General features: G+C 74.1%; 135 protein-coding genes, 1 tRNA gene and 1 pseudogene. 69 read left to right on the top strand and 68 right to left on the bottom strand.

Going from position 1 to position 161,822, the window contains the following annotated elements; genetic code table 11:
- The 3 genes from OO48_RS03675 to OO48_RS03665 form a co-directional block, all read right to left on the bottom strand.
- Positions 1-825, bottom strand: an 825-nt coding sequence (locus tag OO48_RS03675) for a cation transporter (RefSeq protein WP_033212722.1), incomplete at its 3' end; no start/stop codon positions are given.
- A gap of 71 nt (positions 826-896) precedes the next feature.
- Positions 897-1,115 carry a heavy-metal-associated domain-containing protein gene (locus OO48_RS03670; RefSeq protein ID WP_033212721.1) on the bottom strand — a complete coding sequence of 73 codons (219 nt, stop codon included), beginning with the start codon at positions 1,113-1,115 and terminating at the stop codon, positions 897-899.
- Positions 1,116-1,321: 206 nt separating this feature from the next.
- Positions 1,322-1,582: a hypothetical protein gene (locus OO48_RS03665; protein ID WP_033212719.1), complete on the bottom strand. Its 261-nt coding sequence runs from the start codon at positions 1,580-1,582 to the stop codon at positions 1,322-1,324.
- Positions 1,583-1,786: 204 nt separating this feature from the next.
- On the opposite strand from OO48_RS03665, the gene OO48_RS03660 reads away from it, so the two are divergent.
- Entirely contained in the window at positions 1,787-3,007 is a 1,221-nt protein-coding gene (locus tag OO48_RS03660; protein ID WP_051731687.1) for a PP2C family protein-serine/threonine phosphatase, read from the top strand.
- Here the strand turns inward: OO48_RS03660 and OO48_RS03655 are convergent.
- A complete protein-coding gene (locus tag OO48_RS03655; RefSeq protein ID WP_033212717.1) occupies positions 2,989-4,677 on the bottom strand; it encodes a bifunctional 3'-5' exonuclease/DNA polymerase in 1,689 nt (562 codons plus the stop codon). The two genes, OO48_RS03660 and OO48_RS03655, sit on opposite strands and share 19 nt — an antisense overlap.
- Positions 4,678-4,907: 230 nt before the next feature.
- Between OO48_RS03655 and OO48_RS03650 the strand changes: the two genes are divergently transcribed.
- Positions 4,908-6,932, top strand: coding sequence for a M3 family metallopeptidase (locus OO48_RS03650; RefSeq protein ID WP_033212716.1), 2,025 nt, complete (start codon positions 4,908-4,910; stop codon positions 6,930-6,932).
- A gap of 62 nt (positions 6,933-6,994) precedes the next feature.
- On the opposite strand, the gene OO48_RS03645 is transcribed toward OO48_RS03650, so the two are convergent.
- Positions 6,995-8,188, bottom strand: coding sequence for a glycoside hydrolase family 5 protein (locus tag OO48_RS03645; protein WP_051731686.1), 1,194 nt, complete (start codon positions 8,186-8,188; stop codon positions 6,995-6,997).
- A 153-nt stretch (positions 8,189-8,341) separates the two neighbouring features.
- Positions 8,342-8,962 (bottom strand): TetR/AcrR family transcriptional regulator, encoded by a 621-nt coding sequence (locus OO48_RS03640; protein WP_033212714.1) that lies wholly within the window; start codon positions 8,960-8,962, stop codon positions 8,342-8,344.
- A 147-nt stretch (positions 8,963-9,109) separates the two neighbouring features.
- On the opposite strand from OO48_RS03640, the gene OO48_RS03635 reads away from it, so the two are divergent.
- On the top strand, positions 9,110-10,327 hold the full coding sequence (locus OO48_RS03635; protein WP_033212713.1) for an acyl-CoA dehydrogenase family protein: 1,218 nt from the start codon (positions 9,110-9,112) through the stop codon (positions 10,325-10,327).
- A gap of 2 nt (positions 10,328-10,329) precedes the next feature.
- On the opposite strand, the gene OO48_RS03630 is transcribed toward OO48_RS03635, so the two are convergent.
- Positions 10,330-11,157: an enoyl-CoA hydratase/isomerase family protein gene (locus tag OO48_RS03630; protein ID WP_081951884.1), complete on the bottom strand. Its 828-nt coding sequence runs from the start codon at positions 11,155-11,157 to the stop codon at positions 10,330-10,332.
- A 100-nt stretch (positions 11,158-11,257) separates the two neighbouring features.
- A complete protein-coding gene (locus OO48_RS03625; protein WP_033212712.1) occupies positions 11,258-11,812 on the bottom strand; it encodes a GNAT family N-acetyltransferase in 555 nt (184 codons plus the stop codon).
- Between the two features lie 60 nt (positions 11,813-11,872).
- Here OO48_RS03625 and OO48_RS03620 point away from each other — a divergent pair, with 60 nt between their 5' ends.
- A complete protein-coding gene (locus OO48_RS03620) occupies positions 11,873-12,487 on the top strand; it encodes a TetR/AcrR family transcriptional regulator (protein ID WP_033212710.1) in 615 nt (204 codons plus the stop codon).
- 95 nt (positions 12,488-12,582) lie between these two features.
- On the opposite strand, the gene OO48_RS03615 is transcribed toward OO48_RS03620, so the two are convergent.
- A tRNA-Arg gene (locus OO48_RS03615) sits at positions 12,583-12,655 on the bottom strand.
- A 615-nt stretch (positions 12,656-13,270) separates the two neighbouring features.
- Here OO48_RS03615 and OO48_RS03610 point away from each other — a divergent pair.
- The 5 genes from OO48_RS03610 (at position 13,271) to OO48_RS03590 (ending at position 18,718) form a co-directional block, all read left to right on the top strand.
- Positions 13,271-13,840 carry a single-stranded DNA-binding protein gene (locus OO48_RS03610; protein WP_063830601.1) on the top strand — a complete coding sequence of 190 codons (570 nt, stop codon included), beginning with the start codon at positions 13,271-13,273 and terminating at the stop codon, positions 13,838-13,840.
- Positions 13,841-14,110: 270 nt separating this feature from the next.
- Entirely contained in the window at positions 14,111-15,538 is a 1,428-nt protein-coding gene (locus OO48_RS03605) for a Cys-Gln thioester bond-forming surface protein (protein WP_033212709.1), read from the top strand.
- Between the two features lie 219 nt (positions 15,539-15,757).
- Entirely contained in the window at positions 15,758-17,422 is a 1,665-nt protein-coding gene (ettA, locus tag OO48_RS03600) for an energy-dependent translational throttle protein EttA (protein WP_033212708.1), read from the top strand.
- Positions 17,423-17,532: 110 nt separating this feature from the next.
- Positions 17,533-17,976 carry a thioesterase family protein gene (locus OO48_RS03595; RefSeq protein ID WP_033212706.1) on the top strand — a complete coding sequence of 148 codons (444 nt, stop codon included), beginning with the start codon at positions 17,533-17,535 and terminating at the stop codon, positions 17,974-17,976.
- A gap of 40 nt (positions 17,977-18,016) precedes the next feature.
- Entirely contained in the window at positions 18,017-18,718 is a 702-nt protein-coding gene (locus tag OO48_RS03590) for a DUF8185 domain-containing protein (RefSeq protein ID WP_033212705.1), read from the top strand.
- Between the two features lie 28 nt (positions 18,719-18,746).
- On the opposite strand, the gene OO48_RS03585 is transcribed toward OO48_RS03590, so the two are convergent.
- The 10 genes from OO48_RS03585 to OO48_RS03540 form a co-directional block, all read right to left on the bottom strand.
- Positions 18,747-19,157: a globin gene (locus OO48_RS03585; protein WP_033212704.1), complete on the bottom strand. Its 411-nt coding sequence runs from the start codon at positions 19,155-19,157 to the stop codon at positions 18,747-18,749.
- A gap of 86 nt (positions 19,158-19,243) precedes the next feature.
- Complete coding sequence (locus OO48_RS03580) at positions 19,244-20,383, bottom strand: ABC transporter permease (protein ID WP_081951882.1); 1,140 nt, start codon at positions 20,381-20,383, stop codon at positions 19,244-19,246.
- Entirely contained in the window at positions 20,380-21,297 is a 918-nt protein-coding gene (locus tag OO48_RS03575) for an ABC transporter ATP-binding protein (RefSeq protein ID WP_033212702.1), read from the bottom strand. Before OO48_RS03575 ends, OO48_RS03580 begins: the two co-directional genes overlap by 4 nt.
- Positions 21,298-21,467: 170 nt before the next feature.
- Complete coding sequence (locus OO48_RS03570; protein ID WP_033212696.1) at positions 21,468-22,940, bottom strand: FHA domain-containing protein; 1,473 nt, start codon at positions 22,938-22,940, stop codon at positions 21,468-21,470.
- Positions 22,941-22,983: 43 nt separating this feature from the next.
- Positions 22,984-24,312 (bottom strand): vWA domain-containing protein, encoded by a 1,329-nt coding sequence (locus OO48_RS03565; protein WP_033212695.1) that lies wholly within the window; start codon positions 24,310-24,312, stop codon positions 22,984-22,986.
- Between the two features lie 49 nt (positions 24,313-24,361).
- The gene (locus OO48_RS03560) at positions 24,362-25,606 is read right to left on the bottom strand and encodes a PP2C family protein-serine/threonine phosphatase (protein ID WP_063830600.1); all 1,245 of its coding nucleotides are present in this window, start codon (positions 25,604-25,606) and stop codon (positions 24,362-24,364) included.
- A gap of 2 nt (positions 25,607-25,608) precedes the next feature.
- Positions 25,609-28,134: a serine/threonine-protein kinase gene (locus OO48_RS03555; protein ID WP_033212693.1), complete on the bottom strand. Its 2,526-nt coding sequence runs from the start codon at positions 28,132-28,134 to the stop codon at positions 25,609-25,611.
- Complete coding sequence (locus tag OO48_RS03550; protein ID WP_033212692.1) at positions 28,127-29,467, bottom strand: hypothetical protein; 1,341 nt, start codon at positions 29,465-29,467, stop codon at positions 28,127-28,129. Before OO48_RS03550 ends, OO48_RS03555 begins: the two co-directional genes overlap by 8 nt.
- Positions 29,468-29,748: 281 nt before the next feature.
- Positions 29,749-30,699: a glutamate ABC transporter substrate-binding protein gene (locus OO48_RS03545; RefSeq protein ID WP_033212690.1), complete on the bottom strand. Its 951-nt coding sequence runs from the start codon at positions 30,697-30,699 to the stop codon at positions 29,749-29,751.
- A gap of 15 nt (positions 30,700-30,714) precedes the next feature.
- Positions 30,715-32,109 (bottom strand): hypothetical protein, encoded by a 1,395-nt coding sequence (locus OO48_RS03540; RefSeq protein ID WP_051731683.1) that lies wholly within the window; start codon positions 32,107-32,109, stop codon positions 30,715-30,717.
- A 410-nt stretch (positions 32,110-32,519) separates the two neighbouring features.
- On the opposite strand from OO48_RS03540, the gene OO48_RS03535 reads away from it, so the two are divergent.
- Positions 32,520-33,092: a nucleosidase gene (locus OO48_RS03535; RefSeq protein WP_033212688.1), complete on the top strand. Its 573-nt coding sequence runs from the start codon at positions 32,520-32,522 to the stop codon at positions 33,090-33,092.
- 67 nt (positions 33,093-33,159) lie between these two features.
- Here the strand turns inward: OO48_RS03535 and OO48_RS39160 are convergent, their stop codons facing one another.
- Positions 33,160-33,768: a hypothetical protein gene (locus tag OO48_RS39160; RefSeq protein ID WP_063830599.1), complete on the bottom strand. Its 609-nt coding sequence runs from the start codon at positions 33,766-33,768 to the stop codon at positions 33,160-33,162.
- A 126-nt stretch (positions 33,769-33,894) separates the two neighbouring features.
- Complete coding sequence (locus tag OO48_RS03525) at positions 33,895-34,398, bottom strand: MarR family transcriptional regulator (protein ID WP_106970235.1); 504 nt, start codon at positions 34,396-34,398, stop codon at positions 33,895-33,897.
- Positions 34,399-34,504: 106 nt separating this feature from the next.
- Between OO48_RS03525 and OO48_RS03520 the strand changes: the two genes are divergently transcribed.
- Complete coding sequence (locus OO48_RS03520; RefSeq protein WP_033212687.1) at positions 34,505-35,335, top strand: alpha/beta fold hydrolase; 831 nt, start codon at positions 34,505-34,507, stop codon at positions 35,333-35,335.
- Here OO48_RS03520 and OO48_RS38790 read toward each other — a convergent pair.
- From OO48_RS38790 to OO48_RS03505, 3 genes are all read right to left on the bottom strand, one after another.
- Entirely contained in the window at positions 35,307-35,699 is a 393-nt protein-coding gene (locus tag OO48_RS38790; RefSeq protein ID WP_167346418.1) for a hypothetical protein, read from the bottom strand. The two genes, OO48_RS03520 and OO48_RS38790, sit on opposite strands and share 29 nt — an antisense overlap.
- Positions 35,700-36,175: 476 nt before the next feature.
- Complete coding sequence (locus OO48_RS03510) at positions 36,176-36,370, bottom strand: DUF397 domain-containing protein (RefSeq protein ID WP_033212681.1); 195 nt, start codon at positions 36,368-36,370, stop codon at positions 36,176-36,178.
- Positions 36,367-37,197: a helix-turn-helix domain-containing protein gene (locus OO48_RS03505; RefSeq protein ID WP_033212680.1), complete on the bottom strand. Its 831-nt coding sequence runs from the start codon at positions 37,195-37,197 to the stop codon at positions 36,367-36,369. The genes OO48_RS03510 and OO48_RS03505 overlap by 4 nt, the downstream gene beginning before the upstream one ends.
- Before the next feature lie 214 nt (positions 37,198-37,411).
- On the opposite strand from OO48_RS03505, the gene OO48_RS38040 reads away from it, so the two are divergent.
- From OO48_RS38040 to OO48_RS03490, 4 genes are all read left to right on the top strand, one after another.
- Positions 37,412-37,603 (top strand): hypothetical protein, encoded by a 192-nt coding sequence (locus OO48_RS38040; protein WP_157845368.1) that lies wholly within the window; start codon positions 37,412-37,414, stop codon positions 37,601-37,603.
- A gap of 35 nt (positions 37,604-37,638) precedes the next feature.
- A complete protein-coding gene (locus tag OO48_RS38035; protein ID WP_033212679.1) occupies positions 37,639-37,977 on the top strand; it encodes a hypothetical protein in 339 nt (112 codons plus the stop codon).
- Positions 37,974-38,249, top strand: coding sequence for a hypothetical protein (locus OO48_RS34855; RefSeq protein WP_051731682.1), 276 nt, complete (start codon positions 37,974-37,976; stop codon positions 38,247-38,249). The genes OO48_RS38035 and OO48_RS34855 overlap by 4 nt, the downstream gene beginning before the upstream one ends.
- Positions 38,250-38,632: 383 nt before the next feature.
- On the top strand, positions 38,633-40,966 hold the full coding sequence (locus OO48_RS03490) for an Orn/Lys/Arg family decarboxylase (protein WP_033212676.1): 2,334 nt from the start codon (positions 38,633-38,635) through the stop codon (positions 40,964-40,966).
- A 160-nt stretch (positions 40,967-41,126) separates the two neighbouring features.
- On the opposite strand, the gene OO48_RS03485 is transcribed toward OO48_RS03490, so the two are convergent.
- From OO48_RS03485 to OO48_RS03455, 7 genes are all read right to left on the bottom strand, one after another.
- Entirely contained in the window at positions 41,127-42,146 is a 1,020-nt protein-coding gene (locus tag OO48_RS03485) for an N-acetylglucosamine kinase (protein WP_033212674.1), read from the bottom strand.
- A gap of 60 nt (positions 42,147-42,206) precedes the next feature.
- A complete protein-coding gene (locus tag OO48_RS03480; protein ID WP_033212748.1) occupies positions 42,207-43,487 on the bottom strand; it encodes a 6-phospho-beta-glucosidase in 1,281 nt (426 codons plus the stop codon).
- 8 nt (positions 43,488-43,495) lie between these two features.
- Positions 43,496-44,392 carry a carbohydrate ABC transporter permease gene (locus OO48_RS03475; RefSeq protein WP_033212672.1) on the bottom strand — a complete coding sequence of 299 codons (897 nt, stop codon included), beginning with the start codon at positions 44,390-44,392 and terminating at the stop codon, positions 43,496-43,498.
- 3 nt (positions 44,393-44,395) lie between these two features.
- Entirely contained in the window at positions 44,396-45,352 is a 957-nt protein-coding gene (locus tag OO48_RS03470; RefSeq protein WP_033212670.1) for a carbohydrate ABC transporter permease, read from the bottom strand.
- 1 nt (position 45,353) lies between these two features.
- Positions 45,354-46,712, bottom strand: coding sequence for an ABC transporter substrate-binding protein (locus OO48_RS03465; RefSeq protein ID WP_033212669.1), 1,359 nt, complete (start codon positions 46,710-46,712; stop codon positions 45,354-45,356).
- A gap of 133 nt (positions 46,713-46,845) precedes the next feature.
- Positions 46,846-48,036 (bottom strand): ROK family transcriptional regulator, encoded by a 1,191-nt coding sequence (locus OO48_RS03460; protein ID WP_033212667.1) that lies wholly within the window; start codon positions 48,034-48,036, stop codon positions 46,846-46,848.
- A gap of 173 nt (positions 48,037-48,209) precedes the next feature.
- Positions 48,210-48,935 (bottom strand): SDR family NAD(P)-dependent oxidoreductase, encoded by a 726-nt coding sequence (locus OO48_RS03455; protein WP_033212665.1) that lies wholly within the window; start codon positions 48,933-48,935, stop codon positions 48,210-48,212.
- Positions 48,936-49,025: 90 nt separating this feature from the next.
- Between OO48_RS03455 and OO48_RS03450 the strand changes: the two genes are divergently transcribed.
- Positions 49,026-49,859 (top strand): LysR family transcriptional regulator, encoded by an 834-nt coding sequence (locus OO48_RS03450; RefSeq protein ID WP_033212664.1) that lies wholly within the window; start codon positions 49,026-49,028, stop codon positions 49,857-49,859.
- Here the strand turns inward: OO48_RS03450 and OO48_RS03445 are convergent, their stop codons facing one another.
- Complete coding sequence (locus OO48_RS03445) at positions 49,860-50,927, bottom strand: mechanosensitive ion channel family protein (protein WP_033212663.1); 1,068 nt, start codon at positions 50,925-50,927, stop codon at positions 49,860-49,862.
- Positions 50,928-51,224: 297 nt separating this feature from the next.
- On the opposite strand from OO48_RS03445, the gene OO48_RS03440 reads away from it, so the two are divergent.
- Positions 51,225-51,836, top strand: coding sequence for an HNH endonuclease (locus OO48_RS03440; protein ID WP_033212661.1), 612 nt, complete (start codon positions 51,225-51,227; stop codon positions 51,834-51,836).
- A 90-nt stretch (positions 51,837-51,926) separates the two neighbouring features.
- Here OO48_RS03440 and OO48_RS03435 read toward each other — a convergent pair whose 3' ends face one another.
- On the bottom strand, positions 51,927-55,751 hold the full coding sequence (locus OO48_RS03435) for a glycoside hydrolase family 84 protein (protein WP_051731681.1): 3,825 nt from the start codon (positions 55,749-55,751) through the stop codon (positions 51,927-51,929).
- 348 nt (positions 55,752-56,099) lie between these two features.
- Here OO48_RS03435 and malQ point away from each other — a divergent pair, with 348 nt between their 5' ends.
- Complete coding sequence (gene malQ / locus OO48_RS03430) at positions 56,100-58,211, top strand: 4-alpha-glucanotransferase (RefSeq protein WP_051731690.1); 2,112 nt, start codon at positions 56,100-56,102, stop codon at positions 58,209-58,211.
- 21 nt (positions 58,212-58,232) lie between these two features.
- Entirely contained in the window at positions 58,233-58,454 is a 222-nt protein-coding gene (gene psbW / locus OO48_RS03425) for a photosystem II reaction center protein PsbW (RefSeq protein ID WP_081951881.1), read from the top strand.
- A gap of 133 nt (positions 58,455-58,587) precedes the next feature.
- Here the strand turns inward: psbW and OO48_RS03420 are convergent, their stop codons facing one another.
- From OO48_RS03420 to OO48_RS03410, 3 genes are read right to left on the bottom strand one after another with little or no spacing between them, the layout of a single operon-like run.
- Entirely contained in the window at positions 58,588-59,277 is a 690-nt protein-coding gene (locus OO48_RS03420) for an FAD:protein FMN transferase (protein ID WP_051731689.1), read from the bottom strand.
- A gap of 23 nt (positions 59,278-59,300) precedes the next feature.
- Positions 59,301-59,777 (bottom strand): FMN-binding protein, encoded by a 477-nt coding sequence (locus OO48_RS03415; protein ID WP_033212658.1) that lies wholly within the window; start codon positions 59,775-59,777, stop codon positions 59,301-59,303.
- 12 nt (positions 59,778-59,789) lie between these two features.
- Positions 59,790-61,145 (bottom strand): ferredoxin reductase family protein, encoded by a 1,356-nt coding sequence (locus OO48_RS03410; RefSeq protein ID WP_033212656.1) that lies wholly within the window; start codon positions 61,143-61,145, stop codon positions 59,790-59,792.
- Positions 61,146-61,318: 173 nt separating this feature from the next.
- Here OO48_RS03410 and OO48_RS03405 point away from each other — a divergent pair, with 173 nt between their 5' ends.
- Together OO48_RS03405 and OO48_RS03400 are read left to right on the top strand one after the other, a co-directional pair.
- Positions 61,319-62,032 carry a response regulator transcription factor gene (locus OO48_RS03405; RefSeq protein ID WP_033212654.1) on the top strand — a complete coding sequence of 238 codons (714 nt, stop codon included), beginning with the start codon at positions 61,319-61,321 and terminating at the stop codon, positions 62,030-62,032.
- Positions 62,029-63,492: a sensor histidine kinase gene (locus OO48_RS03400; RefSeq protein ID WP_033212653.1), complete on the top strand. Its 1,464-nt coding sequence runs from the start codon at positions 62,029-62,031 to the stop codon at positions 63,490-63,492. Before OO48_RS03405 ends, OO48_RS03400 begins: the two co-directional genes overlap by 4 nt.
- Positions 63,493-63,646: 154 nt before the next feature.
- Here the strand turns inward: OO48_RS03400 and pepN (OO48_RS03395) are convergent, their stop codons facing one another.
- A complete protein-coding gene (gene pepN, locus OO48_RS03395; RefSeq protein WP_033212652.1) occupies positions 63,647-66,211 on the bottom strand; it encodes an aminopeptidase N in 2,565 nt (854 codons plus the stop codon).
- Between the two features lie 177 nt (positions 66,212-66,388).
- On the opposite strand from pepN (OO48_RS03395), the gene OO48_RS03390 reads away from it, so the two are divergent.
- The 6 genes from OO48_RS03390 (at position 66,389) to OO48_RS03365 (ending at position 74,793) form a co-directional block, all read left to right on the top strand.
- Entirely contained in the window at positions 66,389-67,558 is a 1,170-nt protein-coding gene (locus OO48_RS03390) for an ROK family transcriptional regulator (RefSeq protein WP_033212651.1), read from the top strand.
- A 190-nt stretch (positions 67,559-67,748) separates the two neighbouring features.
- Positions 67,749-68,846, top strand: a complete 1,098-nt coding sequence (locus OO48_RS03385; RefSeq protein WP_033212647.1) for a sugar ABC transporter substrate-binding protein — start codon at positions 67,749-67,751, stop codon at positions 68,844-68,846.
- Positions 68,847-68,985: 139 nt separating this feature from the next.
- A complete protein-coding gene (locus OO48_RS03380) occupies positions 68,986-69,774 on the top strand; it encodes an ATP-binding cassette domain-containing protein (protein ID WP_209439423.1) in 789 nt (262 codons plus the stop codon).
- Positions 69,771-71,039 (top strand): sugar ABC transporter permease, encoded by a 1,269-nt coding sequence (locus OO48_RS03375; RefSeq protein WP_033212645.1) that lies wholly within the window; start codon positions 69,771-69,773, stop codon positions 71,037-71,039. Before OO48_RS03380 ends, OO48_RS03375 begins: the two co-directional genes overlap by 4 nt.
- A 201-nt stretch (positions 71,040-71,240) precedes the next feature.
- A complete protein-coding gene (gene dxs / locus OO48_RS03370; protein ID WP_033212644.1) occupies positions 71,241-73,142 on the top strand; it encodes a 1-deoxy-D-xylulose-5-phosphate synthase in 1,902 nt (633 codons plus the stop codon).
- Between the two features lie 133 nt (positions 73,143-73,275).
- A complete protein-coding gene (locus OO48_RS03365; RefSeq protein WP_033212643.1) occupies positions 73,276-74,793 on the top strand; it encodes an ArnT family glycosyltransferase in 1,518 nt (505 codons plus the stop codon).
- A 184-nt stretch (positions 74,794-74,977) separates the two neighbouring features.
- Here the strand turns inward: OO48_RS03365 and OO48_RS03360 are convergent, their stop codons facing one another.
- The 5 genes from OO48_RS03360 to OO48_RS03340 form a co-directional block, all read right to left on the bottom strand.
- Entirely contained in the window at positions 74,978-77,104 is a 2,127-nt protein-coding gene (locus OO48_RS03360; protein WP_033212642.1) for a 3-hydroxyacyl-CoA dehydrogenase NAD-binding domain-containing protein, read from the bottom strand.
- Between the two features lie 2 nt (positions 77,105-77,106).
- Entirely contained in the window at positions 77,107-78,324 is a 1,218-nt protein-coding gene (locus OO48_RS03355; protein ID WP_033212641.1) for a thiolase family protein, read from the bottom strand.
- A 139-nt stretch (positions 78,325-78,463) separates the two neighbouring features.
- A complete protein-coding gene (locus tag OO48_RS03350; RefSeq protein WP_081951879.1) occupies positions 78,464-79,699 on the bottom strand; it encodes an HRDC domain-containing protein in 1,236 nt (411 codons plus the stop codon).
- Between the two features lie 290 nt (positions 79,700-79,989).
- The gene (locus OO48_RS03345) at positions 79,990-80,730 is read right to left on the bottom strand and encodes a LuxR C-terminal-related transcriptional regulator (protein WP_033212639.1); all 741 of its coding nucleotides are present in this window, start codon (positions 80,728-80,730) and stop codon (positions 79,990-79,992) included.
- Positions 80,731-81,143: 413 nt separating this feature from the next.
- Complete coding sequence (locus tag OO48_RS03340) at positions 81,144-81,797, bottom strand: DUF3000 domain-containing protein (protein WP_033212637.1); 654 nt, start codon at positions 81,795-81,797, stop codon at positions 81,144-81,146.
- A 184-nt stretch (positions 81,798-81,981) separates the two neighbouring features.
- Between OO48_RS03340 and hemE the strand changes: the two genes are divergently transcribed.
- Complete coding sequence (gene hemE, locus OO48_RS03335) at positions 81,982-83,061, top strand: uroporphyrinogen decarboxylase (protein ID WP_033212632.1); 1,080 nt, start codon at positions 81,982-81,984, stop codon at positions 83,059-83,061.
- A gap of 31 nt (positions 83,062-83,092) precedes the next feature.
- Here the strand turns inward: hemE and OO48_RS03330 are convergent, their stop codons facing one another.
- Together OO48_RS03330 and OO48_RS03325 are read right to left on the bottom strand one after the other, a co-directional pair.
- Positions 83,093-83,764, bottom strand: a complete 672-nt coding sequence (locus OO48_RS03330; protein ID WP_033212630.1) for a response regulator transcription factor — start codon at positions 83,762-83,764, stop codon at positions 83,093-83,095.
- Positions 83,692-85,002, bottom strand: coding sequence for a sensor histidine kinase (locus OO48_RS03325; protein ID WP_033212628.1), 1,311 nt, complete (start codon positions 85,000-85,002; stop codon positions 83,692-83,694). Before OO48_RS03325 ends, OO48_RS03330 begins: the two co-directional genes overlap by 73 nt.
- 133 nt (positions 85,003-85,135) lie before the next feature.
- Between OO48_RS03325 and OO48_RS03320 the strand changes: the two genes are divergently transcribed.
- Both OO48_RS03320 and OO48_RS03310 read left to right on the top strand, forming a co-directional pair.
- Entirely contained in the window at positions 85,136-87,010 is a 1,875-nt protein-coding gene (locus tag OO48_RS03320) for an ABC transporter permease (protein ID WP_051731679.1), read from the top strand.
- A 378-nt stretch (positions 87,011-87,388) separates the two neighbouring features.
- Positions 87,389-87,670, top strand: a complete 282-nt coding sequence (locus tag OO48_RS03310) for a hypothetical protein (RefSeq protein ID WP_033212625.1) — start codon at positions 87,389-87,391, stop codon at positions 87,668-87,670.
- A gap of 45 nt (positions 87,671-87,715) precedes the next feature.
- Here the strand turns inward: OO48_RS03310 and OO48_RS03305 are convergent, their stop codons facing one another.
- Positions 87,716-88,720 carry a DUF4349 domain-containing protein gene (locus OO48_RS03305; protein WP_051731678.1) on the bottom strand — a complete coding sequence of 335 codons (1,005 nt, stop codon included), beginning with the start codon at positions 88,718-88,720 and terminating at the stop codon, positions 87,716-87,718.
- Between the two features lie 159 nt (positions 88,721-88,879).
- On the opposite strand from OO48_RS03305, the gene hemG reads away from it, so the two are divergent.
- Both hemG and hemQ read left to right on the top strand, forming a co-directional pair.
- Positions 88,880-90,307: a protoporphyrinogen oxidase gene (gene hemG / locus OO48_RS03300; protein WP_342449626.1), complete on the top strand. Its 1,428-nt coding sequence runs from the start codon at positions 88,880-88,882 to the stop codon at positions 90,305-90,307.
- Positions 90,304-91,014, top strand: coding sequence for a hydrogen peroxide-dependent heme synthase (gene hemQ, locus OO48_RS03295; protein WP_033212618.1), 711 nt, complete (start codon positions 90,304-90,306; stop codon positions 91,012-91,014). Before hemG ends, hemQ begins: the two co-directional genes overlap by 4 nt.
- A gap of 222 nt (positions 91,015-91,236) precedes the next feature.
- On the opposite strand, the gene OO48_RS03290 is transcribed toward hemQ, so the two are convergent.
- From OO48_RS03290 to OO48_RS34270, 3 genes and pseudogenes are all read right to left on the bottom strand, one after another.
- Positions 91,237-91,998 (bottom strand): TIGR04222 domain-containing membrane protein, encoded by a 762-nt coding sequence (locus tag OO48_RS03290; protein WP_033212617.1) that lies wholly within the window; start codon positions 91,996-91,998, stop codon positions 91,237-91,239.
- Positions 91,999-92,079: 81 nt separating this feature from the next.
- Positions 92,080-93,165: a TIGR04222 domain-containing membrane protein gene (locus OO48_RS03285; protein ID WP_033212615.1), complete on the bottom strand. Its 1,086-nt coding sequence runs from the start codon at positions 93,163-93,165 to the stop codon at positions 92,080-92,082.
- 34 nt (positions 93,166-93,199) lie between these two features.
- Positions 93,200-94,475 (bottom strand): annotated as a pseudogene (locus OO48_RS34270) (MbnB/TglH/ChrH family RiPP precursor modification enzyme).
- Positions 94,476-94,674: 199 nt separating this feature from the next.
- Between OO48_RS34270 and OO48_RS03275 the strand changes: the two are divergent.
- Entirely contained in the window at positions 94,675-95,592 is a 918-nt protein-coding gene (locus tag OO48_RS03275; protein ID WP_033212613.1) for a GNAT family N-acetyltransferase, read from the top strand.
- A 33-nt stretch (positions 95,593-95,625) separates the two neighbouring features.
- Here OO48_RS03275 and OO48_RS40560 read toward each other — a convergent pair whose 3' ends face one another.
- The gene (locus OO48_RS40560) at positions 95,626-97,773 is read right to left on the bottom strand and encodes a restriction endonuclease (protein ID WP_051731675.1); all 2,148 of its coding nucleotides are present in this window, start codon (positions 97,771-97,773) and stop codon (positions 95,626-95,628) included.
- Positions 97,774-97,948: 175 nt separating this feature from the next.
- Here OO48_RS40560 and OO48_RS03265 point away from each other — a divergent pair, with 175 nt between their 5' ends.
- Positions 97,949-98,755, top strand: a complete 807-nt coding sequence (locus OO48_RS03265) for an alpha/beta fold hydrolase (protein ID WP_033212609.1) — start codon at positions 97,949-97,951, stop codon at positions 98,753-98,755.
- A gap of 68 nt (positions 98,756-98,823) precedes the next feature.
- Here OO48_RS03265 and msrB read toward each other — a convergent pair whose 3' ends face one another.
- The 4 genes from msrB to OO48_RS03245 all read right to left on the bottom strand — a co-directional run bounded on the left by msrB (position 98,824) and on the right by OO48_RS03245 (position 102,152).
- Positions 98,824-99,228, bottom strand: coding sequence for a peptide-methionine (R)-S-oxide reductase MsrB (gene msrB, locus OO48_RS03260; protein ID WP_033212608.1), 405 nt, complete (start codon positions 99,226-99,228; stop codon positions 98,824-98,826).
- 27 nt (positions 99,229-99,255) lie between these two features.
- Complete coding sequence (gene murC / locus OO48_RS03255; protein WP_033212607.1) at positions 99,256-100,662, bottom strand: UDP-N-acetylmuramate--L-alanine ligase; 1,407 nt, start codon at positions 100,660-100,662, stop codon at positions 99,256-99,258.
- Between the two features lie 98 nt (positions 100,663-100,760).
- Positions 100,761-101,225: an indole-3-glycerol phosphate synthase gene (locus OO48_RS03250; protein ID WP_106970234.1), complete on the bottom strand. Its 465-nt coding sequence runs from the start codon at positions 101,223-101,225 to the stop codon at positions 100,761-100,763.
- A gap of 141 nt (positions 101,226-101,366) precedes the next feature.
- On the bottom strand, positions 101,367-102,152 hold the full coding sequence (locus OO48_RS03245; RefSeq protein WP_033212605.1) for a pyrimidine reductase family protein: 786 nt from the start codon (positions 102,150-102,152) through the stop codon (positions 101,367-101,369).
- Between OO48_RS03245 and zapE the strand changes: the two genes are divergently transcribed.
- From zapE to OO48_RS03225, 4 genes are all read left to right on the top strand, one after another.
- A complete protein-coding gene (gene zapE / locus OO48_RS03240; protein WP_425338502.1) occupies positions 102,151-103,278 on the top strand; it encodes a cell division protein ZapE in 1,128 nt (375 codons plus the stop codon). The genes OO48_RS03245 and zapE overlap by 2 nt on opposite strands.
- Positions 103,279-103,316: 38 nt before the next feature.
- Positions 103,317-105,407, top strand: coding sequence for an excinuclease ABC subunit UvrB (uvrB, locus tag OO48_RS03235; protein ID WP_033212603.1), 2,091 nt, complete (start codon positions 103,317-103,319; stop codon positions 105,405-105,407).
- A gap of 213 nt (positions 105,408-105,620) precedes the next feature.
- Complete coding sequence (locus OO48_RS03230) at positions 105,621-106,205, top strand: TerD family protein (RefSeq protein ID WP_033212738.1); 585 nt, start codon at positions 105,621-105,623, stop codon at positions 106,203-106,205.
- Positions 106,206-106,451: 246 nt separating this feature from the next.
- Positions 106,452-107,435 carry a TerC family protein gene (locus OO48_RS03225; protein ID WP_033212601.1) on the top strand — a complete coding sequence of 328 codons (984 nt, stop codon included), beginning with the start codon at positions 106,452-106,454 and terminating at the stop codon, positions 107,433-107,435.
- A gap of 53 nt (positions 107,436-107,488) precedes the next feature.
- On the opposite strand, the gene OO48_RS03220 is transcribed toward OO48_RS03225, so the two are convergent.
- Both OO48_RS03220 and OO48_RS03215 read right to left on the bottom strand, forming a co-directional pair.
- Positions 107,489-108,142, bottom strand: a complete 654-nt coding sequence (locus tag OO48_RS03220) for an MBL fold metallo-hydrolase (protein ID WP_033212599.1) — start codon at positions 108,140-108,142, stop codon at positions 107,489-107,491.
- Between the two features lie 47 nt (positions 108,143-108,189).
- The gene (locus tag OO48_RS03215; protein ID WP_081951878.1) at positions 108,190-108,969 is read right to left on the bottom strand and encodes a maleylpyruvate isomerase family mycothiol-dependent enzyme; all 780 of its coding nucleotides are present in this window, start codon (positions 108,967-108,969) and stop codon (positions 108,190-108,192) included.
- A 271-nt stretch (positions 108,970-109,240) separates the two neighbouring features.
- Between OO48_RS03215 and uvrA the strand changes: the two genes are divergently transcribed.
- The 11 genes from uvrA (at position 109,241) to OO48_RS03160 (ending at position 121,890) form a co-directional block, all read left to right on the top strand.
- Positions 109,241-112,117: an excinuclease ABC subunit UvrA gene (gene uvrA / locus OO48_RS03210; protein ID WP_033212596.1), complete on the top strand. Its 2,877-nt coding sequence runs from the start codon at positions 109,241-109,243 to the stop codon at positions 112,115-112,117.
- Between the two features lie 123 nt (positions 112,118-112,240).
- Positions 112,241-112,657, top strand: a complete 417-nt coding sequence (locus OO48_RS03205) for a Rieske (2Fe-2S) protein (protein WP_033212594.1) — start codon at positions 112,241-112,243, stop codon at positions 112,655-112,657.
- 90 nt (positions 112,658-112,747) lie between these two features.
- On the top strand, positions 112,748-114,751 hold the full coding sequence (uvrC, locus tag OO48_RS03200) for an excinuclease ABC subunit UvrC (RefSeq protein ID WP_033212592.1): 2,004 nt from the start codon (positions 112,748-112,750) through the stop codon (positions 114,749-114,751).
- A 2-nt stretch (positions 114,752-114,753) separates the two neighbouring features.
- Entirely contained in the window at positions 114,754-115,632 is an 879-nt protein-coding gene (gene rapZ, locus OO48_RS03195) for an RNase adapter RapZ (RefSeq protein ID WP_051731673.1), read from the top strand.
- A 61-nt stretch (positions 115,633-115,693) separates the two neighbouring features.
- Positions 115,694-116,749: a gluconeogenesis factor YvcK family protein gene (locus OO48_RS03190; protein ID WP_209439422.1), complete on the top strand. Its 1,056-nt coding sequence runs from the start codon at positions 115,694-115,696 to the stop codon at positions 116,747-116,749.
- Positions 116,740-117,720: a DNA-binding protein WhiA gene (whiA, locus tag OO48_RS03185; protein WP_014138611.1), complete on the top strand. Its 981-nt coding sequence runs from the start codon at positions 116,740-116,742 to the stop codon at positions 117,718-117,720. Before OO48_RS03190 ends, whiA begins: the two co-directional genes overlap by 10 nt.
- A 229-nt stretch (positions 117,721-117,949) precedes the next feature.
- Complete coding sequence (gap, locus tag OO48_RS03180) at positions 117,950-118,957, top strand: type I glyceraldehyde-3-phosphate dehydrogenase (RefSeq protein ID WP_030910405.1); 1,008 nt, start codon at positions 117,950-117,952, stop codon at positions 118,955-118,957.
- A 163-nt stretch (positions 118,958-119,120) separates the two neighbouring features.
- Positions 119,121-120,326: a phosphoglycerate kinase gene (locus OO48_RS03175; protein WP_033212582.1), complete on the top strand. Its 1,206-nt coding sequence runs from the start codon at positions 119,121-119,123 to the stop codon at positions 120,324-120,326.
- A gap of 7 nt (positions 120,327-120,333) precedes the next feature.
- Complete coding sequence (tpiA, locus tag OO48_RS03170; protein ID WP_033212580.1) at positions 120,334-121,119, top strand: triose-phosphate isomerase; 786 nt, start codon at positions 120,334-120,336, stop codon at positions 121,117-121,119.
- An 87-nt stretch (positions 121,120-121,206) separates the two neighbouring features.
- The gene (gene secG / locus OO48_RS03165; protein WP_033212579.1) at positions 121,207-121,440 is read left to right on the top strand and encodes a preprotein translocase subunit SecG; all 234 of its coding nucleotides are present in this window, start codon (positions 121,207-121,209) and stop codon (positions 121,438-121,440) included.
- A gap of 162 nt (positions 121,441-121,602) precedes the next feature.
- Entirely contained in the window at positions 121,603-121,890 is a 288-nt protein-coding gene (locus tag OO48_RS03160; protein WP_014138616.1) for an RNA polymerase-binding protein RbpA, read from the top strand.
- Between the two features lie 129 nt (positions 121,891-122,019).
- Here the strand turns inward: OO48_RS03160 and pgl are convergent, their stop codons facing one another.
- The 5 genes from pgl to tkt all read right to left on the bottom strand — a co-directional run bounded on the left by pgl (position 122,020) and on the right by tkt (position 128,855).
- On the bottom strand, positions 122,020-122,757 hold the full coding sequence (gene pgl / locus OO48_RS03155; RefSeq protein WP_033212576.1) for a 6-phosphogluconolactonase: 738 nt from the start codon (positions 122,755-122,757) through the stop codon (positions 122,020-122,022).
- The gene (opcA, locus tag OO48_RS03150) at positions 122,754-123,896 is read right to left on the bottom strand and encodes a glucose-6-phosphate dehydrogenase assembly protein OpcA (RefSeq protein WP_033212574.1); all 1,143 of its coding nucleotides are present in this window, start codon (positions 123,894-123,896) and stop codon (positions 122,754-122,756) included. The genes pgl and opcA overlap by 4 nt, the downstream gene beginning before the upstream one ends.
- Complete coding sequence (gene zwf / locus OO48_RS03145) at positions 123,893-125,449, bottom strand: glucose-6-phosphate dehydrogenase (RefSeq protein ID WP_051731688.1); 1,557 nt, start codon at positions 125,447-125,449, stop codon at positions 123,893-123,895. Before zwf ends, opcA begins: the two co-directional genes overlap by 4 nt.
- A 73-nt stretch (positions 125,450-125,522) precedes the next feature.
- Positions 125,523-126,662, bottom strand: a complete 1,140-nt coding sequence (tal, locus tag OO48_RS03140) for a transaldolase (RefSeq protein WP_033212572.1) — start codon at positions 126,660-126,662, stop codon at positions 125,523-125,525.
- A gap of 96 nt (positions 126,663-126,758) precedes the next feature.
- Positions 126,759-128,855: a transketolase gene (tkt, locus tag OO48_RS03135; RefSeq protein ID WP_033212570.1), complete on the bottom strand. Its 2,097-nt coding sequence runs from the start codon at positions 128,853-128,855 to the stop codon at positions 126,759-126,761.
- Positions 128,856-129,255: 400 nt separating this feature from the next.
- Between tkt and OO48_RS03130 the strand changes: the two genes are divergently transcribed.
- Complete coding sequence (locus OO48_RS03130; RefSeq protein ID WP_033212731.1) at positions 129,256-130,200, top strand: heme o synthase; 945 nt, start codon at positions 129,256-129,258, stop codon at positions 130,198-130,200.
- A gap of 28 nt (positions 130,201-130,228) precedes the next feature.
- On the opposite strand, the gene OO48_RS03125 is transcribed toward OO48_RS03130, so the two are convergent.
- The gene (locus OO48_RS03125; RefSeq protein ID WP_033212568.1) at positions 130,229-130,873 is read right to left on the bottom strand and encodes a DUF2461 domain-containing protein; all 645 of its coding nucleotides are present in this window, start codon (positions 130,871-130,873) and stop codon (positions 130,229-130,231) included.
- A 258-nt stretch (positions 130,874-131,131) separates the two neighbouring features.
- Here OO48_RS03125 and OO48_RS03120 point away from each other — a divergent pair, with 258 nt between their 5' ends.
- Positions 131,132-132,382 carry an FAD-dependent monooxygenase gene (locus OO48_RS03120; RefSeq protein WP_081951877.1) on the top strand — a complete coding sequence of 417 codons (1,251 nt, stop codon included), beginning with the start codon at positions 131,132-131,134 and terminating at the stop codon, positions 132,380-132,382.
- Between the two features lie 128 nt (positions 132,383-132,510).
- Entirely contained in the window at positions 132,511-132,843 is a 333-nt protein-coding gene (locus tag OO48_RS03115) for a hypothetical protein (RefSeq protein ID WP_033212567.1), read from the top strand.
- Positions 132,844-133,110: 267 nt separating this feature from the next.
- Here OO48_RS03115 and OO48_RS03110 read toward each other — a convergent pair whose 3' ends face one another.
- Positions 133,111-134,076, bottom strand: a complete 966-nt coding sequence (locus OO48_RS03110) for a COX15/CtaA family protein (RefSeq protein ID WP_033212566.1) — start codon at positions 134,074-134,076, stop codon at positions 133,111-133,113.
- Positions 134,077-134,327: 251 nt separating this feature from the next.
- Between OO48_RS03110 and OO48_RS03105 the strand changes: the two genes are divergently transcribed.
- Positions 134,328-135,638 carry a choice-of-anchor A family protein gene (locus OO48_RS03105; RefSeq protein ID WP_033212565.1) on the top strand — a complete coding sequence of 437 codons (1,311 nt, stop codon included), beginning with the start codon at positions 134,328-134,330 and terminating at the stop codon, positions 135,636-135,638.
- Between the two features lie 76 nt (positions 135,639-135,714).
- Here the strand turns inward: OO48_RS03105 and OO48_RS03100 are convergent, their stop codons facing one another.
- Positions 135,715-136,485, bottom strand: a complete 771-nt coding sequence (locus tag OO48_RS03100) for an ABC transporter permease (protein WP_033212564.1) — start codon at positions 136,483-136,485, stop codon at positions 135,715-135,717.
- Entirely contained in the window at positions 136,482-137,399 is a 918-nt protein-coding gene (locus OO48_RS03095) for an ABC transporter ATP-binding protein (RefSeq protein ID WP_033212563.1), read from the bottom strand. Before OO48_RS03095 ends, OO48_RS03100 begins: the two co-directional genes overlap by 4 nt.
- Before the next feature lie 124 nt (positions 137,400-137,523).
- On the opposite strand from OO48_RS03095, the gene OO48_RS03090 reads away from it, so the two are divergent.
- The 9 genes from OO48_RS03090 (at position 137,524) to OO48_RS34845 (ending at position 145,043) form a co-directional block, all read left to right on the top strand.
- Entirely contained in the window at positions 137,524-138,381 is an 858-nt protein-coding gene (locus tag OO48_RS03090) for a helix-turn-helix transcriptional regulator (RefSeq protein ID WP_033212561.1), read from the top strand.
- Positions 138,378-139,790: a Fe-S cluster assembly protein SufB gene (gene sufB / locus OO48_RS03085; RefSeq protein ID WP_033212559.1), complete on the top strand. Its 1,413-nt coding sequence runs from the start codon at positions 138,378-138,380 to the stop codon at positions 139,788-139,790. The genes OO48_RS03090 and sufB overlap by 4 nt, the downstream gene beginning before the upstream one ends.
- Before the next feature lie 59 nt (positions 139,791-139,849).
- The gene (gene sufD / locus OO48_RS03080; protein WP_033212557.1) at positions 139,850-141,094 is read left to right on the top strand and encodes a Fe-S cluster assembly protein SufD; all 1,245 of its coding nucleotides are present in this window, start codon (positions 139,850-139,852) and stop codon (positions 141,092-141,094) included.
- A complete protein-coding gene (locus OO48_RS03075; RefSeq protein WP_033212555.1) occupies positions 141,091-141,408 on the top strand; it encodes a non-heme iron oxygenase ferredoxin subunit in 318 nt (105 codons plus the stop codon). Before sufD ends, OO48_RS03075 begins: the two co-directional genes overlap by 4 nt.
- Positions 141,409-141,415: 7 nt before the next feature.
- The gene (gene sufC, locus OO48_RS03070) at positions 141,416-142,180 is read left to right on the top strand and encodes a Fe-S cluster assembly ATPase SufC (protein ID WP_033212553.1); all 765 of its coding nucleotides are present in this window, start codon (positions 141,416-141,418) and stop codon (positions 142,178-142,180) included.
- On the top strand, positions 142,177-143,439 hold the full coding sequence (locus OO48_RS03065) for a cysteine desulfurase (protein ID WP_033212552.1): 1,263 nt from the start codon (positions 142,177-142,179) through the stop codon (positions 143,437-143,439). Before sufC ends, OO48_RS03065 begins: the two co-directional genes overlap by 4 nt.
- Before the next feature lie 10 nt (positions 143,440-143,449).
- Positions 143,450-143,902 carry a Fe-S cluster assembly sulfur transfer protein SufU gene (sufU, locus tag OO48_RS03060; protein WP_033212550.1) on the top strand — a complete coding sequence of 151 codons (453 nt, stop codon included), beginning with the start codon at positions 143,450-143,452 and terminating at the stop codon, positions 143,900-143,902.
- A 133-nt stretch (positions 143,903-144,035) separates the two neighbouring features.
- Positions 144,036-144,323: a metal-sulfur cluster assembly factor gene (locus OO48_RS03055; protein ID WP_051055973.1), complete on the top strand. Its 288-nt coding sequence runs from the start codon at positions 144,036-144,038 to the stop codon at positions 144,321-144,323.
- A gap of 96 nt (positions 144,324-144,419) precedes the next feature.
- On the top strand, positions 144,420-145,043 hold the full coding sequence (locus OO48_RS34845; protein WP_051731671.1) for a hypothetical protein: 624 nt from the start codon (positions 144,420-144,422) through the stop codon (positions 145,041-145,043).
- 89 nt (positions 145,044-145,132) lie between these two features.
- On the opposite strand, the gene OO48_RS03045 is transcribed toward OO48_RS34845, so the two are convergent.
- On the bottom strand, positions 145,133-146,458 hold the full coding sequence (locus tag OO48_RS03045; protein WP_051731670.1) for an MFS transporter: 1,326 nt from the start codon (positions 146,456-146,458) through the stop codon (positions 145,133-145,135).
- A gap of 379 nt (positions 146,459-146,837) precedes the next feature.
- Here OO48_RS03045 and OO48_RS03040 point away from each other — a divergent pair, with 379 nt between their 5' ends.
- The 3 genes from OO48_RS03040 to OO48_RS03030 all read left to right on the top strand — a co-directional run bounded on the left by OO48_RS03040 (position 146,838) and on the right by OO48_RS03030 (position 151,295).
- Positions 146,838-148,439: a hypothetical protein gene (locus OO48_RS03040; RefSeq protein WP_051731669.1), complete on the top strand. Its 1,602-nt coding sequence runs from the start codon at positions 146,838-146,840 to the stop codon at positions 148,437-148,439.
- A gap of 101 nt (positions 148,440-148,540) precedes the next feature.
- A complete protein-coding gene (locus OO48_RS03035; protein WP_033212548.1) occupies positions 148,541-149,653 on the top strand; it encodes a hypothetical protein in 1,113 nt (370 codons plus the stop codon).
- A gap of 160 nt (positions 149,654-149,813) precedes the next feature.
- Positions 149,814-151,295: an alkaline phosphatase PhoX gene (locus OO48_RS03030; RefSeq protein ID WP_033212546.1), complete on the top strand. Its 1,482-nt coding sequence runs from the start codon at positions 149,814-149,816 to the stop codon at positions 151,293-151,295.
- Positions 151,296-151,376: 81 nt separating this feature from the next.
- Here OO48_RS03030 and OO48_RS03025 read toward each other — a convergent pair whose 3' ends face one another.
- Positions 151,377-152,981 (bottom strand): PucR family transcriptional regulator, encoded by a 1,605-nt coding sequence (locus tag OO48_RS03025; RefSeq protein WP_033212544.1) that lies wholly within the window; start codon positions 152,979-152,981, stop codon positions 151,377-151,379.
- Positions 152,982-153,263: 282 nt separating this feature from the next.
- On the opposite strand from OO48_RS03025, the gene pruA reads away from it, so the two are divergent.
- A complete protein-coding gene (pruA, locus tag OO48_RS03020; protein ID WP_033212542.1) occupies positions 153,264-154,892 on the top strand; it encodes an L-glutamate gamma-semialdehyde dehydrogenase in 1,629 nt (542 codons plus the stop codon).
- Between the two features lie 83 nt (positions 154,893-154,975).
- Positions 154,976-155,905, top strand: coding sequence for a proline dehydrogenase family protein (locus OO48_RS03015; RefSeq protein ID WP_033212541.1), 930 nt, complete (start codon positions 154,976-154,978; stop codon positions 155,903-155,905).
- A gap of 39 nt (positions 155,906-155,944) precedes the next feature.
- On the opposite strand, the gene OO48_RS03010 is transcribed toward OO48_RS03015, so the two are convergent.
- Positions 155,945-156,868: an NmrA family NAD(P)-binding protein gene (locus tag OO48_RS03010; protein ID WP_033212539.1), complete on the bottom strand. Its 924-nt coding sequence runs from the start codon at positions 156,866-156,868 to the stop codon at positions 155,945-155,947.
- Positions 156,869-156,972: 104 nt separating this feature from the next.
- Here OO48_RS03010 and OO48_RS03005 point away from each other — a divergent pair, with 104 nt between their 5' ends.
- Positions 156,973-157,581: a TetR/AcrR family transcriptional regulator gene (locus OO48_RS03005; protein ID WP_033212538.1), complete on the top strand. Its 609-nt coding sequence runs from the start codon at positions 156,973-156,975 to the stop codon at positions 157,579-157,581.
- Positions 157,582-157,678: 97 nt separating this feature from the next.
- On the opposite strand, the gene OO48_RS03000 is transcribed toward OO48_RS03005, so the two are convergent.
- Positions 157,679-158,914: a TerD family protein gene (locus OO48_RS03000; RefSeq protein WP_106970236.1), complete on the bottom strand. Its 1,236-nt coding sequence runs from the start codon at positions 158,912-158,914 to the stop codon at positions 157,679-157,681.
- Between the two features lie 197 nt (positions 158,915-159,111).
- On the opposite strand from OO48_RS03000, the gene pepN (OO48_RS02995) reads away from it, so the two are divergent.
- The gene (gene pepN, locus OO48_RS02995; protein ID WP_033212535.1) at positions 159,112-161,628 is read left to right on the top strand and encodes an aminopeptidase N; all 2,517 of its coding nucleotides are present in this window, start codon (positions 159,112-159,114) and stop codon (positions 161,626-161,628) included.
- Positions 161,629-161,822: the final 194 nt, after the last annotated feature.

Genomic DNA, 161,822 nt, shown 5'->3' with positions numbered 1-161,822 from the left:
CTCGCCGGGGCGCACCACGAACCGGTCGCCGACCACGAGCCGCGCGACCGGCACCCGGACCTCGCGGCCCTCGCGCAGCACGGTGACGTCCTTGGCGCCGAGGTCGAGCAGGGCGTGCAGGGCGGCGCCGGCCCGGCGCTTGGAGCGGGCCTCCAGCCAGCGGCCGAGCAGGATCAGGGTGGTGACGGCGGCCGCGGTCTCCAGGTAGAGCGCGGAGGAGGCGTCGGTGCCGCCGACGGTGAGGGTGAAGGAGTGCCGCATGCCGGGCATCCCGGCGTCGCCGAAGAACAGCGCCCACACCGACCAGCCGAACGCGGCCAGGGTGCCGAGCGAGACCAGGGTGTCCATGGTCGCGGCGCCGTGCCGGGCGTTGGTCCAGGCGGCCTTGTGGAACGGCCATCCGCCGTGGACGACGACCGGGCCGGTGAGGGCGAACGCCAGCCACTGCCAGTTGTCGAACTGCAGGGCCGGAACCATCGAGAGCAGCACGACGGGGACGCTGAGCACGGCGCTGACCAGCAGCCGCTCGCGCAGGGGGTCCGGCTCCCGGGCGGGTTCGACCGGGGGTTCGGGCGCGGCGGGCGGGGGCGGGAGCTCGGCGGTGTAGCCGGTCCTCTCGACGGTCGCGATCAGGTCGGCGACGCTGGTGCCGGGGCCGAAATCCACCCTGGCCCGCTCCGTCGCGAAGTTGACGCTCGCCTCGACGCCGTCGATCCGGTTGAGCTTCTTCTCGATCCGGGCGGCGCAGGACGCGCACGTCATGCCGCCGATGGAGAGCTCGACGCGGTCGCGGGGGGCGGCCGAGGGGTCGGTGGTGGTGCTCATCAACTGGTCCGCTTCGCTTCGCTTCACTGGGTGAGGGGGCGGGGGCGGCGCGGGCCGCCCCCGCGGGCGGTTCAGGAGGCCCGGCCGACCAGTTCGTAGCCGGCCTCGTCCACGGCGGCGGCGATCTGCTCGTCGCTGGGGACGGGCTCGGCGGTGACGGTGACGGTGCCGGCCGCGGCGTCGGCGGCGACCGAGGTGACGCCAGGGAGCGCGGAGACCTCGCCGTTGACGGCCTTCTCGCAGTGGCCGCAGCTCATCCCGCTGACGGTGTAGGTGACGGTGCTGGACATGGTGACCTCCGGGAACGCGTTCGTGCCGCTGTGCCGCGCGGTGCGATGACGACAACCACATTACCCCCTGGGGGTATTCCGCCCGGGGGTGGCGGGTTCCGTGCGCGCGGCCCGCGGCCCGCCCCCGAGGGTAGTGCGCGCCGGGGCGGGAACGGCGGCGGCCGGCGGCACCGCGCCGGGCCGCCCGCCGTCCGTCATCCGAACGGTCAGGCCGACGCCGCCTCGATCAGGCCGACCCCGAGGTGCATCCGCACCGAGGGCGAGAGCGGGTGCGTCTCCAGCGCCGAGGCGCCCGGCGCGCCGATGGTCCCGCCGACGCCGAAGCGGGCCAGGATCCGGCCCGGGCCGACGTCCGAGGCGAACCGCTCGTGGGCCCAGGCGGTGGAGGGGGACGGGGTCGGGAAGCTGCCGAGCGGCACGACGGTCGGCGCCAGGCCGCTGTCGGGGGTGGCGAAGGCGACCGCCACGGTGGCCGTCCGCAGGGCCGGGTCGGTCGGGAGGGCCTTCGGTCCGCGACCCGGGGGTGTCGTGCCGCAACCGGATATCCGGGAGCCCTCCGTCGCCGCGGGAAGTGATGAACGCACGGTATGGCGACTCGCGGGCTTTGGTACGTATTGTCAGAATTCAGCCCGAGCGGGGCAGGGCGCCCGCAGGTCCGATATGTTCGGAAGGTGCACCTTCGACGCGGGGACGGCGGGCCGGTCGACGAGGCCGACGGAGTGCCGCCCAGCCGACAGCGCAACGCCCTGCTGGCGGCCGACCTGCAGGACCTCTCCCTGCTGCGCCGGGCCGGGCCCGCGCTGAGCGCCATCGCCCTGGTCGGCGTCGCCGACTACCTCTCCGGGCACGACCGCTACCTGGCCCCGCTGATGGTCGTCGTACCGTCGGTGGCCGCGCTCACCCTGCGTCCGCGCGAACTGCTCGCGGTCTGCTTCCTCGGCCTGATGGCCCTGCTCGGCCTCAGCCACTTCGACCAGGTCATCGACTTCGGCGACAGCCGCTTCCTGTACGGGGCCATGGTCAGCTACGTCGCCGTCACCGCGTTCAGCGCCTGGGTCGCCGAGCTGCGGATGCGACGAGTCGCGGCCTTCGCGGCCGTCAGCTCGGTCGCGGAGGCCGCCCAGCGCGCGCTGCTGCGCCAGCCCGAACCTGTGGTCGGACCGCTGCGGCTGGCCGTGCGGTACGTCTCCGCCGCGGACGCCGCCCGGATCGGCGGCGACCTGTACTCCGTCCTCGACACCCCGTACGGCACCCGGGTGCTGGTCGGCGACGTGCGCGGCAAGGGGCTCGGGGCGGTGCAGACCGCCGCCGTGGTGCTCGGCGCGTTCCGGGATGCGGCGTACGACGAGGAGCAGCTGCCCGCGGTGGCCGGGCGGATCGAGGCCAGCATGCACCGGCACGTCCCCGAAGGGGAGTTCACCACCGCCGTGTTCGCCGCCTTCCGCGAACCCGGCAGCGTCGACCTGCTGCACCTGGGCCACGTCCCGCCGCTGCGGGTGCACGCCGACGGGAGCAGCGAGGTGGTGGAGTTCGCCGAACCCTGGGTGCCGCTCGGCCTCGGCCACCTGGTCGCCGGCCGGCCCCGCACCACCACCGTGCCCTTCGGCCCGCGGGACGTCCTGGTGCTGTGCACCGACGGCGTCATCGAGGCCAGGGGCGTCCGCGGCGGCGGGTTCTACCCGCTGGCCGAACGCGCCGGGCCGCTGGTGCGCGAGGGCTGGCGCTCGCTGGCCGACCTCGACGCCGCCGTCGCCCGCCTGTACGCGGACCTGCTGGCGCACACCGGCGGCGAACTCGGCGACGACGCGCTGCTGCTGCTCGTCACCCGGCCCGGGCCGGACGCGCCGGGTCGAACGGGCCGGACGGGGGAGCCCTACTTGGCGTCGCCGTAGCAGTCGACCACGGCGGTGGTGAGCGGGAAGCGGACCGGGGTGTCGCCGAAGACCAGGGCGGTGGCCTCCTCGGCGGCCCCGGCGACGGCGGCGGCCACGGTGTCGGCGAGGTCGGCGGGGGTGTGCACGACCACCTCGTCGTGCTGGAAGAAGACCAGGTGCGGCCGGTCGTCGCCGGAGCGCGGCACGGCCAGCCGGCGGCGCAGCGCGGCGAGCAGCGCCAGCGCCCAGTCCGCGCCGCTGCCCTGGATCACGAAGTTGCGGGTGAACCGGCCCCGGGCGCGGGCCGAGCGGCCGCCCGCCTCGCCGGACTCCGGGGCCTCCGTCAAGTCCAGCCAGTCCGCCGAGGGCGGCGGGCAGACCCGGCCCAGGCGGGAGGAGACCACCCCGCCGTCCTCCCCGGTGCGGGCCGCCGCCTCCACGTACCCCATCGCCGCCGGGTAGCGGCGGCGCAGCGTGTTCAGCAGCGGGCCGATGCCGCCGCCGGTCTGGCCGTACATCGCGCCCAGCAGGCCCAGCTTCGCCTTCTCCCGGTCGCCCTGGAAGGCGCTCGCGGCGAGCGCCGCGTACAGGTCGCCGCCGGCCGCCGTCCGGGCCAGGCCCGCGTCGCCCGACAGGGCGGCCAGCACCCGCGGCTCCAGCTGCGCCGCGTCCGCGACCACCAGCAGCCAGCCCGGGTCGGCCACCACCGCGCGGCGCATGGTGCGCGGGATCTGCAGCGCGCCGCCGCCCCGCGAGGCCCAGCGGCCCGTCACCACGCCGCCCACCACGTACTCCGGGCGGAACCGGCCGCCGCGCACCCAGGCCGACTGCCAGGCCCAGCCGTGCGCCACGTGCAGCCGGGACAGCTCTTTGTAGCGGACCATCAGGGCCGCCGCCGGGTGGTCCACCGACTTCAGCTCCCAGGAGCGGGTCGAGGACAGCTGGACGCCCCGGTCCGCGAACGCCTTGATCACCTGGGTGTGCGAGTCCAGGTTGAACGGGCGGGCGCCCAGCTCCCGCTGCACCTCCAGGGCCAGTTCGGCGAGCTTCGCCGGGGGCGCGCCCGGGACCGCCGGACGCGGGCCGAGCAGCTCGGTCAGCAGCGCGTCGTGCACGTCCGCCCGCCAGGGCAGCCCGTCGTGCGCCATCTCGCAGGCCAGCAGCGCGCCCGCCGACTCGGCCGCCACCAGCAGCCGGAAGCGGGAGCGGGCCGCCGGGTCGGGGATCGCCGCCAGCCGCCGCAACTGCTCCGCGTGGACGGCCACCACGGCCTCCAGCTGGTCCGTCCCCGGCGGCAGCTGCAGCCGGTCCGGGGCGAACAGGGCGTCCTCGTCGGGCAGCGCGCCCTCCGGCAGGTCGGCCGGCACCGGCAGCCCGCGCAGCCGCGACCAGGCCGCGCCCAGCGAACGCGGCGACCCGAACCGGCCCTCCCGGCCCAGCAGCAGCGCCTCGGTCAGCCGCAGGTCGTGGCAGCGCGCCAGCCGCTCGGGCAGCGCGGCCAGCAGCGGGCCGTACGCGGTGTCCGCCGTCGGCCACACCCAGCGTGGGGCGTGCGCGGCCTCCACCGCGGCCACCGCCTCGGCCAGCCGCGGCGCGGGCTCGGGCGGGCCCAGCGGCGCGCCGTCCTCGCCGAGCGGCTGCAGGCGGCCGCCGGGGCCGTGCGGGTCGGGCACCAGGGCGTAGCGCACGGGCGGCGGCTCCTCTCGGACGCGTACGGCGGACGTGCCCGGTGTGCGGCCGGGACCTGTCGACGGTAGCCGGTGGCTGTGACAGCGCACGTCGCGGCACGGGGGAGGACGGGAGGTGACGGCGCGTCGCACCCGTCGGCGGCGGGACCGCGCGGGTGCCGGTCGGGGCCGGGCGGCAGCTTGTCCTGACAGTGTTCCGCCAGGGCCCGGCGGCCCGTAGTGTCGCCGCCATGAGCGACAATCCCTTCTTCTCGCCCAGCCCCCTGGTGTACGAGCTCCCGCCCTTCGCCGAGATCCGGGAGGAGCACTACCGCCCGGCCTTCGAACGGGGCATGGCCGACCAGCTCGCCGAGGCCGCCGCGATCGCCGCGGACCCCGAGCCGCCGACCTTCGACAACACCGTGGTGGCGCTGGAGCGTTCGGGAGCGGTACTGCGCCGGGTGGCGGCGGTCTTCTTCAACCAGGACTCCTCCGACACCACCCCCGGCGTCCAGGCGCTCGACGCCGAGATCAGCCCCCTGCTGGCCGCGCACGCCGACGCGATCCACCTCGACGCCGCGCTGTTCGCCCGCCTGGACGCCCTGCACGAGGCCCGCCACGGCCTCGGCCTGGACGCCGAGTCGCTGCGCCTGCTGGAGCGCCGGCACACCGCCTTCGTCCGGGCCGGCGCCCGCCTCGACGCCGAGGGCCAGCGGCGGCTGCGCGAGATCAACGCGGAACTCGCCGCCGACTCGGCCGCGTTCCGCAAGAACACCCACGACGCCTCGCTGGCCGGCGCCGTCGCCGTGGACAGCGCCGCCGCCCTCGACGGCCTCTCCGACGCCGCGATCGCCGCCGCCGCCGAGAACGCCCGCGCGCTCGGCCAGGACGGCCGCTGGGTGCTCAGCCTGAAGAACTTCTCCAACCAGAGCGAACTCGCCGCCCTCACCGACCGCGACCTGCGGAGGCGGCTGCTCACCTCCTCGCTGCGCCGCGGCCTCGACACCAACGGCCCGCTCGCCGCCAAGATGGCCGCGCTGCGCGCCGAACGCGCCGCGCTGCTCGGCCACCCCACCCACGCCTCGTACGTGGTCGCCGACGAGACCGCCGGCACCGTCGAAGCCGTCAGCGCGATGCTCGGCCGGCTGGTCGCCCCCGCCGTCGCCAACGCCGAGCGCGAGGCCGCCGACCTGGCGGCCGCCGCGGCCGCCGACGGGATCGGCGAACTGGCCGCCCATGACTGGGCGTTCTACGCCGAGAAGGTGCGCGCCGAGCGCTACGAGGTGGACACCGCGGCGCTGCGGCCCTACTTCGAGCTGGAGCGGGTGCTGCGCGACGGCGTCTTCTTCGCCGCCAACCTCGCCTACGGGCTGTCCTTCACCGAGCGGCCCGACCTGACGGCGTACCACCCCGACGCCCGGGTCTTCGAGGTGTTCGACGCGGACGGCTCCGCGCTGGGCCTGTTCATCGGGGACTTCCACGCCCGCGAGTCCAAGCGCGGCGGCGCCTGGATGAACGAACTCGTCCCCCAGTCGCGGCTGCTGGGCACCCGCCCGGTGGTCGTCAACAACCTCAACATCGCCCGCCCGGCGCCCGGCGAGGCCGCGCTGCTCAGCTGGGACGAGGTGCGCACCCTGTTCCACGAGTTCGGGCACGCCCTGCACGGGCTGTTCTCGGACGTGGAGTACCCGTCCTTCGCCGGGACCGAGGTGCCCCGCGACTTCGTCGAATTCCCGTCCCAGGTCAACGAGATGTGGATGACCAGGCCCGAGGTGCTGGCCAACTACGCCCGCCACCACGTCACCGGGGAACCGCTGGACGCCGCCGTGGTGGAGCGGATGCTCGCCGCCGAGAACTACGGGCAGGGCTTCCGGACCGTCGAGTACCTGGCCGCGGCGCTGCTCGACTGGGCCTGGCACACGCTGCGGCCCGGCGAGGTGGTGCGGGACGCGGAGGAGTTCGAGGCGCGGGCGCTCGCCGAGGCGGGCGTCGCGGTGGCGGCGGTGCCGCCGAGGTACCGCACCGGGTACTTCAACCACGTCTTCTCGAACGGGTACAGCGCCGGGTACTACGCGTACATCTGGTCCGAGGTGCTGGACGCGCAGACGGTCGAGTGGTTCGGCTCCAACGGGCTCGGGGTGCGGGAGAGCGGGCGGTTGTTCCGCGAGCGCCTGCTGTCGCGGGGCGGCAGCCGGGACGCGCTGGAGTGCGTGCGGGACGTGCTGGGGCGGGGGCCGGAGATCGGGCCGCTGCTGGCCCGGCGGGGGCTGGAGTAGGCGGGGACGCCGCGGGACGCGCCGGGCGCGTCGGGCGGGAGGAGGGGAGAGCGGAGGGGGGGTCAGTTCCCGGTGAAGACGGGGGCGTAGCCGGGGGCCGGGCGGCCGTCGGGGGTGAGGGCGCAGTAGCCGCCGGTGCCGCGGCACCAGTACCACATGGTCCAGCCGGCGGCGAAGGTGCGCATGGCGGCGACCTGGCGGCGGACCAGTTCGGCGTTGCCGGGGGTGGCGGCGGAGGGCGGGCCCCACTCGCCGACCAGGACGGGGAGACGGTGGGCGGCGGGGTAGGCGGTGACGGCGGCGGTGTAGGCCTCGACGAAGCCGCCGGCCGGGTCCCAGTCCCGGCCCGCCTCGACGGCGGTGTCGTAGAAGTGCGGGGCGTAGCCGATCCGGTCGGGGCCCGGGCGGGGGTCGGTGAAGCCGGGCAGGCTGGTGGGGACGCCCTGGCCGACCAGGACGGTGGGCTCGACGAACAGCCAGGCGTCGCGGTCGGCCCGGCGGACGGCGGTGATCAGGCGGCGGTACATCGCGGCGAGCCGGCCCCGTTCGAGGGTGGCGGAGGCGGCGGCCAGGACGGCCGGGTCGGCGGGGTCGCCGTCGACCGGGCCGAAGGGTTCGTTGAACAGGTCGTAGCCGAGCAGGGCGCGCTTGCCGCGCAGTTCGCGGGCGACGGTGGTGTACAGGTCGGCCTGGGCGCGGCGCAGGTCGGGGTCGTCGTACAGGTGGCGGAAGGCGGCCTGGACGGAGGGCTGGAAGTAGCCGGCGAACCAGTCGTCCGGGTCGGGGGTGAAGGGCAGGCCGTCGTCGCGGGTGGCCCAGGCGGGGGCGCCGCCGTCGCCGCCGAGGAAGTACTGGCCGTAGACGTCCTGGTGGAAGTCGACGACGGCGTACAGGCGGTACTTCCCGGCCCAGTCCAGGAGGCGGCCGAGCCGGGCGAGCTGCGCCCGGTCGTAGTGGCCGCGGGCGGGTTCGAGGCGGGACCAGGAGACCGCGATCCGGATCAGGCCGAAGCCGTCGGCGGCGAGTTCGCGCAGGTCGGCCTCGGTGGTCTCGTCGTACTTGTCGAGGTTGAAGCCGCGCAGGTCCAGGACGCGGCCGCGGGGATCGGTGAAGGCGGTGCGGCCGTCGGCGAGGGTGGTCGAGGAGACCGCGCGGGCGTCGAAGGGGCCGCGGTCGGCGGGCGGGCCGGCCGAGACGGTGCCGAGGACGGCGGCGGCGGTGAGCAGCAGGGCGGCGGCGGAGCGGAGGACGCGCACGGGGGGCACCTCACGGCGGGGTGGGGGAGGGGTGCGCCGATCCTGCCGGAGCCGTTCCCGCCGCACAAGAGGTGAGACATGCTCATGTTCTCGCGTCGGCCGGGCGTCGGCCGGTCGGTGGCCCGTCGGTGGCCGGGTGAACGGGTGCCGGGGTCAGGCCTCCGGGGCGGTCAGCATCGGCGGCAGGTCGGCGGCCGCGGCGAGGCGGCCCCACAGCAGGTCGGCGAGGGCCTGCACCATCCGGGCGCGCGGGCAGGGGCGGGTCTCCAGCCACCAGTCGCCGGCCGCCAGCACCATGCCGGTGATCGAGCGCCCCCAGGTCTCGGAGAGCAGCGGCCCGTCCTGGCCGAGGTCGATCTGCTGCTGGACGGCCCGGGTGATCTCCTCGGCGATCTGCCGCAGCGCGGGCGCCAGCGCGTTGCCCGCGCCGGTGGGGTCGCCGGGCTCGGGGTGGGTGAGCAGCCGGTACACCTGCGGGCGGGACTCGATCGCGGCCAGGTAGACGTCCAGCACGTGCTCGACCCGGTCGCGGCGCTCCAGCGGCTCGTTGAGGGCCGAGCGGACGGCGGCCAGCAGTCCGGCGGTGTGGCGCTCGGTCAGCGCGCCGATCAGGCCGTTCCGGTCGCCGAAGTGCCGGTACAGGATGGGCTTGGTGATGCCGGCCTCGGCGGCGATCGCGTTCATGCTGGCGCTCGGGCCCTCGCGCTGGACGACCCGGTCGGCGGCGTTGAGCAGTTGTTCGCGGCGGGGTTCGAGACGGGGTTCGGTGGTCATGCGCTGCTCCTCGTGCGGGCGGGTAGGCGGCTCGGCGGGCGTTGACACCGGTTACCTATCGGTAGCAGACTCGCCGCCATGTTACCGGAGGTAACAGCGCAGTGGCGCGGACCCTCCGGCCCGTACGACCGTCTCCTGGAGGCCGACATGACCACCTTCTCGCTCGACCCCGGGCCCGACCAGATCGCCGTCCGCGACTGGCTGCACGGCTTCGCCGCCGACGTGATCCGACCCGCCGCCGCGGAGTGGGACGAGCGCGAGGAGACCCCCTGGCCGATCATCCAGGAGGCCGCCAAGCTGGGCATCTACTCGCTCGACTTCTACGCCCAGCAGTTCTTCGACCCGTCCGGCGTCGGCATCCCGATCGCCATGGAGGAGCTGTTCTGGGGCGACGCCGGCATCGGCCTCGCCATCACCGGCACCACCCTGGCCGCCGTCGCCGTGCTCGCCAACGGCACCGACGAGCAGATCGGCACCTGGGCCCCGCAGATGTTCGGCACCCCCGAGGACGTCAAGGTCGCCGCGTTCTGCTCCTCGGAGCCCGACGCCGGCTCCGACGTCTCCGCGCTGCGCACCCGCGCCGTCTACGACGAGGCCAAGGACGAGTGGGTGCTGAACGGCACCAAGACCTGGGCCACCAACGGCGGCATCGCGCACGTCCACGTGGTGGTCGCCACCGTCGACCCCGAACTCGGCTCCCGCGGCCAGGCGTCCTTCATCGTCCCGCCCGGCACCAAGGGGCTCAGCCAGGGCCAGAAGTTCAAGAAGCACGGCATCCGCGCCTCGCACACCGCCGAGGTCGTCCTCGACGGCGTCCGCGTCCCCGGCCACTGCCTGCTCGGCGGCAAGGAGAAGCTCGACGCCCGCCTCGCCCGGGCCCGCGAAGGCGCCAGGGGCGGCGGCAAGAACGCGGCGATGGCCACCTTCGAAGCCTCCCGGCCCGCCGTCGGCGCCCAGGCCATCGGCATCGCCCGGGCCGCGTACGAGGTCGCCCTCGACTACGCGAAGACCCGCGTGCAGTTCGGCAAGCCGATCATCGAGAACCAGGGCGTCGCCTTCCAACTCGCCGACATGAAGACCCGGATCGACGCCGCCCGGCTGCTGGTCTGGCGGGCCTCCTGGATGGCCGTCAACAACAAGCCGTTCACCAGCGCCGAGGGCTCGATGTCCAAGCTGTACGCCGGGGAGACCGCCAAGTACGTCACCGCGCAGGCCATGCAGATCCTCGGCGGCAACGGCTTCACCCGCGAGTACCCGGTCGAGCGGATGCACCGCGACAGCGCCATCTACACCGTCTTCGAGGGCACCAGCGAGATCCAGCGGCTGGTCATCGCCCGGGCCATCTCGGGAGCGCCGATCCGCTGACCTCAGAACCGGGGTTCGCGGCGCTCCAGGAACGCGGCCAGGCCCTCCCGGACGTCCGGCGCCGTCCGGGAGGCGCGCTCCCACGGCGCCAGGGCGTCCGCCGCGTCCGCCGGGGCGACCGACAGCGCGGCCTTCACCGCGCCGATCGTCTGCGGCGAGCGCCGGGCCAGCAGGGCGGCGAACTCCCGCGCCCGGGCGTCCAGGTCGGCGACCGGGACGACCTCGTCCAGCAGGCCGAACCGCTCCGCCCGGGCGGCGGGGAGCAACTCGCCGGAGAACAGCAGGTACTTGGCCCGGGCCGGGCCGACCAGCGCGGCCAGCCGCAGCGTCGGCACCGCCGGGTACACCACGCCCAGCTTCGCCGGGGTGATGCCGAGGCGGGCGTCCTCGGCGCCCAGCCGCAGGTCGCAGGCCAGCGCCAACTGGCAGCCGCCGCCCACGCAGGCGCCCCGGACCACCGCCAGCGTCGGGCGCGGGAACGCCGCCAGTGCCTCCTCGGCGGCCACGTTCAGCGCGTGGTAGGCGTCGGCCGCCGCCGGATCGGCGTAGACCCCGGCCAGCTCCGCGATGTCCGCGCCCGCCGAGAACGCGCCCGCCGCGCCCGTCAGCACCAGCACCCGGACGTCCGGGCGCTCCGCCAGTTCCGCCAGCACCCCGGGCAGCGCCCGCCACATCGCGCCGGTCACCGCGTTGCGCCGCTCAGGGCGGTCCAGCAGCAGCACCGCCACCCGGTCCGGGCCCACCCAGCAGCGCAGGCCCGGGGCGCCGACGGGCAGTTCGGCGTCCCCGGGGCCCGGGCGGTCGAGCGGACGGTCGGTGCGCACGGGCATGGCGGGCCTCTCGGGAGACGGCGGGTGCCGCCCCAGGCTTTCACGCGGGCGCGCGCCGGGCGACGTGATCCGCGTCAACCCCGGCCGCGCGGCCGGCCGGCTACCCGCCGCGGGCGGCCCGCCACTCCGGGGCCAGCATTGACCAGACCTCCAAGTCCAGCCGGACGCCCAGGTGTTCGGTGTGGGCGCGCAGCGTGCCGTCCAGCGTCATGCCCAGCCGCCGGGCCACCGCCCGGCTGCGCAGGTTGACCGTGCTGTTCCACCACTCGGCGCGGTACAGGCCGCGTTCCAGCAGCGCGTAGTCCAGCAGGTGCCGGACGGCCGCGGTGACCAGGCCGCGGCCCTGGGCGGCGGGCTCGCTCCACACGCCGATCTCACACACCCCGCCCGGGGCGTCGAAGCCGACGAACATCACGCCGCCCACCAGCGTGCCCGCCAGCCAGATCCCGTATATCCGGCCGGTGTCCTCGGCCTGCTTGTCGGCGAACTTCCGCAGCGTCGCCCGGGCGGATTCCGGATCGGTGCTGCGGGTGGCCCACGGGATCCACGGGTCGATCCCGGCCCTGGCCCGGTCCATGTGCTCCAGGAACTCCCCGGACTGCCACGGTTCCAGCGGGCGGAGCTCGGCGTCCTCGGCGAGCGCTACGGCGTACATTCGGCATCCCCTTCGGGCCACGCGGTACATAACAAACGTTTGGTATGTACCCTAGCGCGCATGACTCCACCCGCCAGGGGCGATCACGAAGCCCGTCGCCGCGACGTCTCGGAAGCGGTCTGGCGGGTCCTCGCCGAACGCGGCTTCGGCGGGCTCACCCTGCGCGCCGTGGCCGCCGAACTCGGCGCCTCCACCGGCCTGCTCACCCACTACTTCCCCAGCAAGCGGGCCCTGGTCGCGCACGCGCTGGAGGTCCTCGACCGGCAGGCCGCCGAACGCCGCCGGCCCGCCACCGAGGCGGCCGGCGCCGCCCGCGGCCTGGTCGCGCTGCGCGCCGCGCTGCTCGACGTCCTCCCGCTGGACGAGGAGGGCGACGCCGGCAACCGGATCCGGGTCGGCTCCTGGGACGCCGCCCTCGGCGACGCCGAACTCACCGCCGGGCACGCCGAGCGCTACCGCCGGGCCCGCCGCGGGATGGCCGAACTCTGCGCCGAGGCCCAGGAACTCGGCGAGCTCCCCGCCTCCCGCCCGGCCGACGACCTGGCGGCCGGCGCCCAGTCCTTCGTGCTCGGGCTGGTGGTGCAGGCGCTGTTCGCCCCCGGGGAGTTCCCGCCGGAGCGCCAACGCGCGCTGCTGGACGGCTTCCTGGCGGACCTGGCGGCGGGGCGGGAGTAGCGCGCGGGGAACGGCGCGGGCGGGGCCCGGGAGGGGCGGCGGTCCGTGGCCGGGTGCTCACCCTGCGGCGTCGGAGCCGGTCGGGCCGTGTGGGGCGCCCCCAGCAGGATTCGAACCTGCGACCTACCGCTTAGAAGGCGGGTGCTCTATCCGCTGAGCTATGGGGGCCGGGGTGCTGACGTCGGCCCGCTTGCCGGGCCTGGGCCGGGACGGGATGTTCCGGGACAGGATACGGGTGTTCAGTTCCGCCACCTGGACTTCGAAGGCCGGACCGAGGTGTGTCGGCCTCCGCGGGGCGGTCCGATAATCGCAGGTAGTGCCGGGGAGTGCAGCGGTCTACCGGCTCTCGGGGCGGGACGTTGTGCAGTCGTTACGGGGCTGCGACCTCACCCGTTATGGATTCGGCGGGCAATCGCCCGGAGCGGCCCGCGGGTGGGGGCGCGTTTAGGGGTTCCATCGGTCGGATGACATGGACGGGGCGAGCCGTCGGCCACCCGTTCGTGGTTCCGCGGGCGGCGCCGGGGTCTCCGCGGGGCGCGCGGCCGGCCGTCGGCGGGGCGGGCTCGCTCTTGTCGTGGACACGGCATTGAAATGATCGGTTTCCGACCGGGGAAAGCGGTGAATTCACCCGGGCGAGTGAGCCGGGTTTTCCACAGGCCGGAGTTTTCCACAGGCGCCGGGAAGAAACTGGTGCGCATTTCCCGGAAAGCGGAGGATCTTTCCCGGCGGGGATTCCGTCGGGAAAGAGCGCCGGTCGCCGCGGCCGGGAACGGAGGAGTCGGAATGGACGAGGCCCTGGTGACGATGGTCGGGAACGCCGCGTCGAGCGTGACGTACCGGGAGACGGCCGGCGGAGTGTCGGTGGCGAACTTCCGGTTCGCCGCGCGGGAGCGGCGCTACGACCGCGAGCGCGGCGACTGGACGGACGGCGACACGACCTGGGTGACGGTGGTGGCCTGGCGGCGGCTCGCGGTCAACGTGGTCAGTTCGGTGAACAAGGGCGATCCGCTGCTGGTGAGCGGACGGCTGCGGGTGCGCGAGTGGGAGCAGGAGGGCAGCCGACGGGTAGAGGTGGAGATCGACGCCCGCGCGGTCGGCCACGACCTGTCCCGGGGGACGTCCGCCTTCCGGCGCGGCCTGGAGGGCAAGTCGGCCCCGGCGCAGGCCGGTTCGCCCGAGGACGGCCGTCCGCGGGCGGCGGCCGGGCCGCGCGCGGTGCGGCTGGTGGAGGAGGCGGTTCCGGACTGGATCGTGGCGGCGGTCGCGGCCCGGCGCCGGGCGGAGGAGGGCGGCCCGGCCGGTGGGGTGCGGGGGGAGGGCGGTGCGGATGTGACGCAGGAGGTTCTGAACTGACCGGATCGGGGCACTTCTTGGGTCGGTGAGTGCAATCATGATTGCCGCGGCGGCGCCCCGTGGCTTTATGTCGATACATCAACTGACCTCTGCGATCAGCTCTTTGATAACGGAACAGCCACGATATCGTCCTGATTCGCTACGGCCCTGGAGCGGCGGGATCCCGCTCGTAGGATGCGTCGGGTCCACACACGTGCAGCGGCGCCACAGGGGGTGCCGCTTTGCCAGGGCGGGTTGCCGAAGGCACGTCACCGCCCGAAGGGATCCCACATGTTCCACAAGCAGGGGCGGGCCGTTTCCCGCGTCGTTGCTGTCATGCTCGCGTCCGGCCTGGCTGCCGGCACGGGCCTCCTCGCGGCCGGTGCGGCGGCCGCGGCCGACAGCACCTCGGACGTGACGGCGAAGATCGTCCAGGGATCGAAGGGGGACGAGCAGGAGCCCATCAGCTACTTCGATCCGGACAAGCACATCTGGAAGAACAGCACCGCGGGCCCCTTCTTCATCAAGATCGGCGGCGCCGATCCCGCGCTGCCGGTCTACTGCATCGACCTGCTCCAGCCCGCCAGTTGGGACGCGACCTACCACGAGACCGACTGGAACTCCAGCTCGCTCCAGGACAACCCCGGCGCCGGGCCCAAGATCCTCTGGATCCTCCAGCACTCCTTCCCCGCCGTGAACGCCGACGCGCTGAGCGCCGCCTCGGGCGTCAAGGGGCTCAGCAAGGCCGACGCCGCGGCCGGCACCCAGGTCGCGATCTGGTCCTTCTCGGACCCGAACGTCCAGGTCAAGCAGGAGGACAAGGAGGCCAAGGCGTTCACCGAGTGGCTGATCGCCCAGGCCAACCAGAACGGCAAGGGCGAGGAGCCCAAGCCGACCCTCACCCTGGACCCGACCTCGGTCGGCGGCAAGTCCGGCACCACGCTGGGCCCGATCACGGTCGCCGCCGGGGGCGGCACCGCCGCGGTCTCCGTGGCCCTGGACGACAAGGGCACCGCCGCCAAGGTGACCCTGGTCGACGACAAGGGCGCCGCGGTCAAGAACGTGAAGTCCGGCGACAAGGTCTACGCCAAGGTCCCGGCCGGAGCCTCCGCCGGCAGTGCCTCCATCACCGCCTCGGGCACCGCCACCTCGTCCGTCGGCCGCGCCTTCGTCGGCCGGATCGACGGCAAGCCCAGCCAGACGCTGATCCTGGCGGGCCACGGCACCGTCCCGGTCTCCGCCAAGGCCGCCATCAGTTGGGGCCTCGGCGCGGTGCCGACCGCCGACGCCGTGGTCGACTGCGCCAAGGGTTCCCTCGTGGTCACCCTCGGCAACAAGGGCGACAAGGACGCGGCCTTCAAGGTCGCCGGCAAGGACTACACGGTCAAGCCGGGCGGCACCCAGAGCGTGACCCTGCCGGTCAAGGAGGACGAGAAGTACGACTTCACCGTCACCGGCCCCGAAGGCTTCTCCAAGGAGTTCACCGGCCTGCTGAACTGCAAGACCGACAGCTCCACCAAGACCCCGCCGCCGTCCACCGGCAGCCCGGCCCCGACCACCCCGGCCCCGTCGGCCAGCCCGACCGGCCCTGAGCTGGCCTCCACCGGTGGCGGCATGGGCACCGGCCTGACCGCCGCCGTCGCCGGCGTGCTGGTCGTCGCCGGCGGTGCCGCGGTCTACGGCCTGCGCCGCCGCGGCCGCCACGGCCGCACCTCCTGAACGACGAGCTGAACCCCTCCGCCCGGCGCCCGCGCCCGGCGGAGGGGAACGGCCCCGCCCCCCGGCACCGGGAGGCGGGGCCGTTCGCGTACCGGGCGCCCGCGGTCGGCGGCCCGGGAGCCGGGGGCGCCCACTCGGGCGTTCGGGGCCGCCTTGGCCTTACGGCACAATGGAAGGCTGCAAGCCGATTACTCACGACGACGCCGGAGCGATCTCAACGTGGCGGAATACATCTACACCATGCGCAAGGTGCGCAAGGCACACGGCGACAAGGTCATCCTTGACGACGTGACGCTCAGCTTCCTCCCCGGGGCGAAGATCGGCGTCGTCGGCCCCAACGGCGCCGGCAAGTCGACCGTGCTGCGGATGATGGCGGGCCTCGACCAGCCCTCCAACGGCGACGCCTTCCTCTCGCCGGGCTTCACCGTCGGCATGCTCCAGCAGGAGCCCCCGCTCGACGAGTCCAAGACGGTCCTGGAGAACGTCCAGGACGGCGTCCAGGAGATCAAGGGCAAGCTCGACCGGTTCAACGAGATCGCCGAACTGATGGCGACCGACTACTCCGACGAGCTGCTCGCCGAGATGGGCACCCTCCAGGAGGACCTGGACCACGCCAACGCCTGGGACCTCGACGTCCAGCTGGAGCAGGCCATGGACGCGCTGGGCTGCCCGCCCGGCGACTGGCCGGTCACCAAGCTGTCCGGCGGTGAGCGCCGCCGCGTCGCGCTGTGCAAGCTGCTGCTGGAGCAGCCCGACCTGCTGCTGCTCGACGAGCCCACCAACCACCTGGACGCCGAGTCGGTGAACTGGCTGGAGCAGCACCTGGAGAAGTACCCCGGCACCGTCGTCGCCGTCACCCACGACCGGTACTTCCTGGACAACGTCGCCGAGTGGATCCTCGAACTCGACCGCGGCCGCGCCTACCCGTACGAGGGCAACTACTCCACCTACCTGGAGACCAAGCAGACCCGTCTCAAGGTCGAGGGCCAGAAGGACGCCAAGCGCGCCAAGCGGCTCAAGGAAGAGCTGGAGTGGGTCCGCTCCAACGCCAAGGGCCGCCAGGCCAAGTCCAAGGCCCGCCTCGCCCGCTACGAGGAGATGGCGGCCGAGGCCGACAAGATGCGGAAGCTGGACTTCGAGGAGATCCAGATCCCGCCGGGCCCGCGCCTGGGCAGCGTCGTCATCGAGGTCGACGACCTCCACAAGTCCTTCGGCGAGAAGGTCCTGATCGACGGCCTCAGCTTCACCCTGCCGCGCAACGGCATCGTCGGCGTGATCGGCCCCAACGGCGCCGGCAAGACCACCCTGTTCAAGATGCTCCAGGACCTGGAGACCCCGGACAGCGGCACGGTCAAGGTCGGCGAGACCGTCAAGATCAGCTACGTCGACCAGACCCGCTCCAACATCGACCCGAAGAAGACCCTGTGGGAGGTCGTCTCCGACGGCCTCGACTGGATCAACGTCGGCCAGGTCGAGATGCCGTCCCGGGCGTACGTGTCCGCGTTCGGCTTCAAGGGCCCGGACCAGCAGAAGCCGGCCGGGGTGCTCTCCGGCGGTGAGCGCAACCGCCTCAACCTGGCGCTGACCCTCAAGCAGGGCGGCAACCTGCTGCTCCTCGACGAGCCGACCAACGACCTCGACGTCGAGACCCTGTCCTCGCTGGAGAACGCGCTGCTGGAGTTCCCCGGCTGCGCCGTGGTCATCTCCCACGACCGCTGGTTCCTGGACCGGGTGGCCACCCACATCCTCGCCTACGAGGGCGAGAGCAAGTGGTTCTGGTTCGAGGGCAACTTCGAGTCCTACGAGAAGAACAAGATCGAGCGCCTCGGCGCCGACGCGGCCCGTCCGCACCGCGCCAGCTACAAGAAGCTGACCCGCGACTGACCCCCGGGCACACCGGTCCGGCGGCCCGCCCCCGCGGGCGGGCCGCCGGACCGCGGCCCGTAGGCTGCCTCCGGGTACCTGCGGGTACGGAGAAATTCGAGGAGAACACCGTGGCTCGCCACATCTACGCCTGCCCCCTGCGGTGGTCCGACATGGACGCCTTCGGACACGTCAACAACGTGGTCTTCCTGCGCTACCTGGAGGAGGCCCGGATCGACTTCATGTTCACCCAGGCCGCCGAGGCCGGGGCCGGGGAGTTCGCGGGCGGCTCGGTGGTGGCCCGCCACGAGATCGACTACAAGCGTCCGCTGGTGCACCGCCCCGAGCCGGTCACCATCGAGACCTGGGTGACCCGGATCGGCGGCGCCTCGCTGACCGTCTCCTACGAGATCAAGGACGTGGCCGCGGACGGCACCGAGACGGTGTACGTCACCGCCTCCACCGTGGTCGTCCCCTACGACCTCGCCGAGGCCCGGCCGCGCCGGATCAGCCCGGTCGAACGTGAGTTCCTGAGCCGGTTCACGGACGAGCAGCCGGCCGGCTGCGCCGCCTGACCGGACTCCTCGCACCGCTGAAGAAACGAGCTGAACCCCGGTGACCGTGCGGACGACCCGACTCGACCTCGCCGACCGGCGGGAGGGCGCCGACCTGTCCGCCTTCCTCGGCCGGCTGCTGCGCTTCGACCGCGCCGCGGCCGTCCGGCTGCAGGCCGTGCCGGGCACCGGCGGCGGCACGGGCGGGGTGCTCGCGGTGTTCGGGCGGCTGCCGCTCGGCCGGTCCGCCGTCCTCGTGGTGCGCACCGTGCGGCTGGCCGGGCTGGACGCGGCCGCCGACCTGACCGTCTCCGCCGGGCAACTGCTGGAGTCGGTGGACGAGGAGGGCGCCGCGCTCGTCCTGCCCGCGCCGGTCACCGGCCCGTCCTGGGCCGGGCTGCTCCCGCCGCGCTCCGGCTGGCAGCCGCTCGGGCAGCCCCCCGTCGACCGGGTGGTGGGCGAAGTGCTCGCCGCCGTCGAGGAGTTCAAGCGCCGCACCGCCGAGGTGCCGGACCACCACCGCACCCGGCAGGCGGTCGACGCGATCGCCGACGAGATCTGGTCCCGGCCGCTGGGCACCGCCGAGGGACTGCCGCTGCGGGCCGCGCACGCCGCCCACGCGATCGGCTTCCTGCGGCCCGGCGCCCCGCTGTCCGCGTACCGGGCCGGGGCCTGGCTGCGGCTGGACGCCCCCGCCGGCTCCGTCCTGCTGCGCACCGAGGCGGCGCCCGGCGCCGGCCTGGGGCTCAGCCCGCTGCGCTGAGCAGCGAAGACCGGCCGGGGGACGGGGCCTAGCCCGCGGTGTTGATCATCGACGCGGCGGCGTACGTCATGTAGTTCCACAGCTCGCGGTCGGCCTCGGCGGGCAGCGCCAGCTCGTCCAGGGCGGCGCGCATGTGCTTCAGCCAGGCGTCGTGCGCGGCCCGGTCGACCTGGAACGGGGCGTGCCGCATCCGCAGCCGCGGGTGGCCGCGGCGCTCGCTGTAGGTGCGCGGGCCGCCCCAGTACTGCATCAGGAACAGGGCGAAGCGCTCCTCGGCGGGGCCGAGGTCCTCCTCCGGGTACATCGGGCGCAGCAACTCGTCCTGGGCGACACCGCGGTAGAAGAGGTGGACCAGCCGGCGGAACACCGCCTCCCCGCCGACCCGGTCGTAGAAGGTCTCCTCTTGTGCGGTGGTGGTCTCGCGCCCGGTCTCAGTCACCCGTCCATGGTCGCAGACGCCGACGGGGGCCGTACACCGGGACTTCCGGCGTACGACCCCCGTCCCGGAGGGTCGGGGAGCGGCGGTTACGCGTCGTCCCAGTTGAAGAAGCGCCAGGCGACGGCGGACAGCACCGCGGTGAAGGCGAGCAGGACGCCCATCGCGGGCAGCGCCTCGGCGAAGCCGCCGCCCTGGCTGAGCACCGACTTCGCCGGGACGATCAGGTAGCGCAGCGGCATCGCCCGGGAGACGTCCTGCAGCCAGCTCGGGGCGAAGTCCAGCGGGATGAACGCGCCGCCGAGGAAGGACATCGGCAGGATGATCAGCTGGTTCATGCCGTTCGCCGACTCCTCGGTCTTCGCCAGCGAACCGGTGACCAGGCCGATCGACATGAACGCCAGGGTGCCGCAGACCACCAGCGGGAGCACCAGCCACCAGTCGCCGGTGAGCTTGAGCCCGAAGTAGTCGATCTGCGCGACCGCCAGGAACAGCGCGGTCTGGGCGAGCGCGACCAGCACGCTGACCAGCACCCGGGCGCCGACCACGGTGCCCGCCGAGATCGGCGCCAGCCGCAGGCGGCGCAGCACCCGGCTCTTGCGCCAGGTGACCAGGGTGAAGGAGGCGCCGTAGACCGCGCCCATGGCGATGGCGTAGGCGAGCAGGCCCGGAGTCAGGTACTGGATCGGCTTGGTGGAGTCGTCCTCGACCTTGGCGGCGTCCAGCGAGTACTTCGGGGCGACGTTCGCCGCCGCCTGGTTGGCGCCCTGCACCACGGAGTTGACGATGCCCTGCACGGTGCCGGCCTTGACCTGGTCGGCCTGGCTGAAGCGGAGCACCAGGGTGCCGTCCGGCTTCTGCATGACCAGGCCGTCCAGGTCGCCCTTCTTGACCTTGGCGAGGGCGTCGGCCTCGCTCAGGCCGGTGGTGATCTCCAGCGCGTCCAGCGCGCCCTGGGCCTGGGACCGGGCGTCGTCCAGCACCTGGACCCGGCCGACCTCGGCGACCTTGACGTGGGTGCTGCCGCCGCCCTTGTAGAGGACGCCGAACAGCAGCAGGAACATCAGCGGCAGCGCGAGGGTGAAGAACAGGGTGCCCTTGTCGCGGACGAAGCCCAGCAGCATCACCCGGGACAGGCCGACGAAGGCGCTGCCCTTCTCCCCGTCGCCGCGGGCCGGGCCCGCGGCCGGTTCCGGGGCGGCGGTCCGGCTCGGTTCGGTGGCGGTCATGCCCGGTACTCCCGTCCGGTCAGCTGGAGGAAGACGTCCTCCAGGGTGGCGCCGCGGACCTCCAGGCCGCGCAGCGCGTTCTGCTCGGCCAGCACGGACAGGACCGGGCCGGGCTCGGCGGTGGACAGCGCCAGCGTGACGCCGTCGTCCTCCAGGTTGGAGTACACCGCGCCCGCGGCGGTCAGCAGTTCGCGGGCCCGGTCGGGGGCCAGCAGCCCGGACTCGATCCGGACCCGGACGGTGTCGTCGATCTCGCGGACCAGCGCGGCGGGGGCGCCGGTCTTCAGCACCCTGCCGTGGTCCATCACCGAGACGCGGTCGCAGAGCACCTCGGCCTCGTCCAGGTAGTGCGTGGTGAGGACCACGGTGCGGCCCTCGGCGTTGATGTCGCGCAGCAGGTCCCACAGGTTGCGGCGGGCCTGCGGGTCGAGGCCGGTGGTCGGCTCGTCCAGGAACACCAGCTCCGGGTCGTGCACCAGCGCGCAGGCGATGGACAGGCGCTGCGCCTGGCCGCCGGACATCTTGGAGGTCAGCACGTTCGCGGACTCGGTCAGCCCGACCCGCTCCAGCATCGCGTCCGCCGCCCTCGACCCGATGCCGTAGAAGGAGGCGAAGGTGCGGATGGTCTCGCGCGCGGTCAGCTTGTTGAAGAAGGCGGAGGCCTGGAACTGCACGCCCATCCGCGGCAGCAGCTTCGGGTTGCGCGGCCACGGTGACAGGCCGAGGATCTCGACCCGCCCCTCGTCGGCCTCCCGGATGCCCTCCAGGATCTCCAAGGTGGTCGTCTTGCCGGCCCCGTTCGGCCCGAGCAGACCGTAGAACTCGCCAGTCGCGACGGAGAGCGACACCCCGTCGACGGCCTGGACATCCCCGTACCGCTTCCGGATCCCGTCCGCGGTTATTGCTTCACTCATGGGCGGAAGCGTAGGGGCTGCGGCCCTGCCCACGGACACTTTTGTGCGAATTCTGAGCGTTCCGCGGCGGAACCGCGAACGGGACCGGCCCGCGGGCGGGGAGGCGGATCCCCGGGCCGCGGGCCGGTGGTGGCGCCGGGTCGGCTGACGTCGCGTCAGCCGGCGCGGCGTCAGCCCAGGCGCACCGTGATGGTGGTCCAGGCGCCGATGTGGATCCGGTCGCCGTCGTTCAGCGGGATCGCGGTGTGCGGCGGCAGGGTGTCCGGGCTGCCGTTCATGGTGGTGCCGTTGGTGGAGTCCTGGTCGACCACCACCCAGCTGCCGTCCGGCTGTTCGGCCAGCAGGGCGTGGTGGTGCGAGGCGCCCGGGTCCTCCGGGGAGACCGACAGGTCGATCTCCGGCACGGTGCCGCGCTGCTGGCTGCGCCGGCCGATCCGCAGCTGGCCGCGGCCGGTCAGCTGGATCCGCCGCTCGGCGGTGTACTGCGGGAAGAACAGCCCCGCCGCCTCCGGGCCGCTACGGGTCATCATGTCGGTGAAGTAGTCGTGGTCGGGCGCCACCACGGCGAACCAGGTGGCGCGCTGCTGCGGCGCACCGCCGGGCTGCTGCCCGGGCGGGGTGAGCCGGAACGACGTCCCCGACTCCGGGCCGGACTGCGGCGCCCGGCCCGGTTCGGCGTACACCGGGCCGGTGCGCTCGTAGTCGACGTCCGGGAAGCCCGCCGCCGGGGGCTTCTCGAAGCCCTGCGCGGGCGGGGCGGACTGCGCGGCCTGCGCGGCGGGGTAGCTCGACTGCTCGTACGGCGACTGCTGCTGCGGCTGGGGGCGCTCGTACGGCGACTGCTGCTGGTGCTGCGGCTGCTGGTGCGACTGGTGCTGCTGCTGGTGCTGGGGGTGCTGCGGCTGCTCGTACGGGGCCCGCTGCTGGGGCTGCTCGTACGGCGACTGCTGCTGCGGGGCCTGCGGCGGCCGCTGCTGCTCGTACGGCGGCGGGGCCGGGGGCTCGAACGCGGGCGGGGCGGCCGGGGGCGCGGCGGGCGGCGGGAAGCCGTAGCCCTGCTGCGGGGGGCGCTGGCCCTGCGGCGGCGCCGGCGGCGGCTGGTGGCCGAGCGGGCCGGGCGCCGCGCCCGGCGGGCGGGCGGAGGTGGCCAGGTTGTAGTCGTAGCCGCACTCCTCGCAGTACCGGCCGGTCTGCGGGCTGCGGCAGATCGGGCAGGTCACCAGGCCGGTGGTCGGCGGGGGCGGCGGCGGGGCGCCGTACGGGCCGGGCGCGCCCGCGGCGGGCCCGGTGGGGGTGCCGGCGGGCGGCGTCGCGGTGCGGCGCGGCTCGAAGTAGCCGCCGTTGCCGGCGGGCGTGCCGGACGGCGGGGTGCTGCCCGGGCCGACCGGCGGGTAGCCGGACGAGGTGTACGGGGGCGGGCCGGGCGGGCCCGGGGGCGGCGCGGACGGCCCGCCGGGGCGCTGGTGGCCGCCCGGCTGGCCCTGGGCGCCGGGCTGGCCCTGGGCGCCGGGGTGGCCACCGGGCTGGGCCGGGCCGTTCGGGAAGCCGGGGATCGCCAGGCCGGGCGGCGGCGTCATCGGGAAGCCGCAGTAGTCGCACCAGTCCTCGGCCTGTGACTCGTGTCCCCTAGGGCAGATCGGCATCAGGTCCCCACTCCAGCAGGTTCGGGTCCGGCGGGTGTCCGGCTCACTTCTTCACGCGCACGGTCTTGGTCGACCGGGTCTCGAGCGTCATCGAGTCGGCCTCGCTCACGTTCTTACGGAACCGAACGGTACCCTCCCGCTCGTCGACCACGTCCACCACCTTCCGCAGCAGCTTGAGGGTGCCCTCGTTGCCGCTGTCGTACGCCAGTTTCACGGCGGCACCCAGTTTGGCGCCCGCCCGTTCCAAGTCACCGGCCCGGTGGGCCTCCAGGCCGTCGCGGATCGAGTCGGCCAGCTCGGCCTGCCCGGTGTAGTGCGCGACCTGCGGGTTGATCCTGGTCGAGGAGGCCAGGTCGTCCGTCCACACGGCGCGCACCAGGCCCTGGCCGAGCACCTCGGCGGTGCCGTCGGGGTGCGGCAGGACCAGGCTGATCCGGGCCGCCAGCATCTCGCTGCCGACGGCCGCCGCCGGGACCTCCACGCACACGTGGTAGTCCCGGGACTCGTCGCCCCAGGACCCGGTCGGGTAGTCCCCGGCCCGCGGCCCGGCCTCGGCGCGGCGCCCGGTGAGGTCCTCGACGGCGGGCGCGGCCTGCTTGACGAACCGCACCCGCGCGCCCACCGGCGTCCACACCCGCAGGGCGACGTCGGCGACCTGCTTGCCCATCGCGGCGGACATCATGGCGCGGAAGTCCTCGGCCAGGCCGGAGGACTCGGCGACGATGTCGACGGTGCCGAGCAGCGCCGAGGAGACCCTCCGCAGCTCGGCGACCTCCCAGTCGGTGCCGACGCCCCGGCAGTCGGCGGTGAAGCACCCGGCGGCGGCGTCCAGGGCGCGCCGCAGGTCGGCGGGCTCCTCGTGCTCGTTGCGGCCGTCGGTGAGCAGGATGGCGTGCCGGATCGCGGCCTCCGGGCGGGAGGCGAACAACTGCTGCGCCTTGGCTATCCAGGTGCCGATCGCCGTCCCGCCGGACGGGGTGAGGCGGCGCAGCGCGACCTTGGCCTGCTCGCGGGTGGCGCGGTCGGCGACCGCGAGCCGGCCGTTGCCCGGGAAGACGTCCTCCGCGTGGTGGGTGCCGGCCACCACGGCGAAGGCGACGCCGTCGCGCAGCTCGTCGATGGCGGCGGCGGTGGCCGCGCGGGCGTCCCGCATCTTGGTGTCCGGGTGCTCCATGGAGCCGGAGCAGTCGATCACCAGGACCACGGCGGCGCTCGCCCCGGGAGCGCCGATCGGCCGGCCGCCGGAGGTGCCACCGCCGGTCGCGGTGACCGTGACGATGGCGTTGACCTCCTGGGATCCCTGGGCGAGGTACTCGTTCTGGAAGACGTCGACGTCGAACCGGGGCGCGTCGGGCTTGGACAACGAGGCCATGCGGAGAGCTCCTGTCGGAGGGTCGGTGGCGGTGCCGGTGGTGGACGGGTCAGTCTTCGGCGGGCGCGGCGGCGGTCGGCACCGCGGCGGGCGGCGCGGCGGGCGCGGGCGGTACGGGCGGCGCGGCGGCGGGCGGCGCGGCAGGTACGGCGGCGGGCGGCGCGGCCGGGGCCGGCGGTGCGACGGGCGGTGCGGGCGGTGCGGCCGGGCGCAGCGGCACGGTGGCATCCGGGTCGGCGGCGCGCGGCAGCGGCACGTCGAGCAGGGTGGCCTCGTGGACGGTCGGCGCGGTGGGCGGGTCGATCGGCAGGACGGCGACGGTGATGTTGTCGTGCCCGCCGCGCTCGACCGCGAAGCGCACCAGTTCCTGCGCGGTGGCCAGCGGTTCGGTCCGGGCGTCGGCGCGGACGAAGAACGCCAGGTCGGTGGCGGCCTCGGCGTAGTTCCACAGGCCGTCGGTGCAGATCAGCAGCACGCCGGGGACGTGCGGGGTGAAGCTGACGGTGTGCGGGTCGAGGTCCTCGGCGTCCGCGCCGAGCCAGCCGGTGATGGCGTGGGCGCGCGGGTCGGCGTACGCCTCGGCCTCGGCCATCAGCTTGGCGGAGACCATCCGGGCCGCCCAGGAGTCGTCCTCGGTGAGCCGGTACGGCTCGGCGGACTCGCGGTCGTCCGGGATCCAGTAGGCCCGGGTGTCGCCGACCCAGCCGATGGTGACCAGGCCGCCGGAGCTGATCGCGCTGACGTAGGTGCAGGCGGGCGCGTTGCTGTGCCGGCCGTCGGGGGCGGTGCCGTCGTGGGCGAGCGCGGTGACGGCCCGGTTGGCGGCGCCGATCGCCTCGCGCATCGCCTGGCCGGGCTCGCGGCCGGCCGCCAGCGCGGCCACCAGCGAGTCGGCGGCGGCGGTGACGGCGGTGGCGGAGGCCTCGTCCGGGCGGGAGGAGGAGGAGACGCCGTCGCAGACCACGGCGAGCACCACGGGCGCGCCGCCGGGGCCCTCGGCGGTGGCGACGGTGAACGCGTCCTCGTTGCGGTGGTGGCGCAGGCCGCGGTCGGAGACCGCCGCGACGCCGGTCAGCTCCAGTTCCTGGTGGTCGCGTTCGCGCGGCTGGGCCTGCCCGCAGCGCTGGCACCAGCCGTCCGCGAGCTCGGTGGCCCCGCAGTGCGGGCAGCTGGGCACGACGGGCAGGTCGCGCAGGGTCGGCGGCCCGGTCAGGGAGGTGCCGCAGGCCCCGCAGAACGCGTCCTGCGAGCCCAGCGGTTCGGCACAGTTCGGGCACTCGGTCTGCTGCGGCATGCTCACACCCATGTCCTGGGGCGGGCCCGGTTGGCCCGTTCCACCCACTCGATCCTCGTCTCGGCCCGGTCGGACAACCGGGCCAACATTCGGTAGGAGTGTTCCAGGGCGAGCCTCAGTTCCCGTTCCGCGGCGGGATGTCCCAGCACGGTCAGCGTGGCGGGCTTCCCGGCCGCCCCCGCCAGCACCCAGTTCAGCGCCGAGTCCAGTACCTCGACGGCCAGTTCCTCGCGCCGCCGGGCGTCCAGGGCGAGCGCGGTCAGCCGCTCCGAGCTGTCGGCGAGTTCGGCGGCCAGCGGCTCGGTGGCGGCCCGGCCGCGCAGCCGGGCCCGGACGGCGCCGATCCGGGCGGCGGTCCAGTGCGTGGAGCCCTCCGGGACGGCCTCCAGCGCGGCGACCGCGCCGTCCCGGTCGCCGACCGCGAGCCGGACCCGGGCCAGGCCGAACGCGGCGCCGACGAACGACCGGTCGACGGCGTTGACCAGGGCGTAGTACTCCGCGGCGGTCGCGGTGTCGCCGAGCAGTTCGGCGCAGACGGCGAGCGCCAGCTTGGGCGCGCTCTCGCCGGGCAGCGCGTCGTACAGCGCCTCGAAGGAGTCGCGGGCCTCGGCGGCCCGGCCGGCGGCCAGCGCGCTCAGCCCCCGGTGCCACACCACCCGCCAGTCGCCGGGGTGTTCGGCCTCCAGGGCGACCAGCGCCTCGGCGGCGGCCGCGGTGTCGGCCAGCTCCAGGTGGGTGCGCAGCACCCGCAGCCGCAGCTCCGGCGAGTCGGCGCCGGCCGTCCGGAGCGCGGCCAGCGCCTCGGCGGGGGCGGTGGCGGGCAGCGTGGCGAGCAGGCCCGCGTTCGGGTCGGCCGGGTCGGGCAGCGGCGCGGGCAGGGCCAGCGCGGCGGCCCGGGCGTCCGGCGCGTGCTCGGCCAACTCGGTCTCCACGACCCGCAGTTCCGGCCCGAACAGGGCGGAGGGCGCGGGCCTGGCCCGGCCGTCCTGGAGGCTCAGCACCTCGCGCAGCACGCCGGTCAGCTGCCCGGCCATCTCCTCGGCGGAGGCGAACCGGCGGGCCGGGTCCGGGTCGGTGGCGCGCACCAGCAGCCGGTGGAAGGACTCGTACCGGGCGAACACCTCGACCTCGTCCGGGCCCGGCAGTTCGTGCCGCCAGCGGTCGGTGTAGCCGCGGAAGTCGAAGGTCATCACGGCCAGCGTGCGGGCCACCGTGTACAGGTCGGAGGACGGCGAGGGCCCGGCGGTGGCGATCTCCGGGGCCTGGTAGCCGACGGTGCCGTAGATCGGCCCGTCGTCGTCGTGCCGGCGGACCGCGCCCAGGTCGATGATCTTGAGCATGTCGTCCGACTGGATCACGTTGTCCAGCTTGAAGTCGCAGTACACCAGCCCGCGGGCGTGCAGGTAGCCCAGCGCGGGCAGCGCCGCCAGCGCGTACGCCAGCGCCTGCTCGACCGGCAGCGGCTCGCGCCGGCCGTCCGGGCCCAGCCGCTCGTTGGCGAGGTCCTTGAGCGACTTGCCGCCGACGTACTCCATCACGATGTAGCCGTCGGCGACGCCGGTCCCCGCGTCCGGGTGCTCGACGAAGTTGATGATCCGGACGATGTTCGGGTGGTCGACCTCGGCCAGGAACCGCCGCTCGGCGATCGCCACCGCCAGCGCGTCCTCGTCCCCGGTGTCCAGCAGGCCCTTGAGCACCACCCAGCGGTCGTTCACCCGGCGGTCCACCGCCAGGTAGATCCAGCCCAGGCCGCCGTGCGCCAGGCAGCCCATCACCTCGTACTGGCCGCCGACCAGGTCGCCGCGCGCCAGCTTCGGGCTGAACGAGTACGGGGTGCCGCACTTGGTGCAGAACCCCTCCGGGCGGCCGGGGCGGCCGTCCTTCTCCCGGCCCACCGGCTGGTCGCAGCGCGAGCAGAACCGCTTGCGCTCCGGCACCTCCGGGTTCGTCAGCACCGCCCGCGCCGGGTCCGCGGCCGGCACCGGGGGGACCGCCACCAGGCCCGCGCCCAGGTTGCCGCGCCCGGCCGTGCCGGTGCCGCCCTTCGAACTGCGCACCGACACCGAACCGCCGCGCGCCGACCGGCCCGAACGCCCGGACCGGGAACGGCCCGAGACACCGCCGGACGGGGCGGAGGCCGGGGCGGAGGCGGGTACGGGTGCGGGTGCGGCGGCGAGGCCGCAGGTGTCGCAGTAGCCGTCCGGGTCGACCGTCCCCGTGCAGCCCCCGCGCCCGCACGCGTCGCCGGGGCCGGGCGGGGCCGCGCGCGGGCCGGGCAGCGGGACGGCGGCCGGGGCGGAGGCGGAGGCGGGTGCGGGTGCGGCGAGGCCGCAGGTGTCGCAGTAGCCGTCCGGGTCGACCGTCCCCGTGCAGCCCCCGCGCCCGCACGGGACGCCCGCCGCCGGGACGCCTGCCGCCGGGGTGCCCGGTGCGGGCGTGCCGCGTTCGGGGGCGAGCCCGCACTCGGTGCAGTAGCCGTCGGCGTCGATCTCCCCCGTGCAGTCCGGGCGGGCGCATGCCTCAGCCATCGGTGTCCTCCCCCTGTTCGGTGTCCTGGGCCTGCGGCGAGGGCGGCCGCGGGTGCGGCTGCCGTTCGGGCGCGCGCAGGGCCTGCTGGAAGCGGGCGACCGCCTCGGCGGCCGCCCGCAGGTCGCACGGGGCGCTCCAGAGCAGCCAGCGGGCCTTCTCGAAGCGCTCGACCACCTCCGGGTCCTCGGCCAGGCCGAGCCGGGCGGCCATCGCCTTGTACGCCTCCAACCGGCCGCGCAGTTCGGCCCGGACGGCGAGCGGCTGGGCGACCTCGGTGAGCGACTGCCTGGCCCGGCCCAACTCCTTGGCGGCGGCGTTCTCCAGCGCGTCCAGCAGCGGTCCGAGCCGGTGCCACTGGCCGGTCTGCTGGAAGCCGACGGCCTGGCCTATCGCCTCGCGCAGCGCGGAGGGCGGGCCGGGCACGGCGGGCACCTCGGTCGCGGCGATCTTCGCCAGCACCTCGCCGCGCGCCCGGCGGGCCTCGGCGAGCGTCAGGTCGGCGCGCTGGAGCAGGTCGGCGACCTGCTGGAGCCGCTCGTGGGACTCGTCGCGCAGCCGCAGCAGCCCCTCCAACTCGACCCGTATGTCGTCGAGCCGGCGGCCCATCCGGTCGAACCCGGAGGTGTCCACGGCGCCGGTGGGGGAGGCCCAGGCGGTGTCCTCGGCGGCCCGGCCGCGCTGCGCGGGCACCCGGCTGGGCCGCCACAGCGCCAGCGGGTCGGCCACCACCAGGGCCCGCAGCGCGGTCAACTGCTCGGCCAGTTCGGACAGGTCGTCGGCCACCGGGTGCCCGCCGGGGCGGACCCCGACCGAGACGGCCAGCATCTGGACCCGGCCGAGCTCGGTGAGCAGCAGGTCGATCCGGGCGGGCAGCGCCGACCAGACCGCGTCGACGGCGCTCACCACCTCGACCACCACCGCGTACCAGCCGTTCATCCGCTCCAGCAGCTCGCTCAGCGTGATCTGCTCCACCAGCCGGGCCGAGGAGGCGAGCTGACCGGACGGGTGGGGGAGCCGGCCGCCGGAGACGGTCACCGAGCGGCCGGCCAACAGCTCGCCGAGCTCGGCGAGTTCGGCCGCGGTGGGCCGGTTGCGCCGGGAGCGGACCGCCCGGGCCGAGGCCAGCGCCTCCGCGTACCGGTCGAACAGCGCCCACAGCAGGGCGACGCCGCCCTCGGCGACCGCCCACCGCTCCCGGGTGCGCCCGGACAGCTCGGCGCCGGTCAGCAGCCGCAGCCCCGGGTGGTCCTGGAGCGCCAGCAGCGCCGCCTCGACCGCGTCGCGCTCGGCTCCCAGCCGGGCCAACGCGCGGTCGACCTCCTCACGGTTCATCACCGGGCGGGTCGTTCCGGCCAATGCGGTTCCTCCTCTCGGCCACGGTCGTGGTGACGGGGCGCCGGTCCTGGGGCGGTCGGAGCGACGGCCCGTCGGCCGCCAGTCTCCCCGACGCCCGGCACCGGGCGGACGGCGGTCCCCCGGATTGCCGCACCGGATTCCGCTCCGCACCGCCGCCGTCGGCTCCGCCGCCGCCCCCGCCACGGACGTCCGCACCGCTCCCGTCACCGCTCCCGTCACCACGCCCGCCCCCGCCGCCGGCGTCCGAGCCCCGCCGTTCACCACGGCCGGTACGGGCCGGGATCCCCCATGCCGGGCCGCAGCCAGGTGTCGTAACTGGCCTGCCAGCCGCCGCCGGTGCGCCACTCGGCCAGCACCTGGTTGACCCAGGCGATCAGGTCGGTGTCGTTCTTGTTCATGCCGACGCCCATGTACGTGGGCAGGAAGGGCTCGCCGGCCAGCTCCATGGTCTGGTCCTGGGCGACCATCGCGGCGGCCAGCGAACTGTCCGACAGGGTGGCGTCCGCCTCGCCGAGTTCCATCAGCACCAGGCAATCCAACTGGTTGTCGGGCGTGACGACCGAGGCGGCCCCGTGCGGGTTCGCCTTCAACTCGCCGTGCGAGGAGGAGTTCAGCGCCGCGCAGACCCGCTTGCCGCCGAGCGCCTGCGCCACGCTGCCGGCGTGCGCGGCCTTCGGCGCCACCACCCGCTGGGAGACCCGGAAGTACGGCGCGGAGAAGGCGATCTGCTCCAGCCGCTCGCAGGTGATGGTCATCGCGCGGGCGATCAGGTCGATCGGCTGGGGCTGCTGCTGGAGCAGCTTGACCCGGTCGGCGGTGGCGACGGTCTTCAGCACCACCTTGTTCCCGTCACCGAGGACCGACTTGGCGACGGCGCGGGCCAGGTCGATGTCGAAGCCCTGGATCTTGCCGGTCTGGGAGTCCCGGTAGCCCCAGTTGTAGGCGCTCTGGTCGACGCCGACCACCAGGTAGCCGCGCTTGCGGATCTCCTGGATCTTCGCCCCGACCCGCTCCCCGGGCGGCAGCGACGCCCCGGTGTCGCAGTTCTCCGCCCCGACCGCCTCCGCCGCCGCCACCGCGTTCCGCGGTGCGCCCGCCGGCCCGACGGCGGGCGCGCCGCCCGCCCCGGCGGCGGAGCCGCCGGTGCCGAGCAGGCCCGCCAGCAGTGCCGCGGCCGCGAGCAGCGTTCCGGTCCTCGCCCTGCGCATCCTTCGCTCCCCCCGTTACCGGTACTCGGCCAGTCGGCGCCCGATGCCGCGCGCCGTCCCGCCGACCGCCAGCGCGGCCAGCAGCGCCGCCGCCACCGCCTGGACGGTCAACCCTCCGTCGACACCGCCCGCGGCGGCCTCGAACGCCGTCTGCTCGGCCTGCCCGGCCCGCTCCCAGCGCTGCCCGGCGGCGTTGAACGCGGCCTCGGCGGTGTCGTCCCGGCCCGGGGCGAGCGTCTTGCGCAGCGTCCCCTCGTAGTCGCCGGCCTCGTCGAGCTTCGCGGCGTCCGCGTGCCGCCGCTGCCACTCCTCGAACCACTGCCGCGCGTCGGCCAGTTGCGCCCCGGCCCGGCCGGGCGCCGCGGCCGACAGCCCGGCCACCGAGCCGGGGCCGCCGGCCGGGGCGGTCAGCGACTTCGCCAGCGCGTCCCAGCGCCCGTCGTACGCCTCGGTGGCGCCGCGCGAGACCAGGTTCAGGATCTCCGCGGTGTGCGCCTGCATCGCCTCCACCCGGACCCGGTTCAGCGCCCGCAGCGGGTCGATGCCCTGGGTGCGGGCCTGGTGCAGGCCGGTGCCGGCCGCCACCGTGCCGCCGGCCGTCCACACCAGCGCGGCCAGCACCGCGGCCGAAGCGGCCAGCAGGCCGGGGTTGAACACCCGGTTGGTGCGCCGGAACAGCACCACCTGGTAGCGGCCGAGCGCCGCCAGCGCCGAGGCGCCCAGCGCCAGCGCCGCCCACGGCACTGCGGCCGCCGCGTCGTAGTCGCCGTCGAGCGCGGCGGCCTCGGTGTCGGCGAGTCGCTGCGCGTTCGGCAGCACCGTCTGCTGCATGAAGTCCGAGGCGTAGCGCAGGTACGCCCCGCCGAGCGGCAGGCCCTCCCGGTTGATCGCCCGGGCGGTCTCCACCAGGCCCGCGTAGCGCGGCAGTTGGCGGCTCAGATCGGCCAGCCGGCGCTGCGCCTCGGTGGAGGCGCCGCTGCGCGCGGCGGCCTGCGGGATCAGCCGGGCGGCGGTCTCCAGGTCGTCCTGGTAGCGCTTGCGCAGCTCCGGCGGCTCGGCCGAGGCCATCAGGAAGCCGGCGGCGGCGGTGGCGTCGGCGTCCGCCAGCGAGCGGTACAACTCGGCCGCGTCCTGGCTGAGCGGCTCGCTGCGGGACGCCAACCGCCGGGCCGCGGCGGCCCGGTCCGCGGACTGCCAGGCCGCGACGGTGCCGAACAGCAGCACCAGCGCGACCAGCACGGCGCCCGCCGTGCGCAGCCGCCCCGGCGGGGTGCGGGCCGCCGTGCGCAGCCGCCCCAGCGGGCCGGAGAACCGGCCGGACGGCAGGGCGGCCGGCAGGGTCGCGGCCGGCTCGGGCGCGCGGCCCGGAGGCGGCGCGAGGACGCCCCCCTGTGGTGTCTGTGCGGCCACCGTTCCCCCTCGGCTCCACCGGCCCCGTCTCCGGGCAGTATCGCCACGCGCGGCGCCGCACCGGCCGGAGTTGGTCTGCTGTTCGCCCGGCGGTGACCGATCTGTGCCCGACCGGCGCGCACCCGCGCGCCCGGCATGCACCCGCGCGCCCGGCATGCACCCGCGCGCCCGGCGCGCGTCGGCCGGCCCCGTGCGCGCCCGGCTCGCGTCCGTCCGGCCCGGTCCCGGCCCCGGCCTCGGCCCGGTCCCGGCCCCGGCCTCGGCCCGGTCCCGGCCCCGGCCTCGGCCCGGTCCCGGCCCCGGCCTCGACCCGGTCCCGGCCCCGGCCTCGACCCGGCCCCGGCCCCGGTTCGACCGCTCGTCCGGCCGTCCCGCCGGGCGCCGTCGACGGCCCTCGTAAGCTGGGCGCCATGCGTCTGACCGGAACCGTCACCCCCGACCGCCCGCTGCTCGTCGTCGCCCTGCCCGAGGAGGCCGCGTACCTCGACGGCGACCTGCCGGTGCTACTGACCGGGATGGGCAAGCTCAACGCGGCGGCCGCGCTGGCCGCGCTGCTGGCCGGCGGCGAGCGGCCCGCCGCCGTCGTCAACCTGGGGACCGCGGGGGCGCTCCGGCCGGGGCTGGGCGGTACGCACGAGATCGGGCGGGTGCTCCAGCACGACCTGGACACCCCGCTGCTGGAGCGGCTCACCGGCCGTCCGATGGACGGCCCGATCGACCTCGGTCCGGCCGGCCCGGTGCTGGCCACCGGTGACCGCTTCGTCTCCGCCGACGCCGAACGCGACCTGCTGGCCCGCACCGCCGACCTGGTCGACATGGAGGGCTACGCGGTGGCCACCGTCGCCCGCCGGGCCCAGCTCCCCGTCCGGCTGGTCAAGCACGTCAGTGACGAGGCCGGCGACGGCGCGGTCCGCAGCTGGCGGGAGTCCGTCGACGACTGCGCCCGGCTGCTCGCCGACTGGGCCCGCACCCACCTCGGCTGAGCCCGGGAACGCCGGAGCGCCCGCCCGCACCGCCGTGCGGCGGTCGGACGGGCGCCCGGGGAAGCGGTCAGCTCTGGTACGGGTTGGCGCCCGGCGCCTGCTGCGGGTACTGGCCCGGGGCCGGCGGGTACTGCCCGGCCGGCTGCTGGGGCGGGTACGGGGCGGCGGCCGGCGCCTGCGGGTACTGGCCGGGGACGGGCGCGGCCGGGTACTGCGGCTGCGGGGCCTGGGGGGCCTGCGGGTACTGGCCGGGGACGCTCGGGGCGCCGCCGAGCAGGCCGTTGACGAAGGTGTCCATCTCGGCCCGCCACATGCGGTGGACGTTCAGCCGGGTCGGCTTCGGCTCGTTCGGGAGCTGGAAGCGCAGCGAGCTCCACAGGGTGTTGCGCCGCACGTCGCTGATCGAGGCGCGGGCCTGGTCCAGCGGGATCACGTACAGGACTTCCTGCGGGCGGTTGCTGATCCGGGAGGTGCGGTGGATGACGACCACCCGGTGGGTCAGCGTGACGAAGTAGTACTTGACCATCAGCTGACCGATGAGGCCCAGCACGCCGTTCGTCAGCCAGGGGCTCGGGCCCGTGATGGTCTGGATGGTGGCGACCGGACGGTCGTTGGGCTCGATCGCGGCGATCGCCTCGGCGACCTGCTGCTGAATCGTGGACTTGACGATCGCCATCTGGCGGGGCTCCCGGCTGTTCCAGCGCACGCCCCCGTCGGACGCGCCGTGAGCGCGCGACTCTAACAACCGGTTCGGAAGCGTTCAACGGACAGAACAGGCATCTCGGACGCCGGTGCCGGATTTTCACTCAACCGATACCCGGCCGGGGGCGCCCCGGCCGGGTGACGCTCCGTCACCCGCGGGCCGGTGGTTCCGCGCGAGCAGGTGCCGGGCCAGGACGTCGAGCGCCTCGGTGACCTCGGCGAGCAGCGCGGGGTCGGGCTCCGGGCCGAGCGCGGCGGCGAGCGCGGCGTCGACGCCGGCGGCGCGGACGGCGGCGACCCGGGCGGAGGGGCGTTCGGCGGGGCGGACCAGGGTGCGCCGCCGGTCGGCCGGGTCCGGTTCGGTGCGCACCGCGCCGGCCTCCTTGAGGCGGGCCACCGCCGCGGAGATCTGGCTTTGCGGGAGCCCGGTGCGGGCGGCGGTCTCGCCGACGGTGGTGCCGGGGTGGGCGCTGATGTCGCTGGCCGCGATCAGCGTGTTGCGGGTGCTGCCGGGGTGGCGGCCGCCGCCGGGGGGCTCGGGCAGGGCGTCCTCGCCGATCTTCATCAGGGCGCGGCCGAGCAGGAACAGTTCGACTCCATCCACGGCCCCGATGCTACATCGAACTAGATGTATCTATCTTGATGTATCCAGTTCGATGGATTAGCATGGTGGAAGAGCGGCGGACCGACCGCCGCGGAGGGGGATTCCGATGTCCGTCACCGGCACGCTCGCCGTCCCCGGCGCCGTCCTGCACCACCGCACCGAGGGCACCGGCCCGCTGCTGCTGATCGCGCAGAGCGGCGAGGGCGACGCCGACCGCACCGTCGACCTCGTCCCGTACCTGGCCGACACCCACACCGTGCTCACCTACGACCGGCGCGGCCTGTCCCGCAGCCGCCTCGACCACCCCGAGCGGGGCACGAGCCTGGCCGAGCACGCCGACGACGTCCGGCGGCTGCTGGAGGCGGTCGCCGACGGGCCCGCGCTGATGCTCGGCTGCAGCTTCGGCGCGGTGATCGGCCTGCACGTCGCCGCCCGGCAGCCCGCGCTGCTGCGCACCCTGGTCGCCCACGAGCCCGTCGCCCCCGGCCTGCTGCCCCCCGCCGAGGCCGCCCGGCACCGGCACGAACTCGTCGCCCTCCAGGAGCTGTACGGGCGCGCGGGCCTGGCCGCGGTCCTCCCCGAGATGGCCCGGGTGCTCGGCATCGACCCGGCCGCGGCCGACGCCGAACCCGGCCTCACCCCGCAGCCGCTCGACGCCCGCCGGGCGGCCGGCTTCGACCGCTTTGTCCGGTACGACTTCACCGCCGTGGTCGAGGACGTCCTGGACCTCGCCGCCGTCCGGGCCGCCACCACCCGGATCGTCCCCGCCGTCGGTCGCACCACCCCGCCCGCCGTGTTCGACCGCCGCTGCGCCCAGGCCCTCGGCGCCCTGCTCGGCACCCCGGTCCAGGTGCTGCCCGGCGGCCACAACGGCAACACCAGCCACCCCCGGGCCTGGGCCGCCCGGCTCAAGGAGATCTTCGCGCAGGCGGATTGACCCCGCCCGGCCGCCCCGTCCCGCCCGGCCGTCCCGCCCCGCCGTCCCGCCCCGCCCGACCGGGCCGCGCGCGCCCTCGGACGTCCCGCCGCCGGACGGTCCCCACCGCCACCAGCGGCGAGCAGACCGCCCGACCGGTCGGCACCGGCCAGGCGGTGCCGACCGCCGGCTCGTACCGCCCCGTCGTCGCGGTGGTGTGCGGGTTGAGCGCCGGGCGCCGGGTGGCCTTCAGCGGCAGGTGGTCGCCGATCTGCTTCGGCAGTTCGCAATGGTCCCCGCCGGACACCACGGGCAGCAGGAACGGCAGCCCCACCGGGGCCGAGACGGTGGCGGTCGAGTGCCGCAGCAGCGCCCCGGAGACCATGCCGACCAGCGCGGACCGGGACCACCGGGGCGTACCCGGCGACCGGCGTCCAGGTTGATCACCACGGCGGTCGGCGCGGCCGGCGGCAGCACTCGGTAGGGGGAGCGCGGCGAGCACGCCCGGATCCACTCGGTGGCGACCAGGTCCCGCAGCCGGGACGCGGTTCCTCGTTCACCGGGATCCCCTCCCGTCGTCGCGCGGTGCTCGGCCGTGGCCGTCGGTCAGCTTCACGAAGACCTGCTCCAGCGCGGAGGCCGCCGCCCGCCTCACCACCAGCGCCGCCACCGCGAAGGCCCACGTGGCCCGCCTGTGCGCCGAACCGGACGCCCGCGACCGGGTCCACCTGGTGATCCTCGCCCACCGGGCCGGGCTGGTCACACCCTGACGCCCGGTCGGCCCGCCACGTGCCGGGCCGGAACGGCGCGAGGCCCCCGCCTCGGGAGCAGGGGCCTCGTCCGGCAGTCCGTGGCGACGCGTCAGACCTCGCCGAACTCGCCGGTCGCCGCCGCGTCCACGAAGGACGTCCAGCTGGCGGGGGTGAACTCCAGGCGCGGCCCGCTCGGGTCCTTGGAGTCCCGGACGGGGACGGTGCCGGGGATGTTGACGGCGATCTCCACGCAGGCGCCGCCGTTGTTGCTGTAGCTGGACTTGAACCACTGGGGGTCGGTCACTGCAGTTCCTCTCGCACCTTGCTGATCAGCGCCCGGGATGCCGCCTGTGTCAGCGCCTCTACCTGGAGATGATGGTAGGCGCTGAGCAGGGGATGGACGGCTGCCGGATCGCGTTCGAACAGCCCCTCCTGGGCGGCCTCGCTGTAGGCCGCCACGGAGTGGTCCGGGAGCCGGAGGAGGTGGACCGGCAGATCCAGGCTCCGGCTCGCACCCATGGAGTACGGCGCGATCTGGAGCGTCACGTTCGGCAGGGCGGCGACTTCGAGCAGGCGGTCGAGTTGGGCCACCATGGCTTCGGGTCCGCCGACCGGGCGCCGGATGCAGCTCTCGTCGAGGACCACGTACAGCTGAGGGGGCACCGGCTCCCGGGTGAGCAGTTTCTGACGGTTGGCCAGGACCTGAAGCCGTTCGTCTCCCTGGGCCTCGGTGATGGCCCCCCGGCCCACGGAGGCGGCCACCAACTCGGCCGCGTACGCGGAGGTCTGGAGCAGGCCCGGAATGATGCCGATTTCGAAAACCCGCACCTCGACTGCCTTCGCTTCGAAGGTCATGTAATGGCTGAACCCTCGCAACAGGCTGCTCGTGCGCACGTCCAGGAAGAGGTTCGAGAACTTCTTCCCGGCTTCGAGTACCTGGTCGAATTTGCGGGCAAGCGGCAAAGTCGGCGGTTTGCGGCCGGTTTCCACGGCCGAGATGTGCCCCGGCGAGTAACCGGCACGTGCGGCCAGCTGGCTCTGCGAGATCCCCAACTCCTCACGAGTGCGCCGGAGTTCGGCGCCGAAGGCGTCACGCGGGGAAGCCTCGGGCGTCAGCGGCTTGATGTTCAACGCGCCCCCATTCTTGCGGGTTTGCAAACTTGAAGACCGGTCCAGCCTACGGGACAGTCGGTGCTCCCGGTAGCGGAACGGCTACCGAGAGGAGTCGATGCCATGCTCTGCCACTCCCCGTCAGCCCCGCGCGACCCGGATCGGCAGGCTGATGTCGCCCCCCGTCGGGCCGTCCAGCTCCCTCCCCGCACCGCCACCCGCGAGGTTCACCGCCATGCCTGACCACCAACACGAAAGCCGGGCCGCCAGGTTGACGATCCGGGTCTACCGGGTGCGGCCCGACGGGGCCCGGGTGCAGGTCTCCTCCTGCTTCTCGGACGAAGAGGAGATCCCGCCCCTGGTCTCGGCGCTGACCTGGCCGGCCTGCACCTGCCCGCGCTGCGCCGCCACCGTGGACGCGGCCTGAACGCGTTCCGCCACATCGAAGACGAAGGGGAGTACGTGCTGTACACCGGTCAGCCGTTGGCGGCCAGTGAGGTCCTGCAACGGTTCCTGCGCGGCGGGTTCACCGACTCCGAGCGGGCGGCGGACTCGCTGGAGCTGGCGTTCCGGGCCGCCCGCCTCGACCCGCCGCCCGGCCTCTCGCCCGTCTACCGCCCCGACGTCCCGCCGGAGGCCGCCGGTCTCGCGCTGGGGTGCGCCGGGCTGCCGTGGGCACAGAAGCTCGCCGAGTCGCTGCTCGAACTCGCGCTGCTGCGCGGCGAGTTCCCCGCCACCGTCCGAACGGCCTTGCCCGAGCCGGGCCCCGAAGGCCGCCCTGCCCTGGGGGCCGCCTCGTGAGCGACGCGCTGCGGCAACGCGCCTGGGAGATCGCCGAACGGCTCGTCAAGGCCGGTGGCGAGGAGGCCCGGCTGACCGCCGTCCCCGGCGGCTACCGGGTGGAACTCGACATCGCCCGCCCCCACGGCACCGACGACCACCGGGCCGTCCTGGACGCCCTCGCCCTCGGCGACCGCTGGGGACACACCTACTCCCCGCCCTCCCGCAACCACGGCACCGCCCGCGAGACCGTCTGGAGCGAGATCCACGCGGCCGAGCGCCCGCCCGGCTGAGCGCCCGCCCGACAGCGGCCGGACCGACGGGCGGGGCCGGCCACCGTACGGCACGTGACGCTCGACCACGCGCGCGGTGCCGGGTGCGGCGCGGTCGCCGCCGGAGCCGGTCAACGTCCGCGGTGTCCTCCCTCTCCTCCGGGGCGTCCGGGTCGACCGGACGCCCCGCCAGGTGGTCGACGAGGAGGGCGGCCAATTCCCGCCCCGGCGTCAACGCTCCGGCGCCGGAACGCTCGTGCGGGTGAAACCCGTCCGAAGACCGCCCGGTCGGTCGTGCACGAAGACCACAATGGCGCTGCGCCCCGGGCGGAACGCCCGCGGTGCGCACCCACCCACGTCCCGGTGCCCGCGCGGCCGGGCCACGAGACAGGGCAGGCGGAACCATGGCGAACGGCACGGTACTGCTGGCAGTGCGGAACGACCCGCTGGGCGGCGGGGTGAGCGCCGAGCAACTGCGGCGGATCGGCAAGGAGTTGCAGAACCGCGGCCTGGAGCTGCGGTGGGCCCGCGACGCCCGGGACGCGGTGGCGACGCTGCAGGTCGAGGCGGGCCTGGCGGCCGCGGTGGTCGCCTGGGACCTGCCCCGCCCCTCGGACGGCGACGGAGGCAGCGGCGGTGGCGGTGGCGGCGAGGTGCTGGACCGGATCCGGCGCCGCTTCAAGGACCTGCCGGTCTTCCTGCTGATGGAGGACGGTTCCGACCACGACCTGGAGCACCTGCCGCTGTGGGTCTCCGAGGCCGTCGTCGGCTACGTCTGGCCGCTGGAGGACACGCCCGCGTTCATCGCCGGCCGGGTCGCGACCGCCGCCGCCACCTACCGCAGCGAGGTCCTGCCGCCGTTCTTCCGCGCCCTGCGGCGCTTCGACGACGCCCACGAGTACTCCTGGCACACCCCGGCCCACTCCGGCGGCGTGGCGTTCCTGAAGTCGGCGGCCGGGCGGGCGTTCTTCGACTACTACGGCGAGCAGCTGTTCCGCACCGACCTGTCGATCTCGGTCGGCGAGCTCGGCTCGCTGTACGAGCACAGCGGCCCGATCGGTGCGGCCGAGCGCAACGCCGCCCGGGTGTTCGGCGCCGAGCGCAGCTACTTCGTCCTGCACGGCGACTCCACCTGCAACCGGATGGTCGGCCACTACAGCGTCACCGCCGACGAGATCGCCCTGGTCGACCGCAACTGCCACAAGTCCGTCCTGCACGGCCTGGTGCTGACCGGCGCCCGCCCGGTCTACCTGGTGCCGACCCGCAACGGCTACGGGCTGGCCGGCCCGCTGCCGCCCGCCGAGGTCGACGCGGCGGCCGTCGCGGCCCGGATCGCCGCCAACCCGCTGTCCGCCGGCGCGCTCTCGCCCGAGCCGCAGTACGCCGTGGTCACCAACTCCACCTACGACGGGCTCTGCTACGACACCCCCGCGCTGGCCCGGATGCTCGCGCCCAGCACCCCGCGCCTGCACTTCGACGAGGCGTGGTTCGCCTACGCCCGCTTCCACCCGCTGTACGAGGGCCGCTACGGCATGGCGGTCGGCCCGGACACCCTGCCTGGCCCCGAGCGGCCCACCGTGTTCGCCACCCACTCCACCCACAAGCTGCTCGCCGCGCTGTCGCAGTGCGCCATGGTGCACGTCCGTCCCGCGTCCCGGGCCCCGGTGGAGCACGACCGCTTCAACGAGGCGTTCATGATGCACGGCACCACCTCGGCGTTCTACCCGGCGATCGCCTCCCTCGACGTGGCGACCGCCATGATGGACGGGCCGCAGGGCCGCTGGCTGATCGACGAGGCGGTCACCGAGGCCGTCCGCTTCCGGCAGGCCGTGGTGCGCACCGCCCGCCGGATCTCCGCCGCCGGCGACCGCCCGGACTGGTTCTTCGGCGTCTGGCAGCCCGAGACGGTCACCGACCCGGTCACCGGCGTCCGGACGGACTTCGCGGACGCGCCGGTCGCCCTGCTCGCGGGCGAGCCGTCCTGCTGGCGGCTCGAACCGGGCGCCGCCTGGCACGGCTTCGACGGCCTGACCGACGGCTACTGCCTGCTCGACCCGGTCAAGGTCACCCTCACCTGTCCCGGCGTCACCGCCGCCGGCGGCACCGAGCCGTGGGGCGTCCCGGCCCGGGTGCTGACCGAGTACCTCGCCGGCCGCGGCATCGTGGTGGAGAAGACCGACAGCTACAGCACCCTCGTGCTGTTCTCGATGGGCATCACCAAGGGCAAGTGGGGCACCCTGATGGACGCCCTGATGGACTTCAAGGCGCTCTACGACGAGGACGCGCCCCTCGCCCGGGTGCTGCCCGCCCTGGTCGAGCGGCACCCGCGCCGCTACCAGGGCGTCAGCCTGCGCGAACTGTGCGCGCGGATGCACCGGCACCTCGCCGACGGCGCGTTCGTCCAGGCCCTCGACGAGGCGTTCCGGCACCCGCCGCGGCCCGTCCACCCGCCCCGGTACTGCTACCAGCGGCTGGTGCGCGGCGGCACCGAACGCGTCCGCCTCGCCGACGCCGCGCACCGGACGGCGGCCGCGATGGTCACCGTCACCCCGCCGGGCATCCCGGTGCTGATGCCGGGCGAGTCCCTCGGCGCCCCCGACGGCCCGCTGCTGCGCTACCTGACCGCCCTGGAGTCCTTCGACCGGGCCTTCCCCGGCTTCGGCAGCGAGGCCCACGGCGTGGTCACCGACCCCGACACCGGCGACTACCTGGTCGAGTGCCTCCGCCCGGACGCCTGACCACCCGTCACGCCCGCCGCGCCCACCGACGGCGCACCGCCCGGCCGGGCGCGGACGCCCGGGGAGAACGGGAACCGCCGGCGGGAGCGGTCGAGGCGTGTGCGGTGCCCCGGCCGCTCCCTCCGGCGGTCCCTCCGGCGGGCCCTCCGGCGGCCGGCCGTCAGGCCGCTATCGGCCGGGCCGTCGGGTACGCCTCGCGCAGCCGGCGGTGCGCCCCGGGGGCGGCGCCCAGGTGGTCCAGGCCGAGCAGGGCGGCGCCCAGCACCGGCGGGGCGACGACCACCCGGGGTTCGGCGAGCGGCGCGTCGGCGGCCAGCCGCGCGGTCAGGTTGTCCAGCAGCAGCGGCTGCCGGGAGGCCAGTACGCCGCCGCCGAGCACCACCGGCACCGGCTGCTCCAGCAGGTCCAGCCTGGTCAGCGCGATCACGGCGAGCCGGGCCACCTCGTCGGCCTGCCGGTCGATCAGGCCGAGCGCGACCGCGTCGCCCGCCTCGCCGGCCGCGAACAGCACCTGGGCGACCTCGTGCAGCCGGGCCCGGTCGATCCGGCCCAGGTGCACCGCCTCGGCGACCGCGTTGGCGCCCTCCAGCCCGAAGCGGGCGCCGATCATCGGGGAGAGCAGGGTGGGGCCGCCGCGGCCGTCCTCGGCGCGGGCCGCGTGCCACATCGCCTCCTCGGCGAGCCCGCCGCCGCCGCCCCAGTCGCCGGTCAGCCGGCCGAGCGCGGGCCAGCGGGCGGTGCGCCCGTCGGGCCGCAGTCCGACGCAGTTGATGCCCGCGCCGCAGACCACCGCGACGCCCAGCGGCCCGTCGGTGCCGGCCCGCAGCAGGCCGAAGGTGTCGTTGGCGACGTGCACCGACGGCGCCCAGCCGTGGGCGGCGATCGCCGCGTGCAGCTGCTCCTCCTCCACCGGCAGGTCGGCGTTGGCCAGGCAGGCGCTGACGTGGTCGGTCAGCGGCCGCCCGCCGGGCCGCCGGTCGGCGCCGGCCTGCCGGGCCAGCTCGTCGACCAGCGGGGCGAGCGCGGCGACGGCCGCCGTCGCGCCGGCGGTCTGCGGCTGGAAGCCGCCGCCGCGGGCGGTGGCCAGGACGGTGCCGTCGGCGCCGACCAGGGCCAGGTCGGTCTTGCTGTTGCCGGCGTCGATGGCGAGGACGCCGGGCAGGAGTGCGGAGTGGCTCATCGGCCGGTCCCCCCGTGGTGGTGCCGGGTGCTGGTGCGGTGGTGCACGGTCATCGTGCCGTCACGCCCAGCTCAGGTGGTCGCGGTTGTGCGCCAGCAGCCGGTCGGTGAGCTGGTCGGCGAGCTCGATCTGGCCGACCAGCGGGTGGGCGAGCAGTGCGTCGAAGACCCGGTCCCGGCCGCCGCGCAGCGCGGCGTCCAGCGCCAGGTGCTCGTACGCGGTGACGTTGGCGATCAGCCCCGCGTACAGCGGTTCGACCGGGCGCTGCGGCAGCGGGCGGACGCCGGTGGAGTCGACCTCGGCCGGGACTTCGATCACCGCGTCGTCGGGCAGGAACGGCAGCACGCCGTCGTTGCGGGCGTTGACCACCTGGACGGTGGTGCGGCCGTCGGTGCCCAGCAGCGAGGCGATCAGCTGCACCGCGGCCTCGGAGTAGAACGCGCCGCCGCGCTTGCCGAGCAGTTCGGGCTTGGTGTCCAGGGCCGGGTCGGCGTACATCTCCAGCAGCTGCTTCTCGATCGCGGCGACCTCGGCGGCCCGGGAGCCCTTGACCTTCAGCTCCTCCACCACGGCGTCGTGCTGGTAGAAGTACCGCAGGTAGTACGAGGGGACGACGCCGAGCCGGCTGATCACCGGCAGCGGCAGGTGCAGGTCGGCGGCGATCGCCTCGCCGTGCTCGGCGAGCAGCCGCGGCAGCACCTCGCGGCCGCCGGCCGCGCCGGGGGAGTCGAGCAGGGTGACGCCGCGCTCCCAGGTGAGGTGGTTCAGGCCGACGTGGTCCAGGCGCACCAGCTCCGGGTCGACGCCCAGGTGGGCGGCGAACTTGCGCTGGAAGCCGATCGCCACGTTGCACAGGCCGACGGCCTTGTGGCCGGCGGTCTGCAGGGCGCGGGTGACGATGCCGACCGGGTTGGTGAAGTCGACGATCCAGGCGTCCGGGTTGGTGCGGCGGACCTGCTCGGCGATGTCCAGCACCACCGGGACGGTGCGCAGCGCCTTGGCGAGGCCGCCCGCGCCGGTGGTCTCCTGGCCGACGCAGCCGCACTCCAGCGGCCAGGTCTCGTCCTTGTCGCGGGCGGCCTGCCCGCCGACGCGCAGCTGCAGCAGCACCGCGTCGGCGTCCCGGACGCCCTCGGTGACGTCGGTGGCGGTGGTGACGGTGGCGCCGTGGCCCTGCTTGGCGAAGATCCGGCGGGCCAGCGCGGCGATCAGCTCCAGGCGGTCGGCCGCCGGGTCGATCAGCACCAGTTCGCCGATCGGCAGGGTGTCGCGCAGCCGCGCGAACCCGTCGATCAACTCCGGCGTGTAGGTGGAACCGCCGCCGACGATTGCCAACTTCAGTGCGGACATCAGCCCTTGACCCCTGTCAGTGTGACGCCCTCGACGAAGGCGCGTTGTGCGAAGAAGAACAGAACGATCACCGGCGCCAGCACCAGCAGCGTCGCCGCCATGGTGAGGTTCCAGTTGGTGTGGTGGGCGCCCTTGAAGGACTCCAGCCCGTAGCTGAGCGTCCAGGCGTCCGGGTTCTCGGAGGCGTAGATCTGCGGTCCGAAGTAGTCGTTCCAGCAGGAGAAGAACTGGAACAGCGCGACGGCGGCGATCGCGGGCTTCGCCATCGGCAGCACCACCCGCAGCAGGGTGCGCAGTTCGCCGCAGCCGTCGATCCGGGCGGCCTCCACGTACTCCTTGGGGATGGTCAGCAGGAACTGGCGCAGCAGGAAGATCGTGAACGCGTCGCCGAACGCCATCGGGATGATCAGCGGCCACAGCGAGCCGGTCAGGTGCAGCTGCTTGGCCCAGAACAGGTACATCGGGACGACGGTGACCTGCGGCGGCAGCATCATCATCGCCACCACCGCCATCAGGGCGAGGTTCCGGCCCCGGAAGCGGAACTTGGCGAGCGCGTACGCCACCGGCAGGCTGGAGACCACCGTCAGCACGGTGCCCAGGGTCGCGTACAGCAGGGTGTTGCGCCACCAGGTGAGGAAGCCGGGGGTGTGCCACACCTTGCCGTAGTTCGACCACTGCCAGTGCTGCGGCCACAGGTCGGAGGTGAGGGCCTGGTGGTCCGTCATCACCGAGGTGAGGAACACGAAGACGAACGGCAGCAGGAAGAACAGCGCGGCGGCGACCGCGGTGGAGTGCACCGCGACCCAGTGCAGGGCGGCGCGGCGGCGGGCGGCCCGGGCCGTGCCGGCCGGGGTGGGCAGCGGGCGGCGGCGGGGGAGGGTGGGAGCGAGTGCCATGGGTTAGTCCTCCGCCAGGAAACCGGACTTGCGGCGCAGCAGGACGCCGGTGAACGCCATCGAGAGGGCGAACAGGATGACGGCGACGACGCAGGCCGAGCCGGTGTCGAAGCGCTGGAAGCCGAGGCTGTAGACCATCTGCGGCAGCGTCCAGGTGGAGCCGTGCGGGTAGCCGGGTTCGAACTGCTGCCCGGAGCCGCCGATCACGCCGGAGGCCACCTTCCCGGCGACGATCGCCTGGGTGTAGTACTGCATGGCCTGGATCACGCCGGTGACCACGGCGAACACCACGATCGGCGAGATGTTCGGCAGGGTGACGTACCGGAAGCGCTGGAAGCTCCCGGCGCCGTCGAGCTCGGCGGCCTCGTACTGCTCGGCCGGGACGTCCAGCAGCGCCGCCATGAAGATCACCATCAGGTCGCCGATGCCCCACATCGCCAGCAGCGTCAGGGCGGGCTTCGACCAGGACGGGTCGGTGAACCAGCCCGGCTGCGGCAGGCCCAGCTCGCCCAGCAGGTGGTTGACCGGCCCGGTGCCCGGGTTCAGCAGGAACGCGAAGGCCATCGTCGCGGCCACCGGCGGTGCCAGGTACGGCAGGTAGAAGGCGGTGCGGAAGAAGCCGGAGCCGGACTTCACCTTGGTGACCAGCATCCCGATGCCGAGGCCGAACAGCACCCGCAGCGAGACCATCACCACGACCAGCCACAGCGTGTTGCCCAGGCCCTGCCAGAAGAACGGGTACTTGGTGAAGACGTAGTCCCAGTTCTGCAGGCCGGCGAAGGTCGGGGCGGCGAACCCGTCGTAGTGCATGAACGAGAAGTAGACCGTCGAGACCAGCGGGTACAGGAAGAAGACGCCGAAGCCGACCAGCCACGGGGAGAGGAAGGCCAGGGTCCTGGCCCGCTCCCGCCGGCGCTTGCGGCGCAGCGCCGGCGGGAGGGCGGAGTTCACGAGCGCCATGTCACTTCGCCTGGGTGACGGCGTCGTCGATCTCCTTGGCGGTGGCCGTCAGGCCCGCCCTGAGGTCGGTCTGCTTGCCGGACTCCACCTCGAAGCTGAGGTTCTGCAGCGACACCTGGTAGGCGCCGCCGTTGACGCTCGCCGGGGTGGTGGAGGAGTGCGGGTTCTTGGCGATGTCGACGAAGGTGCGGAAGTTCGGGTCCGCGTCCAGCTTCGGGGAGTCCAGCGCGGCGAGGGTGCTGGGCACGTTGTGGATCGCGTTGGCGAAGGAGACCACCGCGTCGGTGTCGGTGGTCAGGTACTTGACGAAGGTCCAGGCGGCGGTCTGCTTCTTGGAGCCGTTGGCGATGCCGACGATGGTGCCGGTCTGGTAGCCGCGCCCGTACGTCGCCGCCTGGTCGTCCGGCACCGGGAACGGCGCGGTGGCCCACTCGAAGCCGGGCCGGTCCTCGGCCAGCGAGGCGGTGCGCCACTCGCCGTCCAGGCTCATCGCCACCTGCCCGGTGGTGAACGGGTTCTTCGCGCTGAACTCGTCGCCGAAGGACGTCCGGTACTTCTCCAGCTTCTCGAACCCGCCCAGCCGGTCGACCAGTTGCTTCTGCCAGCTCAGCGCGGCGGCCACGGTCGGGTCGGTGGCGACGTTCGACTTGCCGTCCGGGCCGAAGTAGGTGCTGCCGTACTGGCCGAGGTAGTGCGCGATCGCCGTCTCGTAGCCGTGGTAGTTCGGCATGAAGCCCAGCTGCTTGTACGAGTCGCCGTCGGCGATCGTCAGCTTCGCGGCGTCCTCGGCGAACTCGCTGAAGGTCTTCGGCGGCGCGGTGATCCCGGCCGCCGCGAACGCGGTCTTGTTCCAGTACAGCCCGTACGCGTCGCCGAGCAGCGGCAGCGCGCACTGGTCGCCCTGGTACTGGCTGTACGTGAGCATCGCGCTCGGGAAGGTCTTCGCCGGGTCGACGCCGTCCTTCTCCAGCATCGGCCCGAGGTCGGCCCACACGTGCGAGGCGCAGAACTTGCCCACGTTGTCGGTGGAGAACGAGGACACCACGTCCGGCGCGTCCGGGCCGCCCGCGCGCAGCGCCTGCTCGGCCTTGTCGTCGGCGATGTTGCCGACCACCTTGACGTGGATGTTCGGGTGCAGCTTCTCGAAGGCGGCGACGTTGTCGTTGATCGCCTTCACCTCGTTGTCCTGGCTCCAGCCGTGCCAGAAGGTGATCGTCACGTCCTGGCCGGACGCCGAACCGTCCTGCCCGCCACCGGAGCCGGTTCCGGTGCAGGCGGAGGCCAGCAGCGCCGTGCAGACGGCGGCGGTGAGCGCGGCCAGCGGGCGGCGGGCGAGCGGGGATCTGCGGGGCGTGTTCACGGGAATTGCACTCCTGGGAGGGTACGGGGGCAGGGCGGCATGGCCCGGCGGCCCGGCGGGGGACGGGGAGTGGGTGCGAACGTCGGGTCGGTGCGGGGTCGTCGGTGCGGGGTCGGTGCCGGTCCGTGCCGGGTCAGCGCGTGCTGAACAGGACGTCCCGGGTGCTCGCCAGCGCGCGTTGCAGCGCGCCGGTCAGGACGGGCGACCCGGGCACGGCGGACAGCCGCACCTCGGGCCGCGGGATGGACATCCGGCCCAGGGCCTCCTGGACCAGCTCCCGCAGGCGCTCCCCGCCCGCGGTCGGCGTGCCCCCGGAGAGCACCACCAGCTCCGGGTCCACCACCGAGGCGATCACCGCCAGCCCGACCGCCAGCCGTTCGGCCAGCTCGGTCAGGAAGGCCTCGCCCTCGGCGGTGCCCAGGGCCCGGGCCACCGCCTGCGCGGCGTCGGCGCCGCGCAGCCCGTGCCGGCGGGCCAGCGCCAGCACGGCCGGCTCGCCCGCCAGGTCCTGGAACCCGCCGGTCACCTTCCGGCGGGAGTTCAACGACACCGGGGCGTCCGGCACCGGCATGTAGCCGACCTCGCCCGCGCCCCCGGTGAAACCCCGGTGCAGCCGGCCCGCGAGCACGATCGCGGCGCCGATGCCCTCCTCGGCCCACAGCAGCACGAAGTCCTCGCACCCCGCCGCCGCCCCGCCGGCCTGCTCCGCCACCGCGGCCAGGTTCACGTCGTTCTCGATCGACACCGGCGCGCCCAGCGCCAGCTCCAACTCCTCCACCAGCCGCGGCGAGTGCCAGCCCGGCAGGTGCGAGGCGTAGCGCAGCTTCCCGGTCACCGGGTCGGGCGCGCCGCCGATCCCGATCACCACCTCGCGCAGCGCCCCCGGGGCGAGCTGCGCCCGGCGCGCCGTCTCCGCGACGGCCTCCGCGACCCGCTCCACCGTCTCCGCGGCCGGCCAGCCCTTGGTCGGCACCCGGTGCTCGGCCAGCGTCGTCCCGGTGATGTCCGCGACCGCGACCCGCACCGCCGTGCTCGTCACGTCCACCCCTGCGACGTGGCCGGCGGCCGGATTCACCTGGTAGAGCTGGGCGTTGGGACCGGGCCCGCCGGCGGTGGTGCCGACCGGCACCACCAGCCCCACCGCCTCCAGCCGGGCCAGCAGTTGCGAGGCGGTCGGCTTCGAGAGCCCGGTCAGGCTCCCGATCTGGGTGCGGGAGAGCGGGCCGTTGGCGAGCAGCAGCTCCAGCGCGGCGCGGTCGTTGATGGCCCGCAGCAGGCTCGGCGTACCGGCCAGCGGGGAACGGGGCGTCTTTCGGGTGGTCACGGCCCGATCCTCCTCTGCGTGCGCCGTTGCGGCCAACTGTTAGGAAAGTTTCCAATCGCGAGGCGCAGATGTCAACGGTACGTGGCGAGTTCGTCGGAACGGCGTGCGGGTGGCACGGCGAGGGCCGGGAGCGCGCACCCGCGCTCCCGGCCCTCGCCGTCCGTCCGCCGCGGTCACCAGGGCAGCGGACCGTCCTCGTCGAAGAAGGCGCCGCTGGGCCCGCCGTCGGGCAGCGTGGCCAGCCGGACGGCGACCCGCGCGCCCTGCGCGGGGCTGCGGGTGCCCCGGTGGCCGTTCAGGTCGGTGTCGCAGTAACCGGGGCAGCCCAGGTTGACCAGGACGCCGGTGCCGCGCAGCTCCTTGGCGTACTGCACGGTCACCGCGTTCAGGAAGGTCTTGGACGGCGCGTAGGCCACCGCGATCGGGCCGGTCCCGGCGTCCGGGTCGGACTGCCGGGTCAGTGAGCCCACCACGCTGGACATGTTGACGATCCGCGGCGACGCCGAGCGGCGCAGCAGCGGCAGCACCGCGTTGGTCACCCGGATCACCCCCAGCACGTTGGTCTCCATCACCAGCCGGACCTGCGCCAGGTCGACGACGGTCGGCTCCTGCGGGGCGGCCCCGGTCACCGCCGCGTTGTTGACCAGCACGTCCAGCCGCCCGAACCGGTCGGCGAGCAGGTCCGCCGCGGCCGCCGCCGAGGCGTCGTCGGTGACGTCCAGCGGCACCCCGAAAGCGTCCGCGCCGCCCGCCCGCAGCGCCTCGACGGCCGCCGCGCGCCGCCCCTCGTCGCGGGCCCCGACCCCGACCCGCCAGCCCAGCGCGCCGAGGCCCGCCGCGATCTCGTACCCGATCCCCTTGTTCGCGCCGGTGACCAGCGCGATCGTCTTCTCGTCCATACCGCCATGCTCGGGCCGGGCCCGCCCCGGTGACCAGGACCGATCCGGTGCACCGGCGATACCCGGCGGGTATCGCCGTAGGCTGGGCGGATGGAGACCCGGGAACTGCGGTACTTCGTCGCCGTCGCCGAGGAGTTGAACTTCGGACGGGCGGCCCGGCGGCTCGGCATGGCCCAGCCCCCGCTGTCACGGGCGATCGCCCGGCTGGAACGGCGCCTGGGCACCGAACTGCTGGTGCGCGACAGCCACGGCGCGGCGCTGACCGGCGCCGGCCGGGTGCTGCTGCGCGAGGCCCGCACCGCCCTGGACGCGGTCGCGGCCGCCGAGGCCCGCACCCGCCGGGCCGGCCGGCCGGCCCTGGTGCTGGCGGCGAAGGCCGGGGCGTCCACCGAACTGCTGGCGAAACTGCTGGCCGCCTACGCCGCCGAACCCGGATCGGTGCCGGTGGACGTGCGGCTGTGCCAGTACGGCGAACAGGGCGTCCTGCTGCGGCGCGGCGAGGCCGACGCGGCGCTGCTGCACCTGCCGTTCGACTCCGTCACCGGCCTGGACACCGAGGAACTGCACACCGAGGGCCAGGTCGCCCTGCTGCCCGCCGGACACCCGCTGACCGCCCGCCGCGAACTGCGCCTCGCCGACCTGGCCGACCTGCCGGACCTGCCCGCCCCCCGCTACCCGCGCCCGGACGGCACCCACCCCGACGGCCCGGGCCCGGCGATCCGCGACCACGCCCAGCTCTACCAGCTGATCGCCCTCGGCCGGACGTGCGCCGTCCTGCCCGACTCCTGCCGCACCCAGCTCCGCGACGACGTGGCCGCCGTCCCCGTCCCGGACGCCCCCCGGGTCACCACCCTCCTCGCCTGGCCCCCCGACAGCCGCTCCCGCCCGCTGGCCGACCTGCTGCGGGCGGCGGCGGGCCGCTGATCAGTTCTGGGTCGGGATCGGCTTGGCCGCCAGCGAGCGGGCCGAGCCGGGGTCGGCCAGGGCGGACGGCGGCAGCACCTCGGGGGCGGCGGGCTGGGCCGGGACGGAGGCGGCGGTCTCCTCCTTCAGCCTGACGCCGGCCAGGTCGAAGGCGGCCTTCAGGCGCAGCCGCAGGGCCCGCGCGACCTGGGCGGACTTGCCGGGCGTGCAGCGGGCCTCGATCCGCAGCTGCACGGAGTCGACCGAGACCGACTCGACGCCCAGCACCTTGACCCGGCCCCAGATCAGCTCGTCGTACGGGCTCTCCTTGGCGAGCTGCTCGGCGGCCTCGACGACCAGGGCCTCGACCCGCTCCAGGTCCTCCTTGTAGCCGACCTGGACGTCGACGGTGGCGGTTCCCCAGCCCTGGCTCATGTTGGCGATCCGCTTCACCTCGCCGTTGCGGATGTACCAGATCTCGCCGGCCGAGCCGCGCAGCTTGGTGACCCGCAGGCCGACCTCCAGCACGGTGCCGGTGGCCACGCCGGTGTCGATCTCGTCGCCGACGCCGTACTGGTCCTCCATGATCATGAAGACGCCGGAGAGGAAGTCGGTGACCAGGTTGCGGGCGCCGAAGCCGATCGCCACACCGGCCACACCGGCGGAGGCCAGCAGCGGGGCCAGGTCGACGCCGAGCACCGACAGGGCCATCAGCGAGGCGGTGCCCAGGATGGTGAAGGAGGCCACCGAGCGCAGCACCGAGCCGATCGCCTCGGAGCGCTGCTGCCGCCGCTCGGTGTTGACCACGCCGCTGTTGGCCAGCAGGCCGCCGAGCACCCCGTGGTCGTTGTCCGCCTCCGGGGGCCGCCCCATCCGGGTCACCAGCTGGTGGATCACCTTGCGGACCACGGCCCGCAGCACCAGGGCCAGCCCGAGGATGAAGACGATCCGCAGCCCGTCCACCACCCAGCCCTGCCAGTTCTCGTCCAGCCATCCGGCCGCCTGCCGGGTGGTGTCGGTCACATCGGCGGCGCTGGTGGGCAGGGTGAACGTCGGCGCGGTGCTGTCGGCAGCGGAATCGGCGAGCATCGCCCCACTGTAGCGAGCCCGTTCACCCGCTCGGACGGCCCGTCAGGGCGCCGGACCGGTTCCGGACACGCACCGCGCCGCCACCCGCACGGTACGTGCAGGAGGGCCGCCAGCTGGGCATACCGGCTATGGCGGCACGCGCGGGGACCCACCGCACGCGCGCGGGCCGTTCACGGAGAAATGGTGGCGTCGTACGACGGCGTAAGGCGACACTGAGGGGGATCACGCCCCGCGCGGGGCGCGGTCACCCGCTCGACTCGGCGCGAGCCACGCGCCGCAGGCGTCCAAGGAGGCCCCGTGCCGCATGTCCTTGTCCTCAACGCGTCGTACGAGCCGCTCGGTGTCGTCTCGATGCGACGCGCCCTCATCCTCGTCCTCAACCACAAGGCGATCGCCCTGGAGGATGCGGGCACCACACTGCACAGCGCCACCGGTGCCGTCCAGGCACCGTCCGTCGTCAAACTGACCCGTTTCGTACGGGTCCCCTACCGAGGCCCCGTGCCGCTGACCAGGCGGGCGCTGTTCGCCCGCGACCACGGCCGGTGCGTGTACTGCGGGGCCGCCGCCACCAGTGTCGACCACGTCATCCCGCGCAGCCGGGGCGGCCAGCACCGGTGGGACAACGTGGTGGCGGCCTGCCGCCGCTGCAACCACACCAAGGCCGACCGGCACCTCGCCGACCTCGGCTGGCGGATGAAGCGCCCCCCGGCCGCGCCCAGCGGCCTGGCCTGGCGGGTCATCGGCACCGGGATCAAGGACCCGCGCTGGCGGCCCTACCTGGAGCCGTACGGCGGCCTCGACCAGTTCCGGGACTTCGAGCACCACGACCATCCGGAGACGGTCCTGCCCGCTCCCGTCCGCACCCGTCCGATCCGCCGCGGCGAGCAGCACGCACCGCTCTCCGCCTGAACAGACAAGGGCCTGCCCGACACGAAAACCGGTACGCCTCATGGGCCGCCGCCGCCCCCGCAACGGGAGCGTCGGCGGCCCGCCGCGTCCCTACGGCGCCTGCACGCCGTACAGCTCGACGCCGGACAGCGCGTACCCGTAGCGGGTGGCCCGGCCCACGCCCTGCACCCGCAGGTACCGCGCGCCCGGCGCGTCGAAGCGGACCGTCTCGGTGCCGCCCTGCCCGTTGCCCACCTCCGCGACGGCGGTCCACACCACGCCGTCGGCCGAGGTCTCCAGCCGGTACGCGGAGGCGTACGCCGCGCCCCAGTGCAGCACCGCCGAACCCAGCCGGACCGGCTGCGGCAGCCGCAGCTGCACCCAGGCGCCGTCCTCGGCGGGCGAGCTCCAGGAGGTCTTCGGGTCGCCGTCGACGACCGCCGCCGCCGGGGTCCTCGCGCTGTCGTCGCCCGAGGACGAGGCGGTCGCGGTCGGCGCCAGGTCCGGCCCGCCGGTCGGCGGCACCACGTGCACCAGCAGCTCCTGGCGGACGGACAGCGCGCCCGCGGTGAACACCAGCGGCACCCGGTAGGTGCCCGACGGGGTGTCCGCGGCCGCCGTGACCAGCAGCGGCGCGCCCACCTGGCCGCCGCGCGGCACCGTCACCGCCGCCGCCGGAGCCACCGCCAGCCCCTTGGCCACCGCCGGGACCTCGGCCTTCAGGGAGCCGGTCAGCGCGTCCGGCCGCCCCGACTCCACGGTGGCCGTGGCCTGCGCGGGCACGGTGGCACCCGCCACCACGTCCAGCGTCGGCTGGGCCAGCGTCAGCCGGGCCGCCGGGACGTCCGCCCACCACGGGATCACCTGGTTGACCACCGGGGCCTCGCCGCCCGGCCGCCACACCAGCCGCAGCGCCTCCACCGGCCCGCCGTCCGCCCGCAGCTCGTTGTAGCCGGGCCGCACCGGGCCCAGGTCGGCCCAGCTGCCGTCCGGGCGGCGCACCTGCGCGGTCGCCTCGGCCCGCACCGTCGGGTCGGTCAGCACGGTCAGCCGGTCCAGCGGCCGGGCCGAGCCCAGCTCCACCGTCAGCGGGGCGTCGCCCTCGGCCGGCGGCGCGGCCGCCCGGAACGCGGAGTCCGGGTCGCCGGAGAGCACCGCGTCCGCCGAGGAGCCCGGCGCGGCCGGCGGCCCGGAGACCGCCGCGTCCACGGCGTCCGGCGCGGCCGCGGTGAACTCCCGCACCGCGACGGCGGTCTGCTGCCCGGAGGTGGCGCGCAGCCGCACCGCCTTGGCGACCGTGCCCGCCGGGGCGGTCACGCTGACCGTCCGCTGGCCGTGCACGGTGGCCAGCCGGTGCCAGCCGCCCGAACCGCTCCAGTACTCCAGCACCCCGTCGTGCAGGTAGTCGTCGGCCGCCGAGCGGGCGTCCGGCTCGTCGCCCCAGCCGCCCATCAGCACCGTCACCGAGCCCAGCGGCTTCGGGGTGCCCAGGTCCAGGCCGAAGCCGTCGCCGACCTGCGGCGGGGCGGACGACCAGTAGAAGGTCTGCCCGGAGCCGTCCGCCATCAGCGCCGGGCCGTGGTCGTGCGCGGTGCCCAGGGTGCTGGTCGGGGACGCCCCGGCGGTGATGCCCGACCAGGTGTCCGCGGACTTCGCCGCCCGCTCCAGGAAGGCGTCCAGCACGCCCTTGCCGACCGTCACCGGGTTCTGCTCCAGCACCCCGCGCTGGCGCCCCAGCTCCAGCCGGGCCTGCCAGGCCGCGGTGCCGTCGCCGCCCTGCTGCGCCAGCAGCATGTCCACGGCCGCCCGGCCCGCCGAGCCGTACGCCGACAGCCGGGCCAGCCACGGCGCCGCGTCCTGCGCCAGCGGGTCGCCCGCCAGCGTCCGCGGCGCGTCCGCCATCACCGTGAACGCCTCGCGCAGCGGCTGCGCCGCCTCCCGCAGCCGGCCCGCGTCGGCCGGCGCGCCCGAGGCCGGCTCGGCCGCCGCCCAGAACCGCTCCACCAGCGGCGCCAGGTACGCCGACTCCTGGCCGCCCAGCGGCGAGGAGGCGCTGTTGCCCGCCAGCGCCGCCGCCGCGGCCTGCTGCGCCGGCCCCGCCGTCAGCAGCCGCAGCGCCGAGGCCAGCGACCGCTCGGGCTGGTAGCCGTCCGGCTGCCAGCCGAAGTCGGCGGCCGTCGCCAGCGGGATCCGGGACGCCACCGGCTGGCTCATCGCGGCCGTCAGCAGCACCGCCGAGCGCCGCGCCACCTCGGCGTCCCGCCCGGCGTAGCCGCCCAGGAACAGCCGGTCCGGCGCCGAGTCGTTCACCGGGTAGTTGTCCATGGTGACCAGCGGACGCCCGAACAGGGCCGCCGTGGAGCCGATCTGATCGCCCGTCACCTGCTTGGGGATCGCCGAGCCGCCGCTCCACACCACCCGCACCCCGTCCGGCAGCCCGGCCGCCAGCGCGGCCCGGTACGGCGACGTCCCCTGCTTCAGGTACTCGGTGGGCACCACCGACAGCGGCGCCAGGCCCGGGTGCTTCGCCGCCAGCTCCTGCCGCACCGTCGTGACCAGCGCGGCCTGCGCCTTCGCCGCCGCCACCGGCCCGGTGCCGAACGTGCGCCGGTCCGCCCCGCAGTGCCACTCGTCGTACGACACGTCCAGGAAGTCCAGCTGGAACTCCCGCACGCCCAGCTCCCACAGCCCGTCCAGCTTCGCCACCAGGGCGTCCGCGTCCTTGCCCGAGGAGAAGCAGAACGACTGCCCCGGCGCGATCGAGTACGCCACCGTCACGTGGTTGGCCCGGGCCCGCGCCGCCAGCTCGGACAGCTCCGCCGCCCGCTCGCGGGGGTACGCCTCCCGCCAGCGCTGCGAGCGGTACGGGTCGCCGCCCGGCGCGTACAGGAAGTAGTCCTGCTTGGTGCGGCCCAGGAAGTCCACCACCGCCAGCCGCTGCGCCGGGCTCCACGGCGCCCCGTAGAACGACTCCGCGGTGCCGCGCCGCGCCGCCCCCGACGGCCAGTCCCGCACCAGCACGCCCGGGAAGCCCCGGTCGCCCTCGCCGCCCTGCCCCTGCCCCGGGCCGACGGGGGCGAGCAGCTGGGCCAGGCTCTGCACCGCGTAGAAGGTGCCCGCGCCGTCCGTGCCCGCCAGCACCACCGCGCCGTACGCGCCGCCCTCGGCCGGCAGCTGCCCGGACGCCAGCAGGTAGCCGCCCGAGGGGAGGCCCGCCAGCCGCGGCACCTCGGTGTCCTCCAGGCCGCCCGCCACCGCGAGCTGCCGCAGCGCCCGGTCGACCGCCCCGCCCGCGCCCTCGTACGGGCCGCCCACGTACACCACCAGCGAACCCGGCTCCGGGTGCTCGGGCGCCTGCGCCGCGATCAGCACCTGCGCCGCGCCCGCCCGGGCCAGCAGCGCGCGCACCGCGTCCACCGCCGGGCCGTCCGCGGAGTCCGCCAGCACCACCGTCACCTGCCGGGGCACCGCCACCGGCTTGCCGCCCGCCCGCAACTCCTGCGGGCGCGGGAACACCTGGGGGTCCGTCAGCGAACCCAGCGGCAGCGGGGCCTCCGCGGCGGCGGCCGGCTCGGCCGCGTCCGGCGCGGCGCTGCGCAGGTCCTGGCGGGCGCCCGCCTCCGCGGCGAAACCCTGCGCCGGGATCAGCAGCCCGCCGACCACCGCCGCCGCCGACAGCGTCGCCGCGACCCGCAGCGCGCTGCCGCGCCGGCCCGCGCGCCGCTCGGCCCGCACCGAGGCCAGCAGCGGCGCCGTGCCCTTGAAGTCGGCGATGAAGCGGTCCGCGGCCTTCGGCGCCACCTGCCGGGCCGTCCGCGCCGCCGTCCGGCGGGCCGCCAGCGCCGCCGGGTGGTACAGCACCTCGCGCAGCGCCGCGCTCTGTTCCAACCGCTGCCGCAGCCGACGCCCGGCCGCCACCGACACCCGCGCCTGCACCGGAGCCTCCTCGCCCGAAACGCCCAGCTCACCGGCCCTCTGCCGCCCCGGCCCAGCCCCCCGGGGCCACCCGGCCCGCCCACCCCACCAGCTCCCCGCGTCCCTGTCAACGGGCCTGGCGGCTATGTCCGTTATCGCCCGAAAACGCCGAACGCCCGCCCGAGCGGCAACCCTGCGGTGGAACGTTCACCCGACCGGCGCGGGCCGGGGGCCGTGTCGGTCGGGGTCGGGGGGCGGCGGCGCGGGTAGGACTGTGCCTGTCGGCATTGTTGGCGTGGGGGAGCCCCCGAGGACGGAGTGCGCTGGGTGGCCGCATACCTTGACCGCGAGCAGGCGGGATCCGAGCTGGTGCCGGCGGAGGACAACCCGCCCGCCCCGCCGGAGTTGACGGCGCTCGCGCACGCGTACGGGGTGGACACCTGCTACGACGCCGGGGCCGGGCCGGTGCAGGTCGGGGCGGGGACGCTGGCCGCCGTGCTGGCCGCGTTCGGGGTCGACGCCGGGACGCCGGAGTCGGCCGCGAAGGCGCTGGAGCGGCACCGCGAGGAGACCGCGCGGCGGCTGCTGCCGCCCACCGTGGTGGCCTGGCAGGGGCGGCGCACCGCGCTCGACCTGCCGGCCGGGGCGGAAGTCCGGATCGAGCTGGAACAGGGCGGCGACGTCCGGGAGTTGACCGGCGAGCACGCGCACCGGCTGCCCGAGGACCTGCCGCCGGGGCGCCACGCGCTGGACGTCCGGGCGGGGGAGCGGACCGCCCGCGCCACCCTGGTCGTCGCCCCGCCGCGGATCCCCGGACCGCGCGGCCGCAGCTGGGGCTTCCTCGCCCAGCTGTACTCGGTGCTGAGCGAACAGTCCTGGGGCATGGGCGACTTGGCCGACCTCGCGGAGCTCGCCCAGTGGGCCGGCGCCGAACTCGGCGCGGGCTTCCTGCAGATCAACCCGCTGCACGCGGGCATGCCCGGCGCCCCCTCCGACCCGTCCCCGTACCGCCCGTCCTCGCGCCGCTTCGCCGACCCGGTGCACCTGCGGATCGAGGCCGTCCCCGAGTACGCCCGGCACGAGGAGGCCCGCGAACTCGCCCGCCGGGCCCGGCTGCTGCGCGAGGAGGTGCTGGAGCACGACGCCCTGATCGACCGCGACTCGGTGTGGTCGCTCAAGCACCGGGCCCTGGAACTGCTGCACACCGTGCCCCGCGGCGTCGGCCGGGAGGCCGCGTACCGGGCGTTCGTCCGGCGCGAGGGCGAGTGGCTGGAGCGGTACGCGGTGTGGAACGCGCTGGCCGAGGCGCACGGCGGCGGCTGGCGCTCCTGGCCCAAGGGCCTGCGCCACCCCGCCGGCCCGCAGGTGGCCGCCGCCAAGGCCGAGTTGAAGGACCGGATCGAGTTCCACCGCTGGCTGGCCTGGCTGGTCGACGAGCAGCTGCGCGCCGCCCAGCGCGCCGCGACCGACGCCGGCATGCCGATCGGCCTGATCCACGACCTCGCGGTGGGCGTCCACCCCGACGGCGCCGACGCCTGGGCCCTGCAGGACGTGCTGGCCGCCGGCATCTCCACCGGCGCCCCGCCGGACGCGTTCAACGCCCACGGCCAGGACTGGGGCCTGCCGCCCTGGCGGCCCGACGCCCTCGCCGAGGCCGGCTACGCCCCGTTCGCCGAGCTGATCCGGGCCTCCGCCCGGCACGCCGGAGCGATCCGGATCGACCACGTGATGGGCCTGTTCCGGCTCTGGTGGGTGCCCGAGGGCGCCCGCCCCACCGAGGGCACCTACGTCCGCTACGACGCCGAGGCGATGCTCGCCGTCCTCGCCCTGGAGGCCCACCGGGCCGGTACCGCCGTCATCGGCGAGGACCTCGGCACCGTCGAACCGGGCGTGCGCGAACGCCTCGCCGAACACGGCGTGCTCGGCACCTCCGTGCTCTGGTTCGAACGGGACTGGCGGGCGGACGGCGCCGTGCTGCCCCCCGAGCGCTGGCGCGCCGGCTGCCTGGCCACCCTCACCACCCACGACCTGCCCTCCACCGCCGCCCGGCTCACCGGCGAGCACGTCGAACTGCGCCACCGCCTCGGCCTGCTGGCCCGCCCGCTGGGCGAGGAACAGGACGCGGCCGCCGGAGAACTCGCCGACTGGCAGCAGGAGCTGGTCCGGATCGGACTGCTCACCGCGGGCGAGCCGGTCACCCCCGAGGCGCTGTACGCCTACCTGCTGGCCACCCCCGCCCAACTGGTCGGCGTCTGGCTCCCCGACACCGTCGGCGACCCCCGCCCGCAGAACCTCCCCGGCACCTGGGACCAGTACCCCAACTGGCGCCTGCCGGTCGCCGACGCCACCGGCACCCCCCGCACCCTCGACGAACTCGCCGCCGCCCCCGGCACCGCGGGCATCGCCGCCACCCTCGCCCCGCTCGACACCCCGCCGCCGGGACACGCCGACAGGCGCACCCCGCCGGGCGCGGCGCTGTAGGGGGCCGGTACCTTGGGAAACGTGGACAAGAGGAACGCAATGCGCGCCGGTGCGGTCACCGCGGCGGCCACGCTGATGATGCTGATGTCGTCGCCCGCCATGGCGCTCACGCGCGACGACGGCGACAACCCGGGCACCGGCCTGAGCGTCGGCGAGACCCTGGGACTGTTCGTCGCCCTCCCGATCGTCGCCTTCGCGGTGATCGCGGGCCTCTGCATGATCCCGGGCACCAAGAAGAAGTAACCGGGTCCCCGACCCGTACGGCGGCGACCGCCTGGCCTCGACACCCGTCGGGCCCGGCGGTCGCCGTCGCGTGTCCGGGGCCGGGACCCCCGGCGGACGAGCCGCGCCGACCAGGGGCCCGCGCGTCCCCGCCCTACCCCCAGCTCCCCGTCGTCTCCTGCCGCCCGTCCGGGTGGATCGCCAGGGCCCGGACGCCCTTCGCGGCGAGCCAGCGCAGCGCCGGCGCGCCCATCGCGAACGCCGCCGTGGCGAGGGCGTCGAGGCGGGTGAGGCCCCGGCCGACCAGGGTGAGGGAGGCGAAGGAGGCCGAGGGCAGGCCGGTGTGCGGGTCGATGATGTGCGGGCCGCGCTCCGCGGTGCCGGAGGTGGCGACCGCCAGGTCGTGGCCGGTGACGACGCGGGCGACGGCCCCCTCGCGATGCGGGTCGGCGATCCCGATCCGCCAGGGGCCGCCCGCGGTCTGGACGTCCCCGCCGCCGCTGACGCAGTGGTGGGCGGAGCCGGACGCGCGCAGCGCCCGGGAGGCCTCCTCGACCGCCCAGCCCTTGACGTAGCCGCTGGGGTCGAGCCGCCCGCCGGGCCGCGCGGTGAAGTACCCGCCGGTCTCCGCGGTGAGTTCCGCGCACCGCTCCAGCACCCGGCGTACCTCGGGGTCGGCCTCCGCGAGGGCGAGTTCGCCGCGGTCGAGCCGGCTGATCTCGCTCTCCGGCCGGTACGTCGAGAACAGCGCGTCGATCCGGTGCAGCCGCTCCACGATCCGCCGGACCGCCGGGCCGGTCTCCGGCCCGGGGTCGCGGACGGCGAAGGAGAATACCGTCCCCATGACGTGCTCGACGTGGTCGGCGGTCACTCGCCCGCCTGGTCGAGCGCGCTCTGCAGGGAGCGGGTGTAGCCGTCGCTGGTGTACGTCGCGCCGGAGACCACGTCGATGTCCGCGCTCTGCGCGGCGATCGCCTCCTGGTTGAGGACGGGGATCGCGTACTCGTTGATCTCCCGGTCGCGGCGGTCGCCGGTGGGGTACTGGATCACGTCGATCCTGCTGATCCTCCCGCCGGCCGTGGTGACCTTGACCTGCACCGGCCCGTACCGGGTGTTGACCGCGCTGCCGGTGAGGGTGCGGGTCGCCCCGTCGGCGCTCTGCGCGCCGTCCGTGGCGCCGGTGCCGGTGCCGGTGCCGGCGCCGGAAGTCCCGGAGGCGCCCGCCGCGCCGCCGCCGTTCGCGGAGGAGATGGCGTGCGCGGGGGCGGCGTCGTGGGGCTTGAGGGAGAGCAGCAGGACCACCCCGGCGGCGGTCGCGGAGGCGGTGATGACGGCGCGTCGCATGGTGGGGTGCTCCTAGAAGGCGAAGGACTCGTGGTGGATGCGGCCGGCCCGGACCCCGGCGGCGCGCAGCGCGCGGACCGCGTCGGCGGTGAACTCCTCGGGGCCGCACAGGTAGACCTCGTGCCGGGCCAGGTCGGGGACGAGCCGGCGCAGCGCCGGGCCGAGGTCGCCCACCTCGGCCCGGCCGCCGAGCAGTTCGTGCACCCGGACGCCGCGCCGCTCGGCGACGGCGGCGAGTTCGCGGCGGAACAGCACGTCCTCGGGGCGGCGGGCGCGCTGCACCAGGGTGACCTGGCCGGGCAGCGTCTCGGCCAGCGCCCGCAGCGGGGTGACGCCGACGCCCGCGCCGAGCAGCAGCACCGGCCCGCCGCGGCGCCGCCGCGCGGTGAACGCCCCGTACGGGCCCTCGGCGCGGACCCTGGTGCCGGGGGCGAGCGCGGCGAGCGCCGCGCTGTGGGCGCCCAGGCCCTTGACGGTGAAGCGCAGGAAGCGCGGGTGCGGGGGCGCGGAGAGCGAGTACGGGTTGGCGGCCCAGCGCAGTCGCGGGGTGAGGAACTGGAGCCGGAAGAACTGCCCGGGTTCGGCGCGCAGTTCGTCCAGGTGCCGGCCGGTCAGGAAGACCGAGACCACGCCCGGGCCCTCGGCGCGGACCTCGGCGACCTCCAGCCGGTGCCGCCGGTCGCGCAGGTACGGGGTCAGCAGCCGGTACCACGCCAGGACGGCGGCGGTGCCGAAGTACAGCAGGTACCAGGCGGCCTTCGGGGGGCCGTCGAGGAGGTCGGCGCCGGTGGTGAGCTGGTGGGCGAAGCCGAGGGCGACGGCCAGGTAGGTGGCCAGGTGCAGGTAGTACCAGGTCTCGTAGCCCATCCGGCGGCGGGCGGCCCGGGCGGAGACCGCGCCGGTGCCGAGCAGCAGCAGGGTCGCGGCGGTGGCCTTGAGCATGTCGGGGAAGTGGAACACGATCTCGACGCCCTGGCTCCACAGGCCCCGTCCGTCGGTCAGCGCGTAGCCCCAGACGACGGTCAGCACGTGCGCGGTGACCAGCGAGACCAGGTAGCGGCCGCCGTGCGCGTGCCAGCGGGCGAGGCGGTCCGCGCCCACCTCGCGCTCCAGCAGCGGGATCCGGGCCATCAGCAGCAGCAGGACGGGCGCGGCGTACCCGGCCAGCAGGCCGGTGATCCGGCCCGCGCCGGTGAGCCAGTCGGCGGCGCCGGCCACCCGCGGGGTGTCGGCCCACCACAGGGCGAGGACGCCGAGCGCGCCGAGCGCGACCAGGGCGAGCGCGCCGTGCCGGACGGCGTCCGGGTGCGGGGCTCGGCGGGGCGCGGCGCGCCGGGCGGCCCGGGCGGGAGTGGAGACTGCGGTCAACGGGCCCTCCTTCGGTGGTACGGGGCCCACGGTGCCACCGGAAGCTCTCAGTTCCCTATGAACCGATCGTCCCACCGGGCGTCCGGAAAGGGTGTCGCCGCAGCTCGGAGCAGTGGTGGCAAGGCCCGGAGCGGTCCGGCGATCTCACCGCTTTCTCATCCCGGGACGGCAGAATGCCTGCCATGCAGCACGCGGACACCCCCTGGCGGGTCCTGGTGGTCGACGACGAACCCGACCTGGTCGAAGTCCTCTGCGGCGCCCTGCGCTACGAGGGCTGGCAGGCCCGCGGCGTCACCGGCGGCCTGGACGCCGTCGCCGCCGCCGCCGAGTGGCGCCCGCACGCCGTGGTGCTGGACGTGATGCTGCCCGACTTCGACGGGCTGGAGGTGCTGCGCCGCGTCCACACCGCCGACCCCGAGGTGCGCGTCCTGTTCCTCACCGCCCGCGACGCCGTCGAGGACCGGATCGCCGGGATCGCCGCCGGCGGCGACGACTACGTCACCAAGCCGTTCAGCCTGGAGGAGGTCGTGGTCCGGCTGCGCGGCCTGCTCCGCCGCACCGCGCCCCCCGGCCCTGCCGCCCCCGGCACCCTCGCCGTCGGCGACCTGCGCCTCGACCCCGCCACCCGGGAGGCCCGCCGCGGCGGCGAGCCCGTCGACCTCAGCCCCACCGAGTTCGCCCTGCTGCGCCACCTGATGGAGCACCCCCGCCAGGTGCTCAGCAAGGCCCAGATCCTGGACGCCGTCTGGTCCTACGACTTCGGCGGCCAGGCCCACGTGGTGGAGCTGTACATCAGCTACCTGCGCCGCAAGATCGACGCCGGCCGGCCCCCGATGATCCACACCGTCCGCGGCGCCGGGTACGTCCTGCGGGCGGCCACCGGATGAGACGCCCGGCCCCGCGCGTCCCCGCCCCGCGCACCCTGCGGGCCCGGCTGGTGGCCGGTGTCCTGGTCCTGCTGGTGCTGATCTGCGCCGGCGTCGGCCTGGCCACCTGCGAGGCGCTGCGGCACTTCCTGGTCGACCGCCTCGACCAGCAGCTCTCCGCCGCCGGCGGCCGCTACGCCACCAGCCTCGAACACCCCGACCAGGACGGCCACGACACCCGCGCCCAGGCACCCGGCACCTTCGGCGCCCGCCTGGTCGACGGCGGCCTCACCCACGCCGCGGTGGTCGGCGGCGTCCCGCCCGGCGACGACGACCCCGTCCCGCTCGCCGGGAACTCCGCCGACGCCGCCGTCCCGCTCGGCGCCGCCGACCTGGGCGCGCTGCGCGCCCTGCCCGCCGACGGCCGGCCCCGCGACCTCGACCTCTCCGCCCTCGGCCACTACCGGGTCGCCGCCGTCACCGGCCACGACCACGACACCCTGGTCACCGGCCTGCCGCTGCACCCCGTCGACGAGACGGTGCGCCACCTGCTGCTGATCGAACTCGTGGTCTTCGCCGCCGCCCTCACCGCCGCCGCGGCCGCCGGCACCCTCGCCGTCCGGTTCGCCCTGCGCCCCCTGGACCGGGTCGTCGCCACCGCCGAACGGGTCTCCGCCCTCCCGCTCGCCAACGGCACCGTCGACCTCGCCGAACGCGTCCCCGACGACGACCCGCGCACCGAGGTCGGCCGGGTCGGCACCGCCCTCAACCGCCTGCTCGGCCACGTCGCGGACGCCCTGACCCGCCGCCAGAACGTCGAGGAGCGCCTGCGCGCGTTCGCCGCCGACGCCAGCCACGAACTGCGCAACCCCGTCGCCACCGTCCGCGGCCACGCCGAACTCGCCCTCCGGCACCCCGGCCCCGTCCCCGAGCCCGTGCGGCACTCGCTGGAACGCATCAGCGCCGAGTCCCGCCGGATGGGCACCATCGTCGAGGACCTGCTGCTGCTCGCCCGTCTCGACGCCGGCCGCCCGCTCGCCGTCCAGGACACCGACCTCACCCGGATCGTCCTCGACTGCGCCGCCGACGCGAAGGCCGCCGCCCCCGGGCACCGCTGGCTGCTCGAACTCCCCGCCGAACCGGTCACCGTCCCCGGCGACCCGCACCGCCTCGCCCAGGTCGTCACCAACCTGCTCGCCAACGCCCGCACCCACACCCCCGACGGCACCACCGTCACCCTCGGCCTCGCCCCCGACGGCCGCCTCACCGTCACCGACGACGGCCCCGGCATCCCCGCCGACCTCGCCCCCCGGGTCTTCGACCGCTTCACCCGCGGCGACCGCGCCCGCTCCCGCCGCACCGGCTCCACCGGCCTCGGCCTCGCCATCGTCCAGGCCGTCGTCCACGCCCACCACGGCACCGTCACCCTCGACAGCGCCCCGGGCCGCACTGCCTTCACGGTGACGCTGGGGACGGAATAGGGGCTCGGGGAAGGGCGGGCCCGTGCTGCTGACGGCCGGAGCCCGTCGAAGGTCCGTGCTGCCGCGTGCCGTGACGAGAACCAGAAGCCCGTGCACGCAACAGCAGTGAACCGTCAGCAGCCTGGGCCCCGCCCCTCCCCGGGCCCCCGATTCCTCAGCGGTCGGCGGCCTGGGCCTTGAGCGCCCGTTCCACGCCCGCCCGCGCCTCGACGACCTGCCGGCGCAGCGCCGGCGCCGGGTCCGCCGTGGCGAGCCACGCGTCGGTGGCGTCCAGGGTGGCCCGGGAGACCGCGTAGGAGGGGTAGAGCCCGCCGATGATCTGCTGGGAGATCTCGTGGCTGCGGGTCTCCCACACCTGCTTGACCGAGGCGAAGTACTTCTCGGTGTAGGGGGCCAGCAGCTCCCGCTGGTCGGGCTGCTGGAAGCCGGCGATGACGGCCTCCTGGACGTAGTTGGTGAGCGTGTCGGAGTCGACCACCGACGCCCACGCCTCGGCCTTGGCCTCGGCGGTGGGCCGGGCCGCCCGGCAGGTCGCGGCGTGCTCCTGCCCGGAGGAGGTGTTGTCGCGGGCGAGTTCGGCGTCGATCGCGGCCTCGTCCGCGCGCCCGGTGGCGACCAGCCGGCCGAGCAGGCTCCAGCGCAGTTCGGCGTCGACGGCCAGGCCGTCGATCTCCACGCTGCCGTCCAACAGGCCGGCCAGCAGGTCGAGCTGCTCGTCGGTGCGGGCGGCGCCGGCCAGCGTGCGGGCCCAGGCGAGCTGGTGGTCGCTGCCGGCCGGGGCCTCGCGCAGGGCGCTCTGGGCGGCGTCGGCCCAGCGCCGCAGGCCGCTCTCGCGCCAGGCGGGGTCGGCGTACAGCTCCAGGGCGAGCTTGACCTGGCGCTGGACGGACTGGACCACGCCGATGTCGCTCTCGCGCTGCAGGCCGGAGAGGGCCAGCGAGAGGTAGTCGCGGGTGGCGAGTTCGCCGTCGCGGGTCATGTCCCAGGCGGAGGCCCAGCACAGGGCGCGCGGCAGCGAGTCGGCGAAGTCGCCGAGGTGCGCGGTGACGACGGCGAGCGAGTCGGCGTCGAGCCGGACCTTCGCGTAGGAGAGGTCGTCGTCGTTGAGCAGCAGCACGGCGGGCCGCTTCCGGCCGGTCAGCTGCGGGACGGCGGTGCGCTCGCCGTCGACGTCGAGCTCGATCCGGTCGGTGCGCACCAGCTTGCCGTCGGTGAGCTCGTACAGGCCGACGGCGATCCGGTGCGGGCGCAGGACCGCCTCGCCGCGGGCGCCGGCGGGCAGCGCGGGGGCCTCCTGCAGGACGGCGAAGGACTCGATGGTGCCGTCGGCGGCCACCGACAGCTCCGGCCGCAGCACGTTGATGCCGGCGGTCTCCAGCCAGGCGGCGGACCAGGCGCGCAGGTCGCGGCCGCTGGCCTCCTCCAGGGCGCCGAGCAGGTCGGCGAGGCGGGTGTTGCCCCAGGCATGGCGCTTGAAGTAGGCGCGCACGCCCTGGAAGAAGGCGTCCTGGCCGACGTAGGCGACCAGCTGCTTGAGGACGGAGGCGCCCTTGGCGTAGGTGATGCCGTCGAAGTTGACCTGGACGTCCTCCAGGTCGTTGATCTCCGCCATGATCGGGTGGGTGGAGGGCAGTTGGTCCTGCCGGTAGGCCCAGGTCTTCATCTGGTTGGCGAAGGTGGTCCAGGAGTGCGGCCACTTGGAGCCGGGGGCCTCGGCCTGGCAGACGACCTCGGCGAAGGTGGCGAAGGACTCGTTCAGCCACAGGTCGTTCCACCACTCCATGGTGACGAGGTCGCCGAACCACATGTGGGCGAGCTCGTGCAGGATGGTCGCGGCCCGGGCCTCGTAGGAGGCGTCGGTGACCTTGGAGCGGAAGACGTACTGGTCGCGGAAGGTGACGGCGCCCGCGTTCTCCATCGCGCCGGCGTTGAACTCCGGGACGAACAGCTGGTCGTACTTGGCGAAGGGGTAGGGGAAGTCGAACTTCTCCTGGAAGTAGTCGAAGCCCTGCCGGGTCACCGCGAAGATCGCGTCCGCGTCCAGGTACTCGCGCAGCGACGGGCGGCAGTACACGCCGAGCGGCACGCGCTGGGCGCCGTTCTCGTAGCTGTCGAAGACGCCGACGTAGGGGCCGGCGACCAGCGCGGTGATGTAGGTGGACATCCGGGGGGTGGGCTCGAAGGCCCACACCCGGGTCTCGCCGTCGCCGGCGGGCTCGGGGGTGGGGGAGTTGGAGACCACGACCCAGCCGGCGGGGGCGGTGACGGTGAAGGCGAAGGTGGCCTTCAGGTCGGGCTGCTCGAAGTTGGCGAAGACGCGGCGGGCGTCGGGAACCTCGAACTGGGTGTAGAGGTAGGTCTCGCCGTCGGCGGGGTCGACGAAGCGGTGCAGCCCCTCGCCGGTGTTGGTGTAGGCGCAGTCGGCGACGACCCGCAGCTCGTTCTCGGCGGCCAGGTCGGGCAGCGCGATGCGGCTGTCGGCGAAGTTCTCCAGCGGCAGGGCGCGGCCGTTGAGGACGATCTCGCTCACGGCCGGGGCGACCAGGTCGATGAAGGTGGAGGCGCCGGGTTCGGCCGCGGTGAACCGGACCACTGTGGTGGACCGGAAGGTGCCGCCCGCGCGCGCGGAGCTCAGGTCGAGCTCGATCTCGTACGCGTCCACGGCCAGGAGTGCGGCCCGGGTGCGGGCCTCCTCACGGGTCAAGTTGGTGCCAGGCACTCGCAGGACTCCTTCGTCAGGGCTCGGGTTACCGGGAATCCTCCCATGCGAGTAACGATCCGTGTTCGTGCTTGACTCCCCCTCCGAGCAGTAGCGGAGCATAGAGTTCAGAAGTTGAAGCTGAGAAGTTGAAGCTGAACTTCAGACGAACCGCAAGTGCGCCCTGGAGGGTGGAACATGTCGACGGACACACCGGGATCGCAGTCCTCACTGCACCGGGCGAATCTCGAACGGGTGCTGCGAGCGGTGCGGATGGCCGGATCGCTGACCCAGGCGGAGATCGCCCGGGGCACGGGGCTGTCGGCCGCGACGGTGTCCAACATCGTCCGCGAGCTCAAGGAATCCGGCACCGTGGTGGTGGCGGACACCTCCTCGGGCGGGCGGCGGGCGCGCAGCGTGTCGCTGAGCGGGGACGCCGGGATCGTGGTGGGCGTGGACTTCGGGCACACCCACCTGCGGGTGGCGGTGGGCAACCTGGCGCACCGGGTGCTGGCCGAGGAGAGCGAGCCGCTGGACGTGGACGTCTCCGCGCAGCAGGGCTTCGACCGGGCCGAGCGGATGGTGGAGCGGCTGCTGGGGCAGGCCGGCTTCCCGGCGGACAAGGTGATCGGGGTGGGCCTGGGCGTGCCGGGCCCGATCGACGTGGAGACCGGGGCGCTCGGTTCGAGCGCGATCCTGCCGGGCTGGACGGGCGTGATGCCGGGCCAGGAGCTGGCCGGACGGCTGAGCATGCCGGTGCACGTGGACAACGACGCCAACCTGGGCGCGCTGGGCGAGCTGGTGTGGGGCGCCGGGCGGGGCCTGGGCGACCTGGCGTACATCAAGGTGGCCAGCGGCGTGGGCTCCGGCCTGGTGATCAACAGCCAGATCTACCGGGGCCCGGGGGGTACCGCGGGCGAGATCGGCCACATCACGCTGGACGAGGCGGGGCCGGTGTGCCGCTGCGGCAACCGGGGCTGCCTGGAGACCTTCGTGGGCTCCCGCTACCTGCTCAACCTCTTGAACGCCAACCACCCCGGCGAGTTGAGCCTGAGCAAGGTGGTGCGGCTGGCCCAGCAGGGCGACCTGGGCTGCCGTCGGGTGATCGCCGACGCGGGCCGCCAGATCGGCATGGGCGTGGCCACCCTGTGCAACCTGCTCAACCCCCGCCGGGTGATCCTCGGCGGAGACCTCGCCGAAGCCGGTGATCTGGTGCTTTCCCCGATCCGGGACTCGGTGGCGCGGTACGCGATCCCCAGCGCCGCCCGGCAGTTGTCGGTGGTCCCGGGGACGCTGGGCGGCCGGGCCGAGGTGCTCGGCGCGCTGGCCCTGGTGATGAGCGAGATGGGGGAGACCGGGGTGCTCTGACCCCGCGCCGACCCTTCCGCCGGGGCCCTGAAGGCTCGCTCGATATCGAGTGAGCCTTCAGGAAGATAACGAAAGGGTTTGGATCTGGGGGCTTCCGGGTTTACTTATTGACGTCAAGCTTCGAGACGGGGTTGACTCCTGCCCACCTCGCCGCAACATTCGCGGCTCTGTCAGGGAGGCTCCCCCCACCATGAACGCAATGATGCGTCGCGTCGCCGTCGGTACTGTCGCTGTCTCGATGGCTCTGACCATGGCCGCCTGCGGCAAGGCCGGCGACGACAAGAAGAGCGGCGACGCGGGTTCGGGCAACAACAAGTCGATCGGCCTGCTGCTGCCGGAGAACGCGTCCTCGACCCGCTACGAGTCCTTCGACAAGCCGTTCATCGAGGCCAAGGTCAAGGAGCTGTGTGCCGACTGCAAGGTCGAGTACAACAACGCCGAGGGTTCCGCCGCCAAGCAGAAGCAGCAGTTCGACACCCTGATCGCCCAGGGCGTCAAGGTGATCATCCTCGACGCGTTCGACGCCAAGTCCACCCAGGCCTGGGTCGCCGAGGCCGCCAAGAAGAACGTCAAGGTCGTCGCGTACGACCGCCTGGCCACCGGCCCGGTCTCGGCCTACGTCTCCTTCGACAACGAGAAGGTCGGCGAGCTGCAGGGCCAGGCCCTGGTCGAGGCGCTGGGCGACAAGGCCGCCGACGCCAACGTCGTGATGATCAACGGTGACGACGCCGACCCGAACGCCGGCAAGTTCAAGGCCGGTGCCCACAAGGTGCTGGACAGCAAGGTCAAGAAGGTCGTCTACGAGCAGAGCGGCGAGTGGAAGCCCACCGTCGCGGGCCAGAAGGTCGGCGCCGCGATCTCGCAGCTCGGCAAGGACGGCTTCCAGGCCGTCTACTCCGCCAACGACGGCATGGCCGCCGCGATCATCACCCAGCTGAAGTCCCAGGGCATCAACGTCCCGGTCGGCGGCCAGGACGCGGGCCTCGACGCCATCCAGCGACTGGTCTCCGGCGACCAGGCCTACACCATCTACAAGGCCTACAAGCCGCTGGCCGACTCGGCCGCCCAGCTCGCGGTGAACCTGCTGCAGGGCAAGGACATCAAGTCCGTCGCCACCTCGACCATCGACAGCGACACCGACAAGGGCATCCCGGCCCAGCTGCTGGACCCGAAGGTCGTCACCAAGGCGAACATCAAGGACACCGTGATCGCCGACGGCCTGTACAAGGTCTCGGACATCTGCACCGCCGACTACGCCGCCGCCTGCACCGCGGCCGGCCTGCAGTAACACCCGCCGGGCGGGGGCTCCCTGACCACCCGGGAGCCCCCGCCCGCTCCGCTTCACCCACAGCACTACCCCGCGTGCCCGGCCCGGCGCGCGGGACGGCCGTGCCGGAAACGTCAGGTCCGGCACGGGACTCAAGGAGTTGGTTCACGTGACAGGCGCACCCGTACTGGCGTTGCGCGGGGTCTCCAAGCGCTTCGGTGCCGTCCAGGCGCTCACCGACGTGCACTTGGAGGTCCACGCGGGCGAGGTCGTCGCCCTGGTCGGCGACAACGGTGCCGGTAAGTCCACCCTGGTGAAGACCATCGCGGGCGTCCACCCGATCGACGAGGGCGTCATCGAGTGGGAGGGCAAGGCGGTCAACATCAACCGCCCGCAGGACGCCCAGCAGCTCGGCGTCGCCACCGTCTACCAGGACCTCGCGCTCTGCGACAACCTCGACGTGGTCGGCAACCTCTTCCTCGGCCGCGAGCTCAAGCGCTTCGGCACCCTGGACGAGGTCGCGATGGAGAAGCGCGCCCGCGAGCTCCTCGACACCCTGTCGATCCGCATCCCCAGCGTCCGCATCCCGATCGCGGGCCTCTCCGGCGGTCAGCGCCAGGTGGTCGCGATCGCCCGCGCCCTGGTCGGCGACCCCAAGATCGTCATCCTGGACGAGCCCACCGCCGCCCTCGGCGTCGAGCAGACCGCCCAGGTCCTGGACCTGGTCGAGCGGCTCCGCCAGCGCGGCCTCGGCGTGATCCTGATCAGCCACAACATGGCCGACGTCAAGGCCGTCGCGGACACCGTCGCGGTGCTCCGCCTGGGCCGCAACAACGGCAGCTTCGAGGTGGCCACCACCTCGCACGAGGAGATCATCTCCGCCATCACCGGCGCCACCGACAACGCGGTGACACGGCGCCAGGCCCGAATCGCGGAGGAAGCGAAGTGACCACCGACCCCACCACCACGACCCCGGTCGAAACGGCCCCCCCGGCCATCGACCCGCGCCTGCTGGTCCGCAAGGAGGGCCTGGCCGGTTACTTCGACGAGTTCACCCGCAAGATCCGCAGCGGTGAGCTCGGCTCGCTGCCGGTGGTCGTCGGCCTGATCATCATCGCCGCGATCTTCCAGTTCAAGACCGGCACCTTCCTCAACGCCAACAACCTCACCAACATCACCAAGTGGATCGCGGGCCCCGGCCTGATCGCGGTCGGCGTGGTGTTCGTGCTGCTGCTCGGCGAGATCGACCTGTCGCTCGGCTCGGTGGCCGGCGCCACCGCCGCCATCACCTCGGTGCTGTCGGTCCGCCAGGGCCTCAACGAGTGGCTCGCCATCCTGCTGGCGATCGTCTCCGCGATCGCCATCGGCGCCCTGCACGGCTACTTCTTCGCCAAGATCGGCGTCCCCGCGTTCGTCGTCACCCTGGCCGGCATGCTGGCCTGGAACGGCCTCCAGATGCTCGTCCTGGGCGAACTCGGCACCGTCAACAACCCGATGGACGGCGTCGTCGCCAACCTGGACACCTACTTCCTGGGCGACGGCGACATCCTCTGGGCCTGGCTGTTCGCGATCGTCACCATCGTGCTGTTCGCCGGCGGCCAGCTGCTCGACTCCCGCCGCCGCTCCTCGGCCGGCCTGCCCGCCCGCCCGGTCAGCGAGATCGCGCTGCGCACCGGCGTGATCGGCGTCGTGGTGCTGGTCGCCGCCTACATGCTCAACCAGGACAGCGGCCTGCCGCTGCCGCTGGTGATCCTGGTCGGCGTCGTCGCGCTCGGCGACTTCGTGCTGCGCCGCACCGGCTACGGCCGGCAGATCTTCGCGGTCGGCGGCGGCATCGAGGCGGCCCGCCGCGCGGGCATCAACGTCGCCTGGGTCCGGATCTCGGTCTACATGATCTCGGCCGGCCTGGCCGGCTTCGGCGGCCTGTTCATCGCCTCCCAGCAGGGCTCCGCGGACAAGGCGCTGGGCAGCGGCAACGTGCTGATGAGCGCCATCGCCGCCGCCGTCATCGGCGGCACCAGCCTCTTCGGCGGCCGCGGCAAGACCTGGTCGGCGCTGCTCGGCGCGCTGGTCATCCAGTCCATCACCACCGGTCTGGACATGGTCCACGCCCAGCAGGCCATCCAGTACATGATCACCGGCGCGGTGCTGCTCGCCGCGGTGGTCCTGGACTCGGTCTCCCGCCGCACCCAGAAGTCCCACGGCCGCGGCTGACCCCCGGCCCGACCCCGAACCGCGCGAGCCGCGCCCCATACCAGGGGCCGGCCGCGCGGTTCGGCGCGTTCGGCGCCCGGCCACCCGAAGAGCTGGTCGGGTTGCCCGCCGCACTACGGACCGGTAATGGACATTAGACTCAAGCGGGGCGTACGCCCTCCGGGCCCATGCGGGCGCGAGAACTTGGACGAGGAGGAACGGGTGGCCCTGCTGACCCGCATTCGGGGACCGCGCGATCTCGATCGACTCACGCCCGCGCAGCTGACCGCGCTCGCCGAGGAGATCCGCGGCTTCCTGGTGGAGGAGGTCTCCAAGACCGGCGGCCACCTCGGCCCCAACCTCGGCGTGGTCGAGCTGACGCTCGCGATGCACCGGGTCTTCGACTCCCCGCGCGACCGCATCCTCTTCGACACCGGCCACCAGAGCTACGTCCACAAGCTGCTCACCGGCCGCCAGGACTTCTCCCGGCTCAAGATGAAGGGCGGCCTGTCCGGCTACCCCTCGCGGGCCGAGTCCGAGCACGACGTGATCGAGAACTCGCACGCCTCCACCGTCCTCGGCTACGCCGACGGCCTGGCCAAGGCCAACAAGATCCAGGGCCACAAGGACCGCCCCGTGGTCGCCGTGATCGGCGACGGCGCGCTCACCGGCGGCATGGCCTGGGAGGCGCTCAACAACATCGCCGACAGCCGCGACCTGCCGATCGTCATCGTCGTCAACGACAACGAGCGCTCCTACTCGCCGACCATCGGCGGCCTCGCCAACCACCTCTCCACGCTGCGCACCACCCAGGGCTACGAGCGCTTCCTGTCCTGGGGCAAGGACGCGCTGCAGCGCACCCCCGTGGTCGGCCAGGCGATGTTCGACACCCTGCACGGCGCCAAGAAGGGCCTGAAGGACTTCATCGCCCCGCAGGGCATGTTCGAGGACCTCGGCCTGAAGTACATCGGCCCGATCGACGGCCACGACCTCCAGGCCCTGGAGTCCGCCTTCACCAAGGCGCGCGGCTTCGGCGGCCCGGTCATCGTGCACTGCATCACCGAGAAGGGCCGCGGCTACCACGCCGCCGAGAACAACGACGAGGACCGCTTCCACGCGGTCGGCGTGATCCACCCCGACACCGGCCTGCCGGTGAAGACCGCCGGCAAGGACTGGACGTCGGTGTTCGGCGAGGAGATGGTCGCGCTCGGCCGCGAGCGCCGCGACCTGGTCGCGATCACCGCCGCCATGCTGCACCCGGTCGGACTCGCCCCGTTCGCCAAGGCGTACCCCGACCGGATCTTCGACGTCGGCATCGCCGAGCAGCACGCCGCGGTGTGCGCCGCCGGCCTGGCCACCAACGGCCTGCACCCGGTCGTCGCGGTCTACGCGACCTTCCTCAACCGGGCCTTCGACCAGGTCCTGATGGACGTGGCGCTGCACCGGCTCGGCGTCACCTTCGTGCTCGACCGGGCCGGCGTCACCGGCACCGACGGCGCCTCCCACAACGGCATGTGGGACATGTCGATCCTGCAGGTCGTCCCCGGCCTGCGGCTGGCCGCCCCGCGCGACGCCGAACAGGTCCGCCTGCAGCTGCGCGAGGCCGTCGAGGTCGACGACGCCCCCACCGTGGTCCGCTACTCCAAGGGCAACGTCGGCCCGTCGGTGCCCGCCGTCGGCAAGGTCGGCGGCATGGACGTGCTGCGCCGCCACGAGGACGGCACCGCGGACGAGGCCGCCGACGTGCTGATCGTCTCGATCGGCGCAATGGCCCCGATCTGCCTGGAGGCCGCCGAACTGCTCGCCGGACGCGGCATCACCAGCACCGTGGTCGACCCGCGCTGGGTCAAGCCGGTGGACGCCGCCCTGCCCGGCCTGGCCGCCCAGCACCGCCTGGTGGTCACCGTCGAGGACAACGGCCGGGCCGGCGGCGTCGGTTCCGCGATCGCCCAGGCGCTGCGCGACGCCGACGTGGACGTCCCGCTGCGCGACTTCGGCATCCCGCAGGAGTTCCTCGACCACGCCTCGCGGGCCGAGATCATGGCCGAGATCGGGCTGACCGGCCCGGCCGTCGCGGAGAAGATCGAAGCACTGGTCAGCACCCGTTCACTCGCCCGGAGCTGACCCTCCGGAACCTCCGTGGGCGCACCGCCCGGCAGCCGCAACGGCCGCCCGGCGGTGCGCCCATTGTCCGACCGTCGTACTCATTCCCGGACTGGTGCGCCTGCGCCCGCGCGCGCCGGGTAGGTTGTCATCCGTGCCCCTCACCGCAACGAGCCGACCACGTGCCCTCGCCGACCGCCTCCACGGGCACGTCCGCGCCGGGTACTGGACCAGACTGGTCCCGCTGCTCGCGGTCCTGGCCACCGTCACCCACCTGCCCTCCTTCCTCCGCCCGGTGTGGAGCCCCGACGAGGGCTACCTCGCCACCCAGGCCCGGATGCTCGCCGACGGCGGCGTCCTCTACGACACCGTCGTCGACCGCAAGCCCCCGCTGCTGCCCTGGCTGTACGAGGCCTGCTTCGCGGTCTTCGGCTCCGTCTCGCTCTGGCCGCTGCGCGCCCTGGCGATCGGCGCCCACCTCACCACCGCCGTGCTGCTGGCCTCCATCGCCCGCGGCCGCTGGGGCGACCGGGCCGGACGCTACGCCGGCGCCCTCTACCTGCTGGTGTCCATCGGCCTCTCCCCGGAGGACACCCAGGCCGCCACCTTCGAAGTCTTCATGCTGCCCGCCATGGTGCTCGCCTTCCGCTACGCGGAGCGCCGCCGCTGGCTGGCCGCCGGCATCGCCGTCGCCCTCTGCTCGCTCACCAAGCAGACCGGCGGCGCCGTGATGCTCCCGGTGCTCTGGATGCTCCTCCAGGACACCCGCCGCCGCGGCGTCCGCTGGCCGCAGGCCCTGGCCAAGATCTGCTTCGGCTTCGCACTGCCGATAGCGCTGGTCGCCGCGATCCTCACCAAGCCCAAGGGCTTCCTGTTCTGGGTCGTCACCGGCTCCGGCGACTACGCCGGGCTCGGCAACAACTGGCCGCAGATGCTCGGCCGGGCACTCGGCAACTCGGCGATCCTGATGAGCGCCGGGCTGGCCTTCCTGCTGCCCCACGCCCACCGCCTGTGGCTGCGCCGCCGCAGCCGACCCGTCCCCGCCCGCGGCCCCGAGCGCGGCTCCACCGCCGACCTGTGGGTGTGGCTGCTCTCCTCGGTCATCGCGGTCTCGGTCGGCTTCCACTTCTTCGGCCACTACTACCTCCAGCTGATGCCCCCGCTGGTCCTGCTCGGCGTCGGCGCCGTCGCCACCTCCACCGTCCCCTGGCGCCCGGTCGCCGCGTACTCCGCCCTCGCCAGCACCTTCTTCCTCACCCTCGCCGTCTTCTGGCCCGGCCAGCGCCTCACCCAGACCACCGAGGTCGCCACCGCCGTCGCCGCCCAGACCACCCCCAAGGACACCGTCCTGGTCTGGGGCATGCACCCCGAGCTCTACTGGCTCGCCGACCGCCGCCCCGCCAGCCGCTACCTCACCGCCGGCTTCCTCACCAACTTCAGCGGCGGCAAGGGCACCGAGAAGGTCGGCGAGGAGTACTCCGTCTCCGACGCCTGGCAGACCTTCGACACCGAGATCACCGCCAACGGCCTCCCCCGGGTCTTCGTCGACGACTCCGGCACCGCCCCCTACCAGCCCGACAAGGTCCCGCGGATCGCCAGCCTCCTCGACACCTACTACGAGGTCGTCGGCGTCACCGGCGACACGGTGATCTACCGCCTCAAGGGCAGATAGCCGAGAACGGCGGGACGCACCGGCTCCGGGCACCCCGGCGGTCCCACCGCCCGCGCACCAGGACCGGCACCCGCCGCCCCCGCCCCCTCCGTACCGGAAGACCGGCAGCACACGGAACGCCGCCGGGCGGCACCCCGCCCCGGGGAGGGGAGGGGTGCCGCCCGGCGGCGTTCGCGGTGAGGCGTCAGGCGGGGACCGAAGCCAGGCCGGGGGCCAGGAACTTCTTGCCGTTGACGCGCTCGGAGACGCCCTCGCGGTCGAGGTACGGGGTGATGCCGCCGAGGTGGAAGGGCCAGCCGGCGCCGGTGATCATGCAGAGGTCGATGTCCTGGGCCTCGCCCACCACACCCTCCTCCAGCATCAGGCCGATCTCCTGGGCGACGGCCTCCAGGGCGCGGGCGCGCACCTGCTCCTCGGTGAGGACGCTGTCGCCGAAGGAGAGCAGCGCCAGCACCTCGGGGTCGAGGACCTGCGCGCCGTCCTGCCAGACGTAGAAGCCGCGCTTGCCGGCCTCGACGACCTTGCCGAGGTTCGCGGAGACGGCGAACCGCTCCGGGAAGGCGCCGTGCAGCGTCTCGGAGACGTGCAGGGCGATGGCGGGGCCGACCAGTTCGAGCAGGGCGATCGGGGACATCGGCAGGCCGAGCGGCTTCACCGCGGCCTCGACGGTCTCGAACGGGGTGCCCTCGTCGATGATGCTCTGGATCTCGCCCATGAAGCGGGTCAGGATCCGGTTGACCACGAACGCGGGGGCGTCCTTGGCGAGCACCGCGGTCTTCTTCAGCTTCTTGGCGACGCCGAACGCGGTGGCCAGCGAGGCGTCGTCGGTCTTCTCGGCTCGGACGATCTCCAGCAGCGGGAGGATCGCGACCGGGTTGAAGAAGTGGAAGCCGACCACGCGTTCGGGGTGCTGGAGCTTGGAGGCCATCTCGGTGACCGACAGCGAGGAGGTGTTGGTGGCCAGCACGGCGGTCGGCGAGACCACCGCCTCCAGCTCCGCGAACACCTTCTGCTTGACGCCCATCTCCTCGAAGACGGCCTCGATGACGAAGTCCGCGTCGCCGAACGCGACGGCCTTGTCGAGGTGCCCGGAGACCAGGCCCTTGAGCTTGTTGGCCTTGTCCTTGCCGATCCGGCCCTTGTCCAGCAGCTTGTCGATCTCGGCGTGGACGTAGCCGACGCCCTTGTCGATCCGCTCCTGGTCGATGTCGGTGAGCACCACCGGCACCTCCAGCCGGCGGGCGAACAGCAGCGCCAGCTGGGAGGCCATCAGGCCGGCGCCGACCACGCCGACCTTGGAGACCGGGCGGGCCAGCGACTTGTCCGGCGCGCCGAACGGCCGCTTGGCGCGGCGCTGCACCAGGTTGAAGGCGTACAGCCCGGCGCGCAGCTCGCCGCTCATGATCAGGTCGGCGAGCGCGGCGTCCTCCGCGTCGAAGCCGGCCTGCAGGTCGCCGTCCTTGACCTGCTGGATGATGTCCAGCGCCTTGTACGCGGCCGGGGCGGCCCCGTGCACCTTGGCGTCGGCGACCCAGCGGCCCCACAGCACGGCGTCGTCCCACGCCTTGCCGCGGTCGAACTCCTCGCGCTCGACGGCCACCTCGCCGGTGAGGACCTTGGCGGCCCACAGCAGCGACTGCTCCAGGAAGTCGGCCGGCTCGAAGATCGCGTCCGCGATGCCGAGCTCGAACACGTCCTTGCCCTTGAGCTGCCTGTTCTGGGCCATCGAGTTCTCGATGATGACCTTGACCGCCTTGGCGGGGCCGATCAGGTTCGGCAGCAGGGTGCAGCCGCCCCAGCCGGGCACCAGGCCGAGGAAGACCTCGGGCAGCGAGAACGCCGGGACGCCCGCGCTGACGGTGCGGTAGGTGCAGTGCAGGCCGACCTCGACGCCGCCGCCCATCGCCGCGCCGTTGTAGAACGCGAAGGACGGGACGGGCAGCGCGGCGATCCGCTTGAAGACGTCGTGGCCGCCCTTGCCGATGGCCAGCGCGTCGGAGTGCTGGGTGAGCAGCTCGACGCCCTTGAGGTCGGCGCCGACCGCGAAGATGAACGGCTTGCCGGTGATCGCGACCGCGACCACCTCGCCCGCGGCCGCCTCCGCCTCGACCTGGTCCAGCGCCTCGGCGAGCTTGGCCAGCGAGCCGGGGCCGAAGGTGGTCGGCTTGGTGTGGTCGAAGCCGTTGTCGAGGGTGATCAGCGCCAGCTTGCCGGCCCGCAGCGGCAGGTCCAGGTGGCGCACGTGCGCGGTGGTGACGACCTCGCCGGGGAACAGTTCGGCGGCGCGCCGCAGCAGTTCAGTGGTGCTCATGCTCACTTACCGCCCTCGAAGTGGGGGTTCTCCCAGATGACCGTGCCGCCCATGCCGAAGCCGATGCACATGGTGGTGATGCCGTAGCGGACGTCCGGACGCTGCTCGAAGCGGCGGGCCAGCTGGGTCATCAGGCGCACGCCCGAGGAGGCCAGCGGGTGGCCGAACGCGATCGCGCCGCCGTACGGGTTGACCCGCTCGTCGTCGTCCGCGATGCCGTAGTGGTCCAGGAAGGCCAGCACCTGCACGGCGAAGGCCTCGTTGACCTCGAACGCGCCGATGTCCTCGATGGTCAGACCGGCCTTGGCCAGCGCCTTCTCGGTCGCCGGGACGGGGCCGATGCCCATCACCTCGGGCTCGACGCCCGCGAAGGCGTAGCTCACCAGGCGCATCTTGACCGGCAGGCCCAGCTCGCGGGCCACGTCCTCGGCGGCCAGCAGCGAGGCGGTCGCGCCGTCGTTCAGACCGGCCGCGTTGCCCGCGGTGACGTTGCCGTGCGGGCGGAACGGGGTCTTCAGGCCGGCCAGCGACTCCATCGTGGTGCCCGGCCGCAGCGGCTCGTCCACCGTCGCCAGGCCCCAGCCGGTCTCGCCGATCTCGGGGTTGGTGTTGCGGATCGCGATCGGCACCAGGTCCGGCTGGATGTCGCCGTTGGCGTACGCCTTGGCGGCCTTCTCCTGCGAGCGCACCGCGTACGCGTCGCAGCGCTCCTTGGTGATGTGCGGGAAGCGGTCGTGCAGGTTCTCCGCGGTCATGCCCATGAACAGGGCGGACTCGTCGACCAGCTTCTCCGAGACGAACCGCGGGTTCGGGTCCACGCCCTCGCCCATCGGGTGCCGCCCCATGTGCTCGACGCCGCCGGCCACCACGACGTCGTACGCGCCGAAGGCGATGCCGCCCGCGGTGGTGGTGACCGCCGTCATCGCGCCGGCGCACATCCGGTCGATGGCGTAGCCGGGGACGGACTTCGGCAGGCCGGAGAGCAGCGCGGCGGTGCGGCCGATGGTCAGGCCCTGGTCGCCGATCTGGGTGGTCGCGGCGACGGCGACCTCGTCGATCCGCTCGACGGGCAGGCTCGGGTTGCGGCGGACGAGCTCACGGATGCACTTGACGACCAGGTCGTCGGCGCGCGTCTCGTGGTAGATGCCCTTCGGGCCGGCCTTGCCGAACGGGGTGCGGACGCCGTCGACGAAGACGACGTCCCTCGCGGTACGAGGCACGGGGGCTCTCCTCCCAGGGGGACATGACGATGAGCGCACGCACCAGCGGCGCCGCTACGCCCACCAATCTACCCACGAGTAACAACGCCCGGCAAGGAGGTGCGGACGTGACCCGGACGACGGACCGGCCCCGACCGGCTTACGCGGACGCCTCCCGGAACGCCTCCGCCAGCACCGGCCCCACCAGTTCGGTCTGCCAGGCGCGGGCCCCCAGGGCGCGCAGGGCCAGGCCGATGGTGTCGGCGTCCGGTTCGGCCGGGGGCTCCCAGGAGACGCGGCGGACCAGGTCGGGGGTGATCAGGTTCTCCGCGGGGAGGTGGAGCCGCTCGGCGAGGGCGGTGACGGCGGCCCGGGCGCCGCTCAGGCGGGCGGCGGCCACCGGGTCCTTCTCGGCCCAGGCGCGCGGCGGCGGCGGCCCGTCGTGCGGGGCGGTCGCGGGCGGCAGCGCCGACTCGGGGATCTCCCGGGCCCGCTCGATCGCGGCCAGCCACTGCTCCAGCTGGCGCCGGTTCACCCGGGGCCCGAAGCCCTGGACGGCGATCAGCGCGGGCGCGCTGGTCGGCATGGCCAGCGCGGCGTTCACGATGGCGGCGTCGGCCAGCACCCGGCCGGGGGAGACGTCGCGCTCGCGGGCGATCCGGTCCCGGGTGAGCCACATCTCGCGGACCACGGCCAGCTGCCGGCGGCGACGGACCTTGTGCAGCTGGGAGGTGCGCCGCCAGGGGTCGACCCGCGGGGCGGGGCGCGGCGCGGCGGCCAGCGCGGCGAACTCCTCGCGGGCCCAGTCGAGTTTGCCCTGCCGGTCGAGCTCGGCCTCCAGCGCGTCCCGCAGGTCGACCAGCACCTCGACGTCCAGCGCGGCGTAGCGCAGCCAGGGTTCGGGCAGCGGGCGGGTGGACCAGTCGACCGCGGAGTGCTCCTTGGCCAGCGACAGGCCCAGCACGTTCTCGGTCATCGGGCCGAGGCCCACCCGGGGGAACCCGGCGAGCCGGCCGGCCAGCTCGGTGTCGAACAGCGTGCCGGGGTGCATGCCGACCTCGAACAGGCAGGGCAGGTCCTGGGTGGCGGCGTGCACGACCCACTCGGTGTCGGCGAGCGCCGCGTTCAGGCCGGTCAGGTCGGGGCAGGCGATCGGGTCGATCAGCGCGGTGCCCGCGCCCTGGCGGCGCAGCTGGATCAGGTAGGCGCGCTGGCCGTAGCGGTAGCCGGAGGCCCGTTCGGCGTCGACGGCGACCGGCCCGGTCCCGCCGCGGAAGGCCTCGACGACGGCGGCGAGGGCCGCTTCGTCCGACACCACCGGTGGGAGTCCGTCCCTGGGTTCGAGGAGCGGAACCGGGGCGGTCTCTTCGGGGATGGAGGCTACGGCGTCGGTCACCCCCCAAGGGTACGTCGTGTGTCGCCGCCGGGAGTGTTGTCTGACTGGTCGGACGATGTTCGGACATATGCCAGTCCGGGGCGGCGGCGCGCCCGGGGGCGGGCCCGGTCCGGGGCGCGGGCCCGCTGACGGGCCGTCACGGGTTCCGGGCGGCGCGGGCCCGAACGGGTGCCGGGCGGGTATCGGGCGGGTATCTGGCGGGCGTCGGGAGGCGCCGGCCGGGCGTCGGATCGGTACGGCGACGGCCCGGAGGAAACGTTCCTCCGGGCCGCCACCAGCGAAGATGCGGGTCAGTGGATGATGCCGGTGCGCAGCGCCACCGCCACCATGCCGGCCCGGTCGCCGGTGCCCAGCTTGCGGGCGATGCGCGCCAGGTGGCTCTTCACCGTCAGCGCCGACAGGCCCATCGCCACGCCGATCGCCTTGTTCGACTGGCCCTCGGCGACCAGCCGCAGCACCTCCACCTCGCGGCCGGACAGCTCGCGGTAGGCGGACGGCTGGGCGCCGGGCGCACCCGGGGCGCCGGGGGCGGCACCGGGCTGGCCGGGGGCGCCGTGGTGGCCGGGCGCACCGGGGTGGTGGTGGCCGGGGATGCCGGGGCGGCGCATCCGCCCGGCCAGGCCGGCGCCGATCGGCAGGCCGGGGCGGCCGGGCATCGGCATGTTGGTGCGGGTACCGGTCACCACGTAGCCCTTGACGCCGCCGGCCAGCGCCGAGCGGACCGCGCCGATGTCGTCGGCGGCGGACAGCGCCAGGCCGTTGGGCCAGCCCGCGGCGCGGGTTTCGGCCAGGATGGTCAGGCCGGAACCGTCGGGCAGGTGCACGTCGGCGATGCAGATGTCGCGCGGGGTGGCGACCCGCGGACGGGCCTCGGCGATCGAGGAGACCTCGATGACGTCGCGGACACCGAGCGCCCATAGGTGCCGGGTGACCGTGTTCCGGACCCGGGGATCTGCGATGACCACCATGGCGGTGGGCTTCGTCGGACGGTAGGCGACCACGCTTGCGGGGTGCTCGAGAAGGACCGACACCTGAGGCCTCCGGGGGGAGTGGCGGACGAACCCCGAGGGGGCGGTCGGAGCGTTCCGCGTCTGGAAAGGGTCACTGACACCTTCGGCATCAACCGTGCCCGGCTTTAGCGGGTGATCACGATCTGGTGAGTAACAATACGGACAAATCGCGCAGATGACCGGTACGACATGCTTGGAAATCGCACAGATTCGATCGATATGGGCGCCACGGCGATCGTGAACGCGCAGGTAATTGACCGAGAGCGCGCTCGAAGTCACACTCCGTCAGTCCTGCGGGTGGCACCGGGCCCCGGAGGCCGGGTTGTCCCCCTGGGGTGTCTGCGGGGCCTGACGGCCGCTCAGCGGGCGGCGGCCGGTGACGGCCGGTGGTGACTGGTGACGGCCGACGGCGGCCGGTGGCGGAGCCGGCGGGGTCAGTGCGAGTTGCGCGGCCGGCGGCGGGCCGGCATCGGCACCACCCCGCCCAGCGCGCCCGGCCCGTCGGCCGGCAGCGGCGTCGGCGCGGACGGCGGCAGCCCCGCGCACACGCACAGCAGGTCGGCCCAGGCGGCCAGGTGGCGCTCGAAGCGGCGGTCGGCCGGCGTCCAGGACGCCCGCAGTTCGATCTCGGTGGACGCGCCGCGCTCGGCCAGCGCCCCGAAGTACTGCGAGTGGCACCTGGTCACCGTGCCGGACGGCTCGGCGTGCCCGGCGGCGTGCGTCTGCAGCGCGTCCATCAGCCAGCTCCAGCCGACCTCGGACAGCAGCGGGTCGCCCGCCATCTCCGGTTCCAGCTCGGCCCTGGTCATGGTGACCACCCGGAAGTCCCCGTTCCACGCCTCCGGCGCCGACGGGTCGTGCAGCAGCACCAGGGTGCCGTCCGCCAACTCCTCGCCGTCCACCTCGACCGAGGCGGAGAGCGCGAAGGCGTACGGGGCCAGCCGGCGGGGGGCGGGCTGCGGGGACAGCCGTACCTCGGGACGCAGCCGCGCCCCGGTCAGCGCCTCGACCGCGTCGCGGAACTCGATCGGCGCCGACTCCCTGCCCGTTCCTCCACCCTGTGCGGATTGCCCGCCGACCGCTGCCATGACCGGAAGCCTAGGCGGCGCGGACCCGCAAGCCGAGCACTTTCGTACCTCCGGCGTGCCGAAAACCCGGAAATGGAGCAGGCCGTGGGCGCGGCCCGGCCGGCCGTCGTCCGAGGTGTCCGTTTTGCCTGCCCGCGGCAGCCGCTCGGCCGGGAGCGCACCGCCCCGTGCGAGGATGTGACCCGTGAGTGAGACCCCCGCAGCCCAGTCCGGTCAGCGGCCCCGCGGCGCCGCGTACGACTCCGTCTTCCTGCGCGCCGCCCGCAACGAGCCGGTGCCGCACACCCCCGTCTGGTTCATGCGGCAGGCCGGCCGCTCGCTGCCCGAGTACCTGAAGGTGCGCGAGGGCGTCCCGATGCTCGACGCCTGCATGCGGCCCGACCTGGTCAAGGAGATCACCCTGCAGCCGGTGCGCCGGCACAAGGTGGACGCGGCCATCTTCTTCTCCGACATCGTCGTCCCGCTCAAGGCGGTCGGCATCGACGTCGAGATCAAGGGCGGCGTCGGCCCGGTCATCGCCGACCCGATCCGCACCAGGGCCGACCTCCAGCGGCTGCGCCCGCTCGAACCCGACGACATGCCCTACATCACCGAGGCGGTCGGCCTGCTGGTCGCCGAGCTCGGCGCCACCCCCCTGATCGGCTTCGCCGGCGCCCCCTTCACGCTGGCCAGCTACCTGATCGAGGGCGGGCCCTCGAAGTCGTACGAGAACACCAAGGCGATGATGTACGGCGAGCCCGAGCTGTGGGCCGAGCTCGTCGACCGGCTCGCGCAGATCACCTCCGCCTTCCTGAAGATCCAGATCGAGGCGGGCGCCGCCGCGGTCCAGCTCTTCGACTCCTGGGCGGGCGCGCTCGCCCCCGACGAGTACCGCCGCTCGGTGATGCCCGCCAGCGCGAAGGTCTTCGACGCGGTCGAGCCCTACGGCGTCCCGCGGATCCACTTCGGCGTCAACACCGGCGAACTCCTCGGCCTGATGGGCCAGGCCGGCGCGGACATCGTCGGCGTCGACTGGCGCGTCCCGCTCGACGAGGCCGCGAACCGGGTCGGCCCCGGCAAGGGCCTGCAGGGCAACCTCGACCCCGCCGTTCTCTACGCCCCCACGCACGTCGTCGAGACCAAGGCCCGCGAAGTCCTGCACGCCGCGCAGGCCCTGGGCGGCAGCCACCACATCTTCAACCTCGGCCACGGCGTCATGCCCACCATGGACCCGGACGCCCTCACCCGGCTCGTCGCCTTCGTCCACGAGGCGAGCGCCCGCTGAGGCGGGGGACCGTCCCCGCCTCCCCGGTCGGCTACCCCTCCTCGCCGAGGTAGGCGAGGACGGCCAGGACGCGGCGGTGGGTGTCCTCGGCGGGGGGCAGGTCGAGTTTGAGCAGGATGTTGCCGATGTGCTTGGCGGTCGCGGCCTCCGAGACCGTCAGGCGGCGGCAGATCTCCGCGTTCGAGCAGCCCCGGGCCATCAGTTCGAGGACCTCGCGCTCGCGGGGGGTGAGCCGTTCCAGCGGGTCGCGGCGGCGGGCGAGCAGGCGGCGGACCACCTCGGGGTCGACCACCGTGCCGCCCGCGGCGACGGCGTCCACCGCGGCCAGGAACTCCTCGACGTGGCCGACCCGATCCTTGAGCAGGTAGCCGACGCCCGAGCCGTCGCCGCTGGCCAGCAGGTCGGCCGCGTACGAGCGCTGGACGTACTGGCTGAGGACCAGGACCGGCAGGGACGGCTGCTCGGCGCGCAGGCGCAGGGCCGCGCGCAGGCCCTCGTCGCTGAGGCCGGGGGGCATCCGGACGTCGGTCAGGACCAGGTCGGGGCGGTGCTCGGCGACGGCGGCGAGCAGGGCGTCCGCGTCGCCGACCGCCGCCGCGACGGTGTGGCCGAAGCGCTCCAGCAGGCCGATCAGACCCTCGCGGAGGAGGACGGAGTCCTCGGCGAGGACGAGCCGGAGCGGGGGTCGGTCGTCGGGGTGCACGGTATCTCCACACGCAGCAGGGTCGGGCCGTTCGGCGGGCTGCTGACCGACAGTCTGCCGTCCACCACCGCGACCCGGTCGGCCAGCCCCGTCAACCCGGTGCCGCCGGCCGGGTCCGCGCCGCCCGCGCCGTCGTCGGAGACTTCGATCAGCAGGCGGCCGCCGGACCAGCGGCCGTGCACCCGGGCCGCCGACGCGCCGCCGTGCTTGGCCGCGTTCGCCAGTGCCTCGGCGACCGCGAAGTAGCCCGCCGACTCGACGGCGGCGGGCAGCCGGCCCGGCAGCGAGACGTCCACCGCGACGGGCAGCACCGAGCGGTCCGCCAAGTCCGCGCAGGCGTCCGGCAGGCCGCGGTCGGCGAGGACGCGGGGGTGGATGCCGTGCACCAGCTCGCGCAGCTCGGCCAGGGCCGCGTCCGCCTCGGCGTGGGCCGCCGCCAGGCGGCGGGACAGCGGGCCGCCCGGCGGTGCGTCCAGCCGGGCCAGGCCGAGCGACATCGACAGGGCGACCAGCCGCTGCTGCGCGCCGTCGTGCAAGTCCCGTTCGATCCGGCGGCGTTCGGCCTCGAAGGCGTCCACCAGCCGGGCCCGGGAGCGGACCAGCTCGCCGACCCGCTCCTGACCGCCCGTCAGCAGCCGGGCCAGCGCCGCCCGGGCGCCCGCCGCCACCGCCAGCGGATAGCCCGCCAGGGCCAGCAGCACCGCGCCCGCCGCCGTCACCGCCCAGGCCGGGCCCGGGTCGTGCAGCTGCCAGACCTTCAGCACGTTCACCTGCTCGCCGTCCAGGGCCAGTCGGAGCGGTGTCGCCACCAGCCAGGCCGGCAACAGCAGCGACCCCGCCACCACCGCCAGCTCCAGCGGCCAGAGCAGGAACGCCGACAGCGCCGCCCCGCCGGCCTCCCGCCACGTCGCCGCCTCGCCGTACCGGGCGCGCAGCCACGCCTGGAGGCCCGGGCCCTCCGGCACCCGGTGCGGATCGGCCACCGGCGCCCCGCCCATCAGCCGCAGCAGCCGCCGCTCCCACGCCCCGAACACCGGCCCCGCCAGCGGCAGCGCGGCCAGCAGCGGCACCCCCACCAGCAGCACCGACAGCGCCCCGCCGACCGCCGCCCACAGCAGCAGCACCACGCACAGCACCGCCCCCGCCAGCCCGCAGACCAGCAGGTACGCCGCCGAGCGCCACGGCCAGGCCGACCGCAGGAACCCCGGCCGACGCAGTGCCTGCCAGCAGTCCGACATCGGGCACCCCCTTCCACGAGACGGTCCCCACCCTAGGAGCATCCCCGGCCCGTGTCGGTAGAGCTGTCTCCACTCTTCACGGTGGACCGTCCCCCACTGCGCGGACGGCCGCCGACCGGTTGGCTCGGGCACCATGACGACCGCACTGACCAGGATCGCCGTACGCTCCCTGTACGCCGGACGGACCGCCCTGCTCGGGGCGTTCACCGCACTCGCCCTCGGCGTCGCGCTGATCGCCTCCACCCTGCTCGGCCTCGCCGCGAGCACCGGACTGCCGCCCGGCGAGGACCGCACCGCGCTGATCGCCCAACTCGGCACCACCTGCGGGGTCAGCCTGTTCACCGCCGGGTTCGTGGTCGCGTCCACCTTCTCCTACGCGGTCGCCCGGCGCCGCCGCGAGTTCGGCCTGCTCCGCCTCGCCGGCACCACCCGGGGGCAGCTCTCCCGCGCCGTCCTGCTGGAGGCCCTGCTGCTCGGCCTGCTCGCCGCCGCCACCGGCTGCGCGCTAGGCCGGGCCGCCGCCCCGCTGCTCGCGCACGCGCTGAGCGCCGCCGGGCTCGCCCCCGTCGGCTTCCGGATCGACACCCCCGGGTGGCCGCTGGTCACCGCGTTCTGCACCGGCCCGCTGATCGCCCTCGCGGGCACCGCCCTCGCCGCCCGGCGGGCCGGCCGGGTCCGCCCGCTCGAAGCGCTCCGCGAAGCCGACGTCGACCTGGAGGTGATGACCACCGGCCGCCGACTGTGCGGCCTCGCCCTGCTCGGCGGGTACGCCGCCGTGGTGGCCGTCGCGCTCGCCGGCGACCCGGCCGAACTGCTGCACCGCAAGACCTACACGCTCCAGCCGATGCTGCTGGTCGCCGCCACCGCCCTGCTCTCCCCCGTGCTGGCCCGCCCGCTGCTGCGGCTGCTCACCGCCCCCGCCCACCGCCCGCCCCGGCTGGTCCGGGCCGCCGCGCTCGGCGGCCTGCGCCGCACCGGCGCCACCACCGCCCCCGTCCTGCTCGCCGTCGCCCTCGCCGGCACCCTGGTCGGCGCCCCCGCCACCGTCGCCGAAGCCCGCGCCGCCGAAGCCCGGAGCACGGTCGCCGCCGACCTCGTCCTCACCCCCGGCCGGGGGAGCGCCGACGGCGCCGACCCGCTGACCGCCGCGCTGCGGTCGCTGCCCGGGGCCGTCGTCTCGCCGAGCGCCGCGACGCCGCTCGCGGTCGTCGAGGGCGACGGGACGGTCGTCCGCGCCGAGGGCCGGGCCGTCGCCGACCCGGCCGCGCTGGCCGCCACCACCCGGCTGCCCGTCGCCGCCGGCGACCCCGCGACGCTCGACGACGACAGCGTGGTGCTCGCCGAGGAGTGGGGGAACCCGCAGGTCGGCGACCGGGTGCGGGTCGTGCTCGCGGACGGCGCCCGGCGCGAGCTGCGGGTCGCCGCCGTGCTGCGCGACGGGACGGGCATCAACCCCGTCTACGTCACCCCGCGCAACGCGCCCGGCGCCCGGACCGACCGGATCGACGTCCGCGGCGCCGCCGGGGAGGCGGTCACCGCGCTCGCCCGCAGCCACGGCGCCCGCGCCGAGACCCGCGCGGCCTGGCTCGACGCCCACTACTCCGCCGACGACCCCCGGCGGATCCGCCGGATCGCCGCCGTCCTGGGCCTCGCCCTGCTCTACACCGCCATCGCCCTCGCCCACACCGCGCTCACCACCACCACCGACCGCCGCCGCGAACTCGCCCGGCTCCGCCTGGCAGGCACCACCCGCGGCCACGTCCTGCGGCTGGTCGCCGCCGAGACGCTCCTCGTCACGGCGGTCGGCGCCCTGCTCGGCACCGCCGCCACCCTCACCACCCTCGCCACCATGGACGCCGCCCTCCACCGGCAGGGCGCCCCCGTCCCGCTCACCCTGCCCTGGGCCGCCCTCGCCGCCACCGCCCTGCTCTGCGCGCTGATCACCGTCCCCTGCGCGGTGCTGGCGGCCCTGCGGGCGACCAGGGGCCGTGCGGTGGAAGCCCGTTAGCGGGAGCCGGGCAGCCCGCTCTCCCGCCCGGCGGGCGGGAGGGCGGGGCGGGGAGCCGCGAGCGGCGGGAAGGCCGTCGCGGGCCGCCCGGAGTCCCCCGGGCTCGGCACCGGGCACCACGGCGAGGTGCTGAGCCGCGAGCTCTCCCGGGCGGGGGAGCGGCCCGCCACCGGGCGGAACGCGGCGGCCACGCCCGGGTGGGCGCGATCCCCGAGTCCGGGCGGCACCACCGGCAGTGGCGACCGCCCCGGAGGCCCGCCCGACCCGCGCGCCGCCAAGGGCCGTGCACCGGAAGGCCGTTGACCCGGGGCAGCCGTTCTGCGTCCAGGCCGTTTACGGGACGCCGCCGACTGGCTACGTTGGATGACGGGGGGTGTCATGAGCGGTCTGTTCCTGTTGCTCGGATGGGTCGGCGTCCTGTGGGTGTTCGCCACGGGCGTCCTCGGCCACGACTGGTCGCTCGCCGGCCTGATCATGCCGCTGGCGACCTTCGCGCTGTTCGTCGCGGGCCAACTGCGCCGGGGCGAAATCCGCCGGCAGCAGCAGGCGGCCGCCGAGGCGTGGGAGCGCCGCCGCCTCCGGGAGGAGGCGGAGCGGGAGGCCCCCGCCGGGCCCCCGGCCCGTCCCGACGGGGAGGGACCGGACGTCGCCTCCGGCTGACCGGCGCCCCCGCCCGGCCCCGGCCCCGGCCAGGCGGGACGGCCTTCAGGAGTCGGTTCCGCCGTCGGAGTCCGGGACGTGCGTCGGGCGGGGCGGGACGGGGGAGGGCTTCGGGCGGGCGCGCAGGCGCCTGCGCAGCAGCCAGGCGAGCGGGGCGAGGAGCAGCAGGAAGGGGGCGACGGCGGCCAGGCCCATCAGGAGGGCGCGGAGCAGGGCGACCAGGGCGTGCCAGCCGGCGGCCAGGGCGCGGGCGACCGAGGCCCAGAAGCCGGTCGCCCTCTTCTCGGGCGCGGCGTGCCGCTGGGCGGGCGTCACCAGGTCCAGCGTCACGGTGGACAGCGAGGTGCGGGCGGAGAGCCCCTGCTGCTGGCGCTGCAGGGACTCCAGGTCGGACTCGCGGCGGGTCAGCTCGCTCTCCAGCGACACCACCTCCGACAGGCTCTTCGCGTCGGCCATCAGCGCCCGCACCCGGTCCACGCTGGCCTGCATCGACTTGAGCCGGCTGTCGACGTCGGCGATCTGCTGGGTGAGGTCGTCCGCCTTGCTGGTCAGGCCGAGCTGCTTGCCGAGCGCGCCGAGCCCGTCCAGGGTGCCCTGGTAGGACGCGGACGGGACCTTGAGGGTCAGCGTGGACTGCGCGGTGTCGTCCCTGCCGCCGCGCAGCTCCTCCCCGGCGACGTACCCGCCCGCCCGGGTGACCAGGTCGACGGCCTTGGCGCGGGCCTCGTCCACGGAACCGACCTGCACGGTCAGCTGCGCCTGGTAGGCGATCCGGCGGTCGGCCGCCGCAGGTCGGCCGTCCGTCCCCGTGGCGTCCCCGGAGCCGGCGGCGCCCGGGGCGTCCGCGCTGCCGCCGGCTCCGGGGGCGGTGCCGCCCTTGCCGGGAGCGGCCGCCCCCGCGGCCGCCCCCGCCGCCCGGCCGCCGTCCTGGGCCGCCACCGCCGGGGCGCCCGACGACGCCGTGCCGTCGGAGCTCGCGCTGCACCCGGCCAGCAGCAGGACCGCCGCCACCGCCCCGGCCGCGCCCGCTCTGCGTACCCGCAGGTCCATTCCGTACCCTCCCCGTGTTCCGGGGCGGGCCGGTCGCCCACCCCCACGCGACTGTGACGCGGCGGCCCCCGGGGCGGACCCGCACCCGCGGTACCGGATCGGTCACGTCGCGGACTCGCGCCGGTCTCGGGGCGCGCGGGGGCGATCCGGGCGATCCGGATAAGGGCTGGGAGACTGATCGACATGGCGAAACCTCACGTCGTGGTGATCGGTGGCGGGATCGCGGGCCTGGCCGCCGCCGCGTTCCTCGGGGACGCGGCGGTGCGGGTGACCGTGCTGGAGGCGTCGACGCGCTTCGGCGGGAAACTGCGCGGCGGCGAGGTCGGCGGCGTCCGGGTCGACCTCGGCGCGGAGTCGATGCTCGCCCGCCGCCCCGAAGCGGTCGAACTGGCCCGCCGGGTCGGCCTCGGCGAACGGCTCGAACCGCCCACCACCGCCAAGGCCGCGATCTGGACCAGGGAGGGCCTGCGCCCGCTGCCCGGCGGCCAACTCATGGGTGTGCCGGGAGACCTGGACGCGCTGGAAGCCTCCGGCGTGCTCACCCCCGAGGGCCTGGAACGGGCCCGCCACGAGCAGCCCGCCGAACTCGGTGAGGACGCCCCGATCGGCCGCTACATCGCCGACCGGCTCGGCCGCGAGGTCGTCGACCGGCTGGTCGAACCGCTGCTCGGCGGCGTGTACGCCGGGCACGCCGACGAGATCTCGATCCGCGCCGCCGTCCCGCAGCTGCTCCAACTCGCCGGGCGGGGCGGCTCGCTGACCGCAGCCATCCGCGACCTCGCCGGCCGCGCCACCGCCACCGGACCGGTCTTCCAGGGCCTGGACGGCGGACTCGGCACCCTCCCCGAGGCCGTCGCCGCCCACGACCGCGCGCACGGCGCCGAACTGCTCGCCGGCCACCCCGTCGACGCCCTGCGCCGCACCCCCGACGGCTGGCGGATCACCGCCGGCGGACGCGAACTCGCCGCCGACGCCGTCGTGCTGGCCGTCCCCGCCCCGCAGGCCGCCGCGCTGCTCGACGCCGACGCCCCCGGCGCCGCCGCCGAACTCCGGCAGGTCGAGTACGCGTCCATGGCCCTGGTCACCCTCGCCTTCCGCCGCGCCGACCTCGCGGACAGCCCGCTCGCCGGCAGCGGCTTCCTCGTCCCCCCGGTCGACCGGCGCGGCATCAAGGCGTCCACCTTCTCCAGCAACAAGTGGGGCTGGCTGGAGCGTTCCGCCCCCGACGCCTTCCTGCTGCGCACCTCGCTCGGCCGCCACCGCGAGGACGCCGCGCTCGACCTGGACGACGCCGAACTCGTCGCCCGCTCCCTCGCCGACCTGCGCGCCGCCGTCGGCCTGCGCGCCACCCCGTACGACCACGCCGTCACCCGCTGGCGGAACGGACTCCCGCAGTACCCCGTCGGCCACCTCGACCGGGTCGCCCGGATCCGCGCCCGCCTCGACGCCCTCGGCGCGATCGCCGTCTGCGGCGCCGCGTACGACGGCGTCGGCATCCCCGCCGTCATCGCCGGCGCCCGGCGCGCCGCCGAACACCTCACCCCCGGCACCGGCAGCACCCACTCGGAAGGGACAATGGGCTCATGACCGAAAGCACTGAGCAGCCCGTGAAGAAGAAGGCCCGCGACCTCAACCAGGTGATCCGCTACACCATGTGGTCGGTGTTCAAGCTCAAGGACGCCCTCCCCGAGGACCGCACCGGCCTCGCCGCCGAGGTCGACGCCCTCTTCGAGCAGCTCGCCGCCAAGGACGTCGTCGTCCGCGGCACCTACGACGTGTCCGCCCTGCGCGCCGACGCCGACATCCTGGTCTGGTGGCACGCCGAGGACTCCGACGACCTCCAGGAGGCGTACAACCGCTTCCGCCGCACCGGGCTCGGCCGCCACCTGGAGCCGGTCTGGTCCAACATGGCGCTGCACCGCCCCGCGGAGTTCAACAAGTCGCACATCCCGGCGTTCCTCGCCGACGAGCGGCCCCGCGAGTACGTCTGCGTCTACCCCTTCGTCCGCTCCTACGAGTGGTACCTGCTCCCCGACGAGGAGCGCCGGGCGATGCTCGCCGAGCACGGCATGATGGCCCGCGGCTACCCCGACGTCCGCGCCAACACCGTCGCCTCCTTCGCCCTCGGCGACTACGAGTGGCTGCTCGCCTTCGAGGCCGACGAGCTCCACCGCATCGTCGACCTGATGCGCGACCTGCGCCCCTCCCGCGCCCGCCTGCACGTCCGCGAGGAGGTCCCGTTCTTCACCGGCCGCCGCAAGCCGGTCGCGGACCTGCTGGCCGGTCTGTACTAGGTCCTGTCCGGTCGATCTTGTCGGATCAGCGCGCGGCGTTGGGCGCCCGGCTGGGAGTGCCGGCGGAACGCCCTCGTACTGGATGTACTCGGGTGTTTCGCCGGTGCTTCCAGGCGGGATGCCCGGCGTCGGGCGCCCGGCAAGATCGGCCGGACAGGGCCTAGGGGAACCAGGGGCTCGGGGAACGGCGGGTCCGGGCCCCCGGTGCCGCGCCTCGTCCGCCTACGAGCCGAGCGCCGCGCGCAGCCGGGGGTCCTGGACGGCGGCGGGGCCGGCGATGGCGACGGCGGTGAGCAGGTCGTCGTCGGTGGCGGGGGTGTGCCGGCAGGGGAGGGCGCGCAGCAGGGTCTGGCCGGCGGGGGCGGCCCACGCGGTGTAGGCGTGGACGTCGACCCGGGCCATCAGCAGGGTGCCACCGGTGAGGACCAGGGGGAGGGCGTACCAGGCGACCGCAGTGCGGGCGGCGGTGCCGTCGGGGGCGGTGAGCAGGACGGTCAGCAGCAGCATCGCCGCCGCCCCGACGAGCGCGTACCGGACCTGCCGGACCGCCCGCAGGGCGTGCTCGCGGACGACGGCCGGCGTCGCCAGCCCCGCGGAGGTCAGCCGGTCGCCGATGTCGCGGACGGTCGGGTGCGCGGCCAGCGCGGCCTTCAACTGGGCGGTGCGGCACTGGCCCTCGGGGCCGATCGCGCCGATCAGCGCCCGCTCCAGGCGGCCGCGGCCGCGCGGGTCGACGACGGTGGTCCAGCCGGTGTGGGCGAGGTGCAGGCGGCCTACCCCGGCCATCCTGACCAGGGCCAGGTCGACCACCCGGGCGGGGCCGCCGGCCAGGTACGCGGTCTCGTACAGACCGACGCCCGCGGACCGGGGGAGGTGCTGCGGGGCGTTCCCGGCGAGGGCGTCCGCGATCGCGGCGACCCGTACCAGCCGGAGGCAGGAGAGCACCGCGGCGGCACAGGACGGGATCAGCAGCAACACCCACATGCTTGCTGTTCTAGTCCCGTGCGCGCCGGGAGCGGAACACGTACCCGGGCCGCGATACCGAACTGTGACTCGCCGGTCGGTTCAGGAACCGCCGCAACCGCCGCCGCCGCAGGAGCTCGACGAGCCGCCGCAGGAACTCGACGAGCCGCCGCAGGAGTGCGAGGAACCCCCGCAGGAGTGGTGCGAGGAGGAGCCGCCGCAGGAGTGGTGGGAGCCCCCCGAGTGCCCTCCCGAGTGGCTCCCCGAGTGGCCGGACGAGCCGCAGGAGGAGGCGGGCGTCCCGCACCAGAGCACGGCGCCGGCGCCGTACCCGGCCGCGACCTCCTCCGGGCGGGACGTCCCGGTGCTCCAACCGGAACGCCCGGAGCTCCGGCCGGTGCGGGTGGACGCGGACGGGCCGGTGATCGCCTCGCGCAGCGCCCGGTGCCCGGGCTCGCGCAGCGCGGCGACGCCGTCGAGGGCGAACGCGCCGACCAGCTCGGCGTGCGCGGCCTCCACCTCCCGGGGCCGCCAGGGGACGCTGCCGCGGACCAGCTCCAACTGGCGCAGGCCCGCCGGGGTGATCCGGTTCTTCCCGGGGCTGGTGGCGGCCAGGCTGACCAGCGTGAACAGCACCAGCACCCCGTACGGGAAGAACGGCGGGACGGTGGACTCCCACTCCGGCCCGTTCAGCCACCGGGAGGTGGAGACCGCGCCGAGCACGAGCGTGGTGAGCAGCGCCAGCACCAGCAGCCGGCGGGCCCGCCAGGCGGCCCGCAGCGCGGCCGGGTCGCGCAGCAGGCCGCGGGCGGCCAGCCCGTCGCCGATCTTCTGCACCTCGGGGCTGCCCATCACGCAGGCGCGCAGCACGGACAGGTCGCGTCCGGCCCGGCCGCCGACGGCGGTGACCAGGACGCGCTCGACCGGGTCGGACGTCCGGTCGGCGGTGACGGTGACCCGGCGGGCCCGGGAGACCACCACCCGGCCCTCGCGCTCCATCCGGACCAGCGCGGTGTCGGCCACCCGGGCCGGGCCGCCGGACAGGAAGGCGACCTCGAACAGCGACTGGCCGCGCCCGGGCAGGCCCTGCGGGTCGGTGACCCGCCGGCTGCGCCGGTTGAAGACGGAGACGGCGGTGAGGGCGAGCGCGACCAGCGCGGCCGACAGGACGAACAGGTGGTTCCACATCCCCCGTGGTTCCTTTCGCAGAGGTGGGGCTCGGTTACGGGTGCGCCCGGGCGGTGCGGGCGCGGCGCGGCAGCAGGCGGCTCCACCGGGAGGCGGCGGGGTGCAGCAGGCGGTGCAGCGCGGGGTGCCAGCGGGCGTCCGGCGCGGCGTCCAGGGCCCATTCGGCGAAGGCCCGGGCGTCGGCGCGGTAGCCGCCGGTGAGCGGCCGCCCGGCGCAGTAGCGGGCGAACAGCGGGGCGAAGTCCGGGCCGAGCAGCTCGGGGAGCTCCGGCACCAGGTGGCCGACGGTCTCCCGGCGCTTGGCGAGCAGGCCCTCGGCCTGGACGCGCAGCTGCTCCGGGTCGAAGCCGTCGGGCGAGGGGGCGCCGGCCACCAGGGCGGCCAGCAGCTCCTCCTGGCGGTGCGCCAGGTGGACGCGGGCGAGGGCGAGTTCGGCGTCCTCGCGGTCGCGGATCAGGTACTCGTGCTGTTCAGACACGGGCGGTCTCCCTGCGGTGGCGGAGCTGGACGCGGCGGATCGCGTCGAGTTCGGCGGACAGTTCGGCGGGCGGCGGGTACGCGCCGTCCCGCTCCAGCAGCACCCCGGGCGGGTCGGTCCGGGCGCAGAGCTCGGCCAGCACCTCCAGCACGGGCGCGGTGACGGGGTGGGTGTGGGTGTCGTGCCAGACGCCGTCGCGCTCGACACCCCCGGCGACGTGTACGTAGGCGAGGGCCTCCAGCGGCAGCCGGTCGAGTTCGGCGGCCGGGTCGACGCCGAGGTTGACCCGGTTGGTGTGCAGGTTGGCGACGTCCACCAGCAGCCGGACGCCGGTGCGCTCGACCAGCTCGGCGAGGAACTCCGCCTCCGTCAACTCGTCGCCCGTCCACGCCAGTTGGGCGGCGATGTTCTCCAGGGCGAGCGGCACCGGCAGCTCCTGCTGGGCGATCCGCACGTTCGCGGCCACCACCCGCAGCGCCTCCCGGGTGCGCGGCACCGGCAGCAGGTGCCCGGCCTCCAGGCCGCCCGCCCGGACGAACGCCAGGTGCTCGCTGACCAGCGGCGCCCCCAGCGCCTCGGCGACGGCGGCCAGCCGGGCCAGCCGGGCCGGGTCGGGCGCGGCGGCGTCCCCCAGGCCGAGCGAGACGCCGTGCGGGACGACGGCGGTGCCGCGGGCGCGCAACTCGGCCAGCGAGGGCGGCAGGTGGTCGGGGCAGACGTTCTCGGCGACCACCTCCACCCAGTCCAGACCCGGCAGCCGCTCCACCACGGTGTCGATCTCGGGACGCCAGCCGATGCCGGTGCCCAATCGCGGAATATCGGACGAAGGCATATTCCACCCCCTCTTCGCGGGCTTTTCCGGCCGCTTCGACCCCCGCTGCCGAGGATGTATCCGCGGCGGACCGATGCCAAGCGGGACAACGGAAACTCAGAGCTGAACTTGAGGTTTCACCACCGCTGAACGAACTGCCGTGCGGGTGGGGGGAAATTCAGCAGCGCACGGACGAATTACTGGCTAACGTGACATGCCTATGACTTCGACGCCGTACCGCATCCGCCCGTTCGCCCCCGCCGACGCCGCCGACGCCGCCGCGGCCTACCTGGCCGGTCGCCCGCACCTGGTCACCACCCCCGAGGTGGTCGCCTGGCAGGCCGGTCTGCCCCACTACCACCTGCTGGTCGCCGAACGGGCCGAACGGGTCGTCGGCACCGCCAGGTTCGGCCCGGTGACCGAGAGCGCCACGCCCCACCAGGGCTTCCTCAACGTCAGCGTGCTCCCCGAGCACCGCGGCACGGGCATCGGCACCGCCCTGCTCACCGCCGCCGAACGGGAACTCGCCGCCCTCGGCACCAGGGACGTGCACGGCTGGGCCGACGACACCCCCGCGGCCCTCTCCTTCGCCGCCGCCCGCGGCTACCGGCGCGGCCGGGCCGGCCGCTTCTGCGGCCTCGACCTCACCGCCCCGCTGCCCCCGCTGCCGCCCACCCCGCCCGGCGTCGAACTGCGCACCGCCGCCGACTTCCTGGACGACCCGTACCCGATCTACCTGGTCGACGTCGACGGCACCCGCGCCGAACCCGGCGACCTCGTCCTCGACGACCAGCCGTACGAGGGCTGGCTCGCCGAGATCTGGCAGCGCCCCGACCAGGACCACACCCTCACCGCGGTCGTCCTGGCGGACGGCGAACCGGTCGCCTTCTCCGCCGCCCAGACCGACGGCCACCGCACCTACTGGTCCGCGTTCACCGCCACCCGCTCCACCCACCGCGGCCGCGGCCTGGCCGGACTCGCCAAGATCCACTCCCTGCACCGCGCCAAGGCCCGCGGCTTCACCGTCGCGTACACCCAGAACGACGCGGGCAACGCCCCGATGCTCGCCATCAACGCCCGGCTCGGCTACCGCGAGTGCGCGACGGAGTGGAAGCACACGCGGGCGCTCTGCGAGTAGCGGGCGCGGTCCCGTCCGCCCCCGGTCGTGCGTTCACGCGACGTCCACGCCGTGGTCGCGGGCCAGGCCGGCCAGGCCGTCGGACCAGCCCTGGCCGACGGCGCGGAGCTTCCAGCCGTCGGCGGGGTGGCGGTAGACCTCGGCGACCAGCATCGCGGAGACCGCCGGGTCGGCCGGCGGGCGGAACACCCAGCGGCCGGTGCCGGAGACGAGTTCGACCGTCGGATCGACCAGGTCCGCGCAGGTGCCGTCGCCGTCCGCGTCCAGGTTGACCGAGATCGCCACCCGCCGCACCGCGTCCGGGAGTCCACCGGTGCGCACGGTCGCGTCGCGCTCCTCGGGACGCAGCACCACGGCGCCGCCCTCCGCGCTCGGCTGGTGGTAGAAGACGAAGTCCTCGTCCCGCCGGACCTTCCCGTCCGCGTCGAGCAGCAGCAGCGTCAGGTCGGCCGCCGCCCCGCCGGCCCGGAACCGGACGCGCACCTCCCCGTCGGGCAGCACCAGGTTCTGACCCGGCACCAACTCCGTCGCGGGGGCGGCGGACACGGCGGGGGCGGCCGGGACGCTCCGCTGGACGGGGATCGCGGGAGCCGCCGGACCGAGCCGCCCCGGCAGGCCCTGCTCGCGGAGCAGTTCCAGCAGCATCGGCCCGTCGACCAGGGTGAGCGGCTTGTTCTCGACGTGCTTGCGGGAGCTGGGGCCGAAGCCCGCCGTGGTCACCAGGATGCCCCGGTTGGCGCCCTGGTGGCGCATGGTCGACTCCAGGTCGCGGACGGCGCTCGGCGGGACGGTCTTCCGGTACCGCTTGGCCTGGATGACGATCTTCCCGCCGGTGATCGGGTCCGGGTCCTCGGCCAGCACGTCCACGCCCTCGTCGCCGCTGCGCGCGGTGGTGCTGGTGCGCAGGCCCCGGCGGCGGAACAGCTCGGCGACCAGTTCCTCGAACTCCAGCGGGTCCATCTCGAACAGGTCGGGCCCCTCGCCGTCCGCGCCGGAGCCGGAGCCGGAGCCGGAGCCGGGAACGGAAGCGGGGGCGGGGGCGGAGCCGGGCGCCGGGACGGGGCCGGCGGCGGCCGGCACCTCCGCGACCGTCTCGGCCTTCTCCGGACGGGCCGAGATCCGTCCGCCGAGGGCCCCGACGAAGCAGTCCAGCGGGGCGACCCGGTCCAGGGCGAGCGCCTCGAAGACGGCGCGGTCGGCCTCGACGGCGAGCAGGCAGCGCTCGCCGTCCCGCCCGGTCGCCGGATCGGGGGCGACCACCACGCCGTTCAGTCCCACCGAGGCGAGCAGCCCCCCGGCGTCGGCCCGGAACACCTCCGCCAGCACCCGCAGCGCGCACTGCGCCAGCACCTCGCGGTACAGCTCCCGGCGCTGGGCGGCGGGCCGGGCCACCTCGTCCTCGCGGTCGTCGGAGCGGACGTACCGGTACCGGCCCACCGCCGGCACCACCTCGTACGGCGGCAGCTCCCAGCGCACCACCAGCCGGCGGGCCGGGGCGTCCCACCAGGTCTCGCCGTCGGCGGGGAAGCCGTCCGGCCAGTCCTCGCGCCAGTCGACCACCGCCTCGAAGTACTCGGCGACCGCCGCCGCCTCGCCCGCCCGCAGCCGCGCGGCCAACCGGTCGGCCTGCGCCGACTGCCCGGCCAGCAGCCGGTGCCGCTCGGCCGCCCAGGCGTCGTACTGGGCCCGGTAGTCGGCGAGTTGGCGCTGCCGCTGCTGCTCGGCCGCCCAGGCCGCCTGCCAGTCGTGCTCGAAGGCGGCCCGGGCCCGGGCGGAGTGCTCCTCCCACTGCCGGCGCGCCCCCGGGTCGTACGCCAGGTGGCCCGCCGGGGGCGGCACCAGGTACCAGGTCTGGTCCGGCATCGGCACCGGCACGCCCAGCGGGCCGGGGTCGAACGGCGGCACCGCCGGGCGGCCCCCGGCGGCCAGCGAGAACCCGGGGCCGGCCAGCCCCGCCGCCAGCACCCCGCGCAACTCGGCCACCCGGGCGTCCAGTTCGGCGCTGCGCCGGGCGGCGTCCGACTCCCGCCCCTGCTGGTACGCCTTCAACGCCTCGCGCTCGCCCCGCGCCGCCGCCCGCTGCGCCTCCCGCTGGGCGCGCTCGTTCTCCCGCTGCCGGGCGGCCGCCGCCCTGCGCTGGGCCTCCGCCCGGCGGTGCTGCTCGCGCTGCGCCTCCGCCAACACCGACCACACCCCGGAAGACCGCCGCCGCGCCACGCCCGCCCCACCCACGTCCAAGACCGTTCGGAAGACGATCAGTCTTCCACGCCGGTGGGCACCCGCGTCACCCGCCGCCGTACCCTGACCGGACACTCCGGACGCGCCGCGGTTCCGGACGGGAGACGGAAGGTCCTCGATGAGCCACACGATGGTGAACGGCGCCGCGCTGCACTACGACGAGTCCGGCCCGGCGGATGGCACCCCCGTCCTCCTGGTCCACGGGCACCCGTTCAACCGCACCCTGTGGGCCCCGCAGGCCGACGCGCTGGCCGCGGCCGGGTACCGGGTGATCACCCCCGACCTGCGCGGCTACGGGGAGAGCGAGGTGACGCCCGGCACGGTGCTGCTGGCCGACTTCGCCGACGACGCCGCCGCCCTCCTCGACCACCTGGGCGTCGAGCGCGCGGTGGTGGGCGGCGTCTCCATGGGCGGCCAGATCGCCATGGAGTTCCACCTCCGCCACCCCGGACGCCTCCTGGCGCTCGTCCTGTCCGACAGCTCTGCCCCCGCCGAGACCGAGGAGGGCAAGGAGTTCCGCAACCGGATGGCCGACCGGCTGCTCGCCGAGGGCATGGCCGGCTACGCGGACGAGGTGATCGACAAGATGCTCGCCCCCTACAACGTCACCGCCCTGCCGGAGACGGCCGCCCGCGTCCTGGGCATGATGCGCGCCACCGACCCCCGCGGCGCCGCGGCGGCCCTGCGCGGCCGCGCCGAGCGCCCCGACTACCGCGACACCCTGCGCACCGTCACCGTCCCCACCCTGCTCCTGGTCGGCGCGGACGACGTCTACACCCCCGTCACCGACTCCGAGGCCATCCGCGCCCTCGTCCCGCACGCCGACCTGGCCGTCATCCACGACGCCGGCCACCTCCCGGGCGCCGAACAGCCCGAGCGGTTCAACGCCGCCCTGCTGGACTTCCTGCGCACCCGGCTGTCCTGACCCGGGAGAGCCGGAGGGCCCTGCCCCGGCCTGACCGCCGGGGAGGGCCCTCGTGCCGCGGGCGGGCGCTACTCGGCGGGCTTCAGCGTCAGCGAGATCGAGTTGATGCAGTACCGCTGGTCGGTCGGGGTGTCGTACCCCTCGCCCTCGAAGACGTGCCCGAGGTGGCTGCCGCACTTCTTGCAGCGGACCTCGACCCGGCGCATGCCGAGGCTGGTGTCCTCCAGGTACTCCACGGAGTCACCGGCCAGCGGTGAGTAGTACGACGGCCACCCGCAGTGGCTGTCGAACTTCGTCTCGCTGCTGAACAGCTCGGCGCCGCACGCCCGGCAGGCGTAGACGCCGACCGTCCTGGTGTCGGTGTACTCGCCGACGAACGGCCGTTCGGTGCCGGCCTCGCGGAGCACGTGGTACTCCTCCGGGGTCAGCTCGGCGCGCCATTCGGCGTCGGACTTCTGGACCTCGTAGCTCACGGCGGATCTCCAGCTCGGACGGGGACGTCAGACAGCAGGTGCAACGTCCGCCAGGGCGGCCAGAATTTCCGGGCCCAGGTTGGTGACGTCGCCGGCACCCATGGTCAGCACCAGGTCGCCGGGGGCGGAGAGCGAGGCGAGCAGCGCCGGGGCGGCCGCGAAGTCGTGCTCGGCCCGGACGTCCGCGCCGGCCCGGCGGGCCGCGTCGATGATCAGCTCGGCGGTGACGCCCGGGATCGGGTCCTCGCGCGCCGGGTAGATGTCCAGCACCACCGAGGCGTCGGCCAGCGCCAGCGCCCGCCCCATCTCCTCGGCCAGCTGCTGGGTGCGGGAGAACAGGTGCGGCTGGAAGACCACCAGCACCCGGCCCGCGCCCGCCGCCTCCCGGATCGCCTCCAGGTCGGCGGCCATCTCGGTCGGGTGGTGCGCGTAGGAGTCGATCACCTGCACGCCGCGCGCCTCGCCCTTGAGCTGCAGCCGCCGCCGCACCCCGGTGTACGCGCCCAGCGCCTTCGCCAGCCCCTCCGCCGGGACGCCCAGCGCGACGCCCGCCGCCAGCGCCGCGACCGCGTTGTGCGCGTAGTGCCGCCCGGGCACCGAGACGGTGAACACCAGCCGCTCGCCGCCCAGCTCGACCGTCACCTCGCTGGTCATGCCGCGCGCCGCGACCTCCAGCACCCGCACGTCCGCGTCCTCGGCGGCGCCGACCGTCACCACGTTCAGCCCCTCCCGGCCCGCCACCCGGCGGGTCAGCTCGCGGGCGCCCCCGTGGTCGGCCGAGACCACCAGGGTGCCGCCGGGCTGGATGCGTCCGACGAAGGTCTCGAAGGACTCGTAGATCTCCTCGATCGACGCGTAGTTGGCGTGGTGGTCCAGCTCCACGTTCAGCACGATCGCCACCTCGGGCGCGTACTTGTGGAAGCTGCGGTCGCTCTCGTCCGCCTCCGCGACGAAGATCTCGCCCGCCCCGTGGTGGGCGTTCGACCCCGGCGCGTCCAGGTCGCCGCCGATCGCGTACGAGGGCTCCAGGCCCAGCTCGCCCAGGCTGACCGCCAGCATCGAGGTGGTCGTCGTCTTGCCGTGCGTGCCCGCCACCGCCAGCGCCCGGCGCCCGCCCATCAGCGCCGCCAGCGCGTCCGAGCGGTGCACCACCGGGACGCCGCGCTCGCGGGCGGCCGCCAGCTCCGGGTTGTCGGCGCGGATCGCGCTGGAGACCACCACGCTGCTGGTCCCGGCCGGCAGGTGCTCCGCGGCGTGCCCGACGAACACCGTCGCCCCCAGCTCGCGCAGTGCCCGCACGGTCTCCGACTCCTTCGCGTCGGAGCCCGAGACGGTCGCTCCGCGCACGGCGAGGATCTTCGCCAGGCCGGACATGCCGGCGCCGCCGATGCCGATGAAGTGCGGGGCGTGCAGGTCGTGGGCGGCGTCGTTCAAGGCTGGCTCCGTACGGGCGTGAGGAGGCGGGATCGTCCCGTAGCTCCGTAAGACGTTCACGGGTCTACGGGACGATTCTGCCCTAACCGGGAGGCCGGTCAGGATTCGCTGGCGAACAGCTTGAGCACCGGGACGCCCACCTCGTGCCGGGCGCGGGAGGCCCAGTCCCGGTGGAAGAACTCCTCGACGAAGTGCGGCGAGGTCAGCACCAGCACCTCGTCGGCCCTGTTCTCCTCCACCACCTCGCGCAGCCGCACCAGCGGGTGGGCCTCGACCACCTCGCCGACCGCCTCCGCCCCGGCCCGCTGGAGGTGGCGCAGGCTGTGTTCGAGGGATTCGCCCGCAAGGGTGGGCACGGCCTCCTCGCCGTCGTCGTGCTCGTGCACCGCCTTGTCCAGATGGCCGAGGGCCACGTCGTCCAGGGCGCGCAGCAACTCGTCCTGCTTGCCGCGGGGTTGCATCAGGACGACGAAGGACACCTGCTCCTCGCCGTGGAGCGTGGTGACCAGTTCCACGTCGGCGTCGGAGAGTGCCTTCTCGATCATCAGTACGGTCTTGAACACGTGAGTCCCTTCGCTGGTGCGGGCCCCCGGGTCCGGCTCCTGCTCCCCTCCTTCATAGTGCCCGGAGGAAGGATTCCTCACGCTGCACGCGCGCCACAGGGATCACATGATCCACATCGGTCAGGATGTGTCTCATCTGTCTCAGGTGAAGGCGGTCTCGCTCGGGGAGCGGTCCGGATCGGTCGGTCGCAGATAGCGGGTGAAGAGGAAACCTTTCTCCTCGATCAATGACACCAGCCGCATCGCCCGGACGTCCGGGATTCGCGGAGCGTTCACGATCCTCGGTGAATCACCGCCCGTCACCAGGGGCGCCACCGACAGGCACAACTCGTCCAGCAGGCCGTCCGCGGCGAGCTGACCGAGCAGGCGGGGCCCGCCCTCCGTGAGCTGCCGGCGCCAACCACGCTCCGTGAGCGCGGCCACCGCGCGGGGGAGGTCCACCGAGCCCGTTCCTGCGGTGATCACATCGGCCGCGGCGGCGACCCGGGCCAGCTTCGCGGCCGGCGCGTCGACCGTGGTGACCACCACGGTCGGCACCAGCGGCTCGGTGAACAGCGGCGCCGAGAGGTCCAGTTCCAGGCTCCGCGACACCACCGCGATCACCGGCGCGGGCAGTTGGCCGGCGGCCGCCCGCCGGGCCGCGAAGTCGGCTCGGACCCGGGCCGGCCGGTACCCCTCGGCCCGGACGGTCTCGGCCCCCACCAGCACCACGTCGCACAGCGCCCGCAGCACCCCGAAGATCCGCTTGTCCGCCTCGCCGGACAGCCCTTCCGAGAGGCCGTCCAGCCGGGCCGCGCCGTCCAGCGAGGCCACCATGTTCGCCCGCAGCCAGGCCCCCTCGCCGGGGTACGCGTACGCCTGCGCCAGCCACTCCGGGCTGCCGGGGTCGTGGGGGGAGCCGGGGGTGTCGCCGATCAGTCGCCTCATGGTTCCGAGTCTGGCAGGAGTCCCGGTGTGGCACGCCTCGCGCTCTGCGCCCCCCGGCGCGCGAGTACCCTGTTGTCTCGTGTCTGCTGCCTCGGAGTCCGATGTCCACACCGCGATAGCCCTGGCCGACCGGCGCCCGGTGGTGCCGGCCGAGCGGCTGGTGGCGGAGATGGTGCCGCCGCCGCGCTTCGCCGGAGTGAGCTTCGGCAGCTACCTGCCGGACTCCTCGCAGCCGAGCCAGTACGAGGCCGTCCAGATCCTGGAGTCCTTCGCCGCCGGGCTGAACGGCGCCGCCGAGCCGCCCAGGCGTGGCTGGTTCCGGCGCTCGGCGCCCGTGCCCGCCGGGCCTGCCGGGATCTACCTGGACGGCGGGTACGGCGTGGGCAAGACCCACCTGCTGGCCTCGCTCTGGCACGCCGTGCCCGGCCCCAAGGCGTTCGGGACGTTCGTCGAGCTGACCAACCTGGTGGGCGCGCTGACCTTCCAGGGCGCGGTGCGGACGCTCGGCTCGCACCGGCTGCTGTGCATCGACGAGTTCGAACTGGACGACCCGGGCGACACCGTGCTGGTCTCCACGCTGCTGGGCAAGCTGGTGGAGAACGGCGTCAAGCTGTGCGCGACCTCGAACACGCTGCCGGAGAAGCTCGGTGAGGGGCGGTTCGCCGCCGCCGACTTCATGCGGGAGATCCAGGGCCTGTCCGCGCACTTCCGCCCGGTCCGGATCGACGGCCAGGACTACCGCCACCGCGGCCTGCCCGACGCCCCGCCGCCGTACGCCGACGACGAGGTGACCGCCCGCGCGGCCCGCACCCCGGGCGCCTCGCTGGACGACTTCGACACCCTGCTGGAGCACCTGAAGGAGGTGCACCCCAGCCGGTACGGCGCGCTGCTGGACGAGGTCGGCGCGGTGTTCCTGCGCGGGGTGCGACAGGTGGACGACCAGGCGACCGCGCTGCGGCTGGTGGTGCTGGCCGACCGGATGTACGACCGGGAGCTGCCGCTCACCGCCTCGGGCGTGCCGTTCGACCGGGTGTTCACCGAGGAGATGCTGCGCGGCGGCTACCGCAAGAAGTACCTGCGGGCGGTCTCCCGCCTGGTCGCGCTGGCCCGGGACTCCGCCAAGTAGTCGTCGCGTTGTCGGTGCCCGGTCGTACCGTGGGGGGCGTGCGTCCCATCACGAGTATCGAGCGGTCCGTGGCGCCCTTCGAGGTCGTCAGCCCCTACCAGCCCAACGGCGACCAGCCGGCGGCCATCGCCGAGCTGGAGCGCCGCGTCCGCGCGGGTGAGAAGGACGTCGTCCTGCTCGGCGCGACCGGCACCGGAAAATCGGCCACCACGGCCTGGATGATCGAGAAGCTGCAGCGCCCCACCCTGGTGATGGCGCCGAACAAGACGCTGGCCGCCCAGCTGGCCAACGAGTTCCGCGAGCTGCTGCCGAACAACGCGGTCGAGTACTTCGTCTCGTACTACGACTACTACCAGCCCGAGGCGTACGTCCCCCAGACGGACACCTACATCGAGAAGGACTCCTCGATCAACGAGGAGGTCGAGCGGCTGCGCCACTCCGCCACCAACAGCCTGCTCACCCGGCGGGACGTGGTGGTGGTGGCCTCGGTCTCCTGCATCTACGGCCTCGGCACCCCGCAGGAGTACGTGGACCGGATGGTCCGGCTGAAGGTCGGCGAGGAGATCGACCGGGACGCCCTGCTGCGCCGCTTCGTCGACATCCAGTACACCCGCAACGACCTGGCGTTCACCCGCGGCACCTTCCGGGTCCGCGGCGACACGGTGGAGATCTTCCCGGTGTACGAGGAGCTCGCCGTCCGGATCGAGATGTTCGGCGACGAGATCGAGGCGCTGTACACGCTGCACCCGCTGACCGGCGAGGTGATCAGCCAGGACGACTCGGTCTACGTCTTCCCGGCCTCGCACTACGTGGCGGGCCCGGAGCGGATGGAGCGGGCCATCACCGGCATCGAGAAGGAGCTGGAGGAGACGCTGGCCCGGATGGAGAAGCAGGGCAAGCTGCTGGAGGCCCAGCGGCTGCGGATGCGCACCACGTACGACATCGAGATGCTCCGCCAGATCGGCACCTGCTCGGGCGTGGAGAACTACTCGATGCACTTCGACGGCCGCGAGCCCGGCTCCCCGCCGAACACCCTGCTCGACTACTTCCCGGAGGACTTCCTCCTGGTCATCGACGAGTCGCACGTCACCGTCCCGCAGATCGGCGCGATGTACGAGGGAGACGCCTCGCGCAAGCGCACGCTGGTCGAGCACGGCTTCCGGCTGCCCTCGGCGATGGACAACCGGCCGCTGAAGTGGGAGGAGTTCCAGGAGCGGATCGGCCAGACCGTCTACCTCTCGGCCACCCCCGGCAAGTACGAACTGGCCCGCGGCGACGGCCAGGTCGAGCAGATCATCCGCCCGACCGGCCTGATCGACCCCGAGGTGGTCGTCAAGCCCACCGAGGGCCAGATCGACGACCTGGTGCACGAGATCCGGCAGCGGGTGGAGAAGGACGAGCGGGTCCTGGTCACCACGCTCACCAAGAAGATGGCCGAGGACCTCACCGACTACTTCCTCGGCCTCGACATCCGGGTCCGCTACCTGCACAGCGACGTCGACACGCTGCGCCGGATCGAGCTGCTGCGCGAGCTGCGGGCCGGCGAGTACGACGTGCTGGTCGGCATCAACCTGCTCCGCGAGGGCCTCGACCTGCCCGAGGTCTCGCTGGTCGCGATCCTGGACGCGGACAAGGAGGGCTTCCTGCGCTCCGGCACCTCGCTGATCCAGACCATCGGCCGCGCGGCGCGGAACGTCTCCGGCCAGGTGCACATGTACGCCGACAAGATCACCCCGGCGATGGAGCTGGCGATCAGCGAGACCAACCGCCGGCGCGTGGTCCAGCAGGCGTACAACGAGGAGCACGGGATCGACCCGCAGCCGCTCCGGAAGAAGATCGGCGACCTGCTCTCCACCATGGCCGGGGAGGACGTCGACACCGAGGAGCTGCTGGCCACCGGCTACCGGCAGCAGGGCAAGGGCAAGGCGCCGGTCCCGGCGCTGGGCATCGACCGCAAGCCCGCCAAGAGCCTGCCCGCGGCCGAACTCGCCCAGCTGATCCAGGACATGACCGACCGGATGCACACCGCCGCGGCCGAGCTGCAGTTCGAGGTGGCGGCCCGGCTGCGCGACGAGGTCAAGGAGCTCAAGCGCGAACTGCGGCAGATGCGCGAGGCCGGAATGGCCTGATCCGGCGTCAGCCCGGCCCGCCGGGCGGGTAAATCCCCGTCCGGCGGGCGCCGGTGTGTCGTAGTTTGGCCACAGTCCACTCCTTCCCGGGGTGCGGCGGCGGAGCGTCGGCGTAGGGTGGGGCGCGGTCTGCCGGGGTTCGAACGCCCCGGGTACGGCCGGGTGTGCGACGAGGAGGCCGGGCGGGGCCCGGAGGAAGCAGAGGTCGGCAGCGTGTCCGTGAACCTGGCCAAGGGCCAGAGCGTCAGCCTGTTGAAGTCCACCGGCGAGACTCTGACCGTGGTCCGGATGGGCCTCGGTTGGAGGTCCGCCCCACGCAAGCGCGGCTTCTTCAGCCGCCGTCCCCGCGAGATCGACCTCGACGCGTCCGCCCTGCTGTACGACGGCAAGGTGATGAGCGACGTGGTGTTCTTCTCGCACCTGGTCAGCAACGAGGGTTCGGTGCAGCACACCGGCGACAACCTGGTCGGCGGGGCGGGGGCGGGCGGTGACGACGAGAGCATCCTGGTCGACCTGACCAAGGTGCCGCGCCGGGTCACCCAGATCGTCTTCACCGTGAGCTCGTACACCGGCCAGAACTTCATGGAGGTGCAGAACGCGCACTGCCGGCTGGTCGACGAGACCACCGGCAAGGAGCTGGCCCGCTACGAGCTGACCGGCGGCGGCCCGCACACCGGGCAGATCATGGCCAAGGTCGAGCGGGACGGCGAGAGCGGCTGGAGGATGACCGCGATCGGCGCCCCCGCGAGCGGCCGCACCTTCCGGGACATGCTGCCCTTCATCGAGCCGTTCCTCTGATCATCGCGATGGTCATTTGATCCTTCCCCGAAGGGGGATCCTTTACCTTCTTTACCTTCCCTTGGTCTTCCTGTTAACCTTCTGGGAGCGGAGGGGAGTATTCCCCGTTCAGTGACCCCGTCATCACGGGCGCCCATCGCGGCGCCCCGGGGCGCTGGCCGTGCGGTGCCCGCCGAGTCGCGGGCCGCGCGGCGGAAGAGACCTCCGGCAGTGACGATTGTTCGCCTATCTGCCGGAGGAGCAGACATGGACGTATCCGCAGCCCTGTGGGGCGGCACCATCGCGGTGCTGATCGCCCTGGTGGTGGCCGACTTCTTCATCGGCGGCCGCAAGCCGCACGAGGTCTCCGTCAAGGAGGCCGGCATCTGGACGGCGGTCTGGGTGGCCCTGGCCGTGCTGTTCGGAGGCTTCCTCTGGTGGTACGGCGGAGGGAGGCCGGCCGGCGAGTTCTTCGCGGGCTACATCACCGAGAAGTCGCTCAGCGTCGACAACCTGTTCGTGTTCATCCTGATCATGGGCAAGTTCGCGGTGCCGAGGATCTACCAGCAGCGCGTGCTGATGTTCGGCGTGATCATCGCCCTGGTGCTGCGGGCGGTCTTCATCGCCGGCGGCGCGGCGATGGTCTCCCAGTTCTCCTGGGTGTTCTACATCTTCGGCGCCTTCCTGGTCTGGACGGCCTGGAAGCTGATCAAGGAGGCCCGGTCCGACGAGGAGGAGGAGGAGTTCGAGGAGAACCGCCTGCTCAAGTCGATCGAGAAGCGCGTCCCGTCCACCGACCGGTACCACGGCACCAAGCTGCTGATCCGGGAGAACGGCCGCCGGCTGATGACCCCGATGCTGATCGTGATGCTGGCCATCGGCACCACCGACGTGCTGTTCGCGCTGGACTCCATCCCGGCCATCTTCGGCCTCACCCAGGACCCGTACATCGTCTTCACCGCCAACGCCTTCGCGCTGATGGGCCTGCGGCAGCTGTACTTCCTGATCGGCGGCCTGCTGAAGAAGCTGGTCCACCTCTCCTACGGCCTGTCGGTGATCCTCGGCTTCATCGGCGTCAAGCTGGTCCTGCACGCGCTGCACGAGAGCGGTGTGCACGTGCCGGAGATCAGCATCCCGGTGTCGCTGGCCTTCATCGTGCTGACCCTGGCGGTCACCACCGCCACCAGCCTGGTCGCCGCGAAGAAGCAGGCGGCCGGGGAGGCCGCCGAGCCGGAGAAGGTCGACGCCTGACCCGTGCGCCCGCGGGGCCCCGCCGGACTCGTCCGGCGGGGCCCCGCGCCCGTTCACCAGCCGCGCTCGCGCCACTCGGGCAGGTGCGGGCGCTCGGCGCCCAGGGTGGTGTCGTCGCCGTGGCCGGGGTAGACCCAGGTCTCGTCCGGGAGGACGTCGAAGAGCTTCTCGTTGACGTCCCGGAACAGGGAGTCGAACGCGGCCGGGTCGCCCCAGGTGTTGCCCACCCCGCCCGGGAACAGGCAGTCGCCGGTGAACAGGTGCGGGTGGCCCTGCGGGTCGTCGTAGAGCAGCACGATCGCGCCGGGGGTGTGGCCCACCAGGTGGCGCACGGTCAGCTCGATCTGCCCGAAGCGCAGCACCGAGCCGTCCTCCAGCGCCAGGTCGGTGGGCACGTCGATGCCCTCCGCGTCGATCCGCCCGGCCATGGTGCGGGCGCCGGTGACGGCCACCACCTCGGCCAGCGCGCCCCAGTGGTCGCGGTGCCGGTGGGTGGTGACCACCGCGGCCAGCCGGGGGCCGACCGTCTCCAGCAGCACGGGCGCGTCGGCCGCCGCGTCGATCAGCAACTGCTCGTCGGTGGCCCGGCAGCGCAGCAGGTAGGCGTTGTTGTCGTGCGGGCCGACCGCGACCTTGGTGATGATCAGGTGGGCCAGCTCCCGGACGTCCGGGGCCCCGCCGACCTTCACCGTTCCGTGGTACGTCATCACACCGCTCCTCGCTCGTGGCTCAAGGTCCCCGTCAACCGCCCCCATCATCCCATCGGGGGGAGCTCGGGCAGGGAGGTGCGCGGGTCGGCCAGGCCCTCGTCGCCGCGGTGGACCTGCAGGCCGTCCCCGTCCGCGCGGCCGGACAGCCAGCCGGTGAGCGCCCGCACCGGGCCCTCCGCGGTCAGTTCGAGCGGTTCGCCGCCGATCCGGGCCTCCAGCCCGGCGTCCTCGGCGACCAGCAGCACGCCGGGCAGCTCCTTCTCGGCGCCCAGGCGCTCGCCCAGGCGCCGGAACTCGGCGATCGCGAACGGCTCGGGCCAGTGCGCCGGGGTGTAGCCGGCGTTCAGGTCGACGTGGTGGTACTCCAGCTCGGCCAGCCGCTTCGCCGGGATCTGCCAGGCCGGGAAGACGTAGCCGGAGCGGTGGGTGATCGAGGCGGTCCAGTGCTCGGGGGCCAGCAGCGCGGCGGCGTCCAGGAAGCGCTGCTGGCTGGCCCGGACGTCGGCGACCTGCTCGGCCAGCGGGCGCCCGGCGCCGGCCTCGATGCCGGCGTCCCGGCTCTCCGGGGTGGGGTACTGCGGGACGTCCTCGCCGGTGCGGGCCCCGGTCAGCAGGTTGACCAGGGAGTCCGCGTTGCGGGCGATGTGGGTCAGCACGTGCCCGCGGGTCCAGCCGGGCAGGCCGGAGGGCTCGGCCACGTCGGCGGGCTCCAGCTCGGCCAGGGTGCGCAGCAGCAGTTCGGTGCTCTCCGCGGTGGCCCGCAGCTGCTCGGCGGCCGCGGCGGCCGCGGCGTCGGCGGTGGTGGCGGTGGTGGGGTCGCTCATCGGGGCGGTGCCTTTCGACGGTCGGTGGTGCGGGTCGAGGCGGTGCGGTGGCCGGTCCGGGCGTTGCCCGAGCCGGTTGTCAGTCGTTGACGCTACCGTCGAGCGAGGGTGCCCTTCACTCGTACGGGTGGACCCCGCTGGACGGCTCAGATTCGAACGAATGAGCCAGTACGCTGGCGGGCGCATCCTGGAAGAAGCACGCAGAACCACCCAGAACCACACTCCTCCTCCTTCGACCCCTCCTTCGACCCGGAGAAAGGCGCCAGTAGCAGTGGCAGACCGCCTCGTCGTCCGCGGTGCACGCGAGCACAACCTCAAGAACGTCTCGCTCGACCTGCCCCGGGATTCCCTCATCGTCTTCACGGGCCTCTCCGGGTCCGGCAAGTCCTCCCTCGCCTTCGACACGATCTTCGCCGAGGGCCAGCGGCGCTACGTCGAGTCGCTGTCCTCGTACGCCCGGCAGTTCCTCGGGCAGATGGACAAGCCGGACGTCGACTTCATCGAGGGCCTCTCCCCGGCCGTCTCGATCGACCAGAAGTCCACCAGCCGCAACCCCCGCTCCACCGTCGGCACCATCACCGAGGTGTACGACTACCTGCGCCTGCTGTTCGCCCGGATCGGCAAGCCGCACTGCCCGCACTGCGGCCGCCCGATCGCCCGGCAGTCGCCGCAGGCCATCGTCGACAAGGTGCTGGAGCTCCCCGAGGGCACCCGGTTCCAGGTGCTCAGCCCGGTCGTCCGGGAGCGCAAGGGCGAGTTCGTCGACCTCTTCGCCGACCTGCAGTCCAAGGGCTACGCCCGGGCCCGGGTGGACGGGCAGACCGTCCAGCTGACCGAGCCGCCGGTGCTGAAGAAGCAGGAGAAGCACACCGTCGAGGTGGTCATCGACCGCCTCACCGTCAAGGCGGGCGCCAAGCGCCGGCTCACCGACTCGGTGGAGACCGCGCTCAAGCTGGCCGGCGGCATGGTGGTGCTCGACTTCGTCGACCTGCCGGAGGACGACCCCGAGCGCGAGAAGATGTTCTCGGAGCACCTCTACTGCCCGTACGACGACGTCTCCTTCGAGGAGCTGGAGCCGCGCTCCTTCTCCTTCAACTCGCCGTTCGGCGCCTGCCCGGACTGCTCGGGCCTGGGCAACCGGATGGAGGTCGACCCGGAGCTGCTCGTCCCCGACGAGGAGAAGTCGCTCGACGAGGGCGCCATCCACCCCTGGTCGCAGGGCGCCACCAAGGAGTACTTCCAGCGCCTGGTCAACGCGCTGGCCGGCGAGCTCGGCTTCCGCACCGACATCCCGTGGGCCGGGCTGCCGGTGCGGGCGAAGAAGGCGCTGCTGTACGGCCACAAGACCCAGGTCGAGGTCCGCTACCGCAACCGGTACGGCCGCGAGCGCTCGTACACCACCGCCTTCGAGGGCGTCGTCCCGTTCGTCACCCGCCGGCACTCCGAGTCGGAGAGCGACGCCGGGCGCGAGCGCTTCGAGGGCTACATGCGCGAGGTGCCCTGCCCGACCTGCAAGGGCACCCGGCTCAAGCCGGTGGTGCTGGCCGTCACGGTGATGGACCGGTCGATCGCCGAGGTCTCCGCGATGTCGATCAGCGACTGCGCGGACTTCCTCGGCGCGCTGCGGCTGGACCGCCGCGACAAGCAGATCGCCGAGCGGGTGCTCAAGGAGGTGCTGGAGCGGCTGCGCTTCCTGGTCGACGTCGGCCTGGACTACCTCTCGCTGAACCGCGCCGCGGGGACGCTCTCCGGCGGCGAGGCCCAGCGCATCCGGCTCGCCACCCAGATCGGCTCCGGCCTGGTCGGCGTGCTGTACGTGCTGGACGAGCCGTCCATCGGCCTGCACCAGCGCGACAACCACCGGCTGATCGAGACCCTGGTCCGGCTGCGCGACATCGGCAACACGCTGATCGTCGTCGAGCACGACGAGGACACCATCAAGACCGCCGACTGGATCGTCGACATCGGTCCCGGCGCCGGCGAGCACGGCGGCAGGGTGGTGCACTCCGGCTCGCTGAAGGAGCTGCTGGCCAACGAGGAGTCGCTGACCGGCCAGTACCTCTCCGGCAAGCGCGCCATCCCGATCCCGGCGACCCGCCGCCCGCGCGACAAGAAGCGCCAGATCGTGGTGCACGGCGCCCGCGAGCACAACCTGAAGGACGTCACGGTCGCCTTCCCGCTCGGCACCTTCACCGCCGTCACGGGCGTCTCCGGCTCCGGCAAGTCCACGCTGGTCAACGACATCCTGTACACGCACCTGGCCCGCGAGCTGAACGGCGCCCGCAGCGTCCCCGGCCGGCACACCCGGATCACCGGCACCGACCTGGTCGACAAGGTGGTGCACGTCGACCAGTCGCCGATCGGCCGCACCCCGCGCTCCAACCCGGCCACCTACACCGGCGTCTTCGACCACGTGCGCAAGCTGTTCGCGGAGACCCAGGAGGCCAAGGTCCGCGGCTACCTGCCCGGCCGGTTCTCGTTCAACGTCAAGGGCGGCCGCTGCGAGAACTGCTCCGGCGACGGCACGATCAAGATCGAGATGAACTTCCTGCCGGACGTCTACGTCCCCTGCGAGGTCTGCCACGGCGACCGCTACAACCGGGAGACGCTGGAGGTCCACTACAAGGGCAAGTCCATCGCCGAGGTGCTGAACATGCCGATCGAGGAGGCGCTCGACTTCTTCGAGGCCGTCCCCGCGATCGCCCGGCACCTCAGGACGCTCAAGGAGGTCGGCCTCGGCTACGTCCGGCTCGGCCAGCCCGCCACCACCCTCTCCGGCGGCGAGGCCCAGCGCGTCAAGCTCTCCGCCGAGCTCCAGAAGCGCTCCACCGGGCGGACGGTCTACGTCCTGGACGAGCCCACCACCGGCCTGCACTTCGAGGACATCAGCAAGCTGATCAAGGTCCTGGAGGGCCTGGTCGACAAGGGCAACACCGTCATCGTCATCGAGCACAACCTCGACGTCATCAAGACCGCCGACTGGCTGGTCGACATGGGCCCCGAGGGCGGCTCCGGCGGCGGCGGCGTGGTCATCGAGGGCACCCCGGAGGAGGTCGCGGCCTCCACCGCCAGTCACACCGGCAAGTTCCTGCGGGACATCCTCCCGGGCGTCTCCGACGCGGCGCCCGCGAAGCGCAGGAAGAAGTAGGCGCCGGGAGGAGCAGCCGTCGCCGTGCGCGGCCGGGCCCGTCCGGGAGGGCATCCGCCTCCCGGGCGGGCCCGGCTCCGCGTGCTAGGTTGCTGGCGCCAATTCCCGCACCGAGGAGCCCCGATGACCGAGCCCACCGCTTCCCGCCGTACCGTGCTGTGCTGCGCGGCCGTCGCGCTCGCGGGGGCCACGGCCGCCGGCTGCTCCTCGTCCAAGCAGGACGACGGCAAGAGCACCTCCGCCGGCCCGGTCGACCTGGGCCCGGCCGCGGACGTGCCGGTCGGCGGCGGCAAGGTGTACAAGGAGCAGGCCGTGGTGGTGACGCAGCCCGCCGCGGGCGAGTACAAGGCGTTCAGCGCGAAGTGCACGCACGCCGGCTGCCTGGTCAACGGGGTGGTCAAGGAGCAGATCCAGTGCCTGTGCCACGGCAGCCGGTTCGGGATCTCCGACGGCGCGGTGCAGGACGGCCCGGCGCCCTCCCCCCTCCCCGCCTACCGGGTGGCGGTCCAGAACGGCAACCTCCAGGTCACCAAGGGCTGACGGGCCGGCACCCCGGCCGGGGCCGCGCAGGGGGTGTCCGACTGACGGCGCCCGCGCCGGAGTGTCACCGGCAGTCGGTACGGTAGGGGCATGGCAGACCCGTCCACCTACCGACCGGCGCCGGGGGCGATCCCGCTCTCGCCCGGGGTGTACAAGTTCCGCGACGCGCACGGCCGGGTCATCTACGTGGGCAAGGCCAAGAGCCTGCGCCAGCGCCTCTCCTCGTACTTCCAGGACGTGGCGAACCTGCACCCGCGCACCGCGACGATGGTCACCACCGCGGCCTCCGTGGAGTGGACGGTGGTGGCCACCGAGGTCGAGGCGCTGCAGCTGGAGTACTCCTGGATCAAGGAGTTCGACCCGCGGTTCAACGTCAAGTACCGGGACGACAAGAGCTACCCGGAGCTGGCGGTCACGCTGAACGAGGAGTACCCCAGGGTCCAGGTGATGCGCGGGGCGCACAAGAAGGGCGTGCGCTACTTCGGCCCGTACGGACACGCCTGGGCGATCCGCGAGACGGTCGACCTGCTGCTGCGGGTCTTCCCGGTGCGGACGTGCTCCAACGGCGTCTTCAAGCGCGCCCGGCAGGTCGGCCGCCCCTGCCTGCTCGGGTACATCGGCAAGTGCGCGGCGCCCTGCGTGGGCAAGGTCAGCGCCGAGGAGCACCGCGAACTCGCCGAGGAGTTCTGCGACTTCATGGCCGGCCGGACGGGCGGCCACCTGCGCCGACTGGAAGAGCAGATGCAGCAGGCCGCCGCCGAGATGGAGTACGAGAAGGCGGCCCGGCTGCGCGACGACCTGGGCGCCCTGAAGCGCGCGATGGAGAAGAACGCGGTCGTCCTCGGCGACGGCACCGACGCCGACCTGCTGGCCCTGGCCGAGGACGAACTCGAGGCCGCCGTGCAGATCTTCCACGTCCGCGGCGGCCGGGTGCGCGGCCAGCGCGGCTGGGTCACCGACAAGGTCGAGGACGTGGACACCGCCGGCCTGGTCGAGCACGCCCTGCAGCAGCTCTACGGCGAGGGCAACGAGCAGGTCCCGCGCGAGGTGCTCGTCCCCGCGCTGCCCGACGAGGCCGTCCACGAGTGGCTGTCCGGCCTGCGCGGCGCCCAGGTCGACCTGCGGGTCCCGCAGCGCGGCGACAAGAAGGCCCTGATGGAGACCGTCCAGCGCAACGCCCAGCAGGCGCTCGCGCTGCACAAGACCAAGCGCGCCTCCGACCTGACCACCCGCAGCCGCGCCCTCCAGGAGATCGCCGACGCCCTGGAGCTGGACTCGGTGCCGCTGCGCATCGAGTGCTTCGACGTCTCGCACCTCCAGGGCGAGGACGTGGTCGCCTCCATGGTGGTCTTCGAGGACGGCCTGGCCCGCAAGAGCGAGTACCGCCGCTTCCAGATCAAGACCTTCGAGGGCCAGGACGACGTCCGCTCGATGCACGAGGTGGTCACCCGTCGCTTCCGCCGCTACCTCCAGGAGCGCGAGCGGACGGGCGAGTGGGCGGTCCCCGAGGAGTCGACGGACGACAACGGCTCGCCGCTCGACGAGAACGGCCGCCCCAGGCGCTTCGCCTACCCGCCGCAGCTGCTGGTGGTCGACGGCGGGCAGCCGCAGGTCGCCGCCGCCGTCCGGGCGCTGGCCGAACTGGGCATCGACGACGTCGCGGTGTGCGGGCTGGCCAAGCGGCTGGAGGAGGTCTGGCTGCCCGGCCAGGACGACCCGGTGGTGCTGCCGCGCTCCAGCGAGGGCCTCTACCTGCTGCAGCGGGTGCGCGACGAGGCGCACCGCTTCGCCATCGGCTACCAGCGCGCCAAGCGCGCCAAACGGCTCACGGCGGGGGAACTGGACTCCGTCCCCGGGCTGGGCGAGACTCGCCGCCGGGCGCTGCTCAAGCACTTCGGCTCGCTGAAGAGGCTGCGGGCGGCGACCGTCGACGAAATCTGCGAGGTCCCCGGAGTCGGGCGCCGGACGGCCGAGACTGTTGTCGCGGCCTTGGCCTCCCGTACACCCGCCGCATTCGCGGTCAACACCGCGACGGGCGAGATCATCGAAGACAGCACGGCCACAGCAGTACCGAGAAGCGGGGAAGAGACGTGACAGTGTCCAACGGGGGAGAGACCACCCCCGAGCTGGTGATCATCTCCGGCATGTCCGGGGCGGGCCGCTCCACCGCCGCCAAGTGCCTGGAGGACCTCGGCTGGTTCGTGGTCGACAACCTGCCGCCCGCCCTGATCCCCACCATGGTCGACCTGGGAGCCCGCTCGCAGGGCGCGGTGCCGCGGATCGGCGTCGTGGTCGACGTGCGCGGCCGCACCTTCTTCGACGAGCTGCTGACCTCGCTGGAGGAGCTGGAGAAGCGCGGTGTCCGGCTCCGGGTGCTCTTCCTGGAGTCCTCCGACGACTCCCTGGTCCGCCGCTTCGAGTCGGTCCGCCGCCCGCACCCGCTCCAGGCCGACGGCCGGATCGTCGACGGCATCGCCCGGGAGCGCGAGCTGCTGCGCGAGCTGCGCGGCGAGGCCGACCTGGTGCTCGACACCTCCAACCTCAACGTGCACCAGCTGCGCGCCAAGATGGACGCCCAGTTCGCCGGCCAGGACGAGCCCGAACTGCGCGCCACCGTGATGTCCTTCGGCTTCAAGTACGGCCTGCCGGTCGACGCCGACCTGGTGGTCGACTGCCGCTTCCTGCCCAACCCGCACTGGGTGCCCGAGCTGCGCGCCCGCACCGGCACCGACCCGGAGGTCGCCGAGTACGTCTTCCAGCAGCCCGGCGCGCAGCAGTTCGTGGACGGCTACACCGACCTGCTGCGGATCATCACCGAGGGCTACCGGAGGGAAGGGAAGCGTTACATGACGCTTGCCGTAGGCTGCACCGGAGGCAAGCACCGCAGCGTGGCGATGTCCGAGCAGCTGACGAAGCGTCTGATCGCGGACGGGGTCGAGACGGTGCTGGTCCACCGGGACATGGGCCGGGAGTAGCGGCCGGGAACCACCCGTACCGCCGCCCCGGCCGAGCACGAGACAGGAACACGGTGTCGGCGTGACGGGATACGTGCCAGCGCGGCAGCAACTCCGGACCAGACCCGCCGAGCGGGCCGCCAGCCCGCGCCCCGGCGTGCCCAAGATCGCCGCCCTGGGCGGCGGTCAGGGCCTGTCCGCGTCGCTGTCCGCGCTGCGCCGGCTCACCACCGAGCTGACCGCCGTGGTCACCGTCGCCGACGACGGCGGCTCCAGCGGCCGGCTCCGCGCCGAGCTGGGCGTGCTGCCGCCCGGCGACCTGCGCAAGGCGCTGGCCGCGCTGTGCGGCGACGACGACTGGGGCCGCACCTGGTCCGAGGTGATCCAGCAGCGCTTCGCCGGCACCGGCGAGCTCGGCGGCCACGCGGTGGGCAACCTGCTGATCGTGGCGCTGTGGGAGAAGCTCGGCGACCCGGTGGAGGCGTTGAACTGGGTCGGCCGGCTGCTGAACGTCCAGGGCCGGGTGCTGCCGATGTCCGCCGTCCCGCTGGACATCGAGGCCCAGGTGCGCGGCCACGACCCGCTGCGCCCCGGCGAGGTGTCCGCGGTGCGCGGCCAGGCCGCGGTGGCGATCACGCCCGGCACCGTGCAGTCGATCCGGCTGCTCCCGGACGAGCCGCCGGCCGTCCCGGAGGCCGTGCAGGCCGTCCTGGAGGCGGACTGGGTGGTGCTCGGCCCCGGCTCCTGGTTCACCAGCGTGCTGCCGCACCTGCTCGTCCCCGAGCTGGCCAAGGCGCTCACCGAGACCCGGGCCCGCCGCCTGCTCACCCTCAACCTGGCCCCGCAGCCCGGCGAGACCGAGGGCTTCACCCCGCAGCGCCACCTGGAGGTGATAGCCGACCACGCCCCCGGCCTGGCGGTGGATGCGATCCTGGTGGACGAGCGGGCGGTCAGCGGCGGCGCCTTCGGGGTCGCCGACCTGGCCGGCCTGGAACAGGCCGCCGCGCGGATGGGCGCCGCCCTGGTGCTCGACTCGGTGGCCCGCGCGGACGGGACGCCGCGACACGACGCGGAGCTCTTGGCCGCCGCGTACGACCGGATTTTCCGGACTCATGGAAGGATCGGCCCATGGCGATGACGGCAGCGGTGAAAGACGAGATCTCCCGGCTTCCCGTCACCCGTGCCTGCTGCCGCAAGGCGGAGGTCTCGGCGATCCTGCGTTTTGCGGGCGGACTGCACATTGTGAGCGGCCGCATCGTGATCGAGGCGGAGCTGGACACCGGCATTGCGGCACGGCGGCTGCGCAAGGACCTCCTGGAGATCTTCGGACACTCCTCGGATCTGGTGGTGATGGCCCCCGGCGGGCTGCGACGCGGCAGCCGGTACGTGGTGCGGGTGGTGAAGGACGGCGAGCTGCTGGCCCGGCAGACCGGGCTGGTGGACGGACGCGGACGGCCGATCCGGGGCCTGCCCCCGGCGGTGGTGTCCGGGGCGACCTGCGACGCGGAGGCGGCCTGGCGCGGTGCCTTCCTCGCGCACGGCTCGCTGACCGAGCCCGGGCGCTCCTCCTCCCTGGAGATCACCTGCCCCGGCTCCGAGGCGGCGCTCGCCCTGGTCGGCGCGGCCCGCCGGCTCGGCATCCCGGCCAAGGCCCGCGAGGTGCGCGGCGTCGACCGGGTGGTGATCCGCGACGGCGACGCGATCGGCGCGCTGCTCACCCGCCTCGGCGCGCACGAGTCGGTGCTCGCCTGGGAGGAGCGCCGGATGCGCCGCGAGGTGCGGGCCACCGCCAACCGGCTGGCCAACTTCGACGACGCCAACCTGCGCCGCTCGGCCCGCGCCGCGGTCGCCGCCGGTGCCCGGGTGCAGCGCGCCCTGGAGATCCTCGGCGAGGAGGTGCCCGAGCACCTGGCCGCGGCCGGCGCGCTGCGCATGCAGCACAAGCAGGCCTCGCTGGAGGAGCTGGGCGCACTCGCCGACCCGCCGCTGACCAAGGACGCGGTGGCCGGGCGGATCCGCCGGCTGCTGGCGATGGCGGACAAGCGGGCGGCCGAACTCGGCCTGCCGAACACCGAGGCCAACCTGACCGAGGAGATGGCCCTGAACTGACGGCCGGTCAACCGTCCGCCGACGCACCGGAGGGGCGTGCGGAGCAGGTCGCGGCAGCCGCCGCGCCCGCCCCGCGCGCCCCTCCGGCGCACCCGGGCCGACCCGTCCCAACCGGTGAGGCGATGTGCCTTGCGACACTTGGGGGAGGTAGGGTCAGCAGTGGTCGGGGACAACCCAAATTTCACCCCCGTCGGGCTCCGGCCCGGCGTACCTAAGAGGAGATCGGTTCGTGACGATCCGGGTAGGCATCAACGGGTTCGGCCGCATCGGCCGCAACTTCTTCCGTGCGGTCAAGTCCCAGGGCGCTGACATCGAGATCGTCGGTGTCAACGACCTGACCGACACCAAGACGCTGGCTCACCTGCTCAAGTACGACACCACTCTCGGTACCTTCCCCGGCGAGGTCTCGCACACCGAGGACAGCATCACCGCCGACGGTCACACCTTCAAGGTCACCGCCGAGCGCGACCCCGCCAACCTTCCCTGGGCCGAGCTGGGCGCCGACATCGTCGTCGAGTCCACCGGCATCTTCACCAAGGCCGATGCTGCGAAGAAGCACATCACCGCCGGTGCCAAGAAGGTCATCATCTCGGCGCCCGCCAGCGACGAGGACATCACCATCGTCCTGGGCGTCAACGAGGACAAGTACGACGCGGCGGCGCACGACATCATCTCGAACGCCTCCTGCACCACCAACTGCGTGGCGCCGATGGCGAAGGTCCTGCACGAGAACTTCGGCATCGTCAAGGGCCTGATGACCACCGTGCACGCCTTCACCAACGACCAGGTCACCCTGGACTTCCCGCACAAGGACCTGCGTCGCGCCCGCGCCGCCTCGCAGAACATCATCCCGACCTCGACCGGTGCCGCCAAGGCCACCGCCCTGGTCCTGCCGGAGCTCAAGGGCAAGCTGGACGGCACCTCGCTGCGCGTCCCGGTCCCGACCGGCTCCATCACCGACCTGGTGGTCACCCTCGAGCGCGAGGTCACCAAGGACGAGGTCAACGCCGCCTTCCAGAAGGCCGCGCAGGAGGGCCCGCTCAAGGGCTACCTGGCGTACACCGAGGACCCGATCGTCTCCTCGGACATCGTGAACGACCCGCACTCCTGCATCTTCGACTCGCAGCTGACGATGGTCCAGGGCAACCAGGTCAAGGTGCTCGGCTGGTACGACAACGAGTTCGGCTACTCCAACCGCCTCGTCAACCTGGTCTCCCTCGTCGGCGACCAGCTCTGACCCCAGCGGTAGCTGACGTGACGTAAGGGGCAGGGCCCGGACGGCTGTCACCGCCGACCGGGCCCTGCCCGCTGCGCCCGCCCCCTCGTCCGTCCTACTCCCGATACCGGTGGCCCGCCGTCGTGTCGCCGTCTGCCGTTTTCATCCCTTGAGGAGCAAGACCGTGAAGACGATCGAAGACCTGGAGGTCTCCGGCAAGCGGGTGTTCGTCCGCGCCGACCTCAACGTGCCGCTGTCCGGTGACACCATCACCGACGACGGCCGGATCCGCGCCGTCGCGCCGACCATCGCCAAGCTCGTCGAGCGCGGCGCGCGCGTGGTCGTCGCCTCCCACCTGGGCCGCCCCAAGGGCGAGCCGGACCCGAAGTTCTCCCTCGCGCCGGTGGCCGTCCGCCTCGGCGAGATCCTCGGCCGCCCGGTGGCGTTCGCCACCGACACCGTCGGGGACAGCGCGAAGGCCACCGTCGCCGGACTCGGCGACGGCGAGGTCACGCTGCTGGAGAACCTGCGCTTCAACGCCGGCGAGACCTCCAAGGACGACGCCGAGCGCGGCGCGTTCGCCGACGAGCTGGCCGCCCTCGCGGACCTGTACGTCGGTGACGGCTTCGGCGCGGTGCACCGCAAGCACGCCTCCGTCTACGACCTCCCGGCCCGGCTGCCGCACGCGGTCGGCGACCTGATCGCCACCGAGGTGGGCGTCCTCAAGCGCCTCACCGAGGACCTGGCCCGCCCGTACGTGGTGGTGCTCGGCGGCTCGAAGGTCTCCGACAAGGTCGGCGTGATCGAGAACCTGCTCGGCAAGGCCGACCGGATCCTGATCGGCGGCGGCATGATGTACACCTTCATCGCGGCCCAGGGCCACGGCGTGGGCGCCTCGCTGCTCCAGGAGGACCAGATCCCGGTCGTCCAGGACTACCTGAAGCGCGGCGCCGAGCAGGGCGTCGAGTTCGTGATCCCGCTGGACACCGCGGTCTCCGGCAGCTTCCCGGACGTCAAGACCGGCGCCCCGGTGGACGACTTCGCGGTCGTCGACGTGGACGCGATCCCGGACGGCGCGATCGGCCTGGACATCGGCCCGAAGACCGCGCAGCTGTTCGCGGAGAAGATCGCCGACGCGAGGACCGTGTTCTGGAACGGCCCGATGGGCGTCTTCGAGCACCCGGCGTTCGCCGACGGCACCCGGGCGGTCGCCCAGGCGCTGCTCGACTCCGACGCGTTCACCGTGGTCGGCGGCGGCGACTCGGCGGCGGCGGTGCGCACCCTGGGCTTCGACGAGACGAAGTTCGGACACATCTCGACCGGCGGTGGCGCGAGCCTCGAGTACCTGGAGGGCAAGACCCTTCCCGGTCTCGCCGCCCTGGAGGACTGAGAAAGACATGACTGAGCGTCTCCCGCTGATGGCGGGCAACTGGAAGATGAACCTCGACCACCTCGAGGCCATCCAGCACACCCAGAAGCTGGCGTTCTCGCTGGCCGACAAGGACTACGAGGCCGTCGAGGTCGCCGTCCTGGTCCCGTTCACCGACCTGCGCTCGGTGCAGACCCTGGTCGACGGCGACAAGCTGAAGCTCAAGTACGGCTCGCAGGACATCTCCCAGCACGACGGCGGCGCCTACACCGGCGAGGTGTCCGGCCCGATGCTGGCGAAGCTGAAGGTCTCCTACGCGGTGATCGGCCACTCCGAGCGCCGCCAGTACCACGGCGAGAACGAGGAGATCGTCAACGCCAAGGTGAAGGCCGCCTACCGCAACGGGATCACCCCGATCCTGTGCATCGGCGAGCCGCTGGAGATCCGCAAGGCCGGCACCCACGTCGAGCACACCCTCGCCCAGCTCGACGGCGCCCTCGACGGCGTCCCGGCCTCGGACGCCGAGAGCATCGTCGTCGCGTACGAGCCGGTCTGGGCGATCGGCACCGGCGAGGTCGCCACCCCCGAGGACGCGCAGGAGGTCTGCGGCGCGATCCGGGGCCGCCTCGCCGAGCTGTACGGTGCCGAGCTGGCCGACAAGGTCCGCGTGCTGTACGGCGGTTCGGTGAAGTCCTCGTCGGCGGCCGGTCTGATGGCCAAGCCCGACGTCGACGGCGGCCTGATCGGCGGTGCCTCGCTGGACGCCGACGAGTTCGTCAAGATCGTGCGCTACCGTGAGCAGGCAGTAGGCTAACGCCCCTGCGGCAACGTAGGCTTTGGGGCCGGACCGCGTGGAGCGGGCCCGGCCCCTTCGCCGAAGATTCGAGAGAGTTGGTCCGTCGTGGTTCTCGGGTTCGAGATTGCTCTGATTTTCTTCAGCCTGATGCTGATCCTGATGGTGCTGCTGCACAAGGGCAAGGGCGGCGGCCTGTCCGACATGTTCGGTGGCGGCGCGGCCTCCACGGGTGGCGGCTCCGCGGTGGCCGAGCGCAACCTCGACCGGATCACGGTGATCCTGGGCATCGCATGGTTCGCGTGCATCGTGGTCCTCGGGCTGCTGCTCAAGAACAACTGAGACGAAGTCGGCGGGCGATGGTGGCGATGGCTTAACTCCCGCTTACACTAGGACGACTTCGCCACCGTCCGCCCAGCCGCGGCCGGACGGCACCAGCACGCAGGGAGTCAGACCGTGGCAAGTGGCAACGCGATCCGAGGCAGCAGAGTCGGCGCCGGCCCGATGGGCGAAGCGGAGCGCGGCGAGTCCGCCCCGCGCAACCGCATCTCCTTCTGGTGCGCCAACAAGCACGAGACGCGCCCGAGTTTCGCCGCCGAGGCGGCCATCCCCGACACCTGGGACTGCCCGCGCTGCGGCTTCCCGGCCGGCCAGGACGAGCACAACCCGCCCGCCCCGGCCCGCAACGAGCCCTACAAGACCCACCTCGCCTACGTCCGCGAGCGCCGCACCGACGCCGACGGCGAGGCGATCCTCGCCGAGGCGCTGGCCAAGCTGCGCGGCGAGATCTGAGCAGAGCGACCCGCGAAGGGCGCCACCGGTCACCGGTGGCGCCCTTCGCGTTCGCCGTTCGCCGCCTCCCGGCCGGCAACGGGAGAGGCCCGGCCCCCGGTGGGGGGCCGGGCCTTCCGCGTCACGGACTCAGGCGAGTTCGGCGGCCGCCGACCCGTCCAGCAGCCACAGGGTCAGCTCGGTGCCGTGGACCGCGCCGGCCGGGGCCTTGGCGGCTCCGGGGGAGGTGCGGGCCAGGGCGACCGCCTCGGCCTTGTCCTCGCCGGCGGCCAGCAGCCAGACCTGGCGGGCGTGCTGGAGAGCCGGGAGGGTGAGGGAGAGGCGGGTGGGCGGGGGCTTGGGCGAGTCGTGGACGGCGATGACGGTGCCGTCGGTCCGCTCGGTGCCGGGGTGACCGGGGAAGAGCGAGGCGACGTGCGCGTCGGGGCCGACGCCGAGCAGCAGCACGTCGAAGACCGGCAGCCGCTCGCCGGGGGCGGCGGCCGCGGCCAGGTCGGCGGCGTACCGGTCGGCGGCGGTCTCGGCGGGGGTGCCGTCGGCCGGGGGCATCTCGTGCACCCGGGCGCCCAGCGGCCGGACGGCGTCCAGGAACGCGGCGGCCTGGACGGCGTTGCGCTCCGGGTCGCCGGCCGGCAGGTAGCGCTCGTCGCCCCACCACAGGTCGACGCGCGCCCAGTCGACCGCGTCGCGCGCCGGGTGGGCGGCGAGCGCGGCCAGCAGGGCGTTGCCGTTGCGGCCGCCGGTGAGCACCAGGTGTGCGGTGCCGCGGGCGGACTGGGCGTCGGCCAGGGCGGTGAGCAGCCGGGCGGCCGCCGCCTGGGCGAGCAGCGCGGCGTCCCGGTGGACCAGGACCCGGTCGGTGCTCACTGCCCGCTCCGCTTGCGCGGGGCGGCGCTCTTCTTGGCCGCCGGGGCGGCCTTCTTCGACGGCTTGGCGGTGACCCGGGCCGGGTTGGCGACCGCGGCCTCGACGGCCTTGGGCGACTCCTCCTGCTCCGGGGCGTCCTGCTCCGGGGCTTCCGCGGCGGCCGCGTGGGCCTCCACGGTGCCGCCGGGGCCCGCGTGCTCGACTCCGGCGATCCGCTCGCGCAGCCGGTCGATCGGGGTCCGGACGGCGGTGGCGTAGATGTCGTCGGGGTCGAGGCGACGCAGTTCCTCGGCGATCAGCTCGGCGGTGTCGCGCCGCTTGAGCGCGACCATCCGGTCGGGCGCGCCGGGCATGCAGAGCGTGCCGAGCAGGCCGTCGGGGCGGTCGAGCGTGATGTCGCCGTCCGCGGTGCGCAGCCGGACGGCGGTGATGCCGGGGCCGCCGGTGACGACCCGCTCGACCTGGACGTGCAGGCGGTTGTGCAGCCACAGGCCGAGCAGTTCGACGCTGGGGTTGTACGACTCGCCCTCGACCACGGCGCCGGTGATCTCGACGTCGCGCTGGTCCAGGGCGGCGGCCAGCATGGAGCGCCAGCCGGTGATCCTGGTCCAGGCGAGGTCGGTGTCGCCGGGGGTGTAGCCGGCCGCCCGCTGGGCGAGCTGGCCGACCGGGGACTCGGCGGTCACCGCGTCGGTGATCCGGCGCTGGGCGAGCGCGCCCAGCGGGTCCTGGGCCGGGTTGAGCGGGGCGTTGTCCGGCCACCAGACCACCACGGGGGCGTCCGGCAGCAGCAGCGGCAGCACCACGGACTGGGCGTGCGCGGCGAGTTCGCCGTGCATCCGCAGGACGACGGTCTCGCCGCTGCCCGCGTCGGTGCCGACCAGGATCTCCGCGTCCAGCCGGGTCTCGGCCCGGGCGCGGGGCGAGCGGCCGGCCCGCTTGATGACCGCGAGCGTCCGCGAGGGGTGCTCGCGGGAGGCGTCGTTGGCGGCCCGCAGGGCGTCGTAGGCGCTGCCCTCGTCGGTCACGATGACCAGGGTCAGCACCATGCCGGCGGCGGTCGAACCGCTGGCCCGGCGGGCGTCCATCAGGGCGGCGTTGATCTTGCTGGACGTGGTGTCGGTCAGGTCGATCTTCATGGGCGACGCCAGCTCCTGCCGTCTCGTGCGAGCATCTCGTCCGCCTCGACCGGCCCCCAGGTGCCGGCCGGGTACTGCGCGGGCTTGCCGTGGCTGTCCCAGTACTGCTCGATCGGGTCGAGGATCTGCCAGGACAGCTCGACCTCCTGGTGCCGCGGGAAGAGGTTCGCGTCGCCGAGCAGGACGTCCAGGATGAGGCGCTCGTACGCCTCCGGGCTGGACTCGGTAAAGGACTCGCCGTAGGCGAAGTCCATCGTGACGTCGCGGACCTCCAGCGCGGTGCCGGGGACCTTCGAGCCGAACCGCACGGTGACGCCCTCGTCCGGCTGGACGCGGATCACCAGGGCGTTCTGGCCCAGTTCCTCGGTGGCGTAGGAGTCGAACGGCAGGTACGGGGCGCGCTGGAAGACCACCGCGATCTCGGTGACCCGGCGGCCCAGCCGCTTGCCGGTGCGCAGGTAGAACGGGACGCCCGCCCAGCGGCGGTTGTTGATCTCCAGCTTGATGGCGGCGTAGGTGTCGGTCCCGGACTCGGGGTTGATGCCGTCCTCGTCCAGGTACCCGACCACCTCCTGGCCGCCCTGCCAGCCCGCCGTGTACTGGCCGCGCACGGTGTGCGCGCCCAGGTCGGCGGGCAGCTTGACGGCGCTGAGCACCTTCAGCTTCTCGGCGACCAGCGCCTTCGGGTGGAAGGACGCCGGCTCCTCGATGGCGGTCAGCGCCATCAGCTGCAGCAGGTGGTTCTGAATGACGTCACGGGCGGAGCCGATGCCGTCGTAGTAGCCGGCCCGGCCGCCGATGCCGATGTCCTCGGCCATGGTGATCTGCACGTGGTCGACGTACGACCGGTTCCAGATCGGTTCGAACATCTGGTTGGCGAAACGGAGCGCCAGGATGTTCTGGACGGTCTCCTTGCCCAGGTAGTGGTCGATCCGGAAGACCTCGTCACGGGGGAAGACCTCGTGCACGATCCGGTTCAACTCCTGGGCGCTGGCCAGGTCGTGGCCGAACGGCTTCTCGATCACCGCCCGGCGCCAGGAGCCGGCCGGCGGGTCGGTCAGGCCGTGCTTCTTGAGCTGCTGGACCACGGTCGGGAAGAACTTCGGCGGCACCGACAGGTAGAACGCGAAGTTGCCGCCGGTGCCCTGCGCCCGGTCGAGGTCCTCGATCGTGCGGCGCAGGGTGTCGAACGCCTCGTCGTCGCCGAAGTCGCCCTGGACGAAGCGCATGCCCTTGGCGAGCTGCTGCCAGACCTCCTCGCGGAAGGGCGTGCGGGCGTGTTCCTTGACGGCGTCGTGCACCTCGTTGGCGAAGTCCTCGTCCTCCCACTCGCGGCGGGCGAAGCCCACCAGGGAGAAGCCCGGCGGCAGCAGGCCGCGGTTGGCGAGGTCGTAGACCGCCGGCATCAGCTTCTTGCGCGACAGGTCGCCGGTGACACCGAAGATCACCAGTCCGGACGGGCCGGCGATCCTCGGCAGCCGCCGGTCGGCGGGGTCGCGCAGCGGGTTGACGGGCCGGTCGGGGGTGTCGCCCTCGCTCGGCTCCGGACCCACCACGTCCGGGTAGGGCTGTGTGTTGCTCACTGTGGTGTGCTCCGCTTTCGTTGCGTCAGTTCGTGAGCAGGTGTCAGTTCTTGGCGTGGGCTTCGAGCGCCGCGGTGACGGTGTCGAGCAGTTCGGCCCAGGAGGCCTCGAACTTGCTGACGCCCTCGTCCTCCAGGACCTGGACCACGTCGTCGTAGTCGACGCCCGCGGCGGCGACCGCGTCGAGGACGGCCTTGGCGTCGGCGTAGTTCGTCGTGATGGTGTCGCCGGTGACCTGCCCGTGGTCGTCGGTGGCGTCCAGGGTGGCCTCGGGCATGGTGTTGACGGTGCCCGGGGCGACCAGCTCGGTCACGTACAGGGTGTCCGGCAGGTTCGGGTCCTTGACGCCGGTGGACGCCCACAGCGGGCGCTGCGGCTTGGCGCCGGCCGCCTCCAGGGCCGCCCAGCGGGCCGAGGCCGGCTTGGAGCCGTCGACCGAGCCGTAGACCTCCTCGTACGCCTGGTAGGCGAGGCGGGCGTTGGCCAGCGCGGCCTTGGAGCGCAGCTCCTTGGCCTCGGGGGTGCCGACCGCCTCCAGGCGCTTGTCGATCTCGGTGTCCACCCGGGAGACGAAGAACGAGGCGACCGACTCGATCTGCGAGAGGTCCAGGCCGGCGGCCTTGGCCTGCTCCAGGCCGGACAGGTGGGCGTCGATGACGGCCTTGTAGCGCTCCAGGGAGAAGATCAGCGTGACGTTGACGCTGATGCCCCGGGCGAGGACCTGGCTGATCGCGGGCAGGCCGCCCATGGTGGCGGGGATCTTGATCAGCACGTTCGGGCGGTCGACCAGCCACCACAGCTGCTTGGCCTCGGCGACGGTGGCGTCGGTGCGGTGCGCCAGGCGCGGGTCGACCTCGATGGAGACCCGGCCGTCGCGGCCGTTGGAGGCGTCGTAGACGGGGCGCAGCACGTCGGCGGCGTCCCGCACGTCCGAAGTGGTGATCATGCGGACGGCCTCTTCGGTGGTGACACCGCGCACCGCCAGGTCGGTCAGCTGGCCGTCGTAGGCGGCGCTGCCGCCGCCGATGGCCTTCTGGAAGATGGTCGGGTTGGTGGTGACGCCGACGACGTGCTTCTCCTGCACCAGCTCGGCCAGGTTGCCGGAGTTCAGGCGCTCCCGGCTCAGGTCGTCGAGCCAGATCGCCACGCCTTCTTCGCTGAGGCGGTTCAAAGCGTCGGTCATGGTACTCAGTCCCTCTTCTTCAATTCGTACGTCTGTGGGAGTCCGGTGGGCCGGTCCGGGGTAGTGCGGATACCCCGGACCGGGCGGGTCAGCGCGTCAGCGGGAGACGGCCTCGACCGTGCGCAGCGAGGCACGGGCGGCGTTGGTCACCGCTTCGGCGGTGAGGCCGAACTCCTGGTACAGCACCTTGTAGTCGGCGGAGGCGCCGAAGTGCTCCAGGCTGATGATCCGGCCGGCGTCGCCGACCAGCTCGCGCCAGCCCTGGGCGATGCCCGCCTCGACCGAGACCCGGGCCCTGACGGCCGGCGGCAGCACGCTGTCGCGGTACGCCTGGTCCTGCTCGTTGAACCACTCCACCGACGGCAGCGATACCACCCGGGTCGGGACGCCCTCGGCCTCCAGCACCTCGCGGGCCGCCACGGCGATCTGCACCTCGGAGCCGGTGCCGATCAGGATGACCTTCGGCACGCCGCCGGTGGCCTCGGCCAGCACGTAGCCGCCCCTGGCCGCGCCCTCGGCGGAGCCGAACACCTCGCGGTCGAAGGTCGGCACGCCCTGCCGGGTCAGCGCCAGGCCGACCGGGCCGGGGTGGCTGGTCTGCCGCTCCAGCACGGTGCGCCACACCACGGCGGTCTCGTTGGCGTCCGCCGGGCGGACCACGGAGAGGCCGGGGATGGCGCGCAGCGCGGCCAGGTGCTCGATCGGCTGGTGGGTCGGGCCGTCCTCGCCGAGGCCGATCGAGTCGTGCGTCCAGACGTAGGTGACCGGCAGCTTCATCAGGGCGGCGAGCCGGACCGCGGGGCGCATGTAGTCGGAGAACACCAGGAAGGTGCCGCCGTAGACGCGGGTGCCGCCGTGCAGCGCGATGCCGTTCATGATCGAGCCCATGGCGTGCTCGCGGATGCCGAAGTGGATCGTCCGGCCGTACGGCGAGGCGCTCTTGAGCGGGTTGCCCTCCGGCAGGAAGGACGACTCCTCGTCGATGGTGGTCAGGTTCGACTCGGCGAGGTCGGCGGAGCCGCCCCACAGCTCGGGGACGATCGCGCCGAGCGCCTTCAGGGTGTCGCCGGAGGCCTTGCGGGTGGCGACGTCCTTGCCGGCCGGGAAGACCGGGACGGCCTTCTCCCAGTCGGCGGGCAGCTCACCGGACTGGATCCGGTCGAACTCGGCGGCGCGCTCCGGGCTGGCGGCGCGCCACTCGGCGAGCCGGCCCTCCCACTCGGAGCGGGCGGCCTGGCCGCGCCCGACGACCTCGCGGGCGTGGGCGAGGACCTCGTCGGTGACCTCGAAGGTCTTGTCCGGGTTGAAGCCCAGCACCTTCTTGGTGGCGGCGATCTCGGCGTCGCCGAGGGCCGAGCCGTGCGCCTTGCCGGTGTTCTGGGCGTTGGGCGCGGGCCAGGCGATGATGGTGCGCATCGCGATGATCGACGGCTTGCCGGTCTCGGCCCGGGCGGCCTCCAGGGCCTCGGCCAGCGCGGCCACGTCGATGTCGCCGTCGGACTTCGGGGCGACCCGCTGCACGTGCCAGCCGTACGCCTCGTAGCGGGCCAGCACGTCCTCGGAGAAGGCGGTCTCGGTGTCGCCCTCGATCGAGATGTGGTTGTCGTCGTACAGCGCGACCAGGTTGCCCAGCTTCTGGTGGCCGGCCAGCGAGGACGCCTCCGCGGAGATGCCCTCCTCCAGGTCGCCGTCGGAGACGATCGCCCAGACGGTGTGGTCGAACGGCGAGGTGCCGGGCGCCGCGTCCGGGTCGAACAGGCCGCGCTCGTAGCGGGCGGCCATCGCCATGCCGACCGCGTTGCCGATGCCCTGGCCGAGCGGGCCGGTGGTGGTCTCCACGCCCGCGGTGTGGCCGTGCTCGGGGTGGCCGGGGGTGCGGCTGCCGGCGACCCGGAAGGCCTTCAGGTCGTCCAGCGACAGTCCGTAGCCGGACAGGAACAGCTGGGTGTACAGCGTGAGGGAGGTGTGCCCGGGGGAGAGCACGAAGCGGTCGCGACCCACCCAGGCCGGGTCGGTCGGGTCGTGGCGCAGGAAGCGCTGGAAGATCAGGTACGCGGCGGGAGCCAGCGACATGGCGGTTCCGGGGTGCCCGTTCCCGACCTTCTGCACGGCGTCCATGGCCAGGACCCGGGCCGTGTCGACGGCCCGCTGGTCCGCCTCGCTCCACTCAAAGACGTTCGGCGTGGTGCTCACCCTGACTCAGGGCTCCTTCCGGATTCTGTGAAGTGTGACCCCGTGAAGGGGACTGCTCGGCCACGCCGCTGTGGCTGGTGCCGATCACGGAGGGTTGATCCCGCTTCTCCGTGCGAGCCTACCGTTTGCGGCGCACCTCACCCTCTGTGCCGGGGCAACGTGAGACCGCCGCGCCGCATTCCACCGGCGCGCGTCAACCGCTCTGTCCCAGCTTCACCCGTACGGGGAGGGTTTGCCCGTTCCGAGGGGCGAGACGGTGGCGGGGGCGGCTCGCCGGGGACCCCGGGGCGGATCGGGAGATATGGAACGTCTATGGTTGCGTGGTACGCGCAGAGCGGACGGCGGGCACCCTGCGGGTCTCCGGGTCGCCTGTGGAAGTTCATCGACTGTTGAGGTGTCCGTGACCGCCGTCGAATCCCGCCCCGCAGGGGTGGTGGTAGGGACGAGGACCGCGCCCCGGCCGTTCGGGGCCCGCGTCGGGGCCTTCGTGGCCCTCACCAAACCCCGGATCATCGAACTGCTCCTGATCTCCACGGTACCGGTGATGTTCCTCGCCCAGGGCGGCGTGCCCAACCTGTGGCGGGTGCTCGCGGTGGTCGTCGGCGGCTACCTCTCGGCGGGCGGCGCCAACGCGCTCAACATGTACATCGACCGCGACATCGACGCGGTGATGTCCCGCACCGAGCGGCGCCCGATCGTCACCGGCATGGTCTCCCCGCGCGAGGCGCTGGTCTTCGGCGTGGTGCTGGCCGCGGTCTCCACCGTCTGGCTCGGCACCCTGGTCAACTGGCTCTCCTCGGCGCTCGCGCTGGGCGCCCTGCTGTTCTACGTCTTCGTCTACACCCTGGGCCTCAAGCGCCGCACCTCGCAGAACGTCGTCTGGGGCGGCATCGCCGGCTGCATGCCGGTGCTGGTCGGCTGGTCGTCGGTCACGAACTCGCTGTCCTGGGCGGCCGTGGTGCTGTTCCTGGTGGTGTTCTTCTGGACGCCGCCGCACACCTGGGTGCTGATGATGAAGGTCCGCGACGACTACGCCAAGGCCGGCGTGCCGATGCTGCCGGTGATCCGCGGCAACATCGGCGTCGCCAAGCAGGTCGTCGCCTACTCCTGGGTGATGGTGGCGACCTCGCTGCTGCTGTGGCCCGCCGCGCACACCAGCTGGCTGTACCCGTCCGCCGCCGCCGTCCTCGGCGCGCTGTGGATGAAGGAGGCGTACGCCCTCCAGTCGCGCGCCAGGGCCGGCATCGTGGGCGCCAAGCTCAAGGAGATGCGGCTGTTCCACTGGTCGATCACGTACCTGACCCTGCTGTTCCTGGTCGTCGCGATCGACCCCTTCGTGGGCTGACGCCCCCTCCTCGCACCACCCCTCGGCCTCAGCGCGGCGGAAGCTCGCTGGGGCCGACGTGGTTCTCCAGCCACTCGTGCAGCGGCTGCGCCGCGCGCAGGAAGCCGGTGATCCGGCCGTACGCCTCGGCGGTGCCCAGCCAGGCCGCGGGCTCCCACTCCTGCCAGGCGATCAGGCCCCTGTGGCGCAGCAGTTCGATCCGCGGGTGGTCCTTGGCCACGCCGCGCGGCGCGGTCTTCAGGCTGTCCCGCCCCACCACCTGCGGCCCGGCCGCGCGGACGGCCGCCACCACCCGCTCCAGCTCGGCGCCCGGCACGTCCTCGGCCACCGCGGCGCGGTACCGGGCCAGCTGGTCGCTCGCCAGGCGGTAGTAGCCCAGCCCGCAGGCCAGCCCGTCGGCGGACAGCTGCACGTAGCCGCCGGACTCCAGGTACCCGCCGACGTGCGTCTTGTACGGGGACTTGTCGGCGGAGAACCGGACGTCCCGGTTCGGCCGGAAGATCTTCCCCGGCCCGAACTCCGGCTCCAGCCGGGCCAGCAGGGCCTCCATCGGTGCCCGCACGACCTCGTCGTACACCGCGCGGTGCGCGGTCCAGAAGGTCTTCGAGTTGTCGGCCTCCAGGTGCTCGTAGAACTCCAGCGCCTCGGCCGGCCAGCCACGGAAATCGTTCACCCGGACAGTATTCACGCCGCGCGGCGGGAACGGCGGTCGGAGGAGTGACGTTCCGTCAGCGGCGACCCCTTCCCGTTGGGACCGGCCCCCCGTCCACTGCTAGGTTGCGGGACGGCCGCCGCCGTCCGGGGACACCGGCGCGGACGCGGCCCCGTCGTCCGCCGACGCCTCCCGGGGGAGCCCACCGATGCCACCGCACTCCGTCGTCGCGCCCGTCCGGGTGCCGCCCGCCGCCCCGCTCGCCGTGGGGAGCCGCCGGTGAGCCCCCGCAGCACCACCGTCGCGATCGTCGGCGCCGGGCCCGCCGGGCTGGTGCTGGCCCACCTGCTGCGCCGGGCCGGCGTCGACACCGCCGTCCACGAGCGGCTCACCCGGGCCGAACTGGAGCGCGCCGCCCGGGCCGGGGTGCTGGAGCACCGGGTGGTGGAGCACCTGCGCGGGCTGGGGCTGGCGGACCGGCTGGTCGCGGAGGGCGAGCGGCACGGGCGGTGCGAGATCGTCTGCCTCGGCGAGCGGGTCACCGTCGACTACGGGGCGCTGTCCGGCGGCGCGCGGCACTGGGTGTACCCGCAGCAGTCGCTGGTGCGCGACCTGATCGCCGCCTACGAGGCGGACGGCGGGACGATCGCGTTCGGATCGCCGGTCGCGGCGGTGGCGGCGGACGGCACGGGCCGGCCCGTGCTGCGCACCGCGGAGGGGGAGCTGCGGGCCGAGTACGCGGTCGGCTGCGAGGGCGCGCACGGCGTGGTCGCCGCCGCCTTCCCCGACCGCGCGGAGGGCCCGGCCCGCCGCTACCCGTACGACTGGCTGACCGTGCTGGCCCGGATCGACCGGCCGGTGGCGGCGGTGCGCTACGCGGTGCACGCCGACGGGTTCGCCGGGATGATGCCGCGCACCGCGGACGTCGGCCGGTTCTACCTGGAGGTGCCCGCCGGGGAGCGGGTCGAGGAGTGGGCGCCGGAGCGGATCCGGGGCGAGCTGGGGCGGCGGCTCGGGCTCGGCGGCGCCGACCCGGTGCCCGGCGAGCTGCTGGAGACCGGCGTGCTGCGGATGCGCGGCCGGGTCGCCCGCCGGATGCGGCACGGGCGGCTGCTGCTGGCCGGGGACGCCGCGCACACCGTCACCCCGTCCGGCGCCAAGGGCCTCAACTCGGCCGTCGCCGACGCCGCCGACCTGGCCGGCGCGCTGACCGCCGACCTGCTCGGCGGCGACACCGGGGCGCTGGACGGCTACCAGCGGCGCCGGCTGGAGGCGGCCTGGCGCACCCAGGAGTTCTCCGACCGGCTGCTCGACCTGCTCCACCTGCCCGCCGGGCTGCCGCCCGAGCAGCGCGAGTTCGCGCTGCGGCTGCGGCTGGAGCGGATCCGCCGGATCGCTGCCCCCGGCCCGGAGGGCGCCGACTTCGCCCGCGCCTACGCCGGGGCCGGCCAGCTGACCGCCGCCCCCGTGGGGGCCGTGCCGCGCCCCGCCGCCCCGCCGCCGTCCGACGCGGCCGTGAGCCCCGGATGACCGTCCCCGTCCGGCACGCCCGCCCGGTGGGCCCGGGGCCCGGCGGGGCGGGCCGGGTGCGCGCGATGTGGGCTCCGGCACAGCCCGCTGCCGTCGCCACCGGCACTACCGCTGGGTAGCATGCGGGCATGACCAACCCGGACACCGCCACCACCGTCGCGCCGGACGCCCGCGCCGAGCGCCGCGCCAAGCGCATTGCCAAGCACCTGAGCAGCTTCGCCGCGCGGCACGGCGGCAGCGCCGAGGGCGTCGTGGAGTACGTCGGAGCCATCGGCACCCGGATCGTCCTGGTCGGCGCCGACGGCGCCTGGGGCGACCAGGTCGCGCCGAGCTACGCGATCGGCCGCCGGGCCGCCGAGCTCGCCGGGCTCACCCTGCGCGAGGAGTTCGACGGCGAGCTGGGCCTGAAGGTGAAGACCGGCCCGTACGAGTGGAAGCGGATGGCGGGCATCCAGATCTGACGCGCCGGTCCGGTACGGCGAGTTCCAGCGGGAGCGCGGACAGCTGTCCGCGCTCCCGCGCGTTCCGCGCGGTCGGCGCCTCGTCCAGCGGGGCGGGGACGGCCCGTTCGGCCCCGGCCGACCGGGTGTGCGGCCGGCGGGGGCGGGGGTGACGGCGCAGGAGCGGCGGTCGGCCGGGGCGCGCACGCCCTCGGCACCGGTTTCAGGCCGGCCCGGCGGATCCCGCGCGAGCCGGTCCCGCACCGGGGCAGGGGGTGACGGGAGCGGTCAGGCGACCAGTTCGGCGGCCGGGGCGGCCGACTGGGCCGGGATGCCGGCCCGGCCGCGCAGGGCCAGCGGGACGCGCAGGGCGGCGCCCCAGATCAGCGCGGCGCCCAGCATGTGCAGGCCGACCATGACCTCCGGGGCGTCCGTGAAGTACTGCACGAAGCCCAGCACGCCCTGCAGCAGCAGCAGGACGAACAGCTCCCGCACCCGGGCCCGGGCGGCCGGCGGGGCCTTGACCGCGGCGAACACCAGCAGCGCGGCCAGCGTCAGGCCCACCGAGAGGAACACCAGGTCGGCGTGGGCCTGGACCAGGCGGTCGTAGTCGATCGGGATGCGGTACACCGGCTTGCCGTCCTTGGAGGAGGCGCCCGGGTGGTGGCCCGCGCCGGTGACCAGGGTGCCGGCCAGCACCAGCAGGCCGATCACCGCGACCAGCACCAGGGCCAGCCGCCGGATCGGCTCGGCGACCAGGGCGCGCGGCTCGCCGTCGCCCTCCGCGCTCCGCTCCCACATCAGCACCGCGACCCACACCAGGGCCATCGCGGCCACCATGTGCACCGCCACGATGTACGGGTTCAGGCCGGTCAGGACGGTGACGCCGCCGATCACCGCGTTGCTCATCACCAGCCAGAACTGGGCCCAGCCCAGCCTGGTCAGCGAGCGCCGCCACGGCTTCGCGCAGCGGGCGGCCAGGATCGCCCAGCCGATCGCCGCGCACAGCACGTAGGTGAGCATCCGGTTGGTGAACTCGATGACGCCGTTGACGCCCATCGCGGGCGTCGGCGTCAGGCTGTCGGCGGTGCAGCGCGGCCAGGTGGTGCAGCCCAGCCCGGAGGCGGTCAGCCGGACGGCGCCGCCGGTCACCACGATCACCACGCTCATCACCAGTGCGGCCAGCGCCGCCCGGCGGACGTGCTGCGGGGTGGGGTGCCAGCGTTCGGCGAGGAGGGAGAACGGGTTGGTCACCGGACCATCGTAGGCGGGCTTACGCCGTGCTCCGGCCCCGGGCGGCGGGCGGGCGCGGCGGGCCGCCGGACTCCCGTACCGGGCGGAGGGCTCCGTCCCGCCCCGCAGACAAAAAGGATCAATTCGAGCGTGTCGGTCAACTGCCTTGACCGGCCGCGCGAACGGCCGAAAGAGTGCGGATTGGTCCATACCTTTTTCCGGGTTGGGCTCATCTCACGCTCCTGCCCGCACCCACACGCGGAGTCCTGCACATGCGCAAGTCCATATCCGCCGCCGCCGTGGCGCTCGGCGGCTCGCTCGCCCTCGCGGCACTGGTCGTCCCGACCACGGCGACCGCCTCACCCACGCGGGGCGGCACCTGCTTCGACCTCGGCGTCGCCGGCAAGTACGGCGAGTTCATCGAGGGCGACGACACCCACAGCCCGGACGCGGAGGGCGCGGTGGCGGTCGGCGGCGACGCCGACTTCAGCAAGTCCGGCTTCACCGTCGGCAACGAGCTCACCAAGGCCGAGACCGATGCCCTGCCCGGCGGCTACTCGCTGGTGGTCGGCGGCGACCTGATCCAGAACAACGCCCACGTCCAGGTCATGAAGGGCAAGGGCGTCTACGCCGGCAACCGGATCGGCAAGGGCGGGCTGGAGGGCGTCACCAAGGGCGCCTCCCCGATCGACTTCGCCAAGGAGTTCGCCAACCTGCGGCACGTCTCCACCGAGCTGGCGAAGACCACCGGCGGGGCGCCCGCCGTGGACGGCCGGACGATCACCTTCACCGGCACCGACGCGACCGTCAACGTCTTCACCGTCGCGGCCGGCGTGCTGCAGAAGGCCGGCGACGTCCACCTGAAGGTCCCGGCGGGCTCCACCACGATCATCAACGTGGCCGGCGGCTCCTACGACCAGACCAAGAGCCCGACCACCGGGTTCTGGATCTGGGACAACGCCAAGGGCGAGTACGTCCAGGACGACAAGTCGCAGTCCGCGGACGGCGGCGCCGAGCGCGCCAGGCTGCTGTGGAACCTCCCGGCCGCGACCTCGGTCACCAAGCACAGCGGCAACGCCTGGCCGGGCAGCGTCCTGGCCCCGGACGCGGCGTTCGACCTGGGCACCGGCGGCCCGGTCAACGGCTCGGTGTGGGCGAAGTCGTTGACCGGCAGCGGCGGCGCCGAGACCCACCACTACCCGTTCGCCGGCTGCCTGCCCGGCACCACCACCGCGCCGTCCGAGAGCCCCAGGCCCTCGGAGAGCGCCACCACCCCGGGCGGCACCGCGAGCCCGAAGCCCTCGGAGGGCGCCGCCACCCCCGGCGGCACCCGGTCGCCGACCCCCGGCGGCCCCACCGGCCCGAAGCCGAGCGGCTCCACCGGCGCCTCCCCGTCCCCGTCCCCGTCTGCCGGCCACCCCGGCTCCGCCGGCGGCGGGTCGGACAGCGGCGGCGGTGGCGGCCTGGCGTTCACCGGCGCGGACGGCATCCTGCCGCTGACCGTCGGCGGCGCCGCGGTGCTCGCCGCGGGCGGCGGCATCGTCTACGCGGCGCGCCGCAAGAAGGCCGGCAACGCCTCCTGACCGACGGCCCGAGAAGCGACGGCCCGAGAAGCGACGGCCCCGGGAGCACCGCTCCCGGGGCCGCCGCCGTGCGGGCTCACTCCCAGCGGAAGAACCGGGCCGCGGCGGCCAGGCCGAGCACCGACCAGGCGGCCAGCACGCCCAGGTCCGCCCAGGGGACGCCGCCGCCGAGCTGGAGGACCGAGCGCAGGCCGTCGGAGAGCGCCGAGATCGGCAGCAGCTCCAGCACCGGGCGCACCGCGTCCGGGAACTTCGACAGCGGGACGACCACGCCGCCGGCCAGCAGCAGCAGGACGAACACCAGGTTGGCGCCGGCCAGCGTGGCCTCCGCCCGCAGGGTGCCCGCCATCAGCAGGCCCAGGCCCGAGAACGCGGCGGTGCCCAGCACCAGCAGGAGCAGCACCGACAGCGGGTCGCCGTGCGGGGACCAGCCCAGCGCCAGCGCGATCGCGGACAGCAGCAGCACCTGCAGCAGCTCGGTGACCAGCACGCAGCCGGTCTTCGCGGACAGCAGCGCCCAGCGCGGCAGCGGCGTGGCGCCCAGGCGCTTGAGCACGCCGTAGCGGCGCTCGAAGCCGGTGGCGATGGCCTGCCCGGTGAACGCGGTGGACATCACGGCCAGCGCCAGCAGGCCGGGCGCCAGGAAGTCGACCCGCTTGCCCGGGCCGTCCACGGCGACCACGTCGACCGCGGAGAACAGCACCAGCAGCACGGTCGGGATGACCACGGTGAGCAGCAGCTGCTCGCCGTTGCGCAGCAGCATCCTGGTCTCCAGGGCGGTCTGCGCGAGCAGCATCCGGCCGACCGGCGCGGCGCCGGGGCGGGGGGTGAGGTCGGTGGCGGTCATCGCAGTTCCCGTCCGGTCAGGTCGAGGAAGACGTCTTCGAGGCTGCGACGCTGCACGGCGAGCCGGTCGGGCATCACGCCCGCCCCGGCGCACCAGCCGGTGACGGCGGCCAGCAGGGCCGCGTCGAGTTCGGCCTCGACGCGGTAGGAGCCGGGGGAGGGTTCGGTGACGGCGGCCCGGTCGGGCAGGACCTTGCGCAGGCCGGCCAGGTCGAGGCCGGGCGGGCCGTCGAAGCGCAGCAGGGCCTCGGAGCCGCGCAGCTCGTCGGGGGAGCCCTGGGCGACGACCCGGCCCCGGTCGACGATCGCGACGTCGTCGGCGAGCTGCTCGGCCTCGTCCATCTGGTGGGTGGTGAGGACGACGGTGGCGCCGGCGGCGCGCAGCTCGGTGACCAGGTCCCAGGTGGCGCGGCGGGCCTGCGGGTCGAGGCCGGCGGTGGGCTCGTCCAGGAAGACCAGCTCGGGACGGCCGACCACGGCCATCGCCAGGGCGAGGCGCTGCTGCTGGCCGCCGGAGAGCCGGCGGTAGGGAGTGCGGCCGCAGGAGTCCAGGCCCAGGCGCTCGGCGAGCGGGCCGACGGGCAGCGGGTCGGCGTACAGCCTGGCGGTGTGGTGGAGCATTTCGAGGGCGCGCGCACCGGCGTACACGCCCCCCGATTGGAGCATCACGCCGATCCGCGGCTTGAGCCGGGCGGCCTGCGCCACCGGGTCCAGGCCGAGGACCCGGACGGTGCCCGCGTCGGGGCGGCGGTAGCCCTCGCAGGTCTCGATCGTGGTGGTCTTGCCCGCGCCGTTGGGCCCCAGCACCGCGGTGACGGTGCCCCGGGCGATGGCCAGGCTCAGCCCGTCCACGGCGGTCTTGTCGCCGTACCGCTTGACCAGTGCGGTCACCTCGACGGCGGGGTCTGCATGCATACCGGCGAGTCTAGGAGCAGCTCACGACCCGTTTCGGGTAAGGCTTGCCTTTCGTGACGGACGACACCGATGAGGCGTGGGTCACGGCTTGTCTCCGTCGGACGAATTACGCAACAATCGTGTTGTGAAAAACATCCGCGAGCACGACGCCCAGCACCGGGAGCCCGACGCTCCCGGCTGTGCCGTGCCCGCGACGGCGGCGGAGGCCCTCGCCGAGGGCCACCCGGCGACCCGGGACCGGGTCGCCCGTTCGATCCTGGACCACGGCCCGTCCTCGGCCGCCGACCTGGCCAGCCGCCTCGGCCTGACCCCCGCCGCGGTCCGCCGCCACCTGGACGGCCTGGCCGCCGCCGGGCTGGTCGACGCCCGCGAGCAGCGGGTCTACGGCAGCCGCGGCCGCGGCCGCCCGGCCAAGGTGTTCGCGCTCACCGACAGCGGCCGCAGCGCCTTCTACCAGGCCTACGACCAGCTCGCCGCCGACGCGCTGCGCTGGATCTCGGACGCGGCCGGCGGCGGCAAGGCGGGCGAGGAGGCGGTCGCCGCCTTCGCCCGGGCCCGGCTCGCCAAGCAGGGCCTGAAGTACCAGGACGCCCTGGCGGCGGCCGCCGCCGGGCAGCGCGCCGAGGCGCTGGCCGAGGCGCTCAGCGCCGACGGGTACGCTGCCACGGTGCGGCGCGTCCCGCCCGCCGCCGCTGCGCCCGCCGCACCGGCCGGCGCGCAGCTCTGCCAGCACCACTGCCCGGTCGCGCACATCGCCGAGCAGTTCCCGCAGCTCTGCGAGGCGGAGACCGAGGTCTTCTCGCAGCTCCTGGGTACCCATGTGCAACGGCTGGCCACCATCGCCCACGGCGACGGGGTCTGCACCACGTATGTGCCGGCATCCGGTGCCGCACCGTCGCCCGCCGGGGCGCCCGGTGCCGTGCCGACTGCCGGTACGTCCCCCATCGAAAACGGCTCGTCCGCGCGGAGGAACCTCGCATGACTGACATCGCACACCCCGAGCTCGAAGGCATCGGCACGTACGAGTACGGCTGGGCCGACTCGGACACCGCCGGCGCCACCGCCAAGCGCGGCCTGAGCGAGGACGTGGTCCGCGACATCTCGGCGAAGAAGAGCGAGTCCGAGTGGATGCTCGACCTCCGCCTCAAGGGACTCAAGCTGTTCGGCAAGAAGCCCATGCCGACCTGGGGCTCCGACCTGTCGGGCATCGACTTCGACAACATCAAGTACTTCGTGCGCTCCACCGAGAAGCAGGCCGAGTCCTGGGAGGACCTGCCCGCCGACATCAAGGCCACCTACGACAAGCTGGGCATCCCGGAGGCGGAGAAGCAGCGCCTGGTGGCCGGCGTGGCCGCGCAGTACGAGTCCGAGGTCGTCTACCACCAGATCCGCGAGGACCTGGAGGAGCAGGGCGTCATCTTCCTGGACACCGACACCGCGCTCAAGGAGCACCCGGAGCTCTTCAAGGAGTACTTCGGCACCGTCATCCCGGCCGGCGACAACAAGTTCGCCGCGCTGAACACCGCGGTGTGGTCCGGCGGCTCGTTCATCTACGTGCCGAAGGGCGTGCACGTGGACATCCCGCTGCAGGCCTACTTCCGGATCAACACCGAGAACATGGGCCAGTTCGAGCGGACGCTGATCATCGTCGACGAGGACGCCTACGTCCACTACGTCGAGGGCTGCACCGCGCCGATCTACTCCTCGGACTCGCTGCACTCCGCGGTGGTCGAGATCATCGTCAAGAAGGGCGGCCGCTGCCGCTACACGACCATCCAGAACTGGTCGAACAACGTCTACAACCTGGTCACCAAGCGCGCCGTGGCGTACGAGGGCGCGACCATGGAGTGGGTCGACGGCAACATCGGCTCCAAGGTCACCATGAAGTACCCGGCCGTCTACCTGATGGGCGAGCACGCCAAGGGCGAGACCCTGTCGATCGCCTTCGCGGGCGAGGGCCAGCACCAGGACGCCGGCGCGAAGATGGTCCACATGGCGCCGAACACCTCCTCGCACATCGTCTCCAAGTCGGTGGCGCGCGGCGGCGGCCGCACCTCCTACCGGGGCCTGATCGAGATCGGCGAGGGTTCGCACGGCGCCAAGTCGAACGTGCTGTGCGACGCGCTGCTGGTGGACACCGTCTCCCGCTCGGACACCTACCCGTACGTGGACGTCCGCGAGGACGACGTGTCGATGGGCCACGAGGCGACCGTCTCCAAGGTCTCCGAGGACCAGCTGTTCTACCTGATGAGCCGCGGCCTGAGCGAGACCGAGGCGATGGCGATGATCGTGCGCGGCTTCGTCGAGCCGATCGCCCGTGAGCTGCCGATGGAGTACGCGCTGGAGCTGAACCGGCTGATCGAGCTGCAGATGGAGGGCGCGGTCGGCTGACGCGCCGTCAGCACCCGCCGCCCGCCGACCATTCCCGAAAGAGAGCAACACGAACAGCCATGGCTGAGCAGAACACCCCCGGCTCCACCACCGCCGGATCGATCGAGGTCGGCACCGCCGGCGCCGGCGAGCAGCTCGCCGGCCCGGGCACCGGGCGCGACACCGTCCGGCAGCCGATCGACGCCCGGGTCGCCGTCAAGCCGTCCTTCGACGTCAACGACTTCCCGGTGCCCACCGGCCGCGAGGAGGACTGGCGGTTCACCCCGCTGCACCGCCTCGGCGGGCTGCACGACGGCAACGCCGCCGAGGGTGCCGTCCGTGACGGCGCGGGCTCCGACAAGATCGAGCTGGGGCTGCCGGAGGGCGTCACCTCCGAGCTGGTCGGCCGCGAGGACGCCCGGGTCGGCAAGGCCGGCACCCCGGTGGACCGGGTCGCCGCGCAGGCGTTCAGCGCCTTCGAGCAGGCGCTGGTGGTGACCGTCCCCAAGGAGACGGTGCTCACCGAGCCGGTCCGGATCGACGTGCACGGCGAGGGCGGCGTCCGCTTCGCCCACCTGGTGATCGAGGTCAAGCCGTTCGCCGAGGCCGTCGTGGTGCTCAACCACACCGGCACCGGCACCCGCGCCGCCAACGTCGACCTGCTGGTCGGCGACGGCGCCAAGCTGACCTTCGTCTCCGTCCAGGACTGGGAGCGCGACGCGGTGCACGTCGCCCAGCAGAACGCGCTGGTCGGCCGGGACGCCACCTTCAAGTCGGTGGTCGTCACCTTCGGCGGCGACGTGGTGCGCCTGCACCCGCGGGTCAACTACGCGGCCCCCGGCGGCGAGGCCGAGCTGTTCGGCCTGTACTTCGCGGACGCCGGTCAGCACCTGGAGCACCGCCTGGTGATCGACCACGACACCCCGCACTGCCGCTCCAACGTCGCCTACAAGGGCGCGCTGCAGGGCCAGGACGCGCACGCGGTGTGGATCGGCGACGTGCTGATCCGGGCCGCCGCGCTCGGCACCGACACCTACGAGCTCAACCGCAACCTGGTGCTCACCGACGGCGCCCGGGTCGACTCCGTGCCCAACCTGGAGATCGAGACCGGCGAGATCGTCGGCGCCGGCCACGCCTCCGCGACCGGCCGCTTCGACGACGAGCAGCTGTTCTACCTGCAGTCCCGCGGCGTCCCGGCCGACGAGGCCCGCCGCCTGGTGGTGCGCGGCTTCTTCGCCGAGCTGGTCCAGCAGATCGGCGTCGCCGAGATCCAGGACCGGCTGCTGGAGAAGATCGAGGCCGAGCTGGAAGAGACCGTGGCATGAGCTACGTCCGGGCCTGCGCGCTGAGCGTCCTGCAGGAGGACGTGCCCAAGAAGGTGGAGCTGAACGGCGTCCCGGTGGCGATCGTCCGCACCGACGAGGGCGTGTTCGCCATCAACGACACCTGCTCGCACGCCAACGTCTCGCTGTCCGAGGGCGAGGTCGAGGACTGCAGGATCGAGTGCTGGCTGCACGGCTCCAGCTTCGACCTGCGCACCGGCAAGCCGTCCGGGCTGCCCGCGACCAGGCCGGTCGCCGTCTACCCCGTAAAGATCGAAGGGGACGATGTGCTCGTCTCCGTCAACCAGGAGAACTGAGTACCCCATGGCAACGCTTGAAATCCGCGACCTGCACGTCTCCGTCGAGGCTGAGGGCGGCCCCCGCGAGATCCTCAAGGGCGTCGACCTGACCGTCAAGCAGGGCGAGACCCACGCGATCATGGGTCCGAACGGCTCCGGCAAGTCCACCCTGGCCTACTCGCTGGCCGGCCACCCCAAGTACACCGTCACCGGCGGCCAGGTGCTGCTGGACGGCGAGGACGTGCTGGAGATGTCCGTCGACGAGCGCGCCCGGGCCGGCCTCTTCCTGGCCATGCAGTACCCGGTCGAGGTGCCCGGCGTCTCGGTCTCCAACTTCCTGCGCACCGCCGCCACCGCCGTCCGCGGCGAGGCCCCCAAGCTGCGGCTGTGGGTCAAGGAGGTCAAGGAGGCGATGGCCGCCCTGCAGATGGACCCGGCGTTCGCCGAGCGCAACGTCAACGAGGGCTTCTCCGGCGGCGAGAAGAAGCGCCACGAGATCCTCCAGCTGGAGCTGCTCAAGCCGAAGGTCGCCATCCTCGACGAGACCGACTCCGGCCTCGACGTCGACGCGCTGCGGGTCGTCTCCGAGGGCATCAACCGGGTCCGCTCGACCGGTGAGGTCGGCACCCTGCTGGTCACCCACTACACCCGCATCCTGCGCTACATCAAGCCCGACTACGTGCACGTCTTCGCGAGCGGCAGGATCGTCGAGTCCGGCGGCGCCGAACTCGCCGACAAGCTGGAGGAAGAGGGCTACGAGAGCTACGTGAAGGGCGGCGCTTCCGAGTGACCCATTCCCATCTGACCGGACTCCTCGACACCGACGCCATCCGCAAGGACTTCCCGGTCCTGTCGCGGCAGCTGCACGACGGCAAGCCCCTGGTGTACCTGGACAACGCGGCGACCTCGCAGAAGCCGCGCCAGGTGCTGGACGCGCTCAACGCCTACTACGAGCAGCACAACGCCAACGTCCACCGCGGCGTGCACGTGCTCGCCGAGGAGGCCACCGCGCTGTACGAGGGCGCCCGGGACAAGGTCGCGTCCTTCATCAACGCGCCCAGCCGCAACGAGGTGATCTTCACCAAGAACGCCTCCGAGTCGCTCAACCTGGTCGCCAACATGCTGGGCTGGGCCGAGGAGCCGTACCGGGTCGACGCCGACTCGGAGATCGTCATCACCGAGATGGAGCACCACTCCAACATCGTGCCGTGGCAGCTGCTCGCGCAGCGCACCGGCGCGAAGCTGAAGTGGTTCTCGCTCACCGACGAGGGCCGGCTCGACCTGTCGAACATGGACGAGCTGATCACCGAGAAGACGAAGATCGTCTCGGTCACCCTGGTCTCCAACCTGCTGGGCACCGTCAACCCGGTGGACGCCATCGTCCGCAAGGCGCAGTCGGTCGGCGCGCTGGTCGCCATCGACGCCTCGCAGGCCGCCCCGCACGCCGTGCTCGACGTGCAGGCGCTGGAGGCCGACTTCGTCGCCTTCACCGGCCACAAGATGCTCGGCCCCACCGGCATCGGCGTGCTCTGGGGCCGCCAGGAGCTGCTGGAGGACCTCCCGCCGTTCCTCGGCGGCGGCGAGATGATCGAGACCGTCACCATGGGCTCGTCCACCTACGCCCCCGCGCCGCACAAGTTCGAGGCCGGGACCCCGCCGATCGCCCAGGCCGTCGGCCTCGGCGCCGCCATCGACTACCTGTCGGCGATCGGCATGGACAAGGTCGCCGCGCACGAGCACGCGATCACCGCGTACGCCATCGAGCGCCTCGCCGAGGTGCCCGACCTGCGGATCATCGGCCCGCGCACGGCCGTCGACCGCGGCGCGGCGATCTCCTTCACGCTCGGCGACATCCACCCGCACGACGTCGGCCAGGTCCTCGACGAGCAGGGCATCGCGGTCCGGGTCGGCCACCACTGCGCACGGCCGGTCTGCCTGCGGTACGGAATTCCGGCGACCACCAGGGCGTCGTTCTACCTGTACTCCACGCCCGGCGAGGTGGACGCGCTGATCGACGGCCTCCACCACGTCCGCAACTTCTTCGGCTGAGGTGGCTGCCATGAAGCTCGACTCGATGTACCAGGAGATCATCCTGGACCACTACCGCAACCCCCACGGCAAGGGGCTGCGGGACGGTGACGCCGAGGTCCACCACGTCAACCCGACCTGCGGCGACGAGATCACCCTGCGGGTGCGGCTCGACGGCGCGGTCGTCGCCGACGTCTCCTACGACTCGCAGGGCTGCTCGATCAGCCAGGCCTCCGCCTCCGTGCTCAACGACCTGGTGGTCGGCAAGCAGGTCGGCGAGGCCCAGCAGATCCAGGAGGCCTTCCTCGAACTGATGCAGAGCAGGGGCCAGTCCGAGGGCGACGAGGACCTGCTGGAGGACGCCGTGGCCTTCGCCGGGGTCTCCAAGTACCCGGCCCGGGTCAAGTGCGCCCTGCTCAGCTGGATGGCCTGGAAGGACGCCACCGCCAAGGCGCTCGGCGGCCAGCCCCCCCTCACCGACTGACGCCCGTTAGGACATTGGATTCATGAGCGAGAACGAGACGGCCGCGGAGGCCGGGGCTCCCGCGGCCGAGGCCGCGGCGTCCGACAGCCCGGGCGCGTTCACCAGCACCGGGACGGTCTCCACCGAGGACCTCATGGAGGCCCTGATGGACGTCGTCGACCCCGAGCTGGGCATCGACGTCGTCAACCTCGGCCTGATCTACGGCCTGCACATCGACGAGGACGACACCGCCACCGTCGACATGACGCTGACCTCCGCGGCCTGCCCCCTCACCGACGTCATCGAGGACCAGGCCCGCACCGCCACCGACGGCCTGGTCAAGGACCTGCGGATCAACTGGGTCTGGATGCCGCCGTGGGGCCCCGACAAGATCACCGACGAAGGTCGCGACCAGCTCCGCGCGCTCGGCTTCAACGTCTGAGCGGCCGGTAGCGGTCGACGAAGGGGCGGGAACCTCCGGGTTCCCGCCCCTTCGTCGTGAGTTCCGTGGTTCCGGGCCGAACTACACTGCGGGGCCATGGGTTTCGGGGCAGGCGGCGGGCGGCCGGACTGGGCCGCGCTGGCCGAGCGGCACGAGCGCGCGCAGCGGCGGCGCGGGCGGCTGCGGATCGCCGGGGCGGTGGCCGGGGCGGTCGCCCTGATCGGCGGGGGCGGCGCGGCCGTGGCCGGCCTGGGCGGTGCGGGCGGTGCGGGCGGCGGGACGGGCGGTGATCCGGCGGTGGCGGCCGCCGCGACCGGGGCCCCGGCGGCCACCGGCTCCGCCGCGCCGGAGGGGCCGCCCGCTGCGGACGTTCCGGCTGCGCCGGTGGCTCCGGGGCCGCCCGCCGCGTCGGCCCCGGCTCCGGTGGCGGCCCCGGCTCCGGCCGGGAAGCGGACCGGTACCCGTCCCCGCCCCGCCGCGACCGCAACGGTCACCGCCGCGACCGCCGACCCGCCCGCCGGGGCGGCGAGCCCGGCCCCGCCCGCCGGCCCGCCCGCCGCCCCGCCGGGCGGCGTCCTGGGCGCGGACGGCGGCGCGGCGCTGGAGATCGCCGACTCCGCGCTGGGGCTGCTCCTCGAACCCCGCCACGCGGTGGGTGACGCCCCGCGGCAGGGGCGGCCGGGGGATCCGGCCTGGCGTCAACCCGGCTTCCGCCACTGACGGGTGAACGGCCGGGGCGCGCCGGAACGGCGTTCCGCCGTCGTCCGGCCCGGTCGGCCGTCCGGCCGCGCACCCCGGGCGGGCGGGGGTCAGCGGGGGCGGCGCAGCACGGTCGCCGCCAGGGCGAGGGCGGCGAGGGCGGCGGCCAGGGCGAAGGCGGTGACGGCGGGGAGCAGGCCGTAGGCGCGGACCAGGGCGCCGACGGCGATGATCGGGGCGGAGGAGCCCAGGTAGACGACCACCCAGAGGGCGGAGAGCTCGCTGCCGCGCCGGGCCGGGTCGAGGGCGGCGACGGCGGCGGTGAACAGCGAGCGGAAGGCGACGCCCTGGCTGACGCCGGCCAGCACGCTGCCGACGAACAGCAGCGCCGGGGTGCCGGTGGCGGCGGCCGCGGTCAGCAGGCCCAGGCCCGCGCCCAGGCCGACCAGGCCGGCGGCGACCACCACCCGGTCGGAGGTCGGCGGGACGAGCAGTTGGGCGGCCGCCGAGGAGCCCAGCAGCAGGGCGGCGACGGCCGCGCCCGCCATCGGGGAGCGGGTGTGCAGCAGGGAGGCGGAGAACGCCGGGGCGAGCGCCAGGTAGACGCCGAAGACCGCGTACGAGACGAAGCCCGCGGCGGCCGCGAGCAGGAACTCGCGGCGCCCGGTGCGCGGCAGCCGCAGCCGCCGGGGCCGCAGGTGGGCGGGGGTGGTGACGCGCGGCGGGGAGGCCGGGGGACGCACCGAGCCGGGCATCCGCGGGTGCACCAGGGCCAGCGGCACGCACAGCGCGAGCAGCGCGACGGCGTGCGGCAGGAACGGGCCGAGCAGCGGCTTCGCGTCGCTGGTGAGCGCGGCGCCGACCAGCGGGCCGAGCGCGACGCCGCCCGCCGAGCAGGCCAGGGTGAGCTTGGCGGCCAGCGTGGGCCGGTCCGGCAGCAGGTCGCCGAGGGCGGCGCCCGCCGCGCCGGTGGACAGGCCGACCGCGATGCCCTGCACGGCCCGTCCGGCGGCCAGCTGCCAGAACGAGCCGGCGGTGGCGAACACCGCGTCCCCGGCGGCGGCCAGCGCCACCGCGGGCAGGATCAGGGCGCGCCGCCCGAGGTGGTCCGACCAGTGGCCGACCGCGGCCAGCACCGGGACCAGCGCGAACACGTAGACCGTGAACAGGACCGTGGTGTCCAGCGGGTTCAGGCCCAAGCGCTGCTGGAGCACCGGGTAGAGCGGGGTGGCGAGGTTCGCGCCGACCAGCATCAGCAGCAGGGCGGCGGCCACCAGGCCGACGCGGATGCCGCGCAGTGCGTTCCAGCGGCTGATCGCGGCGAGCTGGAGCTGCTTGCGGGGCGCGAGTTCCAGCGGAAGCAGGGCCTCCGACAGTCGGCGGCCGGCGTACTGAGCGGTGCTCAGGCCGGGGCCGGCGGGGGAGAGGTCCGCCATGGCAGGGGTCTCCTGGGGTGGCCGGGCGCCGTCGGGCACGGCCGGGCCAGGGGTGCGGCGGCGCGGACCGGACGGTGCGGGTGTGCACGTGGTACGTGGAGCGCGGAGCGCCGTCGCTCCGGGTCCCGGGGCGTGCGCGCGGGGGTGGTGCGCGTCGCCCACCGAAGGATACGTCCCGGCGGACACTCGTTCGGACGCACCGCCCCACTCGTTCGGGCGGACGACACCGCAGCTCAGGCGTTCCTTCCTGGCGGCCGATACGCTGGGTTGACGGGCCGACACGCACGGCCCGCGCCGCCGCTCCCCGCGTCCGCCGCCCCCCGGGCGGGCCGCCCACCGGACGGCGGTGCCCTGCGACGCACCCGGGAGAACGCGCGCGATGGCCGGACGTAGCCGTAACACCCCTGACCAGCAGCCGTCCGAGACCGAAGGCCTGCTGCCCGCCGACTACGACCTCGCCGACCTGTACGGCGCGCAGAGCGGCGACGAGGACCCGGACGACACGGCCGTCCTGATCCCGCCGATCGCCCTCCCCGAGGACGCCGAGCTGGCCGCCGCCGCGCTCGCCGTCCCGCTGATCTCCAAGGTCGTCGCGCTGGCCCGCTGGATCGCCCCGCACCGCGAGGTCGACGAGCACGGCGACCTCGGCGAGGACGACCGCGTCCGGGCCGCCCGGATGCTCGGCGCCGAGGACCCGGACGAGGGCGACGTGGTCGAGGCGATGCGGGCCTGGGCACTGGCCTGCGACCTCGACCTGGTGGAGACCGGCACCACCGACGACGGCGCGCACGTCGCCATCCCCGGCCCCGACCTGGACGCGATCGAGGCCGGCGAGCCCGCCGCCGTCCTGGGCCTGTGGTTCGAGGCCGCGGAGCTGGTGCGCGAGCTGGCCGCCGAGGCCGAGTCGGTCGACCCCGAGGTGGTCGAGGGCGGCGCGAGCGACGATCCCGAGGCCCTGGCCGAGGTCGAGGACGCCCGCGAGCAGGCCGCCGAGATCCTCGACGAGGCGCTGCACGTCCTGTACGAGACCACCGCGTTCGCCGAGCCCGGCGCCGAGACCGTCCCGCTGGGCGTGCTGGCCGCGCTGCTGGTCGTCCCCGACGGGCAGGAGCCGGACGAGGAGATGCTCGGCGAGATCACCGACCTGATGGTCGTCCTCGACCCGATGCTCGGCGACCTCGCCGAACTCGGCCTGCTCGAACACCGCCCGATCGACCCCGACCTGTTCGAGGAGGGCGAGGAGGGCGCGGAGGGCGCGGAGGCGGCCGAACCGGTGGACACCGACCGGCCGCTCACCGACGAGGACGCCGCCCGCTTCGGCACCGTCCGGCTCACCCCGCTCGGGCAGTACGCGGTGCGCGAGTGGCTGCTCGCCGAGGGCTACGACGCCCCGCTCGTCGGCGACCTCGCCGACCAGGACGGGGCCGAGCTGCTGCGCTCCCTCGCCGAGAGCGCCCAGCTGTTCGCCGAACCCGAGCTCAAGGCCTGGGCCGCCGCCCGGGCCCCGCAGGACGCCGCCCGCGAGCTGCTGGCCGGTGCCCGCGGCCGCGACGCGCAGTCGCCCGTCCGCCGCTACTACTGCGTGCTCGGCCTCGGCGAGATCGGCGAGGAGGCCGTGCCCGCGGTGCTGGAGGCCGTCGACGACCCCGAGCTGGGCGGCCTGGCCCGCGAGTGGCTGCGCGCCCGCGGCGCGGACGTTCCCGCGGCCGAGCGGGAGGTCGCGCTCTGGCGGGTGGTCGACTCGATGGCCGCCGTCATGCTGCTCACCGCCGGCGAGGGCGGCGGCCGGCTCCAGTCACTGGTCGCCGACCTGCCGGTCACCGACAACCCGGCCAGCTACTTCGGCGAGCTCTGGCGGGTGCCGCACCCCATGACGGTGGAGGTGCTGGACGCGGTCGGCGAACTGCACCTGGACCGCAAGGTCGCCAAGGAGGCCAGGCGCGCCGCGGTCAAGGCCCGCTCGCTGCGGGCGCAAGGGTAGGGGAGGAGGCCCGGCCGCGCCCACCTGATGGCTCGACAGGTTCGCTGGGCCGTAAGGTAAGGCGGCGTTGGAGTGGCGAGCGGCCGGGGGTGCGGCGAGGGATGAAGTGGCAGCGCACGGGCGGGGCTTGGGACCTCGAAGCGGTGTACTCGGATCAGGAGGCGCACGGCCGGCAGGTGCTGGCGGGCGCGGGGTTCCCGGTGTTCGGCTGGGTGCACGGGGCCGGCGAGGTGCCGGGCTGGGACGTGCTGGCCGAGTACGGGATCGCCAACGGCGAGCTGGAGTCGGTGGAGGTCCGCTCGGGCGACTGGAGCTCGGTGCACGGACCGTACGTGACGGTCCGCACCCACTGGGCCGGGGCCGAAGCGACCGCCCTGCTGCCCGACCTGGAGGACGTGGTCGAGGACGAGCGCGACCGGGTCTACGAGCACCTGGGGGTCGACGAGGGCGACACCGCCGGGGGCGTGCGGGTGCTGCGCGAGTGGATCACGGTGGACGGCGAGCCGCACCCGGTGCAGGTCCACGAGGACTCGCGGGCCGCGACCGGGCACGGCACCGTGTGGGCGGGCCGGCTGCGGGTCGGCGTCACCACGGTGACGGTGACCGGGCGCGGCCTGCTGCCCGGGTCGGTGGAACTGCGCCGGATCTCCGACTTCGAGCGGTACATCGTCGGCCGGACGGCGATGCTGCGGCAGGTCGCCGCGCTGCGGGCGGGCCGCCGGCCCGCCGAGCCGGAGCCGGAGCCGGCCGAGCTGGGCCTGCTGGCGCACCGCGAACTGGTCGAGCAGGCGATCGCCCGGGCGGTGGCCGTGATCGCGCAGCTGCGGGCCGGGCGCTCCGTCCGGCTGCCCCGGCACCTGCGCGGTGAGCAGCGGCAGAACCAGTGGGAGACGGCGGTGCGGCAGCAGATGCGGCTGGCGTCGGAGACCCGCGAGGAGGCCGACGAGGCGGTCACCTCGATGGTCAACCACCTGAGCCGGCTGGCCCACCACGCGGATTGGGTGAGCGGCACCGCGGAGGGCGCGGCCGCCGTGGAGGAGGTCGTCCGGTACACGGCGTTCGCCAGCGAGGTGCCGAGCCTGCCCGCGCAGCGCGCCTGGGAGCGGCTGTGGGCCGGGGGCACGCCCGAGCTGCCGTCCGGGACCGAGGACGCCTGGCTGACCGCCTGGGAGCAGTGGCGGGTCGAGCGGACCCAGCACCGGGCGCGGCGGTAGGCGGCGGGGGCGGGGCGGTGCGCGGTAAAGGCATGGTCATCGGACGTTCTATGGTCGGTAAATCGGCACGCTGACGCAGCGTCCGATTCACGCGCGGTTCACGTGCGGCCCGGAATCTGTCGATCACCGAAGCTCATCCTCTCCTTCAGGAGTGACCGCCATGTCGCTGTCCCGCCGGGACTTCGTGAACCGTTCGACCGTGCTCGGGGCAGGCGTCCTGATCGCCGGCAGCGCCGAGGTGCTCGCCACCGCCCCCGGCGCGATCGCCGCCCCGGCGGGCGGGGACGCCGCCCTCGCCAAGGGCGGCCACACCGCGGTCGGCTACGGCGAACTGGTCTCCGACCCCGAGGGCGTCCTGGCGCTGCCGAAGGGCTTCTCGTACGAGATCATCACCCGGACCGGCCAGACCACCCTGGTCACCGGCGAGTCCACCCCCAGCAACCACGACGGCACCGCCGCGTTCGAGGGCCGCCACGGTGCGACCCTGCTGGTCAACAACCACGAGCTGGCCGGCCCGCGCTCCAAGTGGCCGCACCCCGTGCCGCTGCTGGAGGGCCACGTCTACGACCCGGCCGCGGCCGGCGGCTGCACCGTCGTCGAGGTCTCCGGCCACGGCCGCGGCGACGACCACGGCAAGGGCAAGGGCCACGGCCGGCGCCAGGTCCGCGAGTGGGTCGGCATCGCCGGCACCGCCACCAACTGCGCCGGCGGCGCCACCCCGTGGGACACCTGGCTGACCTGCGAGGAGACCGAGGACAAGGCCGGCACCAACGGCTTCACCAAGGACCACGGCTACGTCTTCGAGGTCGACCCGCACGACCAGGACGCCAACCGTGACCCGCAGCCGATCAAGGCCTTCGGCCGGTTCGCGCACGAGGCGGTCGTCATCGACGAGAAGCGCGGCCACGCCTACCTGACCGAGGACGCGTCCAAGCCCAACGGCCTGCTCTACCGCTGGACCCCGCCGGCCGGCTTCCGGCACGGCAAGGGCAAGCTGCGCACCCTGGCCGCCGACGCCGGCGCGCTGGAGGCGCTGAAGGCCTTCGACGCGCAGGGCAAGCTGGTCGACGACCTGTCCCGGGCCACCAAGCCCGGCACCACGTACGGCGCCGACTGGGTCAAGGTCCAGGACCGCGACGCCCGCACCACCTCGATCCGCAAGCAGTTCAAGGACGGCGAGATCACCCGGGCCCGCAAGCTCGAGGGCATGTGGTGGGGCGACAACGGCATCTACTTCGTCTCCTCCTTCGCCCGCGAGGAGTCGCCGCTCCAGCACGACGGGCAGGTCTGGTTCTACAACCCGACCCGGCGCACGCTGACCCTGAAGGTCATCCTCGGCGTCAACGAGGACGTCTGGACCGACAAGGGCAACTTCGACGGCCCCGACAACATCACCGTCTCGCCCCACGGCGGCCTGATCATCGCCGAGGACGGCAACGGCCTGCAGCACCTGTTCGGCACCACCACGGACGGGCGGACGTACGCGCTGGCGCGCAACGAGCTCAACAACGGGACGGAGGAGGCGCCGGAGTACAGCGAGTTCACCGGCGTGACCTTCTCGCACGACGGGCGGACGCTGTTCGCGAACATCCAGGAGCCGGGGATCATGCTGGCGATCACGGGGCCCTGGCACCGCATGTGACGCGTCGACCGGTAGTCGGGTCCGCCCGGGGAGGGTTCTGCTCCCCGCGGGCGGACCCCGCCGTCGGCGGGGCGCCGGTCGTCAGTCGGGAAGCCGGAGTTGGAGCATGGCCAGCAGGCGCTGCTGGGGCTGGGAGAGGTCGAGGCCGGTGAGCCGTTCGGCCCTCCTCACCCGGTAGCGGAGGGTGTTGGGGTGGATGTGCAGGGCGTCCGCGGCGGTGCGGACCTCGCCGAGGGCGTCGAGGTAGGCGAGGACGGACTCGGCGAGGCGGGTGTGGTGGCGGGCGTCGTAGGCGGTGAGGGCGGTCAGCCGGGGGTCGCGGAGCTCGGGGCGGTCCTGGAGCAGGGCGAGCACCTCGGAGACCAGCACCTCGGCCTGGACGTCCTGGAGCGCGGCGACGTCCGGGACGACGCCGCCGCGGCCCATCGCGTCGAGGATCCGGTCGGCCTGGGCGCGGGAGGCGGGGACGTCCGCGAGGCCGGGGACGGTGGGGCCGATCGCGGCCCGCAGCGGGATGGAGAGGTGGCCGCGGGCGGCGTCCACGGTCTCCCGGGTCCACTCGCGCAGGGTCGCCGGCGGCAGGCCGGGCGGGAGTTCGGGCAGCAGGACGTAGACCCGGGAGTCGACGGGGGCGAGCAGCGCGCCGCGGTGCCGGGCGGCGGTGTGCACCGAGATCAGGCCGGTGACCTCGTCGCGGGAGAGTTCGGCGTCCCGGCCGTCGGTGGCGGCGGGGGCGTAGGCGAGGACGGTGGCCGGGCGGCGCAGGTCGAGGCCGAGGTGGGTGGCCAGTGACTGCGGGCCGGTGGAGCCCTCCAGCAGGCCGGTCAGCAGGGTCTGGGTGAGCCGGGTGTCGGCCGACAACTCCCTGCGGCGGCGGACCAGTTGGCCGGCCGCCACCCGGGCGGCACCGATCAGGGCCTGCTCGGCGGTGCCGGCCAGCGGGGCGGACCCCTCCTGCACCCAGATCGTCCCGAGCGGCTGCGCGCCGGAGCGGATCGCGATGGCCAGCCGGCGGCGGATGCCCAGCTCCGGGTGGGCGGCGATCTCGATCGCGCCCTCGGAACCGCGCAGGTGCGAGAAGACGCCCCACTCGCGGAGCTTGGCGAGGTACGGCTCCGGGCCCTGCCGGCCCAGGATGGACAGCCGGCGCAGGTCGTCCACCTCGTCGGTCTCCGAGGTGCGCGAGTACGCCAGCACCCGGCTGGAGGTGTCCTCGATCGAGACGATGCCGCCGGTGAGGACGGCGACGGTCTGGGCCAGCGAGAACAGGTCGCCGGTGGCGGGCGCGCCGGGGCCGACGGTGCCCTCGGGGTCCTCCGCGCCGGACAGCAGGGTGCGGGCCAGCGAGTCCAGGTGCTCCCAGCGGGTCTCCCGGCGTACCGACAGCAGCGCCACTCCGGCCTCGGTGGCGGCCTCGCGCAGCGCGTCGGCCTGCCCCGGCCCGTCCAGCTTCACGGCGACGGCGGCGGCCCTGGCCCGGCCGGCGGCGCGCAGCGCGGGCAGCGCGGCCCGGCCGCGGGCGCCGATGGCCAGGACGAGTTCGCCCGGGGCCGCGGTGGGCGGGTCCTCCGGGTCCAGGATCGACACGTGCCGCACCGGGACGTCCAGCCCGGCGGGCGCGGCCTGCAGCTCCACCAGGGGTTCGCCGAGCGACATCAGCAGTTGGCGGAGCGGGAGGCCGGTCATCGGCGGGTCCTTCGTCGGGGCGGGCGCGGGTGCCGGGGCGGGCGGCGCAGGTCGGGGCGGGTTCGTCGGGTCGGACAAGATCCGGGGGCCGAGTTTAGCGAGACGGACAGGAGGCGGCGGCCGTGACCGGGGTGTGACGGTCTTCGTCCGGGCGGACAACGGCGAGCGGGGGAATTTGGCGGTGCGGCCAACAGAAGCGGGCAGGAGCGGGGAATAGCGTTTCTGCATGGCCGGTGTGCGACCCCCACCGGCCCCCATGACGAGAAGGAGAGCGTGCGCGCCATGGATGCTGTGACCCAGGTCCCCGCGCCGGTGAACGAGCCGGTCCACAGCTACGCCCCCGGCAGCCCCGAACGGGCCCGGCTGGAGGCCAAGCTGAAGGAGCTGGGCGGCCAGGGGCCGATCCAGCTGACCATGACGATCAACGGTGAGCAGCGCCTCGGCGGCGGCTCCGAGATCGACGTCGTGCAGCCGCACCACCACGCGGCCAAGCTCGGCACCCTGCGCAACGCCACCCAGGACGACGCGCGCGAGGCCATCGACACCGCGCTGGCCGCCGCGCCGGCCTGGCAGGCGCTCTCCTTCGACTCCCGCGCCGCGATCTTCCTGCGCGCCGCGGACCTGCTGGCCGGCCCGTGGCGGGAGACCCTCGCCGCGGCCACCATGCTCGGCCAGTCGAAGACCGCCCAGCAGGCGGAGATCGACACCCCCTGCGAGCTGGTCGACTTCCTGCGCTTCAACGTGCACTTCGCCCGGCAGATCCTCGCCGAGCAGCCGATCTCCTCGGACGGCGTGTGGAACCGCACCGACCACCGCCCGCTGGAGGGCTTCGTCTACGCGATCACCCCGTTCAACTTCACCGCGATCGCCGGCAACCTGCCGACCGCGCCCGCGCTGATGGGCAACGTGGTGATCTGGAAGCCGTCCCCCACCCAGCAGTTCGCCGCGCACTACCTGATGCGGCTGCTGGAGGCCGCGGGCCTGCCCAAGGGCGTCATCAACATGGTCACCGGCGACGGCCTGGCCGTCTCCGAGGTCGCCCTGAAGCACCCCGCGCTGGCCGGCATCCACTTCACCGGCTCCACCGCCACCTTCCAGCACCTGTGGCGCACCGTCGGCGAGAACATCGCCGGCTACCGCACCTACCCGCGGATCGTCGGCGAGACCGGCGGCAAGGACTTCCTGGTCGCGCACCCGTCCGCCGACCCGGCCGTGCTGAAGACCGCGATGACCCGCGGCGCCTTCGAGTTCCAGGGCCAGAAGTGCTCGGCGCTGTCCCGCGCGTACGTCCCGGCCTCGATCTGGGCCGAGATCAAGGACGACTTCCGCGACGAGGTCGAGTGGCTCACCATGGGCGACGTCACCGACCTGGCCAACTTCATGGGCGCCGTCATCGACGAGCGCTCCTTCGCCAAGAACAAGGCCGCGATCGACCGCGCCAAGGCCGACCCGCAGGTCGAGGTGCTGGCCGGCGGCACGTACGACGACTCGGTGGGCTGGTTCGTCCGCCCGACCGTGCTGGTCTGCCAGGACCCGGCGGCCGAGTACTTCAAGGACGAGTACTTCGGCCCGATCCTCGCCGTGCACGTCTACCAGGACGAGCAGTACGACGAGATGCTCGCGCAGATGGAGTCGGTGTCGTCCTACGGCCTGACCGGCTCGATCATCGCCCAGGACCGCGAGGCCGTGCAGCACGCCATGCACGTGCTGCGCAACGCCGCCGGCAACTTCTACATCAACGACAAGCCGACCGGCGCCGTCGTCGGCCAGCAGCCCTTCGGCGGCGGCCGGGCCTCCGGCACCAACGACAAGGCCGGTGCCAAGCAGAACCTGATGCGCTGGACGTCCACCCGCTCCATCAAGGAGACGTTCGTCCCGCCGACGGACTACCGCTACCCGCACATGGGCTGACCAGGCCCCCCGACGGCCGGCCACCACCCCCGGCCGGCCGTCCCCCTTCTCCTTCAGCTGATCCGCTTCGCCGGGAGTCCACGATGCTCCGTTCCGCCCTCCTCGCCGCCTCGCGCTCCCCGCAGGTGCGCACCATGGTCGAGAAGTTCCCGCCCACCCACGCGATCGTCGAGCGCTTCGTCGCCGGCGACCGGCTCGACCAGGGCGTGAGCGCCACCGAGAAGCTGGTGGACAGCGGCCGCAAGGTCACCCTCGACCACCTCGGCGAGGACACCAAGGACGCCGACCAGGCCGCCGACACCGCGCTCGCCTACGAGCACCTGCTGACCGCCCTCAAGGAGACCGGCCTCGCCGCGGACGCCGAGGTCTCGGTCAAGCTCTCCGCCGTCGGCCAGTTCCTCCCCGTGGACGGCGAGAAGATCGCCCTGGAGAACGCCCGCCGGATCTGCGAGGCCGCCGCCGACGCCGGCACCACGGTGACCCTCGACATGGAGGACCACACCACCACCGACTCCACCCTGGCCATCGCCCGCGAGCTGCGCGCCGACTTCCCCTGGCTGGGCGTCGTCCTCCAGGCGTACCTGCGCCGCACCGAGGCCGACTGCCGCGACCTCGCCCACGCGGGCTCCCGGGTGCGCATCTGCAAGGGCGCCTACAAGGAGCCCGAGTCGGTCGCCTTCCAGGGCAAGCGGGACGTCGACCTCGCCTACGTCCGCGCGCTCAAGGTCCTGATGGCCGGCGAGGGCTACCCGATGGTGGCCTCGCACGACCCCAACATGATCAAGATCGCCGGGCAGCTCGCCGAGTGGAACAAGCGCGACGTCTCCTCCTTCGAGTACCAGATGCTCTACGGCATCCGCCCCGAGGAGCAGCTGCGCCTCGCCGAGGCCGGCAACACCATGCGGGTCTACCTGCCCTACGGCCAGGAGTGGTACGGGTACTTCATGCGCCGCCTCGCGGAGCGCCCCGCGAACCTGACCTTCTTCCTGCGCGCCATGGCCACCCGCGGCTGACCGCGGGCCGGTGGGACCGCCGCCTGAGCCGGGACCGGCTCAGGCGGCGGTCCGCAGGTGTTCGTGCGCCCACTCCTCGAAGCCGGTCAGGTCGATGCCCAGCGCACGGGCGAACCGCGGCCGGGCCGGGTGGCCGACCACCTCCAGGAACGCGTGGGTGGCGCCCGCGTCCCCCATCCCGGCGGCGCGGGCCTGCTCCTCGGTCATGTCCGGAGCCGACAGCGGGACGCCCGCGGCGCGGGAGAGGATCTCGGCGATCTCGGTCATGGTCAGGTAGTCGCCGGCGAGTTCGAGTTCCACCCGGTGGAACTCGGCGGGGGCGGACACGGCGGCCGCCACGGCCCGGCCCACGTCCCGGGCCGCGACGAGTGCCAGGTGCGTGCCGGGTTTGACGACGGTGACCAGCCCCCCTTCGACGCCGCGGGGGAAGTAGAACCGCATGGCCGGCTCGAAGTTCTCCATGAAGAACGCCGGCTTGAGCAACGTCCAGTAGGGGAAGTCGAGTTCGCGCAGCCGGTCCTGGATCGCGGCCTTCGTGCCGAGCGGGGCCTCCAGCGCCGCCCACCGTCCTTCGTGCCAGCCCGGGGCCTCGGTGTGCTGTCCCGCGCCGCTGGTGGAGGACTGGACGAACTGCTCCACGCCGGCGGCCCGTGCGGCCGTCATGAGGTTGTCCGCCTGGCTGACCTCGCCGGCGAAGTCGAACCCCTGCCCGGTGTGCGCGGGCATCTGCACGGAGAAGACGGCCCGCACGCCGTCCACGGCGGCCGCGAGGGTCGCGGGCTCGGTGAGGTCGCCGACGAACAGGCGGGCGCCGAGTTCCTCGACGGCCCGTGCGCGCGGCGCGTCCGGGTCGCGCACCAGGGCGCGCACCGGTACCCCCCGTGCGAGCAGGGCGCGGGCGGCGGCACCGCCTTGGCGGCCGGTGGCACCGGTGACGAGAACCGGCAGTGCGGCGATGGTCATGTGACATCTCCTCGGCAGTCGTGCGCACCGGAAACGGCGGGGCCCGCCGTTTTGTGTTCGCTACGATACGGCGGGGCCCGCCGCCAATCAACGTTGGAGAGACCATGACCGGCCAGCGCTCGGACGCCCGCCGCAACCGCGCGCACATCCTCGCCGTGGCCGAGGCCGAGGTGGCGGCCCGCGGGGCCCAGGCGTCCCTGGAGCAGATCGCCCGCGTCGCGGGCGTCGGGTCGGCCACCGTGAGGCGCCACTTCCCCACCCGCCGGGCCCTGCTCGAAGCCGTCTTCAAGCAGCGGGTCCACGACCTGTGCGAGCGCGCGCACGTGCTCCGCGGCGAGCGCGACAGCCGCTCCGCGCTGGTGGAATGGCTGCGCGAGCTGCTCGCCTACTCACTCGCCGCGCGCGGCCTGGCGGACGTCCTCTCCTACCAGCCCCTCCAGGACCGGCCCGTCCACGGCGAGGCCGTCCAGGGCGAGGCCGTCCAGGGCGAGGCCGTCCAGGACTCCTGCGCGCCGGCCATCAGCGCGGCCGGCGCCCTGCTGCTGCGCAGGGCCATCGACGACCGGACCGTCCGGGCCGACATCACCATCGACGACCTGCTCGTGCTGATCGTCGGAATCGCCCTGGCCACCGAGCACTACAGCGACCCGGCGCCCCGGGCGGACCGCGCCTTCCGGCTCGCCGTGGCGGGCTTCGGCGCTGACGGCGCCTGAGCGTGCCCGCCCGCGCGGTCGCCGCGGCCCCGGCGCGTTTTCGGGCCCCCGGTCGTGCCTGCTCGGCTGCCGGCGGTTCCGGGCTTCCGGTGGTGCGTCAGAGCATCGCGGCGGCGGGCTTGACCATGCTGCGGGCGGTCTTGGCGTCGACGTACTCGCCGAGGGCGGTCATCACCCACTCGCCGGAGAACTGGCGGACCAGCTTGCACATGGCGACGCCGGTGTGCGGTTCGGACTGGGCCAGGTCGAAGCGGACCAGTTCCTGTTCGGTGGCGGTGTCGACCAGGCGGCAGTAGGCGTTCTTGATGTCGGTGAACTTCTGCCCGGAGAAGGAGTTGACCACGAAGACCAGGCCGCAGACCTCGGCGGGCAGGCCGCCGAGGTGGACGGTGATCGCCTCGTCGTCGCCGCCGCCCTTGCCGGTGAGGTTGTCGCCCGAGTGCGCGATCGCGCCGTTGAAGATGGCGAGCTTCATGAACCAGGCGGTGTCGATCTTCTTGCGCTGGGCGTCGAAGGCGATCACCGAGGCGTCGAGGTCGATGTTGCGGCCGCGCCCGGCGGGCTCCCAGCCGAGGCCCATCCGGACCGAGGCGAGGAAGGGCTTGCCCGCCTTCTCCAGCGAGACCGAGCCGCCCTTGACCAGGTTGACCCGGCCCTTGTCGAGGGTGATCTTGCCGACGGCGGGCGAGCCGGAGGGCATCGGCGGCGTCGACGGGGCGGTCGGGGCGGCCGGCGCCTGGGGGGCCGCGCCGGGCATCGGCGGGGCGGTGGGCGCGGCCGGTGCGGCCGTGGGCGGGGCCGTCGGGGCGGCGGGCGCGGCAGCGGTGGCGGCCGGGGGCGCGTCCTCGACCGAGACGCCGAAGTCGGTGGCGATCCCGGCCAGCCCGTCGGCGTACCCCTGGCCGACGGCGCGGATCTTCCACTCGGCGCCGCGCCGGTAGACCTCGACGACGACCAGCGCGGTCTCCCGGGTCAGCTGCGGCGGGGTGAAGGTGAACAGTTCGCGGCCGGTGTCGGCGTCCCGGACCGTCGCGGTGGGCTCGGTGCCGGCGAAAGTGGCCTGCTGGTCGTCGAGCGAGGCGGTCACCACGATCCGGGTGATCTCGCCGGGCACCGCCGCGGTGTCGACGGCGATGGCGTCCGGCGTGCCGCCGGCCGCCGGGCGGTGCGACACGCCCGGCCCCTGCGGGGCGTTGAAGAAGACGAAGTCGGCGTCGGAACGGACCTTGCCGGCCGCGGTCAGCAGCAGCCCCGACACGTCCAGCCGCTTGGGCGCGCCGACCTCGACCACGACCCGGGCCGACCCCAGGGACGCGTTCGCGCCCTGCACCAGAACCGTCGTCACGTGCTCCTCCTCGAATCGCCGCCGTTCCCAGCCTAATGCCGCGTCAGGCAACCCCCGCCCGTCGCAACGCCCGGCACGCCCGCTCTCCGCACCGGCCGTGCCGTCCCGCCCGCCCGGGTACGCCGCGAGCGAATCCGGCCCCCGCGCGCTTGCCCGGCCCGGGGAGCCTCGGCGAGCATGCGGGCATGCCAGCACTACAACGATCCGAGGCAACCGTCCGTGCCCGACTGCTGGAGGTCGACGGCTACACCGTCGACCTCGACCTCACCGGCGGCCCGGACCGGTTCGTCAGCACCACCGAGATCCGGTTCCGGTGCGCCGAACCCGGCGCCGACAGCTTCGTCGACGTCGACCCCGCCGTCCTGCGGCGCGCCGTCCTGAACGGGAAGCCGCTGGACGTCGCCGCCCTGGACGGCAACCGGCTCGCGCTGCCCGGCCTGCGCGCCGAGAACGAACTGCTCGTCGAGGCCGAGATGCGCTACTCGCGCACCGGCGAGGGCCTGCACCGCTACACCGACCCGGCCGACGGCGCGGTGTACGTGTACGCCACCTGCGGGCCCGACCTGGCGGCCAAGGTGTTCGCCTGCTTCGACCAGCCCGACCTGAAGGCGCCGATCACGCTGACCGCCACCGCCCCCGGGGAGTGGACCGTGGTGGGCAACGGCGCCCAGGTCCGCGGGGCGGACGGGCGCTGGGAGTTCGCCCCGACCAAGCCGATCTCCACCTACCTGTTCACCGTGGTCGGCGGCCCGCTGCACTCGGTGCGCGGCGAGCACGACGGCATCCCGCTCGGCCTGCACGCCCGCCGCTCGCTGGCCGCCGAACTCGACCGCGAGGCGCCCGAGTTGTTCGAGGTGACGGCCGCCTCGCTGGACCGGCTGCACGAACTCTTCGACGAGCGCTACCCGTTCGGCGAGTACCACCAGGCGTTCGTCCCCGAGTTCAACTGGGGCGCGATGGAGAACCCCGGCTGCGTGGTCTTCCGGGACGAGATGCTGTTCCGCTCCCCGGCCACCGCCTCCGAGCGCGAACGCCGCGCCATGGTGGTCTGCCACGAGATGGCCCACATGTGGTTCGGCGACCTGGTCACCATGCGCTGGTGGGACGACCTGTGGCTGAACGAGTCGTTCGCCGAGATGCTCGGCTACCGGATCGCCGCCGAAGCCACCCGCTTCACCGGCGCCTGGACCGGCTTCTCCGTCCAGCGCAAGGGCTGGGGCTACGACGCCGACCAGCGCGGCTCCACCCACCCCGTGGCCGGCAACGGCACCCGCTCGGTCGCCGAGGCGATGGTCAACTTCGACGGCATCTCCTACGCCAAGGGCGCCTCCGCGCTGCGCCAGCTCGTCGCCTGGCTCGGCGACGAGGCCTTCTTCGCCGGACTGAACGCGTACTTCGCCGACCACCTCTACGGCAACGCCGAACTCCCGGACTTCCTGGCCGCGTTGAGCGCCAGCAGCGGCCGCGACGTGCCCGGCTGGGCGGACGCCTGGCTGCGCACCAGCGGCGTCGACACGCTGCGCGCCGAGACCGAGCGCGCCGCCGACGGCACCCTGACCGCGCTGACCGTCGTCAACGAGGGCAGCCGGCCGCACCTGATCGAGGTCGGCGGCTACCGCGCCGAGGACGGCCGCCTCGTCCCGGTCGGCCGCGTCCCCGTCGAACTCGGTCCCGGCCGCCGGGCCGCCGTCCCCGCCCTGGTCGAAGCCGGGGCGACGCTCGTCGTCCCCAATGACGGCGACCTCACCTGGGCCAAGATCCGCCTCGACGGGGACTCCTGGCGGGCCGTGCGCGAATCGCTGTCCACCATCGAGGACGACGTCACCCGCGCCGTGCTGTGGGAACACGCCCGCGACCTCGTCCGGGACGCCGAACTCGACCCCGCCGCGTACCTCGACCTGATGGAACGCCACCTGCCCGCCGAGACCTCCGACAGCATCGTCGAGACCGTCCTCACCTTCGCCCGCACCCACGTGGCTGGCCGCTACCTGCCCGCCGCGCGCCGGGCCGAGGGGCTGGCCGCCGTCAGCCGCACCGCCCGCGCCCTGCTGGCGGACGGCGGCCGCGAGAGCGAGAGCGGCCGCGGCATCCGGCTGGCCGCGCTGCGCGCGGCGGTCGAGAGCAGCGGCGGCGAGGAGCAACTCGCGGAGCTGCGCGGCTGGTTGGCGGGCGAGGGGGTTCCGGACGGGCTGGCCGTCGGGCCGGAGCTGCGCTGGGCCGGGCTGGCCCGGCTGGCCGCGCTCGGCGAACTCGACGCGGACGAGATCGCCGCGCAGGAGGCCCGGGAGCCGGGCAGCGAGGCCGAGTTCGGCGCGGCGCGCGCACTGGCCGCCCGGCTCGGGGAGGAGGCCAAGGCCCGCGCCTGGGACCTCCTGTTCACCCCCGACGCGGCGTCCAACCGCATCCTGGAGGCCACCGCCCGCGGCTTCTGGGCCTCCGGCGAGCCCGACCGGCAGAACGCGTACGCGCTGCGCTTCTTCGAGCGGATCACCGAGGCCGCCGACCGCAGCGACACCGTCACCCGCCTGCTCGGCCAGACGCTCTACCCCGTCGCCCAGGCCACCCCCGAGGTGGTCGCGGCGGCGGAGGCGGTCCTCGCGGACCCGGCGCTGACGCCGGCGCTGCGGCGGAACCTGGCCGACTCGACGGACGACCTGCGGCGGACGCGGGCGGTGCGGGGGGCCTTCGGCGGGGCGCTCTGAGGGCTCCCGACGGTTCGGGTCACGTGGTCGACGCCGGGAGCTTCGACCACGTGACCGACCCGCCGGCGGAGCCTCTCGGTGCCGGCCCTTCGGCGCGGTCCTCCGCCGGTCAGAAGGAGCCGCGGGCGGCGAGGGCGCGGGTGGTGGGGAGGGCGAAGGCGGAGGCGGTCCAGGTTTCGGGGGTGGCGGGGGTC

It is taken from the genome of Kitasatospora phosalacinea, from assembly GCF_000716545.1.
In the GTDB taxonomy this organism is placed as follows: domain Bacteria; phylum Actinomycetota; class Actinomycetes; order Streptomycetales; family Streptomycetaceae; genus Kitasatospora; species Kitasatospora phosalacinea.
Note: the sequence above shows the minus strand (reverse complement) of the source record. Positions and strands in the feature narration are given on the sequence as shown.

Coding starts and splice junctions, on each gene's coding strand:
- OO48_RS03670 (WP_033212721.1), bottom strand. CDS start 1,115: ATGTCCAGCACCGTCACCTACACCGTCAGCGGGATGAGCTGCGGCCAC.
- OO48_RS03650 (WP_033212716.1), top strand. CDS start 4,908: ATGAGCGACAATCCCTTCTTCTCGCCCAGCCCCCTGGTGTACGAGCTC.
- OO48_RS03640 (WP_033212714.1), bottom strand. CDS start 8,962: ATGACCACCGAACCCCGTCTCGAACCCCGCCGCGAACAACTGCTCAAC.
- OO48_RS03635 (WP_033212713.1), top strand. CDS start 9,110: ATGACCACCTTCTCGCTCGACCCCGGGCCCGACCAGATCGCCGTCCGC.
- OO48_RS03630 (WP_081951884.1), bottom strand. CDS start 11,157: ATGCCCGTGCGCACCGACCGTCCGCTCGACCGCCCGGGCCCCGGGGAC.
- OO48_RS03625 (WP_033212712.1), bottom strand. CDS start 11,812: ATGTACGCCGTAGCGCTCGCCGAGGACGCCGAGCTCCGCCCGCTGGAA.
- OO48_RS03620 (WP_033212710.1), top strand. CDS start 11,873: ATGACTCCACCCGCCAGGGGCGATCACGAAGCCCGTCGCCGCGACGTC.
- OO48_RS03610 (WP_063830601.1), top strand. CDS start 13,271: ATGGACGAGGCCCTGGTGACGATGGTCGGGAACGCCGCGTCGAGCGTG.
- OO48_RS03605 (WP_033212709.1), top strand. CDS start 14,111: ATGTTCCACAAGCAGGGGCGGGCCGTTTCCCGCGTCGTTGCTGTCATG.
- OO48_RS03580 (WP_081951882.1), bottom strand. CDS start 20,383: ATGACCGCCACCGAACCGAGCCGGACCGCCGCCCCGGAACCGGCCGCG.
- OO48_RS03575 (WP_033212702.1), bottom strand. CDS start 21,297: ATGAGTGAAGCAATAACCGCGGACGGGATCCGGAAGCGGTACGGGGAT.
- OO48_RS03570 (WP_033212696.1), bottom strand. CDS start 22,940: ATGCCGATCTGCCCTAGGGGACACGAGTCACAGGCCGAGGACTGGTGC.
- OO48_RS03565 (WP_033212695.1), bottom strand. CDS start 24,312: ATGGCCTCGTTGTCCAAGCCCGACGCGCCCCGGTTCGACGTCGACGTC.
- OO48_RS03560 (WP_063830600.1), bottom strand. CDS start 25,606: ATGCCGCAGCAGACCGAGTGCCCGAACTGTGCCGAACCGCTGGGCTCG.
- OO48_RS03555 (WP_033212693.1), bottom strand. CDS start 28,134: ATGGCTGAGGCATGCGCCCGCCCGGACTGCACGGGGGAGATCGACGCC.
- OO48_RS03550 (WP_033212692.1), bottom strand. CDS start 29,467: ATGAACCGTGAGGAGGTCGACCGCGCGTTGGCCCGGCTGGGAGCCGAG.
- OO48_RS03545 (WP_033212690.1), bottom strand. CDS start 30,699: ATGCGCAGGGCGAGGACCGGAACGCTGCTCGCGGCCGCGGCACTGCTG.
- OO48_RS03535 (WP_033212688.1), top strand. CDS start 32,520: ATGCGTCTGACCGGAACCGTCACCCCCGACCGCCCGCTGCTCGTCGTC.
- OO48_RS39160 (WP_063830599.1), bottom strand. CDS start 33,768: ATGGCGATCGTCAAGTCCACGATTCAGCAGCAGGTCGCCGAGGCGATC.
- OO48_RS03520 (WP_033212687.1), top strand. CDS start 34,505: ATGTCCGTCACCGGCACGCTCGCCGTCCCCGGCGCCGTCCTGCACCAC.
- OO48_RS38790 (WP_167346418.1), bottom strand. CDS start 35,699: ATGGTCTCCGGGGCGCTGCTGCGGCACTCGACCGCCACCGTCTCGGCC.
- OO48_RS38040 (WP_157845368.1), top strand. CDS start 37,412: ATGCCTGACCACCAACACGAAAGCCGGGCCGCCAGGTTGACGATCCGG.
- OO48_RS03490 (WP_033212676.1), top strand. CDS start 38,633: ATGGCGAACGGCACGGTACTGCTGGCAGTGCGGAACGACCCGCTGGGC.
- OO48_RS03485 (WP_033212674.1), bottom strand. CDS start 42,146: ATGAGCCACTCCGCACTCCTGCCCGGCGTCCTCGCCATCGACGCCGGC.
- OO48_RS03475 (WP_033212672.1), bottom strand. CDS start 44,392: ATGGCACTCGCTCCCACCCTCCCCCGCCGCCGCCCGCTGCCCACCCCG.
- OO48_RS03470 (WP_033212670.1), bottom strand. CDS start 45,352: ATGGCGCTCGTGAACTCCGCCCTCCCGCCGGCGCTGCGCCGCAAGCGC.
- OO48_RS03455 (WP_033212665.1), bottom strand. CDS start 48,935: ATGGACGAGAAGACGATCGCGCTGGTCACCGGCGCGAACAAGGGGATC.
- OO48_RS03450 (WP_033212664.1), top strand. CDS start 49,026: ATGGAGACCCGGGAACTGCGGTACTTCGTCGCCGTCGCCGAGGAGTTG.
- OO48_RS03445 (WP_033212663.1), bottom strand. CDS start 50,927: ATGCTCGCCGATTCCGCTGCCGACAGCACCGCGCCGACGTTCACCCTG.
- OO48_RS03420 (WP_051731689.1), bottom strand. CDS start 59,277: ATGGGGACGGTATTCTCCTTCGCCGTCCGCGACCCCGGGCCGGAGACC.
- OO48_RS03415 (WP_033212658.1), bottom strand. CDS start 59,777: ATGCGACGCGCCGTCATCACCGCCTCCGCGACCGCCGCCGGGGTGGTC.
- OO48_RS03405 (WP_033212654.1), top strand. CDS start 61,319: ATGCCTGCCATGCAGCACGCGGACACCCCCTGGCGGGTCCTGGTGGTC.
- OO48_RS03400 (WP_033212653.1), top strand. CDS start 62,029: ATGAGACGCCCGGCCCCGCGCGTCCCCGCCCCGCGCACCCTGCGGGCC.
- OO48_RS03390 (WP_033212651.1), top strand. CDS start 66,389: ATGTCGACGGACACACCGGGATCGCAGTCCTCACTGCACCGGGCGAAT.
- OO48_RS03385 (WP_033212647.1), top strand. CDS start 67,749: ATGAACGCAATGATGCGTCGCGTCGCCGTCGGTACTGTCGCTGTCTCG.
- OO48_RS03360 (WP_033212642.1), bottom strand. CDS start 77,104: ATGAGCACCACTGAACTGCTGCGGCGCGCCGCCGAACTGTTCCCCGGC.
- OO48_RS03340 (WP_033212637.1), bottom strand. CDS start 81,797: ATGGCAGCGGTCGGCGGGCAATCCGCACAGGGTGGAGGAACGGGCAGG.
- OO48_RS03325 (WP_033212628.1), bottom strand. CDS start 85,002: ATGTCGGACTGCTGGCAGGCACTGCGTCGGCCGGGGTTCCTGCGGTCG.
- OO48_RS03320 (WP_051731679.1), top strand. CDS start 85,136: ATGACGACCGCACTGACCAGGATCGCCGTACGCTCCCTGTACGCCGGA.
- OO48_RS03310 (WP_033212625.1), top strand. CDS start 87,389: ATGAGCGGTCTGTTCCTGTTGCTCGGATGGGTCGGCGTCCTGTGGGTG.
- OO48_RS03305 (WP_051731678.1), bottom strand. CDS start 88,720: ATGGACCTGCGGGTACGCAGAGCGGGCGCGGCCGGGGCGGTGGCGGCG.
- hemQ (WP_033212618.1), top strand. CDS start 90,304: ATGACCGAAAGCACTGAGCAGCCCGTGAAGAAGAAGGCCCGCGACCTC.
- OO48_RS03290 (WP_033212617.1), bottom strand. CDS start 91,998: ATGTGGGTGTTGCTGCTGATCCCGTCCTGTGCCGCCGCGGTGCTCTCC.
- OO48_RS03285 (WP_033212615.1), bottom strand. CDS start 93,165: ATGTGGAACCACCTGTTCGTCCTGTCGGCCGCGCTGGTCGCGCTCGCC.
- OO48_RS03275 (WP_033212613.1), top strand. CDS start 94,675: ATGACTTCGACGCCGTACCGCATCCGCCCGTTCGCCCCCGCCGACGCC.
- OO48_RS03265 (WP_033212609.1), top strand. CDS start 97,949: ATGAGCCACACGATGGTGAACGGCGCCGCGCTGCACTACGACGAGTCC.
- zapE (WP_425338502.1), top strand. CDS start 102,151: ATGGTTCCGAGTCTGGCAGGAGTCCCGGTGTGGCACGCCTCGCGCTCT.
- OO48_RS03245 (WP_033212605.1), bottom strand. CDS start 102,152: ATGAGGCGACTGATCGGCGACACCCCCGGCTCCCCCCACGACCCCGGC.
- OO48_RS03225 (WP_033212601.1), top strand. CDS start 106,452: ATGGACGTATCCGCAGCCCTGTGGGGCGGCACCATCGCGGTGCTGATC.
- OO48_RS03220 (WP_033212599.1), bottom strand. CDS start 108,142: ATGACGTACCACGGAACGGTGAAGGTCGGCGGGGCCCCGGACGTCCGG.
- OO48_RS03215 (WP_081951878.1), bottom strand. CDS start 108,969: ATGAGCGACCCCACCACCGCCACCACCGCCGACGCCGCGGCCGCCGCG.
- OO48_RS03205 (WP_033212594.1), top strand. CDS start 112,241: ATGACCGAGCCCACCGCTTCCCGCCGTACCGTGCTGTGCTGCGCGGCC.
- uvrC (WP_033212592.1), top strand. CDS start 112,748: ATGGCAGACCCGTCCACCTACCGACCGGCGCCGGGGGCGATCCCGCTC.
- whiA (WP_014138611.1), top strand. CDS start 116,740: ATGGCGATGACGGCAGCGGTGAAAGACGAGATCTCCCGGCTTCCCGTC.
- tpiA (WP_033212580.1), top strand. CDS start 120,334: ATGACTGAGCGTCTCCCGCTGATGGCGGGCAACTGGAAGATGAACCTC.
- OO48_RS03160 (WP_014138616.1), top strand. CDS start 121,603: ATGGGCGAAGCGGAGCGCGGCGAGTCCGCCCCGCGCAACCGCATCTCC.
- opcA (WP_033212574.1), bottom strand. CDS start 123,896: ATGAAGATCGACCTGACCGACACCACGTCCAGCAAGATCAACGCCGCC.
- tal (WP_033212572.1), bottom strand. CDS start 126,662: ATGACCGACGCTTTGAACCGCCTCAGCGAAGAAGGCGTGGCGATCTGG.
- OO48_RS03115 (WP_033212567.1), top strand. CDS start 132,511: ATGACCAACCCGGACACCGCCACCACCGTCGCGCCGGACGCCCGCGCC.
- OO48_RS03105 (WP_033212565.1), top strand. CDS start 134,328: ATGCGCAAGTCCATATCCGCCGCCGCCGTGGCGCTCGGCGGCTCGCTC.
- OO48_RS03100 (WP_033212564.1), bottom strand. CDS start 136,485: ATGACCGCCACCGACCTCACCCCCCGCCCCGGCGCCGCGCCGGTCGGC.
- OO48_RS03095 (WP_033212563.1), bottom strand. CDS start 137,399: ATGCATGCAGACCCCGCCGTCGAGGTGACCGCACTGGTCAAGCGGTAC.
- sufB (WP_033212559.1), top strand. CDS start 138,378: ATGACTGACATCGCACACCCCGAGCTCGAAGGCATCGGCACGTACGAG.
- sufD (WP_033212557.1), top strand. CDS start 139,850: ATGGCTGAGCAGAACACCCCCGGCTCCACCACCGCCGGATCGATCGAG.
- OO48_RS03075 (WP_033212555.1), top strand. CDS start 141,091: ATGAGCTACGTCCGGGCCTGCGCGCTGAGCGTCCTGCAGGAGGACGTG.
- sufC (WP_033212553.1), top strand. CDS start 141,416: ATGGCAACGCTTGAAATCCGCGACCTGCACGTCTCCGTCGAGGCTGAG.
- sufU (WP_033212550.1), top strand. CDS start 143,450: ATGAAGCTCGACTCGATGTACCAGGAGATCATCCTGGACCACTACCGC.
- OO48_RS03055 (WP_051055973.1), top strand. CDS start 144,036: ATGGAGGCCCTGATGGACGTCGTCGACCCCGAGCTGGGCATCGACGTC.
- OO48_RS34845 (WP_051731671.1), top strand. CDS start 144,420: ATGGGTTTCGGGGCAGGCGGCGGGCGGCCGGACTGGGCCGCGCTGGCC.
- OO48_RS03045 (WP_051731670.1), bottom strand. CDS start 146,458: ATGGCGGACCTCTCCCCCGCCGGCCCCGGCCTGAGCACCGCTCAGTAC.
- OO48_RS03040 (WP_051731669.1), top strand. CDS start 146,838: ATGGCCGGACGTAGCCGTAACACCCCTGACCAGCAGCCGTCCGAGACC.
- OO48_RS03035 (WP_033212548.1), top strand. CDS start 148,541: ATGAAGTGGCAGCGCACGGGCGGGGCTTGGGACCTCGAAGCGGTGTAC.
- OO48_RS03030 (WP_033212546.1), top strand. CDS start 149,814: ATGTCGCTGTCCCGCCGGGACTTCGTGAACCGTTCGACCGTGCTCGGG.
- OO48_RS03025 (WP_033212544.1), bottom strand. CDS start 152,981: ATGACCGGCCTCCCGCTCCGCCAACTGCTGATGTCGCTCGGCGAACCC.
- pruA (WP_033212542.1), top strand. CDS start 153,264: ATGGATGCTGTGACCCAGGTCCCCGCGCCGGTGAACGAGCCGGTCCAC.
- OO48_RS03015 (WP_033212541.1), top strand. CDS start 154,976: ATGCTCCGTTCCGCCCTCCTCGCCGCCTCGCGCTCCCCGCAGGTGCGC.
- OO48_RS03010 (WP_033212539.1), bottom strand. CDS start 156,868: ATGACCATCGCCGCACTGCCGGTTCTCGTCACCGGTGCCACCGGCCGC.
- OO48_RS03005 (WP_033212538.1), top strand. CDS start 156,973: ATGACCGGCCAGCGCTCGGACGCCCGCCGCAACCGCGCGCACATCCTC.
- pepN (WP_033212535.1), top strand. CDS start 159,112: ATGCCAGCACTACAACGATCCGAGGCAACCGTCCGTGCCCGACTGCTG.